Genomic DNA, 224,911 nt, shown 5'->3' with positions numbered 1-224,911 from the left:
CGACCACGTCGGTGATCACGCGCTGCACCCGCGCCCGGAACCGCACCGCGGTCTCGGCGGTGGCCTGCAGGTCGAAGATGCTGGCCCGCAGGTCCTGGATCACCTCGTGCAGCTGGTCGATGTGCTCGGTCAACCGGTCGGCCACGATGGGCGACTTCGCCCGGCGCTGCGTGCCCTGCATGGCCATGCCGATGGCGAACAGCCGCTGGATGACATGGTCGTGCAGGTCTCGGGCGATCCGGTCGCGGTCGGCAAGCACGTCGAGCTCCCGACGCGCGGCCTGCGCCTCGGCCCGCTGCAACGCCAGCGCCGCCTGGTCGGCGAACGAGGACACCACCTGCAGCTGGTCCTCGTCGAAGTCGGCCGAGCCAGCCGTGCGCGCCACGAGCAGCACCCCGGACGTCATCTCGTCGGCCCGCATCGGAACCGCGAGCGTGGGCCCGAACTGCACGACCTGGCCTTCGGTCAGGTCGAAGGCCAGGTTCGAGACGTTGCGCGGGATCCGCTCCCGGAACACCTGCCCGGTGGTCGAGTCGCTGACCGGGATCGTCCGGTGCGTCAGGTCGTCGACGTCCACCCCGACGGACACGTTGATGATGAGCTCGCTGACGCGCTCGTCTGCCGTGTCCTCGCCGCGCACCGGCACGGCGATCAGCGCGTAGTCGGCGGCGGTGAGCTCCGCGGCGCGCTCGGCGATCAGCTGCAAGGCGTCGATGGGGTCGGTGCCCGCCAGCAGCGTCGCGGTGATCTCGCTGGTGCCGTCCAACCAGCGCTCGCGTCGGCGGACTTCCTCGAACAAGCGGGCGTTGTCGACCGCGATGCCCGCCGCACCCGCCAACGCCTGCATGACGACCTCGTCGTCCTCGGTGAACCTCCCGCCGCCGCGCTTCCCGGTCAGGTACAGCCGCCCGAAGGTCTCCTGCCGGGCGCGGATCGGCACCCCGAGGAAGCCGCGCATCGGCGGGTGGTGGGGCGGGAACCCCACCGAGGCCGGGTGGGAGGCGATGTCGTCCAGGCGCAGCGGCTTGTCTTCCTCGATGACCACGCCGAGGACGCCGTGCCCGGTGGGCAGCGCCCCGATGAGCTCGCGCGTCGGCTCGTCGATGCCCTCGTACACGAACTGGCTGAGCTCGCCGTTGGGGCCCAGCACGCCGATGGCGCAGTAGCGGGCGTCGACGAGGTCCATCGCGGTGTGCACGATGCGCCGCAGCGTCGCGTCGAGTTCGAGCTCCGACGAAATCGCGAGCACGGCGGACAGCAGCCCGTCCATCCGGTCGCGCAGCCCGATGATCTCCTCGATGCGCACCTGTACCTGGGTCAGCAGCTCCCTGAGCCGCAGCCGGGAGAACGCATCCTCGACCGACCGCGGCGGGACCTGCGGCACCTCCCCGGAACTCGGCACGTCCGCCCTGCTCACACCTCCACTGTGACACGTACTAACGGTTCGCACCGGGGCTCGGCGTGGTCCAGTGGTGACGATCGGCTCTGGTTCACCGGACCGCCTCACCGGCACCCTGACAACAACGGCGACCGGAGAGGATACCGATGAACACGCTCATCGGCGCAGTGGGGTACCTGACGGCTGACCAGACCCGGGCTGCACTGCTCAAGGCCACCGCCGCGCCGTCGCTGTACAACAGTCAGCCCTGGCGGTTCCACTGCACACCAGATGCCATCGCGTTGTACGCGGACCGGTCTCACGCCGTGCCGGTGGCGGATCCGGAGCACCGCGAGCTCGTGCTCGCCTGCGGTGCGGCGCTGTTGAACCTGCGGCTGGCGATACGGGTGCTCGGCGTGCAGCCGGACGTGCGCGTGCTGCCCGGGCACTCCTCGCCGGATCTGCTCGCGGTCGTCCGCCCCGTCCGGCGGCGCCCGCCGACGCCCACCGATGTCGAACTGGCGGCGGCGATCCCCCGGCGTCGAACAAACCGCAAGCCGTTCCTGCCCAACTCGGTCCCGCCGTCGCTGCACGGCCAGCTGCGGCAAGCGGCGGAAGCGGAGCGGGCGTGGCTCGCCATCCCCGAGCGGGAACAGCTGCCGAAGGTGCAAGCGCTCACCCAGCAGGCGCACGAGGCGCAGATCTCCGACGCGAAGTTCACGGCGGAACTGCAACATTGGACGGGCCGCGACTCGAGCTCGCCCGATGGGGTGCCCGCGCGCAGCAGCGGTCCGCGGCCGGAACCGCAGGACGAATGGGTGCTGCGCGATTACAGCAGCGGTCAGGCGAAGGCCCGGGTCGTGGGCAAGGACTTCGAGCCCGAGCCGCTGATCTGCGTCCTCGGCTCGTTCCAGGACGGCGTGCTGGCGCAGCTGCACGCCGGGATGGCGATGCAACGCGTGCTGCTGGCCGCCACCGCCGCCGGGCTGTCGAGCTCGTTCCTCTCCCAGGTGGTCGAGGTTCCCGGCACCCGCAAGGAACTTCGCTCGCTCATCGGCGGCGGGTTGTGGCCGCAAGCGGTGTTGCGCATCGGCTACGGATCGCCGGTACCGGCGACGCCGCGCCGCCCCTTGCACGAGGTGGTCAGCGGCGAGCCCGTCCCCCGCACCTGAGCGTGGTCACGCGCCCTTCGGCCGGTGGTGCAGCTGGGTGGCCAGGACCGCCGCCTGCGTTCGGCGTTGCAGCCCGAGCTTCGACAGCAGGCGGGACACGTAGTTCTTGACCGTCTTCTCCGCCAGGTACATGCGGTCGGCGATCTGCCGGTTGGTCAGGCCTTGGCGGATGAGGTCCAGCAGGACTCGTTCCTGAGCTGTCAGCTCGGGCAGCTCCATGGACTTGTCCAGCTTCGCCCGCAGCCGGTTCATCAGGTCCGCGGTGGCCTGTTCGCCGAGCAGCGCCTTGCCCGATCCGACGGTGCGCACCGCCGACGCCAGCTCCATCCCTTTGATGTTCTTGATCACGTATCCCGCCGCACCGGCCAGCATCGCGTCCAGCATGGCTTGCTCGTCCGGGAACGACGTGAGCATCAGGCAGTTCAGCCCGGGCAGCCGGGAACGCAGCTCGCGGCAGAGCTCGATGCCGTTGCCGTCGGGCAGCCGCACGTCCAGCACGACCACGTCCGGCCGCAGGGCGGGGATGCGGGCCTCCGCCTCGCGGGCCGTGGCGGCCTGGCCGATCACTTCGAGGTCGGGCTCGGCGCCGAGCAGGTCGGCCAGCCCGACCCGCACCACCTCGTGGTCGTCGACCAGGAACACCTTCGTCACTTCGGACCGAGTGCCTTCCACGAACCCCAGGCTACGAGCCGCTTGCCACCGGTTCGAGTCGATACTGAACCCCTGTTCCGCGAGTGGCGCATGGGGTTCGGGCTCAGGCGTCTGGACGCCGATTTCCCGGGAAGTGGGCTATGAAGCTTCAGGCCTTCTCGCGAGATCTGCCGCAGATTGTCCATGATCAAAAAATCGCCCCTGGACCATCGATACTGCCTGTAACCGCTGATGCTGGCAAGGGTGCTGATGCGGCGATGCCCCGCACCGTGGGTGCGGGGCATCGCTGCTGTCAGGGCTTAATCAGTCGTCGTTGTCAGTGTTGACCAGGTCCTCTACCTTGTCGTCACCCTGCGACCAGCGATCGATGTCCCGATCGAACTCATCCTTCGGCTTGCCCGACAGTGGCTGTCGTCTGCCCAGCATCAATGTCCTTCTCCTTCTTCCGCTCAGCGGGCGTGAAGGTGTTTTGGACGTCAGGCAGGTGCGTCTTCACCAGGTGCACCAGGTGCAGTGAACGCTTCAGTGCGTCCCCGAACACCGTCGGCTGTTGCTTCGACGTCCAGCGTTCTTCAGCGCCGCACAGGTTGCATGTCTGTGTGTCGTCTTTCGCAACGCTGTACTCAAGCTGGATCGGGTGCACGCGGACGGTTGCCATACTGGGTTACTCCTCGGCTCGGCGCGATGGTTGAACACCTCCCCTCACTTTACGTGATCGATCGTCCGGACAGGCCGTAAAAGGTCAATCGACCGTCTCGGGGTCTGCCGGTGTGGCGGGTGCGGCCGGTTGGCAAGCCAGGAAGGACACCAAGCAACTTGCCAACCGGCCGCGACGGCCCGGTTCCGAAAGGGGAGGAGTGCGCCGCGTGTCGAGGCACAGCACACATACGAACCGGGCCGCGTCTGAGATCAACCGGACAGGTGGTGAACGCCCCCGACGAACTCCGGTGCGCACAAGGGGCCGCAGGGACGGGCGGAGTTTGGAAGCTCTCGTCTATCGCGTAACGAGCGGAATGCTGGATCGACTCGGAGAAACACGCTTGCCGTGGGTTGCCGCAGAACGATCTATGGCAGCAGCGGAACAAGCGGGAGATCCACTGTTGATCGCGGGCGGGGCATGGAGATTAGCCGTTGTTCTGCGCCACGCTGGACGTCTCACCGAATCCACTGATGTGCCCATTTCCGCAGCAGACGCGCTCCGCAGAAATGACAAAAATGCCAGCCCTGAGCACCTCAGCATGTACGGTTCTTTGATGCTAAAGGGTGCGGTTGGGGCAGCGACCATAAACGACCATTCAGCGACACGGGACTACCTTCGCGAGATTGAACGTACCGCAGAACGCATTGGGCAGGATCGAAACGATTTCTGGCTAGCATTTGGGCCGACGAACGTCGCGATTCATCGAGTATGGCTAGCCTTGGAAATGGGCGACCCTTCCCATGCGATCAATCTATCGGATTCGGTCCCAATTGACCGCCTACCACCTGAACTAGCAGAACGACGCACGTCGCATTTGATTACCGTGGCGTGGTCTTTCTACCTCCGCAGGAAATACCGCGAAGCGCTAGACCTGCTCAAGGAAGCAAAAGAAGCAGCCCCCGAACAATTGATCTTCACCAGTCGCGTTCACAACATGTTGCGTGGAATGCTTCACCGGGAGAGGAGCTCTATTAAGACTGATCTACGGGAGCTTTCCGATTTTGTAGGCGTCGCCGCATGACAAGGCGCCCCCGGCGGTTTCACCGGGGGCGCCGTCGCGTCTGGGGCTTAGAATGTACCGGATTGACTTACCGTCCCTCTGACGCGATCAGAGTATCAGGTCCGGCCGTTCTGTCTGCGATGATCCTCGATCGGGCCCGCCAGGTCGTGTAGCGCTGTTCGCGGACGCTGAACGATTTCGCCAAGCTTTGGCGGATCTTCTTGCCAGACACATGAAAAAATATCTCGCCACTGAGACCATGAGCCGACAATGGGAACAAACGAGAAGCCGATCTTAGTCTGCCCCGCACCCGCCCCGCACCACAGGTGCGGGGCATCGCCGCATTGTGCGGCTTGGCCGCATCACGACGCTTATTCACATCAGCCGTTAAAGTGCGTACAGGCCGATTAGGGATCATTTTGATCAGGGCTATCAGGTGGCAGGTCCCGCGAGAAGGGCCTGAAGCTTCATAGCCGATTTCGCGCGAAATCGTCGTTCCCCACGCCTGGCAGGCGCCGATTTCGCGCGAAATCGCCGTTCCCCACGCCTGGCAGGCGCCGATTTCGCGCGAAATCGCCCGGCTCTGCGCGGCGGCTCAGGCGTCGGTGCGGAAGGTGAAGCGGGCCTTGCCGACCCAGATCTCGTCGCCGTCGGTCAGCTCGGCGCACTCCACCGGCATCCGGTTCAGGTAGGTGCCGTTGAGCGAGCCGCCGTCCACGAGGACGAACCGGCCGTCCCGGCGGCGCAGCTCGGCGTGCTCGCGCGAGACGGTGATGTCGTCCACGACGATGTCGCATTCGCGGCCGCGCCCGATCGTGGTGCGCGGGGTGCTGATCACGAACCCGGTGCCGGCGTCGGGCCCGCGGTTGATCACGAGCCTCGCACGGCCGCTCGGCTCCTCGGGCACGCGCGGCGCCGGAACCGGCTGCGCCGCTGCGGCGGGCACCGTCCAGGGCCGGGCCGGCTCGTCCAACCACTGGGTCCCGCTCGGTGCGGACGCGTCGATCCGGGTCTGGTTCATCATCGTTCTCCCTACCAACAAGCAAAAACGCCGCTGCGGGCTGCGCTGTCCAAATGCGGCGGCTGAACCCAGAATGCCGAAACCCGGACGCGAACGACCAGGACGTTGGTCCTCACTTTTCGGCGTCCTCGGCGGAATCACTCGTGGTGCACGAGTGCGTGGGCCGTGGCGTGGCAGGCGCCACGGCCGTCGGCGCGGGCGACGATCCGGTTCGCCTCGATGCGCACCGCGGTTTCGGTGGCGTCGCTGACCGCTGACACCCCTGCAGCCGCGGCGAGGGCGCCAGACGCGTCGCACACGACCTGCAGGCGGGGCAACGACGAAGCCGGGAATGCCTGGCGCAGGCAGCCGCACAGTTCGGCGATGGCCAGCCGCGCCAGCGGCGCGAACTCGCCAGGATCGCTGGTGACCAGGGCAATCGTGGCCGCGGCCCCGGCGCGAACCGCTTCCTCGGCGGCGGAAAGCCGGTGCAGCCCGAGCACCGCCACCACGCCGTCACCGGTCAACCGCGCGGATTCGCCGCGCACGAGGTCGATCGCTTCCGGTGGGGACCACGGCTCGTCGGTCGGTTGCGTCGGCGGGACGATCGGTGGCGGCGCCCAGAAGTCGTTGAGCGCCAACCCGGACAGGCGCTCGCAGGCGCTGATGATGTCGAAGGGTTCGACGAAACCCGGTGCGGCGGCGGCCAGTTGGCTCGCGCCGTGCAGCGTCGTGAGCACGGTCTCCGCTAGCCGCACCAGGCGGGCGGGTGGCGCTCCCGGCGGGACTTCCGGGGGCTGCAACCGTTCCAACGCGAGCGCGAGCAGGAGCGCATCCAGCTTCATCAGCTGCGCGAAGGGGCGCTGCACCCGCTCATCGGCCAGGATCTCCGGCATCAACTCCGCGCCGAGGGGCCGCTCGTCGGGCAGGCGCGCGACCCATGCACGGGCGAGCCCGCCGAGCGCGTCATGGGCGTTGCGGCCCGACGACGGGTGCAGCGGCGCGGGCGCACGCTCGGCCAGGTCGGCCAGGACCGCGAAGTAGAGGGCCCGCTTGCCGGGGAAGTTGGAGTAGACCGCGCCGCGGGTGAGCTCGGCGCGCTCGGCGATGGCGTCGATCTTGGCGTCGCGGAAGCCGAGCTCGGCGAACTCGTCCCGGGCCGCGGCAAGCACCTTGCCGCGGTTGCGTTCCTGGGTTTCCGCCCTGCTGAGCCGAGCCATCGTTCTCCCCCGAAGCGGACCTGCGCCGGTTGCCGTCCAACTCGATCCAAGATACCGTCAGCACTCGGATGATGAGAACATCTGAAATGACCATCTGACTTTCGGAGGCAACGTGACCAGCCAAGATGTGACGGTTCCCGAGATCGACCTGACGACGCCCGAGGTGCTAAACGACCCGTTCGCGGCCTATGGGCGCGCCCGGGAACGTTCGCCGCTGGCACGGCTGCTGGTCCCCGGTCTCAACCCGATGTGGGCCGTTCTCCGCTATCACGACGCCAGGGCAGCGCTGACCGATGCCCGCTTGGAGCTCACCGGCGACAGCTTCGCCATGCGGCCCGACGTGCCCGAGGACTGCCTGCCCTACATGCGGACCATGCAGGAGATGGAGGGGCCAGAGCACACCCGGCTGCGCAGGCTGGTCGCGCCCGCGTTCACCGCCCGCCGAGCCGCCGAGTTCCGGCCGCGCATCGAAACGATCGCCAAGGCCCTGCTGGACGACCTGCCCGACGACGGCGAAGTGGACCTGCTGCGGCACTTCGCCCGACCGCTGCCGATGGCCGTGATCTGCGAACTGGTCGGCATCCCCGAATCGGACCGGCCGAAGTGGCGGGAGTACGGCGTCCACGTCGCCGCCGGTTACGGTCCGGGGCTCGCCGAGTCGATCCCCGGCATCATCGCGGGCGCGACGGCGGCGGTCGCGGCGCGACGGGCCGAGCCCGGCGACGACCTGGTCTCGCAACTGATCCGAGTCCAGGACGAAGACGGCGACCGGCTCAGCGACGCAGAACTGGTCACCCTGATCTGGAACGTCGTCCTGGCGGGCCAGACACCGACGAACCTCATCGCCAACGGCGTCCACGCCCTGCTCTCCCACCCCGACCAGCTCGCCGCCCTGCGCGCGAAACCCGACCTCATGCCGCGCGGGGTGGAAGAGCTGATGCGCTGGTGCGGCCCGCAACTGCTGACGATCCCGCGCTTCCCGCGCGAGGACGTCGAGATCTCCGGCGCACGGATCGGCAAGGGCCAGCCGGTGACGGTCGTGATCGCGTCGGCCAACCACGACCCGCGGGTGTTCCCCGAAGCCGACCGGCTCGACGTCAACCGCTCCGCCGGGCCCCCACACCTGGGCTTCGCGCACGGCGCGCACTTCTGCCTCGGGGCCGCACTGGCCCGAACCCAAACCGAGGTAGCGCTTTCCGCCCTGCTGAGCCGATTCCCGAACCTGGAGCCAACGCCCGAGGGCGCACAACACCTCCCCGACCCAGGCACCCGGCGCCTGACAACCCTGCCCGTGACCCTCTGACTCCGCACAACGACCGGACCCAGCGTGCCGTTCCGCGACAAGCACGACCAGCAAGTCCTCAACGCGCATGCTGGGCTACAGAACCAAAGTCGCGATGCCCGAGGAGGTTACCTAACCCTCAACCTCTGGAACGTGGCGTTCACCCGCGCGACCTCACGACTGGTCGTCGTCGGTAACGCGAATCCGTGGCATGGCACCAAGGGACTGCTCAGAACACTGCTGGCAGAGAACGCAGGTCTCCTGAACGCCAACGATCCCGACATCGACGAGCCGCTCGCCAGGTTGCACCAACGCCTCGTCGTAGCCGGGATCGAGTGCGACTCGGCTCCGCCAACTCTGCACCGTCCAGGAGCTGATGCGTGCCGCGACCGATGGAAAGGTCGTCCCGGTCCCGGTCTGGCGCTGCCTCTCCGACCCCGCAGAGCTGCTGGCCGATCTCGGCTGCTGACCAGCGACCGATTCCGCAGGCCGCTGCGGGTTGTCAGGGTTTCGCCGCGTTCGCGGCTATTTCGCGCGCGAGGACGGCGGCCGGTTCAACGGCTTGACCGGGTGGGATCGGGGTCGTGTTGCCCGCCGCGTCCACATTTACTCCGGCGAAGGACATTTTGAGGTTCAGGTTGCCGACGACGATGATGTAGTCGATGCCCTCGCTCGTGCTGCTTCGCACCGCGTACTCGCCGAAGCCCAGCACCCGCTCAAAGTGGTTCGGCGAGTCCCCGCTCAGCCGGTCCAGTTCTTCCAGCGCCCCGTTGGATCCGGACCTCGCGTCGTTGCTCCGGTGCAGGCTTACGTGCAGGGACAGCTTCCGTTCGAGCGGATGAGCGCCTTCGGAACCCAGATCCCGGTAGGTCCACGAGCAGTATCCGGTGGTTTCAACCGCGATCGTGTCGGTCTCGTACGGCGTTCCAATCAGTTGGCCTGCCGTCACCGGCGAGACCAGATCGCAAATCTGCGGTAGCACCTTGAACCGGTCATCGTCCGGATCGAAGCCCGGGTTTCCGGCGCAGCCCGCCGCGAGCAGGCCCACCACCGTCGTCACCGCAACCGACCGCAGCAGGGTCGAGATCTTCATTTCGGTCGGACCTTCCAATCACTGGGTTCCGCGGCAGCGGCGGGTAGTGGCTCCGGAATCTTCAAATCCGCGGCGACTTGCGCTATTTCCACCCCGGAGCGCCGGAAATCGGCCATAACCTGAACAACACGTTCGGCCGTCGACGTCATCTGCCGGACGAAGTTCGCGAGCGCCTGGAGCACCTCGTCGGCGACGTCGAAGATGGTTTCGTGGATCCTGGCGATGAGCCCACCGGTCAGGCTGATGACCTCGGCCGCCGTGTTCCCGATCAAGCCGATGGCTATCTTGTATGCCTCCGTTATGTGGTCCCGCATGTCTAACAACTTCTTGCTGAACCGGTCGAAGAGGTCCGCGGTGTCCTGCATCACCTTCGTCACGTGGTCCAGGTAGGCGATGTACGCCTCGGAGGCAGAGCCCGTCCAACTGGCCGCAATCGCCGTGCGGGCATTGGTGACCGTCTCGTCGGCTTGGAGCAGTTCGGCCTTGGCTGCCGGCGACCAGAGTCTGGCGATGCCCAGAACAGCTTCGGGGTGTCCGAGCCAGTCGCGGACTTCGTTGACCATGCGGACGATCACGTCCTGACCGGTCTTCTCGGCATATTCGATGATCTTGGTTGCCTGTTCCTCTGGAAAGGGCGGGTTGGCGGCGGTCATGCGGATTCCTTCCGACGCGGGCGCTACCGAAGATGTCCGAACTGGGCGACGATCTCCTGTTGCCGGCGTTCCTGATCGTCGGCGACCGCGCGCAGGGCCTCGGCGGCGCTGTGGAGGTTGTCCGCTCCCTTGCGCAATCCCAGCTCCAGGTCCGCCGCCGCCTCGTTGCAGCTGAGCACGATCCCGTCCTGCTTGCCGAGAAGGCCGAGGTCGTCCGGAGCGAGCAAGTTTCCGTTGACCGCGTGGAGGGCGTTTCGCCAACGGCTTTCGGCCTCCGACAGGAGAATCACGTTCGCGCGCAACGCTTCGATGATGACGTCGAATCCGGACATCCCTCACCGCCGCGCCTTCAATGCCTGCTGCCGGACGGCCGCGGCGCGCCGCTCCGCGCGCCCCAATGCCTCGACCACCTGGTTTCCGAGAGCTTTCTCTGTGGTATAGCAGAGTTTGTCGTGTTCCAAGCTGATGTCGACGAGTTCTCCGTACCCGTTAACGGCTAGCTCACCAAGGTCGCCACCAATCGCTTCCACCACCGTCTCGGCCGCCACGCGCCGGTTTGCCGCTCGCACGGCCGCAGTCCGCTGCTGGATTTCCGCGAGCAGGTTCTCGATTTCGTGCATCGAAGCCATCACTGCCCGCCCGCCAAGTCGGGCGCCACCTTCTTGAACGCCCGCGAGGCGGCTTCGGATGCCCGCGAACGAGCTTTGCCAATGGCATCTTTGATTTCCGCAGCGACCGTCTCAGGATAGATGCTGCTGAGAACCCCACCCCGGATCGCGATTTCCGTTACGGTCCCGTTGCCCAGACATGTCGCGACCACCCGACCCGAACCGGACCGCCCGCTGAAGTTATGCCTTTCGTGCTCGCCCCGCGCTCGGCGGATCTCCTTGGCCCGGCGTTCCAGGTCGTCCGCTGCTCGGCGTAGTGCCTCGAAGTCGACTCGATGCGTCTCCACAAGCGCCCCCAGAATTCCCGATGGATTTGCGGTGAACTCATTCTGGAGACTATCGACGTTTGGCCACGGGCGGACCACCCCCAAGAACTCGGTACGTATTTCACTCGAACAGTTCAGCCCGATCAACTGAAAACTACCCTCGATGGAATAGCCGGATGACACACCCGGTGCAACCCCGTCACACGGTCGGATTAATTCGACATTCCCAATCGAAGCACCAGGCACCGTTGGCGATCTGCCAATGCAGGCGGCAGGACTCCCACGAACGCTACCAATCCAAAGAGTTCAATCCAACGATCGGGTGCATTTTTACACTCGATCAATGAATCGCAAATGCGATAGTTCCGAAGCCAATTCGAGAAAACCGGAAATTTCCCCCGCAGCAACGTTGGGAATATGCCACGAGACAGGCCGCCGAACGAACAACGGCCCGGATTCATCCCGGTTCGGGATGAATCCGGGCCGCTACCGGCCGGGTTACTTCACCGCGCCCATGGACAGGCCTCGGACCAGGTGGTTCTGGGCGAACCAGCCGATGATCATCACCGGTAGCGAGGCCAGCAGGGCCGCCGCCGAGAGCTGCGCCCAGTACAGGCCCTCGCTGGTGATGAAGCCGACCAGGAACACCGGGACCGTGCCCGCCTGCGCCGCCGTCAGGTTCACCGCGTAGAAGAACTCCGTCCAGGAGAAGATGACGCAGATCAGCGCCGTGGCCGCGATTCCCGGGGCCACCACCGGCAGGATGACCTTGAACAGCAGGGTCGGCAGTTTCGCGCCGTCGACCCGGCCGGCTTCCACCATCTCCCTGGGCACTTCCAGGAAGAACGAGCGCATCATCCAGATCGCCAGCGGCAGGTTCATCGCCGTGTAGAGGATCACCAGCGCCCAGACGTTGTCCAGCAGCTTCAGGTTCTGCGAGATCACGTACAGCGGGATGATCGCCGCGACGATCGGCAACATCTTGGTGGACAGGAAGAACCCGAGCGCGTCGCGGGTGCCCGGCACCGCCGAGATCGACAGCGCGTACGCCGCCGGGACCGCCATCAGCAGCACGAGCAGCGTCGACACCACCGTGACGAACGCGGAATTGCCCAGGTACGGCAGGAAACCGCGCTCCAGGATTCCCGCGAACTGGTCCAGCGTCGGGGTGAACACCAGGCGCGGCGGGTCGGTGTAGGCGTCGGCTTCCTGCTTGAACGCCGTGAGCACCATCCACAGCAGCGGGAGAACGAACAGGATCGCGACCAGCCAGGTGAACGCGGTCAGCGCCCACCGGCCGACGGGGTTTCCGGTACGCATCATCGCACCTCGCTCACGCCGAAGGTCCGGAACATCAGCCGCAGCGCGAAGGTCGCCACGATCAGGGTCAGCACCACGACGATGACGCCCATCGCCGAGGACTGCCCGATGTCGAAGCCCTCGAAGGCCCGCTGGTAGATGTAGTAGGGCAGGTTCGTGCTGGCGGTGCCCGGACCGCCCTGCGTCATCAGGAAGATCGCGTCGAAGCTGTTGACGATGTAGATCGCGCCCAGCAGGACCGCCAGCTGCAGGTACCGGCTCAGCTGCGGCAGGGTGATCGACGCAAAGGTGCGCCACCGGCCCGCTCCGTCGACCGCGGCGGCTTCGAGCACCTCCTTGGACTGCGCCTGCAGGCCCGCGAGGATCAGCAGCATCATGAACGGCGTCCACTGCCAGACGATCTGCGCCATGACCGAGGCCAGCGGGAACTCCGACAGCCAGTCGATGTCGCCGCCGAAGACGAAGTTCAGCAGGCCGTAGGTCGGGTCGAACATCGTCGTCTTCCACAGCAGCGCCCCGGCCGCCGGGAGGATCAGGAACGGCGTGATGAGCAGCGTGCGGACCACGCCGCGGCCGAGGAACTTCCGGTCCAGCAGCAACGCCAGCCCGAGGCCGAGCAGCATCGCCACCAGCACGCAGACCACGGTCAGCAGCACGGTGTTCAGCATCGCGCCCCGGAACTGGCTGTCGGCGAACACGTCCACGTAGTTGCGCAGGCCGACGAAGTGGCGGGAACCGGGGCGCACCAGGTTCCAGGACTGGAGCGAGTAGAAGACGGTGAGCAGGAACGGGATCTGCGTGACCAGGATCGTGAACAGCAGGGCGGGCAGCAGCGGCGCCCGCCGCAACCACGCCGCGCCGGACCACTTGCCGACCGGCTTGCGGATCGGGACGGGGGTCGTGGCTGGTGTCGTGGCGGGTGTCGTGGCGGTCTGGGTCATCGGGTCTCCCGGTATGCCGCGCCGACAGATTCGGCGTACTCCTGCGACTGCTGGAGCGCCTCGTCGACCGTGATCTGCCCCGCGATGGCGGCGGAAAGCTGTTGGCTGACCCGCGTGCCGAGGTCCTGGAACTCCGGGATGCCGACGAACTGAATCCCCGGATAGGGCACCGGCCGAAGCATGGTGTTGCCCTGCTGGGCGCGGTCGATCCCGTCCAGGGTCGGCTGCGCGTAGGCCTTGGCGGCCTGCTGGTATTCCGGGATCTGGTACGTCGACAGCCGGCAGCCGGGCGGAACCCGGTTCCAGCCGAAGGTGTTGCCGACGTTGCGCACGAACTCCTTGTCTGTCATCCAGCGCATGAACCGCCAGGCCGCGTCCTTGTCCTCGGCGACCTTCGGCATGGCCAGCGACCAGGTGTAGAGCCAGCCGCTGCTGCCGGTGCGCTCGACCGGGGCCGCGACGTAGCCGGACTTGCCGACGATCTTGCTGCTCTCCGGGTCCTCGTTGGTACCGGCCATGACCGTGGCGTCGTACCACATCGCCGCCTGCCCCTGGCCGTACCGCGTGCCGCACTCGGAGAAGCCCGCGCTGGACGCGCCGACCTCGCCGTGCTGCCGCACCAGGTTCACGTAGAACTCGGCGGCGGACCGGAATTCCGGCGAGGTCAGCTGCGCGTTCCAGTTCTCGTCGAACCAGCGCGCGCCGAAGGTGTTGGCGACCGTGCTGAACGGCGCCAGGCTCTCGCCCCAGCCGGGCTTGCCGCGCAGGCAGATGCCGGACACGCCCGCGGCCTTGTTGTCGAGCTTCGCCGCGAAGTCCGCGATCTGCTGCCAGGTCGGGCGTTCCGGCATGGTCAGCCCGGCCTGCTCGAACAAGTCCTTGCGGTAGGCCAGGAACGACGACTCGCCGTAGAACGGCACCGCGTACATCGACCCCTGGTACGACAGCGAGTCCCGGATGCTCGGGATGAAGTCGCCAGGGTCGTAGCCCCGGCTCTTCTCGATGTAGGGCTGCAGGTTCTCCAGCCAGCCGTTGGCCGCCCACTGCGGGGTTTCGTAGTTGCTGATCATCACCACGTCGAACTCGCCGCCCTCGGTGGCGGTGGACGCGGTGATCTTGGCGCGCGCCTGGTTCTCGGGCAGCTGCACGAACTTCAGCTTGATGCCGGGGTTGTCGCGCTCGAACTGGTCCGACAGCGCGATCGCGTCTTCCATCTGCGGGTTCGACACGATCGCGATGACCAGCGTGCGGCCGCCGGACCCCAGCGCACCGGCCCCGGCGCAGCCGGTGAGGGTGAGCAGTGCGGTGCACGCGAGCAGCGTGAGCTTCTTTATTCGGCTATGCATCAACGCCTCCCGGCAGCACCTGGACCTTCAGCCCGGCGCCGCTGCGCATCAGGTCGAGCGCCGCGGGGAACTCCTCCAGCGGCAGGGTGTCGGTGAGCAGCGCGTCGGTGTCGATCGCACCCGAGGCCACCAGGCCGAGCGCCGCGCCGTAGCTGTTCAGCACGGCCATCGAGCCGACGATCTTGATCTCGTCGTGGTAGATGCGGAACGGCGACAGCGACACCCGGGCCTCGGCAGGGGCGACGCCGAACACCAGCAGCCGACCACCGCGTCGCAGCGAGTCGAAGGCCGCCTCGATCGCGGGCGCGGCACCGGTGCAGTCGACCGCGGCGTCGAACCGCTCGTCGAGTGCGGCGACGTCGGTGCCCACCCGGACCGCGCCGAGCTGGGTTGCCCGGCCCAGCCGCGCCTCGTTGCGGTCGACCACCGTCACGTGCGCGCCGCCGCGCTGGAGCAGCTGCTGCATCAGCAGCCCCATCGTGCCCGCTCCCACCACGAGGAACCGTTCGCCCGCCTCGACGCCGATCTGCCGGACGCCGTGCACCGCGCACGACACCGGTTCGACCAGCGCGCCCTGCTGCCAGGTCATCTCGTCGGGCATCCGGTAGCAGGTGGACGCCGGGACGGCGACGTACTCGGCGAAGGCGCCGTCCACGGTGTCGCCGGTGGCGTTCCAGTTCGCGCAGAGGTTGCCGTGGCCCGACCGGCACGGGGTGCAGTAGCCGCAGAACAGCGAGGGGTCCACCGCAACGCGGTCACCGATCTTCCAGTCCCCCGGTGGCTCCGCGCCGATCTCGACGACCTCGCCGGCGAACTCGTGCCCCGGCACGATCGGGTAAGGCGTGGGCGGGAAGTGACCGTCGGCGATGTGCAGGTCGGTGCCGCAGATCCCGGTTGCACCGACCTTGAGCACCAACTGCCGGTCTCCCGCCCTCGGATCCGGCACGTCGCCCACCCTGACCGAACCGGGCTGATCGATGATCGCGGCGCGCATGACACTCCATTTCAGTCTGCTCAAATGAGCGCGTCTCGTTGCGGTCATCCCGCAACATGCGGTGCATTCAAGGACTTCATGCCGAGTTACGTCAACCTTTCGCCCAGGTTTCGCGCTATCGTGCTCACATGAGCACCAAAGGGCAGAGATTCAGCCTGACCGACACCTTCACCGCGGCCTCGATCGCGCACCGGTTCTACACCCAGGGCCGCTCGAAGATGGAGATCGCGGAGGAGTTCGGCATCAGCCGCTTCAAGGTGGCGAGGATCCTGAGCTCAGCGCAGGAAACCGGCCTCGTGCGCATCGAGTTCGACCTTCCGGTGCCGGTGGACCTGCCGCTGTCGGACGAGGTCCGCGCCGCCTATGGGCTCCGCCGCGTCCTGGTGCTCAATCGAGCACAGAGCAAGGGCGACCGGCCGGAACTGCGCCGCCGGATCGGCACGCTGGCGGCGCAACTGCTGACCGAGCTGGCCACCCCGGACGACGTTATCGGCCTGGCCTGGGCGCGTTCGGTGAACGCCATGGCCGAAGCGGTCAAGTCGCTCCCGAAGTGCCCGATCGTGCAGCTGTGCGGGGTGCAGGCGGGCATGGACATGCGCGACCGGTCGGTGGAGACGGTGGGCCGGGTCGCGCAGGTCGGTGGCGGCGACGCCTACCCGATCTACGGCCCGCTGGTGCTGCCGGACCGCCGCACCACCGACATCCTGCGAAAGCAGCCGGGCATCGCGGAAACCTTCGACCAGTTCCAGCAACTGACCAAAGCGGTGGTGAGCATCGGCGCGTGGCAACCGGGCGAATCAACGGTCTACGACGCGCTGACCCCGAGCGAACGAGACTCGATCGGCCGACGAGGAGCAACGGCGGAGATCGCGGCCCGCCTGTTCGACGAGGACGGCAACGCCCTGTCAACGGGCCTCGCCCACCACGTGCTGGCGATCACCCACGACCAACTCCGCCGAGTCCCGGAAGTGATCGCCCTGGGCTACACGGAACCGAAAGCCGAAGCGATCGACGCGGTCCTGCGCTCCGGCATCGTCACCACCCTCATCACCGACGCCGCAGCAGCCGACCGAATCCTGGAACTGGCCACCCGACGCCCACCCCAGTAGCCGGCCGGTTTCCCACGGGGACAGACTCCTTGCTCCTTCAGGCATCGAGTCGCGCCGTCGGCGAACCAGTGCGTCGCGCCGAGGCCAGAATCGCGGGCGGTACGACGCACGCCGGCGCCGGCGCGCCGATGTTCCTGCCGACGTCGAACTCGTACTTCTCCGCGGCAGCACGCCCGGTTGTCGAGCCAGGGCCCCTCGCGGCCGACACCGTCGCAACATAGTTCGCTAAACGAATTATAATGGCGTTTCCCAGTGGATCCCGTCGCCCGCAAGCACCCCCAGCTGAACGGCGAGCAACCCACGGCCACCTACCAGCCCCCGCCCTTCCCCATGATCCTGCTCCCGCTCGGCACGAGCGGCGGTGTCGGACAGCTGCCCTCCCCCGATGGCCCGGTCGGCACCCCTGCCGCGATGGTCTCCGAGTACAAGGGCGCGGATCTGTTCACCGGCCGCTTCACCAAGCAGTTCGGCCCCACCGCCGGAAGGCGGGGACTACCGGTTCGTGAGTGTCCTTCGCCGCTGTTGCAGCCTGCCGCTGTTGCAGCTCTTGAGTCCGACACCACTCACGAGTCGCGTCGACGACCGGGATGACGCACGCACATCCGAGATGATCCGGTGAAACACCGTTTCCCGTTGCCTTCTACAACGGGAAACGGGAAACGGCTCTATTTTCCGGCTCGGGAGTCCAGTTCTCCGCCACAATCCTCCGACGAGCGGCGCGCAGCCGTGCAGGACCTGATTTCCCTCCATGCGTCGAGGACTGCGATGAATGCGGCGGAGAGCACCAGCACCAAGGCGAACAACTCAACACCGGAAAGGGCGATGCCGGCAAGGACGAGCAACGCCCACGCCTGCGCGGCGGTGAACACGAATGCAAGCATCACCCGTCCGAGCGACCTCGCCAGGGACGGATTGCGCCGTTCGGGTGTCGATTCTCGGACGAGCTCATCCTTGATCATCTCTTCTCCTAAGGTCTGCCGGTGGTCCGGTCGGCCAGCCGCCGGACCGGCACGTTTCACCGTGCGCGAAAACCGCTCGGGACCAACAGCCCTTTCCCGTCGCTTGCCGAACCAGGCAACGGGAAACCCGGAGGACGATGTGACTGAACAGCCCATACTGTTCGGGGCAGAGCTTCGAAGACTGCGCACCGCGGCCGGTCTTTCCCTCACTCGAATGGCCGCGCTGCTGCATTACAGCAAGGGCTACGTCAGCAAGATCGAAACCGGTGGGAAAGGACCGACACCGGACTTCGCCCGGCGTTGTGATTCCATCCTCGAAGCCGGTGGGGAACTCGCGAACCTGGTTCCCGCGCGGTCTTCCGAAGCGCCGCTGCCCGAGGTGAACGGCGACGGTGAGGTGTGGATGATGAGTCTCGATTCAGGCGGGAGAAGCTGGTTCCGGCCGATGGACCGGCGGCAGGTGCTGGCGGCGGGCGCGGCCTCGGTGCTCGCCTTCGGCATGGGCGGCGGTCACGCAATCGCCGAGGACGGCACGGTCTCGACGTTCCGCACCATGTTCGACCAGTTCCGCAGGCTGGGGCAGACGGCGAGCCCGTCGGTGGTGCTGCCCGCGCTCATCGCGCAGACCCACACCCTCCGCGAACTCGCCGCCCGCGCCAAACCCGCGGCGAGTGCGGAACTCCTGGTGCTGGGCGCGCGGTATGCCGAGTTCGCGGGTTGGATGGCGCAGGAGTCGGGTGACAACGCGGCCGCCCTGTGGTGGACCGACCGCGCCGTGGAGCTCGCGGATGCAGGACAGGACCGGTCACTGGCGGCATATTCCCTGGTGCGCCGAGCGCTGGTCACTCTGTACCGAGAGGACGCACTGGCGACGATCGACCTCGCCCAGCAAGCCCAACGGATCGCAACGTCCGCCCGCATTCGCGGACTCGCCGCGCAGCGCGAGGCACAAGGCCACGCGCTGGCCGGAGCCTACGACGCCTGCATGCGGAGCCTGGACCGAGCTCGCGATCTGCTCAGCACGGCCCAGCCCGAAGCCGGACCGGTACTCGGCACAGCGAACCTGACCGACCCGGTCGCGATGGTCTCCGGATGGTGCCTTCACGATCTGGGACGCCCGAGGGATGCGACGGTGATCCTCGACCGGGAAGTCGAACGAGTTCCGCCGCACGCTCTTCGGTCCCAAGCGCGCTACGGCGTCCGCCGCGCCCTCGCGCACGCCACGGCGGGCGACATCGACCACGCCTGCACATTGCTCGTGCAGGTCCTCGGAATGGTCGACACCGTCAGTTCCGCCACCATCAGTACCGATCTCCGGCGCGTGGCCCGCGTGCTCTCGCGGTTCCACACAGCATCCTCGGTGCGTGAGCTGCAACCCAGGCTGGTCGCCACGCTGCACAACCAGACCGCCTGAGAACTCTTCATTCCCACAGAAGTGAGGTACCGCTGTGCCCGATATCTTCATCAACTACCGCACCGGAGACTGCGAACATGCCGCGGTAGCGATCGAACAGAACCTGTCCGCGCGGTTCGGCCGTGAACGGGTCTTCCGCGCCAGCAAGTCCATCCGCCCCGGCGAGAACTACCGCACCGGGCTGTCGACGGCGTCCTCCAGTGCCCGCGTGCTGCTTGTGCTGATCGGCCCGAAATGGCTCGACGCTCGTGATCGAGACGGAAATCGCGCACTGAGCAATAAGGATGACTGGACCCGCAAGGAGATCCTGAACGCCATGCGCGGCGGTGCCCGGATCATCCCGATCCTGTGTGGACGGAAGCTGCCTCGACTGGTGGCCGCCGATCTTCCGCGTGCCCTGGCATCGCTGGCCGACCTCCAGTCCTTGACCTACGACACTGGAAGCGCCGAGGCCGGTCTCGATCGGATCGCCACCGAACTCATAGACCTGGTGCCGGGGCTCGTCGACCGGACTGCGAAAGCGTCCTCGACCGACGCCGTGCACTACACCAACGGCGGTCCGGTCAACGGAAACATCGTGCAGCTTCGCGACATGAGCGGCGGATCGATAACCAACACGGCGTTCAACGGCCCGACGGGCCCGGTGAGCACCGACGGCGGTGACCAGCACATCTCCTACGGAGACGGGGCGACCCACATCACGGGCAAGAACACCGGCGGAATCCGCCACAAGTTCGGCTCGAAGCGCGAGCGAGGCGAGCACCGGTGACCGAAACCAACAACGAATTCCACAACACGCAGGGCAGCCCGATCCACGCCGGCTCCGGCGATCAGAACATCAACCCGGTCTACTTCACGATTCACGAGAGCGTCCAGCAGCAGGCTCGCGGGTCACGGTTGACCCCGAAGGACGATCTGCGTTGGCTCAAGCTCCGGTTCGAGCCGCCACCGAACTTGGGCGTCGCGCGGGACATGTTGCGGCAGTCCCGCACCGTCGTACTCACCGGGCTACCGGGAAGCGGTCGACGCACTGCGGCGAAGATGCTCCTGGACGAACTCGCCGACGATCACACCCCATTCACCGTGCTTGACGACGAGGCACACAAGCAGGACCAAAGCCTCGACAAGTTGAAGGTCCAGCCCGGGCACCTGTTCGTGCTGGACCTCTCGGACAGCAACGAGGACGTGTTCCGTGCCCGGCAACGAGATCTTCTCTCATTTCGCACGGTCCTCCAGCAACACAAGGCTTTTCTCGCCGCCGTCGTGCCTGATTTCCGCAAGCACCACCTCGACCCGGACCTCGCGCAGTTCGGGGCCCGGATCGACCGGCCACACGGCGCCTCGGTGTTGCGACGGCACCTGGAAGCGGAGGGGATCTTCCTCTCCGAGCAGCAGCTGACTTCGAAGGAACTCGCACGCATCCTGTCCGCACCGATGTCGGAGATCGCCAACCTCGCGCAGATGGTGGTGCTCGCCCGGGACACGAACCGAGGCGGAGATCTCTCGATCTGGCTCAGTGAAGCGGTTTCCGCCCGAATCGACCGCAGCGACGAGGTGACGGAGCAACTGAACAAGGTGCCAGGCGGTCGGCGGCGTACGGTGCTGTTCGCCGCAGCGATGTGCCGTGGAGCGTCGAGCGACGCGGTGTTCTTCGCCTCCCATCGCCTGGTGAGCTCGTTGAGCCTCGACGGACGCGAGGAACCCCGGATGGAACAGGAGGGCTACCGCACTCAGCTCGGTGATCTGAACATCGATGTCGCGCCGAACAACCGGATCGAGTTCAGCCGGCTCAGCTACGACCGGGCGTTGCGCGAACACTTCTGGGACAACTATCCGGATCTTCGGGAGCCGTTCTGCCGGTGGGTGGACGGCATCATCCGCATCGAGCAGTTCACCGTGCAGGACCGAAAGAACCTGGTCGACCGGTTCGTGGAACAGTCGTTGCGCACCAACTCGCCGGGGCACGTGAAGTGGCTGATCGACCAGTGGATCTTTCCGAGGCAGAACGGAGCGCCGAACGTACTGCGCGACTACGGGGTACGAGCCCTCCTGGCGGGTTTGGATAACGAGCGCCACGGTCACTTCTTCCGGCGCCTGGTGTACGAGTGGTCGCGGCGCGACAACCTTCCCGGCGACGTCGGGCAGATCGTGGTGGACGTGTGCACCGAGGTGATCGCTCCGGCCTACCCGGAACAAGCTCTGGTCCGGCTCCACCACCGGGCTCGCCGCGAAGACGGGACCGGCGCCCCGACAGCCCACCAGGCCCTCGTCGAGCTGATCTCTCGCGATCCGATACTGCTGCGGCTGCTGCTCGAAAGGCTCACAGCAGATCTGCCGAAGCAGCAGCCGTCGCCCGCCGACCACTTCCTGTTCCTCGCCGTCGCGGACCCGTGGCGGCTTGCCGATTCGAGCAAGCGTTCCCAACCCCTCGCGGCGGACCACACGATCCGTTCCCAGCTCGGTTTCTGCTGGCGTGCGACCATGCTCGCCCGCCCGGACATCGTCGCGCCACGCGTCTGCCACTGGTTCGACGCCGCCGGCCGCACTGCGGCGTACGACCTGCTGCTCGGCATCCTGGCGGACGCGGCGAGCCGGCACCTCCACCTGCTCGGTTCGTTGCACGTCCTCGCGCGCGATTGGAGCCGCACCCCGAACGGACGCGCCGAGGTCTTCGTGCGGTTGTCCCAGCTGATCGACATGGCGCAGGGCCTGCACGCCACCGACTACACGTTCAACCGAGTCCCCGAGGAGGCTGCTCGATGAGCAAGGAAAACCGGATCCTGTACGGCGGCCTGGCACTCGCGGCCGTCATACCGCTCCTGCTCGGCTTGCTGCTGGAGTGGCCAGCCTGGGTCACAGTTCCGCTGTCCGCAGCGGTGCTGTACGGGATCTACCGCAAGCTCATGCACGGGAACAGGACCACCAGCGACCACGTCGGCGTGGTCTTGGACAGGATTGGCCTGTACGGGGACAACCCGGTGCGTGCTCTGACCGCCCATCGCCTCGCCAAGCTGATCGAAGCCGCCGGGAATCCCGGGGTGGCCGAAGAAGTCCGCCAGAAGTTCGACGCACCACGCCCGCTCGGATAGCAACCGAGGCCCGCGGTCGTAGCGCGGGGCGTTGTCGGGGTGGCCGGGAGGTGCTTCGCGGGCAGAGCACCTCGTCCACTCGTGGCCTGGTGGACGTCGTGCTCGAACTCGACGAGCTGGGAGAGCGGATCGCGCTGCCGCTCCTCGCTGATCAACAAGCTGTCGTCGCGTTCGCCGTCGGGCGGAACCTCGGGATGCGTGCCCGCCATCGCGAACCAGCCCCTCCGCCCGAAGCTCCCCCGACGGTACCAGCCACCACCAGCGCTACAACAGGTTCGGCCCGCGTACGCGGTGCCCGCCCGATACGAGACCGGGCGGGCACCGCGCCGCTACTAACCGTCCACTTCGGTCACTTCTGCGGATCTGCCTCGTAGGGTTGGGTTATCGCTTCGAGGTAGTGGCCCGACGGGTCCAGGAAGTAGACGCCTCGGCCCCCGTGGTTGGTGTTGTACTGCTGGGGGAGCTTTCGGTGCGGATCCGCCCAGTGGTCGAGCCCCGCCTCCTGGATCCGGGCGTAGATGCCGTCGAAGTCTTCCTCCGTGACGAGGAATGCGTAGTGCTGCGGCGGGAATTCGATGCCCGGCTCGGCGAACAGGAGCGTCACTCCCGCATCCAGGTAGACCGTGAGAAAGGGGCCGCCGGGCTCCGCCGGCGGGAGGTCGAACATCGCCGTGAAAAAGGATGCCGATACCTGCTTGTCGCGCGCGGCGACGATGGTGTGATTGAAAAGAGTGGTCATGAAGACCCTTCGAACCCGCGCCTCCATGCCTGACACAGGCTGCCACCGACACGCGACGCTGCCCGGATCAGACCACAAACGCTTTCAGCGCGTCAAGCCGGTTGTGTCGGTAGGCGTCGGCGTCCGTCCGCAACCGGATTCCCACCTGGCGATATGGGAACAGCGACGGCGCGCGGATGCTTGAACGGCGTGGCATCGAGCGAAAAGGGGGAGGGCATGAGGTTCCGGACGGGCGAGGTGCGTCGCCGATGACATCACCGCTGCTCGACAATCCCGCTTGGGCTTCGCTGACCGGCCCGCACGCCCGGTTCGCCGAGAAGCACGGCCGGGTGTTGCGCTACCCGGTCGACGTGGCGCCGTTCCTGGCCATCCCGGACGAGTGCGACGTGGACGGCTGGCGGGACGATCCGTCGCCAACCTCGCCGAGCACATTTGACCGCCGGGGCCGTGGTCACCCGGAGTGATGGCGATTTCGCGCGAAATCGCCGCCTCCGCCTCACAGCGACCGGCGATTTCGCGCGAAATCGCCGGCCCGGCGCTAGCGGAGGGACTTCTTGAGGATCTTCCCGGTGGGACTGCGTCGGGCCGCTCCGGGGCTTCGGTACGACGAGCCAGGTCAGCACCGTGTTGTCCTGCTCCAGCCAGCCTTTGGGGAGTTCGTCCAGGATCCGGACCTCGTGCGGGCACTTGTACGCCGCGAGGCGCTCCCGGCTGAAGGCGAGCGTTTCCGGCGCGCGAACGTGCATCCGCAACGGTTTCCCGACACTCTGGTGCTCGCCGGATGACGGGCGGTCATCATGGCCGTGACGTGATCACGAGGTGAGGAGACGGCCGTTGTCCGAGCGCGAGCTGCAAGACGAGTTGGTCCGATTGCGGCGGCAGCTGCACGCCGAGCCCGAACTCGGGCTGGACCTGCCGCGCACCCAGGAGAAAGTGCTGGCCGCGCTGGACGGGCTACCGCTGGAGATCACCACCGGCACCGGGCTGAGCTCCATCACCGCGGTGCTGCGCGGCTCTCGTCCGGGGCCGACGGTGCTGCTGCGCGGCGACATGGACGCCCTGCCGGTGACGGAGCGGACCGGCCTGGACTACGCCTCCCGGTTCGACGGCAGGATGCACGCGTGCGGGCACGATCTGCACACCGCGATGCTGGTCGGCGCCGCGCGGCTGCTGACCGAACGGCACGCGGAGCTGGCCGGTGACGTGGTGCTGATGTTCCAGCCCGGCGAAGAAGGCTGCGACGGCGCGGGGAAGATGATCGCCGAAGGCGTGCTGGAAGCCTCCGGGTCCCGCCCGGTGGCCGCCTACGGCATGCATGTCATGGCCGCGCGCCACGGCCTCGGGACCTTCCTCACCCGGCGCGGCCCGCTCATGGCCGGCGGCGACCTGCTGCGGGTGACCGTGCGCGGCGCGGGCGGTCACGGCTCCACCCCGCACCGGGCCAAGGACCCGATCGCCCCGGCCTGCGAAATGGTCGGCGCGCTGCAGGCGCTGGTCGCGCGCACCATCGACCCGTTCGAGACGCTGGTGCTGACCATCGGCAGCTTCCACTCCGGCAACGCGGGCAACGTGATCCCGGGCGAAGCGGTCTTCGACGGCACGTTGCGCTGGTTCTCCGCGTCCGCACGGGACGCGGTGTGGGACGGGATCACCTCCGTTTGCAACGGCGTCGCGGCAGCACACGGCGTCAAGGTGGACGTAGAGCTCAGCGAGTACGTGCGCGCCACGATCAACGACGACGCCGAGGCCGAGTTCGCCGCGCAGGTCGCGACGGAGCTTCGCGGCGACCGGTTCTCCTGGCTGGACCGCCCCGTCACCGGCGGCGAGGACTTCTCCCGGGTGCTCGAACAGGTGCCGGGCGCGTTCATCTTCCTCGGCGCCTGCCCACCGGACCGCGACCCGGACACCGCGCCGGACAACCACTCCGAGTTCGCCGTCTTCGACGACAGCGTGCTCGCCGACGGCGCTGCACTCTACGCCGAACTCGCCGTCCACCGCCTGGCCCGCGCGTAATTCGTTGTCAGCGTTGAGAAATCCGGAGGCAGCATTGATCATCGAGACCGAGCGGTGCGCGACGCCACGGAAGTGGCGGACCATCGTCAGCACCGGCGCGGGCAACGCGTTGGAGTGGTTCGACTGGAACGCCTACGCGGTGTTCACCCCGTTCTTCGCCGCGCAGTTCTTCCCCGCCCACGACAGCACGAGCGCGGTGCTGTCGAGCCTGGCGATCTTCGCCGTCGGGTTCCTGATGCGGCCGCTGGGCGGGCTGCTGTTCGGCCGGTTCGGCGACCGGCTCGGTCGCCGCACCGCCATGGTCGGCTCCATCGCGCTGGCCTCCGGCGGCAGCCTGCTGATCGGCATCGCGCCGACCTACGAGTCGATCGGCATCGGCGCAGCGCTGCTGCTCGTGGTCGCCCGGCTGTGCCAGGGACTCGGGCACGGCGGCGAGATGCCGGCGGTGCAGACATACGTGGCCGAGATGGCGCCGCAGGGGCGGCGCGGTATCTGGTCCAGCCTCGTCTACGTCTCGGGCACCTGCGGAATCCTGGCCAGCTCCGCCCTCGCAGCGGCGTTGACGACGGCACTGCCGCCTGGCGAGATGAGCGCATGGGGGTGGCGGGTGCCGTTCCTGCTCGGCGGCGTCGTCGGCCTCTACACCTTGGTAATGCGGATGCGGCTGGCTGAGACGCAGGCCTTCGACCGGCAGCGGACCGAGGCCCGGCCGCCGCTGTGGCGGAGCTTCTGGGAGCAGCGCACCGCGTGCCTGCGGGTGATCGGGCTGACCGTCGGCAGCACCGTGGTGTTCTACACCTGGGTGGTCTCGGCGCCCGCGCAGGCGATCAGCATCCACGAGCTCGACCCGGCCGCGGCGCTGTGGGTCGGCGCCGCGGCCAACGCGGTGTTCATCCTGTCGTTGCCACTGTTCGGGGCGCTTTCGGACCGCATCGGCCGCAGGCCCGTGCTGCTGCTTTCCTTGGTGGGCAGCGCAGTGGTCAGCTACCCGCTCAGCTGGCTCGTCCAGGACCAGGTCTGGCAGTTCGCGGTGGCGATGATCATCGCGCTGCTCGTAATCGCGCCCGGTCCGGCGATCATGCCCACGGTGTTCGCGGAGCTGTTCCCGACCCGGATGCGAACGACGGGCACCGGATTCCCCTACGCCATCGCCACGGCAGCGTTCGGCGGCAGCGCGCCGTACCTGCAGACCTGGCTCGCCAGCGGTGGTCGGGGCGACGTCTTCCTCGGATATGCCGTGGTGCTGCTGGTGATCAGCGCCGTCGTCGCCTACCGCATGCCGGAGACCAAGGACATCACCCTCGGCTGAGCTAGTCGCGGAAGAGCAGCATCCGCTGGATTCGGGGCACCCCGTCGAGAACACGTGCAGGTTGAGGGCCGGGTTCCGGCTCCGGAGCAGCCGGTGCTCGTGCCAGCCGGATTCCCTTACGTGCAGCGCATAACCCGTGAGCGTTTTTGGGGGGGCTCTAGCACCCAAAAACACTCACGGAAACATCCACACAACAAACTACCCATCCCCACCCATCCCCACCCATCTCTCCCCATCTCTCCCCATACCGGGAAACCGCAGCCGCCATCGGCCGGTGCCACACCTGTCGAGGTGTCGAGTATCGTGCAGATCGACGGCGTCGACCGGGCCGCGGCCGATCGCCTGAACACGCGCGAACTCCGCCAGCAACCCCGCGCACCCGCTGCGCATCCAGACGGTCTACGACGAGGAGCGGAACCGCATGAAGTTCGTGGTCCTTGGCGGCGCAGGAGCCACCGCCGAGGTCTTGCAGCTGATCGAAGCCGTGCTCGACGGCGACAACGGCCTGCTCTCCGGGGAGGTCGGCGGTGCCTGACGCGATCGAGGAGCGGGCCGGGGTGCAGGTGCTGGTGTGCGACCCGGCCGGGCCGCCGGTGACCACCACGCAGGACGCCCTGGACCTGATCGGCGCGTCCTACGCCGGCGCCGAGGTGGTCGCGGTGCCCGCCAGCCGGCTCGACGAGCGCTTCTTCACCTTGGGCACCCGCTTCGCCGGCGAGGTCATGCAGAAGTTCGTCAACTACCGGGTGCGCCTGGTCGTCGTCGGCGACATCTCCCGGCACCTGGCGGCCAGCTCGGCCCTGCGGGCCCTCGTGCACGAGTCGAACAAGGCCGACCACGTTTGGTTCGTCCCCGACCTCGACGCGCTCGACGCCAGGCTGCGCGACGCCGCCTGAGCGGTGAGCCCCGGCATGATCCCCATTCCCGCCGGGGGACAGTTCGTGGTCGGCGACAAAGCCAGGAGGGCCCGCTGCCAGGAACGCCAGGCGGTCGATCAGCGCTCCGGGGCCGCGGCACCGCCGAGAGTCCGCAGATCCTCGTCGCCGGTGATCGCGGCGAGCACCGCATCGAGCTGCACCAGCGTCGGGCGCTGATCGGGGTCCGACCGCAGGCAACCGTCGATCGAATCCGCCAGCGCTCGAGGCAGCCGCCGCGAAGCGCGGATAGGTGGCGCGGCCGTCTCCAGCTGGGGAAACATCTCCTCCCCGGTCCGCTGTGCCTGCCCCGGCACCTCGAAGGGGTTGAATCCGGCCGCGGCTTCGAAGAGCACCAGGCCGATGGCCCAGACGTCGGTCGCCGGCCCGAGCATCCCGCCGCGGACCTGTTCCGGCGCCATCGCGCACGGCGTTCCGGCCCCGCCGCGGCTCGGGCCCGGTGACCGGGCCAGGCTCAGGTCGATAACGCGCGCGCGGCCGCACTCGGCGATGATGTTGCCGGGCTTGAGGTCCAGGTGCAGGTAGCCGCGCTCGTGCAGGTAGCGGATCGCCGAGCACACGTGCTGACCGAGGTAGCCGAGTTCGCGGGCGGTGAGGCGGCGCTTCCCGCCGTCGAGCAAGCTGTCCAGCCTCGCCCCGGCCAGCGTCTCCATGATCAGCACCGGCGAACCGTCCGCCGCTTCCGCGAGTTCGTACGCGCGCACGATGTGCGGATGCGTGAACTTCAGCAGCAGGTTCCCTTCGATCACGAGGTTTTCGCACGCTTCGGCGCGGGCTGCGCAGTCGGGACGCACGGCCTTGATGAAGCACCGACTGTGGCGCCGGGTGCTCCATGCGTCGTAGGAGTCGTATCCCTCGCCCCGCCGGATGTGCTCGATCACCGGATAGCCCGCCGCGATCTCCTGGCCTCGGCGCAGCGGTGCGGGCGAAGTCGAAGTGGTCATGCCGGCTCCCGTTGCGGTACAGGCGAGCCCCGCTGCTGCAGCCGGTACAGGGACGCGTAGCCGCCGTCGCGGTGCATCAGTTCGGCGTGCGTGCCGGATTCCGCGATCCGGCCGTGGTCGAGCAGCAGGATCAGGTTCGCATCGCGGACCGTGATCAGGTTGTGCGAGACGACGATGGAGGTGCGATCGGCCATCAGCCGGCGCAGCGGGGCCAGCACTCGCGCGCTGGATGCCGCATCGAGCCCGACGGTGGGCTCGTCGAGCAGCAGGATCGGCGCGTCGCGCAGCATCGCTCGGGCGATGGCGATGCGCTGCCGCTGCCCGCCCGACAGCAGACTTCCGTGCGCCCCGACCCTGGTGCGGTAACCGTCTGGCAGCGCCGTGATGAACTCGTGTGCGTCCGCGCCACGAGCCGCCTCCAGCACGTCCCGCTCGGTGGCGTCGGGCCGCCCCCAGGCGATGTTCTCCCAGACGCTGTCGTCCACCACGAGGGCGTCCTGCAGCACGATCGAGATGTTGCGCCGCACCGCCTGCTGCTCGGCTTCGCGCAGATCGACGCCGTCGATGGTCACGGCGCCGGAATCCGGGTCGTAGAACCGGAGCAGCAGCTTGCCCGCGGTGGACTTGCCCGACCCGCTGGCCCCCACGAGCGCGATCGTCTGTCCGGAGTGGACGTCGAAGCTGATGCGGTGCACGGCGTCGCGGTCGGTGTTCGGGTACCGGAAGCTGACGTCGTCGAAGACCACGTCACCGCGGACCCGGCCGAGGCGCCGCGGCCGGACCGGGTCGCGCACCTCGGGAATCTCGTCCAGCAGCTCGATGATCCGTTCGGCGCCGGCCGAAGCCGCGTAGACGGTGTTGGTCAGCCGCCCGAATCCCCGCACCGGGCTGTAGAGCTGGCTGAGATAACCGAGGAACACCAGCAGCCCGCCGAGGCTGATCGAGCCCCGGGACAGTTCCCAGGTGCCCAGCCCGACGATCAGCAGCACCCCGCAGATTTCCAGCAGGTCGACCAGCGGCGTGAACAACGCGTGCAACCGGGTGGCCACCATCTCGGCCGCGAAGCTGCCCAGGTTCTCGCGGTGGAAGCGGTCGGTTTCGGCGCTTTCCCGGCCGTACGCCTTCACCAGCGAGGCGTTGCTCAGGCTTTCCTCGGCGACAGCGCCGATGGTGCCGCCGCGCCGCCGCTTCTCCCGCGAAGCCGCCTTGATGCGGCGGGAGAAGTACCGCGCGGACGCCCAGAAGGCCGGCACCGCGATCAGCGACACCACGGCCAGCCGCCAGCTCAGGACGAACAGCGCCCCGGTGAACAGCACGATCTTGAACAGGTACGACAGCGCCTGGATCGTCCCGGACAGCACGAGGTTCTCGATCGCGTTGACGTCGCCGGTGAGCCGGGACAACGTGTCGCCGGTCTTGCGCCGGTCCAGGAAGCCGATGGACAGCCCGTGCAGGTGCCCGAACAGATCGGTGCGCAGGTCCAGCAGGAACCGCTCGGCGACCCAGGTTGACACGTACTCGTCGGTGAACCCGACTATCCCGGACAGCACCGTGATCCCCAGGTAGGCGCCGCCGAGGGCGAAGAACAGCTCGAAGTCCCTGGGCACCAGTACCTGGTCGACGAGGATCTTGAACAGCCAGATCGTCACGGTGTCCAGCACAGGCCCGACCAGCACGAGCAGCACCACGAGCGCCCACCACCACCGGTACGGGCGCGTGTACGGCCAGAAGCGCCGGAAGATCTCCCGAACGCCGACCACCGGAGCCTGCTCGACCAGGCCACCGGATTCGGGGGTGGGCACGGCCAGCAACGCCCGCAGCCTGGCGAGGAACGCAGCTATCCGAGTCATGGCATACGTGTGGCGGCGGTATCCCGAACCACCGCCGCCGGTCAGTGGATCAGTAGCGCGTACGGCGGAACGAAGCGGTGCGACGACGGCGCGAAGCCGTGAACCGCATCGAGCGGCGTGAGCGCGAGTGGGGCCCGTGCCCCCTGACGGCGGGCAAGTGCGCAGAAAACAAGCTCTTGGCCATGGCTACTCCCTAGCATCAACAGCGAATCGAATCCCCTGCTTTCCGCCATACAGCGTCGCGCCGGCCCGTTTCCCGCAGCAGAGACCAAATCCCTCTGTTCAGGGCGCCCCGGTTACGCGTAACCAACGCAGCTCGCAAAGTTCCACCAAGCGGCTGCGTCGCGTCGATATCAGGGCCGCAACAACGCCAGGCAGCATCTACCCCTGAGTGGCCGCCAGATCAGTAGACGATCTCAGCCGGGCAGCCGCCCGGCTTCTTGCAGCGGCTGGAGTTGGGAGTATGCAGGCTCCGGTTTCCCCTGCGCCTCGTGGCGGCGGGTACGTAAGCGATGAAGAGGCGCTTTGCCATTTTGCCCCCGTTCGACCCCGGGGAGCGCGAGAATCGTTCCTCGGTTTCCGGTACTGATCCAAGGTGCCGCTGAACTGCTGGCCGGAGATAGGGGCTAAGTGCCCTCGTCGCCCGGCCCGGCAGCGCCCGCGGCGAAGCTGCCCGACCGGTGACCATGCGGGATGATTGACCGCAGGTGACTGTGATGTCTGGACAGGCCGGGCCGTGTGCAGGAGTGGACGTCGGAGGCACGTTCACCGATGTAGTCGTGCACGCCCCCGGTCACCGGCCGAAGGCCGTGAAGGTGCCCACCACTCCGGCGAACCAGGCCGAAGGGGTCCAGCGCGGCGTCGCCGAGAGCCTGCCCGGCGGCGTGCTGCGGCTGCTCCCGCACGGCAGTACCACCGCCACCAACGCCGTGCTGGAGCGTAAGATCGCGCGTACCGCCTTCGTCACCACCGACGGCTTCACCGACGTCCTGCAGATCGCCCGGCAGAACCGCCCCGCCCTCTACGACCTGTCCGCGACCAAGCCCGAACCGCTGGTGCCGCACGAGCGGGTGGTCACCGTCGCGGAGCGGATGAGCCCGCGGGGCGAGGCGATCGTCGAGCTCACCGACGCCGAGATCGAGCGGGTGGTGGACGCGGTCGCCCGCCTCGAACCCGAGTCGATCGCGGTGAGCCTGCTGTTCTCCTACGTCCGCGACGACCACGAGCGGCGGCTGTGCTCGGCGCTGGCCGACCTCGGCGTGCCGATCACCCGCTCCGGCGCGCTGCTGCCGGAGTTCCGCGAGTTCGAGCGCGCGTCCACCTGCGTGCTCAACGCGGCCATCGAGCCGGTGATGCGCCGCTACCTGTCCAATCTGACCACCCGCCTGCCCGATCCGACGATCACGGTGATGACCTCCAGCGGCGGCACCGCCGGGGTGGACTTCGCCGCGACGGCCCCGGTGCACACGCTGCTCTCCGGCCCGGCCGCCGGCGTGGTGGCCGCCGGGGCGGTCGCGCGCTCGGCCGGGTTCGACGACGCCATCGCCTTCGACATGGGCGGCACGTCCACCGACGTGTGCCTGATCCGCGAGGGCCGCCCGGACGTGTCGACGTCGTCGGAGATCGCCGGGCTGCCTTTCCGGACCCCGGCCGTCGGCATCCACACCGTGGGGGCCGGTGGCGGGTCGATCGCCTGGGTGGACACCGGCGGCGCGCTGCGGGTCGGCCCGCATTCCGCCGGTGCCGACCCGGGTCCTGCCTGCTACGGCCTCGGCGGCGAGGAGCCCACGGTGACGGATGCGCACTGCGCGCTGGGGCATCTCGACCCGGCTCGCGAGCTCGGCGGCCTGCGGCTGGACGTCGATGCGGCGCACCGGGCGCTGGACGCGCTGCCGGAATCGGCCGCCGGGGTGCTGTCGGTCGTCCGGGCGACGATGGCGCGGGCGTTGCGCAAGGTCAGCACCGAGCGCGGCATCGATCCGGCGCGGCTGGCCCTGGTCGCCTACGGTGGCGCGGGCCCGCTGCACGCGACGGCACTGGCCCGGGAGCTCGGCTGCCCCGCCGTGGTGGTGCCGCCCGCGCCCGGCGTGCTCAGCGCGCTCGGCCTGCTGCTGGCTCCGCCGCGTTTCGAGGCGTCGCGCACCGTGCTGGTGGATGCCCGCGAAGACCTGTCGCAAGCGTGGTCGGAGCTGTCCACCGAAGCGCGCCGGGAGCTGGAGAAGCAAGGCGTGACAACGGAGATCTCGCTGTCCAAGGTGGCCGACATGCGCTATGCGGGACAGTCGCACGAGCTGCGGGTCGACGTCGCCGAGCAAGCGGAACTCAGCGAGCTGCTGCACACCGCGCACCGCGAGTCGTACGGGTACGAGATGCGGGACGAGCGGGTCGAGGTGGTCACGCTGCGGGTCATCGCGCAGGGCGAGCCGGTTCTCGCGGACCCGCCGCAGGACTGGGACCAGGGCGAGCCGGAGCGCAAACCGGACCGCGAGATCGGCATCGGCGACCGGGCGGTGCGGGCGCGGATCGTGTCCCGGGCCGAGCTGCGGCCGGGCGACGAGGTCGCCGGACCGGCGCTGATCGAGCAGCCCGACACCACGACGCTGCTCGCCGGCGACGAACTGGCCACAGTGGACAGATCGGAGAACTTGGTGGTGCGGCTGACATGACCGAGCTGACCGCCGTCGAGCTGGAGGTGTTCCGTCACGCCCTGGCCGGCATTGCCGATGAGATGGGCGTGGCGCTTCGCCGCGCGGCCTACTCCCCCAACATCAAGGAACGCGCCGACTGCTCGGCCGCAGTGTTCGACGCCGACGGCGAGATGGTCGCGCAGGCCGAGCACATCCCGGTGCACCTGGGCGCGATGCCGGCCAGCGTCCGCGCCGTGCTGGACACCTGCGGGCGGCTCGAACCGGGCCAGCAGGTCTGCGTGAACGACCCCTACCTGGGCGGCACCCACCTGCCGGACCTGACGATCGTCGCCGCCGCCGGATACGACGACCAGTTGCTCGGGTACGTGGCCAACCGCGCCCACCACGCCGACGTCGGCGGTGCCGCGCCGGGCTCCATGCCGGCGTCCGCAACCGAGATCGCGATGGAAGGCGTCCGCATCCCGCCGATCCGCATCGCCGACGCCGACGGCGAACGGGAGGACGTGGTCCGGTTGATCGCGGCGAACTCGCGAACCCCCGAGGAGCGCCGCGGCGACCTGCGCGCCCAGTTCGCGGCGAACCACGTCGGCGTAGTGCGGATGCGCGAGCTCGCCGAGCGGATGGGAGCGCAGCGGCTGCGCGAGGCGATGGCAGCGGTGTGCGACTACTCCGACCGCCGGGTGCGCGCGGCGATCCGCGACATCCCAGACGGGTGCTACCGCAACGAGGACTTGCTGGAGATCGGCGACGGGGTCCCGATCCGCGCGGCGGTGACGGTGTCCGGCGACGAGGTGGCGGTGGACTTCGACGGCACCGCCAAGCAGATCCCGGTGAACTGCAACGCGGTGTTCGCGGTGACGCTGTCGGCGTCGATGTTCGTGCTCCGGATGCTCACCGACCCCGACGCCCCGCCCAACGCCGGCTGCTACCGGGCGCTGCGCGTCGAAGCGCCGGAGGGCACGGTGGTCAACCCGACGTTCCCGGCCCCGACTGCGGCGGGCAACGTGGAGACCAGCCAGCGCATCGTGGACGTGCTCCTCGGCGCGTTCGCCAAGGCGATCCCCGACCGGGTCCCGGCGGCGGGCCAGGGCACCATGAACAACCTGCTCATCGGCGGCAGCGACCCGGCGTTCAGCTACTACGAGACACTCGGCGGCGGTGAGGGCGGCACCCCCGCGCGCCCGGGCATGTCCGGGGTGCACACGGGCATGACCAACACCCAGAACACCCCGGCTGAGGCGGTGGAGCTGGACTACCCGCTGCGGGTGTGGCGCTACGAGCTCCGCCCGTCCTCCGGCGGCGCGGGTCGGCACCCCGGCGGTGATGGCCTGGTGCGGGAGATCGAAGCGCTCGCCGACTGCACGCTCACCATCCAGTCGGAACGCCGCGGGCACGCCCCGCCGGGAGCCCGGGGCGGCGAGCCGGGCGAGGTGGGCCGCAACGTCCTCATCCGGGCGGACGGCACCGAGGAGCGGCTGCCCGCCAAGGGCACCTGGCCGCTGCACCGAGGCGACCGGGTCCGCATCGAGACCCCGGGTGGCGGCGGCTGGGGAGCTCCCGGCGACGGCCGCTGAGCGCTACCCTGGGGGCGTCGACCGGGCGCTCCGCGCTGGCACGTGGAGCTTCCGAATTTCCCGGTCCGGCGGAGCCTCCGACCCCAGCGGCCGGAGGCTTCCACATCCCGGACGGCCCCGCGCTGTCAGTGGTTGACGACGCAGTGCGACCATGCCTGCAAACGTGGGAGACGTCGCCGCTGGGATCAGCCCACGCTGGTCAGCCAGGCTGCCAGCCGTTTGGGCGAGAGCCAGTCAGCGCGGTCCTGGCAGTCGAAGCGCGCCAGGAAGGCCAGGCCGGTCGGGCTTTCCAGCTCGGCGAAGAGCCCGACCGCCGCGGGGGAAAGCGCGTTGCAGGTGGGCGACCAGGTCGAGGCGGGCCCGCACGGTGGCCGCAGCGTGGCGGTGGCCGGGCCATCCGGTTGCCGGGGCCGCAGCCTCGCGCGGTCCGTGCGCAGCGTGCCGGCCAGCACGTAGGCGTCGAAGCGGTCGTCCTCGTTACCGGCCGAGCCGTACCGTTCAAGGGCCCTCGATCCGCTTCGCGGATACCGCGTGCTCAGCGCTCCCGCGCTTCCGCGCTGCGCAGCCGCTCCGCTAGCGCGTCGCGGTCGTGCTGGGCGCGCTCGCGGCGCTGGCGCGCCGTTTTCGCTTTGCGACGGAGCTCGCGCAGCTCGCCTTCCGCTCGGGCGAGCTCGTCGCGCAGCTCCTCGCAGCGTTGCTCGGCCTCGCGCTCCTCGCGCTCGGCGAGCTCCAGGGAGTCGGCTGCTTCGTCGAGCTGCTCGTCGGTGCGTCGCAGGTGCTCGCGGAGCTCGCGCAGCTCGGCGCTGCGCTGTGCCTCGCGCGGCTCCGCCTTGCGCTTTGGCTTGGGGCGGGCGGCGGTGCGGCGGATGGCCGCGACGGCGAGTTCGTCGAGGCCGAACCCGCCGTATTCGAGCGGTTTGACGAGGCTCCCGGCTTGCACCGCGCGCCCGGCTTCGGGGTCGGAGAGGGCGGCCGTCAGGGTTTGCTCGACTTGTTGGCGGGTTGGTTCGGTGAGCCGGTGGCCGTGCTGCCCGGCGAGTTCCGTGGCTCTGCTGGTGAGCTCGCGCAGGAGGCGGGTGCGGTCCGCGGCCAGGGCGCGCAGGTCGTCGCCGCGCAGTTCGCGCTGCGCCGTTCGCAACTTCCCGCCCAGCTCCAGGAACGCGGCCACGCTTCGGGGATCCTGGGTGGCGAGGAGGTTGACCGCCCAGGCCGCCGCGGTGGGTTTGCGCAGCTTCTTGAGCTGGGTTGCGAGGTCTTGGTCGCCGCGTTCGGCGGCCGCCGCCGCGTGCCGGTCGCGGGCCGGGACGAATTCGGCGGGTGCGGCGGCGTACAGCTCGCGGATCAGGTCTTGCAGCTCCACGGGATCAACGTGCCACGTCGGCGCGGTGCGCGCGACGTGAACCGCGTTTGGCCCGGTCGCCCGTCGGGGATCCCGGCGTCCGCCTTCGCCGGCGGGTCGAGGTTGAACGCTTCGGGTGCGTCCGGGATTGCACGAAGGGGGCCTCGCGCCCGGCCGAGTTCTCGGCGCAGGTAACGCCCATGACGTGAATTCTCCGCACAACAATGAACTTCATTCCCGTGCAGGGAAAGCACGGATGCCACCAGACTGTCCACAGTGGCATGGAAGAGGTTTCGCGTGCCCGAGACCTGTTGGCCGAAAATAGGTTTTCGGCGGGATGACTCGCTTGCTAGCATCTTGGCGTTCTCGTGGAGTAGCTCAGCGGTAGAGCACCTGGCTCGGGACCGGGAGGGCGCGGGTTCGAATCCCGCCTCCATGTCGACGCGGCGCGCTGGACGGCCACGTGTTCGGCACGGCAGACGAGGTCGCCATCGCGCTGAAGGACCTCACCGCGCGCACCGGGGCCGACGAGATCCTGGTGACCACCACGGCCTTCGACGCCGAGGACCGTCTCGACTCCTACCGCCTCCTCGCCGCCCTAGCCTTGCCCTAGCCTGACGACGCCGTCCAGCAACGCCAAGCGACGACTTCGCGCGAAATCGGTGGCTGGGGCCGGGGTCAGGTCGGTGGGGTGGTGATGCCGCGGCGGGTGTGGCCGGGGATGTGGTGGACGCGGTCGATGTCACGGCGATGGCTGGAGTCGAGTTGCCAGGGCACGCTGACCACCATCACGCCCTGCTCGAAGCGCAGCCGCCAGGTCAGCCGCAGCGAACTCTGGTTGTGCAGCAGGTTCTCCCACCAGCGGCCGACGACGTACTCCGGGATGTACACGCACACCAGGTCGCGCGGGCCTTCGCGACGGATCCGCTTGATGTAGTCGATGACCGGCCGGGTGATCTCGCGGTAGGGCGACTCCACCACCTTCAGCGACACGCCGATGCCGTGCCGTTCCCACTCGCTGCGCAGCAGATGCGTCTCCGCGTCGTCTACGTTCACGGTGAGCGCGGTCAGCGTGTCCGGCCGGTTGGCGCGGGCGAACGCCAACGCGCGCAGCGTCGGCTTGTGCAACGTGGACACCAGCACCACCGCGTGCACCCTGCTGGGCAGGGTGATCCCGTCGCGCTCCGGTTCGAGTTCGCGCCGGACGTCGCGGTAGTGCCGGTGGATGGCCCGCATCAGGAAGTACAGCAGCGGGATCGCGATCACCACCAGGTAGGCACCGTGGGTGAACTTCGTGATGAGCACGACGACCAGCACCGTCGCGGTCAGCACCGCGCCGACGGCGTTGACCAGCCGCGACCGGTGGTAGCGCGCCCGGTGTGCGGCGTCGGAGGCGTCGGCGAGCAGGTGGTTCCAGTGCTTCACCATGCCGATCTGGCTCAGCGTGAACGACGTGAACACACCGATGATGTAGAGCTGGATCAGCGCCGTCACGGACCCCGCGAACGCCGCGATGAGCGCGATCGCGACCAACCCGAGCAGTACGATTCCGTTGGAGTGCGCCAGCCGATCGCCGCGGGTGTGCAACTGGCGCGGCAGGTACCGGCGCTGCGCGAGCAACGACCCGAGCATCGGGAAGCCGTTGAAGGCGGTGTTCGCGGCCAGCAGCAGGATCAGCGCCGCGCCGGCCTGTACGACGAAGAACAGCACGCTGTCCAGCCCGAACACCGCGCCCGCCACCTGCGCGATGACGGTGCGCTGCCCGGTGCTGTGGCAGTCCGCCGGGAAGCCGATCAGGTCGCACGGGTTGTTCGCGATCCGCACACCGGAGACCATCGCCAGCGCGGTCACGCCGCTGAACAAGCCGATCGCCAACGCCCCCATGATGATCATGGTGCGGCCGGCGTTGACGTCCTTCGGCCGCCGGAACGCGGGCACCCCGTTGGAGATCGCCTCGACCCCGGTCAACGCCGTGCATCCCGAGGAGAAAGCCCGCAACAGTAGGAAGATCAGGGCCAGCCCGGTGACGTCGAGCTGCTCGGGCCGGATATCCCAACCGGCGCTCTCCGCGACCGGCGGATGCCCCGCCGCAGCCTGCCCGAGGCCGACGACGATGGTCAGGCCCATCGACGCGACGAACAGGTAGGTCGGTACGGCGAACGCCTGGCCGGACTCTCGAGTTCCGCGCAGGTTCATCGCCATCATCAGCACGACGACGACGACGGCGATCCAAACCCGCTGCGGATACAACGACGGCACCGCCGAGACAAGGTTGTCGACACCGGCCGCGACCGACACCGCGACCGTCATCACGTAATCGACCATCAACGCGGCAGCCACCACCAGGCTCGGATTGCGGCCGAGGTTGCGCGCCACGACCTCGTAGGACCCGCCGCCGCTGGGATAGGCGTGCACGACCTGCCAGTAAGAAGCAACCACGACGGCGAGCAGCACCACGACCGCCAGCGCCACCCACGGCGTCAGGTAAAGCAGCGCCAGCCCGCCGAGCGACAGGATCAGCAGGATCTCCTGCGTCGCGTAGGTGACGGAGGAGAGCGGGTCGCTGGCGAAGATCGGCAGAGCGAGCCGTTTCGGCAGCAGTGTTTCCCGCAGCCGGTCGCTGCGCAACGGACGCCCCAGCACCAGCCGCTTCAGCACGTGCAACGCCGAAGCCACCCCACCAGGCTAGGAGCAACCGCCGCCAAATGCGCTATCGAGCGTGTTCTGGAAGGTGCTGGTGGGTGAAGCCAACGGACCGTGATGATGTGTGCCGCCTATCGAGGCGAACAGGCCGTTCGCTTCCGAATTCCTCTCTGATAGATCAAGGTGCGCCGCCAAGGCGACGCCCGCCGGGGACCCTCACGGGCTTGCGCCTGCGGCTTGGCGGCCGACCGCGCCCGGCGCACCCCGGCGACCGCCTTGGGACGGCGTAGGGAGCGCCTCAGGGGTGGCTGTCAAATCCGGCCTCGCCACTCCAGGGGGCCGACAGGCTCGGGCTCAGTCAAGCGGCCCTGCACTCCCAGGCGAAGGACTCTGCCGTGCGACTGTCACGACGCATAACGTAAAGCCCGCGCGAGAAGGGGAGCGGCACGCTGTGAACGGGACAGTTATTCGCTGGGGGGCAGGACACGAAATTCTAATGCAGATCGAAAGGACGCCCACCGACACCTGGCGAGTCACCTTCCGCGTGCCGGGGCGTCCCGAGGTGACTGTCGCGTACGACAGCGAAAAGGAACTGCGCCGCGACCTCGCAGCGTTGCTCGATGGGACTGCGGAACCGCCATTTCACGGGTGGCCCATACCCCGCGAAGAGACACGCCAAGACCAAGACCAGTGAGCACCCGCTCGATCAACATCCGGCTCGACCGCGAGCTCCTGGGGCGCCCGCCGCCCCCGGCCCCGCCCGTCCCCCGGCAGGTCGGCGGGAAGAGGACAGAGCCACTCCCTTGTAGGTGATCACACTCACGCATACAAGTGGCGGAGCAGTCCGGAAAGGATCTGCCCCGCCACTCACCACGACTTGGCCCGCTTCAGCTCCAGCAAGGCCAGCCCGCCGACGAGGCCTGACAGCTACCGAAGCAACCTTCCGCCGTGCACCCGTCAGCGCGGTTTCCAGAACCTCTAACGCTGCTTCAAGCCGCGCCGGCTCACCGGCCAGGCCCACCACGCACGTCCCAGCGCCCAAGCGATGGTAGAGCCCCCACAGCCCCCACAAGCTCTATGACCGCTTCCGCCATCACACCGCCAGCTGTCGCGATCACCGCGCTATCACCTGGCAGGAAATCGCCGTCTCAGGCGAAATACGCCTGAACCAGCAGCGGCGTGCCCCGCACGAACAGGACAAAGAAGCCGGACAGCATGCCCAGCACCGGAATCCGCGAGTACCGGACGACAGCCACCACGAGCCCGAGCAGCAGCGCGATCACCGTGCCGATGAGCGTGACCTCAACGGTCACCCACAACCCGTCCAAAAGGGACGGGACGATGCTCGCCGCGAAGGACCAGTCCCAGATCATGGGCCGACCACCCGCCTCGGGCGGAGCACGCGCTGCCGCAGTACGGGCCGAGCCGGATCCATCCGGCGCTCGAACCCGGCCGTCGCGATGGACAACAAGTACGCCACTACTGGCTCCACCCCCACTGCGATACGCAGAGGCTTCCCAGCTACTCCGGGCGAGTCCGCCAGCGCACCCCGCCTCGGTACTCCGCCCCTCACGGATTCCGCCGCTTGGAGTTTCTCCCTCTCACGTCCCCGTACCCAGCCTTTCCACTCGTCCCGCCGCGCAACGGCGTCGTAACCGGCGACGAAGGACGGATCTTCGTATCGATGGCGGCCGGGGAGAACGTCGAAATCACGGAGGTGCACGCCGACGAGGATTGGTCGCCGGATGACAAGCCTGGTAACCGGACGCCGCTGCAAGGCGCTTACACCCTCGTCGCCGGAGACCGCCAGTCGTGGGAACTACCCGGTGCGGCAACACAGGTCGCCGTAGGTCACCCCGGCGGCCCGGCCCCGCGACGCCGACGGGACGCCGCTCGTCCCGGCGACGCCGCCAGCAAGACCAGCCGAGTAAGGCTCGCTCGGCACGTACGCCCGGTTCGGCTGCACCGGGCATACGAACGCCCCCACCTGCACCCGTGTTGTTGCTCGCTTCGCGGGGTGCAGGTGGGGGCGTTTCTACGCGTCCGGCCCCGGTCGTCACCGACCGGCGTCGGTCTCGCTGATCAGTGCTTGCAGCATTTCCGGGGTTATCGTCTCCTCAACGGGCGCCGCTTGCATCGCTTCGTGATAGCTCGCCCAGGTGACGCATGTCGGACGTGCCCCGGTCGCCGCGAACTCGTCTGCCGCGTCGATCACGGTCGCCGCGTCGATCTCTGAGCCCGGCGGGAATGGGATTTCGTTCATTCCGTAAACCTCGACGTCGGCATTGTCGCCGCCGGAGGACACGAGGTCGTCGGCGTCGCCGCCCCGCCAGTAGCACGCGCCGCGTTCACCCCTGAATCCGACCGCGAGTTCCGCCTCCCCCTGCGCGAGGTGCAAGACAACCCGGTTGGTCGCCGCGTAGGCGGTCAGCGTGTCCCAGACATTGCTCACGTCGACCGTCGTCCCGTCGTCCAGCTCCACAACGAGTGTCATCGTTTCGCCTTTCCGTGGTAGGTCCGCTGGTATGGACGCCCCTTGCGGTCCGTGCCCTGCACGGTCACGTTCGAGCCTTCCGGCAAGAATGCTTCTAAGCAGGTTGCCAGAAGTTGTGTCTGTTACTGATGTGAGACCCCTTGTGAACGTGAAGAACCTCGTCGGGTTGGATCTGGTCACCACAACTGGATCGACCCGACGAGGCCACAACAAGTATGCGCCCGGCACACATCTACGCCGACCTGACCCCCGCACAGCACCGCGATCTGATCACCGCCCTGCACCGGCAGTGGCGTGTCGCCGCCCGCATCGTCATGATCCTGCTGTCCGCAGCCGGGATGAGTGCCCCCGAAATCGCCGAACTACTGCACTACGACCCAGTCACCGTGCGGCGATGGATCAGCCGTCACACCCGCGACGGCATCGACGGGCTGCCCGACCGGCCGCGCAGTGGACGGCCCCGCCTGGGCAGCCCACGGCTCGGGCAACGCATCCGAAACCTGTTACAGACCCCGAAAGCCTGGACCACCAACCGTGTCTGGCGTGCGGCCGGGCGACCACAGATGAGCCTGCGCACCTTCTACCGGCGGCTGCGCGAACAAGCCACTTGGTGCCGCCCCCGCCTGATCGCCAAAGGAGACCCCGACCACGACACCATCTGCGCCGACATTCAGACCCGCATCGCTGCTCTCCCCGCCGGATCGGTCGTACTGGCCGAAGACGAAACCCACCTCGACCTACTGGCCCGAGTCCGGGCCTGCTGGATGCCCGCCGGCCTGCGACACAGGATTCTCACTCCCGGCAGCAACGTTCGCCGCACCGTGCACGGCGCCGTCAACCTCGCTACCGGGGCCTGGCACCACCACATTTCGGTGAAGAACGTCTCCGTGGTGTTCTGCTACTTCCTCCAACTCCTGCTCGACGCCTACCCCAACGCGCCGGTCGTGGCCGTTGTCTGCGACAACGGATCCACCCACCACAGCGGGATCACCAAGCGGTGGCTGGCCGAACACCCGCGCCTCATGCTGATCGAGGGCGCGAAGTACAGCCCGCAGGACAATCCGGTCGAGCGAGTCTGGGCCGGGCTCAAACAGTGGATCGCCAACACCGCACCCGCCACCATGGCCGACCGTGTCCGGCAAACCCACGCCTACTTCCGCGGTCGCACCCCCGAACAAACACTCGCCACTGCAGCCCCCTGGACCACGCCCTGGCTACCCGAAGGTTTCGGACAAGACTTTTGGCCAGGTGCTTAGGAGTTGGTGGCAGCCTGGCGGGCGCGTCTGGTAGCCGCCGGGTAGCGGGGACGCATTGCTGCGTCCCCGCCCCGCCACTCGCCCAGGGCGTCGAGTTATTGGAGTGCTCTCGGCGCCTGGGCTGGTCATTAAACACGGACAAGCGCAGCGGGCGTGAGCAACGTGCCGACGCCGCCCACCCGTGCGCGGGTCCTTCTCCCCTCCACCTCCGGACGAGGAGTGGCCAGGGGTTGCATCAGCGCGGCGGAGAGTGTCGTGAGTGGTTTCGGGCGCTATAGCACCGAAAACCACGCACGGGCCACCTCGGAACGCAGCGATCACCACCACCCACACCATCTGCTGCCACAATAAACTTGCCCGACCCGGTCGCGCCGGGCGAATGCCCAAACTTTCCGATGAGCAGCTCGCGGAGAGCAAAACGGAGGCTTCACCCCTCCCGATCACCGCGCCGCTCGTGAGTGTTCGTTCCGGTAAGAACCGGAACGAACACTCACGAGCGACGATCCAGTCCGGCGCGCCCTGGGTGGAGGGGACTATCCGGTCATCAACCGGAGAACGGGGTGGCGGTCCGCGATGCGGGCAGAGCTTGGGGTCGGGTCTTCAGGCGAGGTGGTCTCGCGTCGGCACCGGCTATCGCACCTCCGCAGTCGCGGACGATCTGGCGCATCGCGCCAAGATTGGCGCGCACCTGCTCGTCTGCCGCAACATAGTTCACTGTGGTACGCAGTTGGTGCGCGGTTAGCGTGGAAGCATCCAGGCGACGCCCGAGGCCGAGTTCATCGACGCGGTCGGCGTTCGCGGCTTGTTCGGCTATTTGCGGGAGGGCCACCAGAGGAACGCCGTAGTAGAGGGACTCCCCATGGTGGAGTTCATGCCGGTGTGGGAAACAAAAGCGGCGGCGTGGCGCAGGACGGCGGGTTGCGGGAACGATTCCTGTATATCGAAGTTGGCGGGGATCAGGCCTAGGTCATTGCTGTTGGGATGCCGTCCGATGGACATTGCGCGTCCGATGGACATGGCGACCTGCCAGGGACTGTCGCCGAAGGCCTGCAGGCACATCCGCTAGAACTCGGGCCGGTTGTTGAAGGTGGTGTCCAGCGAAATGTCCAGCAACGGGGCGTGCGGATCATGTGGTTGCCAGTGCTGGTCTCGCCGCTTCCCCAGCATGGGGCCGATGAAACGGAATCGGTCGTCGAAGGTGTCGGCGGCGAATGAAAAATCGGCTCGAGCTTAAGCCCCGTTCGGCAGGCGAGACGGCGTTTCCACGGACATTGTGTCCAACGGGCAGGGGTTTCTTCCCTATCTGCCACCGCCGGGCTTCGTCGTAGATACCGGTGCTGCGCGAGTGGTTCGGGCCCGTTGATCCGTGCCGCCCGAGGAACTCGGCGCCGTCGGCGCAACCGTGAGAGGTGAGGGGCACCTTCAACCGGCATAGCCGACCGGAATAGCCGACAAAAGGTGCCCGTCACTCCTAACCGATCGTGTGATGGGTGAGGGGGCCCTTGAGCGGCATAGTCGACGGCACAGTCGCCCAAGGGTGCCCCTCACGTCGGTCACTTACGTTCGAGGACTGCCTTGAGGAAGCGCTGGGTCCTTTCGTGCTGGGGGTTCTCGAAGATCGTTGAGGGTGGACCCGACTCGATCACTGCCCCGGAGTCGAACATCAGGACTCGGTCCGAGATCTCCTCCGCGAAGCGCATTTCGTGGGTCACCAGCAGCATCGTCATCGCGGTGGTGTGGGCGAGGTCCCGGATGACGGCGAGGACCTCGCCGATGAGCTCGGGATCCAGGGCGGAGGTGACCTCGTCGAAGAGCATCACCTTGGGGCGCATGGCCAAAGCCCTGGCTATCGCCACGCGTTGCTGCTGGCCGCCCGAGAGCTGGCCCGGTTTGTGGCCGAGGTGCTTCTCCAGCCCGACCATCTGCAGCAGGTCGACCGCGCGCTGCTCGGCCTCCTCCCGTGGCATTCCCAGCACCTGGATCGGCGACAAGGTGACGTTGTTCAGGACCGTCATGTGCGGGAACAGGTTGAAGTGCTGGAATACCATGCCGATCTTGCGCCGCACCGCCGCCTGCTGCCGGGTGTCCGCCGCGCCCACGTCGCCGCGACAGTCCCAAAGCGCCTCGCCGTCGACCTCGACCAGCCCGCTGTCCGGCTGCTCCAACGTCATGAGCAGCCGCAGGATGGTGGTCTTCCCGGAGCCGCTCGGTCCGATGATGGAGACCTTCTCCCCAGCGGCCACGTCGAGGTCCAGTTCGCACAGCACGTGGTTGTCGCCGAACGACTTCCCCACGCCGGCGAACGAGATCATCGGCTGGACGTCCTCATCGCGGATGCGCAAGGCGCAGCTCCAATCGTTTGATCAGCTTCGCGGCCGGCAGGCTGACCGCCAGGAACAGCAGGCCCGCGATGGTCAGCGGCTCCAGGTAGCGGTAGCTGCTGGACCCGATCGAGGTCGCGTGGCTGAGCAGTTCGAAGACCGTGATGGCGGACAGGATCGCCGAGTCCTTGAACATCTGCACCACGTAGTTGCCCAGCGCCGGGATCACGTCGCGCACCGCCTGCGGCAGCACCACGAAACGCCAGCGTTGCCAGGCGGAAAGGCTCAGCGCCGTCGACGCCTCCCACTGCCCGGCGGGCACGCTTTGGATCCCGGCGCGATAGACCTCGGCGGTGTAGGCGCTGTAGTTGATGCCGAGCACGATGATGCCGGTGACCAGCGGCGAGAACTGCACCCCGACGTTGGGCAGCACGTAGAAGGCGAAGTACGCCTGAACCAGCAGCGGCGTGCCCCGCACGAACAGGACAAAGAAGCCGGACAGCATGCCCAGCACCGGAATCCGCGAGTACCGGACGACAGCCACCACGAGCCCGAGCAGCAGCGCGATCACCGTGCCGATGAGCGTGACCTCAACGGTCACCCACAACCCGTCCAAAAGGGACGGGACGATGCTCGCCGCGAAGGACCAGTCCCAGATCATGGGCCGACCACCCGCCTCGGACGGAGCACGCGCCGCCGCGGTGCGGGCCGAGCCGGATCCATCCGGCGCTCGAACCAGGCCGTCGCGATGGACAACAAGTACGCCACTACGAAGTACAGCACCAGGATGGTGCCGAAAACCGCTGCGGTGGCGCCGGTTGTCGCCCGCACCATCTGAGCCCGGAAGGTCAGGTCCGCGACGGTCACCAGCGACACCAGCGAGGTGTTCTTCAGTAGGTCGACGAAGACGTTGCCGAACGGCGGGATCATCGCCGGGATCGCCTGCGGCAGGATGACGAACCGCAGCCGCTGGTACGGGGTCAGGCTCAGCGCGATCGCGCCTTCGCGCTGGCCGCGCGGCAACGCGATGATCGCACCGCGCACGATCTCCGCACCGTAGGCGCCCTCGTTGAGCCCGAGCGCCAGCACTGCCGCGGCGAACGGCACCAGTTGGACCCCGAAGAACGGCAGGGCGAAGAACAGCCAGAACAGCTGGACCAGCATCGACGTGCCGCGGAAGATCTCGATGAACACCCCGGCCGGCCAGCTCAGCCAGCGTCGCCGCGACATGCGGCACAGGCCCGCCGCGAAGGCGACGACCACGGTGATCACCATGCCCACCGCGGTCAGCGCGAGCGTGATCAGCAGGCCGTTGAGCAGCAGCGGTAGGAACGGGAGGATCTGGGACATGCGCTGGGCTCCCCCGGGTCAGCCCGCAACGGCGCAGAGCTGGTCGCGGGTGACGCTCCGGGCCGCGTCCGCCGAGAATCCCCACTTCGAGAGGATCTGGTCGAACTCGGGGCTGGCCTTCAGCGCGCGCAGCTGTTCGTCGTAGGCGTTGACCAGGTCCTGGTCGGACTTGCGGAAACCGGCGCCCGAGCCGGTCTGCTGCACGTCCTGGATCGGCGGCGTGATGTCGATCCCGTCGGTCTTCAGCGAGTTCAGCGACAGGGTCGGCAGGAAGAACGCGTCGGCCCGCCCGGCCTGCACCGCCTCGATCCCGCTGCGGCCGTCGGGGATGTTGACCATCTGCGCGGCCGGCACGTTCTGCGTCTTCAGTGCGCCGTCCTCGAAACCGCCTGGCAGCACAGCAACTTTCACCGTCGGATCGGCCTTGACGGATGCCACGCTGGTCAGGTTCTTGGGGTTGCCCGCCGGCACGGCGAACGACTCTGTCGACACGATTTCCGGTTCGGAGTAGAGGATTTGTCCGCACCGCGACTGCTTCATGAACAGCCCGGCGGCGATGATGTCCCACCGGTTCGCGTTGAGCCCCGGGATCATCGACTCGTAGGGCGTGACCACGCCCTGGATCTCCGGGATTCCCATCCGCTTCAGCACGGCGGCGACCACGTCGGGTTCCGCCCCAGTGACCGTGCCGTCCGGTTTGATCTGCGTGTACGGCGGTTCGTTGGCGATGGCGATGCGGGCGAAGCCCTGCTTGCGAATCTGGTCCAATGTGGATCCCGTCGACTGGCCGGTGCCGGGTTGGGTGAAGCTGCACCCGGCGAGGAATCCGGCCGCAGGCAGGGCCAGGGCGGCCGTCGCACCACCGCGGAGCAACTGCCGTCGGGAGATTTCTTTTCTGCGCATCGGCTCACGCCTCCCTCGCATGCATCACCCATTCGAGTGATGCGTTGGGGAGAGACGCTAGGTCGCCCGGTTCAACCTGTCAATGAACGGATTGTTGACAGCGTTACCACCGGAATCGGCCGATCAGCGGCACGAAAGGTCGCAAGATGCCGGACCACCAGCGCAAACACACCAAAGGCCAACCGCCGGGCCCTGCGCAGAGCGTCGCCGCGAGCCGTTCCGCCTGGGCTGATCCGGCGAAATCCGCCGACGCGCGGGATGCGGACATCTGTCCACAATGCTCACTCTCCGCAATGCGAAGCAGTCCGAACGGTCCGGGTACGCTGTGATCCCCGGAACGACCAGGAGCACACACCATGACCACCGAGCCCTGTTCCCCGGCCGTGCTGCTGGGGCGGCTCCGGGAATGCGACCGGATCCTCACGAGGCCGGGCACGATCCGCTCCCCCAGCATTCCGACGGTGCCCTGGGACGCGTTCTGCGATCTGGCGGGGCCGTGGCTGTCGCGCTGCGTGGCGGAATGGCAGGAACGCGGCGGCTTTCGGCACCACCGGGCCGGAATCGTGCTGGTGGCTTTCGGGTCGGCTGGCTCGCCTGCTGCGCCACGGTGCTGCGGCCGTGAGTCTTTTGGGCTGCAGGGGCAGACCCGTTTTCGCACCTCAGGTTCCGTCGCGCCCCGACTCGCGCGCCGGGTCCCAGCGCCGGCTCCCCGGGTCCGCCCGGCTGGGTTGCCGCAATTTCAATGGAAATCGACGGTCCGATTTCAATGGAAATTGCGGCAGCCGCGGGACCTGTCCGCTGCTTGATACACTCGAAGGTTTCCCGGCCAGCACCACATCCGGTCGGACGGATCCCGAATCGACCATGTGCATTCCGAGCTCCGCGAGCCGTTCTTGCACGGCTTCCCGGGAAGCAGGAGCCTCCATCTGCGCCAGAACGGCCTTCTAACCCCGAATGTCCTTGATCGACAAGGTAGTGGTAGCTCCCGGCAACCCCGCGTCGGCTCAGCGATCAGGTGAGGTGCGATGTCACGTGGCCAGTGTTGCCGCGGCGCGGGTTTGGCGGGCGATCTCCAGGTCTTCGCGGGCCTGCACCACCACCGTGCGCACCGCAGCACCGGGCGCGGAGATGTCGGCGTCCTGGGTCGCCTCCTCGTTCAGTCCCGAATCCACCTTGGTTCCGATAAATTTCAGCGCTTCGCAGACCGCCGACCGCACCGGCGGCTGGTGCTCCCCGATCCCGCCGGTGAACACCAGCAGATCCAACCCGCCGAGCACCGCGATCATCGACCCGGCGTGCCGAACCAGGCTGTGCAGGTACACGTCTACGGCCACCGTCGCGTCCGCGTCGCCGCTGTCGCGAGCGGCCAGCACATCGCGCAGATCACCGGAAACCCCGGACAGCCCGGCCAGGCCGGAGCGCTGCGCCAACACGTCGAAAAGATCTTGCGGCGCAACGCCTTTCGTGTTCAGCAGCCAGCCGAGCAGGCCCGGATCCACGGTGCCGCTGCGGGTGTTCATGACCAGGCCTTCCTCCGGCGTGAAACCCATCGTCGTGTCCACGCACCGGCCGTCGCGCACCGCCGCCATCGACGCACCGGCACCGAGGTGACAGCACAGCACCCGCCCCTGCCGCGGCGGCAAACCCGCCAGCTCCGCGCCACGGACCACCGCGTGGGAATGCGACAAGCCGTGGAACCCGTAACGGCGCAACCCCCACCTGCGGTTCCACTCCCGGGGCAGCGCGTAGGTGGCCGCAGCCGTCGAAAGCCCAGCGTGGAACGCGGTGTCCACGCACACCACCGACGGCGTGTCCGGCTCAGCGGTGCGCGCCGCGCGCAGCCCGGCGATCGCGCGCGGCTGGTGCAGCGGGGCGAGCTCGGTCAACGACTCCAAATACGACAGCACCCTGTCGTCGACCATGGTCGCCGCGACGATCCGCGTGCCGCCGTGCACCACGCGGTGCCCCACCGCGTCCGCACCGTACTCGTCGAGGAACCTGCGGATCGGCTCCGCCCCGCCCGCCCAGCGCTCCAGGGTCTCCTCCGCGACCGCCTCGTCGCCGTCCAGCAACCCGAGCTTGAGGCTGCTGGAGCCCGCGTTCACGGTCAGCACCCTCATCGCGCCGACCACACCCAGTCCAGGATTTCCGGCATGTCCTCGCCGTGCGTCGACACGTACTGCCGGTGCTCGATCAGCTTGGTCTGCAACGCTTCTCGCGCGTACGCCGCGCACGGGCCCAGTCGCGGCACCCGGTCGATCACGTCGATCGCCAGGTTGAACCGGTCGATCTGGTTGAGCACGCACATGTCGAACGGCGTGGTCGTGGTGCCCTCCTCCTTGTAGCCACGGGCGTGGATGTTGTCGTGGTTGTGCCGCCGGTAGGTCAACCGGTGGATCAGCCAGGGATAGCCGTGGTAGTTGAAGATCACCGGCCGGTCGCGGGTGAACAGGCTGTCGAACTCGGCGTCGGACAACCCGTGCGGGTGCTCACGCTCGTCCTGCAACCGCATCGGGTCCACCACGTTGATCACCCGGATGCGCAGGTCCGGGAAGTGGTCTCGGAGCAGGTCGACGGCCGCCAGCGTCTCCATCGTCGGCACGTCGCCAGCACAGGCCATCACCACGTCGGGCTCGCCGTCCTGATCGTTGCTTGCCCAGTCCCAGATCCCGATTCCCCTGGTGCAGTGCACAATCGCCGCATCCATGTCCAGGTACTGCGGCGCGGGCTGCTTGCCGGCCACCACCACGTTGATGTAGTTCCGGCTGCGCAGGCAGTGGTCGGCCACCGACAGCAGCGTATTCGCGTCCGGCGGCAGGTACACCCGCACCACCTCGGCCTTCTTGTTCATCACGTGGTCGATGAACCCCGGGTCCTGGTGCGAGAAGCCGTTGTGGTCCTGCCGCCACACGTGCGAGGTCAGCAGGTAGTTCAGCGACGCGATCGGCTGCCGCCAGGCGAGCTGGTCGGTGACCTTCAGCCACTTGGCATGCTGGTTGACCATCGAGTCCACGATGTGCGCGAACGCCTCGTAGCAAGAGAAGAACCCGTGCCGACCGGTGAGCAGGTAGCCCTCCAGCCAGCCCTGGCAGGTGTGCTCGGAGAGGATCTCCATCACCCGGCCGTCCGGGGCGAGCGAGTCGTCGCCCGGTGCGGTTTCGGCGTCCCAGGTCCGGGACGTGGCGTCGAGGATCGCGTTGAGCCGGTTGGAGTTGTTCTCGTCCGGGGAGAAGACGCGGAAGTTGCGTTCGTCCTCGTTCAGGCGCATCACGTCGCGCAGGAAACCGCCCAGCACCCGGGTGGCCTCGCCGATGGTGGCGCCCGGTTCGTCCACCCGCACCGCGTACTGCCGGAAGTCGGGCATCCGCAGCGTGCGCAGCAGGAGACCGCCGTTGGCGTGCCGGTTGTCGCTCATCCGCCGCTTTCCGGACGGGTTGTGGTCCTTGATCCGCTGCACCGGCGCGCCGTGGGGTTCGAACAGCGCGGCCGGTTCGTAGCTGCGCATCCAGGATTCGAGCTGGCGCAGATGCGCCTGGTCGTTGCGCGGGTCGCTGATCGGCACCTGGTGCGACCGCCAGCTGCCCTCGACCTGCTTACCGTCCACAGTGGCCGGTCCAGTCCAGCCCTTCGGGGTGCGCAGCACGATCATCGGCCACCGCGGCCGCAGCATCCGGCCGTCCCGGCGGGCCCGGCGCTGGATCGCGGCGATCTCATCCAGGCACCGGTCCAGCGTCGCGGCGAACAGGTGGTGCATCGGCTCCGGCTCCGAACCGGACACCAGGTACGGCTCGTAGCCGAAGCCGCGCAGCATGCCGAGCAGCTCGTCCTCCGGGATGCGCGCCAGCACCGTCGGATTGGCGATCTTGTAGCCGTTGAGGTGCAGGATCGGCAGCACCGCGCCGTCGGTGACCGGGTCCAGGAACTTGTTGGAATGCCAACTGGTGGCCAGCGGTCCGGTCTCCGCCTCGCCATCACCGACGACGCACGACACGATCAGGTCGGGGTTGTCGAAGGCGGCGCCGAAGGCGTGCGAGAGCGAGTACCCGAGCTCGCCGCCCTCGTGGATCGAGCCCGGCGTCTCCGGCGCCACGTGGCTGGGAATCCCGCCGGGGAAGGAGAACTGGGTGACCAGGCGGCGCAGGCCCTCGTAGTCCTGCGCGACGTCCGGGTAGACCTCGCTGTAGGTGCCCTCCAGCCACGCCGCCGCGACCAGGCCGGGGCCGCCGTGCCCCGGCCCGATCACGTACATCATGTCCAGGTCGCGGGCCCGGATCGCCCGGTTGAGGTGGGCGTAGATGAAGTTCAGGCCCGGCGTGGTGCCCCAGTGCCCGAGCAGCCGGGGCTTGATGTGCTCGGGGCGCAGCGGCTCCCTCAGCAGCGGGTTGTCCATAAGGTAGATCTGCCCGACGGACAGGTAATTGGCGGCCCGCCACCACAGCTGCAGCCCGTCGACCTCCTGCGCGTCCAGGTGTTCGGACACGGCGGGCGTGGTGGTCCAGGTGACCCCGGTGGTTTCGGTGCTGATCTCACTGCTCATCCCGGCTCCTAATGCTCGGCACCCCGCCATTCAGCGTGCTGGGCACCAGCTGGTTCGCAACTCGGGGATCCTGCGGAAAACGATGGCTGATCAGTCGTGCTGCGCACCGCATTCCGCGACCCGCTTCGCCGCCATAGCCTTCGCACCGTGACTGAAAAGTCGATCTACACGCGGTTCCGGTTGGCGGCCGGGCTGGCGCGGGCACTGGCCGTGCTCGTGGCGATGCTGGAGACCGCCCGGGCGCTGCGGACCGGGAATCCGCTGCGCAACGACCTCGTGCTGCTGATCATCGATGGCGAGTGTTGGTGATCAAGCTTTCGTTTCGTTGCAGAGCAAAGCAAATCGGGGAACTGAACTCCACTTCGGACTGTCCTGCTCATGTCCGTCCCGCAGACGGTCGGCCCGAAGCCCGGTGAAGGCACCAACGCATTCGGCGACGGGGTGACAGGCACCCGCTGACCGGCCAACTGGGGCACGGCGCCCTCGCCCGATTCGTTAGAGGAGGCGGTCGACGGTGACCTCGGCGGCGGAGCGGCGAGCCGCCGCGATGACGTCCAGGGCCGCCACCGCGTCCGCCGGGTCCACCGGCGGCGGTGTGCCGTCGCGCAGTGCCTTGACGACCCCGTCGTAGAACGCCAGGTAGTCGCCCGCTTCGCTGGGCACCCGCCGGACGTCGTCGCCGACGCCCAGGACACCCCACAGGTCCTCCGGTTCCCGGCCCCAGCTGTCGTCGACGGGCAGGCGCCCGGCGCGCAGCTCGGCTTCCTGCGGGTCCAAGCCGTACTTGGTGAAGGTGGCCGCATCGCCGAGCACCCGGAAGCGCGGGCCCGGACGCGCCGCAACCTTGCTCATCCACAGGTGCGAGCGCACGCCGTTGGCGTGGGTGAGCGCGATGAACGTGTCGTCGTCGGCCCGCACCCCGGCCCGCCGGCAGTCGATCTCGGCGTAGACCGCGGCGACCGGTCCGAACAGCTGCAGGGCTTGGTCGATGAGGTGGCTGCCCAGGTCGTAGAGGACGCCCGCGACGTCCTCCGCGCCGCCGGAGTCCCGCCAGGTCGGCTTCGGGGTCGGCGACCACCGCTCGAACCTCGACTCGAAGCGGTGCACCCGGCCCAGTTCTCCGTCGTCCAGCAGCTTGCGCACCGTGCGCATGTCGCTGTCCCACCTGCGGTTCTGGAAGACCGTCAGCAGCTGCCCCTTGGCCGCCGCGTGCTCGATCAGCTGCCGCCCCTCGACCGAGGTCGGGGTGAACGGTTTGTCCACCACGACCGGCAGCCCGGCGTCCAGCGCGGCGGTGGCCAACTCGACGTGCGTGCGGTTCGGGCTGGCGATCACCACCAGGTCGAGCCCGCGCCGAAGCAGCGCGTCCATGTCGCCGACCACCGCGGCCTCCGGGTGCTCGGCGCGCACCTGCTGCTGCCGCTCGGGGTGGGCGGTGACGACCGCCGCCAGCCGCAGCGACGGGTGGGTTGCGATCAGTGGAGCGTGGAAGATCGCGCCGCCGAGGCCATATCCGACAAGTCCTACTCGCAGTGCAGAGCTCATGCCCCCATTAGACCCCCGCCACCAGCTCGGCCCCGTCCCCGGTGACCCCGCAATTTCCATTGAAATCGAATGTCCGATTTCAATGGAAATTGCGGCGCCAGGTCAGGCCGAGGCCCGGCGCGGGCCCACGTTGGTCTGGCCCGGGCAGACCAGGCCGGTCTCGTAGGCCATGATCACCAGCTGGGTGCGCGAGCTGAGGTGCAGCTTCTGCATCACGTGGTAGAGGTGCGACTTCACCGTCAGCTCCGCCAGCCCGAGGTTGCGGGCGATCTCGGCGTTCGACCCGCCGCGCGCGACCTCCAGCAGCACGTCGAGCTCCCGCTCCGTCAGCGCGCTCAACTCGTTGCGGGCGTCGCGGACGCCCAGCGCCGCGAAGCGCCGCAACAGCCGCTTGGTGACTCGCGGCGACAGCAGCGCATCCCCAGCAGCGACGGTGTGCACGGCCTTGACCAGCTCCTCCGGCGTGGCGTCCTTGAGCAGGAAACCGCTGGCCCCGGCGCGCAAGGCGGCGTAGACGTACTCGTCGAGGTCATGCACCGTGAGCATGATCACCGAGGTCTCGCCGCCGGTTTCCGCGATGATGTCGCGGGCCGCCGCGATGCCGTCCTTGCCCGGCATCCGCACGTCCATCAGCACCACGTCGGGCCGCCGGCGGCGCACGGCGGACAGCGCCGCTTCACCGTCGGCGGCTTCGGCCAGCACGCGCAGGCCCGGTTCGTTGGACAGCAGCGCGACCAGCCCCGCACGGATCATCGCTTGGTCGTCGGCTACCAGGACGGTCGTGTCCGCAGTTTCCACGCCGGGCCTCCTCGGTCCGGGCCCCCCGAATTCCGGCTCAGGACAGGCCCGAATTTTCCGCGCACGGTAGCACGGCTTCAAGGTGAAACCCGTTCAAAACCGGATGCGCGGTCAAGGTTCCGCCCAGCAACGCAATGCGTTCCCGCAGCCCGATCAGCCCGTGTCCCGACTGCTGGGAGACCGGTCGGGCCTCCACCACGTCCAGCCCGCCGAGGTGATTGGTCACCTCGATCCGCAACGCGTCCGGCCCGTAGTCCAGCAACACCCACGCCCGCCCGGAGCCGACGTGCTTGAGCACGTTGGTCATCGCCTCCTGCACGATCCGGTACGCGGTCATCTCCACCCCGGAGCCCAGCTCGCGGACCTGGCCGCGCCGGTCGAGCTTCCACACCACGCGCCCGCCGCGCACCGACTCGACCAGCTTGTCCACGCCGTCCAGGCTGGGCATCGGCTGCCAGTCCATCGGGTCCTGACCGGCGGAGTTGCGATCGCGAAGCACGTTGAGCAGGTTGCGCATCTCCCCCAGCGCGCCGCGGGAGATCTGCTCCAGCTCCTGCAAGGTCTGCCGGGCGTGCTCCTGGTCGCGGTCGATCAGCGCCCGCGCGACGCCCGCCCGCAACGCCACCACGGCCAGGTTGTGCGACACGATGTCGTGGAACTCCCTTGCTATGCGGGCCCGTTCGATGGCCGCGGCATCGGCGGCGAGCTGGTCGCGGGCCTCGTCGAGCAGCGCCAGGGTCTGCTCCAGCTGCCTCGCGCGGCGCCGGCCGACCTGCATCGCGCGCGCCCAGCCGATCACCATGATGAGGTTCACCACCGCGCCTGCGATCCGCAGCAGGCTTTCCACCGGCGACAGCTCGTAGACGACCATCTCGGTGACGGGGTAGACCATCGCGATCGTCGCGGCGATCACCGACGCGGTCCGCGATCCGCGCACGCAGACCGAGTAGACCGCGACGAGGATCACCAGGTTCAGCCCGCCGATGTAGAGCTTGAGCAGGGTGAGCGCGACGGTGACCGCCAGCAGCACGAACAGCACCAGCCAGGGCACCCGTCGCCGCAGCCGCAGCATGCTGGTGGCCGGCACGCTCACCAGCAGCGGCCACCACCAGACCATCCACGGCGGATGCTCGCCGATGGAGAGGTCGAAGCCGTGCAACACGCACAGCACGACCACGAACACGACATCGCCGAGCACCACGCGGTGCGCGGTGATCCAGGCCGGCAAACTCGTCCGCGGCTTCGCGACAGCGGAGCGGCCAAGCCCATGATCGACCATCGAACCTGCCTCACACGGTGCGCGGATCGGCTCCCTGGCGAGCCAGAATGAGTCCGTGAGCGGCACAACCGCTCACGGACCAAGATCCTGCGCACTGCCCCGAGGTGCTTCATCCACCGAAAGTCGTAGCGGGAAACCTACCCGCTCGCGATCAACGACGGGGCCGCAACGATCAGTATCCCCGCGCGACCCACTCGTCGAACTGGGGCCGGACCGCGCCGATCGTGGTGCTCTCCCCGTGTCCCGTTCGGACCTCGGTGTCCTCCGGCAAGGGCAGCAACCGGTCCCGGATGGACGCCGTGATCGTCCCGAAGTCCGAATAGGACCGACCGGTGGCGCCGGGCCCGCCAGCAAACAAGGTGTCGCCGGTGAACACCACGCCCAGCTCGGGCGAGTACAGGCACACCGCGCCCGGCGCGTGGCCGGGCGTGTGCAGCACCTGCAGCCCGATGCCGCCGACCTCGACCACTTGGCCGTCGGCGAATTCCCGGTCGGGCCGGCGGTCCGGGTGGACCAGGTTCCACAGCACCAGGTCGTCTGGGTGCAGGAAGATCGGCGCCCCGACCACGTCGGCCAGTTCCGGCGCCCTGCGCACGTGGTCGTCGTGGGCGTGCGTGCACAGCACGGCCAGCACCCGGCGGTCGCCGACGAGCCGGCGGATCGCCTCGACGTCGTGCGGGGCGTCGATGATCACGCACTCGTGGTCGTCGCCGACCACCCACGCGTTGTTCTCGACGTCAAAGGTCTGGCCGTCCAGCGAGAACGTGCCCGACGTGGTCGCGTGATCGATGCGCACCGCCATCAGAAGACCACCACCGAACGCAGCACCTCACCGCGGTGCATCTTCTCGAACGCCTGCTCCACCTGGTCCAGCGCGATCTCCTCGCTGACGAATTTCTCCAGCGCCAACCGGCCCTGCTGGTAGAGCTCGATCAGCATCGGGAAGTCGCGTTCCGGCAGGCAGTCGCCGTACCAGCTGGATTTCACCGCGCCGCCGCGGCCGAAGACGTCCAGCAGCGGCAGCTCCAGCTTCATCTCCGGGGTGGGCACCCCGACCAGCACCACGGTGCCGGCCAGGTCGCGGGCGTAGAAGGCCTGCTTGAACGTCTCGGGGCGGCCGACCGCGTCGACGACCAGGTCGGCGCCGAAACCGCCGGTGAGCTCGCGGATCGCCTCGACGCTGTCGGTCTCGGAGGCGTTGACGGTGTGCGTGGCGCCGAACTGGCGCGCCCACTCAAGCTTCTTCGGATCGGTGTCCACCGCGATGATCCGCCGCGCCCCGACCATGCTGGCCCCCGCGATCGCGCCGTCCCCGACGCCACCGCAGCCCAGCACCGCCACCGTGTCGCCCGGCCCGGCGTCACCGGTGTTGACGGCGGCCCCGATCCCGGCCATCACGCCGCAACCCAGCAGTCCGGCCACCGCCGGACGCGCCGATGGGTCCACTTTGGTGCACTGCCCGGCGTGCACCAGCGTCTTCTCCGCGAAGGCCCCGATGCCCAGCGCGGGCGACAGCGGGGTGCCGTCGGTCAGCGTCATCGGCTGCGCCGCGTTGTGGGTGTCGAAGCAGTACTGCGGCCGACCGCGCTTGCAGGCACGGCACACCCCGCACACCGCGCGCCAGTTGAGGATCACGAAGTCGCCGGGTTCCACGTCGCGCACACCTTCGCCGACCGCTTCGACGACACCCGCCGCCTCGTGCCCGAGCAGGAACGGGAACTCGTCGCTGATCCCACCTTCGCGGTAGTGCAGATCGGTGTGGCACACGCCGCACGCCTGCACCCGCACCACCGCCTCACCGGGTCCCGGATCCGGAACATTGATCGTCACCACCTCGACCGGTCGGCCTTTCCCGGTCGCCACCACTGCGCGGACGTCGGCCACGAGCACCTCCAGCATTTCGTCGTTTACAACCACCATCGTCATATGCGTGCACGAGCATCAGCAAGAGCAGCCTCCCGCCTATCTCAAACACGCTGAGTCACTGATTAACTACTGTACGATTCCGGGTAAAAGGGGGAGGACGATCATGGTCGACACGCGCATCCCGCCCGTCCGGGAGATGGACATCGATCGGCCCTGCGCCGCCCGGGTCTACGACGCGTTCCTCGGCGGTAGCCACAACTTCGGCTGCGAGCGGGCTTTCGCGGAGCGACTGGAACGGGAGCTGCCGGACATCGGCGAAACATACCGGGAGAACCGGGCGTTCCTCCGGCGGGTCGTGGAGTACCTGCTCGCGCACGGTGTCCGCCAGTTCATCGACCTGGGCTCGGGCATCCCCACGATCGGCCACGTGCACGAGGTGGCGCGGCGCCGGACGCGCGACTTCCGGGTGCTCTACGTGGACAACGAGCCGCTCACCGTCGCGCACAGCAAGCCGCTGCTGGCCGGCGAGCCGCGCGTCGAGATCATCCGGGCGGACTGCCGCGACCCGGATTCCGTCCTGAAATCCCCGGAGGCCGCCGAACTGCTCGACCCGGCCGAGCCGGTGGGGCTACTGATGGCACCGGTGCTGCACTTCATCCCCGACTCCGACGACCCGGTGGCGCTGGTCGAGACCTACCGCGACGCGCTGGTCCCCGGCAGCCACCTGGTGATCTCGCACCTGACCGGCAGCCACGCCCCGGACGAGATGCGCATCCTCGCGGGCCACTACGCGGAGACCGCAGACCCGTTGCAGCCGCGCGAAGTGGAATGGATCGAGAAGCTGTTCGGCGACTTCGAGGTCGTGCGGCCCGGCACGACGTTCCTGTCGGACTGGCGCCCCGAACCCGGTCGGACGACCGCGAAGCAGCCCTACTGCCTCCTCCACGGCGGTGTCGCCCGCAAGCACTGACTCGTGACGCAATTTCCCTTGAGCCCGAACCGGCGGGTTCAAGGGAATTGCGGCGTCGCGGTAGGTCAGCGGCGGATGAACAGCAGCAGGACGCCCGCGATGATCGCCGCGATGCCCGCTGCCAGCCAGGCGCCCGCCAGTCCGGCCTGCTCGGCGAAGATGCCGAAGAGCAGCGGTCCGAGGCTGCCGCCGAGGTAGATGCCGGTCTGCGTGAACGAGGTGGCGCTGGCGACCCGGCCCGGGGCGATCTTGGCGACCGTGAAGTTCAGCAGCCCTGGCCACGCCCAGCCCGCGCCGAAGCCGATGGACACCCCGATCAGGAACGCCACCGGCGAATCCACCGCCATCAGTCCGAAGCCGATCGAGCCGATCAGCAGCATCGCGGTGATCACCCGCAGCAGGTTCGGGTTCTTGCGGTCCGCGAGCACGCCCGCGCACAGCCGGACCGTCAGCCCGGTAGCCGAACCCAGCGACAGGACCAGCCCGGCCACCGCCGGGCTGAACCCGACCTCGACGGCCGTCGTGGTGACGAACGCGCCGAGCGCGTTGGCCGCCGCCGAACCGAGGCCGCCGGAGATCGCCAGCAACAGCAGCGCGCCCCGGGCGTCGTTGCGACCGGCGGTGTCGCCGCGTTTGATGACGGACCGCTCGGCGTCCGGCAGCCGCGGCACTGCGACGGCGGCGACCAGGCCGACCACCCCGGCGATCACGAACACCCACCGCCATCCGACGGTCAACGCCACGGCGGGCACCGCGACGCCCGCTAGCAGCGTCGCGGCCGGGATGGAGGACTGCTTTACGCCGAAGCCCATGCCTCGGCGGTTGGCCGGAATCCCTTGGGCGATCAGCAGGTTCGATGCCGGTTGCGCCAGCGAGTTCGGCAGTCCGGCCACCCACAGCAGCCCCAGCAGCCACGGCGCATCGGGTGCCCAGGCCAGGCCGAACAGGCAGAGCGAGCTGCCCAGCGCGCCCAGCCGCATGCCCAGGCGGGCGCCGATCCGCTCGACGAGCCACCCCATCATCCGGGACGACAGCGATGCGACGCCGAAGAAACCAGCCGCCCCCACTCCCAGCAGCGCCGCGCCGAACGCGAGGTCCTGCTGCAGCTGCACGCCCATGCCGCCGACGAGGAACACCGGGAAGACCCCGACCGTGACCACCGCGGCCACCGACGACAGCACCCGCGGGATCCCGATGGTCCGCGGCGCCTGCCCGGCGACGGCCACTGCGGGCATGCGTCCTCCTCGGCGCTTGCGGTGTGCTGGTCTTACCAGCGTGGGAACCGACCGAATTTTTAGCAACGCTAACGTGACGCACGCCTCTCCCCGGCCGACGTGTCTCCCCCGGCCGGATGCACCCGGGTTGACGTCGACCCCGTGGAGGCGCAAGGGTCAGTGGAGCTGATCGACAACAGGAGGACAGCGTGACCGTGGCACCGGGTTCCGGACTCCCCGCGTCGCAGATCCCCGACCTGGTGCTGCTGGACGCCGTGGAGCTGTCCTGGCTGATCCGCCGCCGGGAGATCTCCTGCGTCGAGGCGATGGAGACCTACCTCGGACACATCGACCGGATCAACCCGGCGGTGAACGCGATCGTCTCCCGCGCCGACGAGACCGAGCTCATCGACCAGGCGCGGCACCGCGACAAGGAACTCGACCGCGGCGAGTGCGCGGGGTGGATGCACGGTTTCCCGATCGCGGTGAAGGACCTCTCCGACGCGGCGGGGTTCCCCACCACGAAGGGCTCACCGATCTTCGCCGAGAGCCTCGCGACGACCGACGCCCTGCACGTGCGGCGGATGCGGGACGCCGGCGCGATCGTCATCGGCAAGACCAACGTCCCCGAGTTCGGCCTTGGCTCGCACACCTTCAACCCGGTGTTCGGCACCACGCTCAACGCCTACGACCCCACGCGCAGCGCGGGCGGCAGCAGCGGCGGCGCCGGGGCCGCGCTGGCGCTACGGATGTTGCCGGTCGCCGATGGCAGCGACTTCATGGGGTCGCTGCGCAACCCTGCGGCATGGGGCAACCTCGTGTCCCTGCGGCCAGGCTTCGGCCGCATCCCGAGCGAGGGATTCCTCAGCGAGCCCTCGGTGGTCGGCCCGATGGGGCGCACGGTGCGCGACGTCGCGATGCTGCTGTCCACGATGGCCGGTCCGGACGAGCGTGCACCGCTGAGCATCGAGCAGGATCCGGAGTTGTTCACCGGCAGCCTGGACCGCGACTTCGAGGGCACCCGGATCGGCTGGCTCGGCGACTTCGACGGATACCTGGCCACCGAGACGGGCCTGCTGGACCTGTGCGCCGAAGCCTTCGGCGCCTTCGCCGAGATCGGCTGCGAGGTCGAGCCGGTGTCGCGCCGGCTGCCGGTCGAGCAGGCCTGGGAGACCTTCCTGCTGTGGCGCTCGTGGATGGTCGGGCGCGACAACATCGACCTGCACGCCGACCCGGCCACCCGGGCGATGCTCAAACCGGAGGTGGTCTTCGAGGTCGAGGGTTACCAGCAGCTCACCGCCCACGACATCGGACGCGCCCTGACCGGCCGGGACGAGTGGTACGCCGCGGTGTCGCGGTTGTTCGACGAATACGATTTCCTGCTCGCACCGAGCGCGCAGGTGTTCCCGTTCGACGTCGACCAGCGCTGGCCGCAGGAGATCGCCGGCCGGTCTATGGACACCTACCACCGGTGGATGGAGACGGTCGCGCCGTGGACGCTGTCCGGGCTCCCGATCGCCAGCCTGCCGGTCGGGTTCAACGAGGCCGGGTTGCCGATGGGAGTCCAGCTGATCGGCCGAAACCACGCGGAATGGCCGCTTCTGCAGCTGGCCAACTCCTACGAACGAGCCACCGACTGGACCCACCGAGTCCTGCCACCCCTGCTGCGGTAAGGCCCGAACCGCGATTTCACGTCGCCGTGGCCCGGTGGCCTCGGTGCCATGCCCGCAGGCCGCCACCACGGCCAAGCGAGAAGGGGCCCGATGCAACGCAGATCTCCGATTCAATGGAAATTGCGGCCCTCCGGCGTGTCGGGCGACGACACGCCGGAGGTTGTGGATAACTCCCGCAATTTCAATGGAAATCAGACCTTCGATTTCAATGGAAGTTGCGGAGAGCATCTCAGCCGCGGAAGGCCGACAGGCCGGTCAGGGCCTGGCCGATGGTGAGGGCGTGCATCTCGCTGGTGCCCTCGTAGGTCAGCACCGACTCCAGGTTCGTCATGTGCCGGATCACCGGGTACTCCAGCGAGATCCCGTTGGCACCCAGGATGGTTCGGGCGGCGCGGGCCACCTCCAGCGCGCCGCGGACGTTGTCGAGCTTGCCGAAGCTCACCTGCTGCGGGACCAGCTGCCCGGCGTCCTTGCGCTTGCCGAGGTGCAGCGCCAACAACCGTCCATTTTGGACTCGGACCGCCATGTCGGCGAGCTTGCCCTGCGTGAGCTGGAAACCGCCGATCGGCCGCCCGAACTGCTCGCGGGTCACCGCGTAGTCCAGCGCCGCCTCCAGGCAGCTGCGCCCGGCGCCGACCGCGCCCCACACGATGCCGTAGCGCGCCTCGTTGAGGCAGGACAGCGGGCCGCGCAGGCCGGTGACCTCGGGCAGCACCGCGTCGGCGGGCAGCCGGACGTCGTCGAGCACCAGCTCGCTGGTCACCGAGGCGCGCAGCGAAAGCTTGTGCTTGATCTCCGGCGCCGAGAAGCCCGGCGTGTCGGTCGGCACGACGAAACCGCGCACCCCTTCGTCGGTTTGCGCCCACACCACCGCGACCGAGGCGACCGTGCCGTTGGTGATCCACATCTTGCGGCCGTTTAGCACCCAGTCGGAGCCGTCGCGGCGCGCGACAGTGCGCATCGAGGCCGGGTCGGAGCCGTGGTCCGGCTCGGTCAGGCCGAAGCAGCCGATCGCCTCGCCCGCGGCCATCTGCGGCAGCCAGTGCTGCTTGTGCTCCTCCGAGCCCCAGCGCCAGATCGCGAACATCGCCAGCGAACCCTGCACCGATACCAGTGAGCGCAAGCCGGAGTCGCAGGCCTCCAGCTCCTCGCAGGCGATTCCGTAGTCCACTGCGGACAGTCCGGCGCAGCCGTAGCCCTCCAGGTGCATGCCGAGCACGCCGAGCTTGCCCAGCTCCCGGGCGAGTTCCCGGGCCTGCGGAAACTCGCCGCGCTCGAACCACTCCGCGACGTGCGGCTGCACGTGGTCCCGGCACAGCGCGCGCACGCTGTCGCGGATCGCGAGCTGCTCCGGGGTGAATTCGGCGTCGATCCCCAGCGGATCGCGCGGGTCGAACGCGGGACGTTTTCCACTGGCACTCATTGCGGGCTCCTCCTTGAGACGAGCGGGGAAAGCTCTTGCTCGGAGTCCTCCAACCACGCGAGGACTTCCTTGGTGTGTTCGCCGAGCAGCGGCGGCGGTGTCATCTCGGCGCTGCCGTGGTCGGAGAAGTCGATGGGGGTGCGCACCTGCATCGCGGCTCCGCCGCCGGGATCGACCATTGGCCGCAGCCCCAGCGACTCGGCGTAGTGCACCGCCCGCGACAGGTCGTTGACCTGGCCGCACGCGATGCCCACGCCCTGCAGGCGCTGCTGCCAGTCCGCGGCGGTCCGCGCGCCGAGCACGTTCTCCAGCTGCCGCGCCAGCTCCTCGCGGTTGGCCACCCGCTCCGCATTGGTCGCGAACCTCGGGTCGCCGACCAGCGACACCAACCCCAGCGCTTCGCACAGCCTGCGGAACTGCGCATCGTTGCCGACCGCGACGGCCAGGAACGCGTCCTCGCAGCGCAGCGCCTCATACGGCGCGATGTTGGGGTGCCGGTTGCCCATTCGCTGCGGCGCGATGCCGGTCGTCAGCAGGCTGCTCATCTGGTTCGCCAGCGACGCCAGCAGGCTGGACAGGAGGTTCACCTCGACGTGCTGGCCGTGGCCGGTCAGTTCGCGGTGCCGCAGCGCGGCCATGATGCCCAGCGCCGCGTCCTTGCCGGTGAGCACGTCCACCACCGCCACTCCGACCTTCATCGGCGCGCCTTCGGGTTCGCCGGTGATGCTCATCAGCCCACCGAGCGCCTGCACGACGAAGTCGTAGCCGGGCAGGCGTGCGCCTTCCTTGCTGCCGAACCCGGAGATCGAGGTGTAGATCAGCCGCGGGTTGAGCTCCCGCGCGGTCTCGTGGTCCAGGCCGTAGCGGGCCAGCGAGCCGGGCTTGAAGTTCTCCACCAGGACGTCGGCGCGGCTGATGAGCCGGCGCGCGGCTTCCTGGTCCTCCGGGTCGGCTAGGTCGAGGGTGATACTGCGCTTGCCCCGGTTGACCGACTCGAAGTAGGCGGAGCTGTGCTCGGTCCAGGGCGGTCCCCACGAGCGTGTGTCGTCGCCTTCGCCGGGGCGCTCCACCTTGATCACGGTCGCGCCGAGATCGGCCAGCAGCATGGTCGCGTACGGGCCGGCCAGCACCCGGCTGAAGTCCGCGACGACCACGCCGTCCATCGGCAGCGTCTCCATGCACCCACCCTTCCACCCGGCAGGCCGGCGAACCGGCCGACCGATACCAGTGCAGCAGCGCGGTGACCGGAAAAGGGGCTTGCCTCACCGCGATTTTGGATCCAATATACAGTTGATCGGGCGACAGTCAAGACGCCCGAAAACTTGGGGAGCCCGGGATGCAGCGACCACCCACCACCCAGGAGTTCGTTCTCGACGAGCTCCGGAAGTCCATCGTGTCCGGCGATCTGGCGCCGGGCCAACCGATCCGGCAGGACACCATCTCCCAGCGCCTCGGCGTGAGCCGGGTTCCGCTGCGCGAGGCGCTGAAGACGCTGGAGGCCGAGGGGCAGGTGATCTACCAGCCGCATCGGGGCTACTCGGTGGCCGAGCTGTCGCTGAGCGACCTGCTGGAGGTCTACCGGATGCGCGAGCTGCTCGAATCGGAGGCCGCGGCGGTGGCGACCGAGCGGCTCAGCGATGCCGACCTGGCCCGGATCACCGACGCCCAGTGCGATGTCGAGAAGGCCGCCGACAGCGGCGACCTGGCGGCCATGATCACGGCGAACCGCCGATTCCACTTCGCGCTGCTGGAGCCCGCCGGGATGCCCCGCCTGCTGCGCATCGTGCGCACGCTCTGGGACGCCACGGACGCCTACCGCGCGGTGTACTACAACTCCGACACCAACCGCGAGCGCGTCCGCCACGAACACGACGCGATCGTGGCGGCGGTCGCGGAGCGCCGAGCCGGCGAACTGGTCCGGCTGCTCGACGAACACCGCCGCCACGCGGTGGACGCACTGCGCACCACCATCGTGTCCGAAGTGGACTGATCAGGCCTTGAGGAGGATCTCCGCGGTTCTGCGCGCTTTCCGGACCGCGTCGGGGAAACCGGCCGAGGCGGCCACCGTCGCACCCTCGTAGAGCAGCAGGACGCCGTCCGCGAAGTCCGCCGGGCCGGCCAATCCCGCTGCCGCGGCGAGCTCTTCGAAGTACTGCCGCATCCACCGCTTCTGGCCGATGATCACGGCGTGGGCCGGATGCTCCGGATCCGGGGTCTCCGCCAGGGCGTTGACGAATCCGCAGCCCCGGAAGTCCGCGCGGTCCATCCACGCGTCGAGCGCGTCGAAGACCGCCAGCAGCTTCTCTCGCGGCGGGGCCGCGGACTCGACGACCCACCGCTCCAGCCAGGCCCGCCAGCGCTGGTCCCGCTCGACCAGGTACGCGGTGACGAGCTGGTCCTTCGAGCCGAAGCACGCGTACAGGGTCTTCTTGGTAACCCCGGCCCCGGCGGCGATCGCCTCGACCCCGACGGCGTGGATGCCCTGCCGGTAGAACAGCTCGGCCGCCACGTCCAGCACCCGCCGCCCGGCCGGCGTCAGCTTCTCCAACATCTCCACGTCCATCTCCACGTCCTGACTATACCGACCGGTGGGTTGACATGGGCCGACCGCGAGCGGCTACGGTGGTAGCCATACCGGTCGGTATACCTCTCCCGGCCGCAACGAGGACCCAGAACGGAGTGTTCCCAATGCGCGCAGTGCTGCTCACCGGCTTCGGCGGGCCGGAGAAGCTGGCGTACCGCGAGGACGTGTCAGAGCCGCACGCCGGACCGGGCGAGGTGCGGATCCGGGTCGCCGCCACGGCCATCAACAACACCGACATCTGGACCCGCGAGGGCGCGTACGGCTCCCCCGACGACCCCGGGGCGAGCGCGGGCTGGCGGCGGGAGCCGCTGGAGTTCCCACGGATCCAGGGCGCCGACGTGGTCGGCCGAATCGACCAGATCGGCGCGGGTGTGCCCGAATCCCGGCTGGGCGAGCGGGTGATCGTCGACCCGATGCTCTACACCGGCGGCGAACGAGAACTGGTCGACACCGAGTACCTGGGCAGCGAGCGCGACGGCGGATTCGCCGAATTCACCACCGTGCCCGCCCAGAACGCCCACCCGATCGACAGCGACCTCAGCGACGCGGAGCTGGCGACCTTCCCCACCGCCTACGCGACGGCGATGCGCATGCTGAACCGGGCAGGCGTCCGCGACGGCGAGACCGTCGTGGTCACCGGTGCCTCCGGCGGAGTCGGCTCGGCGCTGATCCAGCTCGCGACGCTGCGCGGAGCGCGCGTCGTGGCGATCACCAGCGCCGCGAAGCGGGAGCGCGCGCTGCGCCTCGGAGCGGATGCGACGGTGGACCGCCGCGCAGCCGACCTGGAGGCGGCGGTGCGCGCCATTGCGGACCGGGTGGACGTCGTAGCCGACGTCGTGGCCGGGCCGGGCTTCCCGGTGCTGCTGCGGATGCTCGCGCCGCTCGGCCGCTACGTCGTGGCCGGCGGGATCGCCGGACCGCTGGTGGAGACGGACCTGCGCACGGTCTACCTCCGCCAGCTGCAGCTGATCGGCTCGTCGTTCGGCACCCATGAGGACTTCGCCCAGCTCCGGCAGCACATCGCCGACGGCGAGCTGACACCACTGCTGGCCGAGACGTACCCGTTGCAGGAGCTGCCCGAAGCGCAGAAGATCTTCGGCGCCAAGGACTTCTTCGGCAAGATCGTCATCACCGTGGAAGGCTCGGCATGATCCTGGCACAGCACATGATCGTCGACGGGGCCCGGCTGGCCTACCGGCACACCGCCGGGCGCACCGGCGAAACGGTCGTGTTCCTGCACGGAACGCCGTCGCATTCCCACATCTGGCGCAACGTGATCCCGGCCATCGACGCCGCAGGGCACGGCGTCCTAGCCTACGACCTGCTGGGCTACGGCGCCTCCGAACGCCCGCCGAACCGCGACACCTCGGTCACTGCCCAGGCGGATCTGCTGGCGGAAGTGCTGACGCAGCGGGGAATCCGGCGCTGCACGCTGATCGCGCACGACATCGGCGGCGCGGTCGGCCAGATCTTCGCGACCCGCCACCCGGACCGGGTCCAGCGCCTGATGCTGATCGACTCGGTCAGCTACGACTCCTGGCCGTCGAGCACCTGGCGGAAGATCATCCGAGACCACCTCGACGACTACGCCGCCATGCCCCGGGCCGACTTCGAAGCGATGCTGACCCGCCAGCTGGCCATGACGGTCGCAGACCCGACCCGGATGGCCGGCGGAACCCTCGAAGCCTACCTCGCTCCACATAGGACACCGATGGGCCGGGCGTCGTTCTTCGAACACCAGGTGCGCCACTACGACTCGACCCCGACGCAACGAGTGGCCCCGCGGCTGAAAGCCCTGACCGCACCGACGCGGATCGTGTGGGGAGCCGAAGACAGCTGGCAGCCGGTCACCTTCGCGAAGCGCCTCGCAAAAGACATCCCCAACGCGACGCTGAGCGTGGTCCCGGATGCGGGCCACTTCGTCATGGAAGACGACCCGACCCGGGTGGTCGAAGAGATCCAAGCCCTCCTCGCGACCTGATCGGACATGAGGCGAAGGGCACACTCTTGCCAACCCGCTCGGCCAACCCGCTCGGCAAGGGGGCCCATCGCAGTTCACCCGATCCGGGGCCCGGTCAGTTGTCGTAGGTGTAGAAGCCCTTGCCGGACTTCTTGCCCTTCAGGCCCGCGTCGAGCATCCGCTGCAGCAGCGGCGGGGCCGCGTAGGTGGGTTCGGCGTACTCCGCGTACAGCGAATCCGCGATGGCCTTCAGGGTGTCCAGGCCGACCAGGTCGGACAGCCGCAGCGGGCCCATCGGGTGGGCGCACCCCAGCACCATGCCCTTGTCGATGTCCTCGGCGCTGGCGAAACCGCCCTCGAGCATCCGGATCGCCGACAGCAGGTACGGCGCCAGCAGCGCGTTGACGATGAACCCGGACCGGTCCTTGGCCCGGACGGTCTCCTTGCCCAGCTGCTCGGTGGCGAACGCCGCGGCCCGCTCGACGGTCTCCTCGGAGGTCAACAGCGACGGCACCAGCTCGACGAGCTTGAGCACCGGCACCGGGTTGAAGAAGTGCACGCCGAGGACCTGCTGCGGGCGCTTGGTGGCGGCGGCGAGCTTGGCGATCGGGATGGAGGAGGTGTTCGACGCCAGGATCGCCTCCGGGTCGGCCACGACCTTGTCCAGCTCGGCGAAGAGCTCGAGCTTCAACCCCTCGTCCTCGGCGATCGCCTCGATGACCATGTCCCGGTCGTCGAGGTCGGCGAGCGTGGTGGTGAAGTGCAGCCGGGACTGCGTCTCGTCGCGTTCGGCCTCGGTGAGCTTCCCCTTCTGCACCGCCCGGTTGAGCGACTTCCACAGCTTGGCGCGGCCGGCTCGGGCGGCTTCGGCGTTGACCTCGCACACGATCACGTCGATGCCGGCTCGGGCGCCGACCTCCGCGATGCCGCCGCCCATCTGCCCGCCGCCGATGACTCCCAGGCGTTCGATCTTCGTCATCACACCGATCCTTCCGCTTCTGGCTGCGCTGCCGACGCACGGCCGTCGTCGGCCAGATCATGCCAAAAACAGCGGTTACCGACCGGTAAACAGTGCGCTAGGCCACGCCGATCGCACGACCGCGGGCGGAAGGTGGCCCCGCGAAGCCGGGCCACAACCCCGGACCCGGCTCCGCGCGGTCGGACCCCCCGATCCGCCCCTGACCCCCTGAAGTATTTTCAGGTTAACGGTACCCGCATGAACGCATGCACACCGGGCCTGGGCTCCCGCTGGTCACGCTGGCTGGCACGTCGGACACCACAGGGTGCTGCGGCCGCCGATCCGCATCCGCCGCAACGCCGACGAGCACCGCGGACACCGCCGGTCCGGTTGGTCGCGGTGCCCGGTCAGCCAGGACGCACCATCCGGAACCCGGCCGACGCGAACGGCCTCCCGCAGCATCGCCCGCATCTCGCGGTGCAGCCGATCGAGGTCCGCTGCGACCAGGTCCGCGGTGGCCCGGTTCGGATCGATCCGGGCCCGCCAGAGGATCTCGTCGGCGCAGATGTTGCCGAGCCCGGCGAGCACCGACTGGTCCATCAGGGCCGGCTTGAGGCGCCGCCGGGTGCGGGTGAGCCGCTCGGCGAACTCGTCGGCGCCGACCTCCTGCGCGTCCGGGCCGAGCTCGGCCAGCAGATCGTCCACTTCGTCCTGCTCCCGCGCGAGGTGGATCCCGGTCAGCTTCCGCATGTCCCGGTAGCGGAGTTCACCCGCGGCGAAGTCGAACACGAGCCGGTCGTGCCGGTGCAGTTCGTCGCGGTGGGCGCACCACTGGAGATTCCCGGTCATCCCGAAGTGCAGCAGCAAGGTCGGCGGCGCAGGCGAGGCGTTCGCGGCGGCCGCCATCGCGATCAGCAGCCACTTGCCGTGCCGCCGAGGTTCGGCGAAGTACCTGCGCCGCAGTGCGCGCTGAAACGCATCTGCGCCGATACCACGCAGCACCTGCGCGTCGTGCACGCGCACCTCGCGCACCTGTCGGCCGGTCGCCTGCTCCGCGACCCGGCGGAATCCTTCTACATCGGGCAATTCGGGCATGTGACCTGGCTACCCGCTGGGGGGTCGTCCTACCAGTTCGAGGCGCCTTCGAAGACAATTTCGACCATGAGCGAGCACATCCCACCCCTGCGGCGTCCCATGGTCGCGCGAGACCCCGCCGAGCAGCACCGCGTGGCCACGCCGTTGGAACTGCTCTTCGACCTGTGCTTCGTAGCCGCCGTCGGCCAGGCCGCCGTGCAGTTGCACCACGGGCTCGCCGAGGGCCACTTCGCCACCACCGGCATCGGTTACCTCATGGTGTTCTTCGCGATCTGGTGGGCGTGGATGAACTTCACCTGGTTCGCCTCCGCCTACGACACCGACGACGTGGCCTACCGCGCGCTGACGCTGCTGCAGATGGCCGGGGTGCTGGTGCTCGCCGCCGGGGTGCCCGGGGCGTTCCACGACTACGACTTCACCATCGTGACCATCGGTTACGTGGTGATGCGCGTGGCGATGGTCGCCCAGTGGCTGCGCGCCGCCCGGCAACATCCCGAGGGGCGCGCCGCCGCGCTGCGCTACGCGGGCGGCGTGACCGTGGTGCAGGTCGGCTGGATCTTGCGCTTGGCACTGCCGCACCCGTGGGCGGAGGTCGGATTCGTGGTGCTGGTGCTGGCCGAACTCGCGGTGCCGGCATTCGCCGAGAAGCGCCGGCGGACCGCCTGGCACCCGCACCACATCGCGGAGCGCTACGGGCTGTTCACGATCATCGTGCTCGGCGAGGTGGTGCTCGCCGTGACCGCCGCGATCCAGGAGGACGTCGCCGACGGCGGCTGGTCGGCGGAGCTGCTGGAGATCGGCTTCGGCGGGCTGCTGGTGATCTTCGCGATGTGGTGGACCTACTTCAAGCACTCCGCCGTCGAGCACCTGCGCAATACGCTGAGCGCCCCGTTGGCCTGGGGCTACAGCCACTACCTGGTGTTCGCCGGGATCGCCGCGGTCGGCGCCGGGCTGGAGGTGGCGATCGACAGCAGCGCCCACAAGGCGCACGTGAGCGCCGTCGCCGCGGCGCTGACCGTCGCGATCCCGCTGATCATCTACCTGGTGACGACGGGCATCCTGCAATCCCTGATGGCCGATGCGGGCGTCGCGATCCTGGCGGCGACGGCCTTGGGCTGCGCGCTGCTCGTGGCGACGGCGCTGCTGGCAGACCGTCTGGGCATCTCGGGCACAGTGCTGGTGATGGGAATCCTGATGGCCCTGCTGCTGGTGGCCGGGCTGTTCATCCAGCACGTGGGACGGCGCGAGCCGGCACGGTGACTCCGGCACCCGCGTGCCAGCAGGCCAGCGTGGCCAGCATGCCAGCGTGGCCAGCGTGGCCAGCGTGGCCAGCATGCCAGCGTGGCCAGCGTGGCCAGGGTGCGATCGGCGGCGATTTCGCGCGAAATCGCCGCCCCGCACGCCTGGCAAAAGACGATTTCGCGCGAAATCGCCGCTGTTCACGGTGCGCGAAGGCGACGTGGTGGCGGATTCCGTGCTGCACGACCAGCACGACACCGAGCGCAAGCTGTCCGATCTGCGGACCGCATCGATCAGCAGCGTCGGGCGCTCTTGTTGCTCCGCAACGAGTTCCGGATGGCTGCGCACGCCGACGCGGCGCTGGAAGCGATTCGGCAGAACCCGTAGCTCACGGCAGCGTCGTCCCCCGGGCCAGCGGCGCCCGCCAGCCGTAGCGCAAGGCGAGCAGCCGGACGATGACCGCGAGCAGCGCAGCGAGCGTGCTGGTGATCGGCGTCAACACGTTCGCCACTGCCAGGATCGGGACCAGCGCGCTGCCGAGCAGTGCGGGCACCGCGTAGATCTCGCTCTTCGGGTGCAGCAGCGCCGGGATCTCTCCCGCGAGCACGTCCCGGGCAGCGCCGCCGCCGATCGCGGTCGCCGCGCCGAGCGCGATCGCCGCCAGCGGGTGCATGCCGTAGTTCAGCGCCTTGATGCTGCCCGCCACGCAGAACACACCAAGGCCGACGGCGTCGAAGAACATCACGAACCGCCGGATCCGGGCGAGCCTGGGGTGCCAGAAGAACACCGCCACCGAGGCCACCAGCGGCGTGGTGAAGTAGGCGATGTTGGTGAAAGCCACCGGCGGCACGGCGCCGATCACCAGGTCCCGGAACAGCCCGCCGCCGAGCGCGGTCACCTCGGCCAGCACCGCGATGCCGACGGCGTCGAAGCGCTTTCGCACGGCGAGCAGCGCGCCGGAAAGCGCGAAGGCGAAGATCCCGACCAGATCCAGAATCTCCTGCACGAGCGGATTGACGATCGCGGTAACCACCGCGACATTCTCGCCACCACCCCGACCGCGGGAGGGGTGGTGGGCGCCTTCACTCCTACCCGATCGTGCGATGGGTGAGGGGCACCCTCGAGCGGCACAGTCGGTGGCACAGTTGCCCGAGGGTGCCCCTCACCTCGTGAAAAATCGCTCAGGCGGGTGGGTTCTCGCAGGTGGGGTTCAGCAGCTTCTGGACTTCGGAGCTGTCGACGTTCCCCTTGGTGATCAGCATCGAGCCGGTGTCCGGGTTGGGCATCGGGTCCGCGGAACCGCGGATCTTGCCGATCGCCGCGTTGACCGACGCGAAGCCCATCTTGAACGGGTTCTGCGCGATCAACCCGGTGATCACGCCGTCCCGCAACCCCTGGATCTCGCCCTCCGAGGTGTCCCAGCCGATGACCTTCACCTGCCCGACCTTCCCCGCCTGCCGCACGGCCTCCGCCGCGCCGAGCACGCTGGGCTCGTTGGCCGCGTAGATGCCGTTGAGGTCCGGGTTGGCGGTCAGGATGTCCTGGGTGACCTGCAACGCCCGGTTGTAGTCGCTTTCGCTGGACTGCTGCGCGACCAGCTGCAGCCCGGGGTGCTTGGCCATGCCCTTCTTGAAGCCCTCGGCACGCGTCTCGTTGGTGCTCGTGCCGGGCTGGAACTCGATGAACGCCACCTTGCCCTTGCCGCCGAGCTGCTCGGCGAGCACGTCGGTGGCCTGCTCGGCGGCGGCGACGTTGTTCGTCGCGAACACCGGCACGTCCGGCGGCTGCGGGGTGGTGCCGGAGTCCATGTTGACCACCGTCGTGCCCTGGCCCTGCGCGGACTTGGTTATGTCGGCCAGCGCCTTGGCGTCCGTCGCCGCGTACACCAGGCCCTTGACGCCCCCCTGCGACAGCATGTCCTGCAGCAGGCTCTGCTGCCCGCTGACGTCGCTCTCGGCGTGCACCCCGTCCCAATGGACCGTCACGTCCTGGTGCTTGGAACCCGCGCACTCGGCGCCGACCCGCACCTTCTCCCAGAAGTCGAAACCGATCGCCTTCGGCACCACGGCGAGCTTGATCGGCCCGCCCTGCTGGCCACCGCCGCCGGTCTGCTCGCGCACCCCGACGCTGCACGCGGCGGTGCCCAGCACAGCGGCCACCGAAAGCAGCACGGACGTCGCGGTCAGTACCTTCTTCATCGCCGAGCTCCCTTGCTCATCGCGGCTTACCGAGTTGGTGTCCGGGTCTTGTCTTGAAGCGGCGAAGGCCGCTCAGCCCACCCCCACAACTCGCACCGCCGCTACCCGCACCGCTACGCAAAACGAGTTGTGCAACAAATTCCTCATCCGGCATCGCCACCGAGCTTGCGTCGTTGGTACCGGTCCCACCAGACCGCCAGCCAGATGATCACGCCGATCAACACGTTCTGGTAGAAGGTGCTGATGTTGAGCTGGACCGCCCCGTTGCGGATGACCGCGACCAGGAACGCGCCGATCAACGAGCCCCACACGGTGCCGCGGCCGCCGAACAGGCTCGCCCCGCCGATGACGACCGCCGCGATCACGTCGAGCTCCAGGCCTTCGCCGAAGTTCGGCTGCCCGGAGTAGATCCGGGACGCCGCGATCATGCCGCCGAGCCCGGCCAGCGCGCCGGAGAGCACGTAGACCGCGGTGGTGTAGCGCCGCACCGGCACACCGGACAGCCGCGCCGCCTCCATGTTGGACCCCATCACGTACGCGTAGCGGCCGAGCCTGGTCCGGGTGAGCACCACGTGCCCGGCCACCGCGACGAGCGCGATGAGCAGCACCGGGATCGGGATCGCGCCGATGACGCCTTGCCCGAGCAAGCGAAACGACTCCGGCGCGCCGAACACCGCGACCGCACCGGTGGCGATCAGCACTAGGCCTCGGGCGACGCTGAGCATCCCAAGGGTGGCGATGAACGGCGGCAGCCCGACGACCGACACCAGCAGCCCGTTCACCAGCCCGGCCACCGCGCCGACGACGACGCCGCCGATGATGCCCACCATCGGGTTGAACCCGTAGTCGGCCATCAGCGCCACCCCGAGCACCCCGGACAGCGCCGCCACCGAACCCACCGACAGGTCGATGCCGCCGGTGATGATCACCAGCGTCACGCCGACCGCCATCACCGCGTTCACCGAGGTCTGCGAGCCCAGGTTGAACAGGTTGTCCGCGGTGAGGAACGACGGCGCGACGATCGACAGCACGATGAACACGACGATCAGCGCGCCGGCCGCGGCGACCTGCGAGACCGCGCCAGAGAGCCGGTCCCCCAGCCCGCCCAGCAGGCCGTGGTCCTCAGTGGACGGTGCCTTGGTCTGCTCAGTCATGGTTGCCCCCGTTTTCGACGTTGCGGGCCCCGGTTGCCAGCGCGACGACGCGTTCCTCGGAGAACTCCGCGCGGGGGACCTCTCCGGTGATCCGCCCACCGCGCATGACCAGGATCCGATCGCACATGTTCAGCAGCTCCGGCAGGTAGCTGGAGATGAACACGACCGCTTTGCCCCGCGCGGCGAGGGAATCCATCTGCTGGAACATCTCCGACTTGGCCCCGACATCCATGCCGCGGCCGGGCTCATCGAAGAACAGCACCTCCGCGCCGGTTTCCAGCCACCTCGCCAGGATCACCTTCTGCTGGTTGCCGCCGGAGAGCGTCCGCACCGGGCGCCCCACCCACGGCACCCGGATCCGGAGGCCGTCGCGCTCCCGCTCGGCGATCTTGCGTTCCGCGGCGAGGTCGATCAATCCGGCCCGCATCGGCAGCTTCGCCAGCGTGATGTTCTTGTCCACCCCCAGTGGTAGGGCAAGACCATCGGTCTTCCGGCTCTCGGTGAGGTATCCGATGCCCGCGGCGATCGCGTCGGACGGGCCGCGGATGCGCAACCGCTTGCCGTCCAAGGCGATCGTGCCCGCGTCCGGCAGCTCCGCGCCGAACACCGCGCGCGCCAGTTCGGTGCGCCCGGCCCCGACCAGCCCGGCCAGCCCGACGATTTCGCCCGCACGGACCTCGAACGACACGTCGCGGACGGCGTCGGCGCGGGTGAGCCCCCGGACCTCCAGCCGCACCGGACCGGGCTCGTTGTGGGTGCGCGGGTAGAGGTTCTCCACGTCGCGGCCGACCATCAGCTGCACCAGCCGGTCTTCGTCCAGTTCGGTGACCGGCCGGGTGGCGACGATTGCGCCGTCGCGCATCACGGTCACCCGGTCGCCGATCTCGAAGATCTCGTCCAGCCGGTGCGAGATGTAGAGCACCGCGATGCCCCTCGCGGTCAGCTCGCGGACGATGCCGAACAGCTCTTCGGCCTCCCGCTCGGTGAGGCTGGCCGTGGGCTCGTCGAGGATGAGCACTTTCGCCTGCACCGCGAGGGCTTTCGCCAGCTCGACGCGCTGCTGCTCCGCAGTGGACAGCAGCGCTACCCGCCGTCCCGGATCGATGTTCAGGCCGACGTGGCCGAGCAGTTCCCGCGCGGCGCGGCGCTCCTCGGCCCGCGAGATCCACCCGCCGCGGCCGGGTTCGTGGCCGATGAACAGGTTCTCGGCCACCGACAGGTCCGGCGCCAGCGCGAACTCCTGGTGGACCATGGAGACCCCGAGCCGCCGGGCCGCGCCCGGCCCCTGGTAGGCGACCGGGACGCCGTCGAGTTCGATGCGTCCGCTGCTGGGCTGTTCGACCTGCGCGATCAGCTTCATCAGCGTCGACTTGCCCGCCCCGTTCTCCCCGGCGAACACGTGCACCTCGCCGGGCGGGATGGCGAGCGTGACCTCGGAGACCGCGACCACTCCGGGGAACCGCTTGCCGACGCCGTGCAGCGCCACGGCTGGACGACCCTGCTCGGTGGACGTCACGGAGCGCCTCCCCTCGGATCCGCGTGATCGTTCCTTCGGGTTCGCAGTGCGCCGGATCATACCGACAACGCCCATCCGGAGAAAGAGTTGGAACGAAGCCAAGTATTCGATTACCAGCACCACCCGGCCGGGGCGGGTCCGGCGGGTCGGCACACGTAGGCGCGGCGGTTCCGTAAGCTCGTTGGGGACGAGAACCGAGATCTTCGAGGCAGGAGGCTGAGGTCCTGTGCAGCCGTTGCTGGCCAGCGACCCGAACCGGGTCGGCGACTACCGGCTGCTCGCCCGGTTGGGCCGCGGCGCGATGGGCGGCGTTTACCTGGGCCGCTCGCGCGGCGGCCGAGTGGTGGCGGTGAAGATCATCCGGGCGGACCTCGCCGAGGACGCGGAGTTCCGGGAGCGGTTCCGCCGCGAGGTGCTGGCCGCCCACTCGGTCGGCGGATTCTGGACCGCCGCGGTGGTCAACGCCGACCCCGACGCCGAACAGCCCTGGCTGGCCACCGAATACGTGCCCGGCCCCACGCTGCACCAAGCCGTCGCGGACCACGGCCCGCTGCCCGAAGCCACCGTCCGCAGCCTCGCCGCCGGGCTCGCCGAAGCGCTCTGCGCCATCCACCGCGCACACCTGGTGCACCGCGACCTCAAACCGGCCAACGTCCTGCTCGGCCCGGACGGACCGCGCGTCATCGACTTCGGCATCTCGCGGGCGATGACCGGCAATGCCCTAACCGCGACCGGCATGTTCCTGGGCACGCCCGGCTTCTTCTCCCCCGAGCAGACCCTCGGCACCGAAGTCGGCCCACCCAGCGACGTGTTTTCACTCGGTGCGGTACTCGTCTTCGCCGCCACCGGAACCGGCCCGTTCGGCCAAGAGAGCACAGCGGCCCTGCTCTACCGGGTCGTGCACACCGACGCGGACCTGTCCCGGGTGCCGGAGGGCCTGCGACCGCTGCTGGCGGCCTGCTTCGCGAAGGACCCGGCCGCCCGGCCGACCCCGAGCGACCTGCTCGACCAGATCGGCGAAGCCAGCCCGCAGGGCAATGCCTGGCTACCGCCCGCGATCAGCGATGTCATCACCCAGCACGCGACCCAGTTGCAGCAGACGGCGAACGCGCCGCTGCCTGACACCGCCCCGCCGCAACCGACACCCAAGCCCGGGACTCGGTCCTACACGCACGCGCACGACGCGACGCCGGTTTCACCCGCGCCGGTCCCCTCCGCGCCGGTCATCCCCGCCTCCGTCGCGCCCGCGCCGGTTTCGCCCGCCCCCGCCGCTCCCGCGCCGATGCGGGACAGGATCGTCCCGGCACGTCCGAGGGAGACCACGCGGACGCCGCAGCGGGTGCGCAAGGACAACCCCGGTCCGGTGTTCGCCACCGGCGGTCGGTTCCGCGCCGCAATGTCGGCGGTGATCTGCGGGGTGATCATCCTCGGCGCCGGCAGGCTGTTCCAGACCTACGGCTTCAGCGGGCTTTCGCACGACCGCGTCGCGATCTTCCGGTTGGGCATGCTGCTGCTGGGCATCAGCATGCTCTGGTCGATCGGGAAGGTGCTGCTGCCGAGCCTGCACCTGAAGATCAACAGCGACGGGCTGCTGATCTCCCGGATGGGCCTGACCCGGGAGATCCCGTGGAGCCAGGTCGATCGGGTCGACGTGGTCGGCGATGGCAAGCGGACGGCGGTCGCCGTGTGGCTGGCCGACGGCACGAAGCCCAACTCCCTGTGGTGGCATCGCGCCCGCGCGTACCACGGCGGGGCCCGGATCTTCCCGATCGGAGCCACGGGCGGCTGGCTGACCCGCCGCCAGGAAACCCGCCGGGCCCGAACGGCTCTGACCCAGTACGCCTTCGGCCGCTACGGCGTCCGCCGACCGTAACCGCGCGGTCCTTCCCAAGCGCCCTACCGGCACCTGTCACCGGGGTTGGCCATTTCGCGCGAAATCGCCAACCCGGGCGCCGATTCCTCGGAATCCTGGTGGTGCCTGCGGTTGCCGAATCCTGCATCCTGTCGGGTCAAACCACCGGGAGGATGCAGACCGGGGTCGGGGTCGGGACCGGTTCGCGCAGCGGGGTCAGGTCGCCGTTGTCCGCGATGTCGAACGCCTGCACGTCGTTGCTGCGCTGGCCCGCGACGAACAGCACCCGGCCGTCCGGCGAAAGCGCGATGTGGCGGGGTTCGGCCACCACCGCCGGGCGGATGTCGACCAGCCGGAACTCCCCGTCGCTGGAGTCTGCGCGGAATACCGCGATGCTGTCGTGCCCCCGGTTCGACCCGAACACGAACCGGCCGTCGGGCGTCACCACGATCTCGGCCGCCAGGTTCGGCCGCCCGTAGTCCGGCGGCAGCGTCGACAGCGACCGGCCTGGCTCCAGCACCCCGGTGTCCGCGTCGTAGCCGAACTCGGTGATCGAGGACGCCAGCTCGTTGATCACGTACGCCCGCTCGCCGTCCGGGTGGAACGCCAGGTGCCGCGGACCGGCACCCGCCCGCAGCGGAACCTCGTGCTTGAGCGCCAGGTGTCCACTGTCCACATCGAAGTCGTAGGCGTAGACGGAGTCGGTACCCAGGTCCACCGCGAGCACGTGGCGGCCGGACGGGTCGGGCAATACCTGGTGCGTGTGCGGGCCCTCCTGGCGCTGCGGGTTCGGCCCGCTCCCGCTGTGCTGCACCACGTGGCACGGCTCGCGCAGTACGCCGCCGTCGGCGATCGGATGCACCACCAGGTTCCCGGACTGGTAGTTCGCGGTCAGCAGGTACTTGCCGGACGGGTGCACGCTCAGGTGGCACGGCGCGGCACCCAGCGACGGCTGCGAGTTGAGTTCGGTGAGCGTGCCGTCGTCGTGCACCTTGAAGGCGATGACCCGGCCTTGCCGCAGCTCGCTCACCGCGAACAGCGTCGCCCCATCGGGTGCCATAGCGAGGAACGAGGGGTCGGAGGCCTCGGCGACGCTCTCGGTGCACCGCAAAGCGCCATCGGCGTCGGCGATCGCCAACCGGATCCCGCCGGCCGCCGATTCCGCGCTCGTGTACGCGCCCAGGTAGATCCGGTACTCACCGTTGTCCGGCATCAGCGCCTCGCCTTCCCAGTCCGGGGAACACTCACCGGGTCCATGATGTCAAGGGGCAGCCGCCCTTCCTCGCCGAGACAATGAACTACCGAAACAGAGCGAAATGACGCAACGTATCCACGCTTCAAGCAATGTCTCGCGGCTGAAATCTGCGCCATCATCGACATAACCTTATGGTCATGACTGTCATTCCGTCGCACCTCGAAGCCTCGTCGCAGGCCGCCCGGTTCCGGGAGCTCGACGAGCAGTACAGCGCGCACAACTACCACCCGCTGCCAGTCGTGATCGCCGAGGCATCCGGCGCCTGGATGACCGATGTGGACGGACGGCACTACCTGGACTTCCTGGCCGGGTACTCGGCGCTGAACTTCGGGCACCGCCACCCGGACCTGGTCGCCGCCGCGACCGAGCAGCTCGGCCGCGTCACGCTCACCAGCCGAGCCTTCCACCACGACCAGCTCGGACTGTTCTGCCGCGAACTCGCCGAACTCACCGGCACCGACCGGGTGCTGCCGATGAATTCCGGCGCGGAGGCCGTCGAATCCGCCATCAAGATCGCCCGGAAGTGGGCCTACCGGGTCAAGGGCGTGCCGGAGAACCAGGCCGAGATCATCGTGGCGGGCTCCAACTTCCACGGTCGCACAACCACCATCGTGTCGTTCTCCACCGACTCGGTCGCGCACGACGAATTCGGCCCGTACACACCGGGATTCGTCGTCACCGAATACGGCGACGCCGCCGCGGTCGAGGCCGCGATCACCGAACGCACCGCCGCCGTCCTGGTCGAACCCATCCAGGGCGAAGCTGGCGTGATCGTGCCGCCCGCCGACTACCTGCCCCGGCTGCGCAGGCTCTGCGACGACAACGACGTGCTGCTCATCGCCGACGAGATCCAATCCGGACTCGCCCGCACCGGCGAGCTGCTGGCCAGCGAGCACGACGGCATCCGCGCCGACCTCTACACCCTCGGCAAGGCGCTCGGCGGCGGCATCATGCCGGTGTCCGCAGTGGTCGGTCGCGACGACGTGATCGGCGTGCTGCAACCCGGCCAGCACGGCTCCACCTTCGGCGGCAACCCGCTGGCCTGCGCGGTCGGCCGAGCCGTGGTGCGCCTGCTGAGCACCGGCGAGTTCCAGGAGCGTTCGCGCGACCTGGGAGCGCACCTGCACGCGCGCCTCGGCGAACTCGTCGGCCGCGGAGCGGTCGAAGTGCGAGGCCGCGGCCTGTGGGCCGGTTTGGAGCTCGCCGCAGGCGGGCCGACGGGCCGCCAAGCCAGCGAGGCGCTAGCCGAGCGCGGTGTGCTGTGCAAGGAAACGCAGGACACGACGCTGCGCATCGCCCCACCGCTGGTGATCAACCGGGACGAGCTCGACACGGGCCTCGACGCGATCGAAGCGGTCCTCACCCACTGACCCGCCCCGTCACCCGGAGGGAGCGCAATTTCGTGAGAAATTGGCGTTCACCCGGGTGACGGTCAATTTCTCGCGAAATTGCGCTTCCGCGCCGGGTCAGGACTTGGCGAGGTCGCGGGAGAGCGCCGTCAGGCGGCTGATCGCGCGGAGGTACTTCTTCCGGTAGCCGCCGTGCAGCATCTCGTCGGTGAACAGCGCCGTCAGCGCTTCGCCGGAGACCCGCACCGGGATGGCCCGGTCGTAGAGCCGGTCGGCGAGCGCCACCAGTCGCAGCGCCACGTCCTGGTCCGGCGCCGCGTGCACGCCGCTGAAGTGCACCGCGGTGATCCCGTCGACCAGGCGGCCGTACTTCGAGGCGTGCAGCCCGGCCAGGTAGTCGCAGAGCTCGTCGAAGTCGTCGAGCGTCGAACCGTCGGTGGCCTCCGCGAGCCGGGTGAGCTCGTCCTCGCTCATCGGCGGCGGCGCGTCCGGCAACCCGCGGTGCCGGTAGTCCGGGCCGTCGACCCGCACCACGCCGAACCGCGCGGACATCGCGTGGATCTCGCGGAGGAAGTCCGCCGCGGCGAACCGGCCCTCGCCCAGCTTGTCGGGCAGCGTGTTGGAGGTGGCGGCGACGTGCACGCCCGCGTCGGTGAGCTTCGCGATCAGCTGGGTGACCAGCATCGTGTCGCCCGGGTCGTCCAGTTCGAACTCGTCGATGGCCAGCAGCCGGTGCGCCGAGAGCCGCTCGACGGTCTCGGCGAAGCCGAGCACCCCCACCAGGCTGGTGACCTCGACGAACGTGCCGTAGGACTTCTGCCCCTCGGTGGCGTGCCACAGCGACGCGAGGAGGTGCGTCTTGCCGACGCCGAACCCGCCGTCCAGGTAGAGCCCCCGCCGGACGTCGTCGTTCTTCTTCCGGCCGAACACCCCGCGCAGCCAGGACCCGCCACCGGCGGCGACGTTGATCCGGTCGGCGAAGGCCGAGCAGTCCCGCACCGCCTGCTCCTGGCTCGGCTCGTCCGGGTTCGGGATGTAGGTGTCGAAGCGCACCGCGTCGAACATGGGCGGCGGCGTCATCGCCTGGACCAGCTCGTCCGGGGTCATCACGGGACGGCGGTCGACCAGACGGGAAGAACTCATGCGCCGACCCTATAACCGAACAGCGGGCCTACCGGCCGTGCGGTCGCGTGCTCCTGCTCACCTGCCGGATGGGCGCGCGTGATGGGATTGACCCGTGGTGGACAAGCTCTGGCCGGTCGACGGCGCGCAGCAGGTGGACGAGCAACTGGAGGACTTCTACGCCTACCCGGAGCGCCCGGAGCGGCCCTGGGTGCGGGTGAACTTCGTCTCCAGCCTCGACGGCGCGGTGACCGTCCGGGGTAGCTCGCGCGGGCTGTCCGCGCCGATCGACCAGCGGGTCCTCGGGCTGATCCGGGACCTCTCCGACGTGGTGCTGGTCGGCGTCGGCACGGCGATGGTCGAGGGTTATCGCGGGGTCAAGCGCACCGAGGTGCGCGCCGAACGGCGGCAGCGGCTGGGGTTGACCGAGGTGCCGCCGATCGCGCTGGTCACCGGGCGCGCCTCGCTGGCGCCCGACTCGCCGCTGCTCACCGACACCGTGGTGCCGCCGATCGTGCTCACCTGCGACGCCGCTCCGCAGGCGCGCCGCGCCGCGCTCGCCGACGCGGGCGCCGACGTCGTCGTCGCCGGCGACGAGCGGGTAGACCCGCGGGCGGCGCTGGACGCGCTGGACGCGCGGGGGCTGCGCCGCATCGGGTGCGAAGGCGGCCCGACGCTGTTCGGCAACCTCATCGACGAGGATCTCGTCGACGAGCTGTGCCTGACCATGTCCCCCCTGCTGGCCAGCGGCAACGCGGGCCGCATCTCGGCAGGTGGCGGTGTCCCCGCACCCCGGCAGATGCAGCTGCGGTCCGCGCTGCACGCGGAATCGCTGCTCCTGCTCCGTTACGCGAGAATGCGGCCGTGACAGTTGGGACCGGTTCGGATGAAGCCCTCGTGGCTGCCGCCCAACGCGGCAACGCGACGGCGTTCGACGCACTGGTCCGCCGCCACACCACCAAGATGTACCGGGTCGCGTACCGGATACTCGGGGATTCCGCCGAGGCCGAGGACGCCGTCCAGGAGGCGTGGGTGTCGGTGTGGCGGTCGCTGGACCGGTTCCGCGGCGAGTCCGCGCCGACCACCTGGCTGTACCGGGTGGTCACCAACGCGGCTCTCGCCAGCCTGCGCCGCCGCAGGCCCACGGTCCCGCTGGAGCCGACCGACGATCTGATCTCCGACGGCGCCGCCCTCGGTCCCGAGGGCCACGCGCTCCGCACCGAGGAGGTGGTCCGCGTGCACCGCGCTATCGCGACGCTCGAATCTTCGCAGCGCATCCCACTGGTGCTACGCGAACTGGAGGGCATGCGCTACGAGGAGATCGCCGAGATGCTCGACGTGTCGGTGACCGCCCTCCGGTCCCGGCTGCACCGGGCACGAGTGACGCTGCTCGCGAGGCTGAAGGAGATGCGCGATGGCTGATCGCTCCTTCGATCCGGACCGGGCCCTGCCCTGCGGCCGGACCGACGGCATGCTGCTGGACTTCCTCGCCGACAGCGCGCCGCCGGAGCTCTCCGAGCACATCCCGACCTGCCGGTTCTGCGAGGCCGAACTCGCCGAGCTGGACTCCGACTGGGCGCAGGTGCGGCGCACCGCGAGCCTGCCGATCGAGCCGCCGCACGGGCTGGTGGAGCGCGCCTTGACGGCGGTGCGCGGGGTGCGCGGCGGCGGTGGCGCGGCGCCGGTGGAGCTCGACCAGGAGGGCGGCAAGCTGCGGATCGCCCAGCAGGCGGTGGTGCTGCTGACGCGGCGGTTGTGCCTGGAACTCCTCGCCGAGCGCCCCGGGGTGCACCTGCGCGGCTGCATCGGTGACGTCGACGAGGTGCGGGTGGATCTGACGATCCGCTATCCGCTGCCCGCCCCGGAACTGGCCGAGGCGATCCACCAGAAGCTGACCGCCGAGCTGCAGGAGGCGCTCAGCGCGGGCGCCCCGGCCGTGTGGGTTCGGGTCGTCGACGTCGAGCAGCCTGGAGCCGGATGAGCACAATGGGTGATGTGGCGCACAACCGCGAAAGGCCACGCCGGGGGCGCGCATCAGACCTTGTAGCAGACCCCGCCGAGCCGTCCGGCATCGGCGGAACCGTGAAGGAGCTGGATTTCCATGGCCCAGGACAGCGGAACCCCGCAGAACGCACAGGCCACCAACGAACGGAGCACCGATACCCGGCGCATCCCGGAGACCCGGGCCGGCGACGCGCCCGCCCGCCTGGCCGACGAGACCTCCCAGGGCAAGACCACCATCGCCGCGTCCGTGGTGCAGAAGATCGCCGGCATCGCGGCTCGCGAGATCTCCGGCGTCTACGCGATGGGCGGCGGGGTCTCCCGGGCCTTCGGCGCCATCCGGGACCGGATCCCGGGCGGTAGCGGGACTTCCTCCACCTCCGGGGTGCAGGTGGAGGTCGGCGAGAAGCAGGCCGCGGTGGACCTGGACATCATCGTGGAGTACGGCGCGTCCATCGTGGACCTCGCGCGTGCGGTGCGGCGCAACGTGATCACCGCGGTGGAGCGGATGACCGGGCTGGAGGTCATCGAGGTCAACATCGCGGTCAACGACATCCACCTGCCCGACGAGGACGGCGAGGAGGCCGGCCAGCAGACCACCTCCCGCGTCGAATGACCGCCGCCGGGTAGATGATGTCCGGCGCGGCGGTCCGCGACCTCGGACGCCGCCAGACCACCCGCTTCCCGTGGAGGACGACTTCGACATGCCGGAGCAGGTTTCCGCCGGCGAACTGGCCGAGCGGGTGCTCGCCCACCCCTCGGTGGTGCGGCTGCACGGCGGGCAGTTCGGCGAGATCGCGTCGTACCTGCCCGGCAGCAAGGTCGTCGGGGTCCGGTTGCCCGATGGGGGTGCCGCGGAGATCGGCGTGGTGCTGCGCCTGGACCGGCCGCTGCCAGAGATTCTCGACGAGATCCGCGGCGCGCTGGTCGAACTGCTCGACGAGGTCCCGGTGGACATCACCGTCGCCGACGTGATCACCACCGACGAGCCGGCGGGAAGCGCATGATGGGGGCCGTGCAGCACGATCCGGCCACCTCGCGGGCGGCGATCCGCGCGTTCGTCCGGGCCAACCACCCGGACGTCGGGGGTGACCCGGAAGCCTTCGTCGCCGGGCTGGCCGAGCTCCGGGACCGCCGGCCGTGCGACCGCTACAACGCGCCGGTGGTCGTGGTGCACCGGCCGCGCGGGATCCAGGGGCTGGTGCGCCGGATGCGCGCCCGGTGGGAGCGCCGGAGGCGGCCCCCGCGAGTCCGGTGAGTTTCAAAGTCAGTTCCTCAGCAGGAGGGTTCCACCCATGAATGCGACGCAGACCGGCTTGTTCGCCGGACTCATTCTCGGCATCGCCGGCGCGCTCGGCGGCTTCACCGGGTTCCTGATCGCGCTGGTGGTCGGCGCCATCGGCCTGGTGATCGGCCGGGTCCTTGACGGGGAGCTGGAGATCGGCGACCTCCTGGGCCGGGGCCGGGGTCGGGACCGATGACGGCCGCCTCCGAGCAGACCGCGGCCGAGGGCACCGGTCGGGGAGGAGACCCAGCTGACCGAGGCCGGCTGCACATCGGCCGCACCGTGGTGCGCAAGATCGCCGAGCACGCCGCCGACCAGGATCCGGGGAGTGCCCGGGCGCGTCGTCGGCTCGCGGGGGTCGGGCTGGGCCAGCACGGCGCCACGGCGCAGGTGTCCGGCCCGGACGACGCCCTGCGGATCCGGCTGGAGGTCGCGCTGCGCTATCCCGCGCCGGTGCGCGGGACCGTGGCGTCGATGCGGGAGCGGGTGGATTCGGAGTTGCAGCGCATCACCGGTTTCCGGGTCCGCACCGTCGATGTGACCGTGTCCGCCCTCGTTCCCGCGGACGCACCGCCGCGGGTGGAGTGAGCCATGCGCCTGTTGGTACGCCTGATCACCACGCTGTTCGGCCTGGCCGTCGCGGCCGCCGGGGCGCTGCTCGCGATCGAGGCGGTGTGGTTCCTGCTGCGGCCCGGCAACGGCGGCTTCGTCGTCCCTTGGCAGCAAGCCCACCTCGGGCTGAGCTCGCTGTCCTGGCACGACGCGCCGGTGCTCGCCACCGCGGCGGTGGTCGCAGTGGTGGGCCTGCTGCTGGTGCTCGTCGCGATCAACGCGGGAAACAAGGACCTCCGGCTGCACGATCCCGCGCCGGAGGTCACCGTGACCACCGACCGGCGCTCGCTGGCCCGGCTGGTCGGGCACCAGGTGCGCGACCAGGACGGGGTCGCGGGTGCGTCGGTCACCGCCGGGGCGAAGCGGGTCCAGGTGAGGGCGACCGCGCAGTTTCGGGAATCCGGCGACCTGCGGGGCCGGCTGACCGAGACAGCCGAACACACCGTGCGAGACCTGCCGCTGCGCACCACCCCGAAGGTGCTGGTGTCGGTGGCCGCGCCGAAGGAGCGGCGATGACCGAGACCAAGCGGGAGGTCAAGCCGAGCACGACACCGGTCGCTCGCGGGCTGGCCTTCGAGCGCGGCGTGACGGCCGCCGTCGGCTTGCTCGCGCTGGTCGTCGGCGTCCTCGCGCTCCTGGTGGGAACCGGTTGGCTGGGCGCCTTCCGGGCGCAGCGGCCGCTGGCCGACCCGATCCTGGTGCAGTGGCTGCGGGACCACTGGCAGCTGGCGACGGCCGTCGCGATCGTGCTCGGCGTGGTGCTGTTCGTGCTCGGCCTGTGGTGGGTGGTACGAGCCCTGCGGCCGGAGGCCCGACCGGACCTGCGGCTGGAGCGCGGCAACGGCGACCTGACCGTGACGAGCGCGGCGCTCACCGAAGCCGTGCGCGCCGACGCCGAGCGGGTCACGGGCGTCAAGCGGGCACGGGTGCGGATGGCAGGCAGCGAGCAGCACCCGGCACTGCGGCTGACGCTGTCGCTGCAGGAAGGCACCAACGTGCGCCACGTTTGGGAAGACCTCGACGAGAAGGTGCTTTCGCGCGCCCGGGAGTCGCTGGGCGTGGATACCCTGCCGACGACGATCCGCCTGCAGCTGGATCGCGCACCCCGCCAACGCGTCCGCTGACCGCCCCGGCGGCGCAGACCTGCCGCGGCATCCCGTCGCTGCGCCGCGCGCCCCGCATCCAGTACGCCATCCGCATGGGCGACCGCGTGCTCAATCACGCCTCCCGAAGCGCGCACCTCCGACCCGGCAACTTGAGCGCCATCCTCCAGGACGATCAAGCGGACCCTGGACGGGCGCACACTGGTTTGGAGTTCTCGTCGAGTGCGCCGCGCCTTCGGCTTCCGCGGCGGGCATACTGCGCAATCGGCAAAGCTGGAACGTCGCGGCAGCCCGCTGCCGCGAAAAAGGCTCTGAGGAGGACTCGGTGCTTCCACTGCAACCACCGGTCAAGCCGATGCTGGCGAGCCCGGTAGACGGCATCTCCCGGCAGGGCGGCCTGCTGTTCGAACCGAAGTGGGACGGCTTCCGGTGCCTGGTGTTCGCCGACCCGCAGGCCGAGCAGCCGGTGCTGCTGCAGTCCCGCACCGGCCGCCCGCTGAACCGGTACTTCCCCGAAGTCCTGCAGACCGTGACCGAACACTTCGACCGGCCGGCGGTGCTGGACGGCGAGCTCGTGGTGATCCGGCGCGACGACGCCGGCGACCGGCTGGACTGGGACGCGCTGGGCGAACGCATCCACCCGGCCGCCAGCCGGGTTCGGATGCTGGCCGAGAAGACACCGGCCACCTTCATCGCCTTCGACCTGCTCGCGCTCGACGACCGGGACCTCACGTCGGCGCCGCAGACCGAACGCCGGGAACTACTCGCCGGCCTCGGCCTGGACCACGGCGGGCTGCGCACCACGCCCGTCACCGACGACCCGGAGACCGCGGCGGAGTGGTTCCGGGTGTTCGAGGGCGCCGGGTTGGACGGCGTGATCGCCAAGCCCACCGGCGGCCGGTACGTGCCGGGCAAGCGGACTATGTTCAAGATCAAGCACTCGCGAACCGCGGACTGCGTCGTCGCGGGGCTGCGCTGGCACGCCAAGACCGAACCTGGCACAGCCGTGGGGTCCCTGCAGCTCGGTCTGCACGACGATCGGGGCGTGCTGCATCACGTCGGCGTCGTCGGCGCCTTCCCGGCCGCGCAGCGGCGCGCGCTGGCCACCGAACTCGCCGAGCTGATCACCGAAGGCGAGCACCCGTGGCTCGGGCCCGGCGCCGAGGACGGACGGCGGCTGCCCGGTTCGATCAACCGCTGGAGCAGCAGCGAGCAGCCGTGGGTGCCGCTGCGCCCGGAGCGCGTCGTCGAGGTCTCCTACGACCACACCGAAGGCGCCTACCCGGGCCGGTTCCGGCACACCACGCAGTTCGTGCGGTGGCGCCCCGACCGCGACCCCGAATCCTGCGGCTACGACCAGCTCGAGGAGCCGACGCGTTACGACCTCGAAGCAGTGCTGTACGGCGACGTGGACCGGGGCGCCCGCGTCGACGGGTAATCTCTGGCCCGTGGCAGGACAACGCATCGCGATGATCGGCTCCGGCGGCATCGGTGGGGTTCTCGCGGAAGCAGCGCATTCCGCCGGGCACCAGGTGACGATGTGCGTCCGGACCCCGTTCGAAGAGCTGACGCTGAAAACCCCGAACCGCACCGAGGAGATCCCGGTTTCGGTGGTGACCGAGCCGGGCGCGCTCGGCGAGTTCGACTGGGTCCTGCTGACGACCAAGGTCCAGGACGCGCCGAGCGCGTCGGGCTGGTTGCAGCAGCTGGACGACGGACGCACTCCCGTCGTGGTGGTGCAGAACGGCGTCGAGCACCGCGAATCGGTTGCCGGGATGGGCTGCGGGCTCCGGTACTGCCCGCGTTGATCTACGTGGCGGCCGAGCGGGTGCGGCCCGGACACGTGGTGCGCCGCTCCCCCGCCACCATGCAGGTCGAGGCCGGCGAGATCGGCGAGCGCTTCGTCGAGCTGCTCTCCGGCGGCGACCTGACGGCCCGGACCACGAGCGACTTCCGCACCGCGTCGTGGCGGAAGATGCTGACGAACCTGGCACCGAACCCCATCACCGCGCTGACCCTGCGCCGCCTGGACGTGCTCCGCGAGCCCGATGTCCTGGAGCTCAGCAAAGGCGTGCTCGCGGAGGCCGTCGAGGTCGCCCGCGCCGAGGGCGCACGGTTGACCCACGACGACGCCGAGCAAGTACTCGCCGACTACATCGAGAAGTTCCCGCCGACCAACGGAACGTCGATGCTCTACGACCGGTTGGCGGGCCTGCCCACCGAGCACGAGCACATCACGGGCGCACTGGTCCGAGCGGCACAGCAGCACGACATCCCGGTCCCACTCAACAAGACCCTGCTGACCCTGATGCGCGCCCTGCGCCCAATGCAGTTCCCAGCCGTCTGATCCGAGGAGCGATCGCACCACCCCAAGGCGACGCCGACGTGGTCACCTCGGCTCGTTTCCCCCGGTGGGTGGCGATTTCGCGCGAAATCGCCGCTCCCCACGCGTACCAAGTGGCGATTTCGCGCGAAATCGGCGACTGCCGATCTCTCGCGCCACAACCAGTGGAAACCGTGGCTGGTGAAGCCGGTCCCCGGGTCAGTTGGCGCCGGTGTCCTTCGGGCCCGAGTCCTTCGTCGTGCCGACCGATCCCACCGAAGCGGCGACGACGCAGCCGACGGCGACCCACTGCCAGGCACCAAGCGCCTCGCCCAGCACGAGGAGCCCGGCCAGCGCCGCCACTGCGGGCTCCAGGCTCATCAGCACGCCGAACACCCTCGGGGGCATCCGGCGCAGCGCCTCCAGCTCCAGCGAATACGGCACGACCGACGACATCAGCGCCACCACCAGCCCGGCGATGAGCACCGCCGGGTGCAGCAGCGCGGTCCCGGCATCGGCGATGCCGAACGGCGCCGCCACCAGTGCGGCGAAGGCCATGCCCAGGGCCAGCCCGGACCCGCCGCTGGTCCGGCTGCCGAGCTTGGCGCCGACCATGATGTAACCCGCCCACAGCGCACCGGCCATCAGCGCGAACGCGACCCCGACCCAGTCGAGACCACCCTCCACATGAGCCAGCAGCACCACGCCGCTCCCGGCCAGCACCGCCCAGACGATGTCCAGCTTGCGCCGGGAGCCGATCACCGCCACCGCCAGCGGGCCAAGGAACTCGATGGTGACCGCCGCACCGAGCGGGATCCGCTCGAACGCTTGGTAGATGCAGACGTTCATGCCCGCGAGCACCGCGCCGTAACCGGCGACCACGGCCAACGTCCGGCGGTCCATCCGCAGCGACGGCCGCCAGACGGCCAGCAGGATGATCGCGGCGAAAAGCAGCCGCAGCGCGACCACCCCGGACGCCCCGGCCATGGTGAACAGCTGCTTGGCGAACGCGGCACCGACCTGCAGGCTGATCACGCCCACCAGCACCAGCAGCGGTGGCGGGATTGCCCCGAGTGCGCGCGCGGAGACGTTTTCCACGCTGAACAGCGGTCGTCTGTTGGACGACGCCCCCGAGCCGACCTGCGCGACGTGCACGATGCCCCTCTGCCTCCGACGATTCGCGGCCGCTGCTGCGGCTGTCTCCCGCTGCACGTTATCTCGCGGCCCGCCGTGGTTGTCACTTGATTGTCAGGGCCCTCACCGGGGCCTCACCTGGATCGTGCGATGCTGACCCGGTCCAGCGACCACCGCGCCTGCCGACGAGGAGCACCCGTGCCGCGCACCACTCACCGGGTCGGGGTCGCGCTGCTGCCGTTGCTGCTGGTGATCGCCGCGTGCTCGGCCGGACCATCGGAGCGGCCCGCGGTCGCCTACCACGACGGCGAGCAACAGGTCGTCCCCGCGCCGCAGCCGCCGAAACCGGCACCGGTCCCGCCGCTTGGCTCGCCCAGCGACGACTCGCTGAACTGGGAGAACTGCACCGAGCAGACCCGCGGTGAGCTCGGCGGCCTGCCGACGGGCATGACGTTCTCCTGCGCGCGGCTGCTCAGCACGCTGGACGCGCCGGAATCCCCGGAACGCGGCACCGCCCGCATCGCGCTGATCCGAGCCGGGTCCGGCCACGTCCCGCTGGTGGTGCTGGGCGACGTCGGCGGCGAGCCGGGCACGACCTACGCGGCGCGGCTGGCCACCCAACTGCCGCCGGAGCTGCGCAATACCTTCGACATCATCGGGATGGACCGGCGCGGCACCGGCGAGTCCGACCCGGCCGACTGTGTCCCGCCCGCGCAGCGCGACGCGATCGTCGGTTTCGACCCGCGCGCCACCGACCGCACCGCGCTGGACCGGCTGCTCGAATCGGTGCTGCAAGCCAGCCAGGAGTGCCTGCTCGACCTCGACGAGCGGCTGCAGGCCTACGACACCTGGCGGGCAGCCTCCGACCTGGAAGAGCTCCGCCTCGAACTGGGCGTGCCCCGGCTGCACGCGATCGGGCGCGGCGAGGCGGCGCGGCTGCTGACGACGTTCGCCGAGCGCTTCCCGGGGTCGGTCGGTCGCCTGGTGCTCGACGGGGCACCGGACCCGACCCGAGACTCCATCGGCCAAGTGGAATCCCAGGCGCAGAGCGCGGAGCAGACCTTCGACACGTTCGCCGCCGACTGCGTCAGCCGCGGCTGCCCGCTGGGCCCCGATCCGCGGAAGGCGGTCAGCGAGCTCGTCGAGCGGACCCGCGCGACGCCGCTCCCGGCACCGGGTTCCCCGGTCAACGGCGGCCGGGTGGTGCAGGCGATACTGCTGGGCCTTTCCGACCGGGCCGCCTGGCCCGCCCTGGCCGAGGCGCTGACCGCCGCCGACCACGGCGAAGGCGCCAAGCTCGCCGCGATCAGCGCGCCGCTGGTCGCCCCGCAGGGCGTGAACCCGCCATGGCTCGACGGCGACCTGATCACCAGTTGCAACGACACAACGTTGCGCGTGCCGCCGCAACGCAGCAGCGAACTCGCGCTGGACTGGGTGAACCGGTTCCCGCTGTTCGGCGGTGCCGCCGCGCAGCGCATGGTCTGGTGCGGGTCATGGCCCGTCCCGCAGCAGCCGCTGCCCTCGCCGCGCCGTCCTGACCTGCCGCCGATCCCGGTGATCAGCACCGCGAACGACCCGCTGCTGCTGGGCGTGGGCAGCGATCACATGGCCGAGCAGATGCCGACCGGGGTGCTGCTGCGCTGGCAGGGCGCCGGGCACGGCGCCGTCGGCAGGTCGCCGTGCGTGACGGAGGCCGTCAGCCGATTCCTGGTCGAGGGCACCGTGCCGACCGATGGCATGGTCTGCCCGGGGTGATCCCGCCAGCACCCCGGGCAGACCCCTGCTCAGCCGCAGCTGGAGCAGCAGCCACAGGAAGGACCGCTGCAGCTGCCGCAACAGCTGCAACCACCCTGGGCTTGTGGAGCACGCTCGGCTTCGGTGCGGACCATCATCGCCTCCCGCGTTTCTGCGAATACCAACGGTTGCGATGGTGCTCGCCGGCGGAGCGACCGGGACACCGCTGGCTGAGCGAACCGTTGTCGGCCAACGAGCTGAACAGGTCACATGAAGGCATTGCAATCTGTAACCGGATGCGGAATGCGCATGACAGCAGCGCCGAACGGGTGACAAGATCAACGCTTTGGCGCGAGGAGGCGGCATGCCCGACGAGCACGACCAGGCCGTTCTGCTGATCACCGGTATCCAGGCGGCTGGGAAGTCGACCATCGCCCAAGGCGTCGCGGAGCGGCTGCCGCGCTCGGTGCACGTGCGCGGCGATTTCTTCCGGCGCATGGTGATCGGCGGCCGCGAGGAGATGTCCGCGACGCCCTCCGACGAAGCCCTGCGCCAGTTGCGGCTGCGCCACCGGCTCACCGCGCAGACGGCCGATGCGTACTTCGCCGAGGGGTTCACAGTCGTCGCGCAGGACGTGATCCTGGGCGAGCACCTGGCGGAGCTCGTTCAGCAGATCCGGAGCCGCCCGCTGTTCGTGGTCGTCCTCGCCCCGTCGCCCGAAGCGATCGCGAAGCGCGAAGCAGGTCGCGGCAAGACGGCCTACGGCAGCTGGGCGATCGCGGAGCTGAACGAGGTGCTGCACGGGCAGACGCCGCGCATCGGCCTGTGGCTGGACACCTCCGAGCAGACCCCGGAGGAGACCGTCGAGGAGATCCTCCGCCGAGCTTGGTCCGAAGCCGCGGTGTGACCGTCAGCGGCCGTACGCGTATTCGTACTGGTATTGGAAGTCCGGCTGGTTCACCGACTGCACGGCGCCGTTGGTGACCAGGCTGATAACGCCGAGCACGATGAACACGACCAGCAGGACCCGGCCGCCCTTGGACATCACCAGCGGACGGGTGCCGGGCGACTGGCGCGGCGGGTTGTCCTCCGCCCGAGCGTCGCCGAACAGCTTCTTCGGGTAGGCGCCGGTCAGCAGGTAGAAGTAGGCGTTCGTGCGGAAGCCGTAGCGCAGCACCGCCGCGGAGGCGTCGAAGACCGGCCGGGGGGTGCGGCCCGACACCAGCACGATCAACCAGATGAAAAACGCCAGCACGCCCCACCCCTGGGCGACGACCGCGCTCACGATCGCGGCGGGGATCACCAGGATGATCCGGAAGAACACCGCCAACCGGTTGAGCTCGCCCGGGCGGACGTCGACCTGCACCGGGTAATCCGGCTGGGAGACGACGAACGGCGGGTACTCGTCGACGAGCAGCATGTACGACGACGCCACCCGTGCCTGGTAGCCGATGAACATGGCCAGGAAGTCCGAGATCCAGTCCGGCAGCCGCCCCAGGACCAGCGCGGCGAACCAGCCGATGATGACCACCACGGTGGCCGCGATGGACATCAGCCAGAGCACGATGAAGTGCGGGATCAGCAAGATCAGTCGCAATAGGACGGTCCAGCGCCGCTGCCGCTCCGGGGGCGTCACCTCCAGCTCCGGCCGGAACGGACCGTCGGTCTCCGCCGGCTGCACGCTCATCATCGCCTCCCGGGTCCTCAGTGGAGCGTCGCGACTGTAACCACGGCTGCCGGGCCCCTACCGGGATTCGGACGGCGGCTCGCAGCCGCAATCACTCGATCCAGTGGTCACACGAGCGGAGGGCTCACAACCCGGGATCTCGGCGCGTTTTCAACGGAGAGCAGCAATTCCCGCGATCAGGAGGAACCATGTGCGGCCACGAGCTCGGTCACCTGTCAAAATTCGATGTCGATCAACGCATTCATCACCCTGTCGAGGTTGTCACCTCGTCAGCGGTCACGCACGTCAGCACCGCGCCACCCATTGGGCCGCCAGAGCTCGGCCGGTCCTCGCGCACTGGCGACAGGTCACAGGCGACAGGTCAGAGGCGGCAGGCGCTACCGTGGGGCCGTGGAACGTGGCGACCGGGATGAGGAGATCGAGCGCCTCGAGGAGGATCTGCACGGGCTCGACCCAGACGATCCCGAGGTGCAGGCCTTCGCCGCGCACCGCGACCGGATGCAGCGGCCGAACTCCGAGGCCACTGTAGAGGGCATGCTGCGCGGCGTGGACGACTTCGCGCAGAGCGTGAACCGGGCGGACGGCCATCGCCGCTTGGTGGCCGTCGTGGTGGTCGTGCTGATCCTGTTCGGAGTGCTGTTCACGGTCTGGAACGCGGTCTTGTTCGTGTTCAGCACCTTCCTCGGCTGATCTGTCGGGGACTTGGGGCACGCTCGCGCCGTTCGTCCGAATCGAGGTGTGATGATCGAGATCGACCGAGAACGCGTCCTGGCCTACCGACACGCCGTGCAGCAGCTGGACCGCTCCGCAACCGACGTCGAAGAGCTCGCCGTGCTGCCGCTCGGCGTGCCGGACAGCCCGGCTGGGTCTGCCCTGCACTCGGTACGCACGCGGGTGCCCAAAGCCGAACTCCCCGACTCGCTGGCCCTCAGCTGGTCGGTGCGCGGCAGCGCGCACCTGCACCGCGCCGCGGACCTCCCGGAGCTGGCCGGGCGGCTCTACCCGATGTCGGACGCGGACGTAGTGGCCCGGATGCCGATCATGAAGTCGGTCGACGCCCCGCTCGCCGTGTTCGGCAAGACGGTGGCGGCGATGCGCGAGCACTCCCTTGAGCCGACGGATCGGAATTCGCTGAGCGCAGCCGTGACCCGCGACGTCCCGGAGGCCTCGGCGTGGTGCCGGCCCTGCGGTTCGACCCACGTCTTCTACTCGCTGTACCTGCAAACCGGGCTGGCCGCCGGCATCCGGCTCGTCCGCCAATCCGGGCGGCTGCGGATCACGGCGGCCGCGCAGTGGCACGTCCCGCAGCAGACCGCGCGCTTGGACGCGCTGATCCGGGACGGCCTGCGCCTGCTCGGTCCAGGCTCGATCGCCGACATCGCCGCGTTCCTCGGCACCAGCGCCGCGGTGCTGCGGCCGGTCTGGCCGACGGACCTCGTCGAGGTCGCGGTCGACGGCAAGCGCTCGTGGTTCGTGCCGGAAGCCACCGACGCGCTCGCCTCACCGCCGGCACCACGGGGCGTTCGGCTGCTGCCCACCGGCGACCCGTTCCTGCAAGCGCGGGACCGCGCGCAGTTGGTGCCCGACCCCGAACACCGCAAGGCGCTTTGGCGGGCGGTCAGCTCCCCCGGGGCATTGCTCGTCGACGGCGAGATCGTCGGCACCTGGCGGGCCAAGAAGGCGGGCAGCAAGCTCCAGGTGGACGTGCTGGGCTTCCACTCGCTCACCGGCGCCACGCTCACCGAGGTGGACGCCGAAGCCGAGCAGTTGGCCGCGACCCGCGACGCGAAATCGGCGGTGGTGGCGTTCGACTCGATCTGACACCGCATCTGTGCAGTCGATCTTCGGACGGATTAGCGTGGAGGCATGGATCCGGTCTCAGGAACCCCGAAGATCACCAAAACCGAGCAGGAGTGGCGGGAACAGCTCAGCCCGAACGAGTACGCGGTGCTGCGCCAAGCAGCCACCGAGCCGGCCTGGCAGGGCGAGTACGTTGACACCAAGGCGGTCGGGGTCTACGAGTGCCGCGGCTGCGGGGCGGAATTGTTCCGCAGCGACACCAAGTTCGAATCACACTGCGGCTGGCCGTCGTTCTACGACCCGACCGGCAGCGACGCGGTGATCCTCCGCGAGGACCGCTCCCTCGGGATGGTCCGCACGGAGGTCCTGTGCGCCTCGTGCCACGGCCACCTCGGCCACCTGTTCGAGGGCGAGGGTTACGGCACCCCCACCGACCAGCGGTATTGCATCAACTCCATCGCGCTGCGGCTGGAACCGAAGGACGAGGCGTAACCGATCAAGCTGCCCTGACCGGCCGCAGATCTGGGGTGCGCTCAACCTAGTCGAACGCCAACGCACCCAAATTCGCGCAGACACCACAGCCTGCGCTGTTCATGACTGCGCTGATTCCCGTCATGAACAGTGTCCATGACGGGGCTTCTGTTTCGTCGCCGCTCAAGCTGAACCGGCGAAGCCGTGGCTGCTGCCATCATCCCGCCGGTAGTAGTAGGACACGGCATCGTAGCCGCGACGAACAACGTCTTTCGGAAGCAGGCCACCCATGCGCCGAACCTTATGCGGCGATCTCGTTGCAGGGCCAGGAGTTTTCCGATGACCACAGCCCAGATAACACCTACGACCAGCACTGAGAGAACGCGTCCACGACAGCGTGGACTACCGTCTTGGGTCAGCGATCATTCCGGTCCCGAGGCACACAGAACTCGGCGAGAATCTCGCTCTCAGCATTTTCAAGGAATGCCAGGGGGAACTCGGGAGAAGTGGTGGAAGCAGCGATGACTACATACCAGGTGACAGTCACGCGGGACGGCAAGTTCTGGTTGATCCACGTTCCTGCCATCGAACGATGGACCCAGGCGCGCAGGGTCAGCGAGATTCGCGAGATGGCCCAGGACCTCATCGAAATCATGACCGGAGAGTCTGCGGAGACCATCGACCTCGACGTCACCATCTCGCTTCCACCAGAGGTGCAAGAGCGCCTGGACCGCGCAGCAGAACTCCGGTCACGAGCCGCCCATGCACAAGGGCACGCGGCCGAGGAACTCCGCGGTGCCGCCCGAACTCTGCACGATCAGGGGATGTCGATGCGCGAGATCGGCGAAGTCCTCGGCATCTCGTACCAGCGAGCACACCAACTGGTCAGCGGGAATCCCAAGGCAGCCTGAAGCGCTCGATCAGGGAAGGCGGGCGACGAAGTCGGTGACGTCGAGGCGGTGGCGTATCAGATCAACGATCCCGTGCGGTAAATACGACGCGGTGATCCTCCGCGAGGACCGCTCATCGGCATGGTCCGCACCGAGGTTCTGTGCGCCGCCTGCCACGGCCACCTCGGCCACGTCTTCGAAGGTGAGGGCTACCCACTCCACCGACCAGCGCTACTGCATCAACTCGATCGCCGTCCGCCTCGTCCCAGCGGAGTGACGATCACATGATCAATTCCACCTTGCACGGGAGCTTGGGAGCGCGGGACAGCCTCGCGTCGGCTGTCAGCAGCGGCACGTCCAGGCCAGCAGCCAGCGCCACGTAGAGCGCGTCAAAGAACGTGACCACACCACGCAACTCCCAGGCTGCTTGGCTGAGCGGACCTACGTGGGGATAGCGGTGGTCGACCAAGTGCTTCATCGCGAGGAGCGCAGTCGTCGCGGCTTCCGCCTCGATCTGCCCGCCCAATTCCTGCCTTCTAAGCACGTTCCCGACCTCTGCGTCGACAAGGTGCGGTGCGTGGCACTCGCTCTGCAGCAGCCGACGGCGCACCTCACGGGCCCCGTCCGACACGACTGTGGTTGCCAGCACGAGGGTTGAGGCGTCAACGACGAATTCGCTCAACGCCGATCAGCATCCTTTGCCGCGAGGATGCTCTCGACGGTCACTCCGGTGCCGCGATCGTGAGCGAGTGCCGCCTCGACTGCCGCGAGCGCTTCTTCCTTCGTCCGGCGCGACGCCATGCGCACGACTTCATCGCGCATGTACGCCTGCAGCGACATCCCAGCGGATCGTGCTCGTTTGCGGATCGTCTCGTACGCCTCTTCCGGGATGTCCCGGATCTGAATGGTCGCCATAGCGCGATAATAGCGCAACAGCGCTATTATCGCGCTAACCCCACGGCCGCCCAGTCAGGGGAGGCGGGTCACCAGGTCTGGTACGCCGACCCGGTGACCGGTGTAGAACGGGATCTCCTCGCGGACGTGGAGGCGTGCCTCGGTGCCGCGCAGGTGGCGCATCAGATCGACGATCCGGTGCAGCTCGTCCGCCTCGAAGGCCAGGATCCACTCGTAGTCGCCCAGCGCGAACGAGGCCACCGTGTTCGCTCGGACGTCCGGGTAGTCCCGGGCTTCCTTGCCGTGGTCGGCCAGCATCGTGCGGCGCTCGTCATCCGGCAGCAGATACCACTCATAGGAGCGCACGAACGGGTACACGCAGATGTACTTGCGCGGCTCCTCGCCCGCCAGGAAGGCCGGGATGTGGCTCTTGTTGAACTCCGCCGGGCGGTGCAGCGCGACGTTGCTCCACACCGGTTCGGACGCCTGCCCCAGCGGGGTCTCCCGGCGGAACCCGGTGTAGGCCGCCTGCACTTCCTCGATCCGCTCCGAGTGCCACCAGATCATGTAGTCCGCGTCGGCGCGCAGACCGGAGACGTCGTAGACGCCGCGGACCACGACGCCGGACTCGGCCAGCGAGTCCAGGTACTCCTGGGTCTGCTGCGCGGCCTTCTCCCGGTCCTCGGGCAGGGTGCCCTGCTCGATCCGGAAGACCGACCACATGGTGTAGCGGATCGTGTCGTTGAGCTCGTTGTAGTTCAGCCGCGCCATGTCCTCATCGTCCCACTTCGCGGGGACCGGCCCGCAGGAGGTCTCGCGTGATATCGGTCGCTGCCGCCGTCCCGGTGGCGATGCAGGCCGGGACGCCGACGCCGTGCAAGGCCGCACCGGCGATCGCCAGCCCCGGCACTTTGGCCACGGCGCGTTCGACGTCGGCGATGAGGTCCAGGTGACCCACTCCGTATTGCGGCAGGGCGCCGCCCCAACGCACCACCACGGAGTCCACCGGAACCGCGGAGGTCCCGGTCAGCTCCGCGAAATCCGCCGCGACCCGGCGCAGCACCTCGGCGTCGTCCAAGCGGAGCTCCGCCGCCTCACCGAACCGGCCGACCGAGCCGCGCACGAGCAGCTCGCCGTCCGTTCCACACAGGTGCGGCCACTTCTTGCTGGAAAAGGTGAACGCCTTGGCGGTGAACGGGGTCCCGTCGGCGTGCTGCTCGCCGCGCGCGATCAGCACCCCGGATGCCTCGGGCAGCCGCGTGTCCGGCGGTAGGGCGAGCCCGACCACGATCGAAGACGACTGTTCCACCGCCGCAAGCTTCGCCGCGGCCGCCGGAGCGGCGTCGTCGAGCAGCTTTCGGGCGGCCGGTGCGGGCACTGCGAGCACCACGGCGTCGACATCCAGGAACTCCGGGCTGGGCGCGGCACCGATCTCCAGGCGCCAGCCGGAATCGGTTCGTGCCAGCTGCCGCACCGGGAACCCCAGCCGCACTTGGGCGTCGGCGGCGATCAGCAGCCGGTCGATCAGTTCCCGGTAGCCGTAGCGGAACGCGCCGAACACCGGTGGTTCCGGCGAGTCTGCCGGTTTCGGCGAGGGCAGTGCCGAGGCCGCTGCCGCGGTGATCGACTCCGCTCCGGCGTCGAGTGCCGCGGCCAGCGCCGGAATTGTCGCCCGCAAGCCGAGCAAGTCCGCACTGCACGCGTAGACGCCGCCCAACAGCGGCTCGACGAGGCGGTCGACGACCTCGTCACCGACCCGCCCGCGCAGCAGCTCGCCGACCGAGATGTCGGCGCCGCCGAGCCGAACGGGCGGCAGGTCCGCCTCCGCCCGGACCGCGGCCACCCCGGCCTGGGAAAGCACGTCCTGCACCGCGTCCGCCGAAGCCGGGACGCCCATGACGGTCCCATCGGGCAACCGGCAGGTCCGGCCGCCGACGCGCACGGTCGCGGACACCGCACCCGGGTGCACGACTTCTTCGGGCACGCCGAGCTCCTCCACGAGCTGCCGGACTTCCGGGCGCCGGTCGAGGAATGCCTCCGCCCCGACGTCGTAGCGGCAACCGGCCAGCTCGACCGTGCGGAGCTTGCCGCCAAGCCGGTCACCCTGCTCCAGCAGCACGATCTCGGCATCCGGCCCCAGCTCGCGACGAAGCCGGTAGGCGGCGGTGAGACCAGCGATCCCGCCTCCGACGACCGCGATCCGGTGCGCCATCACTGCTCGCTCGCGGCGTGCACCAGCTCGACGACGCGCGTTAGCACCTCGGGGTCGGTGGTGGGCAGCACCCCGTGACCGAGGTTGAAGATGTGCCCGCCGGCGGCCTTGCCCTCGCCGAGGATCCGGTGCACCTCGCGCTCGATCGCGTCCCACCCGGCGAACAGCACCGCCGGGTCGAGGTTGCCCTGCACCACCGGCTCGGCCGCGTCCGGCAACGCCGCCCGCAGCCGGTTCGCCGCCTCGTCCAGCGGCACCCGCCAGTCCACGCCGACCACGTCGGCGCCGGCGGAGCGCATCGCGCCGAGCAGCTCGCCGGTGCCCACCCCGAAGTGGATCTTCGGCACGTCCGCGATCTCCGCGATGCTGGCGAAGATCCGCCGGCTGTGCGGCAGCACGAACTCGCGGTAGTCGCGCAGCGACAGGGCCCCGGCCCAGGAGTCGAAGAGCTGGATCGCATCGACCCCGGCCGTCACTTGCGCCTCCAGGAACTCCAGCGTCGTGTCCGCCAGCCGCTCCAGCAGCGCGTGCCAGGTCTGCGGGTCGGAGTGCATCAGCGCCTTGGTGCGCTCGTGGTTGCGGCTCGGGCCGCCCTCCACCAGGTAGGAGGCAAGCGTGAACGGGGCGCCGGCAAACCCGATCAGCGGCGTTTCCCCCAGTTCGCGCACCAGCAGTCCGATCGCGTCGGCGACCGGAGCGACCTGCGCCGGGTCCAGTCTCGGCAGCGCGGCGACGTCGGCGGCGGTACGCACCGGGTTCGACACGACCGGGCCGGTGCCCGCGACGATGTCGAGCCCGATGCCGGCCGCGTAAAGCGGCAGCACGATGTCGCTGAAGAGGATCGCGGCGTCCACTCCGTGCCGGCGCACCGGCTGCAGCGTGATCTCGCTGACGAGTTCCGGCGTCAGGCACGCCTGCAGCATCGGCACGCCCTCGCGGACCCTGCGGTACTCCGGCAGCGAACGACCCGCCTGCCGCATGAACCAGACCGGGGTGTGCCGGGGGGTACCGCCGCGAGCGGCGACGAGCAGGGGGGCGTCGGCGAGGTCCCGGCGGGCCGAGACCGGCGCGGAGTTCGCGGAGTTCGTCATCGAGGTCGCTGTCCGTATGTCGATCGGTGTCCCTGGGACGGCGCCGCGGCGGGCCGGCCGGGCTTGCGCGGCAATCTTCGCACGCCTGCCTCCCGCCCCTGGCCGAGAGTCTGCCGTTGGCCGCTGACACGCCGTCGCCCCGGAACACCACGCTGTCCGCGCCGCCACGCTGTCCGCGCCGCCACGCATAGTCAAGCGCGAAGCTCGCGAATACCCCGTTCGGCGTGCCTCCGCCACCGCCCGTGTCCGGCCGCCTACAGTCGCCGGCGTGACGGAGATGTCGGCGACGCCCGAAGTCTTCCGGCAGGCTGTTGCCGCGTTGACGTCGTTCCGCCCGCGGGCCGAGATCGAACTAAGCGAGGTCGGGCCACCGAAGCGCCTGTCGCCCTGGGCGCATGCGCTCGCCGCGGAGGCGAACGGGCCGGCTGGCGAGCTCGCCACCGCTCGGCTGGTGCTTCTCTACGACCCGGAGGGTCAGGAGGCGTGGGACGGCGTGTTGCGGCTCGTCGTCTACCTGCGGGCCGAACTCGACCCGGAACTGGCCACCGACCCGCTGCTGCCGGCGGTGGGCTGGTCGTGGCTGACCGACGCGTTGGAGGACTCCGGCGCGTCCTGGACCGCCCTTGGCGGCACGGTCACGCTGACCTCGTCGGCCCGGTTCGGCGACATCGCGGGCCCGACCCGCAGCCATGACCTGGAACTGCGCGGCTCCTGGACGGCCACCGACGCCCACCTGGAACCGCACGCGGCCGCGTTCCACGAATTGATGGCGAGTGCAGCGGGCTTGCCACCGGAAGGCGTCTCGATGCTCGGCGGACGGCCCAGCAACACGGCTCCGCGAGACTGAATCCGGATAGCCCGATCACCGGCTGTGCCGGTCGACTCCGGCGCGTAAGGTTCGGCGCAACCGATCCGCTCGCTCGCGGCGGCGACACGCCGAAGCGCGATTTCCTTTCGCGAAGACCTGGCGGGACCCCGAAACCGTTGATTGCGAAACTTTTCACAATTCACATCCATATTACGTCGCTTGGCCACGCTCCGACGTTACGGAGATAGCTCACGGTCACCCAAAAGAGCGATACGATCATGTTCAGGTAACAACTCGATCGGGATAGATACCCGATTGATCGTCCCGCTGACCCGCTTGGGCGGTTACGCTGCCCCCGACGACACCACTTTCGGTCGATCAGTGGCGCGGCTGATTGGTCGAGAGTCCCGGTGCCGGTCGGGGGGCACGACCGACTCCAGGGAGGTAGTGACGTGGCTGCCGTCGGCTTAGGTCAGGCCGCTCGAACCACGCCCGCCGGCACTTTGCCGGCCAACATGGTCCCGCACCCGCGGGAAGAGCTGTTCACGGTGCTCGTGGTGGACGACCATCCGCTGCTCCGGGAGGCAATCGCCGCCCGGCTGCTGCAGATGGGCGCCGGCACGGTGCACGAGGCTGCATCCATGGCCGAAGCCAGGGCTCGTGCCCTGGCGACCGGTCCTTGCGACCTCGCAATTCTCGATCTCGGGCTCCCGGACGGGACCGGCATCGAGCTGGTAACCGAACTCCGGAGCCAGGGCTGGCCACGGATCGTGGTGCTCGCTTCGTCGGATGACCCGTATGCGGTCCGGGCTGCCTTCCAGGCAGGTGCGCAGGCGTACCTGCTGAAGTCGGCCTCGCCGATGGTGGTCACCGACGGTGTGCGCCGCGTGCTCGACGGCGGCGTGTACGCCGATCCCAGCGTGGCGCCGGTGCTTGCCGCCGGTACCCGCGTGCCGGGAACGGACAACACGCCTCGCGAGCTGTCCGGGCGCGAAGTCGAGGTGCTCCAGTTGGTGGCCGACGGCCGCTCCAACAAGGAGATCGGCGAGGCCCTGAACCTGTCCGCGCTCACGGTGAAGAGCCACCTGTCGCGGATAGGGCGCAAGCTGGGCACCGGCGACCGGGCACAGATGGTTGCGCTGGCCATGCGGGCCGGCGTGATCCGATGACCGGACGCTGACGCACCTGCATCGGGCGGTCGACCCGACGAGCTCGGGTGGAGTGGCCCCACGGCGCGGGCCGAAGCACGTAAGGTCTGGTAGCCGTGGAAGCTGCAAGCCCCGAGACCGTTGGGTCCGACCGCCCGGAGCCGGTGTTGTTGACCGAACCCACCGACGGCGTGCCGCCGGTGGTGGACACAACGGCCGCGTTGAACGCGGCCGCAGACGCACTGGCTGCGGGGACCGGACCGGTCGCCGTGGACACCGAGCGCGCTTCGGGTTACCGCTACTCGCAACGCGCCTACCTGGTGCAACTCCGCAGAGAAGGCGCCGGCACCGTGCTGGTGGACCCGATCGCGCTGGACGGTGCGCTTGATCCGTTGCTGCCGGCCTTGGCCGACGCGGAGTGGGTGCTGCACGCGGCGTCGCAGGACCTGCCGTGTCTCGCCGAGCTCGACCTGCGTCCGGCGCGCTTGTTCGACACCGAACTGGCTGGCCGGCTCGCCGGGTTCGAGCGCGTGTCGCTCGGTGCGCTCGTGGAGCGCATGCTCGGCTACCGGCTGGAGAAGGGCCACAGTGCGGCGGACTGGTCTCGCCGACCGCTCCCCCAGGACTGGCTAGTGTACGCCGCACTGGATGTGGAGTTGCTGACCGCCCTGCGCGACGCGATGCGCGACGAGCTGGAGCGGCAGGGCAAACTGGACTGGGCGCACGAGGAGTTCGAGGCGGTCCGCACCGCCGCGCCCGCCGCGCCGCGTGCCGAGCCTTGGCGCCGCACGTCCGGCATTCACCGGGTGCGCAATCCTCGACAGCTGGCGGCCGTTCGAGCCCTGTGGGAGACCCGGGACAACGTCGCGCGGGATCGCGATCTCGCGCCGGGACGCGTGCTGCCGGACTCCTCGATCGTGCAGGCCGCGCAGGCCAATCCGAAGACCGAGGCCGACCTCGTCGCCCTGCCGGTGTTCGGCGGGCGTCAGCAACGGCGCCGGGCCGCGATGTGGTTGCAGGCCCTGCGGGCGGCGCGTCGGCTGGAGAACGACGAGCTGCCGGCCCCAGCCTCACCGCACGAGGGCCCGCCCCCGACGAACCGCTGGGCCGACCGGGATCCGGCGGCCGCGGCGCGGCTGTCCGCGGCGCGTTCGGCGCTGTCGAAGATCGCCGAGCGCAACAACCTGCCGGTGGAGAACCTGCTGCTCCCCGATCTGGTCCGGCGGACCTGCTGGACCCCGCCGGAGGACCGCAGCGCCTATGGCGTGGCCGGGCTGCTGCGCGACAAGGGCGCCCGCGAGTGGCAGATCAACCTCACGTCCGAGGCCCTGAGCAAGGCCCTCCACGCGACGGCCACGGACTGACGTTCGCCGGGCGGCGGTTCCGCGCGGAGCCGCCGCACGGGATCGTCGACTACGGATTGCGGCCGAGGAAGGCGAGCAGGCGGTCCTGCTCGGGCGCGTCGTCGGCGATGCGGACCTCTGGGCCGCAGACTCCCTTGTGCCGGATGTTGTCCCCAAGGGCGAGAACATCGGCGTACACCCTCGTCACCTCTTCCGCCGGCAGCCGCTCGTCCTGTCCGGTGGCCCTGGCGATGTCCCATCCGTGCACGAGCAGGTCGAAGCACAGGAACCGGTCGATCGTCGCCTCGGCCGTGGTGCGGCCGAACATCCCGTCGTACTCCCGCCGCGCCCGCTGCGGATCGTCGAGCAGCGCTTGGAGTGCGTCGCGGGCCTCCAACCACGCTCCCAACGGGTTATCGTCGACAACCTTCGCCAGGGTGACCGTCAAGCCCGCCCAGCTGGGGATGTCGCGGTGCAGATCAATGACGTGGCGCAGGACGTCCAGCGTGGTCCAGCCCTCGCAGGGAGACTGCGTCGCCCACGTGTCAGCGGGCACCGCCTCGACTCGGCGGGTGAACTCGGCAGCCAGCGTTCGGTAGCGCTCTGAGGTTTCGCTCATGCCGTCAGCCTGAACCATTACGAGCCGCCTGTCGTGTACGGATCGGACTTCAGCGGCCGACAAGCCCGGGCTGCTCCGGACGATCTCACGGCAGTGCACGATCGTCGCGGCGCCCGCCACGTCCGCAGTCCAACCGGTTCACGAGGTCCGAAGCCAGGTCCGGGGCCACCGCCGTAGGCACGTACAGCACGGGGTCAGCCTAGAAGTGGCCACCGACGGAGGCGCTGATCAGGATGTGAGACAGCCGACACGCGCGCCCATGTGGTTACCGGTGGGTAATAAGCGCTAGAGTGCGGTTCCCGGCCGGTAGAGATGGTCTGATCCGGTCGGCACCATCCACCAAGCCAGTGAGGAGCACGCCGTGGCCGCACCTGCGTCGGCACCCGCCGACAGCCGCAGCCGCCAAGCGGTTCGGGACGTGGTCTTCGTCGACGGCGTACGCACGCCGTTCGGCAAGGCCGGTTCGAAGGGCCAGTACGCCCAGACCCGCGCCGACGACATGGTCGTCAAGGTCATCCGGGAGCTGCTGCGGCGGCACCCGGAACTGCCGGCGGAGCGCATCGACGAGGTCGCCATCGCCGCGACCACCCAGATCGGCGACCAGGGCCTGACCATCGGCCGCAGCGCGGCGCTGCTGGCCGGGCTGCCCAAGTCGGTCCCCGGCTTCGCCATCGACCGGATGTGCGCCGGCGCCATGACGGCGGTGACCACCGTGTCCAGCGGCATCGCCTTCGGTGCCTACGACGTGGCGATCGCCGGCGGCGTCGAGCACATGGGCAACCACCCGATGGGCGAGGGCGTCGACCCCAACCCGCGCTTCGTCTCCGACCAGATCGTCGACCCGTCGGCGCTGATCATGGGCTCGACCGCGGAGAACCTGCACGACCGGTTCCCGACGCTGACCAAGCAGCGCACCGACGCCTACGCGGCCCTGAGCCAGCAGCGCTACGACGAGGCTCTGCGGGCCGGGAAGATCACGCCGGACCTGGTCGCAGTGTCCACCCGCTCCGAGCAGGGCTGGGGCCTGGCCACCACCGACGAGCCGCCGCGCCCGGGCACCACGGTCGAAGCGCTGAGCGGTCTGAAGACGCCGTTCCGGCCGCACGGCCGGGTCACCCCGGGCAACGCGGCGGGCCTCAACGACGGCGCGACGGGCTGCCTGCTGGCCGACGCGGACACCGCCGCCGAGCTCGGCCTGCCGGCCGGGATGCGGCTGGTCGGCTACGCCTTCGCCGGCGTGGAGCCGGAGGTGATGGGCGTCGGGCCGGTGCCCGCCACCGAGAAGGCGCTGCAGCGCGCCGGGCTGACCATCGACGACATCGGCCTGTTCGAGATCAACGAGGCCTTCGCCGTGCAGGTGCTGGCGTTCCTGGAGCACTTCGGCATCGCCGACGACGACCCGCGGGTCAACCCGTGGGGCGGCGCGATCGCCTGCGGCCACCCGCTGGCGTCCTCCGGCGTGCGGCTGATGACCCAGCTGTCCCGGCACTTCGCCGAGCGCCCCGAGGTGCGCTACGGCATCACGACCATGTGCATCGGCTTCGGCATGGGCGGAACGGTCATCTGGGAAAACCCGAACTACAACGCAGGAGGCGCCCGATGACAGTCGGAACTTCGACGACGGACTTCGCGGCGCTGTTCCCCGACGAAGTGGTGACCAAGGCGTTCACCAGGCTCGTCGACGTGCCCGGCCTGGGCGGCAAGCTCGCGCTGATCACCATCGACAACGGCCATGACCACACCCGGCCGTCCACCTTCGGCCCGGGCGGTCTGGCCAGTCTGAAGGCCGCGCTGGACGAGGCGTTCGCCGCCGAGCCAGCGGCCATCGCGGTCACCGGCAAGCCGTTCGTGTTTGCCGTGGGCGCGGACCTCTCCGGCATCGGGCGGATCACCGAACGGGAGCACGCCCACCAGATCGCCCAGGCCGGGCACGACGTGTTCCGCCGGCTCACCGAGTCGAAGATCCCTACCTTCGCGTTCGTCAATGGCGCGACGCTCGGCGGCGGCCTGGAGCTGGCGCTGTCCTGCCACTACCGGACGGTGGCGTCGAACGCGGGCGCCATCGCGTTCCCGGAGTGCTTCCTGGGCCTGTTCCCGGGCTGGGGCGGCACTCAGCTGCTGCCGAACCTGATCGGGCCGGATGCCGCGGTGACGGTGATCATCGAGAACGCGCTTAGCCAGAACCGGATGCTCAACCCGAAGAAGGCCCGTCAGCTGGGCATCTTCGACGAGCTGCTGGAGAGCCCGGACTTCCTGGAGGAGTCGGTGCGGTGGGCGGTCCGGGTGGTCAACGGCGAGCAGGCCGTGACTCGCCCGGAGATCGACCGCGGCAAGGCCTGGGACGACGCCGTCGCCCGCGCCAAGGGCATCGTCGAGTCCCGCACCCACGGCGCCTCCCCCGCGGTGACCAAGGCCGTCGAGCTGATCGAGCTGGCCAGGGGCAACGACCTCGACGCGGGCTACGCCGCCGAGACCGAGGCGCTGACCGACGCGCTGATGTCCGACGAGCTGCGCTCCGGGCTCTACTCCTTCGACCTGACCCAGAAGCGTGCCAAGCGGCCCGCCGGGGCGCCCGACAAGTCGTTGGCGCGCAACGTCACCAAGGTCGGCGTGGTCGGCGCTGGGCTGATGGCCGGTCAGCTGGCGCTGCTGTTCGTGCGCCGCCTGGAGGTGCCGGTGGTGATCACCGACGTCGACCAGGAGCGCATCGACCGCGGCGTGGGCTACATCCACGGCGAGATCGACAAGCTCGCCGCCAAGGGCCGCCTGTCGACGGACGCGGTGAACCGGCTCAAGGCGCTGGTCACCGGCTCGCTGGACAAGAGGGCGTTCGCCGACGCCGACTTCGTCATCGAGGCCGTCTTCGAGGAGATGTCGGTCAAACAGCAGGTGTTCGCCGAGCTGGAGGAGCATGTCTCCCCCGAGGCGATCCTGGCCACCAACACCTCGTCGCTGTCGATCATCGAGATGGGCTCGAAGCTGAAGAACCCGGAGCGGGTCGTCGGCTTCCACTTCTTCAACCCGGTCGCGATGCTGCCACTACTGGAGGTGGTGCGCGGCGAGCAGACCGACGACGCGGCACTGGCGACGGCGTTCAAGGTCGGCAAGCAGCTGAAGAAGTCGTGCGTGCTGGTCAAGGACGCGCCGGCGTTCGTGGTGAACCGGCTGCTGACCCGTTTCATGGGCGAGGTCATCGCGACCATCGACGAGGGCACGCCGTTCGACGTGGCCGACAACGCGCTGGAGCCGCTGGGCCTGCCGATGACCCCGATGGTGCTGCTGCAGCTGGTAGGCCCCGCGGTCGCCCAGCACGTCAACGAGACGATGCACGCGGCCTACCCGGACCGGTTCGGACTCAGCGACAACATGCAGCGGTTCGTCGACGCGCGCAAGACCGCGGTGTGGATCACCGACGAGTCCAGTCAGTCAGCGGCGCGAAGCGCCTCCGTGGAGGGCGGCGGCCGGGCGACGGGCGGGCAAGTCGTGGACCCCGAGGTCGCGGCGCTGTGGGAGCAGGGCGACAAGCCGTCGACGTCCGAGCAGGTCCGCGAGCGGGCGCTGAACGCGCTGGCCGAGGAGATCGGGATCATGCTCGACGAGGGCGTGGTCGCGGAGGCGCAGGACATCGACCTGTGCATGCTCCTCGGTGCGGGCTGGCCGTTCTGGCTTGGCGGCGTCACGCCGTACCTGGACCGCGCGGGCATCGCGGAGAAGGTCAACGGCAAGCGCTTCCTCGCCCCGGGAGTGGCCTCCATCCCGGCCTGATCATGTGCAAGAGGGGCCGGGGCGGCAAACGCTCCGGCCCCGTTCGCGCGCGTGAAGTCCAGTCCCTTGTTCTGCCATGATGGAGCGGACGGAAACGAGGTGATGACCGGTGACCGCGCTTGTCCAGCACGAACTCGGGCCGTTCACGATCGCCGACTGGCACGCGCTCCCCGCCCGTGAGGACGGTTCGCGACTGGAACTCATCGAGGGGTACTGGCTCGTGACGCCACCGCCGAGCGGACAGCACCAGTGGGCGGAGAAGCGCATCATCTCGATGTTCGACCAGGCCATCAACTCGGCGAAGCGAACCGATCTCTACGCGGTCGGTGGTATCGGCATCGAGATCAGTACGAGTTACCGCTCGGCCCTCATCCCCGATTTCGTGGTCCTCGACACGCCGCCCGTCGGCACGTCGTTCCAGCCCGGGAACGTCCTGCTCATAGGCGAGATCTGGTCCCCAGGCAACACCTCCAGCGAGCAGCAGGAGAAGCTCCAGGCCTGCGAACGAGCTGGCATCCCGTTCTTCTGGAGCGTCGCTCAGGACCGCGGTGGGCCGACCGAACTGGCCGCGTACCGCCTCGAAAACGGCCGGTACGTGTGCGACGCAACCACACAGGCCGGTCACGGGAGCGCGCGGATCGCCGCGAGCCCGGTTCCGTTCGAACTCGACGTGGCCTCGCTGAGGCTTTGAGCTTCGAACGTGGGCCGTAGCCGCTGTTTGGACTGTCGACAACCCAAGCCCGCTCCGTTGCGGGGCGGGTCGCAGCTTTCGCGTCGTTCAAACCGTTCCTGGTTGTGCGACTGGCAATCCAACATCTTCGGCCGCCTTGTGGAGACGATGGTCGTAGGTCACGAATGCCGTCAGGTGCGCACCGAAGATCGCATGTGCCGTCGCAAGGTGAATAGCGTCGAGTGAACGCAGCAGGACATCTTGGTACGCAGCGGCCGTAGCTCGTACCACGTCGTCAATGTCGTAGACGCCGATCCGCTTCAGAACGGCGGGGACGGCGCTGAGCAAGTTCGGTTCGTACCGTCGTAGTGCCCGCGGAACCTCCACCTCGACGAGCGCAGATGCGACCAGCGGTACATTCGGCTGTTGCTCCAACCAATCCGCCAGTGCGTCGCTTTCTCGTTCCCGTCTTACCAGCTTGATGAGCGCAGCGCTGTCGAGGTAGATCACTAGTAACGCTCCTCATCTCGTAGCTCACGGATGAGTGCGCTCGCGTCCACGTCAGTTCGAACAGGGCCGAGTGGCCGGGGCATCGCCCCCTCCAGAGTCGGCGGGCGGAACTTCCCAGAAGCGATCAGCTCGCCGAGAGGGTGGGGATGCGCAGGAATGATCCTGGCGATGATGGCACCGCGTTCGGTGATGTCGATTTCTTCGCCGTGTTTGACTCTGGCCAGGACGCTCGACGTCTCCTGGTTCAGCATGCGGACCGACACCTCGCTCATGACCAGAGTGTAGAACGCCAATGTTCTACATGTCATCCAGGTCACGGCGCAGCGGGGAGTTGGACCGTCACCGCGAGGCCGCCGGTTGGGAGGGGTTCCGCCCGGACTCGGCCGTGGTGGGCCTTCGCCGCCGCTTGGACGATCGACAGGCCAAGGCCCGCTCCGTTTCGGGCCGTTCGTTGGACTCCTGCCCGGCGAAACGGCTCGAAGAAGGATTCCACTTGTTCCGCCGGGATTCCCGGCCCCGACGACGCCACCCGCACGGTTGTCCACTGTGGATCGCTGCTGACGCTGATCTCCACCCAACCACCGTCGACGTTGTGCCGCACCGCGTTCTCCAACAGGTTGCCCGCGACGCGCTCCAGCAGCGCCGGATCGCCGACGGCGAACGCCGGTTCCGCACAACACTTGATGCGCAGTCCGCGCTGCCGCGCCTCCTGCTCCACCGCGCGCAGGGCGCGTCCCACGAGCCCCGTGAGGTCCACCGGCTCCCTCACCGCCAACTCCGCGCCTTCGGTGCGAGCCAACAGGAGCAGGGCCTCCACCAGCCGCTCCGCGCGCGCCGTCGCCTCGCGGACCACATCGGCCATCCGGCGCAGCTCCGCCTCGTCGGCGTCGGGGTCCGACAGCGTGACGTCGAGCTCCGTGCGGATCACCGACAACGGCGTGCGCAGCTCGTGACTCGCGTTGGCAACGAACCTGCGCTGCGAGTCGAACGCCGCTTGCAGCCGGTCGAGCATCGCGTCGAAGGTGTCGGCCAGCTGGGCGACCTCGTCGCGCGGACCGGTCAACTCGATCCGTTCATCCAAAGACTCCGCGGACAACCGGCGTGCGGCATCGGTCACGTCGTGCAGCGGTCGCAGCACCCGGCCGGTCACCGTCCACGCCAGCAGCGCGGCCGCCAGTACCACGGCGACGAAGGCGAACCCGCCGATCAGCAGGACCTGCTGCCGCGCGGAGTCGCGCAACGCCTCGCCGAGCAGTTCCGCAGGCACGTCTACGCCGTGCACCCGGACCGGTGGTCCCGCGGGCAATCGGGGCACCGCGGCGACCACGTTGCCGACCAGCACCCATCCCAGCCACAGCAGCAGCCCGCTGACCGCAGCGACCAGCGCCGTCGCCAGCAGGGTCAACCGCGTTCGCAGTCCCGGACCGCGGCGGGTGATCGATCGGGCGGCCCCGCACATCGGCTCAGTCCCGAGCGTGCTCGGTGCGGCCCGCCGACGGCACCCGGTAGCCGGAGCCGACCACGGTTTCGATGATGCTCGGCTCCCCCAGCTTCTTGCGCAGCGTCATCATCGTGACCCGCACCGTCGTGGTGAACGGGTCGGCGTTCTCGTCCCACACCCGTTCCAGCAGTTCCTCGGAGCTGACCACCGCGCCGCCTGCCGACAGCAGCACCTCAAGCACGCCGAGCTCCTTGCGGGTCAGCTCGACCTCGCCGTCCCCGCGGTGCACGGTGCGCCGCGCGGAATCCAGCTCCAACTCCAGCGCGGTCAGCAGCGGCGGTTGCGCCGGAGTGGCGCGACGCCCCAGCGCCCGGACCCGGGCGATCAGCTCCGCGAACGCGAACGGCTTGGCCAGGTAGTCGTCGGCGCCCAGGGACAGCCCGGCGACGCGGTCCTCGACCGTGCCGCTGGCGGTGAGCATCAGCACCCGGGTCAGCTCGCCGGAGGACACCAACCGACTACACAGCTCGTCACCGGACATGCCCGGCAGGTCCCGGTCGAGCACCAGCACGTCGTACCGGGTGATCGACGCCTTCTCCTGGCCGCTTTCTCCGTCGTAGGCGACGTCCACGGCCATGCCTTCCCGGCGCAGCCCGCGAGCTATCGCATCGGCCAGCGGCTTCTCATCCTCGACGACCAGGATTCGCACACGTTCACCCTGCCACAGCGGCCAGGCGCAGCCCGGCCGACCACTCGCCGCCCCACCGCAACTTCAATGGAAATCGCGGCGAGTTATCCACAGGCTCCGGTGTGTCGGGCACCCGACACACCGACCGGGTGCGATTTCCATTTGAAATCAGGCCTTCGATTTCCATGGAAATCGCGCTCTTCGGCGTCAGCCGCTCGCCGCTTCCGGGCGCTCGTTGTCGGCTGCGACCCGCAGCGACACGCGGGACCCGCGCTGGTTGGCGACCCACTCTGTGATGCGGCGGGCGATGTCCTGCTCGGTCAGCCCCAGCTCGGAAAGCACCTCGTCGCGCGACTTGTGGGTCAGGAACTGGTTCGGCACCGCCAGATCGCGCAGCGGTACGTCCAGCTCCGCGTCGCGCAGCGCCGCCGCCAGCGCCCAGCCGAAGCCGCCGTGCCGCCCGCAGTCCTCCAGGGTGACCACCAGCCGGTGCTGCTCGGCCAGCTCGACGATCTGCCCCGGCACCGGCACCACCCAGCGCGGATCCACGACGGTGACCCCGATGCCCTGCGCCGAGAGCCGCTCCGCCGCGGCCACCGCCAACTCCCCAAACGCGCCAACCGCGACCAGCAGCACGTCGTCGCTCTCACCGGCAGCCGGGCGGCGCAGCACGTCCACCCCGCCGACCCGCTCCACGGCCGGGACCTCCTCGATCACCGAGCCCTTGGAGAACCGGACCACGGTCGGCCCGTCGTCGACGGCGACCGCCTCGCGCAGCTCCTCGCGCAGCGTCACCGCGTCGCGCGGCGCCGCGACCTGGATGCCCGGGATCAGGCCGAGGATCGACAAGTCCCACATGCCGTTGTGGCTGGCGCCGTCGTCGCCGGTGATCCCGGAGCGGTCCAGAGTCACCGTGACCGGCTGCTTGTGCAGCGCCACGTCCATCAGCAGCTGGTCGAACGCGCGGTTAAGGAACGTCGAGTACACCGCGAACACCGGGTGCATGCCGCCCATCGCCAGCCCCGCCGCCGAAGTCATGCCGTGCTGTTCGGCGATGCCCACGTCGATGCAGCGGTCCGGGTAGGCCTCGCCGAACTTCTTCAGCCCGGTCGGGCCGAGCATCGCGGCGGTGATGGCCACCACGTCCGGGCGCTCGGCTCCGATGCGCACCAGCTCCTCGGCGTAGACGTCGGTCCAGGTCTTCGGGGCCGGCTTGGTCGGCAGCCCGGTCTCCGGGTCGATCACCTTGACCTGGTGCATCTGCTCGGCCTGGTCGTTCTCGGCCGGGGCGAACCCGTTGCCCTTGCGGGTCACCGCGTGCACGATCACCGGGCCGCCGAAGGACTTGGCCATCTGCAGCGCATGTTCCATCGCGCGCAGGTCGTGGCCGTCGACCGGGCCCAGGTACTTGATGCCGAGGTCGGAGAACATCACCTGCGGGCTGATCGCGTCCTTGATGCCGCTCTTGGCCGCGTGCAGGCCGGTGTAGAGCGAGCGCCCGACCACCGGGAGGTTGCGCAGCGTGCGGCGGCCGCTCTCCAGCGCCTTCTCGTAGCTGGGGTTCAAGCGCAGCGCGGCGAGGTGCTCGGCGAGGCCGCCGATCGTCGGCGAGTAGGACCGGCCGTTGTCGTTGACCAGGATCACCACCGGGCGCTCCTGGTCGGCGGCGATGTTGTTCAGCGCCTCCCAGCACATGCCACCGGTGAGCGCGCCATCGCCGACGACCGCCACCGCGTGCCGCGGCTCGCCGCTGAGCTGGAAGGACCGGGCCAGGCCGTCGGCGTAGGACAGCGCCGTCGAGGCGTGGCTGTTCTCCACCAGGTCGTGGTCGCTCTCGGTGCGCGACGGGTAGCCGGAGAGGCCGTCGCGCTTGCGCAGCCGGTCGAAGCCGTCCTGCCGACCGGTGATGATCTTGTGCACGTACGCCTGGTGACCGGTGTCGAACACGATGGCGTCCTGCGGCGAGTCGAACACCCGGTGGACGGCCAGGGTCAGCTCCACCGCGCCAAGATTCGGCCCCAGGTGCCCACCGGTGCGGGACACCTTCTCGATCAGGAAGTGCCTGATCTCTGAGGCCAGTTGCACCAGCTCAGCGTGCTTAAGTCGCTTGACGTCGGCCGGACTGTGCACGGACCCCAGCAGCGTCACCGTTCCACCTCACTTGTCGTGCCGGTCGGGTTCATTCGCACGCTGGGGCCGGCTGGCTGCCTGGCTCCGCCGCGATGCATAGCTCGCCCCAGTCTACGGAGCGGGCTGCCGACGGCCCGGTGTGGTGCGTGACGGAACGCGGAGCGATCCGAGGCCGGGAGCCCGCGCGTTCGTGTTCCGCCGAACGGCCGATGTTGCCGGCCTTCGGCGGACCATCCCAGGAAGGGCCGAAATGACCAATTCGGATGGACGAAGGGCCGAGCTGGAGGCGCGCAACGCGGCAATGCGCGAGCAGGTGTCGTCACTGCTGGAAGGCTTGCAGCGGCAGACCTCGCAGTTGCAGGAGGCCCAGGCGGCGGCGCGGCGGACAAACTTCAGGCGCCACTGGACAAGCTCAATGGGGTGCTTCAGGCGGAAAGCGAGTGCTGGGCAACGACGAGGCCGGCTCGCAGTCGGCCGCCGATGCCTTCACCGGACTGGCGAAGCGCCGGGCTGGGGCGATCTCACTTCGGGGACGATCTTCGGCGGCGTGGGCGGGGTGACCGTCGGCATGCAGAGCCGGCACGAGGGCCTGAACGCGCGATGTGGGAGGGGCAACGGCCGCGGCGACAGCCGGGTGTCGGGCGAGAACAGCCAGGGCTGGCGGTTCGAGTCATCGGAGGGCGCGGTGCACGGGCCAATGTGGACAGTCTCGACAACCGCAGCGTCAATTCCATCCACGGCCAGCACATCCCCGGCGACGGCGCCCCGGACAACGTAGACAACAACCCGTACGACGACGACGGCAGCCCGTCCTATTCGGACGGATCGGCACAACCCCCGTCGACCCCGGAGAAGCTGGACCTCCCCGAGGGCCCCAACAACGAACCTGAACGAGCGAATTTCTCCTGGCGAAGGGTGCCTTCGAACAACTGCCTCGCCCAAAGACGCCCTTCACGCTTCATCCGTGCGAGTGGATTTTCGAGGTGAGGGCGCCCTTCGCCCAGTTGCTCGGGCAGCCCAGCAGCTCGGCCAAGGGCACCCCGCACGCTTCACATGAACGGGCGCCAGTCCGGGATCGGGGCGTGATCCGGGCGGAGGTCTCCCCACGGCGGGCTCCCCGGTGGTAGCTGGTGCAGTTCCGCCTGGTCGAGGCGGCGGCGCACCCGCAGCCAGCCGACGGCCAGGAGCACTCCCGAGCCCAGCACGACGACCGCCACAATCCACAGCACCGGATCTCCGACGCCACGGCCGATCGCGGTGGTCAGCAGCATCGAGCCGAACACCGCCAGCGCGCTGCCGAGCAGGGCCCGGAATCCCGGATAGGCCTGTGCTTGGCGGCCGCGGCGCACCGTCGTCATGCGACCGACGGCCCAGGTGCGCAGCCGATGCCAGGAAGCGGAATCCTGCGGGCCCGTGCGCAGCGGCCAAGCCGCGGTGGCGCGCCGCCGGACGATCGAGGCGACCAGTTGCGGGTCGGCCACGTGCACGATCCACTGCTGCATCCCGGCGACCAAGCGGAGCGCCGGTCCACGGCGCAGGCGGATGCCAGCGCCTCCCGGCAGCGGCCACCAGCCGTCCTCGCCACCGCCGATCTCGCCGGGCTGCGCGAGGGCCAGCTCGGCCAGCGGCAGCGCTTGCCGGACCCGCCCGCCGCTGCCGCGAGCGGTCTGGGCGAGCACGATCCGGTCCCGGCCGATCAGCAGGCGCCCGCTGCCGAGCGCGTCGAGCGGCACCGGGATCTCCACATCCAGTTCGGCGAGATCCTTCGCCGGTTGCGCGAACCGCCGGCCCGCCAACGTCGCCAAGGCGGGCGAAGCGGCCACGGCGACCAGCGAGATCAGGCCTATCGGCGCGGCGAACAGGACGTTCACGAACGCCTGCGGCACCGCGGCGAGCAGCGCCCAGCCCGGCCAGCGCCGCGGCGTGCGGGAGTCCACCAGCCACACCACCGCCGCGGTCCCGATCCACCCCGCGGCCCAGCCGGTGAAATAACCGGGCACAGTGGACAGACCGAGCGCCAGCAGGCCTGCGGGGAGCAGCACGATTCCCAGTGCTGCCAATAGAAACGCGATCACCCGGCGTCCCGGAACGGTGTCCGGCGCGGATGTTCCCTGGCCGGCGACGGGCCGCACCTCGGCTCCGGACTCGGGCGGGGCCGGGAGGACTTCCGGCAGGTGTTCGCGTTGGGTCATCTCAAGAACTCCCGTTTCTGGGACCGGGCGTCCGCCGGCACCCGGTGCGCGGCAATCTCAACCGCGCCCCACCGGCTGGACCCGCAGTTCCGGTCGGAACCGCGGTCCCCCGAACGCTTGCGCGGCCCGCTGCGCAAGTCAACGACCCGCACGTCGCCCCGCGACGACAGCTCGCCGTCGAACGGAACAGCGCGAGCCGGGAAACGGCGCTCAGCCGACCGGCTCCAGCAAAGCGATGCACTCGATGTGGTGCGTCATCGGGAAGGCGTCGAAGGCCTCCAGCTCGGTCATCCGGTAGCCGCGCTCCGCGAACAACCCCACGTCCCGCGCCAGCGCCGCCGGATCGCACGCGACGTGCACGATCCGCGCCGGGCGACGCGACGTCACCGCGTCCACCACATCCCGACCGGCGCCCTTGCGCGGCGGGTCCAGCACCACGACGTCCGGGGTCGGCAGGTCCTCGTCGGTGGCCAAATCCTCCACCATGCCCGCGCGGAACGACACCTGCGGCAGGTCCCGCAGGTTCGCCACCGCGTCCTCCACCGCACGCCTCGACGACTCGACCAGCACCACCGAACCCGCCGGGCCGACCTGCTCCGCGAGCGGCGCCGCGAACAAGCCCACCCCGCCGTAGAGATCCCAGGCCACGCCACCCTCCGGCGCTGCCGCCAGGCGCGAAACCACCTCGGTGAAGGTGTCCGGCGCGGCCTTGTGCACCTGCCAGAAGCCCTGCACGGCAACGTCGAAAGGACGCCCGCCCGCGGATTCGCGAGCCACCCCGCTGCCCTGCACCTGCCTGGCGACGGCGCGCGCGTGACGCCGCTGCGGCTTGTTGTCCACGGCGGTCACGTGCACCTCGCCCGCGGCATCGGCCGCCACCGTCAGCTCCGCACCCGGGCGCCACCGGCGGTTTGTGACCTCGCTCAGCGCGCCCTCGACGGTGATCGGGCAGTCCTCGACCGGGAGCACCCGGTGGCTGCGGTGCGCGCGGAATCCCGCCTGTCCCTTGCGGTCCACGGCCAGCCGCGCCCGGCTCCGCCAACGCAGCAACCCACCGGGCAGTTCCCGCACCCGCACTGGCCAGTCGATCCCGGCGATACGTTGCAGCTGCTCGGCGATCACCGCGGCCTTGAGCTCCCGCTGCGTCTCGCCGGCGGCGTGCTGCCAGTCGCAGCCACCGCACCGGTCGCGACCGAGCGCCATGTCCGCCAGCGGGCACGGCGGGCTCACCCGGCCCTCCGCCGCGGTCAGCACCTCGACCGCATCGGCCCGGCAAAAGCCGCCGCCGGCGTCCTCGGTGACCTCGGCGACGACGACCTCGCCGGGCAACGCGTGGCGGACGAACACCACCCGGCCCTCGTACCGGGCCACGCAATGGCCGCCGTGCGCGACCGGCCCGATCTCGATCTCCAGCCGCCTACCGGTCCAGTCCGGCCTTTCGGTCACTGCTCACCTTCCCGTTCGTACCCAGCCCGCGCCGGGTCGCGCCCGGCATCGAGGTGAGCTGCTTCTGGCGGACCCGCGTGGACGACTCCAGCTGCCACGGCACGCTGGTGACCATCACGCCCGGCTGGAACAGCAGTCGGCTCTTCAGCCGCAGCGCGCTCTGGTTGTGCAGCAGTTGCTCCCACCAGTGGCCGACGACGTATTCGGGGATGAACACGGTCACCACGTCGCGCGGGCTGTCCCGCCGGATCCGCTTAACGTATTCCAGCACCGGCCGGGTGATCTCCCGGTACGGCGATTCAAGCACCTTCAACGGCACTGGGAGATTCTCCGCCTCCCAGCGCTTCGTCAGCTCGCGGGTGTCCTCGTCGTCGACGTTGACTGTGACGCCTTCGAGCGCGTCCGGCCGGGTGGCGCGCGCGTAGGCGATCGCCCGCATGGTCGGCAGGTGCAGCTTGGAGACCAGGATCAGGGCGTGGTTGCGCGACGGCAGCACCGCGTCCGCCTCCTGCTGCTTGAGCTCCTCGCCGACCCGATCGTAGTGCCGGTGGATGGCCGTCATCAGCACGTAGATCGCGGCCATCGCGGCGATCGCGATCCAGGCGCCGTGGGTGAACTTGGTGATCAGCACGATCACCAGCACGCTGGCCGTCATGAACAGGCCGAAAGTGTTGATCATCTGCGCGCGGCGCATCCGCCGCCGCGCCTGCGGATCGGTCTCCTTGCCCAGCAGCCGGTTCCAGTGCCGGATCATGCCGCTCTGGCTGAGCACGAAAGACACGAACACGCCGACGATGTAGAGCTGAATCAGCCGGGTGACCTCGGCCTCGAAGGCGAACACCAGGATGATCGCCCCGGCGGCCAGGAACAGGATGCCGTTGGAGAACGCCAGCCGGTCGCCGCGGGTGTGCAGCTGGCGAGGCAGGAACCGGTCCTGCGCCAGGATCGAACCCAGCACCGGGAAACCGTTGAACGCCGTGTTGGCGGCCAGCACCAGGATCAGGCCGGTGAAAAACACCAGGTACCAGACGCCGGGCGGGAAGCCCGCGAACACCGCGCCCGCCAGCTGCGCGACCAACGTCTTCTGCTCGTAACCGGGCGGCGCGCCGATCAGCTGGCGCGCCGGGTCCTCGGCGATCACCGCGCCGGTGATCTGGGCCAGCATCAGCAGCCCCATGAACATCGTGACCGCGAGGCCACCCATCAGCGCCAGCGTGGTGGCCGCGTTGCGGGACTTCGGCTTTCGGAAGGCCGGCACCCCGTTGCTGATCGCCTCGACACCGGTCAGCGCCGCGCTGCCGGAGGAGAACGCCCGCAGCACCAGGAACACGAACGCCACCCCGGCCATCTGGGTTTCGTCCGGCAAGATCTGGAAGTTCGCGCTCTCGGCCGGCATCTCCTGGTCGAGTACGAAGGTGCGGAAGAAGCCCCAGCCGATCATGCCGAGGACGCCGATCACGAAGGCGTAGGTCGGGATCGCGAACAGCGAACCGGACTCGCGGACGCCGCGCAGGTTCAGCGCGGTCAGCAGCGCGATCGCACCGACGGCGAACAGCACCTTGTGCTGCGCGACGAACGGGATGACCGAGCCGATGTTCGCGGCGGCCGAGGAGATCGACACCGCGACCGTGAGGATGTAGTCGACCAGCAGGGCGCTGGCCACCACCAGCCCCCACCGGGGGCCGTGGTTGACGGAGGCCACCTCGTAGTCGCCGCCGCCGGAGGTGTAGGCGCGCACGTTCTGCCGGTAGGAGGCGACCACCGTGACCATCACGAGCGCGACCAGGATCCCGATCCACGGGCTCACCGCGAAGGCGGACACGCCGGCCACCGAGAGCACCAGGAGGATCTCTTCGGGCGCGTAGGCGACGCTCGACATGGCGTCGGAGGAGAACACCGGCAGTGCGATGCGCTTGGGCAGCAGCGTGTGCGCGAGGCGATCGCTGCGGAACGGGCGACCGACGATCAACCGTTTCGCCGCGGTTGCGAGCTTGGACACGGCACAGAGCGTAAGCGCAAAGGTGGGTCGGCAGGCGACCCTGGCCACCGGAATTCCTCTCAGGTCACATCCGGACCTCCGCCCTGCCCACGTAGACGCCTCACCCGGTACGGTGCAGCAGCCCGGAACCGACGGGCGCGAACCGGACCGGACCCGCGTCCGTGAAGGTACGGTCGGCAGACGATCGCGAGGTCGTCGCCAGAACCCGCAGCGAGGAGACAGCGTCGTGCACGTGGTGATCATGGGTTGCGGCCGGGTCGGGGCCTCCCTGGCCGCGGCCCTGCAACGGCTCGATCACACCGTGGCCGTGGTGGACAAGAACCCGCAGGCGTTCCACCGCCTGGGCAAGGACTTCCGCGGCCAGCAGGTCACCGGCAACGGCTTCGACCGCGACATCCTGGTCGAAGCGGGGATCGAGCAGGCGGCCGCCTTCGCCGCGGTGTCCAACGGGGACAACTCCAACATCGTCTCGGCCCGGGTGGCCCGCGAGACCTTCGGCGTCGAGCACGTCGTGGCGCGGATCTACGACCCGAAGCGCGCCGAGGTCTACCAGCGGCTGGGCATCCCCACGGTGGCCACGGTGCCGTGGACGACCGACCGGTTCCTGCGCATGCTGCTGCCCGAAGGCGTCGCCACGGCGTGGCGGGAGCCCTCCGGCACCGTCGCGGTCCTGCAGCTGCCACTCGACGACGGCTGGGTCGGCCGCCGGGTCGCCGAGCTGGAGGCCACCACCGGCGCCCGGGTCGCGTTCATAATGCGGTTTGGCAACGGGGTGCTCCCGGACGCCAAGACCGTCATCCAGGCCGACGACACGGTTTACGTGGCGGCGCTGTCCGGCACCGTCACCGACGTCACGGCGGCGGCCCGCCGCACCCCCGAGGAGAGCGAGTAATGCGCATCGCGATCGCGGGCGCCGGCGCGGTCGGCCAGTCCATCGCGCGGGAGCTGCTCGAAGGCGACCACGAGGTCCTGCTGATCGAGCGGAGCGTCCAGAACTACCACCCGCAGAACATCCGCGGCGCGGAGTGGATGCTCGCCGACGCTTGCGAGCTGGCGTCGCTGGAGGAAGCCGGGCTGGAGTCCTGCGACGTGGTCATCGCGGCCACCGGCGACGACAAGGTCAACCTGGTGGTTTCGCTGCTTTCGAAGACGGAGTTCGCGGTGCGCCGCGTGGTGGCCCGCGTCAACGACCCGCTCAACGAGTGGCTGTTCACCGAGGCGTGGGGCGTTGACGTCGCGGTGTCCACGCCCCGGATGCTGGCCGCGATGGTTGAGGAGGCCGTCAACGTCGGCGACCTCGTGCGGCTGATGACGCTGCGCCAGGGCCAGGCCAACCTGGTCGAGGTGACGCTGCCGGACACCACCCCGCTGGCCGGGCGCCGGGTCCGCGACCTGAAGCTGCCCTCCGATGCGGCGCTGGTCACCATCCTGCGCGGCGGCCGGGTGATCGTCCCGCAGGCCGACGACCCGCTGGAGGCGGGAGACGAAATGCTGTTCGTGGCCACCGCCGACGTCGAGCAGCAGATCCGGGCGATCATCCACGACCGCCAACCCACCGACTGACGGACGGGAGGTGGCGATTTCGCGCGAAATCGACGTTCGGCACGCCTGGCAGGTGGCGATTTCGCGCGAAATCGCCGGGTCGTCAGAGCACCGGGGTCAGCCCATCGAGGGCTTGGAGTCGAGGGTTCCGGCCTGCCCGGCCTCGGCCTTCTCCTGCTCGGCGACCTTCGCGGCGCGGCGGATCGCCCAGACCGTGACGATCAGCGCCAGGCCGGTCAGCGGGTAGCCCATCGCGATCCGGGCGAACGCCAGCCAGCCGGTCTGGTCCGAGTCATACAGCCACTGCTGCACCACGTACTTCGCGGCGAACACCACGGTCCAGGCCAGCGTCGCCAGGTCGTAGCCGCGCAGCGCTCGACGCTGCTTGCGCCAGGAGAAGCCCAGCCCGTTCAGCGCCGACCAGGCCACGCCGACCAGCGGCCAGCGGGCCAGCACCGACACCAGGAACACCCCGCCGTAGATCAGGCTCGTCCAGATGCCCAGCAGGAAGAAGCCCTTGGCGTCGCCGGAGCGGTAGGCGATGAACGAGCACACCGCGACCCCGAGAACACCGGAGATGGCCGGCTGCAGCGGTTCCTTGCGCACCATCCGGAAGATCGCGATCGCGATCGCCACGCCGATCGCCGACCAGATCGCCGGCATCAGCGAGGTGAAGGAGCTGACCAGTACGAAGACCACGATCGGGACCGCCGAGTAGGCCAGCCCCCCGACGCCGCCCATCTGTTCGAGCAGGGTCTTCTCGGGGGCGGCGGCCCGCTGCGCGGTCTGGTCCGGCTGGTGGTCGGCCGCGTCCTGGGCGGGCAGCCCGGCGGCGGATGCGTCGCGTTCGCTCATGCGGTGTTCTGCAACTCGTAGTAGGGGTTGTAAAGCACCTTGCGCCCGTCGCGGACCGCGATCCGGCCCCGGGCCTTGATGATGCGTCCCGGTTCGATCCCGGTAATCCGGCGGCGCCCCAGCCAGACCAAGGTCACATCCTCGGTGCCGTCGTACAACTCGGCCTCCAGCGTCGGGGCCGATGCCTTCGGGCACAGGCCCACGCTGCGCACCCGGCCGAGCACCACGGCCTCCTGCCCGCACTGGCAGTCGCTCGCGCGCTGGGCTCCACCGGCCTGGGACCGCTGCGAGAGGTCGTCGGCGTCAAGCTCGGCGACGTCGCTGGTCAGGCGGCGTACGAGGCGACGCCAGTAGCCGCCGTCGGTCTTGCTCATCTAGCGCTCCTGTGCGCTTCCGGGGCTCGACTCGCAGCCCGTGCACCCCCAGCGTAGCCGTCCGCAACGGCGTCGTCGCGGGCCCTGCGGGATTACGAACTTGACCCGCCCGATCGGCTATTCCGTGATCCACCGGAAACGCGCGAAACGGAAGAACAGGAATTTTCCCGTTTCGGGCCCGGTCGAACCGGTTTCAGCCCGGTTGGCCGTTGTTCTGGGCCTGGGCCTGCTGAATGTGGCGCAGGATCGCCTCCGGCAGCTGGATCGGCAGCGGCGTGCGCACCGGCATCGGTTCGGCACCGCGTACCACGATGGTCTCGTCGAGGACCGCGTACAGCAGTTTCGTGCACTCCTCGGCGTGCTCCGCCGGTCCGGCCGCGACGCCGCGCAGCAGCCACCTCGGGCCGTCCACCCCGACGAACCGCAGCGCCGCCTTCGGCGAGTCGGCCACCAGCTCGGTTCCCCAGTCGCCCCGCTCCGCGTGCACCTGGGCACCGTCCTTGCGCAGCTGGTCAGCGAGTTCCGCGCTGACCTCCGCCCACAGCCCGCTGCTGCGCGGCGCCGCGAACGCGCTGACCGTCAACCGGCCGACCTGCGTGACCAGGTGCACGGCGCGCACCGGGCCGGCCGGGTCGACCTCCACCTGCAGCTGGCCGCCGTCCGGCACCGGCAGCCGCACCGAACCGAGGTCGAGCCGCTCCACCTGGTCGTCGGGCGCCTCGCTCTCGTCGAACGGACCACCTTCCGCGAAGTCCTGCTCCTCGGCGCTCAGCTCCGCGTCCGCAGCGGCGTCATCGGCGCGTTTGCCGTGCCCGCGGCCCCATCCGAACATCCCCTCAGCCCTCCGTCCTGTGGCCGGCCTCGGCCCCCGAGACCGCCAGCACCTCGTGCCCACCGGTGGACCCGTAGCCCCCGGCACCTCGCTGTGACGCCGGCAGCTCGGCGACCTCCTGGAACACCGCCTGCTCGACCTTCTGCACGACGAGCTGGGCGATCCGGTCACCGCGCCGCAGCGACAGCGGTACCTCACGATCATGGTTGATCAGGCAGACCTTGATCTCACCGCGGTACCCAGAATCAACGGTGCCCGGTGCGTTGACCACGCTCAACCCCGCCTTGGCGGCCAAGCCCGAACGCGGGTGCACGAAACCCGCGTAGCCCTCAGGCAGCGCCACCGCGATACCCGTGCCTACCACGGCTCGTTCGCCGGGTTCGAGCACCACGTCGCTGGTGGTCACCAGATCCGCACCGGCGTCGCCTGGTTTCGCGTACGCGGGCAGCGGCACATCGGGGTCAAGTCGGGTCAGCAGGACCTTCACGTTCGACACGGGCGGCGAGACTACCCTGAAGCCGTGTCGGAAAGCGGAGAAGCGGTCAGCATCGCCGGGGACACCCCCGGTCAGGCGAATGCGGAGGGACGTCCGGTGTTCCGCGAACGGTTGTACGCGTCCTGGTGGACGTGGCCGTTGCCGGTGATCGGTGCCGCGATCATGGCCGCCACGGTGCACATGGGCTACCCGGGCGTGCGCGCGTGGTTGCCCTACGTCGTGCTCATCACGCTGGCCATCGCGATCCCGATCTGGCTGGGCCGGATCAAGGTCGAGGTCACCGGGGGTGAGCTGTGGGTCGGCGATGCCCACCTGCCGCTGCGGTTCATCGACGAGGTCGAGGTCATCACCCCCGCCGAGCAGCGGCAAGCGCTCGGCCCGGACCTGGACCCGGCCGCGTTCATGGTGCACCGCTCGTGGATCCGAACCTCGGTGCGGATCTGGTTGAACGACCCGGACGACCCCACCCCGTACTGGGTGGTCAGCACCCGGCGTCCCGAAGAACTTATCGCCGCCCTGAAGTAGGCGTGAACGCGGCGGGCGAGCGCTGACCGTCCCGAAATTACTTTCGAAACGGCGCAGCGACTCGGCTCGGCCCGCGCAAACCGGCACGGCCGCGCGTTCGTCGCACGACGACGCACGGCCGTGCGGGATCGGTCCGCAAAACAACTGGGCACACGCCGTCAGCGTGTGCCCAGCCACTTCCCGGTCTCGTCGACGCCCGGCCGCCTGGATCAGGCGGCACAGTCGCGGCAAACGGGCTGGCCGTTGCGGTTCTCGGCCAGCCGGCTGCGGTGGTGGACGAGGAAGCAGCTCGAGCAGGTGAACTCGTCAGCCTGCTTCGGGAGCACCTTGACGGTCATCTCCTCGCCGGACAGATCCGCGCCCGGCAGTTCGAAGTTCTCCGCGATCGCCCCTTCGTCCTCGTCGACGACGCCGGATTGCGCATCGTTGCGTCGCGCCTTCAGCTCCTCCAACGAGTCCTCGGCCAAGTCCTCGGACTCGCGGCGCGGAGCGTCGTAGTCGGTCGCCATCGTGATTCACCCCTGCGTTAGTGGAGACTGCAATGGTGTGCCGCTGGTAAACGTTCCAGGACCCGACTTTGTGCCCGCTGGCACAGTGATCGTGGTCTCGCCCTGCAACGCGTTCAGTTCCCCCGTTATGAGCGACTTGCCTCATCCGGCACTCCGTGAGGCGCCGAGAGGGTAGCTCATGCCGAGTCCGCGCACGCATCGGGTCACCCATAGGTGTGGTGTTCGATGCATCCGCGGGCTGTCGAAGATCAACCCTCCGGCGCCGCCCGGTCGCCTTCTTCGGTTGCCCAGCAATTCGCCTTGTGATGCGGTGCCCAGGCAGTTCACTCATCGGCATCGATTCAGCGGCCCACGCCCGGCGTCCGCGACACGGTGGCGACGTCCAGCGCCGCGCGACGCAAGTTGTACGCATAGGCTGATCTAGTGAAGACGGGCGCAGGCTGGTCGCAACATCGAGGGAGGGGCGGGACGTGTCAGCCGTGAGTGCAAGGTCGGGGCGACGAACCCGTTACCGGCGGCGTCGACCACTGCCCGCTCTGGCGGTGCTGGTCGGGCTCGTGGTGCTGTCCGGACTGCTGTGGACCCGGGTCTTCGACTCGGTGAAGGACATCGACGCCGCGACCACCTGCAACCCGCCCGGGATGCCGACCGCCGCGCCTCGGGGCGGAGAAACCACCGAACCGGTGCCGCTGGGTCAGATGCTGCCGCGCAACGCACTCGATTCGACCAACCCGATCCCGCCGCAGGACGTGCAGGTGCGGGTGCTCAACGGCAACGGCGAGACCCGGCAGGCGTCGCTGGTCAGCGACGAGCTCGCCAGCCTCGGCTTCGCCAAGGGCGGCGCGGATAACGATCCGGTCTACGTCGACTACGACCTAAAGTGCCACGGCCAGATCCGGTTCGGCGTTGCCGGGGTGAGCGGGGCGCGGACGCTGAGCCTCATCGCGCCATGCGCCCAGCTGGTGCGCGACGACCGCCACGACGCCAGCATCGACTTCGCGCTGGGGTCGGCCTTCGACGACATCAAGACCACCTCGGAAGCCAAGCAGGCGCTCCAGGAGTTGGAGAACTGGGTGCCGCAGCGGGACCAGCAGGGCGGGGCCCACCAAGAGGTGACACCGCCGCAGATCGATAGCGAGCTGCTCAACAAGGCCCGCGAAGTGCACTGCTGACGCAACAGTTCCGAGCGAAGGACACCTCCACCCGCTGCCCCGGGAGGCAGCGAGCAGGGGCGCCCTCCACCTGTCATCCGCCGATGGTCAGACGCGTCCGGCATCGGCGCGGAGCAGCGCGTCGGTCAGCTCCCCCGCGATCCCCGGCGCAGCGCAGACGATCATCCCGTCGCCCAAGCCGTCGGTCGACCCCGGCTGTGGCAGCCGCAGTTCCGCACCGGCCTCGGCGGCGATCAGCGCACCAGCCGCCCAGTCCCACCGGTTGAGGCCGACCTCGTACATGCCGTCCAACCAGCCCGCGCCGACGGCGCACAGGTCCAGCGACGCCACCCCGGCCCGCCGGATGTCGCGCACCTGGCCCAGCAGCCGACCGAGCACCTGGGCCTGCGCCGTGCGGCGCTCCACGGAGTAGGCGAACCCGGTGCCGATCAGCGACAGGTCGAGCCGGTCGGCGTTCGAGACCCGCAGCGGGCGGCCGTCCAGGAAGGCGCCGTGCCCGGCGGCGGCGCTCCACACCCGGCCGGAAACCGGCTCCACCACCGCACCGGCCACCGAACGCCCGTCGAGCTGCGCGGCGAGCGAAACGGAGTACCAGGGGAAGCCGTACAGGTAGTTGACGGTGCCGTCGATCGGGTCGACCACCCAGCGCAGCCCTTCGAGCGCGCCTTCGCCGCCTTCCTCCTCTCCCAGCACCGACTCGCCGGGCCGCAGCTGCGCCAGCCTCTCCCGTACGAGTCGCTCCACCGCTCGATCACCTGCCGTGACGACATCGGTCTCGGTACTCTTCGTATGAACCGCACTATTGGTGACCGCTTCGTCACGCACCGTACGGGCCAGATCTGCGGCCTCGCGAGCAATCCGCACCGCTACCTGGCACAAGTCTTTTGCGTCTACTTCTGCTGCCAATCCCACGTTCACATCGCAACACAACCCGGTTAAGGTCTGCACACCCTCATCTGAATCGAGTAGGAAGGATTAGCCATGGCGACTGCCCGCGGTTTCGGCGTTGATATCGGCGGGTCGGGCATCAAGGGCTGCCCGGTCGACATCGACGGTGGCGTGCTGGCCGAGGAGCGGATGCGGATCTCCACCCCGCAGCCCTCGACCCCGTCCGCCGTGGCGGATGCCGTGGCGGAGATCGTCGAGAAGTTCTCCTGGACTGGTCCGGTCGGCGTCACGCTGCCCTGCGTGATCAAGGACGGCACCGCGTTCACCGCGGCGAACATCGACAAGGGCTGGATCGGTACGGACGCCCAGGAGCTGTTCGCGGAGCGGCTCGGCCGCACCCGGGACGACGTGCTGGTGCTCAACGACGCCGACGCCGCCGGCACCGCGGAGATGCGCAGCGGGGCCGGCGCCGGTCACCGCGGCCTCGTGGTGGTGCTGACCTTCGGCACCGGCATCGGCAGCGCCATGTTCGTGGACGGCAAGCTGGTGCCCAATACCGAGTTCGGGCACATCGAGGTGGACGGTCGCGACGCGGAGAAACAGGCCGCGGCCTCGGTGAAAGACGACCTGGAGCTGACCTACGAGCAGTGGGCGCCGCGGGTCAGCCACTACATCCAGGCGCTCGAGAAGTTCATCTGGCCCGACCTGATCATCGCCGGCGGCGGGGTCAGCAGAAAGGGTCAAAAGTGGATTCCGCTGCTGGAGACCCGCACGCCCGTGGTGGCCGCGGCGCTCCGCAACGACGCGGGAATCGTCGGGGCCGCGACGGCAGTCGCGACCAGGCATAACACCTGATCTGCCGACCGCGTAGCACATGTCGGGACGCGCGGACTCCGCCTTGCAGCGGAACCGCACCCCCGCATCGCAGCTACAATGGAACACGGCCCACTTGATTCGAAGTCCTCGTCGAGGAAAAAGCCGAGGCAGGCACCGGGTGTTCCTCAACACAGCAGGGCTGAATCCGGTGGGTTGTTCCCCGACCTTTGGCGGCCGAGGTTTCGCGCCCTCCGGCCTGTCCTGATCGACCGTCGCGAAAGGGCGTACGTGGCAGCCGCAGAAACCGCAACCCGACGCTCCGCTGCAGCAACCGGCGGTGCCCAGTCCCAGTCGGGCCAGTCCCAGGCCACCCCAGCTTCGGAGGCGGCTGCTTCGTCTGACACCGAGCAGACGAACTCCACCGCCGCGCGCAAGAGCACTCCCAAGAGCTCGACGGGTGCGAAGTCGACGGCCCGCAAGACCACCGCCGCGAAGTCGGCGGGGGCCAAGAAGGGCGCCAAGGCCCCGGCTAAGAAGTCGACCAAGCCGGCTTCCGACAAGGGCAGCGGCGAGGGCATGGAGATCGACGAACCGATCGAGACCGACCTGACGTCCCCGGACGTCGGCGACCTCGCCGACGTCGAGGTGGAAATTCCGGAAGAGCCGGTTCCGGAGGAGGAGACCAAGGAATCCGGCGACTTCGTCTGGGACGAAGAGGAGTCCGAGGCGCTCCGGCAGGCGCGCAAGGACGCCGAACTGACGGCCTCCGCCGACTCGGTGCGCGCCTACCTGAAGCAGATCGGCAAGGTCGCGCTGCTCAACGCCGAGGAAGAGGTGGAGCTGGCCAAGCGCATCGAGGCCGGTCTCTACGGCGCGGAGCGGCTGCGGCAGGTCGAGGAGGCCGGCGAGCAGCTGACCACCCAGATGCGCCGCGACCTGCGCTGGATCGTGCGCGACGGCGAGCGGGCGAAGAACCACCTGCTGGAGGCGAACCTCCGCCTGGTCGTGAGCCTGGCCAAGCGCTACACCGGCCGCGGCATGGCGTTCCTGGACCTCATCCAGGAGGGCAACCTCGGCCTCATCCGCGCGGTGGAGAAGTTCGACTACACCAAGGGTTACAAGTTCTCCACATACGCGACCTGGTGGATCCGGCAGGCCATCACCCGCGCCATGGCCGACCAGGCCCGTACCATCCGCATCCCGGTGCACATGGTCGAGGTGATCAACAAGCTCGGCCGGATCCAGCGCGAGCTGCTGCAGGACCTGGGCCGCGAGCCCACGCCCGAAGAGCTCGCCAAGGAAATGGACATCACCCCGGAGAAGGTGCTGGAGATCCAGCAGTACGCCCGGGAACCCATCTCCCTGGACCAGACCATCGGCGACGAGGGCGACAGCCAGCTCGGTGACTTCATCGAGGACTCCGAGGCGGTCGTCGCGGTCGACGCGGTGTCGTTCACGCTGCTGCAGGACCAACTGCAGTCGGTGCTGGCGACGCTGTCCGAGCGGGAGGCCGGCGTGGTCCGGCTGCGGTTCGGGCTGACCGACGGCCAGCCGCGGACGCTGGACGAGATCGGCCAGGTCTACGGGGTGACCCGGGAGCGGATCCGGCAGATCGAGTCTAAGACGATGTCGAAGCTGCGCCACCCGTCCCGGTCCCAGGTGCTGCGCGACTACCTGGACTGAGTTTCATCTAGACCGATGCTGCCGACCCGCGAGCTCGCGGGTCGGCAGCATCGGTCTTTTCGGACGCCGAATCACCTCGGGACGTTCTGCCCGCGTCCATCCGGGCGTGGGAGGCCATCCTGGGGAAACCGAACCTCAAGAGGCAGCCTTACAAGGGGGTGCGCATCATGCCCGTTCGGTTCCGCGTCCTCGCGCTCACCTCATTCGCCGCCCTGGCCGTGCTGCTGGGGGCCGGCGCCGCGCTCCCCGCACGGGTGCCCACCGCAGCGGAACCACCGGCTTCGCCGCCCGTGCTGACCGACCAGGTGAAGCCGCTCGAGCTCCGCTCGGACCCGTCCGGCGCCACCGGCACGCCGGGGACCTCTGGCAGCGCCGGAATCGGCACCTCGGGCTCGAAGCCCGGGACCGCCGGAAACCCGGGGCACACCGTCACCCTTGAGTGGCCCAGGTCCCGCTGAGCCGATCTCCGCCCGGCGGTGAGCCGTCGCGCACGACCGGGAGCTACCAGTCGAGGCACATCGTTTGAGCGCGCCGTTGCGCGGGGTGCCCGAACTCTCGCTGGAGACACCGGAGAGGGCCGTCGGAGGGTACTTTCCCCTCCGAAACCGTCCACTTGGTGGGATTTCCTGTTCGCTTCCAGCGGAACCGGCGGCCGCGGAACGCGCCCGGCCTGTGATCTGAAACACCAAATTTTCGGATCCTGATCGGCATCGACCTCCGGAAACCGGCCTCACCAGGCATTATTTCCCCATGTCACAAGGTTTTCCGCGGTGTTGATCACGCTCCGCGAGCGGTGCTGCTACAACCGGGTACTTCATGGTGACGACCGTCGCCACCCGGCGCGGGAACACTGACTGGGGCCGCAGCGTCTGGAAGAGTGGAGCCAACGAGCACCGCTCCCGCAGCCAGTGGGCCGACGGTGGTCGTAGCAGGATCGAGGGCGTCGGGTGATTCCGACGCCGGGACGGAGGGAGATCACGATGCCGGGAACGCTCACCCGCCCCGAGCTGACCGCCGCCGACCGCTGCGACCGCTGCGGGGCCGCTGCGAAGCTTCGCGCCGTATTGCCATCCGGTAGCGAGCTTCTGTTCTGCGGGCACCACGCCCGTGCGTACGAGGCCGGGCTGCGCGAGGTGCAGGCCGACCTTCAGCAGGACGAGCAGTAAGAACCCGTCAGACCGACACCGGGCCCTCGCAGGTTCCCTGCGGGGGCTCGGTCGTTTGTTGCAGAGGTTCCGCGTGGTCAGGCCCCGTGAGCGTTTTACGGTGCCATCGCGCCCAGAAACACTCACGGCCGACTACCTGCGGAACCGCCCGTTCTCAGCTGGCGATTTCGGCCAGCGCGTCGAGCAGTCGTTGCACCTCCGACCGGCTCGTGTAGTGCGACAGGCTGGCCCGCACGCCGCCCTTCGGGCCGATGCCGAGGGCGTGCACCGCCTCCCAGGCGTACGAATGCCCGTAGGAGACGTTCAGACCGCGCTCGGCGAGCTGCTCCGCGACGGCCGCGGGTTCCTTCCCCGGGAGCCCGAAGAACGCCGTGGGAGTGCATGCGCCCTGCGGAGCGCCGTAGCGAACCACCCCGTCCAGCGCGGCGATCCCGTCGAACAGCGCCCGGGCCAGTTCGTCCTCGTGGGCCTGCACTGAGCGGCGAGAGACCGCCAGCCGCTCGGCCCGGCTGCCGTCGGCGTCGGAATCCAGCCCGGCCAGGTGCTCCACGGCGGCCACCACCCCGGCCAACGCGGCGAACGGGTTGGTGCCGAGCTCGAACCGCTCCGGCGAGGTGTCCGGCGAGGGCATGAGCTTGTCCGGGTGCAGGTTCTCCAGCGACCACGGGTCGGCGGCGACCACCGCGGCCAGGTGCGGCCCCGCCCACTTGTAGGCGCTGGTCGCGTAGAAGTCGGGGCCCAGGTCGGCCAGGCGCACGTGGGCGTGCGGGCAGTGCTGGACCCCGTCGACGTAGGACAGGGCGCCGACCTGCCTGGCCCGGTCGGTGATCGCCCGCAGGTCGGGCATGGTGCCCAGCACGTTCGAGGCCGCCGTGACGGCGACCAGTTTGGTGCGCTCGCCGATGAGGCTGGTGACGTGGTCGACGGGCAGCTCGCCCGTCGCGGGGTCCAGCTCCGCCATCCGCACGGCCGCACCCGCCCGCCGCGCGTGCTGCACCCAGGGGCGCACGTTGGCGTCGTGGTCCAGCTGTGTCACCACGATCTCGTCGCCGGGCCGCCAACCGGCGGCGAGCACGGCGGCGAACCGGTAGGTCAGGGCGGTCATGCTCGGGCCGAACACCACGCACGCGGGGTCCGGGGCACCCACCAGGTCGGCGACGGACGCCCGCGCCTCCGCGACGATCCCGGCAGCACGGCGGCTGGAGTCGTACGGGCCGCCCACGTTGGACATCCCGACCCGGTAAGCGTCGCTGACCACGTCGATCACCGGCTGCGGGACCTGGGTGCCCGCAGCGCCGTCCAACCACGCCCGACCGTCCGCCAACGCCGGATACTGCGCCCGGATCTTCTCCACGTCAAAAGCCATACCCCGACCCTATGAGACCGTGGCCGGCGACCGAACAGATCACCGCTGCACCATTCGGGTCCACCCGAGCGGTCACCAGGAACGCAGGGTTGCGATGCGCTCTTCGAGCTGTTCGACGGTGGCCATCGCGGTGGGCGGTCCGCCGCAGGTCTTCTGCAGCTCGTTGTAGATCTTGCCGTGCGGCTTCCGGGTGCGGTGGTGGTGTAGCGAAACGAGCGTGTTCAGCTCCTTGCGGAGCTTCTGCAACCGCTCCTGCACGGTCTGCGGCCGCGCGCGCTGCTCGGCCTGCTCAGCCACCTTCGCCGCCTTCGCCACCGCCTCGCGCTTACCGACGTCTTCCAGCTGCTGCTCCTGGCGCTGCCGCAGCAGCGCGCGCACCTGGTCGGGTTCCAGCAGGCCGGGCAGCCCGAGGTAGTCCTGCTCCTCCTCGGTCGTGCTGAACGCGGCCGTGCCGAACGACGAGCCGTCGTAGATCACCTGGTCCAGCTCGGCTTCGGCACCTAGCGAGGTGAACGCCTTCTCGTCCTCGCCGGGCTCGTCGCGCTTGCTGTTGGCCGCGGCCAGCAGCTCGTCGTCCCAGCCGTCCTTCTCCCGGTGCGGCTTGCCGAGCACGTGGTCCCGCTGTGCTTCCAGCTGGCTGGCCAGCTCAAGCAGCACCGGGACGCTCGGCAGGAAGATGCTCGCCGTCTCGCCCGGCCGCCGGGACCGCACGAACCGGCCCACGGCCTGCGCGAAGAACAGTGGCGTCGAGGAGCTCGTGGCGTAGACACCGACCGCCAGCCGCGGCACGTCGACGCCTTCGCTGACCATGCGGACCGCGACCATCCAGCGGTCCTCGGACTCGGCGAACTCGGCGATCCGCCCGGACGCCTGCGGGTCGTCGGAGAGCACCACCACCGGGTCGTGCCCGGTGAGCCTGTGCAGGGTCTTCGCGTAGGCCTTGGCCGTGACGTGGTCGGTGGCGATCACCAGGCCACCGGCGTCCGGGATGCCGCCCTTGCGCAGCTGCGTCAACCGGGTGTCGGCGGCCTGCAGCACCGTCGGGATCCACTCCCCCGCCGGGTCCAGGGCGGTCCGCCAGGCCCGCGCGGTCTGCTCGGCGGTCAGCGGCTCGCCGAGGCGGGCGCTGAACTCGTCGCCTGCGTTGGTGCGCCACCGGGCCTCGCCGGAGTACGCGAGGAACAGCACCGGCCGGACGACGCCGTCGTTGAGGGCGTCGGAGTAGCCGTAGGAGTGGTCCGGGCGGCTGCGCAGCGAGCCGTCGGCGTCGGGTTCGTAGCCGATGAACGGGATCGGCGAGTCGTCGCTGCGGAACGGGGTACCGGTCAACGACAGGCGCCGCACGGCCGGGGTGAACGCCTCCCGGATCGCATCGCCCCAGGACTTCGCGTCGCCCGCGTGGTGCACCTCATCGAGGATCACCAGCGTCTTGCGACGTTCGGTGCGCACCCGGTGCAGCGTCGAATGCGCCGCGACCTGCGCGTAGGTCACCACGACGCCGCGGTAGTCGCTGGAGGTGATGCCGTCGCTGTTGCGGAAGTTGGAGTCCAGCGGGATGCCCGCGCCGCCGGCGGCCAACGCCCACTGGTGCTTGAGGTGCTCGGTGGGAGCCACCACGGTCACCGCCTCAACCGTGCGGTCGGCCAGCAGCTCCGCGGCGACCCGCAGCCCGAAGGTCGTCTTGCCCGCGCCCGGCGTCGCGACCGCCAGGAAGTCCTGAGGCTTGCTCGACAGGTACTTGGTGAGGGCTCGCCGCTGCCAGGCGCGCAGTGGCCGGGAAGGAGCCTGCGAGGGGTCGCTGAGCACGGATCGCACGGAATGGTCGAGTTGCGCTTCGGACACGCCGGCTCGCCGCTCCTTCCTTCTGTCTCCCCTGCTGAATGGCGAGGGCGCGCCACTGCACAGCCCCGCGGCCGCCCGCACGCGCGATGGGCGTCGATCAACTCGAAGCGGGCCGCCGTGCAGCTTACCTTCCGGGTCCGGGCCGCACCGGATTGGCCGGAGGAGACCTGCACGACACTCCGCGTTCCCGGCGGTTTTGGCGGGCCGACGCCCGCCGCGGTAGCCGATGAAGCATCCTTATGGATGCCATGGGTCAGCCGAGTCCACAAGACCACCGGGGGCGCAGTGCGACCGTCGCACCACGGGAAGTCCCGGTGCGGCGCGGGCCGCTGCGTCTGGTCATGCGCACGCTCGACAAGGCGTGGTGGGACAACATCTTCTCGGAATCGGCGGCCGCCGCGTTCTGGCAGACGCTGTCCATGCCACCGCTGCTGCTCGGGCTGCTGGGCAGCCTCGGCTTCGTCGGCGACTGGTTCGGACCCACGGTCGTCGATGCCGTGCACGACAAGATTCTCGCTTTCTCCCGCACGGTGTTCACGGCGAACGTGGTGGACCAGATCATCGGCCCCACGGTCGCCGACATCCTGACCAAGGGGCGCAGCGAGATAGTCTCGGTCGGATTCGTGATCTCGCTGTGGGCGGGTTCTTCGGCGCTGGCGTCGCTGGTCGACTCGATCACCCTCGCCTACAACCAGTATCTGGTGCGCAACAGCGTGTGGCAACGGATCTTCGCGCTGCTGCTGTACCTGGTGTGCCTGGTCGTCGCGGTGGTCGGGCTGCCGGTGGTCGCGCTGGGCCCGGACTGGCTGCCGACGATCTTCCCGCAGGACTTCCAGGACGACATAGCGTGGCTGATCCAGGCGTTCTACTACCCGGCGACCGCCGTCGGCCTGGTGGTCGCGCTCGCGACGCTGTACAAGGTGGCGCTACCGCGGAAGCTGCCGTGGCACCGCGGCCTGCCCGGGGCGCTGCTGGCGATGGCGATCTTCCTGTGCGCCAGCACCGGCCTACGGCTCTACATCACGTGGGTGACCAGCACCGGCTACACCTACGGCGCACTGGCCACCCCGATCGCGTTCCTGCTGTTCGCGTTCTTCATCGGGCTGGCGATCATCATGGGCGCGCAGTTCAACAACGCGATCCAGGAGATGTGGCCGGCGAAGATGACCCGCCGGGAGCGCCGGCGGTGGCGGCGCCTGGAGATGAAGCGGCTCGCGCAGCGGATGCACACCGAAGAGGGCTACCGCACGTGGCGCAACGGCCAGGCCGAGGAGGGCGGCGAGACGCCGAAACCGGCCACGGAGCCGCCGCGCAACGGCGTCCCGCTGCCGAAGCAACCGAACGACAAGCATGCCGAGCCGCACGGCGGCTGAGCGCCGCCGTGCGATAGTCCTTGGTTCAGTCCTTGCCGCCCGAGGGCAGGGACTCGAAGATCTCCTTGCAGTCCGGGCAGACCGGCGAGCCCGGCTTCGGTGACTTCGTGACGGGGAAGACATCTCCGCACAGCGCGACCACCATCGTGCCCATGACCGCACTCTCGGCGATCTTGTCCTTCTGCACGTAGTGGAACATCTCCGGCCGGTCGTCACTGGTCTGATCAGTGGTCTCGGTCCGGGTATCGGTCTCCGGCATCGTCATCGTGCTCATGCCCCCAATGATGCCGTACGGCACCGCTGCATGTCGCCGACCGACCAGGCGCAGCTCTCAGGTGCCCTCGATGACCTGGTGGTTACGAGATTCGATCGAGTGCCGCGAGCGGCGGAACCGGTTCACGTGCTCGCGCTTCTTCGCCGGGCGATCGTTGGCGATGAGCACCGCCATCCACGGCAACGGGATGGAAATAGCCAGGATGATCAGTGACAACCACCACAACTGCCACAGCTGGAACACCACTGCAGCAATGACCAGGCACGGGATGCGGCTGGCCATCATGATCGCGTACCTGCGGCGACGCTGCGCCTGCTGATCGTCGTAGGACGGCTGTGCCTCGGTGATCAGCACCGGGGTGTCGTCACGATGTGAGCTGTTCACGACGCTACCTCCGCATTCCATGCTCCCACCCGATCGCCTCCGCCGATACCCCGGGTTCGCGATCACCGCAACCCCAGCGATCGGCCTGACCCAGAGGTTGACCGGCAGGACGCAACGCCGAAACCTCGCCGGGTTAGATTCGATCGGGATCAACGGTGCGGGAGGACGAATGCTGTACGCGGTGAGCAAGCGGGTCGTGGGTGCGGTGGCGCGGACGATCTACCGGCCGACCGTGATCGACGCCGACAAGGTGCCTACGAGCGGGCCGGTGATCCTGGCCCCGAACCACCTCGCTGTGCTCGACAGCTTCATCGTGCCGCTGGTGCTGCCGCGCCCAGTGGCGTTCCTGGCCAAGGCCGAGTACTTCCAGGGCACCGGCTTCAAGGGCTCGCTGACCAAGTGGCTGTTCGGCTCACTCGGCGCGATCCCGGTGGAGCGCGGGCGCGGGCGCGCCGCGAAGGAGGCCCTCGAAGCTGCGGAGCAGGTGCTCCGCGACGGCGGCGCGTTCGGCATCCACCCGGAGGGCACCCGCTCGCCCGACGGGCGGCTGTACCGGGGGCGGACCGGCGTGGCGCGGCTGGCGCTGAGCACCCGCGCGCCGGTGGTGCCCGTCGCGTTGACCGGCACGGACAAGCTCCAGCCGCGGGGCAAGAAGCTCCCCCGGGTGCACCCGGTCACCGTTCGCTTCGGCGACCCGCTGGACTTCGCCCGCTATGCCGGGATGGAGGGTTCGCTGCCGGTGCTGCGCTCGATCACCGACGAGATCATGTACGCCATCGCCGAGCTCTCCGACCAGGAGTACGTCGACCGCTACCAGAGCCCCGGCGCCGCCGCGGCGGCCTGATCCCGGGCGCATCCGGCGTTCAGCCAGCGGTTGGCCGACCTGTCGTGGTTGCTCCTGAACCAGAAGTGGTCGGCACATCGGACGCCGTGGGCGATCCAGTCGTTGTAGGCGACCTGGAATCGGTCGGCGATCCTGAAGTCGTCTCCGCGGGCGGCGAGCCGGTGGGGACGATGGTCGCCGTCGGTGCCGTCGGTGCCGTCGGTGCCGTCGGTGCCGTCGGTGCCGTCGGTGCCGTCGGTGCCGTCGGTGCCGTCGGTGCCGTCGGTGCCGGCTGTGCCGTCGGTGCCGGCTGTGCCGTCGGTGCCGTCGGTGCCGTCGGCACCGTGGTCGACGTGGCGGGCGGGGCGGGCGGCGGCTCCGGCGTGGAACCCGCCGGCGGATCCTGGATGCAGTGGCACTGCTCGTAGCTCAGCCCGGCGCAAGGATCTGCCCCGATCGCTGGCTCTCCCCGCGTGGCCTGCAGCTGGTCGTCGATCCATGGATCGCTCGAGCGTGCATTGCCGTCCCCCCTGACATGGCCGCACGCCTTGTTCGTGATGGCGTTCGGGTTGTTCGGGTCGTCGAATCGTGGCGCGGCGTCCGGCTCGCAAGTGACGCCGACCGGGTTCGGCGCGCGGTCGGCCTTCGGCGACGGGAGCGGCACCCGAGACAGCATCTTCCTCGGCAACGGGCTCACCAACGGCGCGACGGGCGGCGGTAGCAACTTCGGCGGTGCGGTGCTGCAGGCGCCTATGGCGAACATCAGGCCCGGCAATACGGCGGCGATGGCGTAGCGAGTCATAGGCGGTCCCCCAGTGCGAAGGGCCGGTGCGGTCACTGGCCCTGTCATGGGTTCCGCGTTGACGTTGCCGGGCGTTATCCGGTTACCACCCGTAGTGCCGCCGCGTCAGTCCGGATAGCGGATGTACTCGGGCCGGACGTGATCCACCAGCCAGACGCCGTTCGCACTGACCCGGAACTCGTGCCCGCTCGCGTGCATCCCGGCGGCGTCCACGGTCAACACGACCGGCCGCCCCTGCCGCGCGCCGACGCGCTTCGCGGTCTCGCGATCGACCGAGAGGTGGACGTGATGCCGGTTCATCGGCCTCAACCCCTCGGCGCGAATGCCCGCCAGGTGGCGCGAGACCGTGCCGTGGAACAGCAGCTCAGGTGGTTCGGTCACCGGTAGGTCGAGATCCACCGCGACCGAATGCCCCTGGCTGGCCCTGATCCGGTCGCCCTCGATGACGTACCGCTGCTTGTCGTTGGTCTCGACGACCTGCACCAGCTCCGCCCGCGAGATCGGGAACCCGTGCGAGGCCGCCGCCGCGAGCAGCACATCGACAGGCGCCCAGCCGTGCTCGTCCAGCTCGATCCCGATCCGCTCGGGCTGGTGCCGCAGGTGCTTGGCCAGGTACTTCGAGACTCGCACCAACCTGCGCTCGTCCATCGACGCCTAGTCCTTGGCTGCCTTGGCCGCGGCCTTCTGCTCCTTCTTCCAGGCGCGCACCTCGGCGAGGGACTGATCGTCGACGACGTCGGCGATCGAGCGGCGGGCGTCCGCGTCGCCGTAGGCACCGGCTGCCTCGCGCCACCCGGTAGGCTCGACGCCGCGCTGCTTGCCCAGCAGGGCTAGGAAGATCCGCGCCTTCTGGTCGCCGAACCCGGGCAGCGCCTTGAGCCGCTTCAGGACCTCCTTGCCGTCCGGATCGCCCTCGGTCCAGATGGCGTCGGTGCGGCCGTCGTAGTTCTCGACGATGTACTGGGCCAACGCGTGCACCCGCCGCCCCATCGACCCGCCGTAGCGGTGGATCGCGGGCTTCTGCACGCAAAGCTCGACGAAGCCGTCGAGATCGGACTCCGCGATCTTGGCGACGCTGAACCCGCCCATCCGGTCGGCGATCTTCTTCGGCCCCGCGAACGCGATCTCCATGGAGATCTGCTGATCAAGCAGCATGCCCGTGAGCAGGGCGAACGAATCCTCACTGAGCAGCTTGTCGGCGTCGGCATCGCCTGTGAGGTTGAGCTTTGGCATGACACATACTGGCACGTGGGCTTACGAGGAGGCTCATCCGAGACTCACGTAAGTTTAGCTATTGCTATACTCGCGCTGGTGAGTCACGATGAATGGGACGTGTACGTCGTCGACGAGGTTACTGGAATGGATCAGGCGCCTCGACTCCGACGATCGCGACAGGGTTACGCAGGCACTTGATGTGCTTGCCGAAGTCGGTCCCGGTCTGGGACGACCTCTTGTCGACACGATCACCGTTCGAGGATCCAGAACTTGAAGGAACTACGTCCCGGGACCGTGCGGATCCTGTTCGCTTTTGATCCGTGGCGTTCCAGTGTCTTATTGGTCGCCGGAGACAAAGCAGGCCGATGGCAGACGTGGTACCGCGAGGCTATCCCCGTCGCCGAACAGCGGTACGAACGCTATCTGAAGGAACGGCGAGCCGAGGAGGGGCGGCGATGACCGGATACACGAACTGGCGGGACGTCCGCAGCGAATTCGTAGAACGCGCGGGCGGTGAGGAGGCCGTCGCCGCAGGCAAGGAGGCGATGCTCGCGGAGGTTCGCGGCTATCGACTCGCCGAGATCCGGCGCCACCGGGGGCTCACCCAGCAGGATGTCGCCGACCGGATGGGTGTGACCAAGGGACGGATTTCCCAGATCGAACTCGGAAAGCTGGCAGGCCAGGACGTGCTCGCGCGCTACGCCGCCGCCCTCGGTGGCCGACTGCACCAGTCGATCTACTTCGACGACGGAGACATCGCGGCCATCGCGTGAGTCAAGGCCCCACCATCGGCAGCATGATCAACACCGTAGTAGCCGGTTCCGGCCGAGCGAGGAGCGTTGCCCGTGACCGACCGCGTGTCCATCCCGTCCGCACGACACGTACGCATCGTGCACTTGAACGGCCCGACGTTCCAGGCATTGGCCACCGGCGATCTGCCTGCGACCAATGCGGTCAGTCCGGTGCCGGTCACGGCTTGCTTCACCGCCCTTGAACAGCGAAGGCTGTGGCGGATGCGCAGCAGGCAGGTCGAACTGGACCCGTCCAGCGCGGACTGGATCACTGGTGTCGTCTGGGACGAGCAACGGCAACTGGCCGTCGGATGGGCCGGATACCACGGCCCACGACATGGCCGTCGCCTGAAGTCCCGCTGCACTCGCATTTCGAGTTCGTCGTCGTTGACCCGCGTGGACGCTGGAGCCTGCCACCGACCCGCACTGCATCGTGCGCGACCCTGACCCCAAGAGTCATGTCGGCTACACCCAAGTGCTCCACGACGAACGGTCACAGGTCGGAGAACAGGTCGTGCACCGGTGGAACGCTTTCCTGCGCGTGTGAGGATCGGGGCGTGATTCCAGACCTGTCCCATGACCGCATCGATCGACTTCGCGACGCCTTCCAGGCCGCCGGCTACGACGCCGACGGCGTCGTGGATCTCCTCGGTCCCGAGGCGCATGCCGCGCTGGGCCGCGGCGAGCCCGTTCCCGCGCTGCGCGCGACCACCGACGCCGGCGCGCTCGGCACCCTGGTCCGGTTGTTCCTGCTCGGCCAGGCCGAGTCGCGGGCCGCCGTTGAAGCGGCGCTGGCTCCGCTGCCGCTTTCCGGGGCAACGGCCGCCGGGCTGCTCGTCGACGACGGCGATGGGCTGCGCGCAGGGCTCGACGTCCGGCCGCACGGCGTCGACGACGAGTCGTGGTGGGTGGTCTCGGACCTGGATTCGGACCTGCGCGGCGGGCGTCCCGTGGAGGCCGACCACGTGCTCGGCGTCGGGCACGCGTCGCTGAGCCTGGTCCGGGCGACCTCTCGGCGGCCGGTGGGCTCGGTGCTCGACCTCGGCACGGGTTGTGGTGTGCAGGCCCTGCACGCGAGCACGCACGCGCAGCGGATCATCGCGACCGACGTGTCCAAGCGGGCGTTGGCGTTGGCCGAGGCGACGTTCCGGCTCAACCGCATCGACGTCGAACTCGCCGAAGGCGAGTGGTTCGACTCGGTGCAGGGCCGCAAGTTCGACCAGGTCGTGTGCAATCCGCCGTTCGTGGTCGGTCCGCCGCGCACCGACTTCACCTACCGCGACTCGGGGCTGGCCGGTGACGATGCGAGCGCGCTCGTCGTGCGCCAGCTCCCCGGCTTCCTCGCTGAGAACGGCACCGGCCAGCTGCTGGCCTCCTGGGTGCACCGGGACGGCGAGGACTGGCAGGACCGGGTGTCCCGCTGGCTGCCGCCGGGTGCCGGCGTGGACGCCTGGTTCGTGCAGCGCGACGTCGCCGACCCAGCCCTCTACGTGGGCACCTGGCTGCGCGACGCCGGATACGACCAGCGCTGCCCGCAAGGCCTGCAGAAGGCCGCCGAGTGGCTGGACTGGTTTGAGGCCAACGACGTGATCGGGATCGGCTTCGGGTTCGTCACGCTCCGCCGCACCGACGCGCGCGGCGAGGTCGTGTGCGAGGACCTCCGGCACGCCTTCGACGATCCGCTGGGCCCGGAATCGGACCAGTGGCTGCGCCGGGTCGACTGGCTGCGCGCGCACGACTCCGCCGAGGCGCTGCTGGCGGCCCGCCTGGTCACCGCGGACAGCACCGTGCTGGAAGCCGTCTCCGAACCAGGTATCGAAGGCTGGCACCCGCTGGTGCACCGGCTGCACCGCACCGACGGGCCGGGCTGGCAGCACGAGATCGACGAGCTGGGCGTGCGGCTGCTCGCCGGGTGCCGCGGGGCGCTGCCGCTCGGCGAACTCCTCGAACTGCTCGCGATGGGCTACGGCGAAGACTCCGGGGAACTGACCCGGGCCGCGATCCCAATGGTGTGCGAACTCGTCCGGCACGGAATGCTGCTGCCGGCGGAATGGGCGGGCGGTGACCAATGAGAGCAATCGCCACCCGGGTCACTCGCGCCTCGGTAACTGTCGAAGGCGTCGTGGTCGGCAAGATCGAAGAACCCGGGCTGTTAGTGCTACTGGGCGTGACGCATTCCGACGGGCCTCAGGAAGTCGTAAAAATGGCCCGCAAACTCCACGAGATCCGGGCGCTTCGCGACGAGGAGTCGTGCGCCACGACCGGGGCACCGCTGCTCGTCGTCAGCCAGTTCACGCTCTACGGCTCGACCAAGAAGGGCCGCCGCCCGTCCTGGACTGAGGCGGCCCGTCCCGAACAGGCGGAGCCGCTGGTAGAGGCGGTCGTGGCCGAGCTGCGCGAGCGGGGCGCGAAGGTCGCCACCGGGGTGTTCGGCGCGATGATGTCGGTGGAGAGCGCGAACGACGGGCCATTCACCCTTTTGGTTGAGGTCTAAATGTAACGAGAGCTCTCAGCAAATCCTCAGGCTTGGCGGCGCAACGGATGTGACCGCCATGACGTCTCCCTAACCACAACCTCGGGAACGAATTCGGCACGCCGGTCGTTTTCCAGGTAACGAAGCTTCGACGGTCATGCCGACAGGTAGCCACCGCACCGATCGACAGCACCGGAGAAGACGTCGACGCGGGGCTCGTACAACCGAGCGTACGCGTCCTTCACACCGCGCAACGGCGCGCAGGTGTGATTCGCGCCCGCCAAGCCAGCCCGTCAGGGAGGGAGCTCATGACCGTCCCGCAGACCACCAAGCCAGACGTCGCCGTCGCCGAAGACCTGGACACCCAGGGCCCATCGGCCGACTTGGTGCGCGTCTACCTCAACGGCATCGGGCGCACCGCGCTGCTCACCGCACAGGAAGAGGTCGACCTCGCCAAGCGGATCGAGGCCGGGGTCTTCGCCAAGCACCTGCTCGAGACCAGCAAGAACCTCTCCCCTGAGCGGCGCTCCGACCTCGGCGCCGTGGTCCGCGACGGCCGCCGGGCGAAGAACCACCTCATGGAGGCGAACCTCCGCCTGGTCGTGAGCCTGGCCAAGCGCTACACCGGCCGCGGCATGCCACTGCTGGACCTCATCCAGGAGGGCAACCTCGGCCTCATCCGCGCGGTGGAGAAGTTCGACTACACCAAGGGCTTCAAGTTCTCCACGTACGCGACCTGGTGGATCCGGCAGGCCATCACCCGCGGCATGGCCGACCAGAGCCGCACCATTCGGCTGCCCGTCCACCTGGTCGAGCAGGTCAACAAGCTGGCCCGGATCAAGCGCGACCTGCACCAGAAGCTCGGCCGCGAAGCCACGGACGAGGAGCTCTCCGAAGAAGCCGGCATCCCGGTGGAGAAGATCCTCGACCTGATGGACCACTCGCGCGACCCGGTCAGCCTGGACATGCCGGTCGGGGCCGAGGAGGACGCGCCGCTCGGCGACTTCATCGAGGACTCCGAATCCGCCGATGCCGAGAACGCGGTGATCTCCGGGTTCCTGCAGGACGACCTGCGTCGCGTGCTGGCCACGCTGGAAGAGCGCGAGCAGGCGGTGATCCGGATGCGCTACGGCCTCGACGACGGCCAGCCGCGCACCCTGGACCAGATCGGCAAGGCGTTCGGGCTGTCCCGCGAGCGGGTCCGGCAGATCGAGCGGGAAGTCATGGCCAAGCTGCGCCAGGGCGACCGCGCCGACCGGTTGCGCGCGTACGCGAGCTGACCGCCGTTTGGGGCGCCGTGTGTCCGCAAAAAGCGCGGACCACGGCGCGGTCAGGATGATTTTGCGGGGGCCGAGCCCCCGCAGACCCCCACGGTGCGGTGGTCACCTCGGGAGGGCTCCCGACGTTCTTGAGCGTTCCCGGTCTGCTCACCGAGCAGCTTCCGGGAGTTCCGAACCTTCGAGGAGGCAGGGGTCAGGGACTTTCAGATTTCCGGAACCTTCGTTGCTCGGTGAATTCGGGGTTCGGCGGGCCGGACTTGCCGACTGGCTCTGTGTCGGTTTTGGCGGGTCTCGGCACTTCTCCTTGTTGGTCTTGTTGGTTCGGGGATTGGTACACCCGGATGGCTCTTTGACCTTGTCGGGTTGGGGCGGGAACATCGGTTCTTCACCCCTTCTCCGGCCGGTTTTCTTGGTCTTTGCGGCGGGTTCCGCCGCTTACCCCGGGAGGGCGGACCCGTCATTCGGGCGGGTCCGGTCTCCCGACCTTTTCGTCCGTCCCTCCCACAACGCTGTTTCAGTCGCTGGTCTCGGAGCCGTCAGTCGGTGAACTTGGTCTGCCAGCGGTCCAGTTCTTCGTTCGTGGCTCCGTGGGCTTGGAGCCAGCCCCTCGCCCCACCTTCGTGTTCGGCGAAGGTGTTCAGGACGCTCTCGATCGCCTCCGTCGGCGTCGACAGGAGCTCGTGGACCATCTCCTCGTCCACCCCCGGCGGCAAGGCCGGCACCTCATCCAGGCGTTGCAGGACTCGGAGCATGTTCCGGTCGGTGCGCACGTAGTCGGCCACGATCGCATCGCGGCGCACCCCCACCGCGCTCAGCAACATCGCCGAGACCACCCCCGTGCGGTCCTTGCCCGCCGCGCAGTGGATCAGCACCGGACCGTCGGCGTCCAGGACGATGCGAAACACCTCTACCAGCTTCTTCGGCACGCCCTGGACGATCGACTGGTACAACGCTGTCAGCTCGTGGGCGGCTTCGTCGAGCTCGACATCCGCGTCCCGTGCCTCCTCCAGCAACGGCACGCTGTGCACCGTCGCCACCGCCGCCAGCGGGTGTTCCTCGTCACCTGTCTCCACCGAATCGCGGAGGTCCACCACGACCTTCGGCGGCCACGGCGACAAGTCCACCGGATCCCGGTCGCCGACGTGCGGAGCGTCACTGCGGTACACCACGCCCGCCCGGGTCGCCACACCGTCGCCGGTGGGCTGCCCGCCCAGGTCACGCAGGTTGACCAGCGCATCGAGGGGATCTGTCGTCGACAAGGCGACCTCCGTTGCTCGGGTACCGCATCCGAGTGCGGCGACGATGTTCGGTCGCCAGCCTCGCAGGTGCGCCGCCGCGCTTCCAGGGCCTCGTTCGGCGGGCGATCCGTCACACCTGGGCCACCCCCGTGGACGCGCTGATCGACCGCGCGGTTTTATTGGTCATCGCGTAACCCGAACGCGCGCAAAGGAGCCGCGACGTGACCACCACGTTCGATTTCACCGAGGTGCTCCCCCTCGGCCCCGACAACACCGACTACCGCCTGGTGACCACGGACGGGATCCGAGTCGTCGAGGCGACCGGGCGACGATTCCTCGAAGTCGAGCCGACCACGCTCACCGCCCTGGCAACCGAGGCGATCAAGGATATCCAGCACCTGCTGCGCCCGTCCCACCTGGCGCAGCTGCGCGCAATCGTCGAGGACCCGGAGGCCAGCCCCAACGACCGGTTCGTGGCCACCGACCTGCTGCGCAACGCGTGCGTGTCCGCTGGGGGCGTGCTGCCGATGTGCCAGGACACCGGCACCGCCATCGTCATCGGCAAGCGCACCGAAACCGTGCTCACCGGCGGCCGCGACGAAGAGGCGCTGGCCCGGGGCGTCTTCGACGCATACCAGGACCTCAACCTGAGGTATTCCCAGATGGCGCCGCTGAACTTCTGGGACGAGCGCAACACCGGCAGCAACCTGCCCGCGCAGATCGAGCTGTACAACAAGCCCGGCACCGACCCCGCCTACGAGTTCCTGTTCATGGCCAAGGGCGGCGGCAGCGCGAACAAGACCTTCCTCTACCAGGAGACCAAGGCGCTGCTGAACCCGACGCGGCTCGGCCGGTTCCTGGAGGAGAAGCTGCGCTCGCTGGGTACCGCGGCCTGCCCGCCGTACCACCTGGCGATCGTCGTCGGCGGCATGTCCGCCGAGTTCAACCTCAAGGTCGCCAAGCTCGCCTCGGCCCGCTACCTCGACGAACTTCCGCGGGAGGGCTCGGCGTCCGGGCACGCCCTGCGCGACGTCGAGATGGAGCAGCAGGTGCTGGAGATGACCCGGCAGTTCGGCATCGGCGCGCAGTTCGGCGGCAAGTACTTCTGCCACGACGTGCGGGTGATCCGCCTGCCCCGGCACGGTGCCTCGCTGCCGGTTGGTGTCGCGGTGTCCTGCTCGGCGGACCGCCAGGCCAAGGCCAAGATCACCCCGGAGGGCGTCTTCCTGGAGCAGCTCGAACGCGACCCGGCCCGCTACCTGCCGGACGTGGTCGACGAGCAGCTCTCCGACGAGGTCGTCAAGATCGACCTGAACCGGCCGATGGCGGAGATCCGGGCGGAGCTGTCCAAGCTGCCGGTCAAGACCCGGGTGTCGCTGACCGGCCCGCTGGTGGTGGCGCGCGACATCGCGCACGCCAAGATCGCCGAGCGGCTGGAAGCCGGCGAGCCGATGCCCGACTACTTGCGTGACCACCCGGTGTACTACGCGGGCCCGGCCAAGACCCCGGAGGGCTACGCCTCCGGCTCGTTCGGCCCGACCACCGCCGGTCGCATGGACGCCTACGTCGAGCAGTTCCAAGCCGCGGGCGGCTCGCTGGTCATGCTCGCCAAGGGCAACCGGTCGGCGAAGGTGACCGAGTCCTGCCACACCCACGGTGGCTTCTACCTCGGTTCCATCGGCGGCCCCGCCGCGCGCCTGGCCCAGGACTGCATCCGCAAGGTCGAGGTGCTGGAGTACCCCGAACTCGGTATGGAAGCGGTGTGGCGCATCGAGGTCGAAGACTTCCCCGCGTTCGTCGTAGTCGACGACAAGGGCAACGACTTCTTCGCCAACGCCACCAAGCCGACCCTGCAGATCTCCTTCGGCCGCTGACAACGCCGGTACTCCCGCAGGAGCCGCGCCTCCTGCGGGGAGTACCGGTTTCAGCCCAACCGATCGGCGCGATGGGCAGGTATCGCGTGGTCACCGATCAGCGGGGAACCTTGACATCTCGTTGTTCCAGCACGACCTTTCGCGCGTCCAGCGGCGCATCGAGCTGCACCGCCACCGGCGGGTAGCGCAGGTCCATGGTGCAGATTCCCGGCGGTTCCGGGGTTTCCTCGACCAGCACCACCTTCACGTGGTCTGCGGTCTGCTCGGCCAGTTCGGCGTGCACCTTGCTGCAGCCGCCTTCCTGACCGGTCGCCACGATGACCGCGCCGTCGTCCTGTGTCCAGACTTTCTTCGGATATCCCTTGGGCAGCGCCGAAACGTCGACCGCCGTCTCGGCGACCGGCGCGCGCTCCGGTTCCGGCTTCGGCTGCACCGGTCCGGTCGGAGCCGGGGGCTGACCGCCGAAACCCACTTCATTGGTTGGCTGTTGGGCGCAGGCTGCCAACGCTAGGAGCAGAGCCCCTGCGCCCACTGCGGTGTGTAGGCGTCTCATGCCTCAAGGACGGAAGCACCGGAGCGAGGGGTTGCCCGGAATCGGCACCGGATTAAATCCACATCTTTCCCACATTTCGGAACCACTGGTGATCGGTCTCCGCCGCGTGGTTTCGTCGACAGGACCCTTCATACCCCGAAGGTGAGGAATGTCCACCACCGCCACATCGGCCACAACGGCTGCCGCACCACCAGAAGCACCGCGCTCGGGCTGACGTTGTTCCACTCCCGCTTCGGTTTCACCTCCGCCTGGCGGCAACTCGTCTCAGTTGGACAGACGTCTGGTGTGCGGGCGCACCTGCTGATGCTCGGCGCGGCGTCGATCCTGTTCGCCTCGATCCTGGCCGGCGGCGTGACGTTCTTCGGCGCCGAGCCGGAGGGGAACGTCTCACCGATCGGGCTCGGGCTCGTCGTCGGCGCGGTCCTGTTCGGCATCGGGATGCAACTCGGAGGCGCTTGCGCATCGGGCACGCTGTTCGCGGTCGGCGGCGGGAACACCCTGCTCGTGGTCACGCTCTTCTTCTTCATCCGCGGTTCGGTGCTCGGCGCCCTGCACCTTCCAATGTGGACGTCCGACGCGATCACCCTCGGTTCGTTCTCCCTCGCTGAGGACACCGGTCTCGGCTACTTCGGCGCGCTGGTGGTGCAACTCGCCGTCCTGGGCACGATCGGTTTCGTCGCAACGCGTTGGGCACGGCGGCACAACGCGCCTCCGGCCGGCTGGCCGCCGACATCTCGCGGGCTGTGGCGCGTGCTGCGGGGTTCGTGGTCGCTGTGGGTCGGAGCGTTGCTGCTCGCGGTGCTCAACGCAGCCGTGCTGCTGACTCGCGGCAGCCCGTGGGGCATCACCTCGGCGTTCGTGCTGTGGGGTTCGAAGGCCTTGCAGGTCCTGGGTGTGGACGTGGCGAGTTGGCCGTACTGGCAAGGGGAACGGGCGGCTTCCCTGGCCGGCCCGGTGCTGGCCGACTCCACCTCCGTGCTGAACTTCGGGATCATCGTCGGGGCGCTCGTGGCATCGGCTGCGTCCGGCGCCTTCGTGCTGGCCAAGCGACTGCCCGCGAAGGTGGTGCTGGCGGCCGTGATCGGTGGTTTGCTGATGGGTTACGGCGCGCGCTTGGCCTACGGCTGCAACATCGGCGCCTACTTCTCGGGGATCGCCTCGTTCTCGTTGCACGGCTGGGCCTGGGGTCTGCTGGCTCTGGCCGGCACCTGGATCGGCCTGAAGTTGCGGCCACTGTTCGGGCTCGGCGTCCCGAAGACCACCGACTCCGTCTGCTGATACCGCCCGAACTGCCTTGGCGGGCCATTGCCGGCCAATGCGTTCTGGACGTCAGTTTGGCCGGGCTGCGCGCACCGTGATCCGGTGAGCACCGGCCGAAACGTGCTCGAGCACGGCGGATGCCCGGTCGCCCGAACCGTTCTGAACGTAGGCCTCGGTGGTGTCCTGATCCACGCCGCCAGATTAATGGAACCGGCGAGTTTCGGACGACGACGCAGTGAGTTCGTCGAGCGGTCAGCGAAGCCGACGCGGCCCGGCGTCCAACGCCGCGGGCGACGCCCCGAGGCCCACCCTGGCACCGGCGACCACCGCACCCGTCGGCGAGGCGAGCGCCGGCTGCAACGCCAGTTCGCGCACCTCCGGCAAGTCCTCGGCCAACGTCGCCACCCGCAGCACCAAGTCCTCCAGAGCCGCGAGATCCGCCGGCTCGGTGCCCCGGTACCCGGCGAGCAGCGGTGCGGCACGCGGCGCGCGCACCAGCGCGGACACGTCCACATCGGACAGCGGCAGCACGCGGTACGCCTTGTCGCCGAGCAATTCGCTGGCCACCCCGGAAAGCCCGAACGAGACCAGCGTGCCGAAGGATGGGTCGTCCGTCAGATCGATGACGCACGAGGTCCCGCGCGGCGCCATGCGCTGCACGTAAACCTCGTCGAGCCCCGAGACGTGCTGGATGTCGGCGTACGCCGCCCGCACAGCCTGGGCGTTGCCCAGGTCGAGGCGGACGCCGACCAGGTCGTTGCGGTGCCGAAGTTGGTCGCTCGCCGACTTCAGCGCCACCGGATAACCCAGCTCCTCGGCTGCCGCGACGGCTGCTTCAACCCCGGTGACCAGCCGGAACGGCACAACGTGGATGCCGTAGCAGCCGAGCAACTGCACCGCCTCGTCGTCGCTGAGTGCGGTGACTCCTGCGGCCAGCCAGCCATCGACCAGCGACCGCGCCCGGTCCTCGTCGATCTCCGGTGGTCGCACGAAGTGGCCTTGTGGCGCGGCGCGCCATTTCGCGTACCGGGTCACCCGCGCGAGCGCCAACACCGACCGCTCCGGGCTCGGGTAAGACGGCACCGATCCCTTGCCGGTCGTGCCGTCCGGGCCGGGCACCACGAGTTCGTCTGGTACGCCTTCGGCTGCCAGGAACGTGGTCACCACCGGCTTCGAACGCGCGACGCCGGCCTCTTGCAACGCCTCGCGCAATGCACGGGCGTACGCGGTGCCGGGAACCGCGACCGGCGGGGCGAACACCGTAACCAACGCGTCGACATCCGAACGCAAGGCGGCGTCGCGCACCGCGGTGGCGAATTCCTCCGGCCCCGCCGAGGCACCCACGTCGACCGGATCGCAGGCCAGCTCCAGCTGCTGCGCCTGTGCCACGTCGGCGGCGATCATGCCCAGCGCCGACGAGTTGCCCACAATCGCGACCCGGTCGCCCTGCGGCAGCGGCTGGTGCGCCAGCAGCAGCGCGGTGTCGAACATCTGGGCAACCGACTCCACTCGGATCACACCAGACTGCTCGAACAACGCCTGCACGCTGGTCTCGTCGATCTGCACCGACGTGGCCGCCAGGCCGAGGCGCACCGCGTTGCGGCCCGATTTCACCACCACGACCGGCTTGCTGCGGGCCAGCCGCCGCGCCAGCCGGCCGAACTTGCGCGGGTTGCCGAAGGACTCCAGGTAGAGCAGCACGACGTCGGTGGCCGGGTCGGTCTGCCAGTACTGCAGCAGGTCGTTGCCGGACACGTCGGCGCGGTTGCCCGCCGAGACGAACGTCGACAGCCCCAGCCCCCGCTCGGTGGCGGTGGCCAGGATCGCCACCCCGAGCGCACCGGACTGGCAGAAGAAGCCGGTGCGGCCGCGGCCGGGCAGCTGCGGCGCAAGGCTCGCGTTCAACCTGAACTCCGGATCGGTGTTGACCACGCCCAGCGCGTTGGGACCTACCACCCGCATGCCGTGCACGCGGGCCGCCCGCACCATCTCGCGTTCCACCTCGCGACCGTCCGGGCCGGTCTCGCTGAACCCAGAGCTGACGATGACCAGTGCTTTCACGCCCTTGGCCAGGCAGTCGTCGAGCACTCCGGTCACGCTGGCGGCCGGGATCGCCACCACCGCCAGATCGACCTCGTCGGGGATGTCGAGCACCGAGGCGTAGGCGCGCACCCCTCGCACCGAGCGGTGCTCCGGGTTGACCGGGTAGACCGGGCCGGTGAAGTCGGCGGTGAGCAGGTTGGTCAGCACCGCGTGGCCGATCTTGGCGTGATCGGTGGACGCACCGATCACCGCCACCGACCGCGGCCGCAGCAGGTTGTGCACGCTGCGGGCCTCGGCGGCCTGCTCGCGGGCGCGGGCCACGGCCACCGACTCCTCGGTGGGGTCGATGTCGAACTCCAGGTGCACCACGCCCGCTTCCATGGCCCGGCTCACCTGGTACCCGGCGTCGCGGAACACCCGAACCATGGTCGAGTTCTCGGCGAGCACCTCGGCCACGAAACGCCGCAGCCCGCGTTCGCGCGCTGCGGCGGCCAGGTGCTCCAGCAAGATCGATCCCAGGCCGCGCCCCTGGTGCTGGTCCTGCACCACGAACGCGACCTCGGCCGACTGCTGCTCACCGAGCCGGTCGTAGCGGCCCACCGCCACGATGTCGTCGCCGAGCAGCGCCACCAGCGCCACGCGGTTGACGTAGTCGACACGGGTGAAGCGCTCCACGTCGCGCTGAGACATCCGCGGGTAGGGACCGAAGTAGCGGTAGTACCTCGTCCGGTTGCTCAGCCGCCCGTGGAAGGCCACCAGCTTGTCGGCATCGGCTTCGACGATCGGTCGCAGGTGCACGGTGCCGCCGTCGGACAGCACCACGTCCGCCTCCCACCGCCGTGGGTAGTCCTGCTCCTGGCGGAATTCCTCCTGCCGCTGCCCCACTCCGTCCACTTCGGACTCCTCAGTCGCGGCTGTCGGCCGGATCCAGACCATGCAAAGGAAACACCGCGTTCCGCGTGTCGCGAATCGAGGTGTCCACCGCGGACGCGGTGACCCCCGACCACCGTTGGAAGGCCGGGTCGGCCCCATCGGTCATCGAAGTCGGCAGCGGCACGTTGTCCGCCAGCCGCACCGCATGCGCGATCCAGTCCTCCGGGATGGTCGTCGCCGGGTCGACGTCCCGGTCCAACAACGTCGCCAACAGGTGCGTCCAAGCGCGCGGCACCACCCGGAACAGCGAGTAGCCGCCACCTCCCAGCGCCAGCCACTTGCCGCCCGCGCAGCTGTCCGCGAGCTCCCGCAGGTTCTGATAGGTCGCGCGCTGCCCATCGATGGTCATCGACAGGTCCGCAAGCGGATCCTCCCGGTGCGCGTCCGCACCGCACTGGGTCACCAGCACCTGCGGCCGGAACGCGTCGAGCACCGACGGCACCACCGCGTGGAAGGCGCGCCGCCAGTCGGCGTCCCCTGTCCCCGGCGGCAGCGGGATGTTGACGGCGGCGCCGTCCGCCGCGCCGGAGCCCACGTCGGTGGAGAACCCGGTGCCGGGCCACAGCGTCAGCGGGTGCTGGTGCAGCGAGATGGTCATGACCCGCGGGTCGTCATAGAACGCCGCCTGCACCCCGTCCCCGTGGTGCACGTCGATGTCGAGGTAGGCGATGCGTTCCACGCCCTGTTCCAGCATCCACGCGATGGCCACCGAGCAGTCGTTGTAGACGCAGAACCCCGCCGCGCGATCAGCCATCGCGTGGTGCAGCCCACCCGCGATGTTGACCGCCCGGTCGGCCTTGCCCGACACGACCTGCTCGGCCGCCCGGATCGAGGCACCCGCGATCAACGCCGACGCCTCGTGCATCCGGTCGAAGATCGGGTTGTCGTCGGTGCCCAGGCCGTGGCCGACCTCCCAACCCGCGTGCGGCGCGGAGCGCACGGCCGCCATGTACTCGGCGGTGTGCACCCGCTCCAGGTCCGCATCGGTGGCCGGCTCCGGCTTGATCATCTCGACACCGTCGAGGACCCCCAGCGAGCGGGCCAACCGCATGGTCAGCTCCAGCCGGATCGGATGCAGCGGGTGGTGACCACCCAGGTCGTAGCCGAGTACCGACTCGTCCCACACGACCGCGCACTGAGAACCCATGCCCCGGACGCTACCTGCACTGTGTCGCCGAACACAGCGGCCCGGATCGCCCGTCCGTCCAGGCGGTTTGATCTTTCATCCGGCCTCCGATCCGGTCGCGGCCGGTCTGGCCGGATCCACGGACCAGTTCGACCACGAACCCGCGTACAGCACTGCCGGTCGCTGGGGACCGGAAACGCCCGCGTGTTCCAGCGCGAGCAGGACCGAGCAGGCGGTCACGCCCGACCCGCAGTACGCCCCGACCGGACCCTCGGTGTCGACCCCGAGGTCCGCGAAGTGCTTCGCCAGCTCCTCCGGTGAACGCCACCGACCGGAGTCCCCCATGTGCGCGGCGAACGGCGCGTTCCGCGCGCCCGGGATGTGCCCGGCGCGAGGATCGACCGGCTCGACGTCGCCCCGGTAGCGTTCCGGCGCGCGAGCGTCCAGCAGAGTGCCCTCCCGGGCCAGCTGGGCCGCAGCGTCCGCGTCCACCACCGGCATCGAGCCCGGACGGACTCGGAAGCCGCCCTCTGTGGGGTGCGGCACGTCCGTGGTGGTGGGCCGCCCCTCCTTCCCCCAGGCCGCGTAGCCGCCGTCGAGCACCGCCACCGACTCGTGCCCGGCCCAGCGCAGCAGCCACCAAGCACGGGCCGCGACCGAGCCGTTGTCCGCGTCGTAGACGACCACCGGCCGGTCGCCGTCGACACCTGCCCGGCGCAACGCCGCCTCCAGGTCGCCCGGATCGGGCAGCGGATGACGGCCCGCCGGACCCGGTTCGGCGGCCAGTTCGGTGTCCAGATCGACGAACACCGCACCCGGCAGATGGCCCGCGTCGTAGGACTCCCGGCCCGGCGGCCCCTGCAGCGACCACCGGATGTCGAGGAGGGTCGGGGGCGACTCCCTGTGCAACTCGACCATGAGATCATCGGTACTGATCAAAGGATGCATGGCGGCCCTTTCGTAGCCCGGCGACGAGGTCTGTCGGAAATCCTGGAAGTCAACTCCCCGACCACTGACCGCTGTCGCCCGGTGCGACTAGCATCGTGGTTGGGACTGAATGGGGAGCCGACGTGAACGATCTCATCGATACCACTGAGATGTACCTCCGCACCATCTACGACCTCGAAGAAGAGGGCGTGGTTCCGCTCCGGGCCCGAATCGCCGAACGGTTGGAGCAAAGCGGCCCCACGGTGAGCCAGACGGTCGCCCGCATGGAACGCGACGGGTTGCTGACCGTCGCCGAGGACCGGCACCTCGAGCTCACCAAGGCCGGCCGCGCCCGCGCGACCAGCGTGATGCGCAAGCACCGCCTCGCCGAACGGCTTCTCGTCGATGTGATCGGCCTCGAATGGGAGCACGTCCACAATGAAGCGTGCCGCTGGGAGCACGTTATGAGCGAAGCCGTCGAGCGCAAGCTCGTCAAGCTCCTCGGTGGTCCCACGACCTCGCCCTACGGCAACCCGATCCCGGGTCTCGACGAGCTCGGCGTCGACGAGGTCGAGGCGCCGGCCGACGGCGACCTGCAGCGGATCGACGAGATCGCCCGCAACGGCGGGGGGCGCGCCGTCATCCGCCGCATCGCTGAGCACGTCCAGCTCGACCCCGACCTGATGACCGAGTTGAAGGAAGTCGGCGTCGTGCCGGGCAACGAGGTAGAGATCTTGTCCGTGGTCGGGCCGAACAAGCCGATCGAGGTCCGCGGCGAGACCGGCAGCACCGAGCTGCCGGTCGGCATCGCGCACGCGGTCATGGTGCGCGCCAAGTGAACCCGGCGGACCGCGCAGCAGCGTTGTTCGCCGACGAGCACGGCGGCGCGCCGAGCGCGGTCTGGTCCGCCCCTGGCCGGGTGAACCTGATCGGGGAACACACCGACTACAACGACGGATTCGTGCTCCCCTTCGCCCTGCCGCACCGCACGGCCGTCGCGGTCCGTCCCCGTCCCGACCGGCTCCTGTCCGTCGCCACCCTCGGCAGCGACGGCCGACTGCACCGCGCATCTCCCGTAAATATCGACGAGCTGAGCCCTGGCAATCCCACCGGTTGGGTCGCCTACCCGGCCGGTGTCGCGTGGGCCCTGCGCGACGCCGGGTTCCCGCTCGAGGGCGCCGACCTGATCATCGTCGGCGAAGTGCCGACCGGCGCCGGCCTGTCGTCCTCCCACGCCCTGGAATGCGCGGTGGCGCTGGCATTGCTCGACACCGCGCACCAAGCGCCGGGCGAACCGAACGCGCCGAGCCTGGGCGACATCGCGCGCCTGGTGCAGCGGGCGGAGAACGACTTCGCCGGAGCGCCGACCGGCCTGCTCGACCAGACCGCGTCGCTGGCCTGCACCGCGGAGCATGCGCTGTTCTTCGACGTCCGGTCCGGCGACTCCGAGCAGATCCCGTTCGACCCCCGCGGCGTGGGCCTGGAGCTGCTGGTGATCGACACCCGCGTGAAGCACTCGCACAGCGAGTCCGGTTACGGACAGCGGCGTCACGGCTGCGAACGCGCGGCGGAGCTGCTGGGGCTCAAAGCACTTCGCGACGTGGCCATCGGCGATCTCGCGGCGACCCTGCCGAAGCTTCCGGAAGAACTCCGGCCACTTGTGCGGCATGTCGCCACCGAGAACGACCGCGTGCTGACCACTGTGGACGAGCTCCGCGTCGGACGGTACGCCGAGATCGGCCCGTTGCTGAACGCTTCGCACGCCAGCCTCCGCGACGACTACCGGGTTTCCAGCCCCGAACTGGACCTCGCGGTAGACAGCGCGCTGGCAGCCGGCGCACTGGGCGCCCGGATGACCGGCGGCGGCTTCGGGGGCTCCGCGATCGCGCTCGTGCCGGTCGACCACCGGCCCGGAATCGAGCGCGCCATCCGGGACGCATTCGACGGTCGGCACCTCGCGGCACCTCGTTCGTTCACAGCGGTACCCTCCGCCGGTGCGGGGCGGGATCGGTGACCACCGGGTGACCGAACACCCGGCACCCGCTGCCGACGGATGGTTGACGGCCCCCGAAGAAGATCTACCACGGAAGGCAGTTCGCAGGTGAAGCTCCTCGTCACAGGCGGTGCAGGCTACGTCGGAAGCGTGTGCGCGGCACGCCTGGTGGAAGCCGGCCACGAGGTCGTCGTCGTCGACGACCTGTCCACCGGGCACGCCGACGCCGTCCCGGCTGGCTGCAAGTTCGTCGAGGCCGACATCGCGATGGCGGCGAGCGAGCTGCTCGCGGAGCCGTTCGACGGTGTGCTGCACTTCGCGGCCAAGTCGCTGGTCGGCGAATCCATGCAGGATCCGCAGAAGTACTGGCAGGGCAACGTGGTCACCTCGCTGCGGCTGCTGGACGCGATGCGCGAGCACGGCACGCCGCGGCTGGTGTTCTCCTCCACCGCCGCGACCTACGGCGAGCCGGAGGTCACGCCGATCACGGAGGACACCGCGACGCGCCCGACGAACACCTACGGCGCGACGAAGCTGGCGATCGACCACGCGATCACCTCGTACGCCGACGCCCACGGCATCGGCGCGGTCAGCCTGCGGTACTTCAACGTCGCCGGCGCACACGCGGCGTTCGGCGAGCGGCACACGGTCGAGACGCACCTGATCCCGATCGTTCTGCAGGTCGCCCTCGGCCAGCGGGAGCAGGTGCAGATCTTCGGCGAGGACTGGCCCACCACCGACGGCACCTGCATCCGCGACTACATCCACGTCACCGACCTTGCCGACGCCCACCTGCTGGCGCTGGAAGGCGCTGCCCCGGGCCGGCACCGGATCTACAACCTCGGCAACGGCACGGGATTTTCGGTCAAGCAGGTGATCGACACCTGCCGCAAGGTGACCGGCCACCCGATCCCGGCGAAGGTCGCGCCGCGCCGGGCCGGTGACCCGGCGACGCTGGTGGCGTCGAGCCTGCGCGCGCGGGAGGAACTGGGCTGGACTCCGCGGCGCGCCGACCTCGAAGTGATCGTTCGGGACGCTTGGGAGTTCACCCGGCTGCGCCAGGAATCCTGAACGCCGCCAAGGCATTTCGTTCTCGGTCGTCTCGTCGTGATTCATCACCAGGCTCCGTCCTCTTCGAGCATGATCTGGGCGTCTTCGGCGGCATCGCGGGCGATGACCGCCAGGTCGGCCGGTGAGATGCCGGCTTCGATGGCCTGCTGGAGCAGGAGCCCGAGCCGGTGGTCGGGGCAGGCGCGCTCGATCCGCTCCAGCGCGGCACCGGCCAGCGCCCCTTCGCCCCGCAGGTAGGCGGAGAACGCCAGCAGCGCGGCGACCTCCGCCATTTCCGGGTCGGGGGCCTTGCGGACCAGGGTCAGCCAGAGTTCTTCGGCTGCCCTGGCCGTATCGCCCAAGGCGGTGCCCAGGGCGATGTCGCGCACCCTGGTGTCGGACACCGCGAGCAGCACGCGCAGCAGGTCGTCCTCGGTCAACGCGGCGCCGGTGCCGACGCGTTGGATGGCGGCGAACACGGCCCGCAAGTCGCGGGCTACCTTTCCCGGGTCGTAGCCGCCGTCGCGTTCCTCGGTCAGCAGGTCGAGCTTCGCCGACCAGCGCGACACGGTCTCGGCGGACTCGGGCGCGACGAGCGCCCGCAGCTCGTCCCGACTGCCGAAGGTCACCGCCCCCGCCGCCGCCATCGCCGCGGCGACCGTCGAGCCCTTCGGGTCGGCGACCATGCCGGAGCAGTCCGGGTCCGCGTAGCACGCCCACTCGGCACCGGCGCGGATCTCCGGCACCCACAACGCGTGGGCGGTCACGACCCCGGCACGGTGGAACGCGTCGGAGACCACGTCGATCAGGTCGGCGTGCGGCGGCGTGGTATCTCCACCGTCTGCGGTGGAGAACTCTCGGCAGCGGCCGGCGCAGGCGTCGCCGCAGGCAGTGACGTTCGGTTCTTCGCCGACGACGACCAGGATGATGGCTTCGGCTTGTTGCCGGCCCAGCGGGCCGGCGAGCAGTTGCTCGCCGAAGCCGCAGACTCGCATTGGGCAGGGCAGGTCGGTGCGCAACGTGACGCCGAATGTCGGCGTGGCCGCCAGGTCGTGCAGGGTGAGCACGACGAGCGAGTGCGTCGGGTGGAACCCGAGCATGTGCGGCACGGCGGCGAGCAGGTCGGCGGGTTCGGTGAGCGAAATGGTGGTGTTGAGTCGCGTTGTCATGCTGCAAACGATCGACGCCGAAACGGCCCGGCGAAAGGGCTTTTTCGGAATCTGTTGACAAATCAGTCCGCTGTGGACAACTCGGCCGAGCACGGCCGCAAAATCCACTATGGAGTGACGATCAGCCGGGCCATTTGCGTCACTCTGTCGACGCTAACGCTCAGTTTCCATGACTCAATGTGAATCCTCGTCGCAATTGCCCTCGACATTCCGGCCTCTCAAGAGACAACAACCGCATGCTTGCGGCACTCGGCTCGCAGGCCGCTGCGGGACTCGGGCATTCCCGCAGCGGCCTGCAATGCAAACCGCTCACCGAGCGGTCCTCACCCGATGGACCCGACGAGCGGCAGCTGGATCCGCGTGCGGGACAGATCGAGTTCCAGCCCGGTGCCCGGCTTCGGGCGCAACGTGAAGTCGTGATCGCTGGACAGCACGACGATCCCGAGCCGGTGCCCCAGCGCGAACACGTAGTCATCCGGCTGCATCGCCACGTCGATCGAGTAGTTCTTTCCGGGTTCGATCGGCGACGTCCGATCGATCGCGCGCCGGTTCTGCGGGTCCGCCCAACCCCGGGTGATCACCGAGACGGCGCCGTCCGGCGCCTGGTCCACCAGCAGCGCCGTCACGTTGGCGGCAGGTTGGTCGAAGGTCAGCGCCAACTGAGCCCGAACCGTGCCGCTGACCCGGGCCGGAGCCGCCAGCGGGTCGCTGAAGTAGGCGAGCCGGTTCGGCGAACTCGGCGCCGCCGCAAGGTCGTCCGCCAACTGGCCCGCGTCGTCGCGCAGCGCCTCCACCACCCGGCTGGAAACCCGCGCTTCGGTGAGCCCGCCCCGCTCTGCACCGCCTGCTGTGGGCCGCAACATCACCGCACGCGCCTCCGGCGCCGGCCACTCGGCTTCCTCGGTCCAGTTGCCGTCCTCGCGCTGCAAGGTGGCCCTCGGCTCGCCCTCGACGCCGTTGGGCACGTCGTACAGGTACCGGGTGAACCACCGGTTAAGCGTGCGAAGCCATTCCTGCTCCCGCAGCCGGAGAGGATCGGTGTGCCCCGACTGGTGCCACCAGATCTTGTGCGGCACGTCGTGTTCCCGCAGCGCTGCATACCACTGCGCGGCCTGCCTGGTCTTGACGTTCCAGTCATTGAGCCCGTGCACGGAAAGCACCGCGGCGTGAACCTTGTCGACGTCGTTGAGGTAGTTCCGCTCGTCCCAGAATCCGCTGTAGTCGCCGGTGATCCGGTCCTGGTCCGCGGAAAGTTGGTCGATCACCGCTCGGCACGGCTCGCGATCCGCGCGGGTGTGCACGTACTTGGCCAGCACGTCGGCGTCTTCGCCCTGGTAGCCGCCGGGCGCCACGACCGCCCCGTCGGAGCGGTAGTAGTCGTACCAGTTCGAGATCGCCCCGATCGGCACGATCGCCTCAAGTCCTTCGACGCCCGTACCGGCCACCGCGTTGGGCAGGGTGCCGTTGTAGGACACCCCCATCATGCCGACCTTGCCGGTCGCCCAGCCCGCGTCGACCGGCGCGCCGGACGCGTCGTGGCCGGGCGCGCGGGAGTTCAGCCAGTCCACTACCGACCTGGCGCCGATCGTCTCGTTCTCGGCCCCGGTGGTCGGGCAGCCGGTGGACTGACCGGTGCCCAGCGATTCGCCGTACACCACCGCGTATCCCCTGGCCAGCAGGTATTCCTCGTACGCCCAGCTGATTTCGACGGCCGCTGAAATCAGCTGGTCGCCCTGGGCGGTGCGGATGGTCCGGTTGCCCGGCCGCTCGGGGACGTACAGCTCGGTGTCGACGTTGTGGTTGGGGACATCGTTCCCGCCAGAAAAGTACGGGCTGGCCTGGTAGACGACCGGCACCCGCAGACCCTGCTCGGTCTCCTTCGGCCGCACGACCTGGACGTGCACCAGGTCGTCCTGGCCATCCCGGTCGCTGTCCACCGGCGCGGTCACGAACAGGTCCTCGCGCACCGCCTGCGCCGGGTCGAACACCGGTCGTGCCTCGCCGTCCTGGAACACCGGGCCCCGCGGTGGTTCGGCGATCGCCGGCAACCCGATAAGAGATAGGACGCAAACCGCCGCCAGCAAACCCATCCGAACGCGACGCATGCACGCTCCTGAGGCCGAAGGGAAATCGACACCAGCACTTTTCTCAGGGCGGACCGCGAAGTCAATCACCGCTCCGGCGGGTTTACGCCAGAAACATCCGCTCGTCGCGCAGTAGAGTCGGAGCAGTATTCGGCACCGAACCCGCGAGGAGCGAGCATGTCCACTCCGTCCAGCCTGCTGACCTCGGCCGGATTGATCGGCGGCTTCGCGGTCGCCCGCGCGACCAAGCACCGGCACTGGGGCGGAGTGGTGGCCGCGGGTGCCGGGCTCGGCGCGATGGAAGCATGCCGCCGCCGGACGGGTGTTGCCCCGGCCCTCGCGCTGGGCGCCACCTATGCTGCGGCGCTGACCGGCTCGCACCCGCTGGCCAAGAAGATCGGTGCCTGGCCGTCGGTGCTCGCAGTCACCGGAGCGACGGCCGTCGCCGCTCACCTGCTGGCAAAGCGCCGCGGGTGAGCAACGGCAGCACCAACGGGATCGCCGCGATCACGACCAGCGCCGCCACCAGCATCGACGCGGCTGTACGCGACGAGTGCGCGGCGTGGAACACCAGGTGCGGAACCGCCCAAAAGAGGTTCGACGTCAACGCAACGTAGGCCATGGTTCGTTCCAGGAAAACCGCGGCTACGCAGAGCGCCACCGCCATGGCGAGGTTCATCGCACCGTAATCGCGGAATAGGTGAGGAATAGGTGCTCGTTGAACGGCGGATAGTCGTCCACCGCCGGAATTTCGCCGTAGAACGAACGTGGGAAGAACAGCATCCAGGAACCCACCGTGACGTGCACGAATGTCAGGAAGAACAAGCCTGACCGCAGGGAGGCGCGCATCATCACGCCTTGTGCTCGGCCAGGAACTCGTCGAACGTGATCCGGCCGACCGCCTGGTCCGGAGCCAGGTGGCCGCCGCGGCGGTAGCCAGCGAACGCCACACCTGGCAGCCGGACCGGCAGCAGAATTCTGCGGTGTCCGGTCGAATCCAGATAGGCGCGAGCCAGCTCTCGATGGCTGCGGATCTCCGGCCCACCCATGTCCGGGACCCGACCGGCCGGCTCTCCGACCGCGAGTTCGGCCAGGCGGTCCGCGACGTCGCGGACGTCGATGGGCTGGAAATTCACCCCGGCGAGGGCCCCGATCACCGGGGACCGCCGCTGCACCGACGTCATGCGGGCGACCAGGTCGTGGAACTGCGTCGTCCGGAGGATCGTCCACGGCAACCCGGAGGCCGCCACGCGCTTCTCGGCGGCGAATTTGGCGCGGTAGTAGAACAGCGGCACCTGGTCCACACCCACGATCGAGATGTAGATCAGGTGCGGATCGCCGTTGCGTCGGGCGGCGTCGATCAGGCGTTGGGTTGCCGCCACATCCTTTCGCCCCAGCGTGGTGGCGCAATGCACGATCGCGTCCACACCGGACGTCGCCGCGGCGATGCCCTCGCCCGTGCGCAGATCCCCGGTCGCCCACCCGCGCGGAACGTCCGCTGGCCGCGGGCGCCGGCTCAGCACGCGCACGTCGTTCCCGGCGTCGAGCAACCTGCGCACCACGGCCCTGCCCAACGTGCCTGTCCCGCCCGTCACCAAGATCGGCTTCTGCATTCGTTCGTCCTTCCTGCAGTCTTGTCGTCGATGGGACGAGATGGAGCCGCCCGGTGTGACGATCATTCACGCGGTGGGTGCCACGGCCGCAGCCCGCGGCACCCACGCAGGCACCGCGCGGCCGTACCGTTCGTACTCCGCGCCGAACCGGCGAACGAGCACCGGTTCTTCCCGGCACCGCACGAACGCCGCCGCGAACAGCCAGAACACAGCCGGGTACAGCAACAAACCCAATCGCCCGAGCAGCAGTGCCTGCCCGGCGATGACGGTGAGCAACGCCACGTACACCGGATTTCGGACGCAGCGGTAGAGACCTCCGATGACCAGCCGTTCCCCAGGACGAAGAACACCGCACCGCCGACGGCAGCTGTGGTTCTGCGCATGACCACACCGCCTTCTCCGACTGCCCAAGGCTACGTCCGGGTGGCGCGATCCCAAATCGGCGCGAGCCGCCACAGGGACGTGACCTCGGCGGAGCGCGCGGTGTGCAACGGGTCTGTCGGGTCCGAGGCTCGCGGATGGCTGGGCCGAACGTCCGACCGCCCGGCGACGCGGAGCCCGGCCCCGCTGATCGCGGCTAGCAGTTCGGTTCGGGTGCGCAGCCCGAGGCGCTCCGCGAGATCCGACAGGATCAGCCAGGCCTCCCCACCCGGTCGGAGATGTCCGGGCAACCCGGCAAGGAAATCCCGGAGCATTCGGCTGCCCGGGTCGTAGACGGCGTGGTCCAGCAGCGAGTGGGGCTGCGCCGGAAGCCACGGCGGGTTGCACACGACGAGTTGCGCGCGCCCAGCCGGGAAGAGGTCGGCCTGCACCAGGTCGATCCGCCCGGCGAGCCCCAGGTTCCGGACGTTTTCCTCGGCACATCGGATCGCTCGTGCCGAACTGTCGGTGGCCACGACGCGCGCAACGCCGCGCCGGGCGAGAACCGCTGCCAGCACACCGGTCCCGGTGCCGATGTCGAAGGCGAGTTCCGCCGACTGCAGCGGGGTTTCGGCGATCAGATCCACGTATTCGCCTCGAGTTGGAGCGAAAACCCCGTAGTGGGCGTGGATGCGCGCGCCGAGTGCCGGGATCGAGATGCCCTTCTTGCGCCATTCGTGCGCGCCGATCACGCCGAGCAGTTCCCGCAACGGAACCACGTACGGGACGTTGGCCTGCCCGTAGACCTCGTGGCACGCCAACCGAACGTCAGGTGCGCGCCGAAGCGGCAGCACATGACCGGGGTCGAGGCGGACCAGGACCAGTGCCAGCGTGCGGGCTCGACGCGATTGCTCCCGCCGATGCGCGTGGAACGCCTCGGAAACGGACAGGCCGGGTGTCCTTGTCCGCCGGAGACGGCGCGCAACCGCGCTGAGCAGTTGGCGCGCGTTGTGGAAATCTCCGCGCCACAGCAAACCGGTTCCGCGCGACACCAGCTCGTACGCCTCGTTCGCGGACATCCGGTCATCCGCGTCGACGATTCGGGCCGGCGGCCGGGAACCGTTCGCCGAGAGCCAGCGAAGCACGCCTATTTGTTGCTGGCAGGCAGCATTGTCGTCGGAAAATTTCATGAACCGCTCCTGCTGATGCGGCCGAACGCAGATCAGCCGGGCCGACCTGCGCAAGGTGGGAAATGGACGATCTGCGCCCCAGCACACGGCGAACGGCCCGGCGAACCGGAGAAATGGTCGCGGGCAGCGTTGGCCGGTGGGGCCGGAGTCCTTGACTAACCGACCACCGCAGCATGAACGGGTGTCATCACGCCGCGAAGTCTAGCTCCGCAGCCCATCGACGCCGTGAGCGGCAACGGTAGCCTCCGCCGCTCACGGCGCTGCGCTACGCCGTTTCCGCGAGACTCGGCGCCGGCGCTGCCTCGGGCGCAGCCGCTCGACGGCGGATGAGGTCGGGCAGGAGCGTGACGATGCCGACCGCGGCCAGGGCCGCACCCAGCCAAAGCGGCGCTCGCAGGCCGAAGTTGCTGATGGCGAGCCCACCGATCCAGGACCCGATCATCACGCCGAGCGTGATGAAGGAAGAGCGCACCGTCTTGACCAGCGGCCGGGCGTTGCCGGTGCGCTGCACACGCGTGATCGTCGCCGGGTTCATGGTGACGCCGACCAGGCCGACGCCGAGCATGAAGACCACCGCGGGCACGCTGAGGTCGGCCAGCAGCGCGAACCCGGCGAGGAAGCCCAGGTTCAGGACCAGGCCGCAGAGCAGGACGGCGATCGTGTAACGGTCGGCGAGGCGTCCGACGATCGTGTTGCCGACCACCGTGGCGGCACCGTAGGCGACGAGCAGCAACGGGACGGCGCCGGGGCTGAACCCGGTAACCTCGGTGAGAATCGGGTTTAATTGACATCCTCGCCGTCCTAAAGGACGGAGAGATTCCCTCCACGCTGCGCGTGGACCGCGCGGCGTCCGGGTGCGCCGCCGGGACGAATCCTGGTCTTACGTGCGCTCCACGGTCGTTTCCGTTGTCCGCCTGCCCGGCGGCCAACACGTTCTTCGCTGCCTTCACGTCCCGGTCGTGGTGACTGCCGCACGGGCAGTCCCACGATCGGACGGTGAGGGCCATCTTGTCGTCGATGCGCCCGCAGGCCGAACACATCCGGGTGGACGGGAAGTACCGGTCCACCCGGCCGAACGTCCGCCCGTACCGGGCGGCCTTGTACTCCACCATGCTGGTGAAGGCGGCCCACCCGGCGTCGTGCACCGACTTCGCCAGTCTCGTCCTGCCGAGACCGACGACGCACAGGTCTTCGACGTACACCGCTTGGTTCTCGCGGACGATGGTCGTGGGCAGTGTGTTCGAACCACGCGAAAGGGGAGCCGCCCGATGGCGACTCCCCTTTCAAGCTGCACGTAGTCCGGTTAGGGGGCCAGTGCTCGATGTTGCATCAGAAGCAACCCCGCTGTCAGCTGCAGCCGGAGGTGGAGCCACAGCCCTCGCACAGGTAGCAGGAACCCGAGGGGCGCATCTTGGTGCCGCAGGTCATGCACAGCGGCGCGTCCGCGGCCTTGCCGAGGCGCAGTTCCAGCAACTCGGTCGAGCTGCCCGCCCGCTGTTCCTCTGCCTTCGGCTGCTCGGACTTCTTCGAGTAGTCCACAGTGGAACGCATCGTGTCCAGGTCGACGTCCGAGCTCTGCCCGGCCGGCACCACATCGGTGCCGTTGACCTGCGCCTCCCGCTCGTCGACGGTGAAGACGCCCAGCTGGGCACGCTTCTCGTAGGGCAGGTAGTCCAGCGCGAGTCGGCGGAACAAGTAGTCCAGCACGCTGCTGGCCATCCGGATATCCGGATCATCGGTCATCCCGGCCGGTTCGAAGCGCAGGTTCTGGAACTTCGAGACGTAGAACTCCAGCGGGATCCCGTACTGCAGACCCACCGAGATCGACATCGAGAAGGCGTCCATGACACCGGCCAGCGTCGAACCCTGCTTGCCCAGCTTGACGAAGATCTCGCCCAGCCCGTCGTCCGGGTACGAACCGGCGTGCAGGTAGCCCTCCGCGCCACCGACAGTGAAGGACACCGTCTGGCTCGGCCGCTTCTTCGGCAGGCGCTTGCGGACCGGGCGGTACTCGATCTGCTTCTCGACCGCCTTCTCCGACTCGCCCTTGTCGCCCTTGCCCGCCGACAGCGGCTGGCCGACCTTGCAGTTGTCGCGGTAGATCGCCAGCGCCTTCAGGCCCAGCTTCCAGCCCTCGAAGTAGAGCTGCTCGACCTCTTCGGCGGTCGCCGACTCCGGCATGTTCACCGTCTTGGAGATCGCCCCCGAGATGAACGGCTGCACCGCAGCCATCATCCGCACGTGGCCCATCGGCGCGATCGAGCGCTCGCCCATCGCGCAGTCGAAGACCTCGTAGTGCTCGTGCCGCAGGCCAGGCGCGTCGACCACGTGGCCGTTCTCGGCGATGTACTCGACGATCGCCTCGATCTGCTCTTCCTGGTAGCCCAGCGCCTGCAGCGCCCGCGGCACCGTCTGGTTGACGATCTGCATGGAGCCGCCGCCGACCAGCTTCTTGAACTTGACCAGCGCCAGGTCCGGCTCGATGCCGGTCGTGTCGCAGTCCATCATCAGGCCGATAGTCCCGGTCGGGGCCAGCACCGAAGCCTGCGCGTTGCGCCAGCCGTTGCGGGCACCGATCTCCAGGCCTTCCTGCCACACCTTCGTCGCCAGCTTGTGCACGGAGACGTCGTTGCGGTGGTAGGTGCGGACCAGGTCGTTGGCCGCCGCGTGCTTGCGCATCACGCGCTGGTGGGCCTCGGCGTTGCGGGCGTACCCGTCGTACGGGCCGACCACGCCAGCCAGCTCCGCCGACCGCTTGTAGGCGGTACCGGTCATCAGCGAGGTGATCGCCGCCGCCAGCGCCCGGCCGCCGTCGGAGTCGTAGGCGTGGCCGGTCGCCATCAGCAGCGCGCCCAGGTTGGCGTAGCCGATGCCCAGCTGCCGGAACTTCCGGGTGGTGTCGCCGATCGCCTCGGTCGGGAAGTCCGCGAAGCAGATCGAGATGTCCATCGCGGAGATGACAAACTCGACGGCCTTCTCGAACAGCTCGGCGTCGAAGGTCAGGTCATCGCGCAGGAACTTCAGCAGGTTCAGCGAGGCCAGGTTGCAGCTGGAGTTGTCCAGGTGCATGTACTCCGAGCACGGGTTGGACGCGGTGATCCGGCCCGTCTCCGGCGAGGTGTGCCAGTCGTTGATCGTGTCGTCGTACTGGATGCCCGGGTCGGCGCACTCCCAGGCCGCCTTCGCCATCTTGCGGAACAGGTCGCGGGCCTGCACCGTGTCCAGCACCTCGCCGGTCATCCGGGCCCGCAGCCCGAACCGGCCGTCACTCTCCACCGCGCGCATGAACTCGTCGGAGACGCGCACGGAGTTGTTGGCGTTCTGGTACTGCACCGAGTTGGAGTCGGCGCCGCCGAGGTCCATGTCGAAACCGGCGTCGCGCAGCGCGCGGATCTTGTGCTCCTCGCGCGCCTTGGTGTCGATGAACTCCTCGATGTCGGGGTGGTCGACGTCGAGCACCACCATCTTCGCCGCGCGGCGGGTCGCACCGCCGGACTTGATGGTGCCGGCGGACGCGTCGGCGCCGCGCATGAACGACACCGGACCGGACGCGGTACCGCCGGAGGACAGCAGTTCCCGCGAGGAGCGGATGCGGGACAGGTTCAGCCCGGCCCCGGAGCCGCCCTTGAAGATCAGGCCCTCTTCCTTGTACCAGTCGAGGATCGACTCCATCGTGTCGTCGACCGACAGGATGAAGCAGGCCGACACCTGCTGCCGGGAGCTGGTGCCGACGTTGAACCACACCGGCGAGTTGAAGCTGAACACCTGGTGCAGCAGCATCCAGGTCAGCTCGTGCTCGAATATCTCGGCGTCGGCATCGGTCGCGAAGTAGCCGTGCTCGACGCCCGCTGCGACGTAGGTCAGCACGACGCGGTCGATGAGCTGCCGGAGGCTGCTCTCACGCGTGTCGCTGCCCACCGCGCCGCGGAAGTACTTGCTGGTGACGATGTTGACGGCGTTCAGCGACCAGAAGTCGGGGAACTCCACCCCGCGCTGTTCGAAGTTGACCGACCCGTCCCGCCAGTTGGTCATCACCACATCGCGGCGCTCCCACTTGACCTCGTCGTAGGGGTGCACCCCCTCCGTGGTGTAGACGCGCTGCACCCGGATGCCCTCGCGGGCACCTGTTTCCGGCTCCCCCGATGCGCCGGCCGGGCTACCGACGGTCTCTGTCATGACCTGACCCTCTTCCTTATCTTTCGCTCGTCGTGCTTCGTCGGCCCCGTCCGGTCTCCCCGTCCGGTTCGGTCGTGCCTCAATGTTCAACGACGCCCCGCCGTGGGCCGTCCGCTGACGTCTTGCGTTTCCGCCCCCGCGGCGGGGGGTGCGCCGACGCGGCTTACTCACGGCCGCTCTCCGCGTTCTGCTCCGCACCGGCCTGCGCGCCGCGCCGCGCCGCGCGGAGGTCGGCGATCTCCTTCTCGAAGTCCTCCACCGAGGAGTACGCCCGGTACACGCTCGCGAAGCGCAGGTAGGCGACCTCGTCCAGCTCCCGCAACGGTCCGAGGATGGCCAGCCCCACCTCGTGGCTGGGCAGCTCGGAAACCCCGAGGGACCGGACCGTGTCCTCTACCTGGTGCGCGAGCTGCTGCAACGCGTCCTCTTCCACCGGGCGCCCCTGGCAGGCACGACGCACGCCGCGCACCACCTTCTCGCGGCTGAAGGGCTCGGTGACGCCGGAACGCTTGACCACCGAGAGCACGAGCTCCTCGATGGTCGTGAACCGCCGACCGCACGTCGAGCACGAGCGCCTGCGCCGGATCGCCTGGCCTTCCTCGACCTCGCGCGAATCGACGACCCGGGAGTCCTCGCCGCGGCAGAACGGGCATCGCACCGGCCCTCACCCCCTTCCCCAGTTTGGTCGCGGTCGCCCTCCGGCAACCAGCTCCCAACTCACCGTCCGTATGTGCGTGAGCACCCTACAAGCCCAACCTGTGGACTAAATACACGGACGTAACTACTAGATGTTGTGGTCGACTCTAAACGGCGGCGTACCGCGAAGCAAACTCGACACGTCCCTTCTGGCCCGGCCGGTCGCCACCGATCGGCCCAGCCGGCGAAAACACCGAGGTCGCCACCGAAACCACCGGATGCGAGCCGCCGGACGACCACCGGCCGGCCATGATCGGCGCCGTCCCCCGCCGTCGATCCACCGCCGTCGATCCACCGGCGAGCCCCCGACCGAGCCGCGTCGCGCGAATCAGTCGCCGACCGGAACCCTCAGCAGCCGACCGGCCTCCACGGCGGTCGCATCCAGCTCGTTGAGCTCGACGATCTTCGCGACCACGGCGCGTGGGTCGCGGCCCGGCGCCACCCGGTCCGCGATCCCCCACAAAGTGTCACCGCCGTGCACTTCCACGACTGCGGTACCACCCGTCACCGGCGCGTCGCCGAGCCCGAAGAGCCCCATCAGCATGACAATGAGGAAAGTGAAGATCGCCACCGAGGCCAGGCAGAGCCACTCGCCCCGCCGACGAGCCCGGTCGCACGCGGCGACCGATCCCTCGACGGATGCGCCGGGCGCGCGGAAGATGACGCGACCGGGAACGCGCTGGGCGCCGCCGCAAGGCCGTGACACCGCGACCGCATCGCCCACCCGCCGCCGCTCGACGACCTCCCGCTCGGCAGGACGGGCTCGCCTCGCCGCATCGATGAACGTGGTCATGATGCCTCCCACACCCGAAACCATGATCGAATGGATGTTCGATCGAACCTGCGTGCGATTGTGTACCACGAGCACACCACAGGGCGAGACTTGAGCTTGAAATTAACTCGAACAGGTGTTTGATCTCTGGGTTTCTCCCGTCTACTGTGGAAATCGGGCGGACCGAACTCCCCCGCAATAAGCACCGCAGTTCACACGGACAGGAGGCAGCGGTGGCGAGTAATGCGACCGGCTCGATCAAGGGCCGCGGACAGGACGTCAAGGACGGCTCCCGGGCCGACGTGCACAACCTGCCCGAACAGGCCAGCGGGGCCGACGAGCTGAGCGACCGCCAGCTCAAGGTGCTGGAGGCCATTCGGAAGTGGATGCGCGAGCACGGCTATCCGCCCAGCGTTCGCGAGATCGGCGATGCCGTCGGGCTCACCTCGACGTCGTCGGTGGCCTACCAGCTCCGCGTGCTGGAGCGGAAGGGCTACCTGCGCCGGGATCCGCACCGACCACGCACCGTCGGCGTGCTCGTCGGCGGCGAGCCGGACTCCCCGGAGCTGGCCGGGCAGGTCAAGCCCGCCTACGTGCCGGTGGTGGGCCGGATCGCGGCCGGCGGCCCGATCCTGGCCGAGGAGTCCATCGAGGACGTCTTCCCGCTGCCGAAGGAGATTGTCGGCGACGGCACCCTCTTCCTGCTCAAGGTGGTCGGCGACTCGATGGTGGACCTCGCCATCACCGACGGCGACTGGGTGGCGGTTCGCCAGCAGCCCGATGCGGAGAACGGCGACGTCGTCGCCGCGATGATCGACGGCGAAGCGACCGTGAAGACCTTTAAGCGAACCGATGACCACGTGTGGCTGCTGCCGCACAACACGGCCTACGAGCCGATCCTCGGCGACGACGCAGCGATCCTGGGCAAGGTCGTCGCGGTACTGCGGCGACTCTGACCTTCGGGCAGCCGGCCTTGGCCGGGTCGTCCGACAACCGGACCTCCGCCGCCTCGCAGCGGGATGCCGACTCGTGCATCCCGTGCAGGCGGCGGAGCATCGGCCGGGTGACGTCTGATGAACGCAGCCGCGCTTGCCGAAGTCGGTAGGCCTGGCGTATGCGGGGCTTGGCTCGCGCAGCGATGCGGGTAGCGGAACTTCGGACATCGCTTCGCTTGGGGTTCCGGGCCGGTACACATCCGGGTCAAGCAGGTGACCTGCCCGAGTCTCGCGGCCGCTCAGCGAGCTCGGCGGCGCAGCCGACGGACCACGAAGATGAGCAGTCCGGCCACCGTGGCCGCTAGCAGCAGAGCTCGACCGGCGGACATCCCGGAGCCGGTCCGGTCCGCCGGTTGCGCTCGGTCAACGTCACCGCCCAGCGCCGGCTTAGCCGAGCCGTCGCCTTCGGCCTGCGCCCCGGTGGCTCGCGCTGCTGCCGCCACCCCGGGAATGCGCCGGACCGGCTGGTTGCCTTCGGACGCGGACAGCAGTGCGCCGTCCGGTTCCCACGCGATCGCCTCGCCTTGCTGCTCGTTCGGCAAGGAGATGCGAAACGGTTCGCGCTGGAATGCCGCGACCAGATCGCCGTCCGGAGCGTCGTATACGTACGCCTCGGTGTAGGTGCGGATCGCGACCACCGTGCCGTCCTGGCTCACGGACCCGCCCGTCACCAGAACCGAGCCGAGCGAGCCGTTCAAGGGGCCGCCCGGTGTCTGGGTGGAACGCAGCGAGATCGAACCGACCCGCTCCAACGGCACGGTGCGATCCGTCGCCAGTGGTCCGGCCGGACGGTATATACCGGCCGAACCGAACCTTTCCTTGGTGACGATGTGCGGCACGTCGGTCCGGTCGAGCAGCAGGGCCTCCGCGTCGTGCGGCCCGTCCGGGTAGGCGAGGCGGTACAACGTCGCGCCGTCGCCTGACGACATCACGTACAGCGCGATGTCGTCCCGGCGGCGACGGTTGTCCCCCGTGTCGGCCAGCCAGAGCGATCCGTCGCGCCCCAACGCGAGGTCCTCGACGTCATAGGGGTCGTTCGACGCCGTCCGGATTCCGCGGATCGAGCAGTCGGCCGGATCCAGCACGAACACCCGCAGCGAGCTGCCGCCATCGCTGATGGCGTACCAGCCCGAGCCGTCCGACGCGAGACCGGACAACTCGGCGAGGCGCTTGTCATCAACGCGGCATTTCTCGACCGGCGCGAGCGCCTGCTCCGCAGCGGCCTCGGGCGCCGTACCCGAGCCCACCCACAGCAGCAGTGCGGCCGCAGCCGCACCGCCCGCACCGGCAGTGCTCACCCGGTTCCCGCGAACGGCTGGAGCGCACTGGCCAGGTCGGGCCGGACCTTGGCGCGGACCCGGGTGCCGTCCGGGGTGTGTTCCTCGTCGACCACTTCGCCTTCGGCGTGCACCCTCGCGACGAGTTCGCCGCGGGTGTAGGGCACCAGCGCGTCCACGAAGACGCCGGGCCGGGGCAGCCGGTCGGCGATGGCCTCGCACAGCTCCTCGATGCCCTTGCCGCTGTGCGCAGAGACGAACACCGCGTCGGGCAGCAGCCGCCGAAGCTCGGCCATCCGGGTCGCATCGACCGAGTCGATCTTGTTGACGACCAGCAGTTCCGGCGGCATCGCCGTCGTGTGATCCTCGGCGATCTCGTTCAGCACTTCGCGCACCGCGGCGACCTGTTCGTGCGGCGACGGTTCGGAGCCGTCCACGACGTGCACCAGCAGGTCCGCGCCGCTGACCTCTTCCAGCGTCGAGCGGAACGCCTCCACCAGCTGGTGCGGCAGGTGCCGGACGAAGCCGACCGTGTCGGTCAACGTGTAGTTCCGGCCGTCCGGTGTGCTGGCCCGCCGCGTGGTCGGGTCCAGGGTGGCGAACAGCGCGTCCTCCACCAGCACTCCGGCCCCGGTCAACGCGTTCAGCAGGCTGGACTTCCCGGCGTTGGTGTAGCCGGCGATGGCCACGCTGGGAACCGCGTTGGCCTCCCGCCGACCTCGCTTGGTGCCGCGCACCGTGCGCATCGCGGAAAGCTCCTTGCGGAGCCTGCTGATGCGCTTGTGGATGCGCCGCCGGTCTGTCTCCAGCTTGGTCTCACCGGGACCACGGGTACCGACGCCGCCGTTGGCGCCGGCACGGCCACCGGCCTGCCGGGACATCGTCTCGCCCCAACCGCGCAGGCGCGGCAGGAAGTACTGCAGCTGGGCGAGCTCGACTTGCGCCTTGCCCTCCTTGGACCGGGCGTGCTGGGCGAAGATGTCCAGGATCAGGGCAGTCCGGTCGACCACCTTGACCTTGAGCTTCTCCTCCAGCTGCCGCAGCTGACCGGGCGAGAGCTCACCGTCGCAGATGACGGTGTCCGCCCCGGTGGCGACGACGAGGTCACGCAGCTCGCGGACCTTGCCAGAGCCGACGTAGGTGCCGGGGTCCGGGCGGTCGCGGCGCTGGATGATGCCTTCCAGCACCTCAGAGCCGGCGGTCTCGGCGAGCCTGGCGAGCTCCGTCAACGACGCGTCGGCGTGCGCGGCGTCGCCGTCGGTCCAGACCCCGACGAGCACCACGCGCTCGAGGCGGAGTTGGCGGTATTCGACCTCGGTGATGTCCGCGAGCTCGGTGGACAGACCGCCGATCCGCCGCAGCGACGCACGGTCTGCGAGCTCCATCTCGCCCGTGGACGGTTCCGCAGTGAAGATGGGTTCGTATTCGTCGGCTTCGTCCGCATCGCGGTCGAGCTCGGCGGACCAGGTCAAAGAGTTTTTCATATCGAGGCCATTGTCCCACGGCCCGCGACCGATTTTCACGCCTCACGCCCGCCATTACCCGTTTGCACTGGTGTGACGCGTGCCAGCGGCGGTTACGGCTGCTGCCACCAGGTGGGATCGAGGTTTCCGCGGGCCACCAGCACGGCGGGGCCGGTCAAGGTGGAGCTGGTCGTGGTGACCTCCACGTCGACGGTGCCGCCCAGGATGTGGACGACCCGGCGTCCGGTTTCTGCACCGGCAGCACGCAGCGCCGCGACCGTGGCGGCGACCGTGCCGGTGCCGCAGGAACGGGTTTCGCCGACGCCTCGCTCGTGCACGCGCATCTGCACGTGGTCACCTTCGAGCGGCCGGACGAACTCGACGTTCACGCCGTTCGGGAAGAGGTGTTGGTCGTGCGGCGGGGCGGTCTTGAGGTCCAGCTCAGCGAGGTCCACGTCGCTCACGCAGGCCAGGTGCGGGTTGCCGACATCGACGGCGATTCCGGCGAAGGCGTGCCCGGAGGCGCTCGTGGTGGACTCGCCGAAGACCTTTGCCGGGCCCATATCGACCGTGACCTGGCCGTCGTCGTGGGTTCGGACCCACCGGACGCCGGCGCGCGTACCAACCGGTAGCTCGCCGGGCGCGGCCAGCCCGGCGTCGACCAGGTAGCGGGCGAACACCCGCACACCATTGCCGCACATCTCGGCGATCGAGCCGTCGGCGTTGCGGTAGTCCATGAACCAAACATCGGCCGGCACGTCGGCCGGGGCGTCCTCCAGCGCCCCGGCGCGGATGACCCGCAGCACGCCGTCTGCACCCAGCCCGCGGTGCAGGTCGCACAGCGCCTGCACCCGCTCGTCGGTGAGCTTCAGCGCGCCGTCCGGGTCGGGCAGGATGACGAAGTCGTTCTGGGTGCCGTGGCCCTTGATGAACTCGGGCCCTTGGGAGGAATGCACGCGCCCAGTCTACGTTCGCCGGGTCGCCGGTCTGGCGCGGCTCGACGACCTGCGGCAAGCCGCGTTCGGGACGTCGCCTCGGAGGAGAAGCGCTGTTCCCTACTCGCCCAGCAGCGCGCGGACGTCTGATGCCAGCGTCGGGTCGGCGGCGTCGAACCAGTTGATCCGCGCGTCTCGGCGGAACCACGAGCGTTGCCGCCGGACGAAGCGGCGGGTGAGCTTCGCGGTCTCGGCCGCGGCGGCGGCCATGTCGCCCGCTGCGTCGAGCTCGGCGAGCACCTGCTGGTAGCCCAGCGCGCGGCTGGCGGTGCGGCCGCACCGGAGCCCGGCCTTCTCCAGCCTCCGGACCTCGTCGACCAGCCCGGCGTCGAACATCCGGGTCACCCGGCGGTCCACCCGGTCGTCGAGGTCCTCGACCGGCCGGTCCAGGCCGATCAGCACCGCTCCGTAGCGGGGTGGTCCGGGCTTGGGCAGGTTCGCCGAAAACGGCCGCCCGGTGATCTCGATGACCTCCAGCGCCCGGACGATGCGGCGACCGTTGCTGGCCAGGATGGCTTCCGCGGCCGCCGGGTCGAGCTCCTGCAGCCGCCGGTGCAGCTCGGCCGGGCCGACCCGCACCAGCTCCTGCTCGTACTTGTCCCGCACCTGCGCATCGGTGCCGGGGAAGAACAGGTCGTCGACGACGGCCTGCACGTAGAGGCCGGAGCCGCCCACCAGCACCGGGGTCCGTCCCCGGGTGAGGATGTCTTCGACGGCGTCGCGTGCCTGCTGCTGGTAGGCCGCCACGGAGGCGGTTTCCGTGACGTCGAGGACGTCCAGCAGGTGGTGCGGAATGCCGCGGCGTTCCGCGACGACGAGCTTGGCCGTGCCGATGTCCATCCCTCGGTAGAGCTGCATGGCGTCGGCGTTGATCACCTCGCCGTCGAAGGCCGAGGCGAGCTCGATGCCGAGGTCCGACTTGCCGGTGGCGGTGGGACCGACGATCGCCACCAGATGCGGGAAAGACTGCACCCCTCGACCTTAGAAGCGCGTGCCGGGCGCGCAGCACAGCGGTCCGCCCGGCATTTCTGCTGGCCAGGGGTCGCGACTGGGTTAGGGCGCTGTAGAAGCTGTATTGGACGATCGTCCGGGGGTGCGGTAGGGCGGTGCACCCTCGCAACGCACCGCCTTGGGTTCTCAGACGTCGTCCGGTGAGGACAGTCCCGAAGCCGCGTATTGGTCATGCACAAGTCGGGAGGCCCGCAGACCAGACGCATCCGCATCGCCACGTAAGACGAGTCTGGCAGCAGCCCCTGCGGAAACACCTGTTCAGGCTGTGCGGGTCCAGGTCGCCACATGGTAGGTGACCCCGAACGGGGTGGCCGAGTACAGCAGTTCGCCGCGCCAGGTCCCGCCGGTGGCCTCAACGACTCCGGGCAGGACCTGGAGCGCGGCCCGGCCCGCGACGCCGAGCTCCGCGCAGGGTTCCGGTTCCAGCGCAAACAGCGCTGCCGTGTCGACGTCGGCCAGCGCGGTGCGGATCTGCTCGTCGACCGGCTTGGCCCGCTCGTCCGGCGAGTACGGCGAGCGCTCGTCGGAGCGGTTGGTGCCATCGGCGAGCACCAGGAGACCGACATCGCCGGCAGCTAGCTCCGCGCCGAACCGCTGGCAATCCCCGGTCGGCGTGTCCGGCGCCAACAGGTGCGTCGTGACCGCCAGCGCCCCTGCTTGCTCGCGAAGGAGTCCGGCGATCAACGCAGGTAGCGGCAGCTTCGGATCAGGGGTGCCGGCGCCACCGAGCGTCACCGGGAAGTCGACGCCGTAGCCCGCGAAAGTGCCCGCTGTGTCCGGTCCGAGCACCTGCGGCCCTGATTGATCTACGCCGACAGCCACCCATTCGGCGGCAGAGTCAGTCAGACTGGACACGGCGCGCAGACAGGCGCCCCGCAAGCGAGCGGTTTCCGGATCGGCCCGCACGGTCAACGCGGGAACCAGCAACGGCGGGTAAGGCACCACAGCGATACGGGTGATCACACCTGTGCACGGTAGAGGTCACGGGCGAGTTGGCTAGAGCAGGGAGCCGCAACCGGCGGCCGGAGGCTGAGGCGGGTTTCCGCCCCCTGCCCGCTGCGGCCGAACGGGTGCCTGATGACAATGAAGCCGTGCAGGTCACAAGTTCGATCCGGGCACCACGTCGCGGTACGCGCCGACTCCCCGGCGCATCGGTTCCGCAACGGAGTACCGATTCGCGCCCTGACCTGTTTGAATGCGCCAGCGGAGGCCGGACCACCGAACGGTTCGGGTCGACGCTTGCTGGGCCCCGCCGATGCGGGGCGCCCGTGCCGGACACGGGCATCAGAGCGGGCACGCAAGGAGGAAGCCGGCCATGACGCACCAGGACACGACCCCCGAGGCAGTCGCCAACAAGGCGGCCGCGGACTCGACCACCAGCACCACCGGGTCACCCACGGCTGCGCCCGCGGTACCGACCGCTTCCGCCGACCCTGCCAAGTGGGGGCGGGTGGACACCGACGGCACGGTGTACGTCCGCACCCCCGAAGGGGAGCGGGCGATCGGTTCCTGGCAGGCCGGTGATGCCGCCGAGGGGCTGGCCCTCTACGCGCGGAAGTTCGACGACGTGCTCACCGAGGTCGAGCTGTTGGAAACCCGGTTGAGCACCCACGCCGGTGAGCCGAAGCACACCCTGACCAGCGCGAAGCACCTGCGCGACTCGCTGGCCGAAGCCGCCGTGATCGGCGACCTGGCGGCGTTGACCGCCCGGATCGACCACCTGGTGGTGCAGGCCGAGCAGGCCGTCGAGGGTGCCAAGCACGAGAAGGAACGCGCCCGGGCGGACGCCGTCGCCCGCAAGGAAGCGCTGGTCGCCGAGGCCGAGCAGATCGCCGCCGAGTCCACGCACTGGAAGAACGCCGGCGACCGGCTGCGTGAGATCCTCGACGAGTGGAAGAAGGTCCGCGGCGTCGACCGCAAGACCGACGAGCAGTTGTGGCGCCGGTTCTCCAAGGCCCGAGACGCCTTCAGCCGCCGCCGGGGCTCGCACTTCGCCGAGCTCGACCGGCAGCGCGCGGCGTCCAAGGCGCACAAGCAGGAGCTGGTCGAGGAAGCGGAGTCGCTGACCGAGTCCACCGACTGGGGCGAAACCGCGAACCGCTACAAGCAGCTGATGACGGAGTGGAAGGCCGCCGGCCGCGCCCCGAAGGACAGCGACGAGCTGCTGTGGCAGCGCTTCCGCGCCGCGCAGGACCGGTTCTTCAGCCGCCGGTCGGAGGCGTTCTCCGAGCGCGACGCCGAGTTCGCCGCGAACGCCAAGCTGAAGGAGGAGCTGCTCGTCGAGGCCGAGCAGATCGACCCGTCCGCCGACCTCAAGGCCGCGCAGGCCCACCTGCAGCGGATCCAGGAGCGGTGGGACGAGATCGGCAAGGCCCCGCGGGAGCGGATGCGGGAGCTGGAGGGCAAGCTGCGCGCGGTCGCCGACCGGGTGCGGTCGGCCGCCGACGCGCAGTGGCGGCGCACCGACCCGGAGGCGCAGGCCCGGGTCGACCAGTTCCGCGACCGGGTGGAGCAGTTCGACGCGCAGGCCGAGAAGGCCCGCGCGGCGGGCGACGAACGCCGTGCGAAGCAGGCGGAGGAGCAGGCCGCCCAGTGGCGTGAGTGGCTGACGGCTGCGGAGCAGGCGATCGCCAGCCGCTGACGGGGTTGCAACACCGGAGGCCCGCCTGCGCGTCCGGCGCACCGAACTCGCCGTCAGGCGAGCAACCTCGCCCGGAGGGCGGCGAGGTCGTGGTCGGTGCAGCCACCGGAGCGCAGGTGGGCCGCTGCGTGGAACGAGTCGAGGGCCGCCGACAGCGCCCTGACCCTGGTGGTGCCGTGCTGGGCGAGTGCCTCGTCGATCAGCGGTTCCTGGTCTGGCCAGCCGAGCCTGTCGAACAGCGGTCGGAGCCGGTCGTGGCTGAGCTCGTGGTCGGCGATGATCTCGTCGGCCGCCACCCCGGCGAAGGCGAGCAGCACCAGTGCGATGATCCCGGTCCGGTCGCGGCCGGCGCTGCAGTGCACGAGCACCCCGCCGGGTTCGGCGTGCGCGATCGCGGTGACGACTTTGGCGGTGCGATCCGGGAAGCGGTCGAGGAACGGCTTGCAGTAGAGCGGCGTGCCGTGCAGCCGCTTGCCCCAGTAGCCCCAGAACTCGACGTCGTCGACGGGATTCAGCGGCAGCCGCAAGGCGGTCAGCTCAGGTGGGCGCGCCGATTGTGCGGGCAGCGCGCCGCTGCCTTCTTCGGTCAGGTCGATGACGGTGCGGATGCCGTGCTCCCAGACCTGCCCCCACCCCGATTCGGTCAGGAACGCCGGGCTCGCGGACCGCACGACAGCACCCTGGCGGATCCGGCGGCCGTCCGCAGCGGGCAGCCCACCCAGGTCGCGCACGTTGTAGCCGCCGTCCCACTGGAGATCACGTGACATACCGGTGAGACGCCCGCGAAAGTGATCGGGTTGCACTGGCCGGGCGAACCAGAGGTCAGGAACGGGACCAGACGATCCGCATCCACTGCACGGCCAGCACGGCCATGCACGCCACCGCGAGCAGCAGGCCGATCGACGGGCCCTCCGCGCCGCTCGTCTGGCGAGACCAGATCGCGATCACGCCCTCGAAGGTCACCACCACACCGGCGAGCCCGGCCAGGAACGCGAAGATCCAACGCCGGGTGATCAGCGCCAGGGCGCCCAGGCCGATCCCCACGATCGTCGAGTTGATCGCGAACAACCGCGGCAGCAGGCCGATCTTGAGCGCCGGGTCGGCCTGCCCCATCAGCACCTCCCAGCCCGCGGCACCGCGGACCCACGGCAGCAGCGAGCACAGGACGAGCACGAGCATCACCGATGCGATCACCAGCGCGCGCTTGCCGGGGTCGATGCGACGCAGCACCTCACGTTCCGGCCCGGTCAGCGCGCGGCGCGACCCGTCCGAACCTTCCGCCTTGCTCAACACGCACATCCCTGCTGCTCGGCCGGCTGCTGCGGCGGGGTTCCGAACGACGGCAGCCCGAGGCTGACTCCGGAAGTCTTGGGCCGCACGCCCTCTTCCCAGTGATCACCGGCGATGGTGCGGCGGTGGCCGGTGATGTCCGTGTCGGCGACCAGGTGGTGCGGCGCGGCACGCGTGATCGTGGTGCGCACGACGTCGCCGGGACGGATCTCGCCGTCGGTGGCACCGGTCGGGGCGAAGTGCACCAGCCGCCCGTCGCGGGCCCGGCCCGAGAGCCGGTGTGTCTCGGCGTCCTTGCGGCCCTCCCCCTCGGCGACCAGCAGTTCCACCGGGCGGCCGACCAGCTTCTTGCTCTCCTCCCAGGAGATCTCGTTCTGCAGCGCGACCAGCCGGTCGTAGCGCTGCTGCACGACCTCCTTGGGCAGCTGGTCGGGCATCTCGGCCGCGGGCGTGCCGGGCCGCTTGGAGTACTGGAAGGTGAACGCGCTGGAGAATCGCGCCTGCCGCACGACCTCCAGCGTCTGCTCGAAGTCCTCCTCGGTCTCGCCGGGGAAGCCGACGATGATGTCGGTGGTGATCGCCGCGTCCGGCATCGCCTCGCGCACGTTGCGCACGATGTTCAGGTACCGCTCGGAGCGGTAGGAGCGGCGCATCGCCTTGAGGACCCGGTCCGAACCGGACTGCAGCGGCATGTGCAGCTGCGGGCAGACGTTCGGCGTCTCGGCCATCGCCTCGATCACGTCGTCGGTGAAATCGCGCGGGTGCGGCGAGGTGAAGCGGACCCGCTCCAGCCCCTCGATCTCCCCGCAGGAGCGCAGCAGCTTCCCGAACGCGAAGCGGTCCCCGAACTCGACGCCGTAGGCGTTGACGTTCTGCCCCAGCAGCGTCACTTCGAGCACGCCTTCGGACACCAGCGCCTGCACCTCGGCGAGGATCTCGCCGGGGCGGCGGTCCTTCTCCTTGCCGCGCAGCGCGGGCACGATGCAGAACGTGCAGGTGTTGTTGCAGCCGACCGAGACCGACACCCAGCCCGAGTAGGCCGACTCGCGGCGCGCGGGCAGGGTGGACGGAAAGACGTCCAGCGATTCGAGGATCTCGACCTCGGCCTCGTGGTTGTGCCGGGCGCGCTCCAGCAGGGCCGGCAGCGAACCGAGGTTGTGCGTCCCGAACACGACGTCCACCCAGGGGGCCCGCTTGACGATCGTGTCGCGGTCCTTCTGGGCCAAGCAGCCGCCAACCGCGATCTGCATGTTCGGGTTGCGGTCCTTGGCCGGCCGCATGTGCCCGAGGGTGCCGTAGAGGCGGTTGTCGGCGTTCTCCCGGACCGCGCAGGTGTTGAACACGACCACGTCGGCGGCGTCGGACTCGGCGCGCGCGTACCCGGCGTCTTCCAGCATGCCTGCGAGCCGCTCGGAGTCGTGCACGTTCATCTGGCAGCCGAAAGTTCGGATCTCGTACGTCCTCGTGCTCACCGTTCCACGGTAGCGCCTGGTCAGATCGCGGATTCACCCGCCCGGGAGGGTACGCGGCGGCCGGCGACGTGCGTCGAACCGGAGGTTTCGGACCGGCTACGCGACTCCGGAGCGTAACCAACTTGCAATCAGCGTTATCCGCAGCTGACTGGACTATCCCCCATCGGGGGCTTAAATTTCGGCCATCGAATCCACTTGACGCGTTCAGGAGAAGGAATGACCGCAGCTCCCACGGACGTCCCGATGATCCGGATGTCCGCGGTCGACAAGTACTTCGGCTCCTTGCACGTGCTGCGGGAAATCGATCTCGAGGTCCCCAAGGGCCAGGTCGTCGTGGTCCTCGGGCCGTCGGGTTCCGGCAAGTCGACGTTGTGCCGGGCGATCAACCGCCTGGAGCCGATCAACTCCGGCCGCATCGAGGTCGATGGGGTGCCACTGCCCGCCGAGGGCCGCACGCTGGCCGAACTGCGCGCTGACGTCGGCATGGTGTTCCAGCAGTTCAACTTGTTCGCGCACAAGACGATCCTGGAGAACGTGACGCTGGGCCCGATCAAGGTCCGCAAGGAGAGCCGGGACAAAGCTCAGGACAACGCGCTGCAACTGCTGGAACGGGTCGGCATCGCGAACCAGGCCGAGAAGTACCCGGCGCAGCTCTCCGGCGGGCAGCAGCAACGAGCCGCGATCGCCCGCGCGCTGGCGATGAAGCCGAAGGTGATGCTGTTCGACGAGCCGACTTCGGCGCTGGACCCCGAGATGGTCAACGAGGTCCTGGAGGTCATGACCGATCTCGCTGCCGAGGGCATGACGATGCTGGTGGTCACACACGAGATGGGCTTCGCGCGCCGTGCTGCGCACCGCGTGCTCTTCATGGCCGACGGTGAGGTGGTCGAGGACGCCGCACCGGAGAAGTTCTTCAGCACGCCGAAGAGCGACCGCGCCAAGGATTTCCTGGGCAAGATCCTCACCCACTGACCCACTTCAGAGAGAGGCAGCGAGACGAAATGCGAGCCAAGAAATTGCGGTTGGTGACGGTGCTGGCCGCATCGCTGGCACTGGCGCTGACCGGCTGTGGACGTGAGGGTGGTCCCAGCGGCGGCGAACCGCAAGTCCAGCAGAACGTCGCCCAGAACGTGCAAGTCCAAGGCTCACCGACGTTCGACCGGATGAAGCAGAAGGGCCGTGTGACGATCGGTGTCAAGGAGGACCAGCCCGGGCTCGGTTTCCGCGACCCGGTCACCAACCAGTACTCCGGTTTCGACATCGAGATCGCCCGGCTGATCGCCGCGCAGCTCGGGTTCGACCCGAACACCCAGATCGACTACAAGCCGATCCCGTCCACCGCGCGCGAGCAGGCGATCTCGACCGGTGAAGTGGACTACTACGTCGGCACCTACACGATCAACGACAAGCGCAAGGAACAGATCAGCTTCGCCGGGCCGTACTTCATGGCCGGGCAGGACCTGCTCGTCCGCGCGGACAACACCGACATCACCGGCAAGGACTCGCTCAAGGGCAAGAAGGTCTGCTCGGCGACCGGGTCGACCCCGATCCAGCGGGTCAAACAGGACCAGCTCACCGAGCCGCAGAACATCGTCGAGTTCCAGCGCTACTCGGAGTGCGTGCAGCAGCTACTCGACCGCCAGATCGACGCCGTCACCACGGACGACGCCATCCTCAAGGGCTACGCCGCGCAGGACCCGGACAAGCTGAAGGTCGTCGGCAAGACGTTCTCCGAGGAGCCGTACGGGGTCGGCCTCGCGCACGACGACACGGCGCTGCGCAACAAGATCAACGACATCCTGGAGCAGTCTGTGACCAACGGCGAGTGGAAGCGCGTCTACGACGCCACCCTCGGCAAGTCCGGATCGTCCGCCGAGCCCCCCAAGGTGAACCGCTACTGATCCCGTCATCGGATGCCCAGGGCCGCAGCGCGCCCTGGGCATCCGATTACTCCAGGAGTACTCATTGATCAACATCTTGGTGGAGTACGGCGACGTCCTCGCCAGAGGCTTCCTGCGGACGATCGAGCTTTTCCTGCTGGCCGCTGCAGCCTCGCTGGTACTGGGCACGATCCTGGCAACGCTGCGGGTCAGCCCCGTCCCAGCGTTGCGGGCCGTCGGCACCGGGTACGTGACCTTGCTCCGCAACACGCCGCTGACACTGATCTTCTTCTTCTTCGTCTTCGCCTACCCCAAGCTGGAGCTGATCCAGTTCCCGTTCTTCACCGCTGCCGTGATCGCGCTGACCATCTACACCTCAGCGTTCGTCTGCGAGGTGTTGCGGGCTGGGATCAACACGGTGCCGGTCGGACAGGCCGAGGCGGCGCGCTCCATCGGGCTCGGCTTCGCCCAGTCGCTGACCAACGTGATCCTCCCCCAAGCCTTCCGTGCCGTGGTTCCGCCGCTGGTCAGCGTGCTGATCGCGCTGTTGAAGAACACGACCGTCGCGGCTGGGTTCAGCGTGGCAGAGGTCGGCTCGGTCATCCCGTTCCTCAACGAGCAGGGTGAGCCAACACTGAACGCCTTCGTGTGGATCGCCATCGGCTTCCTGATCCTGGTTATCCCGCTGACCCTGATCCAGCGCAGCTTCGAAAAACGGTGGAGCGTGGCCCGATGAGCAGCGTTCTGTTCGACACTCCCGGCCCGCGCGCCCGCGTGCGCAACCGGCTCATCAGCGTCGTCAGCACCGTTGTGGTGCTTGCATTGCTCGGATACGTGGTGCTCCGCTTCTACGCCACCGGGCAGTTCGACGCCAGCAAGTGGGAATGGCTGCTCTACGAGCAGATCCAGCTGGAACTACTCGGGGCTCTGTGGAACACCGTCCGCGCGTTCCTCATGGGCGCCGTGCTCGCGCTGGCGTTCGGCGCGGTGTTCGCGCTCGGTCGGCTCTCCGACCACGCCTGGATCCGGATGCCGTGCACGGCGATCGTCGAGGTGTTCCGCGCGATCCCGCTGGTCATCCTGATCTTCTTTCTGTACTACGCGGCACCGGGGCTGGGCGTGAACTTCGGCCAGTACTGGTCGGTCGTGCTCGGCCTGACGCTCTACAACGGCTCGGTGCTTGCCGAGGTCTTCCGCGCTGGGGTTAACGCACTTCCAGCAGGGCAGAGCGAGGCGGCTTATTCCATCGGCATGCGCAAGAGCCAGGTCATGGGCAACGTGGTCCTGCCGCAAGCAGTGCGCGTCATGCTCCCAGCCATCGTGAGCCAACTCGTGGTGCTGCTCAAGGACAGCGCTCTGGGCTTCCTGATCACCTACCAGGAATTGCTGTACTACGCCCGGTACCTCGGTGGTATTCCCACGCTCGACCGGCCGATCATCCCGGTGAGCCTGGTCGTGGCAGCAATCTACATCTCGATATGCCTCTTGCTCACGTGGTTCGCCAACTACCTCGATCGGCGAAACCGACGCACGAAGAAGACCAAACAGATCGCGCCGGCTACCACGCCTCTTACAGAGACTCCGCTCGGAGACTGAAACAGCTCTCGGCTGCCGGGACCTGAACCGGGTCCCGGCAGCCGAGAGTAAGCGATCCGCTGGTTACTCAGGAATGTTGCGCTAGAGGCCACCTGCCGTCCGCCGGGCCGCTCGATGAGCTTCGGTCTGTCCAGCGCTGATCAGCCAGCTCGACCGTGAGCGTTTTCGGGTGCTACAGCGCCCAAAAACGCTCACGGGCAGTGAGGTCAGTGCGGGCGGGCGTTGATCCCGGCCGGGCGCAGGGTTGCGTCGTAGGCGCGCTGCCAGGAGCCATCGGCGACTGCGGCGTCCAGCATCTGCTGCAGATACTCGGCCAGTTTCTTGTCGTCCGACTTGATCACGACGTAGCGCTTGCTGTCGGTGACCACGTACGGCCCGACCACGGCCAGCTGCGGGGAATCGGCGGTGCCGCCGAGCAGGACGTCCACGTTGCCCGAGGCCACCGCGTCCAGCAGCAGGGTCGGCGGCAGACGCCGGAACTGCACCTGCGTCGGGGCGAGACCAATGCGCTTCGCCAGGTCGCGGGCGATCTCGACGTCGAAGCCCTGGTACTCGCCCGTCGGATCGCGGCTGACGAACTGCGGCGCGTCCACCCGCACCCCGACCAGGAGCTGGCGCCGCTGCTTGATCCGCTCGATGGTCGGCGAGGTGTCGAGCTCGACCGAATCGCCAACCGACGAGGCCGGGCTCGCCGGCACCGGCGTAGTCGGGGCGGGCAGGTTCGGCGGCGGCAACGCGTTCGACCCGGGCGGCACATCCTGCCCGCAGGCCGACAGCACGGCAGCCGCATACACCACCGCAACGAGCGCGCGAATCCGCATCGGCCCCCTCCTCACATCTCGATCTACCACCCATGATCGCGCACCCGGTGGCCCGATCGGGACCGGATCCCCGCCTGCTGTATCGATTGTGAAATCCAGGCCACACCCATTAGTGTGACTGCCGTCATGAGGCGCCAGCGTCGTCGCCCCGCATTTCGAGCCTTTCCGGAGGCGATCAATGGCGCGGCCAACGCAGCACGTCGTCGAAAAAGTCACCCAGCGGATCGCGGAACGCAGTGCCGCGACCCGCACCGCGTACCTCGAACGCATCCGAGAGACCGGGGCAGTCGGCCCGGCCCGCACTGAGTTGCCCTGCAGCAACCTCGCGCACGGCTTCGCGGCGTGCAGCGGTGCTGACCGGGTTGCGGTGCGTGGAGCCACCAAACCGGGCGTCGCGATCGTGTCCGCGTACAACGACATGCTCTCGGCGCACCAGCCCTACGCCGAGTTCCCGGCGTGGCTGAAGGACGCGGTGCGCGAGGCTGGCGGTGTCGCCCAGTTCGCCGGTGGCGTGCCCGCCATGTGCGACGGCATCACCCAGGGCCGCACCGGCATGGAGCTGTCGCTGTTCTCCCGCGACGTCATCGCGATGGCCACCGGTGTCGCGCTCTCCCACGAGATGTTCGACGGTGCCCTGCTGCTCGGCGTGTGCGACAAGATCGTGCCGGGCCTGCTGATCGGTGGGCTGTCGTTCGGGCACCTGCCGACCGTGCTAGTCCCCGCCGGGCCGATGCCCTCCGGACTGCCCAACCGGGAGAAGAGCCGCATCCGGCAGCTGTTCGCCGAGGGCAAGGCCAGCCGCGAGGACCTACTGGAAGCCGAGTCGGCGTCGTACCACTCGCCCGGCACCTGCACGTTCTACGGCACCGCCAACTCCAACCAGCTCGTCGTCGAGGTCATGGGCCTGCACCTTCCGGGGTCGAGCTTCGTGCCGCCGGGCACCCCGCTGCGCAAGGCACTCACCGAGGAGGCCGCCCGTCGCGTCGTGCAGCTCGGGCGCGGCGCCGACTACACGCCGATCGGCGAGATCATCGACGAACGGGCCATCGTCAACGGCGTAGTTGCGCTGCTGGCCACCGGCGGCTCCACCAACCACACGCTGCACCTGGTCGCCATCGCCGCCGCGGCCGGGATCGAGCTGACCTGGGACGACTTCTCCGACCTGTCCGCAGTCGTGCCGTCGCTGGCGAAGGTCTACCCCAACGGTTCGGCCGATATCAACCACTTCGCCGCCGCCGGGGGCGTGCAGACGCTCGTCATCGAGCTGCTCGACGCCGGCCTGCTGCACCCCGACGTCAAGACGGTCGCCGGGCCGGGGCTGGACCGGTACCGGCAGCAGCCATTCCTGGTGGACGGCGAGCTCGTGTGGCGGGATGCGCCCGCGAAGAGCCTGGACCCGGACGTGCTGCGCGGCGTCGATGAGCCTTTCGCGCCCGACGGCGGCCTACGGGTGCTGGACGGAAACCTCGGCCGCTCGGTGATCAAGGTGTCCGCGGTCAGCGCGGAGCGCCGCACCGTCACCGCGCCCGCCCGGGTCTTCGACGACCAGCACGGCTTCACCGCCGCGTTCCAGGCAGGCGAACTGGACCATGACGTCGTGGTGGTGATCCGCAACCAGGGCCCGCAGGCCAACGGCATGCCTGAGCTGCACGGGCTGACCCCCGCGCTGGGCGTGCTGATGGACCGCGGCCACCAGGTCGCGCTGGTCACCGACGGCCGGATGTCCGGCGCGTCCGGCAAGATCCCGGCGGCCATCCAGCTGACCCCGGAGGCCAGCGCGGGTGGGCCGCTGGCCCGCGTCCGCGACGGCGATGTGGTCCGGCTGGACGCCGACCGCGGCACGCTGGAGGTGCTGGTGCCCGACGACGAGCTCGCCGCCCGCGACAACGCACCGGTCGCCCCCGGAGCCCAGTTCGGCACCGGCCGCGAGCTGTTCGCGGCGTTCCGGCAGGCTGTCGGGCGGGCCGACCGCGGCGCCAGCGTGTTCACCCAACTGCAGGCGCAGCCGACCGACGCGACCGTCTGACACCGGCGACCACCTGCGCCGAACCCGACGAGAAGAGGCGGCTGTTTCCGCTGGTTACGTGCCGTGAGTACTTTTGGGTGCGATAGCGCCCAAAAGTACTCACGGGCACTCGACGGAACGCCGCACGCACTAGGAACGGATGAACCACCTCATGAACACTGCAGCTGAAGTGCTGGATCTCGCCCCGGTGGTGCCGGTCGTGGCGTTGGACGACGTCGCGCACGCCGTGCCGCTGGCCGAAGCCCTGCTGCGCGGCGGAATCCGCACCATCGAGGTCACGCTGCGCACCCCGGCCGGGCTGCCCGCGATCGAGCGCATCGCCGCCGAGGTGCCCGAGATGGTCGCCGGGGCGGGCACGATCACCGAACCAGGTCAGGCCAAGCGGGCCGCCGACGCCGGGGCGCGCTACCTGGTCACGCCCGGGACGACCGACCGGCTGCTCGACGACATCGACGCGTCCGGGGTGCCGTACCTGGCCGGCGCGGGCACGGTGTCGGAGGCGATGCGGCTGGCCGAGCGCGGGGCCACTGCGATGAAGTTCTTCCCCGCCGAGCCCAGCGGCGGTGTGCCGTTCCTCAAGGCGACCGCAGGGCCGCTGCCGGACCTGAAGTTCTGCCCGACCGGCGGGATCAGCCCGCAGACCGCGCCGAACTACCTCGCGCTGCCCAACGTGGGCTGCGTCGGCGGATCGTGGTTGGCGCCTAAGGACCTACTCGCTGCCGGCGACTGGCCGCGGATCGAGCAACTGGCCCGAGAAGCCGCCGCACTGCGCTCCCCGCAGCGCTAGCAACCGCCCGTGAGTCTTTTGGTGCTATGAGGTGCTATGAGGGCTGTTTCAAACTTGTCCCGCGTAGCGTGCGGGTAGCGGAGCATCAGACGCCGCCTGGACTCGGGGATCCCCGACTCTTCGCCCGCGCTCAACGGCTGCCGGCCTGCGCGAGCTCAACGGGCAGCACGACGTCGTCGACCGGCAATTCGTCGACGACGTCGTGCTGCCCCCCGGGACCGTGGACCCGGATCGTCACGACCAGCTCGCCGTCCAATGGGTTTCACGACATCGACTGCACGATCTGAACTGCAATAACAGTACTCATGAAAGCCAAGACACAGCTTCTTGAACGGAGTCAGCGACGGGGACGCCAGCCGCTTCCAAGGCACTTCGGCTCATGACCCCAGTTGTCACCAGCACACAGTTGGCTCCTGCGTGGGCCGCCGCTTCAGCATCGTCCACCACGTCGCCGATCACGACAGCTTCCTGTGGGGCAAGGCCCAGCTCGGCCAGATGCCGCTCCAGGTGGGCAGCCTTCGACCCCCCTCCAATTCCGGCCCGAAGACCGTCAACCTGCTTGAAGAGCGCAGTGAGCTCGTACTTCGCCACCAGCGGCACCAACTCATCGTGGAACCACATGGACAGCAGGGACTGACTGCGGCCCACCGTGGTCCACTCCTGCAACACATCGGGAACTCCGTTTGCCAGGCCGCAGGTGTGCAGTAGATCCCGGTACGCCTCGTGGTAGAGCACGTCGATGCGCGCCCAGTCTTCGTCACTCAGCGAGCGGCGCAGCAGCCGCTCGTAGCACTGCAACAGCGGACGGCTGAATAAGGACCGCCACTCGTCGAGGTCGATGTGTTCTCGATCGAAGGCGGTGCAGACCTCGTTCACCGCCGAGACCACGGCGTGATTATCCGAAAAGATCGTCCCATTCCAGTCCCACACGATGTGGTTCACGCGTCGCCTCGACTTCATGACGGGCACTCTACGATCCCGCACCGACGTTCCGGTACCACCGTCCCAGAAGGACTGTGCACATCGCGCACCGGCCGCTCGACAGATCTGCTCGCTCAGCAGGCGAACGCAACCGGCGAACGCAGCCGCGACGAGGTCGATCACGGGGATTCGAGGTCCGAGTCCGGGACGTCGGCGCCGGAGCGCTCAATTTCCTCTCGCACCACGCGGAAAGCCAGGCCTTCGGAATAGCCCTTGCGGGCCAGCATGCCCACCATGCGGCGCATCTTCGCCGCATGGTCCAGGTTCGCCATCGTGCGGAGCTTGCGCTGCACCAGCTCCCGCGCCTGCTCGACCTCCGCATCGCTATCCACAGTGGACAGTGCCGCTTCAACCACGTGCTCTTCGACACCCTTTCGGCGCAGCTCGAAACCGAGCGCCTTGCGCCCCAGCCCTTGGTACCGCTGCCTCGATTGCACCCACTCCTCGGCGAACGAGGCGTCGTCGACCAGGCCCGCGTCGACGAACTTCTGCAGCACCGCGTCCGCGACGTCCTCGTCGATCTCCTTGCGCAGCAAGGCTTGTCGCAACTCCGAGCAGCTACGCGCGCGAGCCGCCAGCAGCCGGTACACCGTGTCGCGGGCCAGCTGCTCGGCGTCGTCCGGCTTGCGCTGCGGCTTCGCGTCATCCGCCGCGTCCGAGAGACCACCCGGCGAGGCGTCGTCGGGGACGCGGCTCCGTACACCGCTCCCCCGACGCGTACCGTCACGGTTCATCTGCATTCGACGTCCAGCAGGTGCTCAGCGGGATCAGAAGTCCACCGGCGCCGGTTCGGCGTTCTCGGCGTCCAGCGTCGCCCCGATGCCGAGCTTCTCCTTGATCCGCTTCTCGATCTCGTTGGCGATGTCCGGGTTCTCCCGCATGAACTTGCGGGCGTTCTCCTTGCCCTGGCCGAGCTGGTCGCCCTCGTAGGTGTACCAGGCACCGGACTTGCGGATGATGCTCTGCTCCACGCCCATGTCGATCAACGAGCCCTCACGGCTGATGCCGATGCCGTAGATGATGTCGAACTCCGCCTGCTTGAACGGCGGGGCGACCTTGTTCTTCACCACCTTGACCCGGGTCCGGTTGCCGACCGCGTCCGAGCCATCCTTCAGCGTCTCGATGCGGCGCACGTCCAGGCGCACCGACGAGTAGAACTTCAGCGCCTTGCCACCGGTGGTGGTCTCCGGCGAGCCGAACATCACGCCGACCTTCTCGCGGAGCTGGTTGATGAAGATCGCGGTGGTCTTGGCGTTGTAGAGCGCCGAGGTCAGCTTGCGCAGCGCCTGGCTCATCAGCCGGGCCTGCAGACCCACGTGGCTGTCGCCCATCTCGCCCTCGATCTCGGCGCGCGGCACCAGCGCCGCCACCGAGTCGATGACGATGATGTCCAGCGCGCCGGAGCGGATCAGCATGTCCGCGATCTCCAGCGCCTGCTCGCCGGTGTCCGGCTGGGACACCAGCAGCGCGTCGGTGTCCACCCCGATCGCCTTGGCGTACTCCGGGTCCAGCGCGTGCTCGGCGTCGATGAACGCCGCGGTGCCGCCCAGCTTCTGCGCGTTGGCCACGGCGTGCAGCGCCACGGAGGTCTTACCGCTGCTCTCCGGGCCGTAGATCTCCACGATGCGGCCTCGCGGCAGACCGCCGATCCCCAGCGCGACGTCCAGCGAGATGGAACCGGTCGGGATGACCTCGATCGGTGCGCGCGACTCGTCGCCGAGCCGCATGACCGACCCTTTGCCGTACTGCTTGTCGATCTGGGCGAGCGCCAGCTCCAGCGCCTTGCCCTTGTCCGGTGTCGCTGCCATCGGGGGTCCACCTCGGTCGAGTCGAACTTGGTCGTCGTGTGTCAGATCAGACGCTACGGGCAGGGACCGACAATCCGGCTGCGGGGTGCTTCGCCGATTCGAGCCCGTGCGATTCCATCTTAAACGAACGGATGTTCGATCACCGGCCCGACACGCCAGCTCCGCCACCTGATCGTGTGACGGTGCGATCAGCGCGATCGAGGTGGACACTCGGAATAGCCCACCGGGTGAACCTGCCGCCCGGCCCCGAGGAGGTGCCGACCATGCGAATGGACCGCTACCTGCCACCCGACCACCCGCTGAGCCGGTTCTACCGGGTCGCGGCCGCCATCTTCGGTGCCTTCCTGCTGGTCTTCGGCGCGTTCGGGCTGGCCAACCGGGTTCCGCTGTTCACCACCAGCGGCATCGACATCATCGGGCTATCCAGCAACGGCCTGCTGGCCCTGGTCTCGGTCGTGGTCGGCGTCCTCCTGATCGGCGCCGCGGCCTGGGGCGGACCGGTCGCCTCCACCACCACCGCCGCCATCGGGGTGCTGTTCTTCCTGTCCGGGCTGATCAACCTGGGCCTGCTGAACACGCCCTGGAACGTGTTCGCCTTCAAGCTGCCGAACGTGGTGTTCAGCCTGATCGCGGGCATGCTGCTGATGTTCTTCGGGTTCTACGGCCGGCTCAGCGGCGGCCTGCCGCAGGACAACCCCTACGTGCGCTACCGGCACCACGAGCCACCCGCCCAGGACGTCCCGGAGCAGCGGCTGGCCGATGAACGGCGGATCGCCGAGCTCGAACAGATCTGCCGGGCCGAGGTCGCCGTCGCCGAGGGCCATCCAACGCCGGAGCAGCACCGGCTGGTGCAGTCCGAGGCGTACCGGCACATGCAGGAGGAACGGCGCCGGGCCTACCAGCACTACCAGGACGCGGGGCGCACCCCCGAGCAGCAGATCAGCGCGCAGAACCTGTGGGCGGACTTCGAGGTGCCGGAACGCCGACCCGCGCAGCGGCCGACCGCCGAGCGACAGGAGGGCCCGGAGTCCTGAGCCTGTTTCGAAAGTGGTTTGCGTAGCGGTGCGGGTAGCGGAACCTCAGAGGCCTTCTCGCGCAGGTGTTCCCCGACATCATGAATGCCAATTCACCGCGTCGGGGACTGGCCTCGCCGAGAGCCCTTCGGCGGGCACAGCCCCCTGAGAACCCGCGGCGGTGTCGGTTGAGTCCCACACCGCAAGCGGCTGCCGCCGCTTATAAAAACGTCCTAGCGCCGTTCGGCGGGAACTTCGAATGCCTCGCAGACGGCCTGCCAGACCTCCTTGGTCGACAGCCCGGCTTCCAGGGCCTGGTCGACCGTGCGCCCGCCGAGCGACGAGAAAACGTGGTCCTGGGCCAGCATCTCGGCGCGGACCCGGCCGAATTCGTCGGCCATGCGTTGGCGGAAAGCTGTGTGGCGCATCGCCCGAAAGCGTACCCGGCGCCCGTACCCTGGTGGTGTGCTGCTCCTGCTGGCCGATCCGACTGGCTTGTCCAGCCCGCTGGGCCAAGCGGTAATCGGCGCCGGGTCCCTCGTCGTCATCGCGCTCGCGGTGCGCTTCTTCTGGGAGCACCGCAACCGGCGGTGAGCCGATCAGGCGGTGCCGGGCTGGACCTTCTGCTCGAACTCGTCGGCCATCTTGCCCGGGTCCAGCTTCTTGTCGTCGTTGGGCTTGAGCACCATGCCGACCAGCGGGCGGTCGTCGACGGTGAACACCAAGGTGCCGAAGGTGTCGCTGGTGACCGCACGGTAGGTGCCGGACAGGCCGTTGCCGCTCCACTCCGCCTCGACCTGCTGGCCGCTGGTCACGCCGTTGAACTCCAGCAGCAGGTCGGCCCGCTTCTGCGCGGCCTCCTGCGAACCCAGCTGGGTGTAGATGATCTGGGTGCCCGAGTTGGGGTTGCCGATCGAGCAGGAGACCACGGTCCCGTCGAGTTCCCGCAGGCCGGGCATGATCCGCTGCCAGCCCTGCGCGCAGTTGGATTGCTCGGGAACGCTGCCGGCCAGGTTGGCCATGCAGGCGGTGAAGCCCTTGGCGTCGACGGTGCCGGGCTGCTGGCATTCCGCCGCGCTGGGGGCACCCGACCCGCCGGAGACGCGGAACACGATCGCCACGATCGCGACGATCACCGCGACGGCCGCGACCGCGCCGAGGCCGATCAGCAGATTGCGCCGCGAGCCGGGCTTGGCGGCGGGCTGCTGGAAGTGGGGTTGCTGCTGCTGCGGCGGCGCGACGGGGTAGGTGCGCACCGTGTCGGGTTCCCGGTATCCGACCTGCGGCTGCCCGGTTTGCGGGACGGCGACCGGGCCCGACGGCAGGTTGTTCCGGAAGTCCTGGGTCCACATCGCCGCCCCGTCTCGGGACACGTGGTGCGCCCCCAGCGCGACGGCGGTCTCCGGCTGGTCGAGGGTGGTCGCCACGATCCGCAGCTGCTCCCCGATCAGGCTGGCGACCAGCGGCAACCGGCTGGAGCCGCCCACCAGGTACACCCCGACGAGGTTCTCCGGTCCCATTCCGTTGGAGCGCAGCACTGCGGCCAGCAGCTCGACGCTGCGCAGCATGCTCGGTCGCACCAGCGCTTCCAGCTCCGCACGGGTGACCAGCACGTCGCCGAAAGGTTCCGGCATCGGCACCTCGGTCTGCGGGTGCCGGGAGAGGACTTCCTTGGCGGCGCGGACGTCTTCGCGCAGGGCGCGCTGGGCCCGCCGGTCGCCGGTGCTCGCCGGCCGCAGCAGCCGCTGCCAGCGCTGCGGGTCCTTGTTCGAGACCTGCCGCCCGACGTGCTCCAGCAGCGCCTGGTCGACGTCCAGGCCGCCGAGGTCGGCCAGGCCGTCCTCGGCCAGCACCGCGAACCCGTTCTGGGTGGCGCCCACGATCGCGCAGTCGAAGGTGCCCGCGCCCAGGTCGTAGACGGCCAACGCCTGGCCGGCGCCGAGGGTGCGGTCGGGAAACGACGCGAAGTGCGCGGCGGCGGCCACCGGCTCCGGGACCAGCACCAGGTTGCAGCTGAACCCGGCCAGCCGTGCGGCCGACAGCAGCACGTTGCGGCGGACCGTGCCCCACTGCGCGGGGTGGGTCAGCCGGACCTCGTCGGGCTGGGCGCCGCCGAGCTGCCGGGTGGTCTCCTCGGCGACCCGGTGCAGGACCGCGGCCAGCGCATCGGTGACGGTGATGACGTTGTCGCCGAGCAGCAGGGTGCTCTCGTCCACGCGGCGCTTCGGGTTCGGCTCGAACCTGGACGGGTCGAGCCGCGCCCGGCGCTCGGCGTCACGGCCGACGATGATCGCGCCGTCCTCGGTGGCGAACACCGCGGACGGCATGGTCGCCGAACCATCCACTTCGACCACCCGTGGTGGCCGACCGTGTGCGGACAGCACCGCGACGGTGTTCGAGGTGCCGAGATCCACTGACAGGACGCGCACCCGTCCCCCTCCCAAGCCTGACGCTTTCGGGGTCGAATGTTGCCACGTTCGGAGCGGCGAATTGCACAGATCCCCGCATTCATCGCGGATCACACCAACGTCGAGCCCTTGTGGACAGTCCCGTCCCGAGCACGCGGTTCCCCTCACCCGCCCCGCACGTTGGGGTCGTGAGTAGGCGACGCTGTTCCAGCACGGTTACGTATTCACAAACCATTGGCACGCGGTGTCAACGGGTCGTGCATCGCGCAAGGGCAAACGCAAGGGCCGCAAGCCGGGCTTCGGCGAAGTTCAAGGGCAAGCGTGCCGTGTTGTCGTGCCGGTTCACCACCGGCAGCTTCGGACTCGTTGACCGGGACCGTCGTCGTGTGACGCTACCGCGCATCGGTACCGTCCGGACGCACGAGTCCACCCGGAAGCTGGCGAGGCATGTGGACCGCGGCACCGCGCATCCGGTCGGCACCCCATGATCGTGGCAAAGCGCGCTTCTTCCCTGCCCTGAAGGACGGGCACCCGCGCTACGTTTTCCTGGTGACCGATGTGCTGGACGGCTTCTCCGCGGCGACCCGCGACTGGTTCCGCGGGGCATTCGCCGCGCCCACCGAAGCGCAGTGCGGGGCGTGGGAGGCGATCGCCGACGGCGAGCACGCGCTGGTCGTCGCGCCGACCGGCTCCGGCAAGACGCTCGCCGCGTTCCTCTCCGCCCTGGACAAGCTGGCCGTCGAGGGCACGCCCGCCGACGCGAAGCAGCGCTGCCGGGTGCTCTACGTCTCGCCGCTGAAGGCGCTGGCCGTCGACGTGGAGCGCAACCTGCGCGCGCCGCTGGCCGGTATCCGGCAGGCCGCGCAACGCCGGGGCGGCGCCCCGCCGGACATCCAGGTCGGCATCCGCACCGGGGACACCCCGGCCGACCAGCGCCGTTCGTTCGCCCGCACCCCGCCGGACGTGCTGGTCACCACGCCCGAGTCGCTGTTCCTGCTGCTGACTTCGGCGGCTCGGGAGTCGCTGCGCGGCATAGAGAGCGTGATCGTCGACGAGGTGCACGCGGTGGCGGGCACCAAGCGCGGGGCGCACCTGGCGCTGTCGCTGGAGCGGCTGGACGCCCTGCTGCCGCAGCCGGCGCAGCGCATCGGGCTGTCCGCGACGGTCCGGCCCGTGGAGGAGGTGCGGACGTTCCTGGCCGGTGGTCGGCCGGTGCGCACTATCCAGCCCGCGCACCCCAAGGAGGTCGAGGTCCGGGTCGAGGTGCCGGTGCCGGACATGGCCGCGCTGGGCGCATCGACCGGCGAGGTGGAGGGCCCGGCGGCAGGCGCGGAGCAGCACACGTCGATCTGGCCGTCCGTGCAGGAGCGGATCCTGGATCTGATCCGGCAGCACCGCTCGACCATCGTGTTCACCAACTCGCGGCGGCTGGCCGAGCGGCTCACCGCCGGGATCAACGAGCTCGCCGCGGAGGAACCGGTTGCGCTGGAGCGGTTCCCGGCCGAGGCGGTGGGCGGTTCCGGTATCGGCGGCGGCACCTCTGCGATCCTCGCCAAGGCGCACCACGGCTCGATGTCGAAGGAACAGCGGGCGGTGGTCGAGGAGGAGCTCAAGTCCGGGCGGCTGGCCTGCGTGGTGGCCACGTCGTCGCTGGAGCTGGGCATCGACATGGGCGCGGTGGACCTGGTGATCCAGGTGGAGACGCCGCCGAGCGTGGCCTCCGGGCTGCAGCGCATCGGGCGCGGCGGACACCAGGTCGGCGCGGTTTCGCGGGGCGTGGTGTTCCCGAAGTTCCGGGGCGATCTCGTCGGTTGCGCGGTGGTGTCGGAGCGGATGGCCGACGGGCTGATCGAGTCGCTGTCCTTCCCGCGCAACCCGCTGGACGTGCTCGCGCAGCACGTCGTGTCGATGGTCGCGATGGACACCTGGCCGGTGCCGGAGCTCGCGGCGCTGCTGCGGCGGGCCGCGCCCTACGCGGGGCTTCCGGACTCTGCGCTGCACGCGGTGCTGGACATGCTGGCGGGCCGGTACCCCAGCGAGGAGTTCGGCGAGCTGCGCGCACGCATCGTGTGGGACCGGGTGAACGACGAGCTGCGCGCGCGGCCCGGTGCGCAGCGGCTCGCGGTGACCTCCGGCGGCACGATCCCGGACCGGGGGCTGTTCACGGTCACCACGCCCGCAGACGAAGCGGGCAAGGGCGGGGTGCGGGTCGGCGAGCTCGACGAGGAGATGGTCTACGAGTCGCGGGTCGGCGACACCTTCCTGCTCGGCACCTCGGCTTGGCGGGTCCAGGACATCACCCACGACCGGGTCGTGGTGGTGCCCGCGCCTGGCGAGCCGGGCCGGATGCCGTTCTGGAAGGGCGATTCGCCGGGACGGCCGCTGGAGCTCGGGCGCGCCCTGGGCGCCTTCGTCCGGGAGCTGATCGGCGCGGACACCCCGGCGGCGCGGTCGCGCATCGCGGCGGCCGGGCTGGACGAGTGGGCCCAGGACAACCTGCTGTCCTACTTGGACGAACAGCGGCGGGCGACCCGGCACGTGCCGGACGACCGGACGATCGTGGTGGAGCGGTTCCGCGACGAGCTCGGCGACTGGCGGATGGTGGTGCATTCGCCGTTCGGAGCCAAGGTCAACGGCCCGTGGGCGCTGGCGATCGGAGCCCGGATCCGGGAGCGGCGCGGGATCGAGCCGCAGGTCGCCTCTTCCGACGACGGGATCGTGCTGCGGCTGGCCGATGCGCTGGACGAGTCCGGCGCGGAAGTGCTGCCGACCGCCGAGGACGTGCTGTTGCCGCCGGAAGAAGTCCAGCAGGTGGTGACCGACGAGGTCGGCGGCTCGGCGCTGTTCGCGGCCCGGTTCCGGGAGTGCGCGGCGCGGGCCCTGCTGCTGCCGCGCCGGGATCCGCGCCGCCGCACGCCGTTGTGGCAGCAGCGGCAGCGAGCCGCGCAGTTGCTGGCGGTGGCCGCACAGTACGAGCAGTTCCCGATCGTGCTGGAGGCGATGCGGGAATGCCTGCAGGACGTCTACGACCTGCCCGGTTTGACTGAGCTGATGTCGCAGGTCGCGGCGCGGAAGGTGCGAGTCGTCGAGGTCGAGACCCCGACCCCGTCGCCGTTCGCGCGCAGCCTGCTGTTCGGCTACATCGGCATGTTCCTGTACGAGACCGATGCGCCGCTGGCGGAGCGCCGGTCGGCGGCGTTGAGCCTGGATTCGACGCTGCTAGCGGAGCTGCTCGGTTCGGAGGCGCTGCGGGAGCTGCTCGACCCGGAGGCGCTCGACGAGATCGAGCAGCAGCTGCAACGGCTCGCCCCGGAACGGCACGCCCGCGACAACGAGTCCGCAATAGACATTTTGCGCTTCCTGGGAGATCTGACCGCGGCCGAAGCCGAGGCGCGGGGCGTGCGGCCGGAGTGGCTGGCCGACCTGGCCGGACAGCGACGAGTGCTGCAGGTCCGCATCGCGGGCGAAGAGCGCTGGATTCCGATCGAGGATGCCGGCAAGGTCCGCGATGCGCTGGGCGTCGCACTGCCGGTCGGCGTGCCGGAGGCGTTCACCGAGCCGGTCGCTGACCCGCTGGGCGACCTGCTGATCCGCTACGCACGCTGCCGCGGACCGTTCACCGCCGATGCCGCAGCGCAGCGATTCGGGTTGGGAGTGGCCGTCGTCCACGGCGTGCTGGACCGGTTGACCGGCAGCGGGCGGTTGGTCCGCGGCGAGCTTCGGCCGTTGGAGGCCGGTGGTGGCGGGGCGCTGGAGTACTGCGACGCCGAAGTGCTGCGGCGGCTGCGGCGGGCGTCGCTGGCGCGGCTTCGCGCGGAGGTCGAACCGGTGGAACCGGCCGCGCTGGGCCGTTTCCTGCCGGCGTGGCACGGCATCGGAGCCCGGTTGCGCTCCGCACCCACGGTGGACGACGTGTACGCCGTGGTCGAGCAACTGGCGGGGGCGCCGGTTCCGGCGAGCGGGTTGGAGTCGTTGATCCTGCCCGCCCGACTGCCCGGCTACTCCCCCGCGCTGCTCGACGAGCTGACCGCCACCGGTGAGGTCACCTGGGTCGGCTCCGGCTCCCTGGCCGGCGGCGACGGCTGGATCGCGTTGGCGCCCACCGATGTCGCCGACCTGCTGCTTCCGGACCTGCCGGAGGAGTCCGCCGCCGATTCGCCGCTGCACCGCGCTGTCGTGTCCGCATTGGACGGTGGCGCGTTGTTCTTCCGCCAGCTGGCGGATCGTGCGGGAGCCCTGCTGGTGGAGCAGGGCGAGGCCACGCCCGCCGACGACGCGGTCACTTCGGCTTTGTGGGACCTGGTCTGGTCCGGCACGGCGACCAACGACACCCTGGCACCGTTGCGGGCCTTGGTTTCCGGCCGCGGCGCGGCGCACAAGCCACGCCGGAGCGCACCGCGCGGCCGCTACGCGCGGTTGCGCGCAGGCCGTCCGTCGATGCCCAGCCGCAGTGGCCCGCCCACGGTGTCCGGACGTTGGTCGCTGGCGCCACAACCGTCGGGCGACCCGACCCGTCGAGCGCACGCGCGGGCCGAGGCCTTCCTGGAGCGGCACGGGGTGCTGACGCGCGGAGCGCTGGACATCGAGCGCGTCACGGGCGGGTTTTCCGCGGTGTACAAGGTTCTTCGCGCCATGGAGGAATCCGGTCGTTGCCGACGCGGGTACGTCATCGAGGGCCTCGGCGCCGCGCAGTTCGCGGTGCCCGGTGCGATCGACCGCCTGCGGGCCATGTCCCGCGAGGACAGTGCCGGCGACGCGGTGGTGCTGGCCGCTGCCGATCCCGCGCAGCCTTACGGGGCTGCACTGGAATGGCCTGCGGTGATGGGCGAAACCCGGCATCGACCGGGCCGCAAGGCCGGTGCGCTCGTGGTGCTCGTGTCCGGCGAAGCCGTGTTCTACGTCGAACGCGGCGGGAAGTCGTTGCTGTCGTTCACCGGCGACGAATCCGCCCTGCGCAGCGCGGCGGCCGGGCTGGCCCGGGTGGTCCGGGACGGCTGGCTGGAGCAGCTCGCGGTGCAACGCGCCGACGGCGAAGACGCTTGGGGGTCCCGCCTGGCCGAAGTGCTCACCGAAGCGGGATTCCGCGCCACGCCCAAGGGCCTCCGGCTGCGTGCCTGAGCACGGGCCTCGGTTCCGCGGTTCACGTGCCGTTGGATCAACTCCCCGAATTGCGCGGCGACGGCAAGCTCCCTTGCCCGGCCAAGCCGATCGTCGAGACGGAGGAGGCCAACAACCTCAGGATCGACTCCTCCCCGGCCCGAAGGCCGGGGTATCCGCCGATTGGAGTCCAGATTATCGGCTTGCCGCAAGGGAACTCGCCTCGGAACGACGCCGGGTGGACGGCAAGCACGCGAGCACGCAGCCGGGGACGAACCTCGCCTCCACCCGAATCTGGCCCAACTTAGCGGTTTTCGTGAACGCGGCCGCATGAACGGGAATTTCCCGCCGAAGCGGCACCCGCACATGTCGAACCCAGCCGTGCCGCCGACGCGAATGACGTGCCGCGGCGCGAAGCCGGTCGCACACCCGCGACCGGCCGCGGGCGGCGTGCTCAGCGGGTGGCCAGCTGCAGGAGGCCCCACAGCTGTGCGATCGCGTCGAGATCGCCGCTGGTCTCCACCGCGCGATCGGGCAGCCGACCCCACATCCAGAGGTAGACGGCGGGCGCATCGCCGCCGACGACCGCGTCGGGCGTCGCGGTCGACACGTCGTCCGAGCTCACCACCGCGGTCCCGTTCTGGTCGGCGGTGACCAGCCAATTCCGGCCCTCCACGTACACCCCGACCGAACAGGCGCGCGTCGCGGTGATGCCGAGCGCGTGCAACCGGTAGCCGAACCACAGCCGCAGCACCTCGTCGATGCCGTCGGTCGCCACGTCGGGCTCGATCGGAGTCGGCAGCACCCCCGCTGCGGCCTGCACGTCCACCCGGTGCACCGTCGTGGCGTGCAGCATCCGGCGCAGCCAGAACCGCACGGTGTGCTGCTCCGGCCACCACGTCGGACACGGATCGTGCGGCGGCCTGGCGCCGAGCTCGGCGAGCAGATCCGCCAACCGGACGGCGAACCGGCCGGTCACCTCGCGCAGCTCGGGCTGGTCCGGCAGGTCCCAGCGCCGCTCCACGGCAGACGAGCCCAGCCAGGACAGCGTGTCCTCGCACAGATCGCCCAGGTGCCGGACGGTCTGCCCCAAGGTCCTCCCGGACGCGCCCCACACCGGCGCGTGGACGTGCGCGTCATGGGTCGCCGCGGTGAGCAGCTGGGCCTCGATGCCGAGCAGGTCCAGCATCCGCCCGTAGTCGAGCCTCACTTCAGTACCGTTCATCGAGCCACCCCCAACAGGCTTCGCCCCACGATGTCGAGGAATTCCCGGCTGCGCGCCAGAAGTCCATCGGCGTCCAGCCAGGTGATGGTGGGCACCCCAGCCTCCGCCGCGGCCCGCCGGTCCGAGCGCGCCGCGAAGTACGCCGCCCACTCCCGCAGCTCGGGAGCGGCCCCGGTCAGCAACGTCCACGCGCTGGCCGGACGACCGTTCTCCCGCCGCCAGGAGCGCGCCACGACGACCGCGGTCGCCGCGCGTAACGCGGCCACATGCGCGGCGACGTACCGCTCCCCGGGGCGGTCGGCCTCCTCCGCCTCGTGCAAGCACGTTCGCGCGTTGAGCAGCAACGACAGGGAGCCGGCCGGTGTCTCGGCCTCTGGTGTCGGTTCGTGGTTCTCCACGGAGCGCCGCGGAGCAGGAATCGAGAGATCAGTGGAAAAAGACATCGGCAGTCTCCTCTGCACGACGAAGCCGTCCACGCCTGCCGCGGGGAGCCGGCAGGTCCGGCGGCGGGGTGCTTCCCCCACCCCACCGCCGGACTCGATGCCCGAACTGGAGTTCATCGAACTCGCGTTCGAACACTTACAGATTAGCTCGCCCAACCGACGGACTCAAGCAATGCGCCGTAGCTCACCTGTTCGAGGCATGATCAGACAAGATGATCACCCGAGTGGCCGAATCCGGCACCCGGTGAAGCCGCCTCGACGGCAGGATCGGCCGCGAGAAGGACCGCGCGCTGGGAAGGCGTTAGTGTTCGGCCGTGACCGCCGCGCCATCCCCCAGCTTCGATCGGATCACCGAGCTGACCACGGACCAGCTCCGGGCCCGGCTCCCCGAGGCCCTGCAGATCTACGTGACCGCGATGAACTACCCACCCGCGACCGCCCAGCAGCGCGCCCCGATGTGGTCGGCGCACATGCTGCGCGCGGGATGGCGGTGCGTCGGTGCGTTCAACGACCGCGATGAGCTCGTCGGCCTCGGCTACGGCTACCTGGGCGCCCCCGGGCAGTGGTGGCACGAGCAGGTTCGCCGCGGCCTGCTCAGCAGCGGCGGCGATGCCGAAGCCTGGCTGGACGACTACTTCGAACTGACCGAGCTGCACGTTTACCCGGGCAGCCAGGGCGTCGGCCTCGGCGAAGAGGTCCTGCGCCGCCTGCTCGCCGGGGCGCAGGGCAGCAAGGTCCTGCTGTCGACGCCGGAAGGGCCGACCCGAGCCTGGCGCCTGTACCGCCGGGTCGGCTTCGGGGACGTCCTGCGCGACTACCGCTTCACGGGCGACCCGCGGCCCTTCGCGGTCCTGGGCCGCTCCCTCCCCCTCGAACCCCGCTGACCACGACGCCCGCTTCGGGCAGCGGTCCCGGTAGCGAAGGCGGCGATTTCGCGCGAAATCGCCAGGCCTGCAGGCGTGGCAGTTGGCGATTTCGCGCGAAATCGCCGACTCCACAACCCAATCGTGCGCGATCCAAGCGGTTCCTGGTTCAGCCACCCCGTCGCGGGATGGTTCTGGAAGGGTGAGGGGCACCCCTGACCCGGCAATCGGGTCGCGGGCGCCCCTCACTGCGTGATCACAGCAGCGCTAGCTGCTCGCGGAGAGTGTCGAGGCCCATGCCGCCCATCTTCAGCGCCTGCGTGTGGAACTCCTTCATGTCGAAAGCCGCGCCGTGGCGCTGCCTGGCCTCGTCGCGGGCCGCCCGCCAGAGGCGCTCGCCGAGCTTGTAGGACGGCGCCTGGCCCGGCCAGCCCAGGTAGCGGTCGATCTCGTCGCGGACCTGCGCCGGGTCGGTGATGGTCCGGCTCAGCATGAACTCCAGGCCCAGTTCCGGGGTCCAGCGCTCGCCCTCGTGGAAACCGGTGCCGGCCGGGATCTCCAGCTCTAGGTGCATGCCGATGTCGACCACCACGCGCGCCGCGCGGAAGAGCTGGTCGTTGAGCATGCCGAGCAGGTCCCCGTCGTCTTCGAGGTAGCCGAGCTCGCGCATCAGGCGTTCGGCGTACAGCGCCCAGCCCTCGCCGTGCCCCGAGACGAAGCAGGCCAGCCGCTGGAACTTGTTGAGCCGCTGCGCCTCGTGCACCGCGGTCGCGACCTGCAGGTGATGCCCGGGCACCCCCTCGTGGTACACAGTGGACACTTCGCGCCAGGTGGGGAAGTCCTGCCGGTCGGCGGGCACCGACCACCACATCCGGCCGGGCCGGGAGAAGTCGTCAGTCGGGCCGGTGTAGTAGGCGCCGACGCCGCCGCCCGGCGGGGCGATCTTGCACTCCAGCCGCATCAGCGGGTCCGGGATCTCGAAGTGGGTGCCGCGCAGGTCCTGCAGCGCCTGGTCGGACAACCGCTGCATCCACGCCTCGAACCGGTCCTGCCCGTGCACCTGATAGCGGGGGTCCGCGTCCAGCACGGCCGCGGCCTCGGCGAGCGACGCGCCCGGCCTGATCCGGTTCGCGATCTGCTTCATCTCCGCTTCGATGCCGGCGAACTCCTGCCATCCCCACTCGTACGCCTCTTGCAGGTCGAGGCGGGCACCGGTGAAGTACCGCGACCACAACCGGTACCGCTGCTCGCCGACGGCGTCCTTCTCCGGTGCCTTCGGCAGCAGCTCGCCGCGCAAGAAGTCGGCCAGCCCGGCGAAGGCTTCGGCGGCCGATCCGGCCGCGGAGTCGAGGTCACGGCACAGCGACTCGTCCACGCCTTCGGCCCGCGCGACCATCGCCGCGAAGAACGACTGCCCGTCGCGCCCGGACCAGGTGTCGCACTGCTCCGCGACCTTGCTGACCTGCCGGACCGCCGAAACGTTGCCGTCGGCGGCCGCCGCCAGCAGCCCGGCACGCACGCCCAGCACCGCTTCGGGCATCACCGACAGGCGGCGGGCGATCGTGCTCCACTGCTCCGGGGTGTCGGTCGGCATCAGGTCGAAGACCTGCCGGAGTCCCTGCACCGGGCTGGCGATCACGTTCAGCGCCGCCATGTCCGCGCCGGCCTCGTGCAGCTCCAGGTCCAGGCCGATCCGCTCGGCGAACACCGCTTGCGCGATCCGCTCCGAGTCATCGGCCGGCTCAGCCGCCTGCACCGCGGCCAGACTGCGGCGGGCGAGTTCCGCGCGGGCCCGGTACCCGTCCGGCGAGTAGTCGGTAAGTTCTTCTTCCCGATCGGGTACGCCCAGGTAGGTTCCGGCGACCGGATCGAGCGAGACCAGCTCGGTGACGAACCGGTCGCTGATCTCGTGCACGCCGTTGTGGTCAACTCCCATGCCCGCCACGCTATCGCGCACCAACGACTCACACGCCCCGCGGCGAAGCCAGATCCGCAAAAATGGGGCAGCCCCGCTCAGCCGGGGCGGGGTGCAATTTCGCGAGAAATTGACCGTCACCCGGGTGAACGTCAATTTCTCGCGAAATTGCGTCACACCCGGCTGGCCATCCGCACGCGGTGTTGGGACGGCTGCGCACCCTATCAAGTTCGCGGGGCAGCGGAAACGTGGTGCGGGTGGGAAGATCGCCCGAGTGGACGCCAAGACGCCGCGCGGCCGCGCCGCGCTCCTGACGGTCCTGATCGGCGTGCTCGGCACGCTGCTCAGCGGGTGCCTGCACGTCAACGCCGCGCTGAACATCTCCGGCGAGGACCTGGTGTCCGGCGAGGTCCGGCTGTCCACCCAGATCGCCGACGGCCAGGCCCCGTTCCGGTTGCAGCCGCCCGAGAACCTCGCCGACCGGGTGCAGGTCACGCCGAACGACGACGGCGGGCGGACCGGCTCGCACCTGTCGTTCCACGACCTGACCTTCCCCGAGGTCGAGCAGCTCGCCGAGGCGCTGAGCCCCACCGACTCCCGGTACCGGCTGCACCTGTCCCGATCCGGCTCGCTGGTGTTCTTCGAGGGTTCGGCGGACCTGACCCCGCTGGCCGACACCGACTCCGGCGCCGACCTGAAGATCAGCGCACCCGGCGAGATCACCAACACCAACGGCCAGGAAAGCGCTGGCACGGTCACCTGGTCGCTGCAGCCCGGCTCGGTCACCGAGCTGTCGGCCACCTACCAGTTCTCCAACTCCGCTGGCATGGACTGGATCGGCTGGGCGCTGCTGGTCGGCGCGCTCACCTTCGGCGCCGCAATCGTCGTGGCGCTGCTCGCGCTACGCACCCACATCCGCACCCGGGCGGAGCAGAACGCCTGAGCCTCAGAGACCGAGGTTGGCCACCACCTGGCGCGTCGCCTTCGAGCGGTTGAGGGTGTAGAAGTGCAGCGCGGGCACGCCTTCGGCGATCAGCCGCTCGCACAACCGGGTCACCAGGTCCACGCCCGCTGCGCGGAACCCCGCCGGGTCCTCCGCCAGCGGCCACAGCTGCTCCGACACCTCCGCAGGCACCGGCACCCCGGCGAGCTCGCCGAACTTTCCCAGCACCCGCGGGGTGGTGATCGGCATGACGCCCGGCAGCAGCGGCACGTCGCAGCCGCGGGCGACCATCCGATCGCGCAGCCGCAGGAAGTACTCCGGCTCCAGGAACAGCTGGGCGATGGCGAACCCGGCACCGGCCCGGATCTTGCGCACCAGGTGGTCCGCGTCGACGTCCAGGTCGGTGGAACGCGGGTGGCCGTGCGGGAAGGCCGCCACGCCGACGCAGAACTCGCCGAGCTCCCGGACCAGCCGGACGAGCTCCTCGGCGTAGGTCAGCCCCTCGGGGTGCTGGCGCCATTCGCCGTTCGGGTCGCCCTGCGGGTCGCCGCGCACGGCCAGCACATTCTGCACCCCAGATGCCGCGTACCAGCCGATGACGTTGCGCAGTTCGGCGACCGAGTGGTCCACGGCGGTCAGGTGCGCCATCGGCGTCAGCGTGGTCTCCTGCGCGATGCGACCGGTGGTGCGGATGGTGCGGTCCCGGCTGGATCCGCCAGCGCCGTAGGTCACCGAGACGAACGCTGGGTCCAGCGGTTCCAGCTCCCGGACCGCCCGCCAGAGGATGCGTTCCTCGTCATCGCTGCGCGGCGGGAAGAACTCCACCGAAAAAGTTGTCTTCTCGGTGTTCAACCGATCCACCACCGCCGTCATGCCGAACAGGATAGTGAACCGCCCCACGACCGGTCCCACATGGCGGTTCGAGCAAGCAGCCCGCGCATGAGCCGACGCCGATTCGCGCACATCCGGTTGCGGGGGCGCACGCTGCAATGCTCGAAGAGGGCACCGCAAAGACATCCGGCTACGTTCCGGAGTCAACCTGGTGACTCCGAGCACCCCTTCGGACCCGGCCGTCACCACTCGGCGGCATCGCGGAGGATGGAGGTGTGCCCCCATCGAATTCGACCGCTGTGCAAGCAACCGGCAAGGAAGACGTCGCCGTGGAACTCGACCTCCCGGGTCAGGTCCAGCACACGCTGACCGAATACCTGCAGACCCGCCGCGCCGAGGCAGTCGGCCTCGACCCGGCGTTCGCGGCTGCGGTGGCCGAGCTCTCCGGGTTCGTCCTCGGCGGCGGAAAGCGGATCCGCCCGACCTTCGCCTGGTGGGGATGGCGGGCGGCCGGCGGACCGGCCGAGGGGCCGCCGGCGCAGGCGATGCTGCGGGCCGCGAGCGCGCTGGAGCTGCTGCAGGCCTGCGCGCTGGTGCACGACGACCTGATCGACGAGTCGGACACCCGGCGGGGCAACCCGACGGTGCACCGCAGGTTCGAGCAGATCCACCGCGAGTCCGGGTTCTCCGGTGGTGCCACCCAGTTCGGGCTGGCCGCCGCGGTGCTGCTCGGGGACCTCGCGCTGTCCTGGGCCGACGACATGCTGCACAGCGCCGGGATCGCGCCGCAGGCGCTGGTCCGCGCGCTGCGCCCGTGGCGCGCGATGCGCACCGAGGTGCTCGCCGGCCAGTACCTCGACGTGCTCGGCCAGTTCCGCGGCGACGAGACGCCGCAGGCTGCGTTGCAGATCTGCCAGCTAAAAGCCGCTTCCTACACCGTGCAGCGGCCGCTGGAGCTGGGCGCGGAGATCGCCGGCGCAGGCCCGGACGCGCTGCAGGCGCTGCGCCGCTTCGGTTCCGACATCGGTGTCGCCTTCCAGCTCCGCGACGACCTGCTCGGCGTCTTCGGCGACCCGGAGGTGACCGGCAAGCCCGCCGGGGACGACCTGCGCGAGGGCAAGCGGACAGTGCTGATCGCCGAGGCCGTGGCGGCGGCCCGCGGGCAGGCCGACCAGCCCGCGCTGGACCTGCTGCGCGACGTGCTCGGCGACCCCGAGCTGGACGCAGACCGCGTCGAGCAGGCACGACAAGTGCTCACCCGGCTCGGCGCGGTCGAGGCCGTGGAGAAGCGGATCACCGATCTGACCGGGTCGGCGATGCTCGCGCTGCACACCGCTGGGTTGGCCGAACCGGCCGCGTCCCGGCTGGCAGAGCTGGCGATCGCGGTCACCGACCGCAGCCACTGATGCGCACGGTATCCGGCCGGACCGATCATGTCGTGGTCGTCGGCGCTGGGCTGGCCGGGTTGTCGGCGGCCCTGCACCTGGCGGGCGCCGGGCGGCGCGTGACGGTCGTCGAACGCGCCGGACTGCCCGGCGGGCGGGCCGGATTGCACGAGCTCGCCGGGTACCGGATCGACACCGGCCCGACCGTGTTGACCATGCCTGAGCTGGTCGACGAAGCCTTGGGCGCGGTCGGCGAATCGTTGTCCGAGCGCCTCGACCTCATCCCGCTGCATCCGGCCTACCAGGCACGGTTCGCCGACGGCTCGACGCTCGACGTGCACACCGACGCCGCCGCGATGGAGGAGGAGGTGCGGCGGTTCGCCGGGCCCGCGGAGGCGGCCGGGTACCGGCGGCTGCGGCGCTGGCTGACCGAGGTGTACCGGGCGGAGATGCACCGCTTCATCGACGCGAACTTCGACTCGCCGCTGGGCCTGCTGTCGCCGGAGCTGGCGCGTCTCGCGACGCTCGGCGGTTTCGGTCGGCTCGGCCCGGCGATCGGCCGGTTCCTGTCGGACCAGCGGCTGCGCCGGGTCTTCTCCTTCCAGGCCCTCTACGCGGGACTGGACCCGCGCCGCGCGCTCGCCCTGTACGCGGTCATCTCGTACATGGACACCGTCAACGGCGTGTGGTTCCCGCGCGGCGGCATGCATGAGGTCCCGACCGCGCTCGCCGATGCGGCGGCGGGCGCGGGCGTCGAGTTCCGCTACAACGCCGAGGTGACCGAGTTGGAGCGGCGGGGCGATCGGATCGCCGCGGTGCGCACGTCAGACGGTGCCCGCATCGCGGCCGATGCGTTCGTGCTCACACCCGACCTGCCGGTCGTGCACGAGCTCCTGGACCACCGCACGCGACGGCGGTTGCGCTGGTCACCGTCGGCGGTGGTGCTGCACGCCGGGACCGCCCGCGGCTGGTCCGGCGCCCACCACACGATCTCCTTCGGCGCGGCCTGGCACGGCACGTTCACCGAGATCATCCGTGACGGCAGGCTGATGACCGACCCATCGCTGCTGATCACCCGCCCGACCGCGACCGATCCGTCGCTGGCACCCGACGGCCGCGAGCTGCACTATGTGCTCGCTCCGTGCCCGAACCTGCGCACGGGGCCGATCGACTGGGACCGGGTCGGCCCGGCCTACCGCGACGAGCTGCTGAGCACGCTGGAACGGCGCGGCTTCACCGGCTTCGGTGCCGCGATCGAGGCGCAGCAACTGGTCACCCCGGCGGACTGGGCGGCCCAGGGGCACGCAGCAGGAACGCCGTTCTCAGCCGCGCACACCTTCGCGCAGACAGGGCCGTTCCGGCCGCGGAACCTGGTGCGCGGCCTGGCCAACGCCGTGCTCGCCGGCTCCGGCACGACACCCGGCGTCGGGGTTCCGCCGGTCTTGTTGTCCGGCAAGCTCGCCGCACAACGCATCACCGGCTGACCGATGCTCAAAGCTCGTGAGTACTTCTGGGCGCCATAGCCCCCAGAAGCACTCACGGGTACTGGCCCGGCTGCGCTCGCGACTCGCCGGGCCTCCCGAACCCTTCCGATGGCCTCAGAAGCCCATCGCCTGGGCCCGCCGCTTCACTTCCCGGCCGCGGTCGCCGCGCAGGGCGTCGATCGGCGTTCCGGGCAGCGAGTCGTCCGGGGTGAACAGCCACCGCAGGATCTCGTCCTCCCGGTAGCCGTTGTCCCGGAGCAGCGTGATAGTGCCCGCCAGACCCTTCACCACTTCGGTGTCGGTGAGGAACGCGGTGGGCACGCCCAGTACGCCGTTCCTGCGCAGAGCGAGCAGATGGCCATCTCGGATCAGTTGGTGCACCCGGGTCACGGGCTGACCGAGCCGCTCGGCGACGTCGGGCAGCGGGACAACCTCCACATCGGGAGCGAGCACATCCGGGGCAGCAGGGATCGCACTCACGCTGCACACCTTGCCACATGACCGACCGCGATGCCGTGCACCGCACGAATTATCGTCGACCTACGATCAAGATCGTGATCGTTCCCACATCCGAGTGCGGAGGTGTTCCCCGGACCGCCCGCGCGGCCTGCCACAATCGGGTTGGAAAGGTTACCCGGCGGTTGGCGGAAGATGACTCCTGAGACACGCTCCAGCGGCGGCGCGAGCCTCGTCGGAGCCACGCTCGAACGCCGTTACCGGGTCGATTCGCTGATCGCCCGCGGCGGCATGTCCACGGTCTACCGCGGCCTGGACACCCGGCTGGACCGGCCGGTGGCCATCAAGGTGATGGACGCCCAGTACTCCGGCGACCGCTCGTTCGTCGAGCGCTTCGAGCGCGAGGCGCGTGCGGCGGCCCGGCTGCACCACCCCGACATCGTCGCCGTCTACGACCAGGGCGTGGACCACGGCCTAGCCGGCGACCACGTGTTCCTGGTGATGCAGCTCGTCGAGGGCTGCACGCTGCGCGATCTGATTATGGACCGGGGTGGCCGCCTGCCGGTGGCGATGGCGCTGAGCGTCATGGCGCCGGTGCTCTCTGCGCTGGGCGCCGCGCACCAGGCCGGCATGGTGCACCGCGACGTCAAGCCGGAGAACGTGCTGATCGGCACCGGCGGCTCGGTCATGGTCGCCGACTTCGGTCTGGTTAGGGCTGCGGCCGAGGCGGGCACGACCAGCGGCGGCGTCATCCTGGGCACCGTCGCGTACCTGTCGCCGGAGCAGGTGACCACCGGGGCCGCCGACGCTCGCTCCGACGTCTACGCCGCCGGGATCGTGTTCTACGAGATGCTGACCGGCCGCCCGCCCTACGTCGGCGACACCGCGCTTTCGGTGGCGTACCGGCACGTCAACGACGACGTCCCGCCGCCGGGCGAGCTGGTCCCGGAGATCCCACCGGCCGTCGACGACCTCGTCTTCCGCGCCACGCGGCGCGACCCGGCGCAGCGCCCGGAGAGCGCCGAGGCGTTCCTCGCCGAGCTGGAGCGGGTGCGCACCGAACTCGGCATCGCCCCGGTGGCCGTGCCGGTCCCGGCGTCCGAGGAGCGCACCAGGCAGCTGACGCCGCCGGTCGCGGCCGGAGATCCGCCGACCGAGCAGATCCCGGCCGTCCGCGACACGTCCGTCGGCCCGCAGCGCACCCGTGCGATGGCGCGCCCCGCCACCGGCGACCACACCGAGGAGTTCTCCACCGTCGCCGCTGCGCCCAGCGGGCCGGAGCGGGATCGCCGCCGCGGCAGGCGGACGGTCATGGTGTGGACCGTCGTGGTCCTGGTGCTGGCCGCGCTGATGGGGGGCGCGGCGTACTGGCTGGGCATCGGCAGCTACGTGCAGGTGCCGCGCGTCGTCGGCGAGCAGGAGGCAGCGGCGCAGCAGGCGCTGGAGGGCACGGATCTGACCGGCAACGTCACCAAGGAGTACAACAACACCATCGCCGAAGGCGTGGTGATCAGCTCCAACCCGGGCGAGGGCTCCCGGGTGCGCAGCGGCGGAACCGTGGATCTCGTCGTCTCGCTGGGCAAGCCCAAGGTTCCGCAGGTCGCCGAGGGCACCACGGTTGCCGAGGCGGAGAGCGCGATCCGCAACGCCAAGCTGCAGCCCAAGCACGACGAGTCTGGCGACCAATACCACACCACGGTGCCCGAAGGCCGGGTCATCAGTGTCAACCCCGCCCCCGGCACCACACTGAACATCAGCGCCGAGGTCACCCTGATCGTCAGCAAGGGCCCGCCCCCGGTGAAGGTGCCCGACGTGCGCGGGATGAGCCGGGACGACGCCTTCACCACGCTGCGCAACGCCGGCTTCGACCCCTACGAGGCGGGGCGCCAGTTCGACTCCGGCGTCGACGGCGACCACGTCATCAGCACCGATCCGGCCATCGGCAGCGAACTCCGGCTGGTCGGCCAGCCGCGGATCGGCGTGGTGCTGTCCAACGCGGTCCAGGTGCCCAGCCTCAACGGTGTTCAGGTGGACGAGGCGAAGCAGCAGGTCGCCGCGCTGGGACTGCAGCTGAGCGTGCAGTCGTTCTTCGAGCGGCCGAACATGGTGATCTTGGGCCAGTACCCGCTTCCCGGCAGCCGGGTCGAGCCCGGTACGACGATCCACGCGACCGCTTTCTGAGCACCGGTTCGCGGGTGCGCGCACCCGCCGACCGGCCAGAAATGAACGACGCGCAATGTGATCCTGATCTCTTCTCGTCGCTGTAACGTTTTCGCCCTGCCAGGGTCTACCAGCGGGGACTCGACGGGCGGCCGTCACCGAAAAGCGCGACCGAAGGCCACGACAGGACCGATCTGACCTGGTCACGGCGGCTCGGACGGACGATTGTGGAACTATTGGGAGCACAATGCCCCCGAGTGTTTCGATCGAGTCGGCCCCCGACTGGTCCGAACGGACCAACAACACCACAGCCGACCTGCCCAGTCTCGGCGGACGTCGGCCACCTCGTCGTCCGCTGCCCTTGCGCACCATCGCATTGGGCGCGATCGGGTCCGTGCTGCTGCTGATCGGCTCCTTCGGCGCCGGCGGGACGCTCGTCCACGACCCCGTCCTCGGTTCCGGGCCGCTGTCGGTGCTGCGCTACGGCCACGGTCGCGATGTGGCGGTGACGGTCGTCTACGTCGGCTTCGCACTACTCGTGTGGGCGTGGGTGCGGCTGGGTCGCGGGGTGATCGCGCACCTGGTGACCTCCCGCGGCGTGCTGTGGGCGACCGCCGCCTGGCTTGGCCCGATGCTCATCGCGCCGCCGCTGTTCACCCGCGACGTCTACAGCTACCTGGGCCAGGGCCTGCTGGCGCTGAACGGCCTCGACCCCTACGGCGTCGGCCCGTCCGCGCTGACCGGCCCGATCCCGGAGAACGTGCACCCGACCTGGCAGACCACGCCCGCCCCGTACGGTCCGCTGTTCATCGGCGTCGCCAAGGGCGTGATCCTGCTGGCCGGGCACGACATCATCGCCAGCGTCATCGTGATGCGGCTGGTGCTGCTGGGCGGCCTGGTGATGCTGATCTGCGCCCTCCCGGGCCTGGTCCGGCACCTCGGCGGGCGGCTGCCGGTCGCGCTCTGGCTGGTCGCGGCCAGCCCGATGACGGTGGTGCACCTGGTCGGCGGCCCGCACAACGACATGCTGATGATCGGGCTGCTGTCGGTCGGCACGCTGCTGATGCTTGAAGGCAAGAACGTCGCCGGGATCGCGCTGGTGTCGGCGGCGATGGCCATCAAGGCGACCGCCGGGCTCGCCCTGCCGCTCCTGGTGTGGATCTGGGCATCCCGGCTGGAGGGGCCGCTGTGGCGACGCTTCCTCCGCGCCGTGTTCCCGGCGGTAGGCGTGTTCGTGGTGGTCTTCGGCGCTTGCACGGCGCTCGCCAAGGTCGGTTTCGGCTGGCTTTCCGCGCTGTCCGCGCCCGGCATGATCGTCAACTATCTGTCCGCGCCGACCGCCGTGGGGCAGGCGCTGCACAGCCTGGTGTCGCTGTTCGGCGAGACCAACATCTGGCCTTTCGTGGGCGCCACGCGCACGCTCGGCTCGGTGCTCTTGGTGGCGATCCTCGCCTGGAACTGGTGGCAGGCCCGCGACGGCGGGCCCGAGGCGGTGCGCCGGGCGGCCATCGTGCTGTGCTGCGGCGCGCTCCTGTCGCCGGTCCTGCTGCCGTGGTACACGACCTGGGGCTTGGCCCTGGGCAGCGCCTTCCTATGGACTCCGCGGGCGCTGTCCTACGTGGTCGGCGCCTCGATCGCGCTGGTGCTGGCCTACTACCCCGATGGCGAGCAGGCGATGTACAACTGGCCGTTCGTCGCGGTCGGGATCGGCGCCGCCCTGCTCGGCGCGCTGTCGCTGGTCCGCTTCGACCCGCTGGGTCTGAGCAGCGCCTTCGGCAAGCTGTCGCGCACGGTCACAACTGGTCGCCCGCCTCGCGAAATGCATGGATCACAGCGCTGACCGAACCCATCCGGCCAGGTCGCGGTGCTTCGGCATGCCTGGCAAGCACCTGCCCGGCTTCGGTCAGCGCAACGCCGCGCGAATGACGCAGGACCAGCGCGGTGCCCGCCTGGCGTTCCAGCCGCCGCAAGTGCTGGCTGACGGCGGGTCGGGTCCAGCCCAGCGCCCGTGCCGCCGCACCGAGCGAGCCGCCTGCACGATCTCCCGGAAAACCAACAACCGCTGCGCGTCCACGCCCCAAGTTTCGCTTGGACCGCACCAAGCAAGATCCGGCTAACCTGCGGCCGCGGGTGAGGCTGTCGGGCACGAGGTCGTTCGACGAGGAGGCGCATGCGCACGATCGGGATGCTCGGGGGGATGAGCTGGGAATCCTCCGCCGAGTACTACCGGCTGCTGAACGAGGAGAGCCGCGCTCGGCTGGGCGGGTACAACACCGTGCCGAGCGTGCTGTACAGCGTGGATTTCGCCGAGATCGTGGCCATGCAGGAGGCCGGGGACTGGGCAGCGGCGGGCCGGCACTTGGCCGACGCCGCGCGGCGGGTGCGACGCGCCGGAGCGGATCTGGTCCTGCTCTGCACCAACACGATGCACCAGGTCGCCGAAGCGATCGAGGCAGCGATCGACGTGCCGTTCGTGCACATCGTCGACGCCACCGGCGCACGGATCGCGGCCGCCGGTCACACCCGGGTCGGCCTGTTGGGCACCCGCTACACCATGGAACTCGACTTCTACCGGGCGCGGATGCGCGACCAGCACGGCATCGACGTGATCGTCCCGGCGGAACCCGACCGCACCCTGGTGCACGACGTCATCTACCAGGAGCTGACCCGCAACCGCGTCGAGGACAGCTCCCGCGAGCAGTACGTGCGCGTCGTGGAGTGCCTGGCCGAGCGCGGCGCCGAGGCCGTGATCTTCGGCTGCACCGAGATCACCCTGCTGCTCGGACCGGACGACAGCCCGCTGCCGCTGTTCGATTCCACCCGCCTGCACGTCGCGCACGCCCTCGACATCGCCCTCGCCAAGTGACGAATCGGGCTGCGCGAAACGTGGAGGGCCCGGAACCGCTTTGGTTCCGGGCCCTCCCGCGTGCGTCCTGCTGGTTCAGCCGCGCAGCATCTCCGCGACCAGGAAGGCCAACTCCAGCGACTGCTGGGTGTTCAGGCGCGGGTCGCAGGCCGTCTCGTAGCGCCCCGCCAGATCGGCGTCGGAGATCTCCTGGGCGCCGCCGAGGCACTCCGTGACGTCCTCGCCGGTCAGCTCGATGTGGATACCGCCCGGGTGCGTGCCGAGCCGGTGGTGCACCTCGAAGAAGCCCTGCACCTCGTCCACGATCCGGTCGAAGTGCCGGGTCTTGTAGCCGGTGCTGGCCTCGTGGGTGTTGCCGTGCATGGGGTCGCACTGCCAGATCACCTGGTGCCCGGAGGCGGTGACCTTCTCCACGATCGACGGCAGCACGTCGCGCACCTTGCCGTTGCCCATCCGGCTGATCAGGGTGAGCCGGCCGGGCTCGTTGTTCGGGTCCAGCCGCTCGACGTACTCGATGGCCTGCTCGGGCGTGGTGCCCGGGCCAATCTTGATGCCGATCGGATTGGAGATCAGCTCGGCGAACGCGATGTGCGCGCCGTCCAACTGGCGGGTCCGCTCCCCCACCCACAGGAAGTGCCCGGACAGGTCGTACAGCCGCGGCTGGTCGCCGGAGGTGTCCAGCCGGAGCATGGCGCGCTCGTAGTCCAGCACCAGCGCCTCGTGGCTGGCGTAGAACTGCACCGCGTGCAGGCTGGAGTCGTCGACGCCGCAGGCGGACATGAAGCGCAGGCCGCGGTCGATCTCGGCGGCGACCGACTCGTAGCGCTCACCGGCCGGCGAGTTGAGCACGAAGTCCTTGTTCCAGTCGTGCACCTTGGTCAACGCGGCCATCCCGGCGCTGGTCAGCGCGCGGGAGAGGTTCATCGCGGCGCTGGCGTTGGCGTAGGCGCGGATCAGCCGCGACGGGTCGTGGCGGCGTGCCTGCTCGGTGGCGGCCAGCGAGTTGATCATGTCGCCGCGGTAGGACGGCAGGCCCAGCGCGTCGGTGTTGCTGGACCGCGGCTTGGCGTACTGCCCGGCGATCCGGCCGACCTTGACCACCGGCATGCTCGCGCCGTAGGTCAGCACCACCGCCATCTGCAGCAGCGTGCGGATGTTGCCGCGGATGTGCGGCTCGGTGTTGTCCGCAAACGTCTCCGCGCAATCCCCGCCCTGCAGCAAAAAGGCCTCGCCCCTGGCGACCGCGGCGAGGTGCTGACGCAGCTGGTTCACCTCGGAGGGAACGGTCACCGGCGGCACGCTCTCCAGCACCTTCCGGACTTTGCCGGCCTGGTCCTGGTCCGGCCACTGCGGCTGCTGCACGGCGGAACGGGCCAGCGCGTCGTCGAGGCGGGCGCGCATCTCCGGCGGCAGCGGTGGCAGCTCGGGCAGGTCATCTACGGGGACGTCGACGGTCCAGTTCACGTTCCCAGAATAAGCACTGGGCGCTACCCCTTTAACTCCGGGAGAGCCGTCCCACATAGCGGATCGCCCAGCGGGCTTCGATTCAGTACGCACCGCCGAGTTTGCGGTGGTCCCAGGTGATCGTCCGCGTCGGGTCAAGCGCAGCCCGACGCGCTTCGCCGCCTTGGTGCGCAGGGCCTCCCGAGCTTCCTCGCTCGCCGCAAGACCGCTCGGGGCCGCCCCGCCGTAGCGCTCGGCCAGGCCAATGCCGATGCGCTCGACGTCCGCTGGGGCCTCCAGGATCTCCGCGCCGCACTCCAGCGAGACGCCGCGCAGCTCGCCGTACTCCGTGCCGGTCTCCAGTAGCAGCGTGGCCCGCGGGTCCCGGCGCAGGTTCAGCGTCTTCTGCGACCGGCTGTAGGACCACACCTCGATCACGGGGCCATCGTGCACGAACCACATCGGCACCAGATGTGGCCGCCCGTCGCTCTTCAGCGTCGCCAGCACCACGATCCGGCGCTGGGCGATGAAGTCGACGATCTCGTCCTCGGACATGGTGATCTGGCCGCGTCGCGACATGCGTGCTCCGGGTTCCGCTACGCCGATGGTGCGTCGATCTTGTTCCGGGAGACCCCACCGCGTCAACGCAGACCCCGAGGCCGCCGCCCGGGAAGATCATCCGAATCGGCCTCGACCATCGCAAACCGGCCCTGACGCGACACCTCTGGCGCTAGGCTCTCGCCCCGTCGACGACGCGAGAGGAGCGGCCGGTGACGTGGGGACCGGGTCAGCAACCACGGCAGGAAGCGCAGCCGGAGCGCAAGGCGATGTCGCAGCGGTTGTGGCCGATCAGCATCCTCGCCGACGTCGCCGCGGTGGTCGCGTTGCTGATGAGCTCGACGCAGAACGTCGCCGTGGTCATCGCCGCGATCGCACTGCTGCTGGGCGTGGTGCATCTGTGGGCGAGCTTCGGCAAACCCGTCGACCGGTGGGTGGTGCTGTCGGTCGCCGGGATCGTGGCAGGGGCAGCCATGATCGCCGTGGTGGCCACCCGATCACTAATGGCGGTGCCCGATCAGGCGAGCGGCCAGGCGACCGATCTGCCGCATCAGACCAGCCCGACCACGCCCAACCCGACCACACCGCGGCCGCCGGCCACCACCTCGGCATCGCAGACCAGCTCCACCTCCGTCGCCCCTGCGGTCGGCCGCGAGAGCGGCGACAAGCCGATCGTGCTGACCAGTGGCTACGCCCTGGATCTGGATTCCGCCGAACCGCTTTGGGTCGCCAAGCGGACGGAGGACTCTTCCGGGCACGACCTCGAAAACAGCGCTGGCTACCTCTACGCGCGCGAGGACATCGCGGTGGCCACCGCCCAGGCGACCTTCGAGGACTGCGTGCGGGCCGGCTACTACAGCTCGATCAGCAGCAACTACCTCGTCACCGGCGCCGCGTTCTGCGTGAAGACGACCACCGGCGCCTACGGGCGGATCGTCGTCCGCGATGCCCAGGGCTCGCAGCTAGTGCTGGACGTCGTGGAAGAAGCCGAGCTAGCTCAGCGCGCCGCGGCTTCCCTCTGCCAGGTTTCCTCGATCGCGTCCGCGTCGTAGCCCGCGGGCTCCCAGCGCTTGGCCAGCAGCGCCACCAGACCCATCAGCGGGGCGAGCGCGCGATCACCCAGAACACGCCGCTGCCCAGGGACGCGCCGAGCACCAGGAAGAAGAACAGCGCCAGCGTGGAGCCGACCCGCAGGGTGCCCTGGTTGAAGCCGATCCCAGTGCCACGCATCGTCGGGCAGCTCAGCGACACGAAGCTCATGACGTGCGCGCCCGGCCCGGATGCCTGCGCGAACATGAACGCGCCCAGCGCGAAGATCGCGAAAAGCACGTAAGGCCAACGATCAGGTCGTGAGCGTCCAGGAAGATCGCGCCTAACGCCAGCAGCACGATCATCTTCGCGTGGCTGCCCCGTGCCGCATTCCCGAGTTGACCAGTTCGGTGACGTCCCGCGCCGAGCAGATGAGCACAGGCTCGCGCTCGGCGACCGGTTGCGTGGACGCGGCGTCGTTGATCGTGCGCGCGGCCCAATAGCGAGGAGCTCGCCTAATCAGTGGAACAATTGCGCCCACATGGCGGAACAAGGTCAGCGCACGGCGGCGATCAGCCGGTCGATGCCGCTGCGGATCTGACCTGCGTCGGCGGGGGTGAGCACGAACATCTGCTCGCCGGTGGAGCCGCGTTCGGCGTGGTCGAGGTAACGGCCGTCGGGCTCGGCGTTGTCGAACCAGCGCACCACCGGCGACCGGCGGACCCGGCCGTGCGGGTCGCGCAGGTTCGCCGCGATCTGGCCGCCGCGCACGTGCACCGCGTTCCCGATCTCGTTGTACGCGGCCACCTGCTGGTCACCGCTGCTGCCGCGCGACTGCGTAACCTCTTGCATCATGCTGTCCGGCATCTCCTCGGCCTGCGAGGCCGACTTGAGGGAGCTGGCCGGCGCCCGCACGGCGGGGCGGTTGCCCGGCGGCGCGGGCGGCAGCGTCGGCAGAACCGCTTGCGAGAGCTGCATTTTCTCGTGCACCTCGACGGCGAGCGGACCACCGAACCGGTCGGTCTCCCCCGGCCCCTGCACGCCGAGCACCACCCGGTCGCCTTCGGTCAAGGCAGCGACGGTGCGCCAGGCAGCGTCGCTGGCGAAGTCCGGGAACCACAGCGAGTCGACCCACAGGTACGGCTTTGTGAGCACCTTCAACGCCTGCGCCAGGCCCTGGTCGACCTCGTTGTTCACCAGGATGCCCAGTTCCGCCATGGCGCCGGCCTCTCGCTGGGCGACCTCGCCGAGCTGGTGCTTGGTGCGCCCGTAGGCCGGTCCTTCCAGCGGCAGCGTCAGGTCGTCGAGTTCGAGGTAGCTGCGGACGAGGTAGAGGTGCAGCGGGTGCAGTTGCCAGCGGCCGACGATGGCCACGTGTCCTCCCCCAAGGAGTGATCGATGTGGTCGGTGTAGTCGAATTTGCCGCAATTTCAATGGAAATCGGATCTTCGATTTCCATTGAAATTGCGGAGTGGTCAGGCGCCGAACACGGGTGGCGCGGTCTTGGGCATGTCTTCGAGCCAGATGTCGTCCTGCTCTTCGAGCCACCCGGGACGCTCGTGATCCTGGTCTTCGCTGCCTTGGCCTCGCTGACCGGCCGCACCCATTCCACCGGCGCCCGCGCCGCCGCGTCCGGCCGCGCTACCCGCGGCACCACCGCCCGCGCCGCCGGCTGCGTCGAGCCCGCCGACTCCGGCGCGACCCCCGGCTCCGAGCGCACCCGCACCGGGCCGACCAGCGCCACCTGCGCCGAGTCCGCCGGGCTTACCGCCGCCAGCACCGCCAGCACCACCGGCACCACCGCGACCCATTCCCGAGCCACCGCCAGGCCCGCCGCGGCCCGGTCCGCCGCCGGGACCACCGGTTCCGGTGCGTCCCGCTCCGGGGCCGGGCAGGTAGCCGACGCCCACGTCCCCATTTCCAGTACGACCGGGAAATCCGCCGGTGCGGATCCCGGTCAGATCACCTGACAGCCTCGCCGGCGAGTCGCCCGGTGTCCAAGCCGATCGGGTTTCTGCCGGAATGTTGGGGTCGCCGCCGATGATGTCGCCGACGTTGGCGACCGAAGGCGTCGAGGGCTGTCCGCTGCCCCTGCGGTCCCTCGGGCGAACCGGCGGGGGCGGCGGCTCGATCGGCGGCGGCGGGGGCGGAGGGGGCGGCGGCGTGGGCTTGTTGTTGAGGTCCCGATACGCCGGAACCGAAGTGTCCACATTGGAGTACGTGGGACTGAGCACCCGCCCCATGGTCTCCTGCGCCCCGCGCTCGGCCTGCTGCCGCTCCCGCATCTGCGCCAGCGCATCGACACCGCCACCAACGACTCCGGTCGGGATGCTGGCCAGCATGGTCCGGCCGTAGTGGTGCCCCTCGGGCTCGGGAACCATCGCCTTGACCTGACCGGCAGCCGAAGCGGCTTCCTCAATCTTGTTACCGGTCAGGTGGAACGCCTCGGAACTGCCGGAAATCCAGTTGACCAGCGGTTCCGACGACTCGTTGGCCGCATCGGCGGCGTCGCCCTCCCAGCCACCAGCGATCGCCGAACCGGCGTTCTGCTGAAGTCTCGGCCCGACTTCCTTGAGCTTGGCGGCGATTTCCCGCCACTGCTGGGCGGCTTCGGTGGCCTTGCCCTGGTCCAGCGACTGTTGGTTGGTGTCGTAGAGCTCCTGATGGCTGTAGGACTGCCAGTTCTCCTGCTGGGTGATCGATGCAGGGTCGAACTCCATGCCGCTGCCCAACGCACTGTTCTGCGCCTCAAGCTGCTGGCGCAACTTCTCGTTGTATTCCTCGGAAGCAGTAGCAGCGGCCTCCTGGGCCTTTTGTGCCCGGGAGTTGTAGCCGAACAGGTCCGCGCCGGTGTCGTAGACCTGGCCAGCGCCTTCTGCGACGGCGTTGCCCACGGCGGTGGCACCATCAACGACGGCGCCGCCGACGTCCTCGGCCACGCCCCCAGCCCACTCGAGAAACCCCATCGATCCCCCCAGTTATCTCGGCATCCGAGGCGCAATAGCCTCAGCAATCTTCAAACCCTCAGCACACTCATCAAGTCCCTGGTCGCGGAACTCACTCACGTCGATGATGATCACGCCACCGCCCGCATTGAACAGCGCAGAGCAGATCCGCGCCTGTGTTGCACTCTTGTCAATCGCGCTTGCCGCAGGACGCCCGTCGACCTCCGCACGGTCAAACTTCGCCCAGTTGTCCTGCTTGCCGTACGACTCGACCGTCTTCTCTTGGTTCTTGTAGAACGTGGCGGTAAACGGCTTGCCCCTGAAGGAACAACCCGGCTCTGAAGAAATGCCGGTCTCCGGTTGACCAGGTCCTTCGAACCCGAACGATTTAAGCTCATCTGGAGTCAGCAGCGTGCACGGATCAACCTTCGCAAGCCCCTGATCCTTCTCCATTGAACCCAGGGAAACGTCCTTCGGCGAACCTCCACCGCACCCAGCGGCTGCCAACAAAGCCACGCCTGCACAGACTGCAACGACGGTCCGAGACAGCACCTTCACGCCTGACTACCCTTCTGCAAGTCCTGACTGATCTGCTCGTCAGTTGCAACGTAGTCCTTCGCCGCTTGCCTGAAGAGATCTGCCTTCCGCAACAGCTCGTCACGCAGCTTCCCCAGCAGGTCAGCAGCTCCCGTCGAGCCGTTTGTAGCCTTCCGCCCAAACTTAGATGCCAACTCCTGCGCAGAGCGGTACGCACCCAAGCCCTCAACACGCCCGAGCGCAAGAGCCTGCTTCGCAAGTCGATCGACCTCGTAAGCCTCGTCTTCGTAGGCCTCGGCGGCTTTGTTGGCCGCGTCAGGGTTCATCTTCAGCTTGCCAGCCGAAACCTGTTGCGCCAACTGGTCGTTCTGCTGCTGGATCGCGCCCAGCGCCGCACCGGCACCGGCGAAGCCGACGGCCCCACTCAGATCCCCAGATAAGTATGCGTCAGCCATCGCGAGCCCCTCCGGCACAGATCGTCCAACCGGAGAAAACCGTAGTGAACCGGACATCCCACACGCGGGAAAACCCCGAAACTTGATCACATGACCGGGCTCACATCACCCGTTCAGCCCAGCCAGGAACACACAGGCACCCTGATTCATGCTTCGACTCGACTTTCGCCAGCGTACGACGGGTAGATCACGCACCGGACACCCCTAAGGCAGCTTATTCAGCAGGTCCTCGATGAACGTCTTGGATTCTTGCCGACTGAGTGCCTCGTTTTGAAGAGCTTTCGCAATCGAGGCGTAGGTGTCGATCAGCACAGGGTCCTCCACCTCGTAGGACCAAAGTTGTCGAACTCCAAGAGGATGAACTTTCTGTCCATACCCGCGTGCGCACCGACGCTCGTGGGCATCACCTGCACCCCGACTTGTTTCGCCACTTCAAGCAGATGAAGCAACTGCGCCCGGCCCCTCCGGCACAGATCGTCCAACCAGGGAAAACCTGGCGAATCGGACACCCGGCGCGCAGGCGAACCCGAAAGATGATCACATGAAGGGGCTCACATCACCCGTTAAGCCTAGCCAGGAACGAAGCCCACCGAGCCCGCGAGAACACCAACGCCGCCCCAGCCGGATCCTTCGAATCCCGAGCCGAAACCACACCCCCGACGAACGCCACCTCGACGCAGTTGGCACCGTTGTCGCTGTAGCTGGACTTTCGCCACACCACTCGGTCAGGCACCGCTCGCAGCCTTCCCCTTAATCAACCAGGCGAGTTAATCAACCAGGCGAGACTTGATCGCCTCCGCCGACTCCTCCTCGGACAACGCGGTCGAGATTAGCTGCTCGGCCGAACGAACATAAGCGGCCACCTGGTCCTGATCCTGGATGTAGACAGCCCCGTCAGGAATCTCGACATAGCCGATCGACTGCGCGTCTCGGAAGTGCAGCACCATGAATCCCCCGCACAATCCGGCATGCGGACCGGTCGACGTGGGCAGCACCCGAAGTTCGATGTTGTCCTGCACTGACAAGTCGAGAAGGTGTTGCAATTGCTCGCGCATCACCGTTCGATCCCCGATCGTTCGGTCCAGCACAGGCTCCTCAAGCACAGCGTTCAACCGCAATGGCGACTCGGCCACCAACCTGCGCTGACGGGCCATGCGGAAGCTCACCATGCGTTCGTTGTGATCGGGGCGAACACGAGTGCTCGTCGCGGTCAGCGCTGAAGCATACGCTTCGGTCTGCATCAAGCCGGGCAAGATCAACGGCATGTAGATGAACTGGGATTCCGCGATCCCTTCCAGGCCGACGTACGTCTTGAGCCAGTCCGGCAGCACATCTACCCAGGGCGCCCACCACGTCTTCTGATCAGACCGGCTGGCAAGCGAGTTCAGCCGTTCAGCCTCCCAGGTCGGGGCGCCGTAGAACTTCAATAGCCCCGAGACCTCGTCCGGCTGCGGGAAGTACCGCCCGGTCTCCAGGTGCGTGATCTTGCCCGGTGAACACCCGATCGCCCGCGCCGCCGCAGCGCTGGTCTCACCCGCCCGAACCCGGAAGTTGCGAAGCTCGACGCCTACGAGCCAACGCAAAGCCGACGGATCTTGCCGGTCCACCATGGACAGCCTCCTGACAGTCACGCATCCGCGACCAGTCTGCACCGCGTCCAGGACGGGAACGATCAAGAGCATTGATCGTGTTATCGCTTTCCATAAACATTTACGACACCATTTCCCTGTGCCGTTCATGATCTAGATCACAGAGGAGGCCGCAATGCCGGGGAAGTCGTTGGGGAGTCGGGAGGAGTTCATGGCCGAACTTCACGATCTGGCAAGGGAAACCGCGCCACGGTTGTTCGCCCTGTGCCAGGAGTTCGGCGATCGTCACGACGCGCAGGTCGAGTACTTGGGCATGGCTTTCGACGACTGCGCCGACGTCGTCAGCGCATCCGACCAAGTCCGGGCCAGCTTCCGGTCCGCCGAGGCCGCGCTCAGCCGGTTGTCGCGGCGGTCGAACCTGCATCTCGTTTGGGTTTGAACGTACGAATAGGCGCCGCCCGACCTCGCAGGTCGGGCGGCGGCGCCTATCAAAAAGGGGTCAGCCGAAGAGGACTTCGGCTTCTGCGTAGCGTTCCAGGGGCACCGTCTTCAGCGATGCCGTCGCGTCGCGGAGCGGGACTCGCACGATGTCTGTGCCGCGCAGCGCCACCATCTTGCCGTAGTCGGCTTCGGTGATCGCGTCGATCGCGTGCAGGCCGAAGCGGGTCGCCAGCACCCGGTCGTAAGCCGTCGGCGTGCCACCTCGCTGCACATGGCCGAGCACCACCGCGCGCGACTCCTTGCCCGTGCGCGCCGCGAGCTCCTCCGCCAGCCAGGTGCCGACACCGCCCAGGCGGACGTGGCCGAAGGCGTCCTTCTCCCCCGTCAACAGCAGCTCCTTGCCGCCTTCCGGGACCGCGCCCTCCGCGACCACGATGATCGGCGCGTACTGGCGCTCGAAGCGCTGCTCCACCCAGGCGCAGACCTTCTCGACGCTGAACGGCTGCTCTGGCACGAGGATGACGTTCGCGCCGCCCGCCAGCCCGGAGTGCAGCGCGATCCACCCCGCGTGCCGACCCATCACCTCGACCACCAGCGCCCGGTGGTGCGACTCCGCAGTGGTCCGCAGGCGGTCGATGGCCTCGGTGGCGATGTGCACCGCCGTGTCGAAGCCGAACGTGTAGTCGGTGGCGTCCAGGTCGTTGTCGATCGTCTTCGGCACCCCGACCACCGGCACCCCGTCGTGAGTGAGCTGCTCGGCGACGCCGAGGGTGTCCTCGCCGCCGATCGCGATCAGCGCGTCCACCCGGTTCTCCTCCAGGGTCGCCCTCAGCTTGGCGATCCCGTCGTCGACCTTGTACGGGTTGGTGCGCGACGAGCCCAGGATGGTGCCGCCCCGGTTGAGGATCTCCTCCACCTTGTCGAGGGTCAGCGGCGTGGTCAGGCCCTCCACCGGGCCCCGCCACCCGTTGCGGAATCCCAGGATCTCGTGCTGGTGCACCGAAATCCCCTTGCGGGTCACCGCGCGGAGCACCGCGTTGAGCCCGGGGCAGTCGCCGCCACCGGTGAGCACTCCGACACGCATTCCAGTCGGCATCGCTTTTCCCCGCCTCCTCTGATCCAGCCCGGATGGGGAGTGATCTGCGTCTCCCCTGCGTCACAGCGTGGCACGAACTGGATCGTTGCAGCAAGTATCCGGGACGTTATACCGGTCGCGATACTGGCTGCGGCAGACGACCGGTAACACCCGCCCGAGGAATCCGGCAAAAAGGGTGCCGGTTCTAGCTGGAACCGGCACCCCTCACGAGTCGGAAATCAGGCGAAGCCGCGCTTGCGGCGGACCTCCTCCATCACCCGCCAGCGTTCGAGGTTGTGCTTGGCGTCGGCCAGGGCGTCGTGTGCGTTGTCCGGCGCGGCGGGCAACTTCGGCTTGCCGAGGTCCTCCCAACGCTGCCGCAGGTCGCGGGTGAACTTCGGGATCCGCGACGGCAGCAGCGGCATCACGCCCCAGAGCTGGGCCAGCGCCACGTGGTCGTAGGCCGCGTACCAGGCCCACAGCTCAATGTTCCCGCTGCGCGCGGTCAGGAATGAGTACAGGTCCTCGCGGATCCGGGCGCGGGAGCGCCAGCACGGATCGGCGGGCAGCGGCAACTGCGGCAGGACGTGCTGCCGAACCCAGGCACCGGCCCGAGACGCGTCGAACTCGGTGGACACCGCGTAGAACTCGCGCCCGGACTCGTCGACCACCCCGATCGACACCAGCTCGATGGTGTGTCCGTCCTCGATGAACTCGCAGTCGTAGAAGTATCGCACCAGGTCAGCCTAGGTGGCGGCGGTTCCGGGTCCGGTCGCGGGCCGTCAGCCGGCCTTGGACTCCGGGAGGCGCTCGGCGGACTTCTGCGTCTTCCAGCCCGCCACGTGCTTGCCCTGCGCGGCCAAGTCGTCCTTGACCTTAGCGGCGTAGACGTCGACGTACTCCTGCCCGGAGAGCTCCATCAGGGCGTACATGATCTCGTCGGTGATCGACCGCTCCACGAACCGGTCGCCGGCCATGCCCTCGTAGCGGGAGAAGTCCAGCGGCGGGCCGACCTTCACCACCACCTTGTGCGGGTACCACATCTTCGACCCGATTGGGTTGACCCGATCGGTGCCGAACATCGCGATCGGGATCACCGGCGCCTTCGACTCCAGCGCCATCCTCGCCACACCGGTCTTGCCCTTGTACAGCCGGCCGTCCGGGGACCGGGTGCCTTCCGGGTAGACGCCCAGCAGCTTTCCCTCGCGCAGCAGGCGGACGCCGGTGTCCAGGGCGGCCTGCGCGGCGGCGCCGCTGGACCGGTCGATCGGCACCTGCCCGACGCCGGAGAAGAAGTACTTCTTGAACTTGCCCTTGAAGCCCTTGCCGGTGAAGTACTCGCGCTTGGCCAGGAACGTCACCCGCCGCGGCATCATCAGCGGCATGAAGAACGAGTCGGCGACCGCCAGGTGGTTGCTGACCAGGATCGCGCCGCCGGTGGTCGGCACGTGCTTGACGCCTTCGACCTTCGGACGGCAGAACAGCTTCATCAAGGGCCCGAGCAAGAAGTGCTTCATCACCCAGTACAACACCGCTGCGCCGCCTCCTCGCCCCGCCGACTTCCCTGCTCAGCCTACGGAGCCCCGAGATCCGGCACAATGCGGCCTCGCCATCGGTGATCTCGCCGGTGCGATCGCGGATGAATCGCCAAGGCCGCCCCGCATGTCGGCCTCGCATGCGACGATGAGGCGATACTGGCTCGCCGATGCTGTTTGGAGGCCGCGGTGCCCGTGCTCCCCGGTGCCGAACCGTTCGTCCACGAGGGTTCGGAAGACATCGGCGTGCTGCTCTGCCACGGCTTCACCAGCACCCCGCAGAGCATGCGGGCCTGGGGCGAGCACCTGGCGGCGGAGGGATACACGGTCCGCTGCCCGCTGCTGCCGGGCCACGGCACCCGGTGGCCGGACCTGAACCGGACCACCTGGCTGGACTGGTACCACGCCACCGAGGCCGCGCTCGCCGAACTGCGCGACCGGTGCCGGTCGGTGTTCGTGTTCGGCCAGTCCATGGGCGGCACGCTCACCCTGCGACTGGCCCAGCGGCATCCCGAAATCGCCGGGATCGTGCTGGTCAACCCCTCGGTGACGACGCTGCGCAAGACGGCCCGGCTGCTGCCGCTGCTGAGCCGGCTGTGGCCGGCGGTCGGCGGGATCCCCGGCGACATCGCCAAACCCGGCGGTTTCGAACTCGCCTACGACCGGTTGCCACTGCGCGCGATGGCCAGCCTCCAGCAGCTGTGGGGGATCGTGCGCGACGACCTCGGCCGGGTGCGCCAGCCGCTGCTGCTGTTCCGGTCGACCGTCGACCACATCGTCGAACCGGTCAACTCCGCGATCGTGCTGGACGGGGTCGCAAGCGTTGATCTCGCGGAGGTCGTGCTGGCCGACAGCTTCCACGTAGCGACCTTGGACCATGACGCGCGGGCGGTGTTCGCCGGTAGCGTCGAGTTCCTGCAACGAATCCACCGCGAACGGGCCGAGGAAGTCGTATGAACACGCGCCGCGACAACCCCGATGGGCCGGAGGACATCGACGCCGCATTCGCCGAGATAGTCGCCGACCTGGAGCGGGACTCGACGTTCGCGCGGTGGCCCGAGGACGTCCCCTCCGACCGCGCCGCGAATACCGCGAGTGCGGTCTCGGACGCGGCCGAAGTCGAGCCGCAGCCCGAGCGCGACGCGGGACCGCGGGACTGGACGCCGCAGCCCGACGAGGAGGACGAGCACTTCGTCCCGCCGGAACCGCCACCGCTGCCCACCCCGCGCATCACCACGCTGCTGGGGATCGCGGTGATCGCGGTCGGCGTGCTGGTACTGCTGGTGCCCGGCCTGGCCGGGATGGCCAGCTCGCTCTCGATGCCGCTGGGGCTGGTGCTGATCAGCGCGGGCATCGGATGGCTCCTGCTGCGGCTGCGCCAGGGCCCGCCGAACTCCGGCAACGACGACGGAGCCCAGGTCTGACGTCGTCCCGCAATTTCAATGGAAATTGCGGAACTCCGGCGTGTCAGAGCCCGACACGCCGAACGCTGTGGAGAACTTCCGCAATTTCAATGGAAATCGGACCTTCGATTTCCATTGAAATTGCGGCGTCAGGTCGGGTGTGGGGCTTTGGTTAAGGCGTGTTCTCGGGCCAGGGCCGCCGCGCCGATCATGGCCGCCGAATCCCCGTAGTGGGCCACCGCGATCCTCGCCAGCGGTCGGTGCCCGGCTCCGGTGATGGCCGTGGCGTAGTACTCGCGGGCATCGTCGAGGAACAGGTGCGCCGAGTCGGAGACCCCGCCGGCGATCACCACCACCTCCGGGTCGTAGACGTCCGTGACCAGCGCGAGGCCCTCGCCCAGCCAGCGCGCCAGGTCGGCCACCGCGCGGCGGGCGACCGGATCCCCCGCCTCCGCCGCGCGCGCCACCTCGACACCGGTCTGCTCGACCGGCGCTCCCGGCTCCTCCTGCCGGAGTTCCGCCGCGGTGGCCGCCAGAGCGGTGCCGCTGCAATACCGCTCCCAGCAGCCGCGTTTCCCGCACGAACACGGCCGCCCGGCTGGGATGACGCGCAGGTGCCCGAGCTCCGGCGCGATTCCGTAGGCCCCGCGGAACACCTCGCCGTTGATCACCAGCGCGCTGCCGATGCCGGTGCCGATGGCCACCAGCGCGGCCACCCGCGCTCCCGCTGCCGCGCCGAAGCGCTGCTCCGCGACGGCGGCGGCGTTCGCGTCGTGCTCCAGGACCACCGGCAGCCCGAGCCGGTCGGCGAGTTCGTCGGCGACCGCGACGTGCCGCCACGCCAGGTGCGGCGCGAATCGCACCACCCGGCGGTCCTCGCTGACGAACCCGGCGACTGCCAGGCCGACCCCGGCGACCGGGTACCGGTCGGACAACGCGCGGACGGTGTCCGCGACCGCCGCGTTCAGCTCGGTGCTGGTGGCCGGCGTCGGAACGCGGTGGATTTCCAGGATCTCGCCGTGCTGATCCACCACGCCGGCCCGCACGCTGGTCCCGCCGACGTCCACTCCGATGG

Annotated in this window: 222 protein-coding genes, 1 tRNA gene and 4 pseudogenes (2 of these 227 running past the window's edge); 101 read left to right on the top strand and 126 right to left on the bottom strand. The window is 69.3% G+C overall.

Annotated features, from left to right (window positions below; translation table 11 throughout):
* On the bottom strand, positions 1–1,417 hold the 5' portion of the coding sequence (locus FDZ84_RS21980; protein WP_371812651.1) for a GAF domain-containing protein. 329 nt of this gene lie to the left of the window's left edge; only the first 1,417 of its 1,746 coding nucleotides appear in the window; its start codon is at positions 1,415–1,417; the stop codon falls past the left edge of the window.
* A gap of 128 nt (positions 1,418–1,545) precedes the next feature.
* Between FDZ84_RS21980 and FDZ84_RS21975 the strand changes: the two genes are divergently transcribed.
* Positions 1,546–2,550 carry a nitroreductase family protein gene (locus FDZ84_RS21975; protein ID WP_168587444.1) on the top strand — a complete coding sequence of 335 codons (1,005 nt, stop codon included), beginning with the start codon at positions 1,546–1,548 and terminating at the stop codon, positions 2,548–2,550.
* Between the two features lie 6 nt (positions 2,551–2,556).
* Here FDZ84_RS21975 and FDZ84_RS21970 read toward each other — a convergent pair whose 3' ends face one another.
* Together FDZ84_RS21970 and FDZ84_RS21965 are read right to left on the bottom strand one after the other, a co-directional pair.
* Positions 2,557–3,201 (bottom strand): response regulator transcription factor, encoded by a 645-nt coding sequence (locus FDZ84_RS21970; protein ID WP_168587443.1) that lies wholly within the window; start codon positions 3,199–3,201, stop codon positions 2,557–2,559.
* Positions 3,202–3,583: 382 nt separating this feature from the next.
* Positions 3,584–3,859: a hypothetical protein gene (locus FDZ84_RS21965; protein WP_168587442.1), complete on the bottom strand. Its 276-nt coding sequence runs from the start codon at positions 3,857–3,859 to the stop codon at positions 3,584–3,586.
* A gap of 355 nt (positions 3,860–4,214) precedes the next feature.
* On the opposite strand from FDZ84_RS21965, the gene FDZ84_RS21960 reads away from it, so the two are divergent.
* Positions 4,215–4,922, top strand: coding sequence for an XRE family transcriptional regulator (locus FDZ84_RS21960; protein WP_168587441.1), 708 nt, complete (start codon positions 4,215–4,217; stop codon positions 4,920–4,922).
* 574 nt (positions 4,923–5,496) lie between these two features.
* Here FDZ84_RS21960 and FDZ84_RS21955 read toward each other — a convergent pair.
* Together FDZ84_RS21955 and FDZ84_RS21950 are read right to left on the bottom strand one after the other, a co-directional pair.
* The gene (locus FDZ84_RS21955) at positions 5,497–5,925 is read right to left on the bottom strand and encodes an FHA domain-containing protein (RefSeq protein ID WP_246868336.1); all 429 of its coding nucleotides are present in this window, start codon (positions 5,923–5,925) and stop codon (positions 5,497–5,499) included.
* A gap of 134 nt (positions 5,926–6,059) precedes the next feature.
* On the bottom strand, positions 6,060–7,121 hold the full coding sequence (locus tag FDZ84_RS21950; RefSeq protein ID WP_168587440.1) for a TetR/AcrR family transcriptional regulator: 1,062 nt from the start codon (positions 7,119–7,121) through the stop codon (positions 6,060–6,062).
* Positions 7,122–7,233: 112 nt separating this feature from the next.
* Between FDZ84_RS21950 and FDZ84_RS21945 the strand changes: the two genes are divergently transcribed.
* Entirely contained in the window at positions 7,234–8,424 is a 1,191-nt protein-coding gene (locus tag FDZ84_RS21945; RefSeq protein WP_168587439.1) for a cytochrome P450, read from the top strand.
* 481 nt (positions 8,425–8,905) lie between these two features.
* Here the strand turns inward: FDZ84_RS21945 and FDZ84_RS21940 are convergent, their stop codons facing one another.
* The 9 genes from FDZ84_RS21940 to FDZ84_RS21900 all read right to left on the bottom strand — a co-directional run bounded on the left by FDZ84_RS21940 (position 8,906) and on the right by FDZ84_RS21900 (position 15,684).
* On the bottom strand, positions 8,906–9,496 hold the full coding sequence (locus FDZ84_RS21940; RefSeq protein WP_168587438.1) for a hypothetical protein: 591 nt from the start codon (positions 9,494–9,496) through the stop codon (positions 8,906–8,908).
* Positions 9,493–10,149 (bottom strand): hypothetical protein, encoded by a 657-nt coding sequence (locus FDZ84_RS21935; RefSeq protein WP_168587437.1) that lies wholly within the window; start codon positions 10,147–10,149, stop codon positions 9,493–9,495. The genes FDZ84_RS21940 and FDZ84_RS21935 overlap by 4 nt, the downstream gene beginning before the upstream one ends.
* A 23-nt stretch (positions 10,150–10,172) precedes the next feature.
* Entirely contained in the window at positions 10,173–10,481 is a 309-nt protein-coding gene (locus FDZ84_RS21930) for a hypothetical protein (RefSeq protein ID WP_168587436.1), read from the bottom strand.
* Between the two features lie 3 nt (positions 10,482–10,484).
* Positions 10,485–10,769, bottom strand: a complete 285-nt coding sequence (locus FDZ84_RS21925) for a hypothetical protein (protein WP_168587435.1) — start codon at positions 10,767–10,769, stop codon at positions 10,485–10,487.
* Between the two features lie 8 nt (positions 10,770–10,777).
* Positions 10,778–11,266, bottom strand: a complete 489-nt coding sequence (locus tag FDZ84_RS21920; protein ID WP_168587434.1) for a YbaB/EbfC family nucleoid-associated protein — start codon at positions 11,264–11,266, stop codon at positions 10,778–10,780.
* A gap of 315 nt (positions 11,267–11,581) precedes the next feature.
* Positions 11,582–12,406 (bottom strand): carbohydrate ABC transporter permease, encoded by an 825-nt coding sequence (locus FDZ84_RS21915; RefSeq protein WP_168587433.1) that lies wholly within the window; start codon positions 12,404–12,406, stop codon positions 11,582–11,584.
* Positions 12,403–13,344 (bottom strand): carbohydrate ABC transporter permease, encoded by a 942-nt coding sequence (locus FDZ84_RS21910; RefSeq protein ID WP_168587432.1) that lies wholly within the window; start codon positions 13,342–13,344, stop codon positions 12,403–12,405. Before FDZ84_RS21910 ends, FDZ84_RS21915 begins: the two co-directional genes overlap by 4 nt.
* Entirely contained in the window at positions 13,341–14,690 is a 1,350-nt protein-coding gene (locus FDZ84_RS21905; protein WP_168587431.1) for a sugar ABC transporter substrate-binding protein, read from the bottom strand. The genes FDZ84_RS21910 and FDZ84_RS21905 overlap by 4 nt, the downstream gene beginning before the upstream one ends.
* Positions 14,683–15,684 (bottom strand): zinc-dependent alcohol dehydrogenase family protein, encoded by a 1,002-nt coding sequence (locus FDZ84_RS21900; RefSeq protein WP_168587430.1) that lies wholly within the window; start codon positions 15,682–15,684, stop codon positions 14,683–14,685. The genes FDZ84_RS21905 and FDZ84_RS21900 overlap by 8 nt, the downstream gene beginning before the upstream one ends.
* A 128-nt stretch (positions 15,685–15,812) precedes the next feature.
* Here FDZ84_RS21900 and FDZ84_RS21895 point away from each other — a divergent pair, with 128 nt between their 5' ends.
* The gene (locus tag FDZ84_RS21895) at positions 15,813–16,793 is read left to right on the top strand and encodes a sugar-binding transcriptional regulator (protein ID WP_168587429.1); all 981 of its coding nucleotides are present in this window, start codon (positions 15,813–15,815) and stop codon (positions 16,791–16,793) included.
* 252 nt (positions 16,794–17,045) lie between these two features.
* Positions 17,046–17,384: a hypothetical protein gene (locus tag FDZ84_RS37875; RefSeq protein ID WP_210435042.1), complete on the top strand. Its 339-nt coding sequence runs from the start codon at positions 17,046–17,048 to the stop codon at positions 17,382–17,384.
* A 74-nt stretch (positions 17,385–17,458) separates the two neighbouring features.
* Here FDZ84_RS37875 and FDZ84_RS21885 read toward each other — a convergent pair whose 3' ends face one another.
* Positions 17,459–17,752 (bottom strand): hypothetical protein, encoded by a 294-nt coding sequence (locus FDZ84_RS21885; protein WP_168587428.1) that lies wholly within the window; start codon positions 17,750–17,752, stop codon positions 17,459–17,461.
* Between the two features lie 139 nt (positions 17,753–17,891).
* On the opposite strand from FDZ84_RS21885, the gene FDZ84_RS21880 reads away from it, so the two are divergent.
* From FDZ84_RS21880 to FDZ84_RS21865, 4 genes are read left to right on the top strand one after another with little or no spacing between them, the layout of a single operon-like run.
* A complete protein-coding gene (locus tag FDZ84_RS21880; protein ID WP_168587427.1) occupies positions 17,892–19,166 on the top strand; it encodes a helix-turn-helix transcriptional regulator in 1,275 nt (424 codons plus the stop codon).
* Positions 19,167–19,200: 34 nt separating this feature from the next.
* Entirely contained in the window at positions 19,201–19,935 is a 735-nt protein-coding gene (locus FDZ84_RS21875; RefSeq protein WP_168587426.1) for a toll/interleukin-1 receptor domain-containing protein, read from the top strand.
* Positions 19,932–21,929, top strand: a complete 1,998-nt coding sequence (locus FDZ84_RS21870; RefSeq protein WP_168587425.1) for a hypothetical protein — start codon at positions 19,932–19,934, stop codon at positions 21,927–21,929. The genes FDZ84_RS21875 and FDZ84_RS21870 overlap by 4 nt, the downstream gene beginning before the upstream one ends.
* Positions 21,926–22,255, top strand: a complete 330-nt coding sequence (locus tag FDZ84_RS21865) for a hypothetical protein (RefSeq protein WP_168587424.1) — start codon at positions 21,926–21,928, stop codon at positions 22,253–22,255. Before FDZ84_RS21870 ends, FDZ84_RS21865 begins: the two co-directional genes overlap by 4 nt.
* A 349-nt stretch (positions 22,256–22,604) precedes the next feature.
* On the opposite strand, the gene FDZ84_RS21860 is transcribed toward FDZ84_RS21865, so the two are convergent.
* Positions 22,605–22,994 (bottom strand): VOC family protein, encoded by a 390-nt coding sequence (locus FDZ84_RS21860; protein ID WP_210435041.1) that lies wholly within the window; start codon positions 22,992–22,994, stop codon positions 22,605–22,607.
* 248 nt (positions 22,995–23,242) lie between these two features.
* Here FDZ84_RS21860 and FDZ84_RS40820 point away from each other — a divergent pair, with 248 nt between their 5' ends.
* From FDZ84_RS40820 to FDZ84_RS21830, 6 genes and pseudogenes are all read left to right on the top strand, one after another.
* Positions 23,243–23,458: a hypothetical protein gene (locus FDZ84_RS40820; protein WP_371812650.1), complete on the top strand. Its 216-nt coding sequence runs from the start codon at positions 23,243–23,245 to the stop codon at positions 23,456–23,458.
* A 105-nt stretch (positions 23,459–23,563) separates the two neighbouring features.
* Positions 23,564–23,779, top strand: a complete 216-nt coding sequence (locus tag FDZ84_RS21850; protein ID WP_168587423.1) for a hypothetical protein — start codon at positions 23,564–23,566, stop codon at positions 23,777–23,779.
* 49 nt (positions 23,780–23,828) lie between these two features.
* Positions 23,829–25,007: a M20 family metallopeptidase gene (locus tag FDZ84_RS21845; protein WP_168587422.1), complete on the top strand. Its 1,179-nt coding sequence runs from the start codon at positions 23,829–23,831 to the stop codon at positions 25,005–25,007.
* A 4-nt stretch (positions 25,008–25,011) separates the two neighbouring features.
* Positions 25,012–25,800: pseudogene (locus FDZ84_RS40815) on the top strand (MFS transporter); the annotation flags it as partial.
* Complete coding sequence (locus FDZ84_RS40810; RefSeq protein WP_371812910.1) at positions 25,792–26,316, top strand: MFS transporter; 525 nt, start codon at positions 25,792–25,794, stop codon at positions 26,314–26,316. The pseudogene FDZ84_RS40815 and the gene FDZ84_RS40810, both read left to right, overlap by 9 nt.
* A gap of 527 nt (positions 26,317–26,843) precedes the next feature.
* On the top strand, positions 26,844–27,212 hold the full coding sequence (locus FDZ84_RS21830) for a DUF4180 domain-containing protein (RefSeq protein WP_168587420.1): 369 nt from the start codon (positions 26,844–26,846) through the stop codon (positions 27,210–27,212).
* A 98-nt stretch (positions 27,213–27,310) separates the two neighbouring features.
* On the opposite strand, the gene FDZ84_RS21825 is transcribed toward FDZ84_RS21830, so the two are convergent.
* On the bottom strand, positions 27,311–28,195 hold the full coding sequence (locus FDZ84_RS21825) for a serine/threonine-protein kinase (RefSeq protein ID WP_168587419.1): 885 nt from the start codon (positions 28,193–28,195) through the stop codon (positions 27,311–27,313).
* Positions 28,192–30,045, bottom strand: coding sequence for an ABC transporter ATP-binding protein (locus tag FDZ84_RS21820; RefSeq protein WP_168587418.1), 1,854 nt, complete (start codon positions 30,043–30,045; stop codon positions 28,192–28,194). Before FDZ84_RS21820 ends, FDZ84_RS21825 begins: the two co-directional genes overlap by 4 nt.
* A 716-nt stretch (positions 30,046–30,761) precedes the next feature.
* On the opposite strand from FDZ84_RS21820, the gene FDZ84_RS21815 reads away from it, so the two are divergent.
* Together FDZ84_RS21815 and FDZ84_RS21810 are read left to right on the top strand one after the other, a co-directional pair.
* Positions 30,762–32,711 carry a hydantoinase/oxoprolinase family protein gene (locus FDZ84_RS21815; protein ID WP_168587417.1) on the top strand — a complete coding sequence of 650 codons (1,950 nt, stop codon included), beginning with the start codon at positions 30,762–30,764 and terminating at the stop codon, positions 32,709–32,711.
* Complete coding sequence (locus FDZ84_RS21810; protein WP_168587416.1) at positions 32,708–34,267, top strand: hydantoinase B/oxoprolinase family protein; 1,560 nt, start codon at positions 32,708–32,710, stop codon at positions 34,265–34,267. Before FDZ84_RS21815 ends, FDZ84_RS21810 begins: the two co-directional genes overlap by 4 nt.
* A gap of 185 nt (positions 34,268–34,452) precedes the next feature.
* On the opposite strand, the gene FDZ84_RS21805 is transcribed toward FDZ84_RS21810, so the two are convergent.
* Both FDZ84_RS21805 and FDZ84_RS21800 read right to left on the bottom strand, forming a co-directional pair.
* Complete coding sequence (locus tag FDZ84_RS21805; RefSeq protein ID WP_168587415.1) at positions 34,453–34,719, bottom strand: hypothetical protein; 267 nt, start codon at positions 34,717–34,719, stop codon at positions 34,453–34,455.
* An 83-nt stretch (positions 34,720–34,802) separates the two neighbouring features.
* A complete protein-coding gene (locus tag FDZ84_RS21800) occupies positions 34,803–35,627 on the bottom strand; it encodes a hypothetical protein (RefSeq protein WP_168587414.1) in 825 nt (274 codons plus the stop codon).
* A gap of 346 nt (positions 35,628–35,973) precedes the next feature.
* Here FDZ84_RS21800 and FDZ84_RS21795 point away from each other — a divergent pair.
* Positions 35,974–36,045, top strand: a tRNA-Pro gene (locus FDZ84_RS21795).
* 24 nt (positions 36,046–36,069) lie between these two features.
* Positions 36,070–36,219, top strand: coding sequence for a hypothetical protein (locus FDZ84_RS21790; RefSeq protein ID WP_210435040.1), 150 nt, complete (start codon positions 36,070–36,072; stop codon positions 36,217–36,219).
* A 65-nt stretch (positions 36,220–36,284) separates the two neighbouring features.
* Here the strand turns inward: FDZ84_RS21790 and FDZ84_RS21785 are convergent, their stop codons facing one another.
* The 3 genes from FDZ84_RS21785 to FDZ84_RS21775 all read right to left on the bottom strand — a co-directional run bounded on the left by FDZ84_RS21785 (position 36,285) and on the right by FDZ84_RS21775 (position 40,731).
* Positions 36,285–38,282 (bottom strand): APC family permease, encoded by a 1,998-nt coding sequence (locus FDZ84_RS21785; RefSeq protein ID WP_168587413.1) that lies wholly within the window; start codon positions 38,280–38,282, stop codon positions 36,285–36,287.
* Positions 38,283–39,397: 1,115 nt separating this feature from the next.
* Positions 39,398–39,622, bottom strand: a complete 225-nt coding sequence (locus FDZ84_RS21780; RefSeq protein ID WP_246868335.1) for an ABC transporter permease subunit — start codon at positions 39,620–39,622, stop codon at positions 39,398–39,400.
* A 683-nt stretch (positions 39,623–40,305) separates the two neighbouring features.
* Positions 40,306–40,731 (bottom strand): Imm1 family immunity protein, encoded by a 426-nt coding sequence (locus tag FDZ84_RS21775; RefSeq protein WP_168587412.1) that lies wholly within the window; start codon positions 40,729–40,731, stop codon positions 40,306–40,308.
* A gap of 227 nt (positions 40,732–40,958) precedes the next feature.
* On the opposite strand from FDZ84_RS21775, the gene FDZ84_RS21770 reads away from it, so the two are divergent.
* Positions 40,959–41,999 carry an IS630 family transposase gene (locus FDZ84_RS21770; protein WP_168585154.1) on the top strand — a complete coding sequence of 347 codons (1,041 nt, stop codon included), beginning with the start codon at positions 40,959–40,961 and terminating at the stop codon, positions 41,997–41,999.
* A gap of 544 nt (positions 42,000–42,543) precedes the next feature.
* Here the strand turns inward: FDZ84_RS21770 and FDZ84_RS39095 are convergent.
* The 7 genes from FDZ84_RS39095 to FDZ84_RS21735 all read right to left on the bottom strand — a co-directional run bounded on the left by FDZ84_RS39095 (position 42,544) and on the right by FDZ84_RS21735 (position 51,110).
* Entirely contained in the window at positions 42,544–42,828 is a 285-nt protein-coding gene (locus FDZ84_RS39095) for a hypothetical protein (protein WP_246868334.1), read from the bottom strand.
* Between the two features lie 724 nt (positions 42,829–43,552).
* On the bottom strand, positions 43,553–44,311 hold the full coding sequence (ehuA, locus tag FDZ84_RS21760; RefSeq protein ID WP_168590256.1) for an ectoine/hydroxyectoine ABC transporter ATP-binding protein EhuA: 759 nt from the start codon (positions 44,309–44,311) through the stop codon (positions 43,553–43,555).
* A 13-nt stretch (positions 44,312–44,324) separates the two neighbouring features.
* A complete protein-coding gene (gene ehuD / locus FDZ84_RS21755; protein ID WP_168587411.1) occupies positions 44,325–44,981 on the bottom strand; it encodes an ectoine/hydroxyectoine ABC transporter permease subunit EhuD in 657 nt (218 codons plus the stop codon).
* A complete protein-coding gene (gene ehuC / locus FDZ84_RS21750; RefSeq protein ID WP_168587410.1) occupies positions 44,978–45,670 on the bottom strand; it encodes an ectoine/hydroxyectoine ABC transporter permease subunit EhuC in 693 nt (230 codons plus the stop codon). Before ehuC ends, ehuD begins: the two co-directional genes overlap by 4 nt.
* Positions 45,671–45,688: 18 nt before the next feature.
* The gene (ehuB, locus tag FDZ84_RS21745; protein WP_168587409.1) at positions 45,689–46,573 is read right to left on the bottom strand and encodes an ectoine/hydroxyectoine ABC transporter substrate-binding protein EhuB; all 885 of its coding nucleotides are present in this window, start codon (positions 46,571–46,573) and stop codon (positions 45,689–45,691) included.
* A 1,028-nt stretch (positions 46,574–47,601) separates the two neighbouring features.
* Complete coding sequence (locus FDZ84_RS21740; protein ID WP_168587408.1) at positions 47,602–48,693, bottom strand: acetate/propionate family kinase; 1,092 nt, start codon at positions 48,691–48,693, stop codon at positions 47,602–47,604.
* Entirely contained in the window at positions 48,690–51,110 is a 2,421-nt protein-coding gene (locus tag FDZ84_RS21735) for a phosphoketolase (protein WP_168587407.1), read from the bottom strand. Before FDZ84_RS21735 ends, FDZ84_RS21740 begins: the two co-directional genes overlap by 4 nt.
* A 147-nt stretch (positions 51,111–51,257) precedes the next feature.
* Between FDZ84_RS21735 and FDZ84_RS21730 the strand changes: the two genes are divergently transcribed.
* The gene (locus FDZ84_RS21730; protein ID WP_168587406.1) at positions 51,258–51,419 is read left to right on the top strand and encodes a hypothetical protein; all 162 of its coding nucleotides are present in this window, start codon (positions 51,258–51,260) and stop codon (positions 51,417–51,419) included.
* 186 nt (positions 51,420–51,605) lie between these two features.
* Here the strand turns inward: FDZ84_RS21730 and FDZ84_RS21725 are convergent, their stop codons facing one another.
* From FDZ84_RS21725 to FDZ84_RS21705, 5 genes are all read right to left on the bottom strand, one after another.
* Complete coding sequence (locus FDZ84_RS21725; protein WP_168587405.1) at positions 51,606–52,655, bottom strand: Gfo/Idh/MocA family oxidoreductase; 1,050 nt, start codon at positions 52,653–52,655, stop codon at positions 51,606–51,608.
* Between the two features lie 102 nt (positions 52,656–52,757).
* Entirely contained in the window at positions 52,758–53,453 is a 696-nt protein-coding gene (locus tag FDZ84_RS21720) for a response regulator transcription factor (RefSeq protein ID WP_168587404.1), read from the bottom strand.
* A 37-nt stretch (positions 53,454–53,490) separates the two neighbouring features.
* Positions 53,491–54,732, bottom strand: coding sequence for a sensor histidine kinase (locus FDZ84_RS21715; RefSeq protein WP_246868333.1), 1,242 nt, complete (start codon positions 54,730–54,732; stop codon positions 53,491–53,493).
* Between the two features lie 172 nt (positions 54,733–54,904).
* Entirely contained in the window at positions 54,905–55,534 is a 630-nt protein-coding gene (locus FDZ84_RS21710; protein ID WP_168587402.1) for an MBL fold metallo-hydrolase, read from the bottom strand.
* A complete protein-coding gene (locus FDZ84_RS21705) occupies positions 55,534–56,652 on the bottom strand; it encodes an S-(hydroxymethyl)mycothiol dehydrogenase (RefSeq protein ID WP_246868332.1) in 1,119 nt (372 codons plus the stop codon). Before FDZ84_RS21705 ends, FDZ84_RS21710 begins: the two co-directional genes overlap by 1 nt.
* A gap of 109 nt (positions 56,653–56,761) precedes the next feature.
* On the opposite strand from FDZ84_RS21705, the gene FDZ84_RS21700 reads away from it, so the two are divergent.
* The gene (locus tag FDZ84_RS21700; protein WP_168587401.1) at positions 56,762–57,568 is read left to right on the top strand and encodes an SAM-dependent methyltransferase; all 807 of its coding nucleotides are present in this window, start codon (positions 56,762–56,764) and stop codon (positions 57,566–57,568) included.
* Positions 57,569–57,633: 65 nt separating this feature from the next.
* Here FDZ84_RS21700 and FDZ84_RS21695 read toward each other — a convergent pair whose 3' ends face one another.
* A complete protein-coding gene (locus tag FDZ84_RS21695; RefSeq protein WP_210435039.1) occupies positions 57,634–58,803 on the bottom strand; it encodes an MFS transporter in 1,170 nt (389 codons plus the stop codon).
* A gap of 188 nt (positions 58,804–58,991) precedes the next feature.
* Here FDZ84_RS21695 and FDZ84_RS21690 point away from each other — a divergent pair, with 188 nt between their 5' ends.
* A complete protein-coding gene (locus tag FDZ84_RS21690; protein WP_168587400.1) occupies positions 58,992–60,455 on the top strand; it encodes an amidase in 1,464 nt (487 codons plus the stop codon).
* A 229-nt stretch (positions 60,456–60,684) separates the two neighbouring features.
* On the opposite strand, the gene FDZ84_RS21685 is transcribed toward FDZ84_RS21690, so the two are convergent.
* Positions 60,685–61,878, bottom strand: coding sequence for an acyl-CoA dehydrogenase family protein (locus FDZ84_RS21685; RefSeq protein ID WP_168587399.1), 1,194 nt, complete (start codon positions 61,876–61,878; stop codon positions 60,685–60,687).
* Positions 61,875–63,056: a CaiB/BaiF CoA-transferase family protein gene (locus FDZ84_RS21680; protein ID WP_168587398.1), complete on the bottom strand. Its 1,182-nt coding sequence runs from the start codon at positions 63,054–63,056 to the stop codon at positions 61,875–61,877. Before FDZ84_RS21680 ends, FDZ84_RS21685 begins: the two co-directional genes overlap by 4 nt.
* A gap of 158 nt (positions 63,057–63,214) precedes the next feature.
* On the opposite strand from FDZ84_RS21680, the gene FDZ84_RS21675 reads away from it, so the two are divergent.
* Complete coding sequence (locus FDZ84_RS21675) at positions 63,215–63,868, top strand: GntR family transcriptional regulator (RefSeq protein WP_168587397.1); 654 nt, start codon at positions 63,215–63,217, stop codon at positions 63,866–63,868.
* On the opposite strand, the gene FDZ84_RS21670 is transcribed toward FDZ84_RS21675, so the two are convergent.
* Positions 63,869–64,441 carry a TetR/AcrR family transcriptional regulator gene (locus FDZ84_RS21670; protein WP_246868331.1) on the bottom strand — a complete coding sequence of 191 codons (573 nt, stop codon included), beginning with the start codon at positions 64,439–64,441 and terminating at the stop codon, positions 63,869–63,871.
* Between the two features lie 125 nt (positions 64,442–64,566).
* On the opposite strand from FDZ84_RS21670, the gene FDZ84_RS21665 reads away from it, so the two are divergent.
* On the top strand, positions 64,567–65,613 hold the full coding sequence (locus FDZ84_RS21665) for an alcohol dehydrogenase family protein (protein WP_168587396.1): 1,047 nt from the start codon (positions 64,567–64,569) through the stop codon (positions 65,611–65,613).
* The gene (locus FDZ84_RS21660) at positions 65,610–66,443 is read left to right on the top strand and encodes an alpha/beta fold hydrolase (protein ID WP_246868330.1); all 834 of its coding nucleotides are present in this window, start codon (positions 65,610–65,612) and stop codon (positions 66,441–66,443) included. Before FDZ84_RS21665 ends, FDZ84_RS21660 begins: the two co-directional genes overlap by 4 nt.
* 94 nt (positions 66,444–66,537) lie before the next feature.
* Here the strand turns inward: FDZ84_RS21660 and FDZ84_RS21655 are convergent, their stop codons facing one another.
* Positions 66,538–67,401, bottom strand: coding sequence for a 3-hydroxybutyryl-CoA dehydrogenase (locus FDZ84_RS21655; protein ID WP_168587395.1), 864 nt, complete (start codon positions 67,399–67,401; stop codon positions 66,538–66,540).
* 273 nt (positions 67,402–67,674) lie between these two features.
* Complete coding sequence (locus FDZ84_RS21650; RefSeq protein WP_168587394.1) at positions 67,675–68,475, bottom strand: Fpg/Nei family DNA glycosylase; 801 nt, start codon at positions 68,473–68,475, stop codon at positions 67,675–67,677.
* A gap of 66 nt (positions 68,476–68,541) precedes the next feature.
* Here FDZ84_RS21650 and FDZ84_RS21645 point away from each other — a divergent pair, with 66 nt between their 5' ends.
* Positions 68,542–69,735 (top strand): low temperature requirement protein A, encoded by a 1,194-nt coding sequence (locus FDZ84_RS21645; RefSeq protein ID WP_168587393.1) that lies wholly within the window; start codon positions 68,542–68,544, stop codon positions 69,733–69,735.
* 367 nt (positions 69,736–70,102) lie between these two features.
* Here the strand turns inward: FDZ84_RS21645 and FDZ84_RS21640 are convergent, their stop codons facing one another.
* The 4 genes from FDZ84_RS21640 to FDZ84_RS21625 form a co-directional block, all read right to left on the bottom strand.
* The gene (locus FDZ84_RS21640; RefSeq protein ID WP_168587392.1) at positions 70,103–70,747 is read right to left on the bottom strand and encodes a trimeric intracellular cation channel family protein; all 645 of its coding nucleotides are present in this window, start codon (positions 70,745–70,747) and stop codon (positions 70,103–70,105) included.
* A gap of 148 nt (positions 70,748–70,895) precedes the next feature.
* On the bottom strand, positions 70,896–71,912 hold the full coding sequence (locus FDZ84_RS21635; protein WP_168587391.1) for a substrate-binding domain-containing protein: 1,017 nt from the start codon (positions 71,910–71,912) through the stop codon (positions 70,896–70,898).
* Positions 71,913–72,055: 143 nt separating this feature from the next.
* Entirely contained in the window at positions 72,056–73,066 is a 1,011-nt protein-coding gene (locus FDZ84_RS21630) for an ABC transporter permease (protein ID WP_168587390.1), read from the bottom strand.
* The gene (locus FDZ84_RS21625; RefSeq protein WP_168587389.1) at positions 73,059–74,582 is read right to left on the bottom strand and encodes a sugar ABC transporter ATP-binding protein; all 1,524 of its coding nucleotides are present in this window, start codon (positions 74,580–74,582) and stop codon (positions 73,059–73,061) included. Before FDZ84_RS21625 ends, FDZ84_RS21630 begins: the two co-directional genes overlap by 8 nt.
* Positions 74,583–74,808: 226 nt before the next feature.
* On the opposite strand from FDZ84_RS21625, the gene FDZ84_RS21620 reads away from it, so the two are divergent.
* Entirely contained in the window at positions 74,809–76,455 is a 1,647-nt protein-coding gene (locus tag FDZ84_RS21620; RefSeq protein ID WP_168587388.1) for a serine/threonine-protein kinase, read from the top strand.
* Between the two features lie 136 nt (positions 76,456–76,591).
* On the opposite strand, the gene FDZ84_RS21615 is transcribed toward FDZ84_RS21620, so the two are convergent.
* Positions 76,592–77,647: a lactonase family protein gene (locus tag FDZ84_RS21615; protein WP_168587387.1), complete on the bottom strand. Its 1,056-nt coding sequence runs from the start codon at positions 77,645–77,647 to the stop codon at positions 76,592–76,594.
* A gap of 173 nt (positions 77,648–77,820) precedes the next feature.
* Between FDZ84_RS21615 and rocD the strand changes: the two genes are divergently transcribed.
* Positions 77,821–79,059 (top strand): ornithine--oxo-acid transaminase, encoded by a 1,239-nt coding sequence (rocD, locus tag FDZ84_RS21610; RefSeq protein WP_371812649.1) that lies wholly within the window; start codon positions 77,821–77,823, stop codon positions 79,057–79,059.
* 96 nt (positions 79,060–79,155) lie between these two features.
* On the opposite strand, the gene zapE is transcribed toward rocD, so the two are convergent.
* Complete coding sequence (gene zapE / locus FDZ84_RS21605) at positions 79,156–80,181, bottom strand: cell division protein ZapE (protein WP_168587385.1); 1,026 nt, start codon at positions 80,179–80,181, stop codon at positions 79,156–79,158.
* Between the two features lie 97 nt (positions 80,182–80,278).
* Here zapE and FDZ84_RS21600 point away from each other — a divergent pair, with 97 nt between their 5' ends.
* From FDZ84_RS21600 to FDZ84_RS39085, 13 genes are all read left to right on the top strand, one after another.
* A complete protein-coding gene (locus tag FDZ84_RS21600) occupies positions 80,279–81,028 on the top strand; it encodes a pyrimidine reductase family protein (protein WP_168590251.1) in 750 nt (249 codons plus the stop codon).
* The gene (locus FDZ84_RS21595) at positions 81,025–81,582 is read left to right on the top strand and encodes an RNA polymerase sigma factor (RefSeq protein ID WP_168587384.1); all 558 of its coding nucleotides are present in this window, start codon (positions 81,025–81,027) and stop codon (positions 81,580–81,582) included. Before FDZ84_RS21600 ends, FDZ84_RS21595 begins: the two co-directional genes overlap by 4 nt.
* The gene (locus tag FDZ84_RS21590) at positions 81,575–82,141 is read left to right on the top strand and encodes a hypothetical protein (RefSeq protein WP_168587383.1); all 567 of its coding nucleotides are present in this window, start codon (positions 81,575–81,577) and stop codon (positions 82,139–82,141) included. The genes FDZ84_RS21595 and FDZ84_RS21590 overlap by 8 nt, the downstream gene beginning before the upstream one ends.
* Before the next feature lie 120 nt (positions 82,142–82,261).
* Entirely contained in the window at positions 82,262–82,777 is a 516-nt protein-coding gene (locus tag FDZ84_RS21585) for an Asp23/Gls24 family envelope stress response protein (RefSeq protein WP_168587382.1), read from the top strand.
* 88 nt (positions 82,778–82,865) lie between these two features.
* The gene (locus tag FDZ84_RS21580) at positions 82,866–83,168 is read left to right on the top strand and encodes a hypothetical protein (protein ID WP_168587381.1); all 303 of its coding nucleotides are present in this window, start codon (positions 82,866–82,868) and stop codon (positions 83,166–83,168) included.
* Positions 83,165–83,419 (top strand): hypothetical protein, encoded by a 255-nt coding sequence (locus tag FDZ84_RS21575; RefSeq protein ID WP_246868329.1) that lies wholly within the window; start codon positions 83,165–83,167, stop codon positions 83,417–83,419. The genes FDZ84_RS21580 and FDZ84_RS21575 overlap by 4 nt, the downstream gene beginning before the upstream one ends.
* Before the next feature lie 37 nt (positions 83,420–83,456).
* On the top strand, positions 83,457–83,642 hold the full coding sequence (locus FDZ84_RS21570; protein ID WP_168587380.1) for a hypothetical protein: 186 nt from the start codon (positions 83,457–83,459) through the stop codon (positions 83,640–83,642).
* Positions 83,639–84,034, top strand: coding sequence for an Asp23/Gls24 family envelope stress response protein (locus tag FDZ84_RS21565; RefSeq protein WP_168587379.1), 396 nt, complete (start codon positions 83,639–83,641; stop codon positions 84,032–84,034). Before FDZ84_RS21570 ends, FDZ84_RS21565 begins: the two co-directional genes overlap by 4 nt.
* Before the next feature lie 3 nt (positions 84,035–84,037).
* A complete protein-coding gene (locus tag FDZ84_RS21560; protein ID WP_168587378.1) occupies positions 84,038–84,574 on the top strand; it encodes a DUF6286 domain-containing protein in 537 nt (178 codons plus the stop codon).
* Positions 84,571–85,182 (top strand): alkaline shock response membrane anchor protein AmaP, encoded by a 612-nt coding sequence (gene amaP, locus FDZ84_RS21555; protein WP_210435036.1) that lies wholly within the window; start codon positions 84,571–84,573, stop codon positions 85,180–85,182. Before FDZ84_RS21560 ends, amaP begins: the two co-directional genes overlap by 4 nt.
* Before the next feature lie 304 nt (positions 85,183–85,486).
* Positions 85,487–86,599 (top strand): ATP-dependent DNA ligase, encoded by a 1,113-nt coding sequence (locus FDZ84_RS21550; RefSeq protein WP_168587377.1) that lies wholly within the window; start codon positions 85,487–85,489, stop codon positions 86,597–86,599.
* 10 nt (positions 86,600–86,609) lie between these two features.
* Positions 86,610–86,969, top strand: a complete 360-nt coding sequence (locus tag FDZ84_RS39090; protein ID WP_246868328.1) for a 2-dehydropantoate 2-reductase N-terminal domain-containing protein — start codon at positions 86,610–86,612, stop codon at positions 86,967–86,969.
* Positions 86,970–86,974: 5 nt separating this feature from the next.
* Positions 86,975–87,508 carry a ketopantoate reductase C-terminal domain-containing protein gene (locus FDZ84_RS39085; RefSeq protein WP_246869206.1) on the top strand — a complete coding sequence of 178 codons (534 nt, stop codon included), beginning with the start codon at positions 86,975–86,977 and terminating at the stop codon, positions 87,506–87,508.
* A gap of 195 nt (positions 87,509–87,703) precedes the next feature.
* Here FDZ84_RS39085 and FDZ84_RS21540 read toward each other — a convergent pair whose 3' ends face one another.
* The gene (locus FDZ84_RS21540; RefSeq protein WP_168587376.1) at positions 87,704–88,639 is read right to left on the bottom strand and encodes a DMT family transporter; all 936 of its coding nucleotides are present in this window, start codon (positions 88,637–88,639) and stop codon (positions 87,704–87,706) included.
* Positions 88,640–88,816: 177 nt separating this feature from the next.
* Between FDZ84_RS21540 and FDZ84_RS21535 the strand changes: the two genes are divergently transcribed.
* A complete protein-coding gene (locus FDZ84_RS21535) occupies positions 88,817–90,373 on the top strand; it encodes an alpha/beta hydrolase (protein ID WP_168587375.1) in 1,557 nt (518 codons plus the stop codon).
* A gap of 343 nt (positions 90,374–90,716) precedes the next feature.
* Entirely contained in the window at positions 90,717–91,259 is a 543-nt protein-coding gene (locus FDZ84_RS21530) for an AAA family ATPase (protein WP_168587374.1), read from the top strand.
* 3 nt (positions 91,260–91,262) lie between these two features.
* Here the strand turns inward: FDZ84_RS21530 and FDZ84_RS21525 are convergent, their stop codons facing one another.
* Positions 91,263–92,042, bottom strand: a complete 780-nt coding sequence (locus FDZ84_RS21525; RefSeq protein ID WP_246868327.1) for a DUF4389 domain-containing protein — start codon at positions 92,040–92,042, stop codon at positions 91,263–91,265.
* A 387-nt stretch (positions 92,043–92,429) separates the two neighbouring features.
* Here FDZ84_RS21525 and FDZ84_RS21520 point away from each other — a divergent pair, with 387 nt between their 5' ends.
* The 5 genes and pseudogenes from FDZ84_RS21520 to FDZ84_RS21500 form a co-directional block, all read left to right on the top strand.
* Positions 92,430–92,729, top strand: coding sequence for a hypothetical protein (locus FDZ84_RS21520; protein ID WP_168587373.1), 300 nt, complete (start codon positions 92,430–92,432; stop codon positions 92,727–92,729).
* Between the two features lie 51 nt (positions 92,730–92,780).
* Positions 92,781–93,860, top strand: coding sequence for a winged helix DNA-binding domain-containing protein (locus FDZ84_RS21515; RefSeq protein WP_168587372.1), 1,080 nt, complete (start codon positions 92,781–92,783; stop codon positions 93,858–93,860).
* A 45-nt stretch (positions 93,861–93,905) separates the two neighbouring features.
* On the top strand, positions 93,906–94,331 hold the full coding sequence (gene msrB, locus FDZ84_RS21510) for a peptide-methionine (R)-S-oxide reductase MsrB (RefSeq protein ID WP_168587371.1): 426 nt from the start codon (positions 93,906–93,908) through the stop codon (positions 94,329–94,331).
* A gap of 500 nt (positions 94,332–94,831) precedes the next feature.
* The gene (locus FDZ84_RS21505) at positions 94,832–95,221 is read left to right on the top strand and encodes a hypothetical protein (protein WP_168587370.1); all 390 of its coding nucleotides are present in this window, start codon (positions 94,832–94,834) and stop codon (positions 95,219–95,221) included.
* An 85-nt stretch (positions 95,222–95,306) separates the two neighbouring features.
* Positions 95,307–95,477, top strand: a pseudogene (locus FDZ84_RS21500) (peptide-methionine (R)-S-oxide reductase); the annotation flags it as partial.
* 3 nt (positions 95,478–95,480) lie between these two features.
* Here FDZ84_RS21500 and FDZ84_RS21495 read toward each other — a convergent pair.
* The 5 genes from FDZ84_RS21495 to hemE are packed head-to-tail and all read right to left on the bottom strand — an operon-like array spanning position 95,481 to position 99,397.
* Entirely contained in the window at positions 95,481–95,882 is a 402-nt protein-coding gene (locus FDZ84_RS21495) for a type II toxin-antitoxin system VapC family toxin (protein ID WP_168587369.1), read from the bottom strand.
* Positions 95,879–96,133, bottom strand: a complete 255-nt coding sequence (locus FDZ84_RS21490) for an antitoxin (protein WP_246868326.1) — start codon at positions 96,131–96,133, stop codon at positions 95,879–95,881. Before FDZ84_RS21490 ends, FDZ84_RS21495 begins: the two co-directional genes overlap by 4 nt.
* A 36-nt stretch (positions 96,134–96,169) precedes the next feature.
* Entirely contained in the window at positions 96,170–96,865 is a 696-nt protein-coding gene (gene hemQ, locus FDZ84_RS21485) for a hydrogen peroxide-dependent heme synthase (RefSeq protein WP_168587368.1), read from the bottom strand.
* 4 nt (positions 96,866–96,869) lie between these two features.
* Positions 96,870–98,306 carry a protoporphyrinogen oxidase gene (gene hemG, locus FDZ84_RS21480; RefSeq protein ID WP_168587367.1) on the bottom strand — a complete coding sequence of 479 codons (1,437 nt, stop codon included), beginning with the start codon at positions 98,304–98,306 and terminating at the stop codon, positions 96,870–96,872.
* Entirely contained in the window at positions 98,306–99,397 is a 1,092-nt protein-coding gene (gene hemE, locus FDZ84_RS21475; protein WP_168587366.1) for a uroporphyrinogen decarboxylase, read from the bottom strand. Before hemE ends, hemG begins: the two co-directional genes overlap by 1 nt.
* A 277-nt stretch (positions 99,398–99,674) precedes the next feature.
* On the opposite strand from hemE, the gene FDZ84_RS21470 reads away from it, so the two are divergent.
* From FDZ84_RS21470 to FDZ84_RS21460, 3 genes are all read left to right on the top strand, one after another.
* On the top strand, positions 99,675–100,244 hold the full coding sequence (locus FDZ84_RS21470) for a DUF3000 domain-containing protein (protein ID WP_246868325.1): 570 nt from the start codon (positions 99,675–99,677) through the stop codon (positions 100,242–100,244).
* 476 nt (positions 100,245–100,720) lie between these two features.
* A complete protein-coding gene (locus FDZ84_RS21465) occupies positions 100,721–101,374 on the top strand; it encodes a response regulator transcription factor (protein WP_175548076.1) in 654 nt (217 codons plus the stop codon).
* A 95-nt stretch (positions 101,375–101,469) separates the two neighbouring features.
* Positions 101,470–102,717 carry a ribonuclease D gene (locus tag FDZ84_RS21460; RefSeq protein WP_210435035.1) on the top strand — a complete coding sequence of 416 codons (1,248 nt, stop codon included), beginning with the start codon at positions 101,470–101,472 and terminating at the stop codon, positions 102,715–102,717.
* A 49-nt stretch (positions 102,718–102,766) separates the two neighbouring features.
* Here the strand turns inward: FDZ84_RS21460 and FDZ84_RS21455 are convergent, their stop codons facing one another.
* On the bottom strand, positions 102,767–103,315 hold the full coding sequence (locus tag FDZ84_RS21455; protein ID WP_168587364.1) for a TIGR03086 family metal-binding protein: 549 nt from the start codon (positions 103,313–103,315) through the stop codon (positions 102,767–102,769).
* Between the two features lie 361 nt (positions 103,316–103,676).
* Here FDZ84_RS21455 and FDZ84_RS21450 point away from each other — a divergent pair, with 361 nt between their 5' ends.
* From FDZ84_RS21450 to FDZ84_RS21440, 3 genes are all read left to right on the top strand, one after another.
* Positions 103,677–104,918, top strand: a complete 1,242-nt coding sequence (locus FDZ84_RS21450) for a thiolase family protein (protein ID WP_210435034.1) — start codon at positions 103,677–103,679, stop codon at positions 104,916–104,918.
* On the top strand, positions 104,915–107,080 hold the full coding sequence (locus FDZ84_RS21445; RefSeq protein WP_168587363.1) for a 3-hydroxyacyl-CoA dehydrogenase NAD-binding domain-containing protein: 2,166 nt from the start codon (positions 104,915–104,917) through the stop codon (positions 107,078–107,080). The genes FDZ84_RS21450 and FDZ84_RS21445 overlap by 4 nt, the downstream gene beginning before the upstream one ends.
* 109 nt (positions 107,081–107,189) lie before the next feature.
* The gene (locus tag FDZ84_RS21440) at positions 107,190–107,771 is read left to right on the top strand and encodes a Uma2 family endonuclease (RefSeq protein WP_168587362.1); all 582 of its coding nucleotides are present in this window, start codon (positions 107,190–107,192) and stop codon (positions 107,769–107,771) included.
* An 87-nt stretch (positions 107,772–107,858) separates the two neighbouring features.
* On the opposite strand, the gene FDZ84_RS21435 is transcribed toward FDZ84_RS21440, so the two are convergent.
* From FDZ84_RS21435 to FDZ84_RS21400, 8 genes are all read right to left on the bottom strand, one after another.
* Positions 107,859–108,260 (bottom strand): type II toxin-antitoxin system VapC family toxin, encoded by a 402-nt coding sequence (locus FDZ84_RS21435; RefSeq protein ID WP_168587361.1) that lies wholly within the window; start codon positions 108,258–108,260, stop codon positions 107,859–107,861.
* Positions 108,260–108,511 carry a type II toxin-antitoxin system Phd/YefM family antitoxin gene (locus FDZ84_RS21430; protein WP_246868324.1) on the bottom strand — a complete coding sequence of 84 codons (252 nt, stop codon included), beginning with the start codon at positions 108,509–108,511 and terminating at the stop codon, positions 108,260–108,262. The genes FDZ84_RS21435 and FDZ84_RS21430 overlap by 1 nt, the downstream gene beginning before the upstream one ends.
* A gap of 62 nt (positions 108,512–108,573) precedes the next feature.
* On the bottom strand, positions 108,574–109,719 hold the full coding sequence (locus tag FDZ84_RS21425; RefSeq protein WP_168587359.1) for a cell wall metabolism sensor histidine kinase WalK: 1,146 nt from the start codon (positions 109,717–109,719) through the stop codon (positions 108,574–108,576).
* Positions 109,720–109,723: 4 nt separating this feature from the next.
* Positions 109,724–110,410: a response regulator transcription factor gene (locus FDZ84_RS21420; protein WP_168587358.1), complete on the bottom strand. Its 687-nt coding sequence runs from the start codon at positions 110,408–110,410 to the stop codon at positions 109,724–109,726.
* A gap of 186 nt (positions 110,411–110,596) precedes the next feature.
* A complete protein-coding gene (gene dxs / locus FDZ84_RS21415) occupies positions 110,597–112,537 on the bottom strand; it encodes a 1-deoxy-D-xylulose-5-phosphate synthase (RefSeq protein WP_168587357.1) in 1,941 nt (646 codons plus the stop codon).
* 1,031 nt (positions 112,538–113,568) lie between these two features.
* Positions 113,569–114,711: a hypothetical protein gene (locus FDZ84_RS21410; protein WP_168587356.1), complete on the bottom strand. Its 1,143-nt coding sequence runs from the start codon at positions 114,709–114,711 to the stop codon at positions 113,569–113,571.
* Between the two features lie 210 nt (positions 114,712–114,921).
* On the bottom strand, positions 114,922–116,157 hold the full coding sequence (locus tag FDZ84_RS21405) for a class I SAM-dependent RNA methyltransferase (RefSeq protein WP_168587355.1): 1,236 nt from the start codon (positions 116,155–116,157) through the stop codon (positions 114,922–114,924).
* Entirely contained in the window at positions 116,129–118,156 is a 2,028-nt protein-coding gene (locus tag FDZ84_RS21400; protein ID WP_168587354.1) for an APC family permease, read from the bottom strand. Before FDZ84_RS21400 ends, FDZ84_RS21405 begins: the two co-directional genes overlap by 29 nt.
* A gap of 226 nt (positions 118,157–118,382) precedes the next feature.
* Between FDZ84_RS21400 and FDZ84_RS21395 the strand changes: the two genes are divergently transcribed.
* The gene (locus FDZ84_RS21395; protein WP_168587353.1) at positions 118,383–119,048 is read left to right on the top strand and encodes a TrkA family potassium uptake protein; all 666 of its coding nucleotides are present in this window, start codon (positions 118,383–118,385) and stop codon (positions 119,046–119,048) included.
* Positions 119,048–119,719, top strand: coding sequence for a TrkA family potassium uptake protein (locus FDZ84_RS21390; protein ID WP_168587352.1), 672 nt, complete (start codon positions 119,048–119,050; stop codon positions 119,717–119,719). Before FDZ84_RS21395 ends, FDZ84_RS21390 begins: the two co-directional genes overlap by 1 nt.
* A gap of 96 nt (positions 119,720–119,815) precedes the next feature.
* Here the strand turns inward: FDZ84_RS21390 and FDZ84_RS21385 are convergent, their stop codons facing one another.
* From FDZ84_RS21385 to dut, 4 genes are all read right to left on the bottom strand, one after another.
* Positions 119,816–120,553 carry a DUF3159 domain-containing protein gene (locus tag FDZ84_RS21385; protein WP_168587351.1) on the bottom strand — a complete coding sequence of 246 codons (738 nt, stop codon included), beginning with the start codon at positions 120,551–120,553 and terminating at the stop codon, positions 119,816–119,818.
* On the bottom strand, positions 120,550–120,927 hold the full coding sequence (locus tag FDZ84_RS21380) for an OB-fold nucleic acid binding domain-containing protein (RefSeq protein WP_168587350.1): 378 nt from the start codon (positions 120,925–120,927) through the stop codon (positions 120,550–120,552). Before FDZ84_RS21380 ends, FDZ84_RS21385 begins: the two co-directional genes overlap by 4 nt.
* A gap of 193 nt (positions 120,928–121,120) precedes the next feature.
* Positions 121,121–121,759 carry a DUF3710 domain-containing protein gene (locus tag FDZ84_RS21375; RefSeq protein WP_168587349.1) on the bottom strand — a complete coding sequence of 213 codons (639 nt, stop codon included), beginning with the start codon at positions 121,757–121,759 and terminating at the stop codon, positions 121,121–121,123.
* A 4-nt stretch (positions 121,760–121,763) separates the two neighbouring features.
* On the bottom strand, positions 121,764–122,255 hold the full coding sequence (gene dut, locus FDZ84_RS21370; RefSeq protein ID WP_168587348.1) for a dUTP diphosphatase: 492 nt from the start codon (positions 122,253–122,255) through the stop codon (positions 121,764–121,766).
* A 24-nt stretch (positions 122,256–122,279) separates the two neighbouring features.
* Between dut and FDZ84_RS21365 the strand changes: the two genes are divergently transcribed.
* Positions 122,280–122,780, top strand: a complete 501-nt coding sequence (locus FDZ84_RS21365) for a DUF3093 domain-containing protein (RefSeq protein WP_210435033.1) — start codon at positions 122,280–122,282, stop codon at positions 122,778–122,780.
* Positions 122,781–122,989: 209 nt separating this feature from the next.
* Here the strand turns inward: FDZ84_RS21365 and FDZ84_RS21360 are convergent, their stop codons facing one another.
* Positions 122,990–123,289, bottom strand: coding sequence for a DUF4193 domain-containing protein (locus FDZ84_RS21360; protein WP_010695032.1), 300 nt, complete (start codon positions 123,287–123,289; stop codon positions 122,990–122,992).
* A 479-nt stretch (positions 123,290–123,768) separates the two neighbouring features.
* Here FDZ84_RS21360 and cei point away from each other — a divergent pair, with 479 nt between their 5' ends.
* Positions 123,769–124,461, top strand: a complete 693-nt coding sequence (gene cei / locus FDZ84_RS21355; protein ID WP_210435032.1) for an envelope integrity protein Cei — start codon at positions 123,769–123,771, stop codon at positions 124,459–124,461.
* Positions 124,462–124,548: 87 nt separating this feature from the next.
* Here the strand turns inward: cei and FDZ84_RS21350 are convergent, their stop codons facing one another.
* Positions 124,549–125,340, bottom strand: coding sequence for an inositol monophosphatase family protein (locus FDZ84_RS21350; RefSeq protein WP_168587346.1), 792 nt, complete (start codon positions 125,338–125,340; stop codon positions 124,549–124,551).
* Between the two features lie 102 nt (positions 125,341–125,442).
* Between FDZ84_RS21350 and ppgK the strand changes: the two genes are divergently transcribed.
* From ppgK to FDZ84_RS21330, 4 genes are all read left to right on the top strand, one after another.
* Positions 125,443–126,204, top strand: a complete 762-nt coding sequence (gene ppgK, locus FDZ84_RS21345; protein WP_168587345.1) for a polyphosphate--glucose phosphotransferase — start codon at positions 125,443–125,445, stop codon at positions 126,202–126,204.
* A 222-nt stretch (positions 126,205–126,426) separates the two neighbouring features.
* Positions 126,427–127,848, top strand: coding sequence for an RNA polymerase sigma factor (locus FDZ84_RS21340; protein WP_246869205.1), 1,422 nt, complete (start codon positions 126,427–126,429; stop codon positions 127,846–127,848).
* Positions 127,849–128,015: 167 nt separating this feature from the next.
* Positions 128,016–128,306, top strand: coding sequence for a DUF2457 domain-containing protein (locus FDZ84_RS21335; RefSeq protein WP_168587343.1), 291 nt, complete (start codon positions 128,016–128,018; stop codon positions 128,304–128,306).
* A gap of 522 nt (positions 128,307–128,828) precedes the next feature.
* Positions 128,829–129,014, top strand: coding sequence for a hypothetical protein (locus tag FDZ84_RS21330; RefSeq protein WP_168587342.1), 186 nt, complete (start codon positions 128,829–128,831; stop codon positions 129,012–129,014).
* 154 nt (positions 129,015–129,168) lie between these two features.
* Here FDZ84_RS21330 and FDZ84_RS21325 read toward each other — a convergent pair whose 3' ends face one another.
* Positions 129,169–130,380 carry a cysteine desulfurase-like protein gene (locus FDZ84_RS21325; RefSeq protein ID WP_168587341.1) on the bottom strand — a complete coding sequence of 404 codons (1,212 nt, stop codon included), beginning with the start codon at positions 130,378–130,380 and terminating at the stop codon, positions 129,169–129,171.
* 72 nt (positions 130,381–130,452) lie between these two features.
* Entirely contained in the window at positions 130,453–132,222 is a 1,770-nt protein-coding gene (locus FDZ84_RS21320) for a DEAD/DEAH box helicase (protein WP_168587340.1), read from the bottom strand.
* Between the two features lie 341 nt (positions 132,223–132,563).
* On the opposite strand from FDZ84_RS21320, the gene FDZ84_RS21315 reads away from it, so the two are divergent.
* On the top strand, positions 132,564–133,595 hold the full coding sequence (locus FDZ84_RS21315) for a YihY/virulence factor BrkB family protein (protein ID WP_246869203.1): 1,032 nt from the start codon (positions 132,564–132,566) through the stop codon (positions 133,593–133,595).
* A 25-nt stretch (positions 133,596–133,620) separates the two neighbouring features.
* Here FDZ84_RS21315 and FDZ84_RS21310 read toward each other — a convergent pair whose 3' ends face one another.
* Positions 133,621–133,869: a DUF3039 domain-containing protein gene (locus tag FDZ84_RS21310; protein ID WP_168587338.1), complete on the bottom strand. Its 249-nt coding sequence runs from the start codon at positions 133,867–133,869 to the stop codon at positions 133,621–133,623.
* A 57-nt stretch (positions 133,870–133,926) separates the two neighbouring features.
* The gene (locus tag FDZ84_RS21305) at positions 133,927–134,274 is read right to left on the bottom strand and encodes a DUF3099 domain-containing protein (protein WP_168587337.1); all 348 of its coding nucleotides are present in this window, start codon (positions 134,272–134,274) and stop codon (positions 133,927–133,929) included.
* Positions 134,275–134,422: 148 nt separating this feature from the next.
* Between FDZ84_RS21305 and FDZ84_RS21300 the strand changes: the two genes are divergently transcribed.
* Complete coding sequence (locus FDZ84_RS21300; RefSeq protein WP_168587336.1) at positions 134,423–135,097, top strand: 1-acyl-sn-glycerol-3-phosphate acyltransferase; 675 nt, start codon at positions 134,423–134,425, stop codon at positions 135,095–135,097.
* On the opposite strand, the gene FDZ84_RS37870 is transcribed toward FDZ84_RS21300, so the two are convergent.
* Entirely contained in the window at positions 135,064–135,495 is a 432-nt protein-coding gene (locus tag FDZ84_RS37870) for a hypothetical protein (RefSeq protein ID WP_210435031.1), read from the bottom strand. The two genes, FDZ84_RS21300 and FDZ84_RS37870, sit on opposite strands and share 34 nt — an antisense overlap.
* Positions 135,496–135,594: 99 nt before the next feature.
* Here FDZ84_RS37870 and FDZ84_RS21290 point away from each other — a divergent pair, with 99 nt between their 5' ends.
* Positions 135,595–135,870, top strand: a complete 276-nt coding sequence (locus FDZ84_RS21290) for a hypothetical protein (protein WP_168587335.1) — start codon at positions 135,595–135,597, stop codon at positions 135,868–135,870.
* A gap of 113 nt (positions 135,871–135,983) precedes the next feature.
* On the opposite strand, the gene FDZ84_RS21285 is transcribed toward FDZ84_RS21290, so the two are convergent.
* Both FDZ84_RS21285 and FDZ84_RS21280 read right to left on the bottom strand, forming a co-directional pair.
* Positions 135,984–136,526, bottom strand: coding sequence for an RNA 2'-phosphotransferase (locus FDZ84_RS21285; protein ID WP_168587334.1), 543 nt, complete (start codon positions 136,524–136,526; stop codon positions 135,984–135,986).
* Between the two features lie 6 nt (positions 136,527–136,532).
* Entirely contained in the window at positions 136,533–137,111 is a 579-nt protein-coding gene (locus FDZ84_RS21280; protein ID WP_168587333.1) for an HhH-GPD-type base excision DNA repair protein, read from the bottom strand.
* Positions 137,112–137,387: 276 nt separating this feature from the next.
* On the opposite strand from FDZ84_RS21280, the gene FDZ84_RS40805 reads away from it, so the two are divergent.
* From FDZ84_RS40805 to FDZ84_RS21250, 6 genes are all read left to right on the top strand, one after another.
* Positions 137,388–137,552, top strand: a complete 165-nt coding sequence (locus FDZ84_RS40805) for a type II toxin-antitoxin system RelE/ParE family toxin (protein ID WP_371812909.1) — start codon at positions 137,388–137,390, stop codon at positions 137,550–137,552.
* Positions 137,549–137,866 carry a helix-turn-helix domain-containing protein gene (locus FDZ84_RS21270; protein WP_168587332.1) on the top strand — a complete coding sequence of 106 codons (318 nt, stop codon included), beginning with the start codon at positions 137,549–137,551 and terminating at the stop codon, positions 137,864–137,866. The genes FDZ84_RS40805 and FDZ84_RS21270 overlap by 4 nt, the downstream gene beginning before the upstream one ends.
* Positions 137,867–137,938: 72 nt before the next feature.
* Positions 137,939–138,331: a hypothetical protein gene (locus FDZ84_RS21265; RefSeq protein WP_168587331.1), complete on the top strand. Its 393-nt coding sequence runs from the start codon at positions 137,939–137,941 to the stop codon at positions 138,329–138,331.
* Between the two features lie 110 nt (positions 138,332–138,441).
* Positions 138,442–139,956 carry a methyltransferase gene (locus tag FDZ84_RS21260; RefSeq protein WP_168587330.1) on the top strand — a complete coding sequence of 505 codons (1,515 nt, stop codon included), beginning with the start codon at positions 138,442–138,444 and terminating at the stop codon, positions 139,954–139,956.
* Positions 139,953–140,378: a D-aminoacyl-tRNA deacylase gene (gene dtd / locus FDZ84_RS21255; RefSeq protein ID WP_168587329.1), complete on the top strand. Its 426-nt coding sequence runs from the start codon at positions 139,953–139,955 to the stop codon at positions 140,376–140,378. The genes FDZ84_RS21260 and dtd overlap by 4 nt, the downstream gene beginning before the upstream one ends.
* 287 nt (positions 140,379–140,665) lie before the next feature.
* Positions 140,666–141,637: a sigma-70 family RNA polymerase sigma factor gene (locus FDZ84_RS21250; protein WP_168587328.1), complete on the top strand. Its 972-nt coding sequence runs from the start codon at positions 140,666–140,668 to the stop codon at positions 141,635–141,637.
* A gap of 536 nt (positions 141,638–142,173) precedes the next feature.
* On the opposite strand, the gene FDZ84_RS21245 is transcribed toward FDZ84_RS21250, so the two are convergent.
* Entirely contained in the window at positions 142,174–142,896 is a 723-nt protein-coding gene (locus FDZ84_RS21245) for a tyrosine-protein phosphatase (protein WP_168587327.1), read from the bottom strand.
* Positions 142,897–143,096: 200 nt separating this feature from the next.
* Here FDZ84_RS21245 and FDZ84_RS21240 point away from each other — a divergent pair, with 200 nt between their 5' ends.
* Positions 143,097–144,749: a fumarate hydratase gene (locus FDZ84_RS21240; RefSeq protein WP_168587326.1), complete on the top strand. Its 1,653-nt coding sequence runs from the start codon at positions 143,097–143,099 to the stop codon at positions 144,747–144,749.
* 97 nt (positions 144,750–144,846) lie between these two features.
* Here FDZ84_RS21240 and FDZ84_RS21235 read toward each other — a convergent pair whose 3' ends face one another.
* A complete protein-coding gene (locus tag FDZ84_RS21235) occupies positions 144,847–145,182 on the bottom strand; it encodes a hypothetical protein (protein ID WP_246868323.1) in 336 nt (111 codons plus the stop codon).
* 261 nt (positions 145,183–145,443) lie between these two features.
* Between FDZ84_RS21235 and FDZ84_RS21230 the strand changes: the two genes are divergently transcribed.
* Positions 145,444–146,580, top strand: a complete 1,137-nt coding sequence (locus tag FDZ84_RS21230; protein ID WP_246868322.1) for a YeeE/YedE family protein — start codon at positions 145,444–145,446, stop codon at positions 146,578–146,580.
* A gap of 234 nt (positions 146,581–146,814) precedes the next feature.
* Here FDZ84_RS21230 and FDZ84_RS21225 read toward each other — a convergent pair whose 3' ends face one another.
* The 3 genes from FDZ84_RS21225 to FDZ84_RS21215 all read right to left on the bottom strand — a co-directional run bounded on the left by FDZ84_RS21225 (position 146,815) and on the right by FDZ84_RS21215 (position 151,612).
* Positions 146,815–149,541, bottom strand: a complete 2,727-nt coding sequence (locus FDZ84_RS21225) for a bifunctional GNAT family N-acetyltransferase/acetate--CoA ligase family protein (protein ID WP_246868321.1) — start codon at positions 149,539–149,541, stop codon at positions 146,815–146,817.
* Positions 149,510–150,685 carry an acetoin utilization protein AcuC gene (locus FDZ84_RS21220; protein WP_168587325.1) on the bottom strand — a complete coding sequence of 392 codons (1,176 nt, stop codon included), beginning with the start codon at positions 150,683–150,685 and terminating at the stop codon, positions 149,510–149,512. The genes FDZ84_RS21225 and FDZ84_RS21220 overlap by 32 nt, the downstream gene beginning before the upstream one ends.
* Before the next feature lie 75 nt (positions 150,686–150,760).
* Complete coding sequence (locus FDZ84_RS21215) at positions 150,761–151,612, bottom strand: sulfurtransferase (protein ID WP_168587324.1); 852 nt, start codon at positions 151,610–151,612, stop codon at positions 150,761–150,763.
* 122 nt (positions 151,613–151,734) lie between these two features.
* On the opposite strand from FDZ84_RS21215, the gene FDZ84_RS21210 reads away from it, so the two are divergent.
* From FDZ84_RS21210 to galE, 3 genes are all read left to right on the top strand, one after another.
* Entirely contained in the window at positions 151,735–152,430 is a 696-nt protein-coding gene (locus FDZ84_RS21210; RefSeq protein ID WP_168587323.1) for a metal-dependent transcriptional regulator, read from the top strand.
* Positions 152,427–153,605 (top strand): galactokinase, encoded by a 1,179-nt coding sequence (gene galK, locus FDZ84_RS21205; protein ID WP_168587322.1) that lies wholly within the window; start codon positions 152,427–152,429, stop codon positions 153,603–153,605. Before FDZ84_RS21210 ends, galK begins: the two co-directional genes overlap by 4 nt.
* 87 nt (positions 153,606–153,692) lie before the next feature.
* Positions 153,693–154,655, top strand: a complete 963-nt coding sequence (galE, locus tag FDZ84_RS21200; RefSeq protein WP_168587321.1) for a UDP-glucose 4-epimerase GalE — start codon at positions 153,693–153,695, stop codon at positions 154,653–154,655.
* Between the two features lie 44 nt (positions 154,656–154,699).
* On the opposite strand, the gene FDZ84_RS21195 is transcribed toward galE, so the two are convergent.
* Complete coding sequence (locus FDZ84_RS21195) at positions 154,700–155,803, bottom strand: DUF4192 domain-containing protein (protein ID WP_168587320.1); 1,104 nt, start codon at positions 155,801–155,803, stop codon at positions 154,700–154,702.
* Positions 155,804–156,126: 323 nt separating this feature from the next.
* Positions 156,127–157,908 carry a Xaa-Pro dipeptidyl-peptidase gene (locus FDZ84_RS21190; RefSeq protein WP_168587319.1) on the bottom strand — a complete coding sequence of 594 codons (1,782 nt, stop codon included), beginning with the start codon at positions 157,906–157,908 and terminating at the stop codon, positions 156,127–156,129.
* Positions 157,909–158,064: 156 nt separating this feature from the next.
* Between FDZ84_RS21190 and FDZ84_RS21185 the strand changes: the two genes are divergently transcribed.
* Positions 158,065–158,364, top strand: coding sequence for a hypothetical protein (locus tag FDZ84_RS21185; protein WP_168587318.1), 300 nt, complete (start codon positions 158,065–158,067; stop codon positions 158,362–158,364).
* Positions 158,361–158,504, top strand: coding sequence for a hypothetical protein (locus FDZ84_RS21180; protein WP_168587317.1), 144 nt, complete (start codon positions 158,361–158,363; stop codon positions 158,502–158,504). Before FDZ84_RS21185 ends, FDZ84_RS21180 begins: the two co-directional genes overlap by 4 nt.
* Positions 158,505–158,562: 58 nt before the next feature.
* Here FDZ84_RS21180 and FDZ84_RS21175 read toward each other — a convergent pair whose 3' ends face one another.
* From FDZ84_RS21175 to FDZ84_RS39070, 9 genes and pseudogenes are all read right to left on the bottom strand, one after another.
* Positions 158,563–158,742: a hypothetical protein gene (locus FDZ84_RS21175; protein WP_168587316.1), complete on the bottom strand. Its 180-nt coding sequence runs from the start codon at positions 158,740–158,742 to the stop codon at positions 158,563–158,565.
* Entirely contained in the window at positions 158,739–159,500 is a 762-nt protein-coding gene (locus tag FDZ84_RS21170; protein ID WP_168587315.1) for an SDR family oxidoreductase, read from the bottom strand. The genes FDZ84_RS21175 and FDZ84_RS21170 overlap by 4 nt, the downstream gene beginning before the upstream one ends.
* 66 nt (positions 159,501–159,566) lie before the next feature.
* Entirely contained in the window at positions 159,567–159,956 is a 390-nt protein-coding gene (locus tag FDZ84_RS40050) for an isoprenylcysteine carboxylmethyltransferase family protein (protein ID WP_168587314.1), read from the bottom strand.
* Positions 159,914–161,050, bottom strand: a complete 1,137-nt coding sequence (locus FDZ84_RS21160) for a class I SAM-dependent methyltransferase (RefSeq protein WP_168587313.1) — start codon at positions 161,048–161,050, stop codon at positions 159,914–159,916. Before FDZ84_RS21160 ends, FDZ84_RS40050 begins: the two co-directional genes overlap by 43 nt.
* A gap of 265 nt (positions 161,051–161,315) precedes the next feature.
* The gene (locus FDZ84_RS21155) at positions 161,316–161,825 is read right to left on the bottom strand and encodes an MFS transporter (RefSeq protein WP_168590240.1); all 510 of its coding nucleotides are present in this window, start codon (positions 161,823–161,825) and stop codon (positions 161,316–161,318) included.
* A gap of 160 nt (positions 161,826–161,985) precedes the next feature.
* Positions 161,986–162,273: pseudogene (locus tag FDZ84_RS39075) on the bottom strand (RNA-guided endonuclease InsQ/TnpB family protein); the annotation flags it as partial.
* Between the two features lie 124 nt (positions 162,274–162,397).
* On the bottom strand, positions 162,398–165,226 hold the full coding sequence (locus tag FDZ84_RS21145) for a vitamin B12-dependent ribonucleotide reductase (RefSeq protein WP_168587312.1): 2,829 nt from the start codon (positions 165,224–165,226) through the stop codon (positions 162,398–162,400).
* 163 nt (positions 165,227–165,389) lie between these two features.
* Positions 165,390–165,884, bottom strand: coding sequence for a transcriptional regulator NrdR (nrdR, locus tag FDZ84_RS21140; protein WP_168587311.1), 495 nt, complete (start codon positions 165,882–165,884; stop codon positions 165,390–165,392).
* Positions 165,885–166,250: 366 nt separating this feature from the next.
* Positions 166,251–166,715 (bottom strand): LysM peptidoglycan-binding domain-containing protein, encoded by a 465-nt coding sequence (locus FDZ84_RS39070; RefSeq protein ID WP_246868318.1) that lies wholly within the window; start codon positions 166,713–166,715, stop codon positions 166,251–166,253.
* Between the two features lie 212 nt (positions 166,716–166,927).
* On the opposite strand from FDZ84_RS39070, the gene lexA reads away from it, so the two are divergent.
* The gene (gene lexA, locus FDZ84_RS21130) at positions 166,928–167,650 is read left to right on the top strand and encodes a transcriptional repressor LexA (protein WP_168587310.1); all 723 of its coding nucleotides are present in this window, start codon (positions 166,928–166,930) and stop codon (positions 167,648–167,650) included.
* Positions 167,651–167,928: 278 nt separating this feature from the next.
* Here lexA and FDZ84_RS21125 read toward each other — a convergent pair whose 3' ends face one another.
* The 5 genes from FDZ84_RS21125 to FDZ84_RS21105 all read right to left on the bottom strand — a co-directional run bounded on the left by FDZ84_RS21125 (position 167,929) and on the right by FDZ84_RS21105 (position 173,224).
* Positions 167,929–168,987, bottom strand: coding sequence for a hypothetical protein (locus FDZ84_RS21125; protein ID WP_168587309.1), 1,059 nt, complete (start codon positions 168,985–168,987; stop codon positions 167,929–167,931).
* Positions 168,984–170,351, bottom strand: coding sequence for a GTPase HflX (gene hflX / locus FDZ84_RS21120; RefSeq protein ID WP_210435736.1), 1,368 nt, complete (start codon positions 170,349–170,351; stop codon positions 168,984–168,986). Before hflX ends, FDZ84_RS21125 begins: the two co-directional genes overlap by 4 nt.
* A gap of 191 nt (positions 170,352–170,542) precedes the next feature.
* Positions 170,543–171,385: a diaminopimelate epimerase gene (dapF, locus tag FDZ84_RS21115; RefSeq protein ID WP_168587308.1), complete on the bottom strand. Its 843-nt coding sequence runs from the start codon at positions 171,383–171,385 to the stop codon at positions 170,543–170,545.
* 99 nt (positions 171,386–171,484) lie between these two features.
* Positions 171,485–172,396, bottom strand: a complete 912-nt coding sequence (miaA, locus tag FDZ84_RS21110; RefSeq protein WP_168587307.1) for a tRNA (adenosine(37)-N6)-dimethylallyltransferase MiaA — start codon at positions 172,394–172,396, stop codon at positions 171,485–171,487.
* A gap of 297 nt (positions 172,397–172,693) precedes the next feature.
* Complete coding sequence (locus FDZ84_RS21105; RefSeq protein WP_246868317.1) at positions 172,694–173,224, bottom strand: hypothetical protein; 531 nt, start codon at positions 173,222–173,224, stop codon at positions 172,694–172,696.
* 526 nt (positions 173,225–173,750) lie between these two features.
* Here FDZ84_RS21105 and FDZ84_RS21100 point away from each other — a divergent pair.
* Positions 173,751–175,076 (top strand): DUF349 domain-containing protein, encoded by a 1,326-nt coding sequence (locus FDZ84_RS21100; protein ID WP_168587305.1) that lies wholly within the window; start codon positions 173,751–173,753, stop codon positions 175,074–175,076.
* Between the two features lie 53 nt (positions 175,077–175,129).
* On the opposite strand, the gene FDZ84_RS21095 is transcribed toward FDZ84_RS21100, so the two are convergent.
* From FDZ84_RS21095 to miaB, 3 genes are read right to left on the bottom strand one after another with little or no spacing between them, the layout of a single operon-like run.
* Positions 175,130–175,843 (bottom strand): tyrosine-protein phosphatase, encoded by a 714-nt coding sequence (locus tag FDZ84_RS21095; RefSeq protein WP_168587304.1) that lies wholly within the window; start codon positions 175,841–175,843, stop codon positions 175,130–175,132.
* 55 nt (positions 175,844–175,898) lie between these two features.
* Positions 175,899–176,375, bottom strand: a complete 477-nt coding sequence (locus tag FDZ84_RS21090; RefSeq protein ID WP_246868316.1) for a hypothetical protein — start codon at positions 176,373–176,375, stop codon at positions 175,899–175,901.
* Positions 176,363–177,838 carry a tRNA (N6-isopentenyl adenosine(37)-C2)-methylthiotransferase MiaB gene (miaB, locus tag FDZ84_RS21085; protein ID WP_256413551.1) on the bottom strand — a complete coding sequence of 492 codons (1,476 nt, stop codon included), beginning with the start codon at positions 177,836–177,838 and terminating at the stop codon, positions 176,363–176,365. Before miaB ends, FDZ84_RS21090 begins: the two co-directional genes overlap by 13 nt.
* Positions 177,839–178,081: 243 nt before the next feature.
* Here miaB and FDZ84_RS21080 point away from each other — a divergent pair, with 243 nt between their 5' ends.
* The 4 genes from FDZ84_RS21080 to FDZ84_RS21065 all read left to right on the top strand — a co-directional run bounded on the left by FDZ84_RS21080 (position 178,082) and on the right by FDZ84_RS21065 (position 181,314).
* Entirely contained in the window at positions 178,082–178,810 is a 729-nt protein-coding gene (locus tag FDZ84_RS21080) for an amino acid ABC transporter ATP-binding protein (RefSeq protein WP_210435735.1), read from the top strand.
* A gap of 29 nt (positions 178,811–178,839) precedes the next feature.
* Positions 178,840–179,739 (top strand): glutamate ABC transporter substrate-binding protein, encoded by a 900-nt coding sequence (locus FDZ84_RS21075; RefSeq protein ID WP_168587301.1) that lies wholly within the window; start codon positions 178,840–178,842, stop codon positions 179,737–179,739.
* A 67-nt stretch (positions 179,740–179,806) separates the two neighbouring features.
* Complete coding sequence (locus FDZ84_RS21070; protein WP_168590236.1) at positions 179,807–180,454, top strand: amino acid ABC transporter permease; 648 nt, start codon at positions 179,807–179,809, stop codon at positions 180,452–180,454.
* The gene (locus FDZ84_RS21065) at positions 180,451–181,314 is read left to right on the top strand and encodes an amino acid ABC transporter permease (RefSeq protein WP_168587300.1); all 864 of its coding nucleotides are present in this window, start codon (positions 180,451–180,453) and stop codon (positions 181,312–181,314) included. The genes FDZ84_RS21070 and FDZ84_RS21065 overlap by 4 nt, the downstream gene beginning before the upstream one ends.
* Before the next feature lie 206 nt (positions 181,315–181,520).
* On the opposite strand, the gene FDZ84_RS21060 is transcribed toward FDZ84_RS21065, so the two are convergent.
* Positions 181,521–182,135, bottom strand: coding sequence for a transporter substrate-binding domain-containing protein (locus FDZ84_RS21060; RefSeq protein WP_168587299.1), 615 nt, complete (start codon positions 182,133–182,135; stop codon positions 181,521–181,523).
* Positions 182,136–182,313: 178 nt separating this feature from the next.
* Here FDZ84_RS21060 and edd point away from each other — a divergent pair, with 178 nt between their 5' ends.
* Positions 182,314–184,161 carry a phosphogluconate dehydratase gene (edd, locus tag FDZ84_RS21055; protein WP_168587298.1) on the top strand — a complete coding sequence of 616 codons (1,848 nt, stop codon included), beginning with the start codon at positions 182,314–182,316 and terminating at the stop codon, positions 184,159–184,161.
* 151 nt (positions 184,162–184,312) lie between these two features.
* The gene (gene eda, locus FDZ84_RS21050) at positions 184,313–184,948 is read left to right on the top strand and encodes a bifunctional 4-hydroxy-2-oxoglutarate aldolase/2-dehydro-3-deoxy-phosphogluconate aldolase (RefSeq protein WP_210435028.1); all 636 of its coding nucleotides are present in this window, start codon (positions 184,313–184,315) and stop codon (positions 184,946–184,948) included.
* Positions 184,949–185,251: 303 nt separating this feature from the next.
* Here eda and FDZ84_RS21045 read toward each other — a convergent pair whose 3' ends face one another.
* From FDZ84_RS21045 to recA, 3 genes are all read right to left on the bottom strand, one after another.
* The gene (locus FDZ84_RS21045) at positions 185,252–185,890 is read right to left on the bottom strand and encodes an HAD family hydrolase (RefSeq protein WP_210435027.1); all 639 of its coding nucleotides are present in this window, start codon (positions 185,888–185,890) and stop codon (positions 185,252–185,254) included.
* A gap of 158 nt (positions 185,891–186,048) precedes the next feature.
* Positions 186,049–186,669 carry a regulatory protein RecX gene (locus tag FDZ84_RS21040; protein WP_246868315.1) on the bottom strand — a complete coding sequence of 207 codons (621 nt, stop codon included), beginning with the start codon at positions 186,667–186,669 and terminating at the stop codon, positions 186,049–186,051.
* A 27-nt stretch (positions 186,670–186,696) separates the two neighbouring features.
* The gene (gene recA, locus FDZ84_RS21035; protein ID WP_093265124.1) at positions 186,697–187,737 is read right to left on the bottom strand and encodes a recombinase RecA; all 1,041 of its coding nucleotides are present in this window, start codon (positions 187,735–187,737) and stop codon (positions 186,697–186,699) included.
* A 263-nt stretch (positions 187,738–188,000) separates the two neighbouring features.
* On the opposite strand from recA, the gene FDZ84_RS21030 reads away from it, so the two are divergent.
* Positions 188,001–188,771, top strand: coding sequence for a DUF4383 domain-containing protein (locus FDZ84_RS21030; protein WP_246868314.1), 771 nt, complete (start codon positions 188,001–188,003; stop codon positions 188,769–188,771).
* Positions 188,772–188,983: 212 nt separating this feature from the next.
* Here the strand turns inward: FDZ84_RS21030 and FDZ84_RS21025 are convergent, their stop codons facing one another.
* Positions 188,984–189,178: a DUF3046 domain-containing protein gene (locus FDZ84_RS21025; protein ID WP_150070255.1), complete on the bottom strand. Its 195-nt coding sequence runs from the start codon at positions 189,176–189,178 to the stop codon at positions 188,984–188,986.
* 37 nt (positions 189,179–189,215) lie between these two features.
* On the opposite strand from FDZ84_RS21025, the gene FDZ84_RS40045 reads away from it, so the two are divergent.
* On the top strand, positions 189,216–189,344 hold the full coding sequence (locus FDZ84_RS40045) for a hypothetical protein (protein ID WP_256413550.1): 129 nt from the start codon (positions 189,216–189,218) through the stop codon (positions 189,342–189,344).
* 5 nt (positions 189,345–189,349) lie between these two features.
* On the opposite strand, the gene FDZ84_RS21020 is transcribed toward FDZ84_RS40045, so the two are convergent.
* Positions 189,350–191,179, bottom strand: coding sequence for an Hsp70 family protein (locus FDZ84_RS21020; protein WP_168587295.1), 1,830 nt, complete (start codon positions 191,177–191,179; stop codon positions 189,350–189,352).
* 528 nt (positions 191,180–191,707) lie between these two features.
* Here FDZ84_RS21020 and FDZ84_RS21015 point away from each other — a divergent pair.
* On the top strand, positions 191,708–196,276 hold the full coding sequence (locus FDZ84_RS21015) for an ATP-dependent helicase (protein WP_168590233.1): 4,569 nt from the start codon (positions 191,708–191,710) through the stop codon (positions 196,274–196,276).
* A gap of 433 nt (positions 196,277–196,709) precedes the next feature.
* Here the strand turns inward: FDZ84_RS21015 and FDZ84_RS21010 are convergent, their stop codons facing one another.
* Both FDZ84_RS21010 and FDZ84_RS21005 read right to left on the bottom strand, forming a co-directional pair.
* Positions 196,710–197,480 carry a maleylpyruvate isomerase N-terminal domain-containing protein gene (locus FDZ84_RS21010; RefSeq protein ID WP_246868313.1) on the bottom strand — a complete coding sequence of 257 codons (771 nt, stop codon included), beginning with the start codon at positions 197,478–197,480 and terminating at the stop codon, positions 196,710–196,712.
* Entirely contained in the window at positions 197,477–198,040 is a 564-nt protein-coding gene (locus tag FDZ84_RS21005; protein ID WP_246868312.1) for an SAV_6107 family HEPN domain-containing protein, read from the bottom strand. The genes FDZ84_RS21010 and FDZ84_RS21005 overlap by 4 nt, the downstream gene beginning before the upstream one ends.
* Before the next feature lie 197 nt (positions 198,041–198,237).
* Here FDZ84_RS21005 and FDZ84_RS21000 point away from each other — a divergent pair, with 197 nt between their 5' ends.
* Complete coding sequence (locus FDZ84_RS21000; protein WP_168587294.1) at positions 198,238–198,807, top strand: N-acetyltransferase; 570 nt, start codon at positions 198,238–198,240, stop codon at positions 198,805–198,807.
* Between the two features lie 235 nt (positions 198,808–199,042).
* Here the strand turns inward: FDZ84_RS21000 and FDZ84_RS20995 are convergent, their stop codons facing one another.
* Positions 199,043–200,722 (bottom strand): DUF885 domain-containing protein, encoded by a 1,680-nt coding sequence (locus FDZ84_RS20995; RefSeq protein ID WP_168590230.1) that lies wholly within the window; start codon positions 200,720–200,722, stop codon positions 199,043–199,045.
* Positions 200,723–200,975: 253 nt separating this feature from the next.
* Between FDZ84_RS20995 and FDZ84_RS20990 the strand changes: the two genes are divergently transcribed.
* Positions 200,976–201,644, top strand: a complete 669-nt coding sequence (locus FDZ84_RS20990) for a DUF3153 domain-containing protein (protein ID WP_168587293.1) — start codon at positions 200,976–200,978, stop codon at positions 201,642–201,644.
* A gap of 3 nt (positions 201,645–201,647) precedes the next feature.
* Here FDZ84_RS20990 and FDZ84_RS20985 read toward each other — a convergent pair whose 3' ends face one another.
* The gene (locus FDZ84_RS20985; RefSeq protein ID WP_168590229.1) at positions 201,648–202,517 is read right to left on the bottom strand and encodes a methylenetetrahydrofolate reductase; all 870 of its coding nucleotides are present in this window, start codon (positions 202,515–202,517) and stop codon (positions 201,648–201,650) included.
* 233 nt (positions 202,518–202,750) lie between these two features.
* On the opposite strand from FDZ84_RS20985, the gene FDZ84_RS20980 reads away from it, so the two are divergent.
* Together FDZ84_RS20980 and crtI are read left to right on the top strand one after the other, a co-directional pair.
* A complete protein-coding gene (locus tag FDZ84_RS20980) occupies positions 202,751–203,881 on the top strand; it encodes a polyprenyl synthetase family protein (protein ID WP_246868311.1) in 1,131 nt (376 codons plus the stop codon).
* Complete coding sequence (crtI, locus tag FDZ84_RS20975; protein ID WP_168587292.1) at positions 203,881–205,344, top strand: phytoene desaturase family protein; 1,464 nt, start codon at positions 203,881–203,883, stop codon at positions 205,342–205,344. Before FDZ84_RS20980 ends, crtI begins: the two co-directional genes overlap by 1 nt.
* A 114-nt stretch (positions 205,345–205,458) precedes the next feature.
* On the opposite strand, the gene FDZ84_RS20970 is transcribed toward crtI, so the two are convergent.
* The gene (locus FDZ84_RS20970; protein WP_210435026.1) at positions 205,459–205,824 is read right to left on the bottom strand and encodes an Rv2175c family DNA-binding protein; all 366 of its coding nucleotides are present in this window, start codon (positions 205,822–205,824) and stop codon (positions 205,459–205,461) included.
* Between the two features lie 171 nt (positions 205,825–205,995).
* On the opposite strand from FDZ84_RS20970, the gene pknB reads away from it, so the two are divergent.
* Together pknB and mptB are read left to right on the top strand one after the other, a co-directional pair.
* Positions 205,996–207,981, top strand: a complete 1,986-nt coding sequence (gene pknB, locus FDZ84_RS20965; RefSeq protein ID WP_168587291.1) for a Stk1 family PASTA domain-containing Ser/Thr kinase — start codon at positions 205,996–205,998, stop codon at positions 207,979–207,981.
* Between the two features lie 226 nt (positions 207,982–208,207).
* Positions 208,208–209,800, top strand: coding sequence for a polyprenol phosphomannose-dependent alpha 1,6 mannosyltransferase MptB (mptB, locus tag FDZ84_RS20960; RefSeq protein ID WP_246868310.1), 1,593 nt, complete (start codon positions 208,208–208,210; stop codon positions 209,798–209,800).
* Here the strand turns inward: mptB and FDZ84_RS20955 are convergent.
* The gene (locus FDZ84_RS20955) at positions 209,754–210,059 is read right to left on the bottom strand and encodes a LysR family transcriptional regulator (RefSeq protein WP_246868309.1); all 306 of its coding nucleotides are present in this window, start codon (positions 210,057–210,059) and stop codon (positions 209,754–209,756) included. The genes mptB and FDZ84_RS20955 overlap by 47 nt on opposite strands.
* Before the next feature lie 71 nt (positions 210,060–210,130).
* On the opposite strand from FDZ84_RS20955, the gene FDZ84_RS20950 reads away from it, so the two are divergent.
* On the top strand, positions 210,131–210,826 hold the full coding sequence (locus FDZ84_RS20950; protein ID WP_168587289.1) for an aspartate/glutamate racemase family protein: 696 nt from the start codon (positions 210,131–210,133) through the stop codon (positions 210,824–210,826).
* A 75-nt stretch (positions 210,827–210,901) separates the two neighbouring features.
* On the opposite strand, the gene FDZ84_RS20945 is transcribed toward FDZ84_RS20950, so the two are convergent.
* The gene (locus tag FDZ84_RS20945; protein ID WP_210435025.1) at positions 210,902–212,347 is read right to left on the bottom strand and encodes a class II 3-deoxy-7-phosphoheptulonate synthase; all 1,446 of its coding nucleotides are present in this window, start codon (positions 212,345–212,347) and stop codon (positions 210,902–210,904) included.
* 270 nt (positions 212,348–212,617) lie between these two features.
* Positions 212,618–212,824, bottom strand: a pseudogene (locus tag FDZ84_RS39065) (pyridoxamine 5'-phosphate oxidase family protein); the annotation flags it as partial.
* A gap of 215 nt (positions 212,825–213,039) precedes the next feature.
* On the opposite strand from FDZ84_RS39065, the gene FDZ84_RS20935 reads away from it, so the two are divergent.
* On the top strand, positions 213,040–213,879 hold the full coding sequence (locus tag FDZ84_RS20935; RefSeq protein ID WP_168587287.1) for a DUF308 domain-containing protein: 840 nt from the start codon (positions 213,040–213,042) through the stop codon (positions 213,877–213,879).
* Between the two features lie 43 nt (positions 213,880–213,922).
* Here FDZ84_RS20935 and FDZ84_RS20930 read toward each other — a convergent pair whose 3' ends face one another.
* From FDZ84_RS20930 to FDZ84_RS20895, 8 genes are all read right to left on the bottom strand, one after another.
* Positions 213,923–214,156: a hypothetical protein gene (locus FDZ84_RS20930; protein ID WP_246868308.1), complete on the bottom strand. Its 234-nt coding sequence runs from the start codon at positions 214,154–214,156 to the stop codon at positions 213,923–213,925.
* 255 nt (positions 214,157–214,411) lie between these two features.
* Complete coding sequence (locus FDZ84_RS20925; RefSeq protein WP_168587286.1) at positions 214,412–215,230, bottom strand: ESX secretion-associated protein EspG; 819 nt, start codon at positions 215,228–215,230, stop codon at positions 214,412–214,414.
* Between the two features lie 101 nt (positions 215,231–215,331).
* On the bottom strand, positions 215,332–216,822 hold the full coding sequence (locus tag FDZ84_RS20920; RefSeq protein ID WP_168587285.1) for a PPE domain-containing protein: 1,491 nt from the start codon (positions 216,820–216,822) through the stop codon (positions 215,332–215,334).
* Positions 216,823–216,834: 12 nt separating this feature from the next.
* On the bottom strand, positions 216,835–217,359 hold the full coding sequence (locus FDZ84_RS20915) for a DUF3558 domain-containing protein (RefSeq protein WP_168587284.1): 525 nt from the start codon (positions 217,357–217,359) through the stop codon (positions 216,835–216,837).
* Positions 217,356–217,793: a hypothetical protein gene (locus FDZ84_RS20910; protein WP_168587283.1), complete on the bottom strand. Its 438-nt coding sequence runs from the start codon at positions 217,791–217,793 to the stop codon at positions 217,356–217,358. Before FDZ84_RS20910 ends, FDZ84_RS20915 begins: the two co-directional genes overlap by 4 nt.
* Positions 217,794–218,098: 305 nt before the next feature.
* The gene (locus FDZ84_RS40800; RefSeq protein ID WP_371812645.1) at positions 218,099–218,302 is read right to left on the bottom strand and encodes a Scr1 family TA system antitoxin-like transcriptional regulator; all 204 of its coding nucleotides are present in this window, start codon (positions 218,300–218,302) and stop codon (positions 218,099–218,101) included.
* A gap of 47 nt (positions 218,303–218,349) precedes the next feature.
* Complete coding sequence (locus FDZ84_RS20900; RefSeq protein ID WP_371812908.1) at positions 218,350–218,511, bottom strand: DUF397 domain-containing protein; 162 nt, start codon at positions 218,509–218,511, stop codon at positions 218,350–218,352.
* 49 nt (positions 218,512–218,560) lie between these two features.
* Positions 218,561–219,403, bottom strand: coding sequence for a helix-turn-helix transcriptional regulator (locus FDZ84_RS20895; protein WP_168590225.1), 843 nt, complete (start codon positions 219,401–219,403; stop codon positions 218,561–218,563).
* Between the two features lie 154 nt (positions 219,404–219,557).
* Between FDZ84_RS20895 and FDZ84_RS20890 the strand changes: the two genes are divergently transcribed.
* Positions 219,558–219,821, top strand: a complete 264-nt coding sequence (locus FDZ84_RS20890) for a hypothetical protein (protein ID WP_246868307.1) — start codon at positions 219,558–219,560, stop codon at positions 219,819–219,821.
* A gap of 60 nt (positions 219,822–219,881) precedes the next feature.
* On the opposite strand, the gene FDZ84_RS20885 is transcribed toward FDZ84_RS20890, so the two are convergent.
* From FDZ84_RS20885 to FDZ84_RS20875, 3 genes are all read right to left on the bottom strand, one after another.
* Entirely contained in the window at positions 219,882–220,907 is a 1,026-nt protein-coding gene (locus tag FDZ84_RS20885; protein ID WP_168590223.1) for a 6-phosphofructokinase, read from the bottom strand.
* Between the two features lie 230 nt (positions 220,908–221,137).
* Positions 221,138–221,635, bottom strand: coding sequence for a polyadenylate-specific 3'-exoribonuclease AS (locus tag FDZ84_RS20880; RefSeq protein WP_168587280.1), 498 nt, complete (start codon positions 221,633–221,635; stop codon positions 221,138–221,140).
* A 45-nt stretch (positions 221,636–221,680) separates the two neighbouring features.
* Entirely contained in the window at positions 221,681–222,430 is a 750-nt protein-coding gene (locus FDZ84_RS20875; protein WP_168587279.1) for a 1-acyl-sn-glycerol-3-phosphate acyltransferase, read from the bottom strand.
* A gap of 192 nt (positions 222,431–222,622) precedes the next feature.
* Here FDZ84_RS20875 and FDZ84_RS20870 point away from each other — a divergent pair, with 192 nt between their 5' ends.
* Together FDZ84_RS20870 and FDZ84_RS20865 are read left to right on the top strand one after the other, a co-directional pair.
* Positions 222,623–223,390: a carboxylesterase gene (locus FDZ84_RS20870; RefSeq protein ID WP_168587278.1), complete on the top strand. Its 768-nt coding sequence runs from the start codon at positions 222,623–222,625 to the stop codon at positions 223,388–223,390.
* Complete coding sequence (locus FDZ84_RS20865; RefSeq protein ID WP_168587277.1) at positions 223,387–223,857, top strand: DUF308 domain-containing protein; 471 nt, start codon at positions 223,387–223,389, stop codon at positions 223,855–223,857. Before FDZ84_RS20870 ends, FDZ84_RS20865 begins: the two co-directional genes overlap by 4 nt.
* 128 nt (positions 223,858–223,985) lie before the next feature.
* On the opposite strand, the gene FDZ84_RS20860 is transcribed toward FDZ84_RS20865, so the two are convergent.
* Positions 223,986–224,911, bottom strand: partial view of an ROK family protein gene (locus tag FDZ84_RS20860; protein WP_168587276.1) — the 3' portion only. 7 nt of this gene lie beyond the right edge of the window; 926 of the gene's 933 nt are visible here — the last part of the coding sequence; its start codon lies beyond the right edge, outside the window — the gene reads right to left on this strand; its stop codon occupies positions 223,986–223,988.

Source organism: Saccharopolyspora sp. ASAGF58, from assembly GCF_012277335.1.
Classification (GTDB): Bacteria; Actinomycetota; Actinomycetes; order Mycobacteriales; family Pseudonocardiaceae; genus Saccharopolyspora; species Saccharopolyspora hattusasensis.
This window is presented reverse-complemented; position numbering and strand designations above follow the sequence as displayed.

Excerpts from the sequence above, each read along its gene's own strand:
- FDZ84_RS21810 (WP_168587416.1), top strand. The coding sequence starts at position 32,708 with ATGACCGAGCTGACCGCCGTCGAGCTGGAGGTGTTCCGTCACGCCCTG.
- ppgK (WP_168587345.1), top strand. The coding sequence starts at position 125,443 with ATGGCGACTGCCCGCGGTTTCGGCGTTGATATCGGCGGGTCGGGCATC.
- FDZ84_RS21390 (WP_168587352.1), top strand. The coding sequence starts at position 119,048 with ATGCGCATCGCGATCGCGGGCGCCGGCGCGGTCGGCCAGTCCATCGCG.
- FDZ84_RS21670 (WP_246868331.1), bottom strand. The coding sequence starts at position 64,441 with ATGGACGTGGAGATGTTGGAGAAGCTGACGCCGGCCGGGCGGCGGGTG.
- FDZ84_RS21030 (WP_246868314.1), top strand. The coding sequence starts at position 188,001 with ATGCGAATGGACCGCTACCTGCCACCCGACCACCCGCTGAGCCGGTTC.
- FDZ84_RS21505 (WP_168587370.1), top strand. The coding sequence starts at position 94,832 with ATGACTACATACCAGGTGACAGTCACGCGGGACGGCAAGTTCTGGTTG.
- FDZ84_RS21315 (WP_246869203.1), top strand. The coding sequence starts at position 132,564 with ATGCGCACGCTCGACAAGGCGTGGTGGGACAACATCTTCTCGGAATCG.
- FDZ84_RS21645 (WP_168587393.1), top strand. The coding sequence starts at position 68,542 with ATGAGCGAGCACATCCCACCCCTGCGGCGTCCCATGGTCGCGCGAGAC.
- FDZ84_RS21335 (WP_168587343.1), top strand. The coding sequence starts at position 128,016 with ATGCCCGTTCGGTTCCGCGTCCTCGCGCTCACCTCATTCGCCGCCCTG.
- FDZ84_RS21465 (WP_175548076.1), top strand. The coding sequence starts at position 100,721 with ATGGTCCCGCACCCGCGGGAAGAGCTGTTCACGGTGCTCGTGGTGGAC.
- FDZ84_RS21580 (WP_168587381.1), top strand. The coding sequence starts at position 82,866 with ATGCCGGAGCAGGTTTCCGCCGGCGAACTGGCCGAGCGGGTGCTCGCC.
- FDZ84_RS21430 (WP_246868324.1), bottom strand. The coding sequence starts at position 108,511 with ATGCTGAACCAGGAGACGTCGAGCGTCCTGGCCAGAGTCAAACACGGC.
- FDZ84_RS21680 (WP_168587398.1), bottom strand. The coding sequence starts at position 63,056 with ATGGAGACGCTGCCGATGGACGGCGTGGTCGTCGCGGACTTCAGCCGG.
- zapE (WP_168587385.1), bottom strand. The coding sequence starts at position 80,181 with ATGAGTTCTTCCCGTCTGGTCGACCGCCGTCCCGTGATGACCCCGGAC.
- FDZ84_RS21455 (WP_168587364.1), bottom strand. The coding sequence starts at position 103,315 with ATGAGCGAAACCTCAGAGCGCTACCGAACGCTGGCTGCCGAGTTCACC.
- crtI (WP_168587292.1), top strand. The coding sequence starts at position 203,881 with ATGCGCACGGTATCCGGCCGGACCGATCATGTCGTGGTCGTCGGCGCT.
- FDZ84_RS21655 (WP_168587395.1), bottom strand. The coding sequence starts at position 67,401 with ATGACGAAGATCGAACGCCTGGGAGTCATCGGCGGCGGGCAGATGGGC.
- FDZ84_RS21815 (WP_168587417.1), top strand. The coding sequence starts at position 30,762 with ATGTCTGGACAGGCCGGGCCGTGTGCAGGAGTGGACGTCGGAGGCACG.
- hemQ (WP_168587368.1), bottom strand. The coding sequence starts at position 96,865 with ATGGCGCGGCTGAACTACAACGAGCTCAACGACACGATCCGCTACACC.
- FDZ84_RS21725 (WP_168587405.1), bottom strand. The coding sequence starts at position 52,655 with ATGAGCTCTGCACTGCGAGTAGGACTTGTCGGATATGGCCTCGGCGGC.
- FDZ84_RS21860 (WP_210435041.1), bottom strand. The coding sequence starts at position 22,994 with ATGACCACTCTTTTCAATCACACCATCGTCGCCGCGCGCGACAAGCAG.
- FDZ84_RS21910 (WP_168587432.1), bottom strand. The coding sequence starts at position 13,344 with ATGACCCAGACCGCCACGACACCCGCCACGACACCAGCCACGACCCCC.
- pknB (WP_168587291.1), top strand. The coding sequence starts at position 205,996 with ATGACTCCTGAGACACGCTCCAGCGGCGGCGCGAGCCTCGTCGGAGCC.
- FDZ84_RS21280 (WP_168587333.1), bottom strand. The coding sequence starts at position 137,111 with ATGCCAAAGCTCAACCTCACAGGCGATGCCGACGCCGACAAGCTGCTC.
- FDZ84_RS21220 (WP_168587325.1), bottom strand. The coding sequence starts at position 150,685 with ATGGGTTCTCAGTGCGCGGTCGTGTGGGACGAGTCGGTACTCGGCTAC.
- FDZ84_RS21310 (WP_168587338.1), bottom strand. The coding sequence starts at position 133,869 with ATGAGCACGATGACGATGCCGGAGACCGATACCCGGACCGAGACCACT.
- FDZ84_RS21100 (WP_168587305.1), top strand. The coding sequence starts at position 173,751 with ATGACGCACCAGGACACGACCCCCGAGGCAGTCGCCAACAAGGCGGCC.
- FDZ84_RS21425 (WP_168587359.1), bottom strand. The coding sequence starts at position 109,719 with ATGTGCGGGGCCGCCCGATCGATCACCCGCCGCGGTCCGGGACTGCGA.
- FDZ84_RS21095 (WP_168587304.1), bottom strand. The coding sequence starts at position 175,843 with ATGTCACGTGATCTCCAGTGGGACGGCGGCTACAACGTGCGCGACCTG.
- FDZ84_RS21925 (WP_168587435.1), bottom strand. The coding sequence starts at position 10,769 with ATGCACGAAATCGAGAACCTGCTCGCGGAAATCCAGCAGCGGACTGCG.
- FDZ84_RS21960 (WP_168587441.1), top strand. The coding sequence starts at position 4,215 with ATGCTGGATCGACTCGGAGAAACACGCTTGCCGTGGGTTGCCGCAGAA.
- edd (WP_168587298.1), top strand. The coding sequence starts at position 182,314 with ATGGCGCGGCCAACGCAGCACGTCGTCGAAAAAGTCACCCAGCGGATC.
- FDZ84_RS21065 (WP_168587300.1), top strand. The coding sequence starts at position 180,451 with ATGAGCAGCGTTCTGTTCGACACTCCCGGCCCGCGCGCCCGCGTGCGC.
- FDZ84_RS21060 (WP_168587299.1), bottom strand. The coding sequence starts at position 182,135 with ATGCGGATTCGCGCGCTCGTTGCGGTGGTGTATGCGGCTGCCGTGCTG.
- FDZ84_RS21660 (WP_246868330.1), top strand. The coding sequence starts at position 65,610 with ATGATCCTGGCACAGCACATGATCGTCGACGGGGCCCGGCTGGCCTAC.
- msrB (WP_168587371.1), top strand. The coding sequence starts at position 93,906 with ATGGATCCGGTCTCAGGAACCCCGAAGATCACCAAAACCGAGCAGGAG.
- FDZ84_RS21010 (WP_246868313.1), bottom strand. The coding sequence starts at position 197,480 with ATGAACGGTACTGAAGTGAGGCTCGACTACGGGCGGATGCTGGACCTG.
- FDZ84_RS21675 (WP_168587397.1), top strand. The coding sequence starts at position 63,215 with ATGCAGCGACCACCCACCACCCAGGAGTTCGTTCTCGACGAGCTCCGG.
- FDZ84_RS21525 (WP_246868327.1), bottom strand. The coding sequence starts at position 92,042 with ATGATGAGCGTGCAGCCGGCGGAGACCGACGGTCCGTTCCGGCCGGAG.
- FDZ84_RS21895 (WP_168587429.1), top strand. The coding sequence starts at position 15,813 with ATGAGCACCAAAGGGCAGAGATTCAGCCTGACCGACACCTTCACCGCG.
- FDZ84_RS21565 (WP_168587379.1), top strand. The coding sequence starts at position 83,639 with ATGACGGCCGCCTCCGAGCAGACCGCGGCCGAGGGCACCGGTCGGGGA.
- FDZ84_RS21705 (WP_246868332.1), bottom strand. The coding sequence starts at position 56,652 with ATGGTGGTTGTAAACGACGAAATGCTGGAGGTGCTCGTGGCCGACGTC.
- FDZ84_RS21160 (WP_168587313.1), bottom strand. The coding sequence starts at position 161,050 with ATGAAATTTTCCGACGACAATGCTGCCTGCCAGCAACAAATAGGCGTG.
- amaP (WP_210435036.1), top strand. The coding sequence starts at position 84,571 with ATGACCGAGACCAAGCGGGAGGTCAAGCCGAGCACGACACCGGTCGCT.
- FDZ84_RS21885 (WP_168587428.1), bottom strand. The coding sequence starts at position 17,752 with ATGATCAAGGATGAGCTCGTCCGAGAATCGACACCCGAACGGCGCAAT.
- mptB (WP_246868310.1), top strand. The coding sequence starts at position 208,208 with ATGCCCCCGAGTGTTTCGATCGAGTCGGCCCCCGACTGGTCCGAACGG.
- rocD (WP_371812649.1), top strand. The coding sequence starts at position 77,821 with ATGGTCATGACTGTCATTCCGTCGCACCTCGAAGCCTCGTCGCAGGCC.
- FDZ84_RS21935 (WP_168587437.1), bottom strand. The coding sequence starts at position 10,149 with ATGACCGCCGCCAACCCGCCCTTTCCAGAGGAACAGGCAACCAAGATC.
- FDZ84_RS21375 (WP_168587349.1), bottom strand. The coding sequence starts at position 121,759 with ATGTTCGGATGGGGCCGCGGGCACGGCAAACGCGCCGATGACGCCGCT.
- FDZ84_RS39070 (WP_246868318.1), bottom strand. The coding sequence starts at position 166,715 with ATGACCACGTTCATCGATGCGGCGAGGCGAGCCCGTCCTGCCGAGCGG.
- FDZ84_RS21685 (WP_168587399.1), bottom strand. The coding sequence starts at position 61,878 with ATGAGTGCCAGTGGAAAACGTCCCGCGTTCGACCCGCGCGATCCGCTG.
- FDZ84_RS21820 (WP_168587418.1), bottom strand. The coding sequence starts at position 30,045 with ATGACTCGGATAGCTGCGTTCCTCGCCAGGCTGCGGGCGTTGCTGGCC.
- FDZ84_RS21825 (WP_168587419.1), bottom strand. The coding sequence starts at position 28,195 with ATGACCACTTCGACTTCGCCCGCACCGCTGCGCCGAGGCCAGGAGATC.
- FDZ84_RS21905 (WP_168587431.1), bottom strand. The coding sequence starts at position 14,690 with ATGCATAGCCGAATAAAGAAGCTCACGCTGCTCGCGTGCACCGCACTG.
- FDZ84_RS21940 (WP_168587438.1), bottom strand. The coding sequence starts at position 9,496 with ATGAAGATCTCGACCCTGCTGCGGTCGGTTGCGGTGACGACGGTGGTG.
- FDZ84_RS21590 (WP_168587383.1), top strand. The coding sequence starts at position 81,575 with ATGGCTGATCGCTCCTTCGATCCGGACCGGGCCCTGCCCTGCGGCCGG.
- hemE (WP_168587366.1), bottom strand. The coding sequence starts at position 99,397 with ATGACGAACTCCGCGAACTCCGCGCCGGTCTCGGCCCGCCGGGACCTC.
- FDZ84_RS21635 (WP_168587391.1), bottom strand. The coding sequence starts at position 71,912 with ATGAAGAAGGTACTGACCGCGACGTCCGTGCTGCTTTCGGTGGCCGCT.
- FDZ84_RS21530 (WP_168587374.1), top strand. The coding sequence starts at position 90,717 with ATGCCCGACGAGCACGACCAGGCCGTTCTGCTGATCACCGGTATCCAG.
- FDZ84_RS20950 (WP_168587289.1), top strand. The coding sequence starts at position 210,131 with ATGCGCACGATCGGGATGCTCGGGGGGATGAGCTGGGAATCCTCCGCC.
- FDZ84_RS21950 (WP_168587440.1), bottom strand. The coding sequence starts at position 7,121 with ATGGCTCGGCTCAGCAGGGCGGAAACCCAGGAACGCAACCGCGGCAAG.
- FDZ84_RS21305 (WP_168587337.1), bottom strand. The coding sequence starts at position 134,274 with ATGGAATGCGGAGGTAGCGTCGTGAACAGCTCACATCGTGACGACACC.
- FDZ84_RS21380 (WP_168587350.1), bottom strand. The coding sequence starts at position 120,927 with ATGAGCAAGACCGACGGCGGCTACTGGCGTCGCCTCGTACGCCGCCTG.
- FDZ84_RS21185 (WP_168587318.1), top strand. The coding sequence starts at position 158,065 with ATGTCCACTCCGTCCAGCCTGCTGACCTCGGCCGGATTGATCGGCGGC.
- FDZ84_RS40820 (WP_371812650.1), top strand. The coding sequence starts at position 23,243 with ATGACATCACCGCTGCTCGACAATCCCGCTTGGGCTTCGCTGACCGGC.
- FDZ84_RS21695 (WP_210435039.1), bottom strand. The coding sequence starts at position 58,803 with ATGCCCGCAGTGGCCGTCGCCGGGCAGGCGCCGCGGACCATCGGGATC.
- FDZ84_RS20890 (WP_246868307.1), top strand. The coding sequence starts at position 219,558 with ATGCCGGGGAAGTCGTTGGGGAGTCGGGAGGAGTTCATGGCCGAACTT.
- ehuB (WP_168587409.1), bottom strand. The coding sequence starts at position 46,573 with ATGCGCAGAAAAGAAATCTCCCGACGGCAGTTGCTCCGCGGTGGTGCG.
- FDZ84_RS21325 (WP_168587341.1), bottom strand. The coding sequence starts at position 130,380 with ATGGCTTTTGACGTGGAGAAGATCCGGGCGCAGTATCCGGCGTTGGCG.
- FDZ84_RS21735 (WP_168587407.1), bottom strand. The coding sequence starts at position 51,110 with ATGAGCAGTGAGATCAGCACCGAAACCACCGGGGTCACCTGGACCACC.
- FDZ84_RS21715 (WP_246868333.1), bottom strand. The coding sequence starts at position 54,732 with ATGGTCGATCATGGGCTTGGCCGCTCCGCTGTCGCGAAGCCGCGGACG.
- FDZ84_RS21300 (WP_168587336.1), top strand. The coding sequence starts at position 134,423 with ATGCTGTACGCGGTGAGCAAGCGGGTCGTGGGTGCGGTGGCGCGGACG.
- FDZ84_RS21650 (WP_168587394.1), bottom strand. The coding sequence starts at position 68,475 with ATGCCCGAATTGCCCGATGTAGAAGGATTCCGCCGGGTCGCGGAGCAG.
- FDZ84_RS21975 (WP_168587444.1), top strand. The coding sequence starts at position 1,546 with ATGAACACGCTCATCGGCGCAGTGGGGTACCTGACGGCTGACCAGACC.
- eda (WP_210435028.1), top strand. The coding sequence starts at position 184,313 with ATGAACACTGCAGCTGAAGTGCTGGATCTCGCCCCGGTGGTGCCGGTC.
- FDZ84_RS21410 (WP_168587356.1), bottom strand. The coding sequence starts at position 114,711 with ATGACCCAACGCGAACACCTGCCGGAAGTCCTCCCGGCCCCGCCCGAG.
- FDZ84_RS21080 (WP_210435735.1), top strand. The coding sequence starts at position 178,082 with ATGATCCGGATGTCCGCGGTCGACAAGTACTTCGGCTCCTTGCACGTG.
- FDZ84_RS21955 (WP_246868336.1), bottom strand. The coding sequence starts at position 5,925 with ATGATGAACCAGACCCGGATCGACGCGTCCGCACCGAGCGGGACCCAG.
- FDZ84_RS21965 (WP_168587442.1), bottom strand. The coding sequence starts at position 3,859 with ATGGCAACCGTCCGCGTGCACCCGATCCAGCTTGAGTACAGCGTTGCG.
- FDZ84_RS21930 (WP_168587436.1), bottom strand. The coding sequence starts at position 10,481 with ATGTCCGGATTCGACGTCATCATCGAAGCGTTGCGCGCGAACGTGATT.
- recA (WP_093265124.1), bottom strand. The coding sequence starts at position 187,737 with ATGGCAGCGACACCGGACAAGGGCAAGGCGCTGGAGCTGGCGCTCGCC.
- FDZ84_RS21225 (WP_246868321.1), bottom strand. The coding sequence starts at position 149,541 with ATGGTCTGGATCCGGCCGACAGCCGCGACTGAGGAGTCCGAAGTGGAC.
- dtd (WP_168587329.1), top strand. The coding sequence starts at position 139,953 with ATGAGAGCAATCGCCACCCGGGTCACTCGCGCCTCGGTAACTGTCGAA.
- FDZ84_RS21700 (WP_168587401.1), top strand. The coding sequence starts at position 56,762 with ATGGTCGACACGCGCATCCCGCCCGTCCGGGAGATGGACATCGATCGG.
- FDZ84_RS21090 (WP_246868316.1), bottom strand. The coding sequence starts at position 176,375 with ATGTGCGTGTTGAGCAAGGCGGAAGGTTCGGACGGGTCGCGCCGCGCG.
- FDZ84_RS21145 (WP_168587312.1), bottom strand. The coding sequence starts at position 165,226 with ATGACAGAGACCGTCGGTAGCCCGGCCGGCGCATCGGGGGAGCCGGAA.
- FDZ84_RS21780 (WP_246868335.1), bottom strand. The coding sequence starts at position 39,622 with ATGATCTGGGACTGGTCCTTCGCGGCGAGCATCGTCCCGTCCCTTTTG.
- FDZ84_RS21915 (WP_168587433.1), bottom strand. The coding sequence starts at position 12,406 with ATGATGCGTACCGGAAACCCCGTCGGCCGGTGGGCGCTGACCGCGTTC.
- FDZ84_RS20885 (WP_168590223.1), bottom strand. The coding sequence starts at position 220,907 with ATGCGTGTCGGAGTGCTCACCGGTGGCGGCGACTGCCCCGGGCTCAAC.
- FDZ84_RS21575 (WP_246868329.1), top strand. The coding sequence starts at position 83,165 with ATGATGGGGGCCGTGCAGCACGATCCGGCCACCTCGCGGGCGGCGATC.
- FDZ84_RS21770 (WP_168585154.1), top strand. The coding sequence starts at position 40,959 with ATGCGCCCGGCACACATCTACGCCGACCTGACCCCCGCACAGCACCGC.
- FDZ84_RS20910 (WP_168587283.1), bottom strand. The coding sequence starts at position 217,793 with ATGGCTGACGCATACTTATCTGGGGATCTGAGTGGGGCCGTCGGCTTC.
- FDZ84_RS21215 (WP_168587324.1), bottom strand. The coding sequence starts at position 151,612 with ATGCATCCTTTGATCAGTACCGATGATCTCATGGTCGAGTTGCACAGG.
- FDZ84_RS21665 (WP_168587396.1), top strand. The coding sequence starts at position 64,567 with ATGCGCGCAGTGCTGCTCACCGGCTTCGGCGGGCCGGAGAAGCTGGCG.
- FDZ84_RS21170 (WP_168587315.1), bottom strand. The coding sequence starts at position 159,500 with ATGCAGAAGCCGATCTTGGTGACGGGCGGGACAGGCACGTTGGGCAGG.
- FDZ84_RS20995 (WP_168590230.1), bottom strand. The coding sequence starts at position 200,722 with ATGGGAGTTGACCACAACGGCGTGCACGAGATCAGCGACCGGTTCGTC.
- ehuA (WP_168590256.1), bottom strand. The coding sequence starts at position 44,311 with ATGATCTCGTTCGCCGGCGTGGGGAAGTCGTTCGGCGACAACCACGTG.
- FDZ84_RS20985 (WP_168590229.1), bottom strand. The coding sequence starts at position 202,517 with ATGACGGCGGTGGTGGATCGGTTGAACACCGAGAAGACAACTTTTTCG.
- FDZ84_RS21560 (WP_168587378.1), top strand. The coding sequence starts at position 84,038 with ATGCGCCTGTTGGTACGCCTGATCACCACGCTGTTCGGCCTGGCCGTC.
- FDZ84_RS21470 (WP_246868325.1), top strand. The coding sequence starts at position 99,675 with ATGTCGGCGACGCCCGAAGTCTTCCGGCAGGCTGTTGCCGCGTTGACG.
- FDZ84_RS21740 (WP_168587408.1), bottom strand. The coding sequence starts at position 48,693 with ATGAGGGTGCTGACCGTGAACGCGGGCTCCAGCAGCCTCAAGCTCGGG.
- FDZ84_RS21040 (WP_246868315.1), bottom strand. The coding sequence starts at position 186,669 with ATGCAGATGAACCGTGACGGTACGCGTCGGGGGAGCGGTGTACGGAGC.
- FDZ84_RS21865 (WP_168587424.1), top strand. The coding sequence starts at position 21,926 with ATGAGCAAGGAAAACCGGATCCTGTACGGCGGCCTGGCACTCGCGGCC.
- FDZ84_RS21330 (WP_168587342.1), top strand. The coding sequence starts at position 128,829 with ATGCCGGGAACGCTCACCCGCCCCGAGCTGACCGCCGCCGACCGCTGC.
- FDZ84_RS21900 (WP_168587430.1), bottom strand. The coding sequence starts at position 15,684 with ATGCGCGCCGCGATCATCGATCAGCCCGGTTCGGTCAGGGTGGGCGAC.
- FDZ84_RS20865 (WP_168587277.1), top strand. The coding sequence starts at position 223,387 with ATGAACACGCGCCGCGACAACCCCGATGGGCCGGAGGACATCGACGCC.
- ehuD (WP_168587411.1), bottom strand. The coding sequence starts at position 44,981 with ATGATCTGGGACTGGTCCTTCGCGGCGAGCATCGTCCCGTCCCTTTTG.
- ehuC (WP_168587410.1), bottom strand. The coding sequence starts at position 45,670 with ATGTCCCAGATCCTCCCGTTCCTACCGCTGCTGCTCAACGGCCTGCTG.
- FDZ84_RS21385 (WP_168587351.1), bottom strand. The coding sequence starts at position 120,553 with ATGAGCGAACGCGACGCATCCGCCGCCGGGCTGCCCGCCCAGGACGCG.
- FDZ84_RS21075 (WP_168587301.1), top strand. The coding sequence starts at position 178,840 with ATGCGAGCCAAGAAATTGCGGTTGGTGACGGTGCTGGCCGCATCGCTG.
- FDZ84_RS21710 (WP_168587402.1), bottom strand. The coding sequence starts at position 55,534 with ATGGCGGTGCGCATCGATCACGCGACCACGTCGGGCACGTTCTCGCTG.
- FDZ84_RS21585 (WP_168587382.1), top strand. The coding sequence starts at position 82,262 with ATGGCCCAGGACAGCGGAACCCCGCAGAACGCACAGGCCACCAACGAA.
- hflX (WP_210435736.1), bottom strand. The coding sequence starts at position 170,351 with ATGGAGCTCGCAGACCGTGCGTCGCTGCGGCGGATCGGCGGTCTGTCC.
- FDZ84_RS20895 (WP_168590225.1), bottom strand. The coding sequence starts at position 219,403 with ATGGTGGACCGGCAAGATCCGTCGGCTTTGCGTTGGCTCGTAGGCGTC.
- FDZ84_RS21285 (WP_168587334.1), bottom strand. The coding sequence starts at position 136,526 with ATGGACGAGCGCAGGTTGGTGCGAGTCTCGAAGTACCTGGCCAAGCAC.
- hemG (WP_168587367.1), bottom strand. The coding sequence starts at position 98,306 with ATGGCGCACCGGATCGCGGTCGTCGGAGGCGGGATCGCTGGTCTCACC.
- FDZ84_RS21195 (WP_168587320.1), bottom strand. The coding sequence starts at position 155,803 with ATGACAACGCGACTCAACACCACCATTTCGCTCACCGAACCCGCCGAC.
- FDZ84_RS21570 (WP_168587380.1), top strand. The coding sequence starts at position 83,457 with ATGAATGCGACGCAGACCGGCTTGTTCGCCGGACTCATTCTCGGCATC.
- FDZ84_RS21360 (WP_010695032.1), bottom strand. The coding sequence starts at position 123,289 with ATGGCGACCGACTACGACGCTCCGCGCCGCGAGTCCGAGGACTTGGCC.
- FDZ84_RS20945 (WP_210435025.1), bottom strand. The coding sequence starts at position 212,347 with ATGTGGGACGGCTCTCCCGGAGTTAAAGGGGTAGCGCCCAGTGCTTAT.
- FDZ84_RS21630 (WP_168587390.1), bottom strand. The coding sequence starts at position 73,066 with ATGACTGAGCAGACCAAGGCACCGTCCACTGAGGACCACGGCCTGCTG.
- FDZ84_RS21190 (WP_168587319.1), bottom strand. The coding sequence starts at position 157,908 with ATGCGTCGCGTTCGGATGGGTTTGCTGGCGGCGGTTTGCGTCCTATCT.
- FDZ84_RS21270 (WP_168587332.1), top strand. The coding sequence starts at position 137,549 with ATGACCGGATACACGAACTGGCGGGACGTCCGCAGCGAATTCGTAGAA.
- FDZ84_RS20920 (WP_168587285.1), bottom strand. The coding sequence starts at position 216,822 with ATGGGGTTTCTCGAGTGGGCTGGGGGCGTGGCCGAGGACGTCGGCGGC.
- FDZ84_RS21025 (WP_150070255.1), bottom strand. The coding sequence starts at position 189,178 with ATGCGCCACACAGCTTTCCGCCAACGCATGGCCGACGAATTCGGCCGG.
- FDZ84_RS21250 (WP_168587328.1), top strand. The coding sequence starts at position 140,666 with ATGACCGTCCCGCAGACCACCAAGCCAGACGTCGCCGTCGCCGAAGAC.
- FDZ84_RS21445 (WP_168587363.1), top strand. The coding sequence starts at position 104,915 with ATGACAGTCGGAACTTCGACGACGGACTTCGCGGCGCTGTTCCCCGAC.
- FDZ84_RS21515 (WP_168587372.1), top strand. The coding sequence starts at position 92,781 with ATGATCGAGATCGACCGAGAACGCGTCCTGGCCTACCGACACGCCGTG.
- FDZ84_RS21615 (WP_168587387.1), bottom strand. The coding sequence starts at position 77,647 with ATGCCGGACAACGGTGAGTACCGGATCTACCTGGGCGCGTACACGAGC.
- FDZ84_RS21005 (WP_246868312.1), bottom strand. The coding sequence starts at position 198,040 with ATGAACTCCAGTTCGGGCATCGAGTCCGGCGGTGGGGTGGGGGAAGCA.